Genomic DNA, 225,600 nt, shown 5'->3' with positions numbered 1-225,600 from the left:
TCAGACCGGGGCGCTTCGGTTCGGAAGTCGTCGTGTCAGTCGTCGTGTCGTCGCTCATCACCGCTCACCCTATGAGGCCAGGGCGTCCCGGCACAGGGGCTTGACGCCGGGCGTCACCATGACGGATGCGGAATGGCGCGTGCCCTAGAATCGGGGGCGACCTCGCCGTGCCCGAACCGCGGCGCGCCCCTCCCACGATTGGTGTTCCGTGCTTCCTCCTGCCGACTCACTGGCCCCGGAGTGGCTCGTCGTCCCCGAGGACGCGAACGACCTCCCGTCCGCCGTCTGGCCCGCATCGGCGGAGCGCGACCGGGACGGCGCACTGGTCCTCGCCGGCATCCCCGCTCCGGAGCTCGCGCGCTCGTTCGGCACACCCCTTCTCGTGCTCGACGAGGACGAGGTCCGGGCCCGTGCGCGCGCGTTCCGCTCGGCCTTCGACGCCGCGACGGCAGAGCACGGCACGACGGCTCAGGTCTACTACGCCGGCAAGGCCTTCCTGAGCACGACGGTCGCCCGCTGGGTCGTGGACGAGGGGCTGCGCGTCGACGTGTGCACCGGCGGCGAGCTCGAGGTCGCGCTGGCGGCCGGCGTCGCCCCGGCATCCCTCGGGTTCCACGGCAACAACAAGTCGGTCCCCGAGCTCGAGCGCGCCGTCGAGGTCGGGGTCGGCTCCATCATCGTCGACAGCGCGATCGAGATCGAGCGCCTGGCCGCGATCACGGCGCGGACCGGCACCACCCAGCGCGTGCTGGTGCGCGTGATCAGCGGCGTGCACGCCGAGACCCATGATTTCCTCGCCACCGCGCACGAGGATCAGAAGTTCGGATTCCCCCTGCCCGAGGCGCAGCAGGCCGTCGCCCGCATCCGAGAGCTCCCCGGTCTGGACTTCGCCGGCCTCCACTGCCACATCGGATCGCAGATCTTCGGCGTCGCCGGATTCCGCGAGTCCGCCTCCCGCGTGCTCGACCTCCATGCGGCGCTGCTCGAGGATGGCCCTGTCCCGATGCTCAATCTGGGCGGCGGCTTCGGCATCGCGTACACCAGCGCAGACGACCCCACGCCGATCGAGACCCTCGCGGGGGAGATCGTCGCGGCGGTGGCAGAGGGCTGCGCCGCCCGGGGGATCGACGTCCCCGCCCTGTCGTTCGAACCCGGCCGCGCGATCGTCGGCACCGCCGGGGTCACCCTGTATGAGGTCGGCACCACGAAGGACGTCGAGCTCGACGGCGGCACGGTGCGCCGATACGTCAGCGTCGACGGCGGCATGAGCGACAACGCGAGGACGGCGCTGTACGGCGCCCAGTTCTCCGCCCGCCTCGCCTCGCGCCGCGGCGGGGGAGCCCCGCAGCTGAGCCGAGTGGTGGGCAAGCACTGCGAGTCCGGGGACATCGTCGTGGATCACGAGTACCTCCCGAGCGATCTCGCCCCGGGCGATCTGCTCGCCGTGCCGGCGACCGGCGCCTACTGCGCGTCGCTCGCCAGCAACTACAACCATGTGCCGCGTCCGCCGATCGTCGCCGTGCGAGCGGGCACGGCCACGGTCATGGTCCGCGGGGAGACGGTCGCCGATCTCCTCTCGCGCGACGCCGGGGTCGACGCCTCGGCGCAGGCGCCGCACGCCCGGTAACCGGCGCCGTCGGCGCCGGTCTCCGAGACCACCGATCCACCCTCCGAAGGAGAAGCAATGACGACTGAGTACCGACGACTTCGCGTGGCGCTGCTGGGCGCCGGAGCGGTCGGCTCCCAGGTCGCAGCCCTTCTGCTGCGCCACGGCGACGAGCTGGCCGATCGCGCAGGCGCCTCGCTCGAGCTGGCGGGCATCGCGGTGCGCGACCTCGACGCCCCGCGCGACGCCGACCTGCCGAAGGACCTCTTCACGACCGACGCGGAGTCGCTCATCCTCGGATCCGACATCGTCATCGAGCTCATCGGCGGCATCGAGCCGGCCCGCACGAACATCCTGCAGGCGATCGGCTCGGGCGCCGACGTCGTCACCGCGAACAAGGCGCTCCTCGCGACGCACGGCCCCGAGCTGTTCGAAGCGGCTGACCGCGTCGGAGCATCGGTCTACTACGAGGCGGCCGCGGCGGGAGCCATCCCCATCATCCGTCCGCTGCGCGACTCGCTCGCCGGCGATCGCGTGGTGCGCATCATGGGCATCGTGAACGGCACCACGAACTACATCCTCGACCGCATGGACACCGAGGGGGCGGACTTCGCCGACGTGCTCGCCGACGCCCAGCGCCTCGGGTACGCCGAGGCCGACCCGACGGCCGACGTCGAGGGCTACGACGCCGCGCAGAAGGCGGCGATCCTCGCGAGTCTCGCGTTCCACACCGCCGTGCCGCTCGACGCGGTGCACCGCGAGGGCATCACGTCGATCACGGCGTCGATGATCGAGGAGGCGCGTACGGCGGGCTTCGTCATCAAGCTCCTCGCGGTCTGCGAGCGCATCGAGGCCAATGGCGCCGAGTCGATCTCGGTGCGCGTGTACCCGGCCCTCGTTCCGCAGTCGCACCCGCTCGCCTCCGTGCACGGAGCCAACAACGCGGTCTTCGTCGAGGCCGAGGCCGCAGGCTCGCTGATGTTCTACGGCGCGGGAGCCGGCGGCGTGCAGACCGCGTCCGCCGTGCTCGGCGACGTGGTCTCGGCTGCGCGGCGTCACATCGCCGGCGGTGTCGGAGTGGGGGAGTCGACGCGGGCGAACCTCCCCGTCGTCCCGATCGGACACGTCACCACCCGCTACCAGATCACGCTCGAGGTGTCGGATGCGCCGGGCGTGCTCGCCACCGTCGCCGGCATCCTCAGCGACGGCGGCGTCTCCGTCGCGACCGTCGTCCAGACGGTCGAGGGCGAGGACGAGCCGACGGCGCGCCTCATCATCGGCACGCACCGGGCGACCGATCAGGCGCTCTCCGCGACCGTCGGCGCCCTCGCCGACAGCGCGGTGGTCGAGCGCGTGGTCTCGGTGCTGCGCGTGGAAGGCGAGTGACGATGGCGGCAGGGCGCACGGTCGAGGTGACCGTCCCGGCGACCAGCGCGAACCTGGGCCCCGGATTCGACACCCTCGGACTCGCGCTCAGCGTCTACGACGTCCTCGAGGTGACCGAGCTGCCGGCGGGGCGACTCGAGATCGAGGTCTCCGGGTCAGGGGCGGAGGACATCCCGCGCGATGCGTCCAACCTGATCGTGCGCACGATCGCCCATGTCTACGCCGATGTCGACCGCCCCGTTCCCGGTCTGCGGATCGTCGCCGAGAACGGCGTGCCGCACGGTCGCGGCCTGGGCTCGTCGGGCGCCGCGGTGACGGCCGGCATCCTCGCGGCGAAGGGGCTGCTCGCGGGCGACGTCGAGATCGGCGACACCGACATGCTGCGTCTCGCCACCGAGATCGAGGGTCACCCCGACAACGTCGCGCCCGCGCTGTTCGGCGGACTCACCATCGCCTGGACGGGCGAGCGGGGCCCCCAGCACAAGAAGCTGCTGGTGCACCGCGGCGTCTCGCCGCTCGTGCTCGTGCCGTCGTACACGATGTCGACCTCGAAGGCGCGATCGCTGCAGCCGCCGCACGTGTCCACGGCGGATGCCGTCTTCAACGTCTCGCGGTCGGCGCTGCTGATCGCCGCACTCACGCAGAGCCCCGAGCTCCTGCTCGACGCGACCGCCGACCGGCTGCACCAGGACTACCGGGCGGAGGCGATGCCCGAGACCCAGCGGCTCGTGCAGGCGCTGCGGGCGGCCGGATTCGCCGCGGTCGTGTCGGGAGCGGGCCCCAGCGTGCTGGTCCTGGCCGACGGACCGGGAAGCCGCCAGGACGCCGTCGAGCTCGCCGCCGCGACGACCGACACCCCGTGGGATGCGCTCCTGCTCGCGGTCGACGTCCGTGGTGGTACAGTGGGGAACCGAGCGGAGGGCTCCACGTGACTGCGTGAATCTGGCCCCATTGCAACTCTGCAAGACCCGCACGTGAACCCCTGATGCACTGCTCTTCCTGAGAACCCGGTTCTCTACACCAGCGCAGTGCCAAGGCTGGCTGGCGCCGAGCGTCAGCCCGTGCGACCGCGCGCAGCACCCGTTGCGCGTGTACCGCTCATGTCTCCGAGACCAAAGAGGGAGTACTCGTGGAGAATTTCTCCGAGACCCAGAACGATCAGGCCGCACCTGCAGCCGAAGCACCGACCAAGTCCGTGAGCTCCGACGCGGCGGCGCCCGCGGCGACCGAGACGGCACCCGCTCGCAAGCGCGCACCGCGCCGGGCGACCACCGCGACGGCGGCGGCGAAGGCCGAGAAGGCTGCGGCCGATTCCGCATCCGCTCCGACCGAGGCTCCGGCGGCGGATGCTGCCGCGACGGACGCCGCCGAGGCGCCGAAGGCGAAGGCTCCGCGCCGCAGCCGCGCGAAGAAGGCCGACGCCGAGCCCACGGCTGCCGCCGACGCGACCCCCGCGGCCGAGCCGACGACGGAGGCACCGGCTGCCCCTGCCCCCGCTGCCGCCGAGTCCGCGGACGCGTCCGAGGAGCCGAAGAAGACCGGCCGTGGCCGGCGCACGACGAAGAAGCCCGCCGCCGAGGCGGAGGCTCCCGCGGCCGAGAAGCCGGCGGAGCAGGCACCCGCCGCCGAGCCCGCTCAGAACTCCGACGCGCCGTCGGAGCAGGCCGAGAGCGGCGACGAGCAGGGCGGTCGCGGTCGCAGCCGCAACCGCAGCCGCAACCGCGGGCGGGGCCAGAACGGCAACGGCCAGGCCGAGCAGCAGCAGCCCCAGCAGCAGCAGAGCGCCGCGGCGGACGACGAGGGCGGCAACGGCCGCAACCGTCAGCGCAACAAGCGCCGCGGGGGAGCCCCGACCGACGAGTTCGACACCGAGATCGGCGAGGACGACGTCCTTATCCCGATCGCCGGCATCCTCGACGTGCTCGACAACTACGCCTTCGTGCGAACCACCGGCTACCTCGCCGGGCCCAGCGACGTCTACGTCTCGCTCGGTCAGGTCAAGAAGTACAACCTCCGCAAGGGCGACGCGATCGTCGGCTCGATCAAGCAGCCCCGCGAGGGCGAGCAGCAGGGCCGGCAGAAGTACAACGCGCTGGTCAAGGTCGACTCGATCAACGGGCTGTCGATCGACGACGCCGCCACGCGCGTCGAGTTCGGCAAGCTCACGCCGCTGTACCCGCAGGAGCGCCTGCGCCTGGAGACGGCTCCCGAGAAGCTCACGCAGCGCATCATCGACCTGGTCGCGCCCATCGGCAAGGGCCAGCGCGGCCTGATCGTCGCACCGCCCAAGGCCGGGAAGACGATCGTCCTGCAGCAGATCGCCAACGCGATCGCGCAGAACAACCCCGAGGTGCACCTCATGGTCGTGCTCGTGGACGAGCGCCCCGAAGAGGTCACCGACATGGAGCGCACGGTCAAGGGCGAGGTCATCGCCTCGACCTTCGACCGCCCCGCGGAGGACCACACGACGGTGGCCGAGCTCGCGATCGAGCGCGCCAAGCGTCTGGTGGAGCTCGGCCGCGACGTCGTCGTGCTGCTCGACTCGATCACGCGCCTCGGTCGTGCGTACAACCTCGCCGCACCGGCATCCGGTCGCGTCCTGACCGGCGGCGTCGACGCGTCGGCGCTGTACCCGCCCAAGCGCTTCTTCGGCGCAGCGCGCAACATCGAGAACGGCGGATCCCTCACGATCCTCGCCACGGCTCTCGTCGAGACCGGCTCCAAGATGGACGAGGTCATCTTCGAGGAGTTCAAGGGCACCGGCAACAGCGAGCTGCGTCTGTCTCGTCAGCTGGCCGACAAGCGGATCTTCCCGGCCGTCGACGTCAACGCGTCGAGCACGCGCCGCGAGGAGATGCTGCTCTCGGCCGACGAGGTCAAGATCACCTGGAAGCTGCGTCGCGCCCTCGCCGGCCTCGATCAGCAGCAGGCTCTCGAGGTGGTGCTCGGCAAGCTCAAGGAGACCCACTCGAACGTGGAGTTCCTCGTGCAGATGCAGAAGGCCATCCCCGGTCTGCCGGCCGGCGGCCACGGGCACGACAACAACATCCGCTGAGCGGAGTAGCCGTGTTCGAGTCCGTCCAGACTCTCATCGACGAGCATCGCCGGGTGCAGGAGGAGCTCTCCGACCCGGCGGTGCACGCCGACGCCGCCCGGGCGAAGCGCGTCAACCGCCGCTACGCCGAGCTCTCGCGCATCGTCGCGGCGCACGACGCGTGGGTCGCGGCGACGGACGATCTGGATGCGGCTCGCGAGCTCGCCCGCGAGGACGACGCCTTCGCGGACGAGGTCCCCGCTCTCGAAGCGGGACTCCAGGCGGCGCAGGAGCGTCTGCGTCGACTGCTCATCCCGCGGGACCCCGACGACGCCCGTGATGTGATCATGGAGATCAAGGCGGGCGAGGGCGGCGCGGAGTCGGCCCTGTTCGCGGCGGACCTGCTGCGCATGTACGTGCAGTACGCCGCATCCAAGGGGTGGAAGACCGAGCTCCTCGAGCGCAACGAGTCGGACCTCGGCGGCTACAAGGACGTCCAGGTCGCGATCAAGGGCTCCTCGTCCGACCCGGCTCAGGGCGTCTGGGCCCACCTGAAGTACGAGGGCGGTGTGCACCGCGTGCAGCGGGTGCCGGCGACCGAGTCGCAGGGACGCATCCACACGTCGACCACCGGCGTGCTGGTGTTCCCCGAGGTCGACGAGCCCGACGAGATCGAGATCAATCAGAACGACCTCAAGATCGACGTGTTCCGCTCGTCGGGACCGGGCGGCCAGTCGGTCAACACCACGGACTCTGCGGTGCGGATCACGCACGTGCCCACCGGGATCGTCGTCTCGATGCAGAACGAGAAGTCGCAGCTGCAGAACCGCGAGGCCGCGATGCGCGTGCTGCGGGCGAGACTGCTGGCGAAGCAGCAGGAGGAGCTGGACGCCGCCGCGTCCGACGCGCGCAAGTCGCAGATCCGCGGCATGGATCGCTCCGAGCGCATCCGCACCTACAACTTCCCGGAGAACCGGATCGCGGACCACCGCACCGGCTTCAAGGCGTACAACCTCGATCAGGTGATGGACGGCGCGCTCGAGCCGATCATCGAGAGCGCGATCACCGCCGACGAGGAGGCGCGCCTCGCCGCGGTGGGCACCGAATCCTGACCCCCTGCGCGAGCAGGGGGAGCGCTAGGCTCGGGCCGTGATCACGTTCCTGTTCCGCTCGCTCATGTACGTCGTGTCGGCGGGCCTCGGCCTCATCGCCGCCGATCTGCTGCTCGACGGCTTCCAGATCCAGTGGGATCGGTGGTGGGGCTTCGTCGTCTGCGTGCTGATCTTCGCGATCCTGCAGAGCGTCCTCGCCCCCTGGGTCGGCAAGATCGCCGATCGCTACGCTCCCGTGCTGATGGGCGGCATCGGGATCTTCTCCACCCTCATCGCCCTGGTCCTCGTCGTGCTGCTGCCGATCGGCGGTCTGCGCATCGTCGACGCCACCGGGTGGCTGCTGGGCGCCGTGATCGTGTGGCTCGTCACCGCGCTGGGCAGTGTGCTGCTCCCGCTCCTCTTCCTCCGCAAGAAGGTCGACGAGCGCAGGAAGCGCTGACTCAGATCGAGTAGTCCGGAGCCGTCAGGAGAGCCCGGCTGTCCTCACCCGCGGCGCGGGCACGCGGCCTCGCCGGGACGCCCACGAGGATGCTGTCGGCGGGCGCATCCCGCGTCACCACGGCGTTCGCGCCGATCACCGAGTGCGCTCCGATCACGACAGGACCGAGGATCTTCGCCCCGGCGCCCACGGCCACGCCGTCGCCGAGGGTCGGGTGCCTCTTGCCCGCGTCGCGGGTCCGACCGCCCAGCGTCACGCCGTGATAGAGCATGACGTCGTCGCCGATCTCGGCTGTCTCGCCGATGACCACCCCCATGCCGTGGTCGATGAAGAACCGGCGTCCGATTCGCGCTCCGGGATGGATCTCGACTCCGGTCAGCCAGCGGGAGAGCTGTGAGAAGGTCCTCGCCACGAGGCGGAGTCGACGGTTCCACAGCGAATGCGAGAGACGGTGCGCCCAGATCGCGTGAAGACCCGGGTAGAGCAGGGCGACCTCCGCGGCGCTGCGAGCCGCGGGGTCGCGAAGTCGGGCTGCCGCGATGTCCTCGCGCATTCGGCCGATCATGTCCATCGGGCGTTCAGGCCTCGCGCAGGTCCTCGAAGAGCGCGGTCGAGAGGTAGCGCTCCCCGGTGTCGGGCAGCACGACGACGATCGTCTTCCCCTCGTTCTCGGGACGCGCGGCGACCTTGAGGGCGGCGGAGACGGCGGCGCCGCACGACATGCCCACGAGCAGTCCCTCCTTCGCCATGAGGTCGCGTGCGACGCGCAGCGACTCCTCGAACTCGGCGGTGATCACTTCGTCGAGGACGTCGCGGTCGAGGACGGGCGGGACGAAGTTCGGCCCGATGCCCTGGATCTTGTGGGGTCCGGGGTGGCCCTCGGTCAGCACGGGGGAGTCCTTCGGCTCCACGGCGATGACCTGCACGTCGGGCTTCGCCGCCTTCAGCGCCTGACCCGTCCCTGTCACCGTCCCGCCCGTGCCCACCCCGGCGATGAAGATGTCGATCTGCCCGTCGGTGTCGCGGAGGATCTCCTGCGCCGTCGTCTCGCGGTGGATCTGCGGGTTGGCGGCGTTCTCGAACTGCTTGATCCAGACGGCGCCCGGAGTCTCCTCGACGATCCGCTTCGTCTCCTCGATCGCGCCGCTCATGCCCTTGGTGGGATCGGTGAGCACGATCTCCGCGCCGAAGGCCTTGAGCAGCAGACGGCGCTCCTTCGACATGGAGGCGGGCATCGTGAGGATGACCTTGTACCCGCGCGCGGCGCCGACCATGGCGAGAGCGATGCCGGTGTTGCCGCTCGTCGACTCGACGATGGTCCCGCCGGGCTTCAGCTCGCCGGACGCCTCGGCGGCGTTGATCATCGCGATGCCGATGCGGTCCTTGACGCTCGAGGCGGGGTTGTAGAACTCCAGCTTCGCCAGCACCGTGGCGCCGAGGCCTTCCGTGACCCGGTTCAGCCTCACCAGCGGGGTGTTGCCGAACGCGGTCGTGATGTCGGGGTGGATGCCGGGCATGAGAGAGCCTTTCCTGTGCGGGTGACTGCGGGTCCAGCCTAGGCGAGGGCCCCGGAGCGCCGGGCATTGTGACGTGTCGACGCGCTCTACGCTGGATCCCATGCCTGACACCTCTCTCGCGGCACTGGTGCGCGCCGCGGCTCAGCGGCTCGCCGATGCAGGCGTGACCGATCCGCTCGTCGATGCGGAGCTCCTCGCCGGTCATGTGCTCGACATGCGCCGCGGAGAGATCCAGGCGGCGATCGTCCGCGGCGACCGGGTGGAGGCAGAGGACGCGGAGTCGTTGGACACGGTCGTGGCACGGCGGGCCGCCCGCGAGCCGCTGCAGCATATCACCGGCACCGCGCCGTTCCGCCACCTCGAGCTCGCGGTCGGGCCGGGCGTCTTCGTCCCGCGCCCCGAGACCGAGACGGTCGTGCAGTTCGCGATCGACGGCCTCCTGGGCGCCGGAGAGCCGGCGCCGATCGGCGTCGATCTGGGCACCGGCAGCGGGGCGATCGCCCTGGCGATGGCGACGGAGGTCCCGCACTCCCGGATCTTCGCGGCCGAGCTCTCTCCCGACGCCTATCCGTGGGCGCTGCGCAACACCGCGCAGGCGGCGAACATCACGCTCGTCCACGATGATCTCGGGCACGCGTTCCGGGAGCTCGACGGCACGGCGTCCGTGGTCATCTCCAACCCCCCGTACGTCCCCGACGCCGCGGTGCCGCGAGATCCCGAGGTGCGGCTGTTCGACCCGGCGATGGCGCTGTACGGCGGCGAGGACGGACTCGATGTCGTGCGCGTGCTCAGCACCCGTGCGCAGGAGCTGCTGCGTCCGGGGGGACTGCTCGTGATCGAGCACGGGGAGCTGCAGGGCGAGGCGATCCGCAGCATCCTCACCCGCGACGGCTGGCGCGCCGCCGCGACCCATCGGGATCTCACGTCGCGCGATCGCGCGACGACCGCGCTGCGCCCCTGAGCGTCCTCACCCGGCGCACAGAGACCGCACGGCTAGAATCGGATCGTCATGTCCTCCATCTTCGATTGCGGCGACGAGGATCAGCTCCTCGCCGGAATGCGTCACGCGCGCCAGGCGATCCGCCGCGGCGACCTCATCGTGATGCCCACCGACACCGTCTACGGCGTCGCCGCCGACGCGTTCTCCCCGGCTGCGGTCCAGCGACTGCTCGATGCGAAGGGGCGCGGCCGCGATCAGCCGCCGCCCGTCCTGATCGGCACCAAGGAGACGCTCGTCGCCCTCGCCGAGTTCGTGCCGGAGCCCGTGCAACGGCTCGTCGACGTGTTCTGGCCCGGCGGCCTGACCATCGTCCTCCCGGCCCAACCGTCGCTGGTGTGGGATCTGGGGGAGACCGCGGGCACGGTGGCGGTGCGCATGCCGCAGGGACGCGTCGCACTCGAGCTCCTCGCCGAGACGGGACCGCTCGCGGTGTCGAGCGCCAACCTGACCGGGCAGCCCTCCGCGACGTCCGCGGAGGATGCCGAGCGGATGCTGGGCGACAGCGTGGCCGTGTATCTCGCGGACGGCGCCGCCGGCCAGGGAGTCGCCTCGACGATCGTCGACGCGACCTCCCTCGTCTCCCGCGGCTCCGAGACGGTCGCGGGCGGCATCCGCATCCTCCGGGAGGGTGCGATCGGCCGCGAGCGTCTCGCGGAGGTGCTGGGCGACCTGCTCGAACCGGAGTTCGAGGAGCGGCCGACGGACGCGGACGAGGATTCGTGAAGCAGTACCTCTTCACGGTCATCCTCACCGCCGCGATCACGTTCGCACTGACCTGGGCGGTCTGGCGGCTGAGCCTGCGGTACAAGCTGTACCCGGCGATCCGCGAGCGCGACGTCCACAAGACCCCGACCCCGCGCCTCGGCGGGGTCGCGATCTTCCTCGGCATCGCGGCGGCCATCGGCGTCTCGGCCGCGAACCCGTTCTTCGCGACGATGTGGATGCCGCCGCAGACGATGTGGTCGATCCTCGCCGCGTCGCTGCTCATCGCGATCATCGGCGTCGTGGACGACCTGTGGGATCTGGACTGGATGATCAAGCTCGGCGCCCAGTTCCTCGCCGCAGGGGTGATCACGGTCGGCGGGGGCCTGCAGATCCTCTCGCTGCCCTTCGGGGATCTGATCGTCTTCTCGAGCTGGCTGAGCATCACGATCACGATGTTCGCCATCGTCATCGTCATGAACGCCGTGAATTTCATCGACGGCCTCGACGGACTGGTGGCGGGCGTCTGCCTGATCGCCAACGGCGTCTTCTTCGCCTACAGCTACATCCTCACGCGTGACACCGGAGCGTCGAGCTACTTCAACCTCGCCTCCTTCCTGGCCGCCGTCCTCATCGGCGCCTGCCTCGGCTTCCTTCCGTTCAACTGGAGTCCGGCGAAGCTCTTCATGGGCGATTCGGGCGCGCTCGTGCTGGGCCTCCTGATGGCCACGTCCGCGATCGCCGTCACCGGCCAGCTCGAGCCCTCCGCGCTCGACCTGGAGCGGCTGGGACGATCGCAGCTGCTCGGTGCGTTCATCCCGATCCTGCTCCCGCTGCTGGTCGTGCTGCTCCCGCTGCTCGACTTCGGACTCGCGGTGCTGCGGCGCATGAACGCCGGCAAGTCCCCGTTCTCGCCCGATCGCAAGCATCTGCATCATCGGATGCTCGACCTCGGGCACCGCGACCGCGACGCGGTGCTCATCTTCTACGCGTGGACGGCCATCATCTCGTTCGCCGTACTCCTGATGTACGTGGGCGCCAGGGAGGACTGGCCCGGCCAGTATCTGCCGGGCGTCGCCTTCGGCGTCGTGGGCATCGCCGCCTGCCTCGTCATCACCCTGATGCCTTCCCGTCGCAAGAGATCTGCGGCGGGTGCCGAGTCCGACCCGACACCCGTGGAGTCCCCGTGAACAGCAACCCCGTGTCCAGCAACCCGATCCTGCGGAAGACGCTGATCTGGTCCGCCCTGTCGATGGTGATCCTCGCCGTCGTCGCCGGCGTGGTCGGTCTCCTCGTCGGCGGGGGAGAGGGACTCGTGAGCGGACTGCTCGGCGTCGTCCTCGCGATGCTGTTCCTCGGGATCACCGGTCTCAGCATCCTGATCGCGAACCGCTGGTTCGGCGACCCGCTCTACGTGCAGTTCTTCTTCGCGATCGTGCTGGGCGGATGGCTCCTCAAGCTCGGGCTCTTCGTGGTGATCATGATCGTGCTGAGCGGTCAGCCGTGGATCCACCCGATGGTGTTCTTCCTCTCGATCGTCGCGGGGGTCATCGTCTCCCTCGCCATCGACGTGCTCGTCCTGACGAGGATGCGCCTGCCCAACGTGAGCGACGTGTCGCTGCCCGTCAGCGCGCCGGAGGACCGGGCCCCGGAAGTGCAGCTCCCGACCGTCGTCCCCGAGGACCGTGCGCCGGGGCGGCACCACATCGTCCCGGAGCAGCCCGTCGACGAGGATCCGACCGCTCCCGGGCGGTCTTAGGGAACCCTCACGTCTGATAGTGTTGAACCGTGCCCGCCGCTCGCCCGCGAGCGCTTGCGCTTGAAGCACACCGACCATCGTCGCCCCGGTTCTGACCGGTGCCCCGAAGCTGGAGCCCGCGCTGTTCAATCTTGCTGCGACCCTGATGCCCCGACTCGCCTCTGACGGCGAGTTCAACGGACCTTCGATCGACGAGTTCTTCCCGGAGATCCTCTTCGAGGTGGCGGGCATCCCCGTCCACCGAATCCACCTGGTCCAGTTCCTCTCGGTCATCGTGGTCGTCACGATCCTGATCCTCGGAACCCGACGGATGAAGGTCGTCCCCGGCCGCTTCCAGAGCGTCGTCGAGATGGGTCTCGACTTCGTCCGCGGCGGCATCGCCCACGACCTCCTCGGTCGCAAGGACGGCGATCGCTTCCTCCCGATCCTCACCACGATCTTCTTCATGGTGCTGTTCATGAACATCACGGGCATCATCCCGTTCCTGAACATCGCCGGCACGAGCATCGCGGCCGTCCCGCTCCTGCTCGCGGTCGTCAGCTACGTGACGTTCATCTACGCCGGCATCCGTCGTCACGGCTTCCGCTTCTTCAAGAACGCGCTGCTCCCGCAGGGCGTGCCGGGCTTCGCCCTCCCGATCGTCGCGCTGATCGAGCTCGTCTCGACCTTCATCCTGCGACCGGTCACCCTGATGCTCCGACTCCTGATGAACATGGTCGTCGGTCACATGCTCCTGGTGCTGTGCTTCTCAGCCACCCAGTTCTTCTTCTTCACCGCTGGCGGCGGCTGGGCTGCCCTCGGTGTCGGAACCCTCGCCTTCGGCGGCGCCTTCACTCTCTTCGAGATCCTGGTGGCCGTGCTGCAGGCATACGTCTTCACCGTCCTCACCGCGGTCTACATCCAGCTCGCGGTCGCAGAAGAGCACTGAGCGGGTCGGCAACTGCCTTCCCACCCAACGAAAGGAAAAACCCGTGGACGCTACTACGGTTCTCGCTGAAATCAACGGTCACATCGCAGCTGTCGGCTACGGCCTCGCAGCGATCGGCCCGGCCATCGGTGTGGGCATCGTCGTCGGCAAGACCATCGAGGGTGTCGCGCGTCAGCCCGAGCTGGCCGGCCGCCTCCAGGTCCTCATGTGGATCGGTATCGCCTTCACCGAGGCGCTTGCATTCGTCGGCATCGCCGTCGGATTCATCCCCTTCCCGTAATCCGAACCGACTTCTGAAGGAGACAGGATGCTGAACGCTCTTGTCACGAACCTCGCGGCTGAGGGTGAAGCACAGAACCCGCTGATCCCGGCGTGGTACGACATCATCTGGTCGGGCCTGTGGTTCATCGTCATCCTCGTGGTCGTGTGGAAGGTCGCCCTTCCCAAGTTCACGGCGCTGCTCGACAAGCGGTCCGCCGCGATCGAGGGCAACATCGCCAAGGCCGACGAGGCGCAGAAGCAGGCTGAGGCCGCGCTCGAGGAGTACACCCGGCAGCTCGCCGAGGCGCGCACCGAGGCCGGCGAGATCCGCGAGGCCGCCCGTGAGGACGGCAAGAAGATCGTCGCCGAGGCCAAGGAGGCCGCGACGACCGAGGCTGCCCGCATCACGGCGACCGCGCACACGCAGATCGAGGCCGAGCGTCAGACCGCGCTCGTCTCGCTGCGCAGCGAGGTCGGCACGCTCGCGATCGACCTCGCCGGCGGCGTGGTCGGCGAGACGCTCTCCGACGACGCTCGCGCGACTGCCGTCGTGGACCGCTTCCTCGCGGACCTCGAGGCATCCGAGAAGGCGGCTCAGTAATGGGCAGCGCGACCACTCAGGCACTCGCGGCATCCACTCAGGCGCTTGCCGCAGCGAAGGACGTCACCCTCGGCACCGCGGCGGAGCTCTTCGCTGCCGCGCGCGCCGTGAGCGACTCGTCCCAGCTGAGCGGCGCGCTCGCCGACCCCGCGGCTTCGGCCGTGGCGCGACAGAACGTCGTCGCAGCGGTGTTCGGCGGGTTCTCCGATAACGCCCGGCGCGTTCTGGAGACCGTCGTCGCCGAGCGCTGGTCGTCGGCCTCCGAGCTCATCGACGGCATCGAGGAGCTCGCCATCCGGGCTGCCGCCGTCGCCGAGCCGTCGGCGGACATCGAGGGGGAGCTCTTCGGGTTCACCCGAGTGATCGCCGCGAACTCGGAGCTCGAGCTGGCGCTCGGAAGCCGTCTCGGCGGTCAGGACGCCAAGGCCTCACTCGTCGAGCGGCTGCTGGCGGGCGGGACCAGCGCCGCGACGACTCTGATCGTCTCGTCGATGGTCCGTCGGCCGCGCGAGCGTCGGGTGCGGCAGCTCCTGAGCCGCGCGACGCGCATCGTGGCGAGCCAGGGCGACCGCGTCGTGGCCACGGTGCACACGGCGAAGCCGCTCACCGACGCGCAGCGCACCCGCCTCGGCGAGGTGCTCTCGCGTCGCTATGACGGGACCGTCTCGCTCAACGAGGTCATCGACCCCGCCGTCGTCGGAGGCCTGCGCGTGCAGATCGCCGATGACGTCATCGACGGCAGCATCTCCGCCCGTCTCGCCGATCTTCGCCAGAAGCTCGCCGGCTAACACGACTTCGCGCGGGGAACCGCGCACCCAGATACAAAGGGAAGACAATGGCAGAACTATCGATCAGCCCCGACGTCATCCGTGACGCGCTGAAGGACTTCGCCGCAGCATACGAGCCCACCGGGGCTGCGGCGACCGAGGTCGGCACCGTCATCGACGCCGCCGACGGCATCGCCCACGTCGAGGGACTGCCCGGCGTCATGGCGAACGAGCTCGTGACCTTCGCCGACGGCACCAAGGGTCTCGCGCTGAACCTCGACGAGCACGAGATCGGCGTCGTCATCCTCGGCGACTTCACCGGCATCGAGGCCGGCCAGGAGGTCACCCGCACGGGCGAGGTCCTCTCGGTCCCCGTCGGCGACGGCTACCTCGGCCGCGTGGTCGACCCCCTCGGCAACCCGATCGACGGCCTCGGCTCGATCGCCACCGAGGGCGTGCGTGAGCTCGAGCTGCAGGCTCCGGGCGTCATGCAGCGCAAGTCGGTCCACGAGCCGATGCAGACCGGCATCAAGGCGATCGACGCCATGATCCCCGTCGGCCGCGGTCAGCGTCAGCTGATCATCGGCGACCGTCAGACCGGCAAGACGGCCATCGCGATCGACACGATCATCAACCAGAAGGCCAACTGGGAGTCCGGCGACGTTAACAAGCAGGTCCGCTGCATCTACGTCGCGATCGGTCAGAAGGGCTCGACCATCGCCTCGGTGAAGGGCGCGCTCGAAGAGGCCGGCGCCCTGGAGTACACCACGATCGTGGCGGCTCCGGCATCCGACCCCGCGGGCTTCAAGTACCTTGCCCCCTACACCGGCTCGGCCATCGGCCAGCACTGGATGTACGGCGGCAAGCACGTCCTCATCATCTTCGACGACCTGTCGAAGCAGGCCGAGGCGTACCGCGCCGTGTCGCTGCTGCTCCGTCGTCCGCCGGGCCGCGAGGCCTACCCCGGTGACGTCTTCTACCTGCACTCGCGTCTGCTCGAGCGGTGCGCGAAGCTCTCCGACGAGCTCGGCGCGGGTTCGATGACCGGTCTGCCGATCATCGAGACCAAGGCCAACGACGTGTCGGCCTACATCCCGACCAACGTGATCTCGATCACCGACGGCCAGATCTTCCTGCAGTCCGACCTCTTCAACGCCAACCAGCGTCCGGCGGTCGACGTGGGTATCTCGGTCTCGCGAGTCGGCGGTGACGCCCAGGTCAAGTCGATCAAGAAGGTCTCCGGAACGTTGAAGCTCGAGCTGGCGCAGTACCGCTCGCTCGAGGCGTTCGCGATGTTCGCCTCGGACCTCGACGCGGCCTCGCGTCGTCAGCTGTCCCGCGGCGCCCGTCTGACGGAGCTGCTCAAGCAGCCGCAGTACTCGCCGTACCCCGTCGAGGAGCAGGTCGTCTCGATCTGGGCCGGAACGAACGGCAAGCTCGACTCGATCGAGGTCGAGGACGTGCTGCGGTTCGAGCGCGAGCTGCTCGACTACCTGCGTCGCAACACCTCGGTGCTCGACACCCTGCGTGAGACCAACGTCCTGGACGACGACACGGTCGCGGAGCTCGCGAAGCAGACCGACGCCTTCATCCTGGAGTTCCAGGGTGGCAAGGGCCACGCCATCGGCGCCCCCGGCCACGAGGAGCACGCTGCAGCCGAGGCTGAGGACGTCAACCAGGAGAAGATCGTCAAGGGTCGTCGCGCGTAATCGCGTGAGGAACTGATTCATGGGCGCACAACTCAGGGTCTACAAGCAGAAGATCTCTTCTGCTCAGACGACCAAGAAGATCACGAAGGCGATGGAACTCATCGCGGCTTCGCGCATCCAGAAGGCGATGGGACGCGTGAAGGCGTCCACTCCCTTCGCGCGGGCCGTGACGAGGGCCGTGTCCGCCGTCGCGACGCACTCCAACGTCGACCACCCGCTCACCCGCGAACCCGAGAGGATCCGCCGTTCCGCGGTGGTGATCTTCTCGTCGGACCGCGGTCTCGCAGGAGCCTTCAACTCGCAGATCCTCCGTGAGGGTCTCGAGGTCGCGGAGCTCCTGCGCGGTCAGGGCAAGGAGCCGGTGTTCTACCTCGTCGGCCGGAAGGCCGTCGGCTACTTCCAGTTCCGTCGCATCGAGGCGGCTGCGGAGTGGACAGGCGACACCGACACCCCGTCGTTCCACACCGCGGAGGAGATCTCGGCCACGCTGCTCGAGGCCTTCTCCCGCGGGGGAGACGACGGCGGCGTCGACGAGATCCACCTCGTCTTCAACCGCTTCGTCAGCATGATGACGCAGTCGCCGGAATCCGTGCGCCTGCTCCCGCTGGAGATCGCGGAGGCCGATGACTCGGAGGCGGGCAGCGCCGTCTACCCGCTCTACGAGTTCGAGCCGGACGCCGAGACCGTTCTCGACGCGATCCTGCCGGTGTACATCCAGAGCCGCGTCTTCAACGCCCTCCTGCAGTCGTCCGCCGCCAAGCAGGCAGCGACGCAGAAGGCGATGAAGTCCGCCAGCGACAACGCCGACAAGCTCATCACCGACTACACCCGTCTGCGCAACAACGCGCGTCAGGCGGAGATCACGCAGCAGATCGCGGAGATCGTCGGCGGCGCCGACGCACTCTCGTCGAGCAAATAGACCCTCAGGAAAGAGACGAAAATGACCACCACCGCCACGGCTGACCAGCCGGCGACCGCGGTCGTCGGGCGCGTCGCACGCGTCAACGGTCCGGTTGTCGACATCGAGTTCCCGCACGACTCGATCCCCGACATCTACAACGCTCTGAAGACCACCATCGCCATCGGCGAGGAGTCCACGGAGATCACGCTCGAGGTCGCTCAGCACCTCGGCGACGACCTGGTTCGCGCCATCGCCCTGAAGCCGACGGACGGCATCGTCCGCGGCCAGGAGGTCCGCGACACGGGAGAGGCCATCTCCGTGCCCGTGGGTGACATCACCAAGGGCAAGGTCTTCAACGTGATCGGCGAGGTCCTCAACGGCGAGCCCGGTGAGACCATCGAGGTCACGGAGCGCTGGCCGATCCACCGCAAGGCCCCGAACTTCGACCAGCTCGAGTCGAAGACCACGATGTTCGAGACGGGCATCAAGTCGATCGACCTCCTGACCCCGTACGTCCAGGGTGGGAAGATCGGTCTCTTCGGTGGCGCCGGTGTCGGCAAGACCGTCCTCATCCAGGAGATGATCCAGCGCGTCGCTCAGGACCACGGTGGCGTCTCGGTGTTCGCCGGTGTCGGTGAGCGCACCCGTGAGGGCAACGACCTCATCCACGAGATGGAGGAGGCGGGCGTCTTCGACAAGACCGCCCTCGTCTTCGGCCAGATGGACGAGCCGCCGGGAACGCGTCTGCGCGTCGCCCTGTCGGCCCTCACGATGGCGGAGTACTTCCGCGACGTGCAGAAGCAGGACGTGCTGCTCTTCATCGACAACATCTTCCGCTTCACGCAGGCCGGCTCCGAGGTCTCCACGCTGCTGGGCCGCATGCCCTCCGCCGTGGGATACCAGCCGAACCTCGCCGACGAGATGGGTCTCCTCCAGGAGCGCATCACCTCGACGCGCGGCCACTCGATCACCTCGCTGCAGGCGATCTACGTGCCCGCCGACGACTACACCGACCCGGCCCCGGCCACGACGTTCGCGCACCTCGACGCGACGACCGAGCTCTCGCGTGAGATCGCGTCGAAGGGTCTGTACCCGGCCATCGACCCGCTGACCTCGACGTCGCGCATCATGGACCCCCGCTACTTGGGCGAGGACCACTACCGCGTCGCCACGACGGTCAAGCAGATCCTCCAGAAGAACAAGGAGCTGCAGGAGATCATCGCCATCCTCGGTGTCGACGAGCTCTCCGAAGAGGACAAGATCGTCGTGTCGCGTGCACGTCGCATCCAGCAGTTCCTCTCGCAGAACACCTACATGGCCAAGAAGTTCACCGGTGTCGAGGGTTCGACCGTCCCGCTCAAGGAGACCATCGAGTCCTTCGATGCGATCACCCGCGGTGACTTCGACCACGTCGCCGAGCAGGCCTTCTTCAACGTCGGCGGCATCTCCGACGTCGAAGAGCAGTGGGCGAAGATCCAGAAGGAGAACGCCTGACCATGGCGAACGGCTCCAGCTCCCTGCACGTCAGCCTGGTCTCCGCGGACGCGGAGGTCTGGACCGGCGAAGCGAGCCTCGTGGTCGCGAAGACCGTCGAGGGGGAGATCGGCTTCATGACCGGCCACGAGCCGGTGCTGGCGATCCTCGCCGAGGGCCAGGTCAGGATCACCCAGACGGACGGCTCCAAGGTGCTGGCCAACGCGCAGGACGGGTTCCTCTCCATGGAGGGCGACGTCCTGACGATCGTGGCCGGCAACGCCGCACTCATCGCCTGAGCAGTTCCTTCCATCGCGTCCGCCTCGGCATCCTCTCGGGTGCCGGGGCGGACGCGTCTGCGTGAACGAGGTCCCATGAAGATCCTTCTCCCTCCGTCCGAGACGAAGCACCCCGGTGGCGGCGGCACGCCGTTCGACGTCGACGCCCTGGCGCTTCCGGCGCTGCGGAGTCGACGCGACGAGGTGATCGGGGCGCTGGTCGACCTCGCGGCGGATGAGGAGGCTGCGCGCACGGTGCTGAAGCTCAGCGCCCGGCAGGCAGGCGACGTCGCGCACAATCGGATGCTGCGCACCGCGGCGACGATGCCCGCGGTCGACAGGTACACCGGCGTCCTCTATGACGCCCTCGACGCGGCATCCCTGCCTGCCGCATCCCGGCGGTGGCTCGGCGATCACGTCTGGATCCATTCGGCACCGTTCGGTCCGGTCGGCGCGTTGGACGGCATCCCTCCCTACCGGCTCGCTGCAGGTACATCCCTGCCGGGCCTCCCCGCTCTGCGTCGGCACTGGGCGGAGGCGACCTCCGAGGCCATCGCGGGGGAAGAGCTCGACTTCGTGCTCGACCTGCGCAGCGAGGCCTACGTCGCCCTGGGTCCCGTGCCCGCGTCGACGCCCTCGGCCTACGTTCGGGTGGTGACGGAGCACGGCAAGGCCCTCAACCACTTCAACAAGAAGTCGAAGGGGCTCCTGGTCCGTCGCCTCGCCGAGAGTCGCCCGCGCCTGGGATCGCTGCGCAGCCTGCGGCGCTGGGCGGACGGTCAGGGCATCGTGTTCCGAGACGCCCAGGAGACCGGTGCAGTGGAGCTCGTGGTCGCGGAATGACCCCTCTCTGGAGCACGCGGCGTTCATGACGTGTCTCGTTGCCTCAAATATCGGCACACCGATATGGTTGGTGTCGCGGCGCGCACAGCGTCAGCTCCATCGGATCCGGAGGGGATCATGTACAACGACTATTACGACAGCGGGGCGGCGATCGCCGGCATCTTCGCGGTCCTCTTGATCAGTCTGCTCTTCGCAGCCGCGTTCTATGTGATCTCGTCGATCTTCCTGATGAAGATCTTCGAGAAGGCGGGCGTCGAGGGCAAGTGGCGTGCGTGGGTCCCCGTCTACAACACGATGGTCTTCGCGAAGCTCGGAGACGTGTCGCCGTGGGTCGTGCTGATCGGCATCGGCCTCTCGTTCATCCCGTACCTCAACTTCCTCACGGGCATCGCCCTGGCCGTCGTGCTGGCCCTGGCCGCATGGCGCGTCGGACTCAAGCTGCAGAAGGACGCCGTGTGGGTCGTCCTCTTCGTCCTGCTCTCGATCGTCTGGTACGGCATCAACGCCTTCGACAAGTCGCGCTGGAACCCGAACATCGCGCCGGCGCCCTGGGCCGGCAACGGCTTCCTCGCAGACTCGACGAACTGGCAGGGCATCCCGGTCCAGCCGAGCGCGGCCGCCGCTCCCGGCTACGGCGCCCCTCAGGGCTACGGCGCTCCGCAGGGCTACGCGCCTCCCGCGCCGCAGGGATACGCGCCGCCGGCGCAGCCCGGCTATGCACCCCCGGCGCAGCCCGGCTACGCGCCCCCGGCGCAGCCCGGCTACACGCCGCCCGCCGCCGCTCCCGGTCAGCCCCCGTCCGCACCTCCGGTGCCGCCGACAGCACCGTCCGCTCCTCAGGTCCCGCCGGCACCGCCCGCGGCTCCGCCGACCGCGCCCCCGGCGCCGCCGACGGATCCGAACCAGCCTCCGGCCTGATCGCCTTCTCGAGAGCCCCCGACTCCGGTCGGGGGCTCTCTGCGTGTACGGTCCTGTCCTGTGCGCGGCCGGAGGTCGCCGAGACGATAGCGTGGAGGCATGGTCTCGTGGCATCGAAGGTCTGACATGTCCGGCATCGTCCGGGCCCACGAGGTGACGATCTGATGGGCGCGGCGTCCACTACGATGTGTGAGTACTGTGAGGCCACCCGACTCACGGTCGATTCGGAGGCGACGAGTGGCTGAGACGATGACGAAGACGCACACCGTCACGGTGGCGCAGCGCCCGTTGGTGCTCTCCTGGGCGGGCGTGACCGATGTGGGCCGCCGCCGCGAGACCAATCAGGACGCCTTCTTCGCCGAGTACCCGCTCTTCATCGTCGCCGACGGGATGGGCGGCCACGCCGGTGGTGAGATCGCCAGCCGCAGCACGGTCACCCGACTCGAGGCGCTGGTCGCCGACGGCACGGTCGGGCGCGGTTCGATCGAGGGAGCGCTCGCGCTCGCTGTCGGTGACATCGCGGACCATCCGGAGACCACCGATGAGGGAACGGGAACGACGCTGACCGGCGTCTTCCTGGAGTTCGACGACGGAGACCCGCACTGGGTCGCGCTCAACATCGGCGACTCGCGCGTCTACCTGCTGCGCGACGACCGGCTCGTCCAGGTCACGACCGACCACTCGGTGGTGCAGGAACTCATCGAGTCCGGCAAGATCAGCCCCGAAGAGGCGGAGGGGCATCCGTACAGCAACGTCATCACGCGTGCCGTCGGCGCGAGTGAGCTGACCGCTCCGGACTACGTCTCGCTCGACGTGCGGCCCGGCGATCGGTTCGTGATCTGCTCCGACGGGCTCACCAAGGAGCTGACGGACTACGGGATCCAGCATTTCCTCCGGGAGAACGCCGACCCCGGCTCGGCGGTCGATGCGATGCTCGCGGCCGCCCTCGAGAACGGGGGACGCGACAACGTCACCCTGGTCGTCCTCCAGGTGGCCGACGAGCAGTCCTCCACAACGGACGCCGGCGCCGAATAGCCCTCTTGCGCCTGTGAGCGACGCCCCGGTCGATCGCGCGATGCGGTCGACTGATCTGCATGGACTCCCTGCCGATCGCCGTTCCTCCGGTGCCCGCCACGCCGCGCCGAGCGCCCGTGCCCGTCGTCGCCGCATCGGTGCCCGTCGTCGCCGGCATCGTCATGTGGGCCGTGACAGGGTCGATCTACTCGCTGTGCTTCGCCGCGATCGGACCGCTCATGCTCCTCGCATCCGTGGTCGACGGCGCGCGATCGCAGCGCAGAGCCCGACGAGCCGCGCAGGAGGACTCCGATGAGGGGTGGGCCGCGGCCGAGGCGGAGCTCTCGCGACGGCAGGACCATGAGCGACAGGTGCGATGGCACCGCCAGCCTGACGCCGCGCACTGTCTCATGCAGACTCCTCTGCGCGGCGCTCCGCGACCGGATGCCGACACCGTCGTCGTCGTCGGGAGCGGGACGACTCCCAGCGGCATCCGCGCCGGTGGCGGCGACGGGGCGCGGGAGAGGGAGTTCCAGCGGCGCTGCGCCGTGCTCGACGACAGCCCTGTGAGCGTGCCGCTCGGCGGCGGCATCGCACTGCGCGGGGCGAGCCCCGTGGTGGAGGCCGTTGCACGGGCGCTCGTCGTGCAGCTCCGGATGCGATTCGGCGCCGTCCGGCTCACCGGGGAGGAGCCGATCGCCGCCCTCGGACTCGCTCCCTACGCCGACGATCCGACCGCGCGGCGCAGACGGGGGACCTTCATCCTCGCACTCGTGCGATCGACGGATCCCCGTCCGGAGGCCGACGCCGTGATCTGGCTCCTCGCCGCAGACGAGGAGGTCCCGCCGGGGCTGACCACGGTCTTGGACATCTCCGAACCGGGTGACGCCCGACTCCGTACCCCCGAGGGGATCCTCGACGTCTCCGTCGAGGGGCTCTCGCGATCCCAGGTCCTCCTCGCCGCGACGGCGGGATCCCGGGAGGAGGAGGATCTCGCGCGGCTGCCGGATGTGCTCGTCCTCGGAGAGCTCGCACAGCCGGTGCCGGCCGCCGGCCTCGCCGCCACGGTCGGACGGGACGAGCGTGACGACCTCGTGCTCGACATCGTGGACGACGGACCGCACGCCATCGTCACCGGCACCACCGGGGTCGGCAAGAGCGAGCTGCTCGTGACCTGGGTCACCGCCATCGCGAGCGCGCACGGCCCGGACCGGGTCACGTTCGTCCTGGCGGACTTCAAGGGAGGGACGGCCTTCGAGCCCCTGCGCGACCTGCCGCAGGTGGCCGCCGTGATCACCGACCTCGATGAGAAGGGTGCTCGACGCGGCGTGTCGAGCCTGACCGCCGAGCTCCGCCGGCGGGAGGCGGTGCTCGCATCCGCGGGGGCACGCGACATCCGGGAGGTCGATCTGCCTCGACTCATCATCGTGATCGACGAGTTCGCCGCGCTCCTGCAGGAGCACGCGGAGCTCGGAACGGTGTTCACGGACGTCGCGGCGAGGGGGCGTGCGCTCGGCATGCACCTCGTCATCGGCACGCAGCGTGCCTCCGGAGTGATCCGCGACGCGCTCGCGGCGAACTGTCCGCTGCGGATGAGTCTCCGCGTGAGCGAGGCGGTCGACAGCAGAGCGGTGCTCGGCACGGAGGCGGCGGCGGAGCTCCCCGGCGGCGCGGAGTCACGGGGGATCGTGCTCGTCAGGCGCCCCCAGGATCAGAGTCCGCGGGCGGCGAGGGTCGCACTCACCGGACCAGCCGACCTCCGCCGGGTCTCAGCGCAATGGTCGGCGGCACCGCGCTCTCGCAGTCCCTGGCTCCCGGCGCTCCCGACCGTGCTCCCGCTCGACACGGTGTCGGGGGAGGTCCCCGCGGGGGAGATCGTGCTCGGGCGCCGCGACGACCCCGACCGGCAGAGGCAGCCGCTCGACACCTTCCGTCCTGGCTCCGACCGGGGCCTCGTCCTTCTGGGCGGACCCGGGTCCGGTCGTACCTCGACCCTGCGCAGTCTGCAGTCGCAGTGCCCTGAGGCCGTGTGGGTGCCGCGCGATCCCGAGCGGGCGTGGGACGAGGTCGTCGGTCTCGCGGAGCGTCGCGGTCCCGCACCTCGTCTCGTGCTCTGCGACGAGATCGATGCGCAGATCGCCGAGATGCCGGCCGAACACGGCCAGCATCTCATCCTCCTCTGGGAGCGGATCCTCCGCGGGGACAGCGGCACGACGTTCGTGATCACGGCGTCGAGGGGCGCAGGTGCGGTCGGACGGCTGCTCGACGCCCTGCCCCGGCGGGGACTGCTCCGGATGCCGAGCCGCGTGGATCACCTCGCCGCGGGCGGGGACGGCGAGGGGTATGACCGCGACCGGCCGCCGGGGCGCGCACGCATCGACGGACACGAGGTGCAGGTCGCCTGGGTTCCCGAGGAGGGACCGACTCGGTCCGACGTGGGGTCGGTGAGCCATCGGGGCCAGGTCGAATGGGTTCCGCGCGCCCCGGTCACGGCGCTGGTCACCGCCGGATCGCGATCAGCCGTCGAGACGATCGCCGCAGCGCGCCCGGAGTGGCGAGTGATGTGGACGACCGAGGCGCTCACGCTCGGGGCGGATCTCGGGAAGGACCGGACTCGCCCGACCCTCGTCATCGGCGAACCGGAGCAGTGGCAGCGTGAGTGGGCGCTGTGGCAGGCGCTGCGGCACGACGGCGAGATCCTGGTGCGCGCGGAGAACCCCGCCGAGCTGCGGCAGCTGTGCGGAGTCCGCGAGCTGCCTCCGTACGCGAGACCGCACGCGGGAAGAGCCTGGTCGATCGTCGGCGGCGAGGCGCCACGACGCGTGGTGATCTCGCCGCTGGTCACGCTGTGAGCGCGGGGGCATGCCCCGCCGTCGTCAGATGCCGCTGCCGGGACGGACGCCGCCCACGGGGTGTCCACCGCCGAGAACCTGCAGTGCGAGATCGCCGGCGACGGAGTCGACAGCATCCTGACGCAGAGCGCCGGCGCGGCTGAGCAGCGTCGCGGCGACGATCGTCGAGGCGCGGGCTCCGCCGTCCAGCATCTTGAGCGCGACGGTGGTGCCGTTCGGTGCGACCATGACCATCACGCCCTCCGCGCCGCCCTTCGCGAACACTCCGAGCTGCTCGATCGCGACCGTGTCGGGGCGACCGGGCCCGTCGATCGTCCACGGGTGCTCGCGCACCGCGCGCACCAGGGATCCGGCGACGCGGTGCAGCGCGAACGGCGAACGATCGGAGGCGCTGCCGATGCGGTGGATCGCCCGCGCGAGGCCTGTGAGCGTGAGCGCGTGCACCGGAGCGCCGCAGCCGTCGATCGCGGTGTGCGCCACCTTCTCACCGGCGAGTCGCTCGATGACATCGCGGATGTGCACCTGCAGCGGGTGCGCCGGGTCGAGATACCCGGCCGTGTCCCAGCCCGTCGCCACGCAGGCGCGGAGCATCGCCGCGTGCTTCCCCGAGCAGTTCATCCGCAGCCTGGCCGGCTGGCCGTGCTCACGGACCATCTCGTCGCGCGTCGCGGAGTCCGTCGGCCACGCCGGAGGGCAGTCCAGGTGGTCCTCGGTCAGACCGCCCTCGGTGAGGATGTCCCGCACCACCGAGGCATGGCGGTCCGTGCCGGCGTGACTGGCTGTGGAGAGCGCGAGCTGCTCGCCCTCGAGCGCGGCGCCGGCGGTGATGCAGGCGACGGCCTGCAGGGGCTTCAGGCTCGACCGCGGCAGCACGAGAGCGTCGACGTTCCCGTGCCGCGCGACCACGTCGCCGTCCGGCGACAGCACGACCGCAGCGCCGGCGTGGCGGGATTCGACGAAGCCGCTCCGCTCGACGACGGCGAGTTCCACGGCATCCTGAACGGTGAGAGTTTCCAGCACCTGGCAAGACTACCGTCGGAAACCCGACCGGCCGTGCCTCGGTCGCCGGGTGCTGGCAGACTGGAGGGATGGCGAACTCCGCGGCTCTCGGCGAGCACCACTACGCACTGACCTCGACGTGGACCGGCAACAGCGGCAGCGGCACCAGCGGGTACCGCGACTACCGGCGCGACGTCACCCTGGAGGTGGAGGGCAAGCCGGACATCCTCGCCTCATCGGACAAGCCGTTCCGGGGCGACCCCAGCCGTTGGAACCCCGAGGACCTGCTCCTGGCCTCGCTCTCGGAGTGCCACCTGCTGTCGTACCTGCATGCGTGCGTGACGGCCGGCGTGGTCGTCGTCTCCTATCGCGACACGGCCACGGGGATGATGCGCGAGAACGGGGCGGGCGGCGGTGCCTTCGTCGAGGTCATGCTGCGGCCGCAGGTGGTGGTCGAGGACCCGTCGATGATCGAGGCGGCCGAGCGCGCCCACGCGCAGGCGAGGGACTGGTGCTTCATCGCGAACTCGATGAACTTCCCGGTGCGGCACGAGGCCACGGTCACGGCGCAGACGCGCTGATCCCGGCGCGAGGGGCGGTCCGCTCAGCGGCGCTCGTGCGGCAGAGCCTGTCTGATCTTCTCGATCGTCCCCTGCGCGGGGGCCTCGTTGTAGGTCCCGGCGAGCTCCTGACCGGAGAGTGCGTGAATGGCCGCCATGATCTCGTCGGTCGCGAGCCGACGCGCGCGACCGCTCGATGCCGGTCCGTGCGGGGCGAGATCGATGGGCTCGCCGAAACGGACAGTGATGCGCTCCGAGAGCGTCGGGACCCTGGCTCCCACCGGCATGACCTTGTCGGTGCCGATGAGGCCGACCGGCACCACCGGTGCACCGGTCTGCAGCGCGAGGAAGGCGACGCCGGTGCGGCCCTTGTACAGGCGGCCGTCGGTGGATCGCGTGCCCTCGGGATACAGAGCGACCGCGAGCCCCTCATCGAGGAGTTGACGCTGCAGGTCGAGCGCGTCGAGAGCGGCCTGTCCGGCACCGCGACGCACGGGGATCGCGCCGATCGACTCGAAGAAGGTCCGGCTCAGCCAGCCCCGTGCTCCGGTGCCTTCGAAGTAGCTCGACTTGGCGAGGAAGTGCACGGGCCGCGGTGCGGCGACCGGGATCGCGATCGAGTCGATGAACGACAGGTGATTGCTCGCGAAGATGACGGCGCCATCCTTCGGGACGTTCTCCCTGCCTTCGATGCGCGGTCTGTAGACGGTGCGGGCCAGGACGCTGATGAGACTGCGTCCCAGGGCGTAGGTGAAGCCGGCATGGCGTGGTTTCGCAGTCTCTGCGGGCGACGGTTCGGGCTCCACGGACTGCTCTGACGTCATCAGAGCAGGTTACTCCCGAATCCATGCCGGCACGGGAATGGAGCTCCGGCGCGCGCCTCCCAGCGTGGACAAAGCGGTATGGGGGATGATGGGGGTTTGTCCCGCCCGCGATCCTGAGGTCCCACTGTGCGCAAGCGTCCGCTCATCGTCCTGTCCACCGTCGCCGCGGCGACCCTGTTCCTGGCCGGATGCTCCGGCGACGCCGCACCCGAGTCGTCCGGAAGCCCCTCGCCGTCCGCCGACGCGTCCTGCCTCGCCGATCTTCCCTCCGGTGCCGGCTCCGACGCCGTCACGGTCGAGGGCAGCGGCTCCGCCGCGAAGGTCACCGTCCCGGCCGACGCCGATCTCGCCCAGGCGGAGCGCTCGGTGATCGTCGAGGGCGACGGCGAGGAGGTGCTCCCGGGCGACCTGGTCTCGCTCCGTTACCAGCTCGTCGACGCCACCACGAACGAAGTGCTCAGCACGTCCGAGCGGGGTCCCGACGGAGTGCTGTCGGCTCTCCTCCCCACTCAGCAGCCCCAGCAGATCGTCGATCCCACTCAGTCCACCGTGTTCACGGTCGCCGCCGAGTGCCTCCCGATCGGATCCAGCGTCGTCCTGACGCTGCCTGCCGCGCAGGAGGGGGCGAACCCGAGCGTGCTCTACGTCGAGACCGTCGAGCAGCTGCCGACCATCGCCTCCGGCTCCGACGTCGAGCCGACCGAGGGTGCTCCCGCGGTCGAGCTCGACGACGAGGGCGCTCCCACGATCACGATCCCCGACGGCGACGCTCCCGCGGAGACCGAGGTCGTGACGCTGAAGCAGGGCGCGGGAGCCGTCGTCGGCGCCGGCGATCTGGTGACGGTTCAGTACCGCGGCGTCAAGTGGTCCGACGGCAGCGAGTTCGACTCGAGCTGGGGGCGTGGCGCTGTACCCGCCCAGTTCCAGACCAGCGGAGTCGTCACGGGCTTCCGCCTCGCGCTCGAAGGGCAGAAGGTCGGATCGCAGGTCGTCGTGACCATGCCCCCGAAGGACGGCTACGGGGCGTCCGAGGGCAACGAGCTCCAGAACGAGTCGCTCGTGTTCGTCGTCGACATCCTCGCGACCACGCCGATCGAGCAGGCGCAGTAAACCGATCGGAGCCGAGGGCGTGTCATAGGCTGGCGACATGCGTCGCATCATCGTCCTCGGCTCCACCGGCTCCATCGGCACCCAGGCGCTCGACGTCATCAGGGCCAATCCGCGGCGGTTCGAGCTCGTGGGGCTCGCCGCCGGGTCCAACGCCGAGATGCTCGCCGCGCAGGCGGCGGCGTTCCAGGTCGAGGACACGGCGCTGGGTGCCGAGCAGGCGGAGCAGCTGGTGCGCGATGTCGAGGCCGATGTCGTGCTCAACGCCATCACCGGGTCGATCGGACTCGGTTCCACTCTCGCGGCGCTGAAGGCGGGTCGCACCCTCGCGCTCGCCAACAAGGAGTCGCTGATCGTCGGCGGCGAGCTCGTCCTCGCCGCCGCGGCGCCGGATCAGATCGTGCCGGTCGACTCCGAGCACTCCGCCCTCGCGCAGGCGCTGCGCAGCGGAACCCACTCCGAGGTGCGACGCCTGGTCGTGACGGCGTCGGGCGGTCCGTTCCGCGGACGCTCGCGCGACGAGATGAGCGATGTCTCGCCGCAGCAGGCTCTCGCCCACCCCACCTGGGACATGGGTCGCATGGTCACCACGAATTCGGCGACGCTCGTCAACAAGGGCCTCGAGGTCATCGAGGCGCACCTCCTCTTCGACGTGGCCTACGACGACATCGAGGTCGTCGTGCATCCCCAGTCGATCGTGCACTCGATGGCCGAGTTCATCGACGGGTCGACGATCGCGCAGGCGTCTCCGCCGGATATGCGCCTGCCCATCTCGCTCGGCCTGGACTGGCCGAACCGGGTCGGCGGCGTCGGTCGACCGCTGGACTGGACCACGGCCTCGTCGTGGACGTTCGAGCCGCTCGACGATGTCGCCTTCCCCTCTGTGGACCTCGCCAAGGCCGTGGGGCGTGCCGGATTCACGTTCCCCGCGGTCTACAACGCGGCCAACGAGCAGGCCGTCATCGCCTTCCACGAAGGACGGATCCCGTTCCTCGCGATCGTCGACACGATCGCGGCCGTCGTCGACGCCCACGAACCCCCGCAGACGTTGACCGTCGAGTCTCTGGCCGACGCCGAGGCGTGGGCGCGGCGCACGGCGGATGGGCTCATCGACCGGGCCTGACGGCGGCGCACGACGATCGGGCGGGCTGAGCCGCCGCCCGACCGCCCGGACGCGGCGTCAGTCCTCGTCGGGGTAGGGCACGGGCCACCGCGAGTCCGGGACCGGCCACCCCGCAGCGCGCAGCGCCCTTCTCGCGAGCTCGCGCGCGGAGTAGGGCGTGCGGACGCCGCGGATGTCGCGGTAATCCTGGTGCCCCGGACCGGCCCACAGGATCGCGTCTCCGTCGCCCACGAGCCCGACCGCGGCGACGATGGCCGCCTCGGGCGGCGAGTACTCGTGGATCTCCGCATCGGGTCGCGCTCGGCGCGCCCCCTCGACGAGGGTCGCGCGGATCGAGTCGGGGTCCTCGAAGCGGGGATGATGATCGGTCACGACGAGGATGTCACTGCCCTCGACGGCCGTACGCGCCATGTCGAAACGCTTGCTCGCGTCGCGGTCGCCGTCGGCGCCGAACAGCATGAGGACCTTGCCGGGAGTCACTCGACGCACGGCCGCAAGGGTCTTCTCGAACGCATCGGGCGAGTGCCCGAAGTCGACGAAGACGGCGGGTCCGGTCTCGCCCGAGACGAGCTGGGTGCGACCGGGGAGGTGGGCGCGGATGCCGCCGTCGCGGGCGAGCGCCTCGACGATGCGCTCCCAGGCGTAGCCGCCCTCGAGGAGCATCACGATCGCCAGCGCGGCGTTGGCCGCCATGTGCGGTCCGATGACCGGGACGGTCGTCGAGAGCGAGCCGGCCGGGCCGGTGAGGGTGAACGTGGTGCCCGACGTCCGTTCCTCGTCGATGACGACGACCCAGTCGGCCTGTGCCGACCTCTCGGGATCGGCCGCGATCGACGGGGTCCCCACCGTGACCACGGGGATCTCGGCGCGCTCGACGACGACGGCACCCGAGGGGGAGTCGATGCAGACGACGCCGCGCGTCGCGCGATCGGGGCGGAAGAGGGGGAGCTTCGCTTCGAAGTACTCCTCCATGTCGGCGTAGTCGTCGAGGTGGTCGTGGCTGAGATTGGTGAAGCCGGCGACGTCGAAGCGGATGCCGTCCACACGATGCCGCGAGAGCGCCTGGGCGCTGACCTCGACGGCCACGGCCTCGACCTCGCGCTCGCGCATGAGCGCGAGCAGCGCGTGCATCTCGGATGCCTCCGGCGTCGTGAGGCGCGAGACGATGATCTCTCCCGCGATGTGCCGCTCGGCCGTCGAGGAGAGTCCGGTCACGACGCCGAGCTGGTCGAGGATCCCCTCGAGCAGGTGCGAGACGCTGGTCTTGCCGTTGGTCCCGGTGGTCGCGAAGAGGGTGGGCAGGGGGGCGCCGGCGCCGGTCCCGTACACCCAGGCGCTGAGCGCGCCGAGGCTCCCGCGCGGATCGTCCACCACGAGCACGGGCAGTCCCGTCGACGCGGCGATCGCGGCGCCCGCGTCGTCCGTGATGACCGCGACGGCGCCCTTCTCCGCGGCAGCGGCCGCGAACTCGGCGCCGTGGCGATTGACGCCGCGGATCGCGACGAACGCCTCGCCGGCACGGAGATCGGCGGTGGCGAGGGTGATGCCGGAGACGATCACCCCGGTCACGTCGCCGCGCACCTCGCGCGCGAATCGGGAGGCGAGTTCGGACAGCTCACGCCGAGGCGGGTTCGCGGGGCGGAGCACGGGAGGCAGGCTCGGTTGTTGTTCAATCGACATGTCGAGTCCATGATCTCACGGCTCGTACCCCGGTCCCGGGTGCGGCGCGTCCCCGGCCGTCGAGCCGGGGACGCGCCTCGGTGTGTCAGGCCCGGCGTCGGTAGGCGAGGACGGCCACCACGAGCGCGGCGAGGCCGGCGACCAGTCCGCTCGCGCCGAGAGTCGTCGCCAGCGGATCCGCGGCCGCCACCGGCGCGTCCCGGTCCTGCTCCGCCGCCTCGGTCGACGCGTCGTGCTCGCCGTGCCCGGCGTCGGGCGATGCCGGGGTGACGGTGACCACGGGCGCGGGAGCGTCGAGACTGTGCGGATCCTGGCCGTCCTCGGCGATCTCCGTCCATTCCGTGCTCCCTTCGACGCACGTCTGGATCACCGGGAAGGCGAGGGTGTCGGGAGTGTCCTCGTCGAGACCGACGGCCATGCTCACGGCGCCTCGGAGGTCGTTGGGCACGGGCGCGAGGGCGGTGTAGGTCACCGCGCTCACGAGCCCGTCGTCACCTCGCTCGATGTCGATGGTCCAATCGCTGTCCGCGGTGGGCGCGACCGAGGCGAGGCCCTCGGGCATCGTGACCTTCAGGGACGTCGTGGGCGACGTCTCGCACCCGTGGGCGAAGGAGAAGGTGAGGACGCCGTGGTCGCCGGCGACGAGTTCGTCCGGACTGACGGAGACGTGCGCGCTGGCCATGGCGGGGATCGCGAGCGCGAGGACCGCGCCTCCGACGAGGCCGGCGGTCAGATGGCGACGGGTGATGGTGGAACGCATGGTGAAACTCCTGAATGCTCGTGTGCGGGCGCGCGCGACTGCGCGGAGACCCGCGGATGATGGGTCCGCCGTGGGCGGTGAGGCGATCAGACGAGCGAGGGAGGCCCTCTGCGGGATCTCGACGAGGCGAGTGCGACGACGACCGGGCGGGGGAGGATGACGCGAAGGCGGCCGGTCGCGGGTGCTCGGGGAGCACGCGGGGCGTCGCGACGAGAAGACGGGCGCGCATCCATCCCGCGATGGCGAGCACCATCGACTCGCCGTGCCAGAGCAGGGCCGTCGTGAGCACCGCCGCCGCCACGTGCCCGGCGATCATGAGGGCATCGGGCGAGGCCGTCTCCAGGACGGGTCCGAAGGACGCGGCGTCGATGTGGTGCTGGTGGCCTGCGACCGCGCGGATGCCGGTGGGGGCGCCGAGCAGCTGGAAGACGACGTGGAATGCCGTCTGGCCGACCGCCACCGTCAGCGCCACGCGGGATCGTGACGCGCGCGCCCCGATCAGAGCGGCGGCGGCAGGGATCAGGAGAGCCGTGACGGCGAGCACGAGCAGCGGATGCGGTGCCGCACCGCCGGCGATCGTGTGCGACGCCGCCGCGAGCACGGTGGCCACTGTCGATGCCGCGGCAGCGCGCAGGAGTCGCAGCTGCCGGATGGTCACGCTCCCAGCCTAATAGTCGGCGCGACGCCGTCCGTCGGGCGCCCGGGCTGATTCCTAGCAGGAGGGCAGTACCGTAGGCACGTGGAATTCCTGCTGTATCTGGGTGGCATCCTGTTCATGCTGATCGGTCTCGGCCTCTCGATCGGCCTGCACGAGATCGGTCACCTCGTGCCCGCGAAGCTCTTCGGCGTGCGCGTGGGGCAGTACATGATCGGCTTCGGTCCGCGGATCTGGTCGAAGCGAGTCGGGGAGACGGAGTACGGGTTCAAGCTGCTGCCCCTGGGCGGGTTCATCTCGATGTCGGGCATGTATCCCGCGTCCACCACCGCCGGTCCTGCGCGAGGCGTCTTCCGCACCCTGGTCCAGGACGCGAGATCCGCGAACGACGAGACGATCGCCGAGGGCGCCGAGGACCGCGTCTTCTACCGGCTGCCGGTGTGGAAGCGCGTGATCGTCATGCTCGGCGGGCCGCTCATGAACCTCGTGCTCGCCGTCGTCATCTTCACGGTGCTCGTCTCGGGCGTCGGTGTCCAGCAGGGATCCACGACGATCGCCTCGGTCAACGAGTGCGTCCTCCCCGCGGGATCGACGGCGACGGAGTGCTCGCCCGACGACCCCGCCACTCCGGCTGCCGAGGCGGGCGTCAGGCCCGCCGACGTGCTCGTGTCGATCGACGGGACCCCGGTGTCCACGTTCGCCGAGGCGACGTCGATCGTGCAGGCGTCACCGGGGGTCGCGCTCGACGTCGTCGTGCTGCGCGACGGCGTCGAGAAGAGTCTCACCGTCACACCGATCGAGGCGGAGCGGACCATCACGGACGCGAGCGGCCAGCCCGTCCTCGACTCCGACGGCGAGCAGGTCGTGAAGACCGTCGGATACGTCGGGATGGCCGCGCAGATGGCATTCATCCCTCAGCCTCTGAGCGCGGGACCGCAGATGGCGGCGGACACCGTCGGTCGGGTCGCGTCGCTGATCGTCACGCTGCCCGCGCGACTGTGGGATGTCGGCGTCTCGCTGGTCACCGGCGGGGAGCGCGATCCCAACGGTCCGCTGAGCGTGGTCGGCGTCGGTCGCCTCGCGGGAGAGGTCGCCGCCACGGACGCGCCGATCCTCAACCGCTTCTCGGTGCTGCTCGGCCTCCTCGGGTCGCTGAACGTCGCCCTCTTCGTCTTCAACCTGATCCCGCTGCTGCCCCTCGACGGCGGTCACGTCGTCGTGGCGCTGTGGGACGGCACCCGTCGGGCGTGGGCGAGGATCTTCCGCCGCCCGCCGCCCGCACCGGTCGACGCGACCCGCCTGGTGCCGCTCACCGTCGTCGTCGCCACGCTCCTCATCGCGATGGGCGCACTGCTGCTGGTGGCCGACCTCTTCAACCCGGTGAAACTGCTCGGGGGCTGACGCGGTCAGGTCAGGGCGTGCTCGACGAGCCGCTCCAGGGTGCGGATGCCGTCGCGCGACAGGATGGATTCCAGGTGCCCCTGGATCGACGCGAAGCGGTCGCCGCGCAGCGCGTAGACGTCTCCGCTCGCCGCGTCCGCGGACACCTGGGCACCGGCCGCGTCCGTCGTCCCGGGCGAGACCCGCGCCGTGAAGGTGTTGTAGAACCCGATCGAGGCGTCCTCCCCGAAGACCGGCACTGACTTCTGCAGACCCTGATGGGGCGAGGCGAGCGGAGCGAGCTCGATGCCGAGCCGGTGCGCGAGGATCTGATGGCTCAGGCACACGGCGAGCAGGGGCGCGCCGGCGTCGAGGCGGCGGGCGACGATCTCCCGCATGCGGGCGATGCGCGGGCTGCCGGCGTCCCGGGGATCGCCGGGGCCGGGTCCGGCGACGACGAGGTCCGCGTCGTCGACCGCCGCGTCCTGCACCGCGCTCCACCCGCTGATCGTCACATCCAGACCCAGGTGGCGCAGCTGGTGCGCGAGCATCGTCGTGAATCGGTCCTCGGCGTCCACGACCAGGGCGCTCCGTCCGGCGAAGGGACCGGTGAGGTCCTCGCCCTGAGGGTTCAGCCAGAAGTCCGCGAGGCGCGCGTTGCGGGAGGACAGGAGGGCGGCGACCTCGGGGTCGCCCGCGAGGGATCGGCGCTCTCCGGGGGCATCCGGATCCGAGCGCGTCCCCGCCTCGCCGTCGCGGTCGATCGCGCCGATCGCGCCCAGTACGCCGGCCGCCTTGCCGTGCGTCTCCGAGACCTCGCCGCGCGGGTCGGAATGCCGGACGAGCGTCGCTCCGACCGGCACGTTCAACGAGCCGTCGCGGAGGTACACCGTGCGGATGAGGATGGGCGCGTCGAGGTCGTGGCCGCCGTCGTCGTTCGGTGTGAACAGCGCGGCCACGCCCGAGTAGTACCCGCGCGGCTTGGTCTCGTGACGCCGGATCACCGCACACGCGTTCTGCATGGGGGATCCGGTGACCGTCGGCGCGAACATCGTCTCTCGCAGGATGTCGCGGGGATCGAACCGGCTGCGTCCGCGGAGCATGTACTCCGTGTGGGTCAGGCGCGACATCTCCTTCAGATGCGGACCCGTGATCCGCCCGCCGTCGGAGCACACGGCGCTCATCATCTTGAGCTCCTCGTCGACGACCATGAACAGCTCCTCCGTCTCCTTGGTCGACGAGAGGAAGCCGACGAGCGTCTCCTTCGTCGCGCCTCCCGCGGGGTGCCGGAAGGTCCCCGAGATCGGGTTCATGGTGACGATCCCGTCGCGGGCCACCACGTGGGCCTCGGGGCTGGCGCCCACCGCGATGTGCCCGGGGGTGACGACGGCGAACGTCCAGTACGCGCCGCGCTCGTGCAGCAGCAGGGCACGGAACCAGGTGAGCGCGGCCGTGCGGTCGTCGACGTCGATCTCCGCGGTGTAGTCGCGCCGGATGACGAAGTTCGCGCCTTCGCCGCGCCCGATCTCGTCGGCGATGACCCGCTCGACGATGGCCGCGTACTCGTCGTCGGCGATGTCGAAGCCGCCGTCGCGCAGAGGAACGGCCGCGTCGGGGAGCTGCGCCAGCAGGTCGGCCGTCGGCAGGTGGAGGTGCTCGTCGACCACGACGCACCGCAGCGGCGCCCCGTCGTCCTGCGCCACGAAGCCGCGCTCGCGCACCTGCCGGTAGGGCACCATCGCGAAGACCTCGCGCGCGATGCCTCCGGCGTCGAGGGGGATGTCGGCGAGGAGCTCCACATCGGTGACGTCGCCGGAGAGCAGCTCGACGGTGTCGGCCCCGTCGCGGGCGATGAGCACGAACGACGCCGTGGGGTCTGCGGTGAGCTCGGCGAGGCGGGTGAGGGTCATCGGGGTCTCCTGTGCGTGGCTCCGGCTCGGCTCAACGAAAAGACCGCCCCGGAGGCGGTCTGGATTCGTGGGAACGCGAACACACCGCCTAGGAGGCGGGCCACCAGGTGAGGTTCGCGAGCATGGGCCGAAACTATCACACCGGCGGTCTGCGGAAACGGAGCGTGACGCGGGGGTGACATCCAGCCCGCGTGCATCCTGGCGGCGTAGGCTGAGGGTGTGCCAGCAGTGAATATCGGGATGCCGAAGATCCCCGAAGTCCTCGCCCCTCGTCGCAAGTCACGTCAGATCAAGGTGGGCAAGGTCCTCGTGGGCGGCGATGCCCCCGTGAGCGTGCAGTCCATGACGACCACGAAGACGACGGACATCAACGGCACGCTCCAGCAGATCGCCGAGCTCACGGCATCGGGCTGCGAGATCGTGCGCGTCGCCGTGCCGTCGCAGGACGACGCCGACGTGCTGCACATCATCGCGAAGAAGAGCCAGATCCCCGTCATCGCCGACATCCACTTCCAGCCGAAGTACGTGTTCCAGGCGATCGACGCCGGCTGCGCCGCCGTGCGCGTCAATCCCGGCAACATCCGCAAGTTCGACGACCAGGTCGGCGAGATCGCCAAGGCGGCGAAGGATGCCGGCGTCTCTCTGCGCATCGGCGTCAACGCCGGCTCTCTCGACCGTCGTCTCCTGGAGAAGTACGGCAAGGCGACCCCCGAGGCGCTCGTCGAGAGCGCGGTGTGGGAGGCCTCGCTGTTCGAGGAGCACGACTTCCACGACTTCAAGATCTCGGTCAAGCACAACGACCCGATCGTCATGGTGAAGGCGTACCGCCAGCTCGCCGAGCGGGGCGACTGGCCGCTGCACCTCGGAGTGACCGAGGCGGGCCCCGCGTTCCAGGGCACGATCAAGAGCGCCACGGCGTTCGGCATCCTGCTGGGCGAGGGCATCGGCGACACCATTCGCGTCTCGCTCTCGGCTCCGCCCGCCGAGGAGGTCAAGGTCGGGCACCAGATCCTGCAGTCGCTCAACCTCCGCGAGCGCAAGCTCGAGATCGTGTCGTGCCCGTCGTGCGGACGCGCGCAGGTCGACGTCTACACGCTGGCGGAGGACGTCACGGAGGGGCTCAAGGACATGACCGTGCCGCTGCGCGTCGCCGTCATGGGCTGCGTCGTGAACGGACCCGGCGAGGCGCGTGAAGCCGATCTCGGCGTCGCATCCGGCAATGGCAAGGGCCAGATCTTCGTCAAGGGAGAGGTCATCAAGACCGTGCCCGAGGCCGACATCGTCTCCACGCTCATCGAGGAGGCGAACCGCATCGCCGCGGAGATGGGACCGGAGGCACCGCTGGGCACGGCTCAGGTCGTCACGGCGTGACCCGCATCACGGTCTCCGGCCTCGGCGAGCGGCACCTCCGCGCTGAGCGCGCGACGCTGACCGCCACCGTGGCCATGGCGCACCCCCAGCGCGACCAGTCGATGGCCCTCGGCGAGTCCGCCCACGCCCGGATCGCCGAGCGCGCCGTCGTGCTGCGCGGGACCGGCGCGGCCACCTGGCATTCGATCGACGTCCTGACCACGCGCGTCCGGGTGTGGACCGACAAGGACGGCGCACAGCACCGGGATCACGTCACGAGCGGAACCGTGCGCATCAAGCTGGGCCGGCTCGACCTCGTGGCCGATGTGGTCGCCGAGCTGAGCGCGCTCGGCGCGACCGTGTCGACGGCCTGGGCCCTCACGGAGGCGACGAGAGACGGTGTGACGCGGGAGCTGCGGACAGCGGCCGTGCGCGACGCCCGTGCGAAAGCCGACGACTTCGCCGCGGCGCTCGGAGTCGCCGTGACGGACGTGGCGATCCTGCGGGAGTCGCCGACGTCCGGATCGCCCGCCATTCGCGGCTCGCAGGGCGGCGCGCGCGAGGAGCTCACCGTTCCTGAGATCACCGTGGCCGTCGCCGTCAGCGGCGAGTACGACACGAACTGACCGGGTCCGCCCGCATCCCGACCCGCCCGCATACCGAGGAGAGCCATGCCCGCCACCGTCGTCTCGTTCGCATCCGGCGCCGTCCGCGGCGCGAGCTCCGTCGTCCGCATCGAGGAGGGCGACCAGGGCGCTCTGGTCGTCGTCGAGGCGACTCCCTTCCACCCGGTCGATCACACCTGGCCCGACCAGCCGGGCGACAGCGGCACGATCTCGTCCGGGACCGAGTCGGTGCGGGTGCGCGAGGCGGTCATGGCAGCCGTCTCCGACGACGGGGTGTTCGCCGTCGGCACGGACATCCCGGTCAAGCGCGGCGTCGAGGGGTGGACCTGGCTCGTCGCGCACCCGATCGACGGTCCCGCTCCCTCCTGGCTCGTCGAGGGCGCGCCGGTCGATCTGGCCGTCGACGAAGCCCGGCGCGCGGGTCTGAGCCGGGGGCACACCGCATGCCACCTCGCGTCGCTCGCGCTCGACCTCGCCGTCGCCGATCTCTGGCGCAAGGACCCGGGCGTCGACGCGCTGGGCACCCCCGACTTCGAGGGTCGCGCAAACCAGACCAGCCGGATCCACGAGGACGGCGCCGTCGATGAGTACCGGCTGGGCAAGAGCCTGCGTCGGGCAGGCTTCGACACCGAGTCGTTCGCGGCGACGCTGGCCGACCGCACAGAAGCGATCAACGCTCGACTTCGCGACTGGGTCGCCTCGGCGGTGTCGAGCGAGGTTCTCGCCGAGGGGCCGACGATCGTCGACCGGCGCCGCTGGCGCTGCGAGCTCGCCGAGGGGACGGCCGAGATCCTGTGCGGCGGCACGCACACGCCGTCCCTGTCCGATTTTCTGTCGATCGAGGTCGCGCTCGATCTCACCGATCCTCAGCTGCTGGTCATGACGACGACGGCGAGTCCTGCGGCCTGAGCGTCGACGCGCCGACGGGTCAGATCGCGAACTCGATCTCTCCGCGTCCGACGTCGGCTCGCACCACCCGCAGCGGCACCGACGCGCCGGCAGCCGTGCCGGGCGGCACAGGCGACGACGCCGTGACTGCGGGCTCGGACAGCTGGACGGTCGCGCGCTCACCGCGCACCTCGATCACGGTCGCCTGCACGGTCGTCCCCACCAGCGGGGTGACGAGCGCGGCCTCGACGGCATCGACGGTCGCCGTGTCGAGCCTCGAGGCGCGCTGCGCGGACGACTGCATGAGCGCGGGCAGCTCCGCCAGCGAGTCCCGCGCCCACTCCGGAGCCTCACGGCCCTCGGCGGCCGCGAGGCAGATCGCCAGGGTCCACCGGTCGACCAGACGGCGCAACGGGGCGGTGGCGTGCGCATACGGCGCCGCGATGGCCGCCTGCACCGTGTCGTCCGGCACCGCGCCGTCGAACGTCAGGTACCCGGCTCCACGGAAGAGCGAGGCTGCGGCCTCGAGGACCGGCAGCGTCATCGGGTCCGCGCGCTCGAGCCCCCGCAGGTAGTCGCCGTATCTGCCCGATGTCCACGGGCGGCCGAGCGCCTCGGTCTGCAGCCGGAACGCGGCGAACGCGGCCTCGTCCGGCTGCGGCATCGTCCGGAGGATCCCGACCCGTGCGTCGAGCATGAGGGAGGCGGCCGCCATGCCCGTCATGAGCGAGAGCTGCGCGTTCCACTCCTCGACGGGAAGCGGATGGCGGCGCTCGATCGCGTACCCGCCGTCCGGCGTGCGCACGACCTCCTCGTCCGGGAGGTTCAGGCTCGCGCCGCCTCGGAGGCGCTCCAGGTCGACGCGGAGGGCGCCGATCTCGGGCAGGAGCGACGCGGGGCCCTCGTCGCCCCGGTCGAGTGCCGCCTGGGTGCTCGCGTAGTCGAGCTGCGCGCGCGACCGGATCAGCGCGCGCTCGAGCCGGAGGTCCGCCACCGAGCCGGCGTCGTCGAGGTCGAAGGTCCACACCAGCGCCGGACGCTCCGCCCCCGGCAGCAGGGAGGCGCGATCCTCGCTGAGCACGGCCGGATGCAGCGGGATCCTGCCGTCCGCCGCGTAGAGCGTCTGTCCGCGCCGGCGCGCCTCGGCGTCGACCGCGCCCCCCGCGACGACGAAGGCGGGGACGTCCGCGATCGCGTAGCGGACGGTGTAGCCGGTACCGCTCCGCTCGAGGTGGAACGCCTGATCGAGGTCACGGGATCCCGGAGGATCGAGAGTCGCGAACGGCACGTGCCGCAGGTCGAGGTCGGGCACCGGAGCCTGGGCGGCCTCCGCCTCCTCGAGGACGTCGACGGGGAAGTCGGCTGGGGCGTCGAGGTCGTCGCGCAGCGCGGCCAGGGCCGCGGCCAGCTCGGTCTGTGCGGCGGACGGGGCGACGCGGGATCGGCGCTGGAGCATACGCCCACACTAGGGTGCCCGGAGGCGCGGCGGCTCGGCGCCGACGGGATGCGCATCCGATCCGACGCGTCACTCCGGCCCGGCGGATCGCCGCGCGCGTTAGCGTGGGGACATGACCACTGCTGACAAGGCCAAGACCCTCATCGGACTGTACGAAGCCCCCGAGATCCTCCGCGTCGTGAACGTGTGGGACGTCGTGTCCGCCCGCGCCCTCGCCGCGCTGCCGGAGACGACCGCGATCGCGACCGCGGGGCACGGCATCGCCGCGTCCTTCGGATACGACGACGGGACGATCCCGCGCGAGGTGATGATCGACATGGTCGGACGCATCGCGGCATCGGTGTCGGTGCCCGTCACCGCCGACCTCGACGACGGGTACGACGACGCGGGGGAGACCACCCGCCTCGCGATCGCCGCGGGAGTCGTCGGCGCGAACGTCGAAGACCGCCTCAAGCCCCTCGACGACTCCGTCGCGGTCGTCGAGTCGATCGTGAGGGCGGCCGAGGCGGAGGGCGTGCCCTTCGCGCTCAACGCCCGCACCGACGCCTTCGTCCGGGCCGGCCACCGGCCCGTCGCCGAGAGTGTCGCGGACGCGATCCAGCGCGGTCGCGCCTTCCTCGACGCGGGGGCGACGGCGGTCTTCGTCCCGGGGATCCTCGATGCCACCGTCACGCGCCAGCTCGTCGAGGGCATCGGCGAGGGCAAGGTCAGCGTGATCGGCCTCCCCGGCGCGCTCGCCGCATCGGAGTACGAGAAGCTCGGCGTCACCCGCATCTCCTACGGTCCGCTCCCGCAGCGGGTCGCGCTCACGGCCGTGCAGGAGCTCGCGGCGAGCCTGTACGCCGGCGGTGTGATCCCCGACGGACTGCCCGCGCTCAACTGAGACCGACGTGAAGGCGGGTGACCACCGGTCAGTAGACTGGGCCCGTGGTCACTCGTCTCTCCAACTTCTTCCTCCGTACGCTCCGCGAAGACCCTGCAGGTGCAGAGGTCGCGAGCCACAAGCTGCTCATCCGTGCGGGATACATCCGGCCGCAGGCCGCCGGCATCTTCGCCTGGCTGCCGCTCGGCCTGCGCGTGAAGGCGCGGATCGAGGCGGTCGTCCGTGAGGAGATGTCCGCCGCAGGCGCGCAGGAGGTGCACTTCCCGGCGCTCATGCCCCGCGAGGCGTACGAGGCGACCGGTCGGTGGGAGGAGTACGGCGATCTGCTGTTCCGCCTCCAGGACCGCAAGGGCGGCGACTATCTGCTCGCCCCGACGCACGAGGAGGCCTTCACGCTGCTCGTGAAGGACCTCTACTCGTCGTACAAGGATCTGCCGCTCACGATCTATCAGATCCAGGACAAGTACCGCGACGAGGCGCGTCCGCGCGCCGGACTGCTCCGCGGTCGCGAGTTCACGATGAAGGACGCCTACTCCTTCGACTCCTCGGACGCCGGGCTCGACGCGAGCTACCAGGCGCAGCGCGACGCGTACGAGCGCATCTTCCAGCGGCTAGGCCTCGAGTACGCGATCGTCCAGGCTGATGCCGGGGCGATGGGCGGATCCCGCAGCGAGGAGTTCCTGCACCCGACCCCTGTCGGCGAGGACACGTTCGTCCGCAGCGCCGGCGGCTACGCCGCCAACGTCGAGGCCTTCACCACAGCGGTGCCCGACGCGATCGCCTTCGACTCCGAGGCGTCGCCGGTCGTGTTCGACTCGCCGGACACGCCGACGATCGAGACGCTGGTCGCGCACTCGAACGCGCACCTGGACGGCGACTACACGGCGGCGGACACGCTCAAGAACGTCGTCCTCGCGCTGACGCACCTCGACGGCACCCGTGAGCTCGTCGTCGTCGGCATCCCCGGCGACCGCGAGGTCGACGAGAAGCGCGCCGAGGTGGCCTTCGCGCCGGCCGAGGTGGCGACCGCGACCCCGGACGACTTCGAGGCCAACCCGCTCCTCGTGAAGGGCTACATCGGCCCGTGGTCGCCCACCGGCGCGGTGCTCGGCGAGGAGTCGGCGACCGGCATCCGCTACCTGGTCGACCCGCGCGTCGGCGAGGGCACCAGCTGGATCACCGGGGCGAACATCGACCAGAAGCACGCGCACTCCGTGGTCGCCGGACGCGACTTCTTCGCGGACGGCGTCGTCGAGATCGCGAACGTCCGTGCCGGGGATCCCGCGCCGGACGGATCAGGACCCGTCGAGCTCGCGCGCGGCATGGAGATCGGCCATGTCTTCCAGCTCGGTCGCAAGTACGCCGAAGCCCTCGGACTCAAGGTCCTCGACGAGAACGGCAAGCTCGTCACCGTCACGATGGGCTCGTACGGCATCGGCGTGACCCGCATCCTCGCGATCATCGCGGAGCTGAACAACGACGACAAGGGTCTCATCTGGCCGGCATCCGTCGCCCCGTTCGACGTGCAGGTCGTGGCCGCCGGTCGCGATCAGGCGGCGTTCGACGTCGCCTCCGAGCTGTCGGCGCAGCTCGAGGCCTCCGGGCTCGACGTGCTGTACGACGACCGCCCGAAGGTGTCTCCCGGCGTGAAGTTCGGCGACGCCGAGCTCGTCGGCATCCCGAAGATCGTGATCGTCGGGCGCGGAGCGGCCGACGGCCAGGTCGAGCTCTGGGACCGCGCCACAGGAGACCGCGACTCGGTCTCGATCGCAGAGGCCGTCGAGCGCCTGACCAGCCGCTGACGCCTGCTCCCGAACGCCGCGCATCCCTCCCGGGGTGCGCGGCGTTCTGCGGGGGAGTGACGTCAGCAGACGATGTAGCCGTGGTGCATGGTGTCGTCGTCAGGGGTGTCGTGCGTCACCAGGGCCTTGAGCGCACCCGCGGCCAGCGCGACCTTGCCCTTGGCCGGCTCCCAGAACTCCGCGACGGTCGGCGTGACCTTCAGGAGCGCGATGCCGGGGGTGTCGAGACCGTCCGTGAACCAGATGTCCAAGGAGGGGGAGTACAGCTCCTCCATCTTGCTGCGGTCGTGGACGATGCTCGCGTTCCCGGCGACCGAGACGTAGCGCATGCCCTTGGCATCGCAGTACGACAGGCCGACCTGATGGTGATGGCGGGCCTCCTCGACCTTCTCGGTGTCCTCGGCCGTGAAGAACCAGATGTCGCCGGCGTCGTCCATCTGCCGTGTCGACATCGGTCTGCTCACGAGGTTCTCCGCGTCGTCGCGGGTGGTCAGCATCGTGAAGTCGATGTCCTCCACCAGCTCCTTGACGCGCACGAGCGCTTCGGGTCCTGTGATCTCCGTCATGGGGCCATGATGCGCTCATCCGGGCCGGGCGTCATGGGCGTTGACACCGGCGTGGAGTGGTGATCGACGGCCAGGACATGCGACGCTGGTGCCATGACCGAGGAACCGCTGCCGGAGGCGCTGAGCGCCGAGATCAACACCGTCCTCGACGAGGCGGGCGTGCGCACCGACAGGCGGCTCGTGATGCGTCTGATGCGCACCGCGATCCTGCTCGGCGAGGACGGCACCGGGCGGCTCGACCTCAAGATCGCATCCGCCGCGCTCGCCGAGATGCGCGATGCCTTCCGGCTCTTCGCGCCGTTCCACGGCGTTCCGAAGGTGACGGTCTTCGGCTCCGCCCGCACCCGGCAGGACGACCCGCTCTACCTGCAGGCGCGCGACGTCGCCGCCGCGCTGGCCGCCGACGGCTGGATGGTCGTCACCGGCGCGGGCCCCGGCATCATGCAGGCGGCCGCGGAGGGAGCGGGCCCCGCGCTGTCGCTCGGGGTGTCGATCAGGCTGCCGTTCGAGGAGAAGGCGAACAGCCTCATCCAGGGCAGCGACCACGTCGTCGCGATGAAGTACTTCTTCACCCGCAAGCTCATGCTCATCAAGGAGTCGAGCGGGTTCATCTGCCTTCCCGGCGGCTTCGGCACGCTGGACGAGATGTTCGAGCTGCTGACCCTCCAGCAGACGGGCAAGGCCGAGCCCACTCCGATCGTGCTGCTGGATCAGCGCGGCGGCACCTTCTGGAGCGGGCTGAAGGCGTTCATCGACCAGTCGCTCGAGCCGACCGGCGTCATCTCTCCCGGCGACTTCGACCGCGTCGTCGTGACGGACTCCGTCGAGGCGGCCAGGGCCGAGATCGCCGGCTTCTGGCGGAACTACGACTCCCTGCGGTGGGTGGGGGACACGCTGATCCTGCGTCTCCGTGCGGAGCCCACCGACGACGAGATCGCGGATCTCAACGACCGGTTCGGCACGATGCTGTCCAGCGGCAGCATCCACCGCACGGCACCGCGCCAGCCCGAGGTCGCGGACGACGAGCTCCTGCATCTCCCGAGGTTGGCGCTGCACCTGGATCAACGGCGGGTCGGCGAGCTGTTCCGCCTGATCGGGGCGATCAACGCGCTGGAGTCCGCTCCCGCCGTCTGACGCCGCGCGACGGCACGGAGATGCCCGCGAGGCGGTCCTCGTCGTGGCAGCGGCCTACGGCGCAGGGTATCGTTGTACGGATGTCGTGCGTGCACATCCGCGCGACGAGAGCTGAATAGGGAGTCGTCATGGATATCGAACTGAGTCTGCTGCGTGGGATCGAGAAGGAGAAGGCGATCCCGTTCGACGAGCTCGTCTCGATCATCGAGCAGGCCATCCTGACGGCCTACTCGAAGCACGTGTCCGCCGACGGCGCCACGCCGGAGGGCGTGCGCGTCGACCTCGACCGTCGGACCGGCCATGTCGCCGTGCTGCAGGTCGTCAAGGACGACGAGGGCGCCATCATCGGCGAGGAGGACGCGACCCCCGACGACTTCGGGCGCATCGCCGCGTTCGCCGCGAAGCAGGTCATCAGCCAGCGCCTGCGCGACATCGCCGACGATGCGGTCCTCGGCGAGTTCAAGGGCAAGGAGGGCGACATCGTCGCCGGGATGATCCAGCAGGGCCCGAACCCGCGGATGATCCACGTCGATCTCGGATCCGTCGAGGCGATCCTTCCTCCCGAAGAGCAGGTCCCCGGTGAGGAGTACGCCCACGGCTCGCGCCTGCGCGTCTACGTGACCAGCGTCGCGAAGGGGCTCAAGGGGCCGCAGATCACCGTCTCCCGCACGCATCCGGGACTCGTGCGCAAGCTGTTCGCGCTGGAGGTGCCCGAGATCGCGGCGGGTCTCGTGGAGATCGTCTCCCTCGCCCGCGAGGCGGGCCACCGCACCAAGATCGCGGTGCGGGCGAACGACCCGGCGATCAACGCCAAGGGCGCGTGCATCGGCGAGTTGGGCCGCCGTGTCCGTGCGGTCACGGAGGAGCTGGCCGGGGAGAAGATCGACATCGTCGACCACGACCCCGAGCTCGCCGCCTTCGTCGCGAACGCGCTGTCGCCCGCCAAGGTGACGAGCTCGTTCATCCTCGACGCGAACACGAAGGCCGTGCGCGCACTCGTCCCGGACTACCAGCTGTCGCTCGCGATCGGCAAGGAGGGCCAGAACGCGCGTCTGGCCGCCAAGCTGACGGGTGCGAAGATCGACATCCAGCCCGACAGCGTCCTGGACTGATCGTCCGGAAGGCTCGACTCGCGCCGTGCGCGCGAGTCGAGCGGGAACACAGGTGTAAGATGGAACCCGTACGAACGTGCGTCGGCTGTCGCACGCGTGCTCCCCGCTCCACTCTGCTCAGGGTGGTGTCCCAGAACGACATCCTCATCGTCGATGAGCGTGCCGTCCTGCCGGGGAGGGGCGCGTGGGTGCATCCGACACGCGAATGCATGGATGCCGCCCTGCGGCGCCGCGCTTTCGGTCGTGCGCTTCGTGTGTCCGCCACGGTGGACACGCAGATTATCGAAGAACATCCGCTGAGAAACAAAGGCTGAACGGCTATGGAAACAAAGTGAACGGCTCGAAATGAGACCCGTCCGCGACTAGTGGTCTGCCCTGTCCAGGGTGGACCGACCCTGACAGGAGAATTGTGGCTGGAAAACCACGCGTACACGAGATCGCCGCTGAACTCGGCGTCGACAGCAAGATCGCACTTGCGAAGCTCAAGGAACTCGGGGAGTTCGTCAAGAGCCCCTCTTCGACCATCGAACCGCCGGTCGCGCGCAAGCTGCGCGCCGCGATCGAGGCCGACCCCTCGCTGAAGGCCTCCGCCGACGCACCCGCTGCGTCGTCGAAGCCGGCTGCCGCCAAGCCCGGTGCCGCCAAGCCCGGTGCCGCCAAGCCCGGTGCCGCGACGCCCGGTGCCGCGACGCCCGGTGCTGCCAGGCCCGGTGCCGCCAAGCCCGGCGCGCCGACTCCCGGTCCGAAGCCCGGTCCGAAGCCGGCTCCCGCGCCCGAGGCTCCGGCCGCCGCGGCGCCTGCTGCTCCGGCCGAGACCGCCGCTCCCGCGGCGGCGACCCCCGCGGCCCCGAAGCCCGCTGACGGCTCGGCGCCCAAGCCCGGGGCCCCTCGCCCCGGCAACAAACCGTTCTCGTCCGCGCAGGGCATGGGTCAGCGCCCGACGGGTCCGCGTCCGGGCAACAACCCCTTCGCCTCGGCGCAGGGCATGGGTCAGCGCCCGACCCCCGGCAACATCCCCCGTCCGCAGGCTCCGCGTCCCGGTGCCCCGCGTCCGGGTGCTCCCCGTCCCGGATCCCCCCGACCCGGCGCCCCGCGCGGCGGTCAGGGCGGTCGTCCCGGTGGCGCACCGTTCCAGCAGCGTCCCGGCGGCCCCGGTCGTCCCGGCGGTGCCGGCGGCCCCGGCGCCGGTCCCGGCGCTCGTCCGGGCGGCGGCTTCGCCGGTCGCCCCGGCGGCGGCGGTCGCGGTCGTGGTCCCGGCGGAGGCACCGCCGGTGCCTTCGGCAAGGGCGGCGGCAAGAGCAAGCAGCGCAAGTCGCGGCGGGCGAAGCGGCAGGAATTCGAGATGCGGAGCGCCCCGGTCGTCGGTGGCGTCAACGTCACCCGCGGCAACGGGGAGATCATCCGCATGCGCCGTGGCGCGTCCATCGCGGACTTCGCCGACAAGATCGAGACACTGACCGGCTACACGGTCCAGCCCGGAACCCTCGTGACGATCCTCTTCAACCTCGGCGAGATGGCCACGGCCACCGAGTCGCTGGACGAGGCGACGTTCGAGGTGCTCGGCGAGGAGCTCGGCTACAAGATCCAGATGGTCTCGCCCGAGGACGAGGACAAGGAGCTCCTCGAGGGCTTCGGTCTCGACCTCGAGGCCGAGCTGGAGGCGGAGAGCGAGGACGACCTCGAGATCCGTCCTCCCGTCGTCACCGTCATGGGTCACGTCGACCACGGTAAGACCCGTCTTCTCGACGCGATCCGTCAGACCAACGTCATCGAGGGCGAAGCCGGCGGCATCACCCAGCACATCGGTGCCTACCAGGTCTGGACCGAGCACGAGGGCATCGAGCGCGCGATCACCTTCATCGACACCCCTGGTCACGAGGCGTTCACCGCCATGCGTGCCCGCGGTGCGCAGGTGACCGACCTCGCGATCCTCGTGGTCGCGGCCGACGACGGCATCATGCCGCAGACGGTGGAGGCGCTCAACCACGCGCAGGCGGCGAACGTGCCGATCGTCGTGGCGGTGAACAAGGTCGACAAGCCCGAGGCCAACCCGGCCAAGGTGCGTCAGCAGCTCACCGAGTACGGCCTCGTCGCCGAGGAGTACGGCGGAGACGTCATGTTCGTCGATGTGTCGGCTCGTGCCGGCACCGGCATCCAGGAGCTCCTGGACGCGGTGCTGCTCACCGCGGACGCCGGTCTCGACCTCACCGCCAACCCGAACAAGGCCGCTCGCGGCGTCGCCATCGAGGCGAAGCTCGACAAGGGTCGCGGGTCGGTCGCCACGGTGCTCATCCAGTCCGGAACGCTCCGGGTCGGCGACGCGATCGTCGCCGGAACGGCGTACGGTCGCGTGCGTGCCATGGCCGACGAGAACGGCGAGCAGGTCCTCGAGGCCTTCCCGTCGCGTCCGGTCCAGGTGCAGGGTCTCAACTCCGTGCCGCGCGCCGGCGACGTCTTCATCGTCACCGAGGAAGACCGCATGGCCCGTCAGATCGCTGAGAAGCGTGAAGCGGTCGAGCGCAACGCCCAGCTGGCCAAGGCCCGCAAGCGCATCTCGCTCGAGGACTTCACCCGTGCTCTCGAAGAGGGCAAGGTCGAGTCGCTCAACCTCATCATCAAGGGTGACGTCTCCGGTGCCGTCGAGGCGCTCGAGGAGTCGCTGCTCAAGATCGAGGTCGACGACTCGGTGCAGCTCCGGATCATCCACCGCGGCGTCGGTGCGATCACCGAGTCCGACGTGAACCTCGCGACGATCGACAACGCGATCATCGTGGGCTTCAACGTGCGTCCCGACACGAAGGCGCGCGAGCGCGCACAGCGCGAGGGCGTGGACATCCGCTTCTACTCCGTCATCTACAACGCGATCGACGAGATCGAGAGCTCGCTCAAGGGCATGCTCAAGCCGGAGTACGAAGAGGTCCAGTCGGGCGTCGCCGAGATCCGCGAGGTGTTCCGTTCCTCGAAGTTCGGCAACATCGCCGGTGTCATCGTGCGATCGGGAACGATCACGCGAAACGCCAAGGCCCGTGTCATCCGCGACGGCGTCGTGCTCGCCGATGGTCTCGCCATCGAGTCGCTGCGTCGCTTCAAGGACGACGTCACCGAGGTCCGGACCGACTACGAGGCCGGTATCGGTCTCGGCAAGTACAACGACATCCAGATCGGTGACGAGATCGAGACCACCGAGATGGTGGAGAAGCCTCGCGGCTGACCATGAAGTCGCTCCGGTGATGGATGCCATCGGGATAACGGGAACCCCAAGACCCCGACCATCCCGATGGCATCCATCACCTCCGCAACAGTTTCGCTCCGCCACGGCGGTTGAGAGAGAGAATTAGGCATGGCTGGTGAACGACAGGCACGACTCGCGGACCGCATCCGTGTGATCCTCGCCGAGCGTCTGGAGAAGGGCCTGCGCGATCCGCGTCTCGGCTTCGTCACGATCACCGACGTGCGCGTGAGCGGCGACCTCCAGCACGCGTCGGTGTTCTACACCGTGCTCGGGACGGAGGAGGAGCGCGTCTCCAGCGGGGCGGCGCTCGCGTCCGCGACCGGCATGCTGCGCAGCGAGGTCGGCCGCCAGCTGAGCACGCGGCTCGTTCCGACGCTCGAGTTCATCCCGGACGCACTGCCGGAGAACGCCGATCACATCACGGCACTGCTCCGCGAGGCGCAGGAGCGCGATGCGGAGGTGGCGAAGCTCGCCTCCTCGGCCTCGCACGCCGGCGATGCCGACCCCTACGTGCGCCAGGACGACGACACGGAATCCTGAAGTACCGGGAGGTCGCCGGACGCGCCCTCCCCGCTTGCTACTCTCGGCTGCACGAGCGGGTGCTCGTGCGGACTGGGGGGTTCAGCATCGACGTGTCGAGCGCGCACCGGGCGACAGAGGTCGCCGCATCGACGATCGGACGCATCCTCGATGCGCTCCTGCACGACGACCTGGGGTGCGCGCCGCACGTGGTCACTCGCATCGTCGCCGAGGTGACGCCGGACACCGACGCGGTCCTGGCCGTCGCCGCCGTCCTCGACCTGCCGCAGCGGCAGGGACTCCGACCGCTTCCGTCGCCTCTGCCCATGGTGGACTCGGTGCGGGTGCTGTTCGACGATCTCGCGCTCGATCGCCGCGATCGGGAGCTGCTGATCGCGGCGTCGCTGCGACTCGACGACCGGCTCGACCCGCTCATCGACTTCGACGGCCGCACTGCCGACGTCCTCGCCGAGTCCGCGGTCGCCGGGCTGCTCCGCATCCATGCGGGACGCGTGCGGATCGCGGACCCGCGCCTCGCGATCTGGCTCCGCGGCACCACGACCGCCGCCGCCGCGGCGTCGGTGCACGCCCGGCTGCATGCGATCTTCCTCGCGCGGGGCGAGAGGGTGGATGCCGACTGGCATCGCGCCAGGGCCGCCCTCTGGGGAGACCCGGACACCGCGGAGGAGCTCGTCCGCATCGCTCGCGAGCACTCCGAGGCGGGGCTGAGCGACCGTGCCATGCACCTCGCCGCAGAGGCCGCCTCCCATGCGTCGGGCGCGAGCCGCGATGAGGCGCTGCTCGTGGCGGGGGCGGCCGCGATCGCCGGCGGCTACGCGCTCGAGGCCGTCGACCGCCTGTCCGGCCTGTTCCCGGATGCCGACGAGCGGTGGCGTATGCGCGCGCTGGGAGGACTGTTCGTCGCGCAGGCGCACCTGCAGGGTTCCGTCCCCGATGTCGAGCCGGGCTCACTCGCACCGCGGCGGGAGGATAGCGAGAGCTGGCACTGGTGGGCGCGCTCCGCGGCGCTGGCGGCGGTCCTGAGCGCGGAGCGGGGAGACAGGATCGCCATGCGCACCTGGCTCGGCGCGGTGCGCGAAGGGTGCGCTCGCGGGGACGACGAGTCCGGGCTCCGCGACTCCGTGGTCGCGCTCGCCTGGCTCGTCGCAGGGGACAGGGACATCGAGGACGTCCCGGGGTCGGGTCCGCTGACCGGCGGCATGCTCCACGCGCTGCGGGCGGCGTCGGACGGGGAGATCGACCGGGGCCTGCGACTGATCGCCGCGGGCGACTCCGGCATCGGAGCGGGGGAGGATCCCTTCGTCTCGGGATTCGAGCGTAGTCCGCTCGTCCGGGCCTATCGGGCGATCACGGAGGTGCTGCTGCTCACCTGGCGCGGCGATGTCGCACTCGCGCGCACCCGATTGATCCGGGCATCCCTCGAGCTGCCCGTGGCGCTCCCCTTCGCGGGGCTCGGCGTCGTCCTCGCCCGCCGGCTCGACCTGGCCGTCCTCGGGCGCCTCGGTCCGTTCTCCCTCGCGCTCACCGCGGCTCTGCCCGAGGCGCTGAGGATCGATCAGCTCGTGGACCGCGCGATCCAGGTCTACCTCACCGGATCCTTCGACGAGGCCGCGTCCTGCGTGCGGCTGTGGTGGGATCGCGGAGCACCGCAGCCCACGCTGTCGGTCCCCGGGCTCGAGGAGGTCGCCGAGGCGGCGAGGCTCGGCGCCGGTCCGACGCGGCGGGTCGAGACGCCCGAGATCGGTCGCGCACAGGAGCTGCGAGCGCGCATCGCCCGGAGCACGGACCGCGAGTGGCCGGCGGAGTACCCGCGGATCGTCGAGGCCGCCCGGTCGATCGCCTCGCCCTTCACCCGTGGTCGCGTCGAAGCCATGATCGGCACGCGCGCCCTCATCCGCGGCGACGACGCCGTCGGGAAGAGGCATCTCGACATCGCCAGGCAGCTGTTCGAGGTCTCGGGCGCCGCGGCATGGGCCCGCGCGGTGTCGGAACGCCGCGGACGGTCAGGCGCGGGAGCACAGCGTTCATCCGCGCCCGAGTCCGATCCGCTGGCTGCATCGCGGCGGCTCTGGGCGCCGATCCTCACCGTCCGTGAGCTGGAGGTGGCGATGCTCGCCGTCGGCGGCGCGTCCAATCGCCAGATCTCCTCGTCGCTGCACCTGTCCGTCCGCACCGTCGAGGTGCATCTCGGCAGGGTGTTCGCCAAGCTCGAGGTCCGCAGCCGCGTCGAGCTGAGCGTCTTGGCGCATCGCATCGGTCGCTTCGCCTGACCGGGAGCGGGTCGCTGTCACCGGGGCAGTGACAGCAGCTCGCCGTCCGCCTCCGCGAGTCCGTCGGCGATGAGCGAATCGATAGCCCTGTCGCGCTGCACCGGGTCCGGCCAGTCCGCGAGAACCGCGAGCAGGGGGACGCCCTCGGGTACGGCATCGCGGAGCGCACGGAGGACCGCACCGCGTGCCTGGCGGTCGGAACCCTCGAAGGCCGCCTGCCGCCTGCGGGTGTCTACGGTCTCGGGTCGCCCGGCGGCCACCCAGGCGCACGTCTCGATGAGAGGGCAGACGTCGCAGCGGGGAGCCCTCGCGACGCAGACGGTGGCGCCCAGCTCCATCGCCGCGGCGTTGAAGACCGCGGCATCGGCATCCGACGCGGGCAGCAGCGCGTCCATGCGCTCGAGGTCGCGTCGGGACGGGGGACCGGGCTGCGCCTGGCCGAGGACGGCGCGCGCGATCACACGACGGGTGTTCGTGTCGACCACGGGATGCCGGTCGCCGTAGGCGAACACGGCGACGGCCCTGGCGGTGTAGTTCCCGATGCCGGACAGCTGCAGCAGCTCCTCGACGTCGCGGGGCACCACCCCCTCGTGGCGCTCGGTGATCTCCTTGGCAGCCCGGTGCAGCCACAGCGCGCGGCGCGGGTATCCGAGGTTGGCCCACTGCTGGACGACCTCCGCGGGAGTGGCGGAGGCCAGGGACCGCGGGGTGGGCCAGCGCGCGAGCCAGGCCTCCAGGTGCGGGATCACTCGCGTGACCGGTGTCTGCTGCAGCATGAACTCGCTCACGAGCGTGCCCCACGCGCCGAAATCGTCATGGAACTCGGCGCGGCGCCACGGCAGATCCCGCGCGGTCCGTCGGTACCATGGCGCGAGGGGGAGCGATGGCGCGTGGTCGAGCGGCGGCGGAGGCACCCCGACAGCCTAGGCGAACCACCGACAGGGGAGACTGATCCGCATGAGGACCGCGAACGTCGCAGCACTGGGCCTGGTGGCCCTCTCGATCGTCATGACGGGATGCACCCCGGCGACGGACCCCTCTGCGACGCCGTCGGCGAGCCCGAGCTCCACGACCGAACCCTCGAGCACGCCGGCCCCGAGCCCGACGCCGACGGACGCCGCTCCCGACCCCGCGGACCCCTCGACGTGGATCATCTCCGACGGCGGCGTCGGACCAGTCGAGATCGGCGGCGACCTCGCCGCCACCCTGGCGGAGCTGCCCCCGACATGGGAGAACGACTCGGAGAACTGCTCCTGGACGGCCTGGTGGAACGCGGAGGACGGCGATTTCGGCATGTACGCGGTGCGCGGCACGGAGAGCGAGACGGCGCCGATCAGCGAGATCTCGGTCTACACCACCGCAAAGGCACCTGTTCCCAGAGCGCGACCGCAGACGGCGGAGGGGCTCGGTATCGGGGCGTCGCGGACGGAGGTGCTGGCCGAGTACCCCGGAGCGGCCGAGGGCGCTGCGCAGATCGGCGACGGGACGTGGATCATGGTGCCGGGCGACGGCGAGGCGCACATCTTCTTCGAGTTCCGCGACGGCGCCGACGTCGCGTCGGATGTCGTGGTGACCACGCGCGCGGAGCCGGCGTACGAGGTGTGCGGGTGACCCGTCGCTCCCGTCGTAGGCTAGGGGGATGGTCTCGCCCGGCATCCTCCTCGTCGACAAGCCCGCTGGACTGACCAGCCACGACGTCGTCGCACGGGTCCGGCGTGCGTTCGGCACCCGCAAGGTCGGCCACGCGGGCACGCTCGATCCGATGGCCACGGGCCTGCTGGTCATCGGTCTCGAGGGCGCCACCCGGCTGCTCACGTACATCGTGGGAGCGGACAAGACGTATCAGGCGACCATCCGGCTCGGACAGGCGACCACGACCGACGACGCAGAGGGCGACATCGTCGCGCGCGCGGACGACGCCTCGTGGGCTGCGGTCACACCGGACCGGATCACGGCAGGGGTCCTCGCCCTCACCGGCGCGATCTCCCAGGTGCCCAGCTCGGTCTCGGCGATCAAGGTCGACGGACGGCGGGCCTACGATCGGGTGCGCGCGGGCGAGGACGTCGTGCTGGCTGCGCGCGACGTCACCGTGTCGCGATTCGACGTGCTCGATCGCCGTGAGGGGGAGCGCCTCATCGACCTCGACGTCGTCGTCGACTGCTCGTCGGGCACTTACATCCGATCTCTCGCCCGCGATCTCGGTTCCGATCTCGGCGTCGGAGGGCACCTGATCGCCCTGCGACGCACCCGAGTGGGCGATTTCGACGTCGCCGACGCCGTCGGGATCGACGCGCTCGCAGAGGGCGGCCTGCTGACCCCGGCCGCCGCGGCGTCGCGGGTGCTCGATCCGCTCGCGGTGTCGTCGGCGGACGCGCGCGATCTCCGGCACGGGAAGCGGCTCGTCGGCCAGGCGGCACGGCTGTCGGGGCGGCTCGCGGCGGCGATCGACGAGGATGGCGTGCTGGTCGGCGTCGTGGAGAAGCGCGGGGACGACCTCAAGAGCGCGATGAACATGCCGGAGGTGGCGTCGTGATCCTCTGGCTCACTCTCGCACAGGTCGCGATCGCCGCTCTCGCCGGCGTCCTGTGCGTGACGCTCGGACTCGTCGGCCGGCGTCCCAGCGATCTCTCCGTCGGATCGCTCGCCCTCGTCGAGGTCCTGCTCGTCGTGCAGGTCGTCGTAGCGATCATCGCGCCCTTCGTCGGCAACCCGCCCGTCGGCGACCTCCTCGAGTACTGGGTGTACCTCGTCTCGGCCGTGCTGCTGCCGGTGGGGGCCGTGCTCTGGGCGCTCATGGAGCGCAGTCGATGGAGCACGGTCATCCTCGGGGTCGCGGCGATCGCCGTCGGGATCATGGTGTGGCGCATGCACGTCATCTGGACGATCCAGGTCGCCTGAGCCTCCGCCCCGGGGCATCCGTCGCCGCCGCGCCGGACCTAGAATGGACGGAGCCATGAGCACCTCCGTCCCCCGCACCCGCATGACCGGCATCGGCCGCGTCCTCGTGATCGTCTACGCCGTGATGGCCCTCGCCGCGACCGGTCGCAGCTTCGTCCAGATCCTGCGACAGTTCGACGAGGCGCCGCTTGCGTACGCGCTGTCGGCACTCGCCGCCGTCGTGTACGTGCTCGCGACGCTCGCCCTCGTCCTGGCGCGCAGGCGCGGGTGGTACACCGTGGCGTGGACGGCGATCGTGTTCGAGCTCACCGGGGTCCTCGTCGTCGGCGCGCTCAGCATCTTCCTGCCCGATCTCTTCCCGCACGACACCGTCTGGTCGATGTTCGGACGCGGATACCTCTTCATCCCGCTCGTCCTGCCGGTCTTCGGCATCTGGTGGCTGCGGACGCACCGGCCGGTGACGGCGGTGCAGCCGGTCGAGAACGCCGGGGTGAGCGCGTGATCGTCTTCCGGGATCCGCTGGAGGTCCCCGCGGACTTCGGGCCGTCGGTCGTCGCGATCGGCAAGTTCGACGGCGTCCATGCGGGGCACCGTGCCGTCATCCGTCGGCTGAAGCAGAAGGCGGCCGAGACGGGCGAGCGCGCCGTGGCGGTCACCTTCGACCGAAATCCGCTCGCCGTGCTCCGCCCCGACCGCTGCCCCGAGAACGTGGTGACCGTCGACCGCAAGCTCGAGCTGCTGGGAGAGCTCGACCTCGATGCCGCCCTCGTCCTGACGTTCGACGAGGAGCTCGCCGCTCGCAGCGCCGAGGACTTCGTCGCGGACATCCTGGTCGGCGCGCTCCGCGTCTCGACCGTCCTCGTGGGCGAGGACTTCCGCTTCGGTCACGGGGGAGCGGGCACTCCGCAACTCCTGCGCGAACTCGGTCCCGGCTACGGATTCACGGTGGAGGTCGTCGACGACGTCTTCCTCGACGGTTCGGAGCGTCGCGTGTCCTCGACCTGGATCCGCGAGCTGCTCATGGACGGCGACGTCACGACGGCCGCGCGGGTGCTCGACCGCAACGTCGACGTGCGCGGTGAGGTCGTGCACGGCCTCAAGCGCGGTCGCGAGCTCGGCTTCCCGACGGCCAACCTCTCGGCATCGGTCGACTCCTTCGTCCCGGCCGACGGCGTGTACGCGGGATGGCTCGTCGACCACCGGACGGGTCTGCGGCACCGGGCCGCGATCTCGGTGGGCACCAACCCGACCTTCGACGACGTGCTCGAGAGGCAGGTCGAGGCTCATGTCCTGGGGGAGACGGACCTCGATCTGTACGGGCACGACGTGACGGTGGAGTTCGTCGAGCGGCTGCGCGGGATGGTGGCGTTCGAGGGCATCGACAAGCTCAAGCAGCAGATGGCGGCGGACGTGACGGATGCCGAGCGGGTGCTCGCGGGTCACGGCGTCTGAACGGCGCGGCAACTCTCGGTGACGTGATCAGCGCCGGCTGATCCGGATGGCATAGACTGGGCATCGGTTCCCGTCGGATCCTCGCGCGTGCGTCGCGCGTCGACGGAAACCGGAACCACTGTTCGTACGGTCCTGGCTCACGCCACACGCGGACATCGAGAACGGCCAGCGCATCCGGCGGATGCTTCGGCCTTCACGCTCAGGAGGAGCATGCCGACCACGGCAACCGCCGCCACACGGCGCAAGAAGACCTCTCGTCGCGACGACGAGGCACCCCTCATCCCGATCCTCGCGCGCAAGGTGCGCGAGATCGAGGCGAAATCGCAGCGGGGAAAGCTGGGACCCACCAACCGGGTCAAGTTCCAGGTGATCGCCTTCCTGGTGCGCGAGGAGCGCGCCAGGGTCAAGGCGGATGCCGACATCGCGGACGCGGCTCGCGCCGAGCTGCTCAAGCGTCTCGACGGCGTCGCGACCATCCTCGCGAAGACCGCGGCGCGGGACACCTCGCTGATCCAGCTGCTGGAGGCCGACCAGGCGACATCGCCGGTGGCGAAGCGCATGCGCCGCGACTGGCTGCTCGAGTCGGGTGCGGAGCTCGCGCCCGAAGAGCTCATCATCGCCGACATCGCGCCGATCCAGGTCCCGGTGGTCCCCGCGGCGATCGCCGAGCGCCAGGTGACGCCGCCCACGGTCGAAGCCCGTCAGCTCGCGAACCCGTTCCTCGCCCCCGATCTCACGCCGCGCTCCACGAGCACGCCGCGTCGCCGCCTCGACGGCTGGGAGCTCATGGGACCGCTCTACAAGGCGTTCGAGACGGGCGCCGGGGGAGCGGCGGCGAGCATGGAGCTGCCGCCGGCCCCCGAGTTCGACCACGTCTCGCCCAAGGGCCTCGAGGTCATGGTGCACCAGTCGCGCTTCCTCGAGGCGGTGCGCTCCGGGCACCGCCGGTTCCTGCTCGCCGACGAGCCCGGTCTCGGCAAGACCGCGCAGTCCGTCCTCGCGGCATCGGTCGCCGGCGCGTACCCGCTGCTGGTCGTCGTGCCGAACGTCGTAAAGATGAACTGGGCACGCGAGGTCGAGCGGTGGACGCCGCAGCGACGTGCGACCGTGATCCAGGGCGACGGCGACGACATCGATGCGTTCGCCGACGTGTTCATCGTGAACTACGAGATCCTCGACCGTCACATGTCGTGGCTCGCGTCGATCGGCCTGCGCGGCATGGTCGTCGACGAGGCGCACTTCATCAAGAACCTCAGCTCGCAGCGGTCGCAGAACGTGTTGTCGCTCGCGTCCCGTGTGCGCGAGCGCACTCCGGGAGGCGACCCTCTGCTGCTCGCCCTCACCGGCACGCCGCTGATCAACGACGTCGAGGACTTCGACGCGATCTGGCGCTTCCTCGGCTGGACGACCGGTGAGAAGCCGGGACCCGAGCTGATGGAGAAGCTCGACGCGACCGGCTTCACCCCGGCGGACAAGGCGTTCTACCCGGAGGCCCGCGACGCCGTCATCTCGATGGGCATCGTCCGTCGCAAGAAGAAGGATGTCGCGGCGGACCTGCCGGACAAGCTCATCGCCGACCTGCCCGTGCAGCTGGACGACGAGTTCGGCCGCGGGATCCGTCAGGCCGAGAGGGAGCTGGGCGAGCGGCTCGCGGCCCGCTACCGCCGCATCATCGAGGCTCGCGGAGACCGCGGGCTCGCACCCGGCGAGATCGACGACGACATCGTTCGCCTCGTCGCGCAGAACGAGCTCGAGGAGTCGAAGGCCGCTGGCACCGGCGGCGACAACGTCTTCACGATGGTGCGCCGCATCGGCCAGGCGAAGGCGCAGCTCGCGGCCGACTACGCAGCGCAGCTGCAGCGCTCGGTGGGCAAGGTCGTGTTCTTCGCCAAGCACATCGACGTGATGGACCAGGCGGAGGCGCACTTCGCGTCGGCCGGCATCCGCTCGGTGTCGATCCGCGGCGACCAGACGACGACGACCCGCCAGCAGGCGATCGACGACTTCAACGGCGATCCCGAAGTGGGCATCGCGGTCTGCTCGCTGACCGCCGCAGGCGTCGGACTGAACCTCCAGGCCGCGTCGAACGTCGTCCTGGCGGAGCTGTCGTGGACCGCCGCCGAGCAGACGCAGGCGATCGATCGCGTGCACCGCATCGGTCAGGACGAGCCGGTCACGGCGTGGAGGATCATCGCCGCGCACACGGTCGACGCCAAGATCGCAGAGCTGATCGATCAGAAGCAGGGGCTCGCCGCCCGTGCCCTCGACGGGGAGGCGCTCGACGAGGCCGCCGCGGAGCCGGTGCAGCTCGGCGCTCTCATGCACCTGCTGCGGGAGGCGCTCGGCGGAGCCTGAAATCCGGCCGGAGATCCGCGTTAAGAACCGCCGTTCTTGACGCGGATTTTCCGTTGTCGGCGGCGGATCGACGAATATCCTCGAGATCGTCGGAGAAGCGTCGCAAGATCATCGCTTTTCACCGCCTCGAATGGCGCCCGGTCGGACGAGGGCGCTAGTGTCGATCGCAGGCACCGTCGCCTTTCCCCCTTTTCCCCGAACCGTCTGAGGCAAGCATGAAGATCGGCATCCTGACGAGCGGCGGCGACTGCCCCGGACTCAACGCGGTCATCCGCGGAATCGTGCTCAAGGGCACCACCACGTACGACCTCGAGTTCGTCGGCATCCGCGACGGGTGGCGCGGCGTGGTCGACGGCGACTTCTTCCCGCTCACCCGGCACGAGGTCAAGGGCCTCTCCAAGGTCGGCGGGACGATCCTCGGCACGAGCCGCACGAACCCCTACGAGGGGGAGCGCGGCGGCGCCGAGAACATCGCCAAGACGCTCTACGGGCACAAGATCGACGGCATCATCGCGATCGGCGGCGAGGGCACCCTCGCCGCGGCCGACCGTCTCGCGAAAGACGGCATCAACGTCATCGGCGTGCCGAAGACCATCGACAACGATCTCCGCGCCACCGACTACTCCTTCGGGTTCGACACGGCCGTGAACATCGCCACGGATGCGATGGATCGTCTGCGCACGACCGGCGACTCGCACCAGCGCTGCATGGTCGCCGAGGTCATGGGCCGTCACGTCGGCTGGATCGCGCTGCACGCCGGCATGGCCGCGGGCGCGCACGCCATCCTCATCCCCGAGGTGCCCCAGACTCTCGAGGAGATCACCGCGCTCGTCACCAGCGCCCACGACCGCGGACGTGCCCCGCTCGTCGTCGTGTCCGAGGGCTTCAAGCTCCAGGGCATGGACGAGGCGTACAGCGACAAGGGCCTCGACGCCTTCAACCGGCCTCGTCTCGGCGGCATCGGCGACCAGCTCGCCCCGGCGATCGAGCGGATCACCGGCATCGAGACGCGCGCGACCATCCTCGGACACATCCAGCGCGGCGGGTCGCCGTCGGCGTTCGACCGGGTGCTCGCGACCCGGCTCGGGCTGCACGCGGCTGACGCGATCGTCGACGGCGCGTGGGGGCAGATGGTCGCCATGCAGGGCACGGACATCGTCCGGGTGCCGTTCGCAGAGGCGCTCGGCGAGCTCAACACCGTCCCGCGCAGTCGCTACGACGAGGCCGCGGCGCTGTTCGGCTGAGCCGGCGACAGGCGCTCTCGCGAGAACAGGCAGATCGCCGGACGATCTGCCTGTTCTCGCATGATCGCCTGCGCTCACCGCGCGAGGCGCAGCCCCTGCGCCATGGCGGTCAGGACGGTCCGCGTCACCAGGTCGGGGTCGAACATGAGCTGCTGGTAGTCGAAGCGCAGCACGGTGTATCCGAGAAGTGCCAGACGGGCGTCGGCGGCGATGTCGCGGCGGCGGTCGCGGCCCTGATGGTGAGCCCATCCGTCTGACTGCACGACGAGACGAGCTCCGATCAGCCCGTCCACCGGTCTGCCGTCGATCCAGACCTGCTGCTCGACATGGACTCCGACTCGACGCATCAGCTCGACGAACCGCGTCTCGAGCCCCGAATCGGAGAGATGGCCGGCGAGCGCCGCCAGGCGGTGGGCCCGTCTACTGCGCCACCGGACGCGCTTCAGGTGCGCAGGCTCGGTCCTGCCCGTTCGGATGGCTGACTCCCAGACCGCCAGGGCGTCGATCGGCTCGAGGCAGCGCGCCGTGTGGAACAGGACGTTCAGCAGCGGCTCGACGCTCGCCCGAGCGGCCACGGGCACGGGGCCGACAGCGCGATGGGCGCGCACTGCCGACGGCAGCCGGGATGCCGAGTGGGGCACGGCGACATGCACCGGCACCGTATCGGACGGCGGTGTCCACAGACCGAGCTCACGCGCCGCGCTGACGCACGTCACCCGCCCACCGACCGAGCGGCCGCCTCCTGTGCGGCGGAGCAGCCGGGGCCGAGCAGCCACGATCGACGTATGCGTCTGACCTCTCCCCGCTCGACCGCGGTCCGGATCTGGCGGTCGGTGTACCCCGCGGCGCGCAGCACGGAGGTATGGGCGACTTGACCGTGTCGCGCGAGCCATAGCGGGAGGGGTTCTCTCATCCGGCAAGGATGCAGGACGGCCGCCTGGCCGTCGTCCCATGAAGCCCGCATCGGGGACAGCCCATGGTGAGGCCGCAGGTGTGGAGGAGGCGTGGCGCCGCGTGAGAACAGGCAGGTGCGCCGGAACAGGCGGGCGCGTCGCACCACGGCCTGTCCCGGCGCCGTCGCCTGTTCTCAGTCGCCGGCGAGTCCGACCGTGTCGAGGAGCCAGGCCAGCTCGAAGGCGCGCTCCTTCCAGGAGTTGTAGCGCCCGCTGACGCCACCGTGGCCCGCGACCATCTCGCACTTGAGCAGGACGTCCGATGCCCCGGCGACGCGCAGGGCCGCGACCCACTTCGCCGGCTCCACGTACAGCACCCGCGTGTCGTTGAGCGAGGTCACGGCGAGGATGCGCGGATACGCGACGCCGTCGCGGATGTTCTCGTACGGCGAGTACGACTTCATGTACTCGTAGACGTCTGCGCCGTGCAGGGGATCGCCCCATTCGTCCCACTCGATCACGGTGAGGGGGAGCGACGGGTCGAGGATGGTGGTCAGCGCGTCGACGAACGGCACGGCGGCGAGGATGCCGGCGAACAGCTCGGGCGCGAGGTTCGCGACCGCCCCCATGAGCAGTCCGCCGGCGCTGCCGCCCTCGGCCACGAGCAGCTCGGGGGTGGTGACGCCGCCGTCGACCAGGTGTCGACCGCAGGCCACGAAGTCGGTGAACGTGTTGCGCTTCTGCAGGAGCTTGCCGTCCTCGTACCACTGGCGTCCCATCTCGCCGCCGCCGCGCACGTGCGCCACGGCGAAGACGACCCCGCGGTCGAGCTCGGAGAGCCGTGCCACCGAGAATCCCGGGTCGATCGAGTGCTCGTACGAGCCGTATCCGTAGAGGTGCACGGGCCGCGGCTGCGTTCCGGGCTCGCCGAACGAGCGCTTCCAGACGAGCGAGATGGGCACCTGCGTGCCGTCGGATGCGGTGGCCCAGGCACGGCGCTGGCCGTAGTCCTGCGGGTCGTAGCCGCCGAGCACGGCGACCTGCTTGCGGAGCACCAGCTCGCGGGAGGCGAGGTCCAGCTCGTACACCGTGCCGGGCGTCACGAACGAGGTGTAGCCGACTCGCAGGAAGGGGGAGTGCCACTCGGGGTTGCCGCTGACTCCCGCGGAGTACAGCGGCTCGTCGAAGGCGATGTCGTCGACGGCATCCGTCGTGTAGTCCAGCAGCCCGACGCGCTCGAGGCCCTCGCGCCGGTACTCGATCGTCGCGAAGTCCCGGAAGGCGTCCATCCCCAGCAGCCGACGACCCGGCTCGTGGGGGAGCACGACGCGCCGTTCGCCCTGAGGGTCGGATGCCGCGACGGACACGAGCTCGAAGTCCAGAGCCTCGTCGTTGTGGAGGATGAGCAGGCGGTCCTCGCCGTCGACGATCGCGTGGTCGAGCGAGTACTCGACGCCCTCCCGCCGCGGCCAGACGACCATCGGAGTCGCGGTGAGGTCGCCCGTCAGGTCGACGAGGTGCTCCTCGCTCGTGACGCTCGAGCCCAGGGCGATCACGAGGTAGCGGCGGCTCCGGGTGATGCCGGCACCGAGCCAGAACTTCTCGTCGGCCTCGTGGAAGAGCTGCACGTCGGAGCTCATCGGGGTGCCCACCCGGTGCAGCCAGAGCGTGTCCGGTCGCCAGGCGTCGTCGCGCGTGGTGTACAGGATGCCCGTGCCGTCGGGGGTGAAGAAGGCGCTCCCGGTGTCGGGGATCTCGTCGGGCAGCGTCTCCCCGGTGCGGAGGTCGCGAACCCGCACCGTGTAGAGCTCGTCGCCCTCGAAGTCGGTCGACCACAGCAGCAGGGCTCCGTCATCCGACGTGTCGAACGCCCCCAGGGAGAAGAAGTCGTGTCCGTCGGCCTCGATGTTGCCGTCGAGCAGCACGACCTCCCCGGGGACGGCGACGCCCGGCTCCAGGACAGGGGGAGTCCAGTCGTCCGCGACCGCGGCGGTGCGGCAGTGGATGCCGTACTGCGCGCCCTCCTCCGTGCGGCTGTAGTACCACCAGGCTCCGCGACGCGTCGGCACCGACAGGTCGGTCTCCTGCACACGCCCCTTGATCTCCTGGAACAGGGTCTCGCGGAGCTCTGCGAGGTGCGCGAGCTCGGCATCCGTGTGCGCGTTCTCGGCCTCCAGGTGGGCGATCACCTCGGGGGAGTCCTTCTCGCGGAGCCACTCGTACGGATCGTCGAAGGTGTCACCGTGGTGGGTGCGGAGGGTCGAACGGCGGTCTGCGATCGGGGCGTCAGTCACGCATTCCACGCTAGTCGAGGTCGAGTTGACCGGCACTCGACGCGGTGGGAGGATTCAACGGGGCCGGTTAACGGAAGTCAAACCCACGGTGAACTCTTCGTTCATCACGTCGATCACGTCGACACCTCCCTCTTCCTCAACGACCGAAAGCGAACGGTGGAAACCGCAGCCCTCATCGTCGTGCTGGTGATCCTGCTGGCACTCTTCTTCGACTTCACCAACGGGTTCCACGACACGGCGAACGCGATGGCCACCCCCATCGCGACCGGCGCGCTGAAGCCCAGGACGGCCGTCCTTCTCGCCGCCGTGCTGAACCTCGTCGGAGCCTTCCTCTCGACGGAGGTCTCCAAGACCGTCTCGCACGGGATCATCCGCGAGGACACGATCCAGGGGGACGTCTTCCTCCCGATGATCTTCGCCGGACTCATCGGCGCGATCACCTGGAACATGCTCACCTGGCTGCTCGGTCTTCCCTCCAGCTCCTCGCATGCGCTGTTCGGCGGCCTGATCGGCGCGACGCTGGTCGGCGTCGGCGTCGCGGGCATCGACTTCGGCATGGTCCTGTCGAAGATCATCCTCCCCGCGCTCATCGCCCCTCTCACGGCCGGGATCATCGCCTTCGCGGCCACCAAGCTCGCGTACTCCCTCACGCGGCGCTACGACGGGAAGCCGGACGGACGCGACGGGTTCCGGTGGGGGCAGATCTTCACGTCCTCGCTGGTCGCTCTCGCCCACGGCACGAACGACGCGCAGAAGACCATGGGCGTCATCACGCTCGCCCTGATCACCGTCGGATGGCAGAGCAGCGATCAGGCGGATCCGTACCTGTGGGTGATCGTGGCCTGCGCCGTGACCATCGCGCTCGGGACGTATCTCGGCGGCTGGCGCATCATCCGCACGCTCGGCAAGGGACTCACCGAGGTCAAGCCCGCGCAGGGCTTCTCCGCCGAGAGCTCCACGTCCGCGACGATCCTCGCCTCCAGCGCCTTCGGCTTCGCGCTGTCGACGACGCAGGTGGCGTCCGGCTCGGTCATCGGGTCGGGTCTCGGGCGCCGTGGGTCCACGGTGCGGTGGCGGACGGCCGGTCGCATCGCGATCGGCTGGCTGCTGACGCTCCCGGCGGCCGGCGCCGTCGGTGCGCTCGCGGCGCTGCTGATCACGTGGCTCGGCAACTGGGGCATCGCGATCGACGCGGTACTCGCTCTCGTCGTCATCGTCGGTCTCTTCCTGCGCTCCCGTCGAGATGCGGTGACCCACGCCAACGCCATGAGCGACGTCGCCGAGTCGGGGCTCGCCGTCGAGCTGCAGGAGACCCCGCCGCCCACGAAGCGGCAGCAGCGGGCGGCGCAGGCGAAGGCCGAGGCCAAGGCGCGGGCGGACGCACGCCAGAAGGCCAGGGCGAAGACGAAGACCGCTGCGGGCGCGGACACCGCGATCGCAGAGAGACCGCCCGGAGCCGATGCGGCCCCGGGCGGGGATGCACCCGCGACAGACGGTGAGGGATCGAAGTGAACGTCGAGATCGACTGGGCTGCGTTCCTCCTCGTCTTCGCCGCGGCGCTGGTCGGCGCCTGCGCCGTCGTGTCGTTCTACGCCCTCGGACTCAGGCTGCTGGTCCGCAGCGGGCATGCCCCCGTGGTGAGCCCGGCGGAGTTCACCGACGCGATCACGGTGATCTCCGAGAAGGAGCTCAAGCGGGCGACGAAGCAGGCGGCGAAGGCCGCCAAGAAGAGCCCCCTGACCGAGGGGCAGAAGCGGCTCGCGCTGGTCGGAGCCTACGGATGCTTCGCGCTGTGCGCCGCGGCTGTCGTGATCGGCATCCTCATCCTCGTGGTCGGGCGCTGATCCGCGGGGATCACCTCAGCAGTCCGTCGACCAGATCGTCGATGATGTCGTCGGTCGATCGGTCGGGGTCGATCGGCGTCGTGAGCCTGTCGAGAAGCAGGCCGTCGACGGCGTAGTGGAACAGTGCGATCTCGCGCCGACCTCCGGGAAGTCCCGCCGAGGCGTTGAAGGCGACGTCCGCGTCGAAGCCGGCGCGCTGCCAGGCGCCGAGCAGGGCGGCCACCTCGGGGCGACGACTGCTCTCGAGCCGCAGCTCGAAGAGGGCGATGGTGACGTCGCGATCCTCGCTCAGCCGGCGCACGATGTCGCGCACGTAGTCCGCGAACAGCTCTCGGCTCGGGAGCGACGTCGACCGCCGGCGGCGATCCTCCTCGGTCGGCGCGAGCCGCTCGCCGATGCGCTCGACGAGTCCCTCCACGAGGGCGTCCCTGCTCCGGAAGTAGTTCGAGGTCGTCCCCACCGGGATGCCCGCCGCGAGGTCGATGGCCCGGTGGGTGAGCCCGCGCGTGCCCTCGGCCGCCAGGACGCGCAGGCCGGCATCCGCGATGGCCCGCCGTCTGATGTCGTTCTTCGCCATCCCCGAACTCTACCGCTCGGCACTACAGATGATGTGGTCGCGACACCGGCCGATCCGCGGCCGTCGCCCTAGGCTGGGTGGCATGAGCGAGTCCACAGGGGGATACGTCTTCGGGCGCCACGCGCAGGCCTCACACGTCGTGATCCATGTCAGCGATCCGCACTTCCTCGCCGACGGCGTGCCGCTCGGCGGGCGCTATGACGTCGAGTCCACCTTCGCCCGCACGCTCGACGCGATCCGGTCCGTGCATCCGAACCCCGCTGCGATCGTCATCACCGGCGATCTCGCCGACCTCGGAGAGCCCGACGCATACCGCCGTCTGAGAGCGGCCGTGGAGCCCGTGGCCGCGGCTCTCGGCACGGTCGTCATCTGGGTCGCCGGGAACCACGATGAGCGGCCGGCGCTCCGTGCGGGCCTCCTCGATCAGGCTCCCAGCGAAGAGCCGATCACCGGAGTCTGGGATCTCGACGGCCTGCGCGTGATCGCCCTCGACACGAGCGTGCCGGGATGGCATCACGGCGACCTCGACGACGGGCAGCTCGGCTGGCTGGCCGATCAGCTCAGGGAGCCGGCGCCGCACGGCACGCTCCTGGCGATGCATCATCCGCCTCTGCCGAGCCACCTGCCCCTCTTCGACATCCTCGAGCTGCGCCACCAGAACGAGCTGGCCGAGGTGATCCGGGGGAGCGACGTGCGCGGCATCCTCGCGGGGCATCTGCACTACTCGTCGCACGGCATGTTCGCCGGTGTCCCGGTGAGCGTCTCGTCGGCGACGTGCTACACGATGAACGTCGCGCGTCCGGCTCCGGACGTGAACGGGATGGATGCGGCGCAGGCGTTCCAGCTGGTCCACGTCCACACGGACACGATCACGCACACCGTGGTGCCCGTGACGGACGCCCCGACCGGCGAGTTCTTCTCGGAGCGATGGCTGGAGAAGATGGCCCGGCTGAGTCCGCAGGAGCGGCTCGAGGCGTTCTCGCGCAAACGGTGACGCGCGGACGCATCCCGGTCGTGGCATGGGGGCGGGCGTAGGATGGGGGCATCCCCCGCAGTCCACACTCGCCACTACCCACAAGGATGTGACATGGCTTCTGCCGCGCCCGCCCAGACCCGCACCGAGACCGATTCCCTCGGGAGCATGGAGATCCCCGCCGACGCGTACTGGGGTATCCACACCGCCCGCGCCGACGCGAACTTCCCGATCACGAAGCGTCCGATCTCCGTGTACCCCGACCTGGTGGTCGGGCTGGCGATGGTCAAGCAGGCCAGCGCCAGGGCGAATCGGGAGATCGGCGTGCTCGACCCGGAGAGGGCGGATCTCATCGACCGCGCCGCCCAGCGCGTCATCGACGGCGAGTTCCACGACCAGTTCACGGTGGGCGTCATCCAGGGCGGCGCTGGCACTTCGACGAACATGAACGCGAACGAGGTCATCACCAACATCGCGCTCGAGATGGCCGGACGGGAGAAGGGCGACTACGGGTTCCTGTCGCCGATCGACCACACCAACCGCAGCCAGTCCACCAACGACGTGTACCCGACGGCGGTCAAGATCGGCCTCTCGCTGACGCTGCGCTCGCTGCTCGAGGAGCTGGACCTCCTCCGCATCTCGTTCCTCCACAAGTCGCACGAGTTCCACGACGTCCTCAAGGTCGGACGCACCCAGCTGCAGGATGCCGTCCCCATGACGCTCGGGCAGGAGTTCCACGGCTTCGCGTCGACGCTCGGCTACGACCACACCCGACTGACCGAGAACGCGTCGCTCATGTTCGAGATCAACATGGGCGCGACGGCCATCGGCACGGGCATCACCACGCACGTGGACTACGCACCCGCCGTGCTCAAGCATCTGCGCGAGATCACCGAGCTCGACCTGGTCACCGCCGGCGATCTCGTCGAGGCGACCAGCGACACGGGCTCCTTCATGTCCTTCTCGTCGACGCTCAAGCGCAATGCCATGAAGCTGTCGAAGATCTGCAACGACCTGCGGCTCCTGTCGTCGGGTCCGCAGGCGGGCTTCGGCGAGATCAACCTCCCGGCGATGCAGGCGGGCTCGAGCATCATGCCCGGCAAGGTGAACCCGGTGATCCCCGAGGTGGTCAATCAGGTGGCGTTCGCCGTCGCCGGCGCAGACATGACCGTCACGATGGCGGCCGAGGCGGGGCAGCTGCAGCTGAACGCCTTCGAGCCGGTCATCGCGCACTCGATCTTCCAGTCGATCACCTGGATGCGCCAGGCGATGTGGACACTGCGGGTCAACTGCGTCGACGGCATCACGGCGAACCGCGACCGCCTCGGTGCGATGGTCGGTGCCTCGGTGGGCGTGATCACGGCGCTCACCCCGTTCATCGGATATGCGGCGGCCGCGGCCCTGGCCAAGACCGCTCTCCTCACGAACCGCAACGTCGCCGATCTCGTGGTCGAAGCCGGACTGATGTCGCGCGACGAGGTGACCAAGCAGCTGTCGCCGGCCCGTCTCTCGGGCCTCGAGGCGATCACCGCGGCGATCCCGGTCATCACGCCCGAGGACCTCATCGAGATCTGACCAGTACGCGAACGGCCCCGGCGATCATCCGCCGGGGCCGTTCCTGCGTCCGAGCGACGCTGAGCGTGCCGGATCAGTCGAGCACGCGGCAGTGGGTGGTCAGCTCGCCGATGCCGTCGATGCCGACAGTGACCTTCGAGCGGTCGCGGAGGAAGATCTGCGGGTCGCGGGAGTAGCCGGCGCCGCCGGGGCTGCCCGTCGAGATCAGCGTTCCGGGCAGCAGGGTCAGCGACTGGGAGAGATGCGCGATGAGCGTGGCGACCGAGCGCACCATCTGGCCGGTGCTCGCGTCCTGGACGGTCTGCCCGTCGACGACGGCCCAGATGTGGAGGTCCTGCGGGTCGGCGATCTCGTCGGCCGTGATCGCGAACGGGCCCGTGGGGGTGAAGCCGTCGAACGACTTGCACCGCGACCACTGCGCCTCGGAGAACTGGACGTTCCGGGCCGTGATGTCGTTCACGACGGTGTACCCCCACACGTGCGCCAGCGCATCCGCCTCGTCCACGTCCTTCGCGGGAGTGCCGATGAGCACGCCGAGCTCCGCCTCGTAGTCCACGGCCTCGCTGAGGGACCGGGGCCAGGAGGTCGTCTGCTCGTGCCCCGTCAGGGAGTTCGGCCACAGTGTGAACACCGTCGGCGCGGCATCCGTCTTGAGCCCCAGTTCGCTCGAGTGCGCCGCGTAGTTGAGGCCGACGGCGAGGACCGCCGGGGGAGCGATGACCGCCGAGGCGAAGTCCCAGCCGGAGAGCGGATGCCGCGGAGCGGCGCTCTCCGCGAGCGCGGTGCGGAGGGACTCGAGCAGGGGCTCGCCTCCCTCGATCAGCTGCTGCAGAGTCGCAGGCGGGTCGGGAAGGAGGTCGGAGACGAGGATGGCGTCGGTGCCGTCCACCACCGCGAGGTTCGCAGAGGAGGAGTCGGCGCGACGCAGATGAGCGAACCGCATGTGTCTACGCTATCCGGTGGTGCGGGAGATCCGCTGGAGGAAGTCGCCAGACCCGGGCCGGATCGCTTGTGCCCCATATGCTGTGGCTATGAGTTCCGGAGGACCGTCCCAGCCATCGCCGTACACGCCGCCGCCGTACCAGGGTCCTCAGAATCCCGGTCCGCAGCACCCGCAGGGTCCACCGCCGCAGCAGCAGCCGACGGGGTACGGCCCGCCGGCTCCCCAGCAGTACTCGGCGCAGCAGTACGCGCAGTCGGCGTACACGCCCGCACCCTTCGCCCAGGGCCCCGGCTATGCCTCCGTGCTCGCACAGCCGACGCCGTACTCTCCGCCGGCTCCGGTCGCACCCGCTCCCGCGCCCGGTCTTCCCGCGCTGCCGCCGGCACGCCGCGGCGGACGCATCGCGCTGGGGGTGCTGTTCGGTTTCCTGGGCCTCCTGCTCCTCGCGCTCATCGCGTACTTCGGCCTGTTCCTCGGTCCCCTCGCGTCGATCATCGGCCTCGTCCTCGCTCTCGTGCCGCTCGCCGTCGTCTTCTTCGTCGTCCGGATGATCGACCGCTGGGAGCCGGAGCCCAAGTCGCTGGTCTTCTTCGCCATCGCGTGGGGCGCGATCGCCGCCGTGGGCCTCACGCTGCTCGTCGACCTCGGTCTGTCGCTCCTGTTCGGGGCGCGCGGAGAGGTCGCGAGCGCCGTCGTCCAGGCCCCGATCGTCGAGGAGCTCTGGAAGGGCGTCGGCGTCTTCCTGATCTTCCTCATCGCCCGTCGGTCGTTCGACGGACCCGTGGACGGTGTGGTGTACGGAGCTCTCGTCGGCGCCGGCTTCGCCTTCACGGAGAACATCCAGTACTTCGCGATCAGTCTGATCGAGGGCGGCAGCGGGCAGCTGACCGTGACGTTCATCCTCCGCGCCGTGATGTCGCCCTTCGCGCATGCGATGTTCACCGCGCTCACGGGTCTCGCGATCGGCCTGGCGGCGCGCAGGAACGCCTCCGCCGGGGCGACGCTCGGTTTCGGACTGCTCGGGATGCTCGGGGCGATGCTCCTGCACGGACTGTGGAACGGCTCCTCGTTCGTGAACTTCTTCCTGCTGTACTTCGTGCTGCAGGTGCCGCTCTTCGTCGGATTCATCTTCGGCATCGTCGCTCTGCGCCGCGAGGAGGCGCGTCTGACACGGGCGCGTCTGGGTGACTACGCCGCCGCGGGCTGGTTCACCCCCGAGGAGGTCACGATGCTGGCAACTCCCGCGGGACGCCGGACCGGTCTGCGCTGGGCGGCGCAGCTGCGGGGCGACCGCCGTCCGCTCATGCGCGAGTTCATCAAGGACGCCACGACGCTCGCGTCCGTGCGGCAGCGCGCCATCACGGGACGCGACCCCCTGGCGCCGGTCGAGGAGCAGGCGCTCCTGAACCGGGCCCGCGCCGCGCGCGCCGCGCTGCTGGCCTACTAGGGGATGCCATCGTGACCGCTTTCGTCCTGCTCCACGGGGGAGGCGACACGGGATGGTCCTGGCACCTCGTGTCGGCGGCGTTGCGTGCCCGCGGGCACGAGGTCTTCGCGCCCGATCTGCCCGCGGACGATGAGACGGCGACGCTGGACGACTACGCCGACGCGGCGCTCGCCGCGGCCGGCCACGGTCGCGGCGGCATCGTGGTCGGTCACTCCTTCGGTGCATTCACCGCGCCGCTCGTGGCGGACCGCCGAGGAGCCGACGCGCTCGTGCTGCTGGCCGGGATGATCCCGCGTCCGGGGGAGCGTCCTGAGGACTGGTGGGAGGCGACGGGCTACGTCGCGGCGGCGGCCGCGCAGGCGGCGCTGGACGGCGGGATGACGGGACACGAGGACCCGCTCGTCAGCTTCTACCACGATGTGCCGAGGTCGCTGGCCGAGGACGCGCTGAGCCGGGAGCGCGCCCATCCGTCGTCGGCGGCGATGAGCGCGCCGTGGCCGATGGAGGCGTGGCCGGATGTGCCGACGCGAGTCATCGTGTGCTCGCAGGACCGGTTCTTCCCCGCCTCGTTCCTCCGGGGTCTCGCCAGCGATCGTCTCGGCGTCGTGGCCGACGAGATCGACGGCAGCCACTGCGTCATGCTGAGTCGGCCGGAGGAGCTCGCACGGATGCTGATCGACGTCGCGGAGGCCGTCGGAGCCGCCGAGTGAGCCGCGCGGGGACCGCCCCCGACACACTCAGCGCCCGGTGCTGCGGCGATGCCTGCATGTCTCCCGGGCGCTGAGTTGGTCTGTAAACAGGGTGCACCCGGGCCCGAGGGGTGTCAAGGGTTTCACGCAAACCCGGCGCAGACGAGGGTCCACCGACGTGTTCGCTGTGAGCAGGGGCCGTCGCGTTGACCTCCGGGGCGGGGCTCCGGTTGGATGGGGATATGACTGATCGTACGAAGCCTGAGTTCGACGCCCCCACCGGCCCCGCGCCCGCGGAGCTCGTGATCCGCGACATCATCGAAGGTGACGGCACCGAGGCGAAGCCCGGCGACACCGTGACCGTGCACTACGCCGGTGTCGAGTTCGAGTCCGGCGAGGAGTTCGACTCCTCGTGGGGACGCGGCGAGACCATCCAGTTCCCGCTCCGCGGTCTCATCCAGGGCTGGCAGGACGGCATCCCCGGCATGAAGGTCGGCGGACGCCGCGAGCTCGTCATCCCGCCGCACCTCGCGTACGGCCCGGTCGGCGGCGGGCACTTCCTGTCCGGCAAGACGCTGATCTTCATCATCGACCTGGTGGCCGTCGGCTGACCGTCCTCGACGTCGCAGAGGCGCCGCACCCGATCGGGTGCGGCGCCTCTGTCGTCCGCGCACGCGTCGATCGATTCCGCATTCTCGGGAATACATGCATGTGCATGTAAGTTGGGAGAAGAGACGCCGTGAACACGGCCCCTCATCCGTTGCCGCAGATCGCGGCCGAGATCTCCGAGGAGAAACCCATGACCAGCATCGACATCCCCGGCTACCGCCCCGGCACCTGGGTGCTCGACCCGTCTCACAGCGAGGTCACCTTCAGCGTCCGCCACATGATGATCTCCAAGGTGCGCGGCACGTTCGGCGTCAAGAGCGCCACCCTGGTCGCTCCCGAGAACCCGCTCGAGGCCCGCGTCGAGGCGAGCGTCGACGTCACCTCCATCGACACCAAGGACGAGGGCCGCGACGCGCACCTCCGCTCCGGCGACTTCTTCGACACCGAGAACTTCCCGACCATGGACTTCGTGTCGACCGGTGCCCGCACCGAGGGCGGCGAGCTCTTCGTCGACGGCGACCTCACGATCCGCGGCATCACCAAGCCGGTCAGCTTCGAGCTCGACTTCGGCGGCTTCGGCTCCGACCCGTGGGGCAACTACAAGGCCGGCGCATCGGCCAAGACGGTCATCAACCGCGAGGACTTCGGCCTCACCTGGAACGCCGCTCTCGAGACCGGCGGCGTGCTGGTCGGCAAGGACGTCACCATCAGCCTCGACCTGCAGGGCGCGCTGCAGCAGGACTGATCGTTCGCGATCGCCGGAACCCCGGACCCGTCAGGGTTCGGGGTTCTCTGCGTCGTAGAGCCGGAACCGCGCACTTCGCCGGGCGAGCACCGCGACGAGTCCGACGACGAGGAACCCGCCGAGGAGCGGGGGGAACCACAGCGTGGTGAGAGTGGCGAGCGTGCCCGCGTAGAGCGCGCCGATGCGCGGCCCCCCGGCGACCACGACGATGAACACGCCCTGCAGCCTGCCCCGGATGGTGTCGGGTACGGCGGCCTGCATCATCGTGTTCCGGTAGATCGAGCTGACGTTGTCCGCAGCGCCGGACAGCGCGAGAGCCAGCGACGCCGCGACGATGAGCCCGATCTGCGGCGCGCTCTCGGTCGCTCGTCCCGACACCGCGCCGATCAGCAGCACCACGCCGAAGATCAGGATCGACACGCCATAGGCCTCGACCGCCCTCTCGATGCCGCGTCCGTGCCAGCGGTACTGGACGACGCGGCCCGAGAAGAGGCTCGAGGCGAACGTGCCGACGGCGACGGCGGCGGTGAGGATGCCGGTCGTCACCGCTCCGCCCCCGAGCAGCACGGTGCCGAGTGCGGGGAACAGCGCGAGGGGCTGGCCGAACGTCATCGCGATGATGTCGACGATGTACTGCATCCGGATGTTGCTCGCCCGCCGCAGGAAGCGCCAGCCGTCGACGAGAGAGGCGAGACCGGGGCGGACGATCTCGCCCTCCGGGCGGAGCGCGGGCAGCGTCCAGAGCCCGAGGAACATCGACAGCATCAGCACGACGTCGAGCGTGTAGGTCCAGCCGTACCCCGTGAGCGCGACCAGCACCCCGGCGAGGGCCGGCCCCGCCATCACCGTGAGCCCGAAGGTGACCCCGTTGAGAGCGGAGGCCGCCGCGAGCTTGTCGCGGGGGATGAGACGGGGGACGATCGCGGTGCGGGTCGCCATGCCGACGGAGTTCGCCGCGGAGTTGACGATGCTCAGCACGTAGAGCCACCAGATCGTCTCCGCGCCGGCCCAGGTCAGCCCTGCCAGCAGGCCGGTCGAGGCGAAGGTCACGGTCGCGGCCACGAGGGCGACCCGCCGACGGTCTAAGGCGTCGGCGAGCATGCCGCCGTAGAGTCCCGCGAGGATCATCGGCACGAGCCCGGCCACGGCGACCATCGAGACCGCGAACGTGCTCTCGGTCAGCTCGAAGACGTGCAGCATCACGGTGACGATCGTCAGCTGTCCGCCGATCCCGGCGAGGACGGAGCCGATCCACATCCGCGCGAAGGCGGGACTGGCCGTGAGGGGACTGAGGTCGATCAGGTGGCTTCGAGCGGTGCTCACGTCCGGTGCCTGTCATGCATGGTCCGAGCGTATCCGAGACGGGCGGAGCGGTCCCCGGGCGCGGTCGCTCGGCGGGTCGGATGCCTGGTAGACTCAACAGGTTGCCGTTCGATCGGCCGCGGATAAAGAGAGCTCACGCATACGGCGTCGGGCGCCGCGCAACAAGCAGAGAGGGGATCGAATCTATGGCACTGGAAGCAGACGTCAAGAAGGCGATCATCGAAGAGTACGCGACGCACCCCGGTGACACCGGATCCCCCGAGGTGCAGGCCGCGATGCTGACGCAGCGCATCAAGGACCTCACCGAGCACCTGAAGGAGCACAAGCACGACCACCACTCGCGTCGTGGTCTGTTCCTGCTCGTGGGTCAGCGCCGTCGTCTGCTCGGCTACCTCCAGAGCGTCGACATCGAGCGTTATCGCTCGCTGATCGCGCGCCTGGGTCTTCGTCGATAACGCAGAGCGCTGCCAGCGTACAATCGCGCAGAACATTCTTGAGAAGGCCGCCCCACGGTGTGGGGCGGCCTTCGTCGTGTCCGGGGACCAGGGCCCCGGACACGATCGCGCTCAGGCGCGTCCGGCGACGAGGTCGGGGTGGTGGATCGCGGCGACGTCGGGGTGTGCGCGCAGACGGGACTTCATCGCGTTCTCGCCGTAGGTCGCATGGATCGGGTTGGTCGGGTCCTCGGTGATCCCGGTGGCCGCCGCGGCGAGGTCGGCAGGCAGCTCGAGGAGCGGCAGCTGCTGGTCGAGCGCAGGGTTGAAGAAGAACGGGATGGAGATGCGCTCGTCCGGCGCCTTCGGAGAGATCACCCGGTGGTTGGTCGCCTTGAGGTAGCCGCCGGTCGCGTACTCCAGCAGCTCGCCGATGTTGACGACGAACGCGCCGGGAACGGGCGGGGCCGAGACCCACTCGCCGTCCCGCTCCACCTGCAGCCCGCCCTTGCCCGGTTCGACCCAGAGCAGCGTCAGAACACCCGAGTCCTTGTGGGCTCCGACGCCCTGCTGGGGCTCCGGCTCGAGCGTCCCCGGGTAGCGGACGATCTTGATGAGCGTCGACGGGTCGCGGAACGGCTCGTCGAAGTACGTCTCGTCCGCCCCGAGCGTGAGCGCCCAGGCGCGGAGCAGCTTGCGCGCGATCTCCGTCAGCGTGTCGTGCCACTCCGTCACGACCTCCTTGAGCTCCGGCTGCGCCGCGGGCCACAGGTTGGGGCCGGTCAGGCGGTTGAAGCTGGGGCCGCCCTCGATCGGCTCCCGCTCGGGTCCGATGTCGATCTGCTCGCGCCAGTCGACCTCGCCCTGGGTCCGCTCGCCGCCGATCCGGGTATAGCCGCGGAAGTGCGGGCTGTTCACGTTCTCGATCGCGAGCTTGTCCTCCACGGGGAGGGCGAAGAAGTCGCGCGCCGCCTGGTGGAGACGGGCCTCCAGCTCGGGGGAGATGCCGGTTCCGGTCAGATAGAAGAACCCGACATCGTGCGTGGCCGCCCGCAGGTCGTCGCGGAATCGCGCGGCGGCCTCGGGGCCGGCGTCGAGCTGGGACAGGTCGAGGATGGGAAGCGAGAGATCAGCCATGTCCCGAGGGTAGGTCGGAGATCGCGTCGCACGGTCGAGTGTTGCGTCGCATTACCTCCCGCGTGCAGGCGCAGGTCCGCGTTGTCACACAGGCCGCCACGGTGCTACAGTCTCGGAGGTAAGGGATGCCTTACCTCAGTTCTCCAGAGAGTCCATTCCGTGCTCGCCACCTTCCTCATCGGTCTTCGTGAAGGCCTCGAAGCCGCGCTCGTCGTCGGCATCCTCGTCGCCTACCTCCGCAGGCTCGGTCGCTCCGACGCGCTGCCGCGGATGTGGGCGGGGGTGGCGCTGGCCGTCCTCCTCGCCCTCGGCATCGGCGCGATCCTCACCTTCGGCGCCTACTCGCTGACGTTCGAGGCGCAGGAACTCATCGGCGGGCTCCTGTCGCTGCTCGCCGTCGCCATGGTCACGGGGATGATCTTCTGGATGCAGAAGGCCGGCCGCACCATGAAGGCGACGCTCGAGGGCGGGCTCGACCGTGCGCTGACGCGGGGCGGCGTCTGGGCGCTCGTCGCGATCGGCTTCGTGTCGGTCGCACGCGAGGGCATCGAGACCACCCTGCTGCTGTGGTCGATGGTCCAGTCGTTCGGCGATGCGCCGTCGGCCCTGCTCGGTGCCGTCCTCGGACTCCTCGCCGCTGTGGTTGTCGGATGGCTCCTCGCCCGAGGCGCCGTGCGGCTCGATCTCCGTCGATTCTTCACCTGGACCAGTGGATTCCTCGTCGTGGTCGCGGCCGGGGTGCTGGCCTACGCGGTCATGGACCTGCAGGAGGCCGCGGCCCTCCCAGGGCCGTTCACGGCGGCGGCGCCGCTCGACCCCGTGACCGGGGCCGTCGCACTCGGATGGGCGGCGTTCCCGTTCGGATGGGCGTTCGATGTGACGGCGGTCATCGCGCCGGACGGCGTCTGGGCGACCGTCCTCCAGGCGACCGTCGGCTTCATGCCGCGGATGACGTGGCTCCAGGTCGCGGCGTGGGCGGTCTACCTCGTCGTCGTCGGCATCCTCTTCGTGCGGGGCCTCGGCGCGGGGCGTTCGCGCACTCCTGCTCTGCCGCCGCGCGCCGATGCACGCGTCGTCCACACCTCACTCACCGATCAAGGAGCAGCATGACCACCCCCCGACGAATCCTCGGCGTCCTCGCGGCGGCCGGAGCGACCGCTCTCCTCCTCTCCGGGTGCGTGGCGAAGAGCGATGTCGCCGCCGGCGCCGCCTTCGACGTGACCTCGACCGCATCCGGGTGCGACGTCTCGGCGACGACGGCGCAGAGCGGCACCCTGACCTTCGACGTCAGCAACGACAGCGGCCAGACCTCGGAGTTCTATCTGCTCGCCGAGGACGGTCTGCGCATCGTCGGCGAGGTCGAGAACATCGCGCCCTCCGCATCGCGAACGCTCACCGTGGTCGCGCAGCCCGGAAGCTATTTCACCCTGTGCAAGCCGGGAATGGTCGGCGAGGGCGTGGGCAAGGCGGAGTTCACGGTCACCGGCGACCGTGTCGCCGTGGACGGCGAGGACGCCGATCTGAAGCAGCAGGCGGTCGATCTGTACGCCGCCTTCGTCAAGGACCAGGTCGGCCTGCTCATGCCCGCCGTGGAGGACCTGGTCTCGGCGTACGAGAGCGGCGATGACGGGACCGCTCGCGCTCTCTTCCCGCAGACCCGGGCCTTCTACGAGCGCATCGAGCCCGTGGCCGAGGCGCTGGGCACGCTCGACCCCCGCATCGACTACCGGGAGGTCGACGCGGTGGCCGAAGAGCTCGACTGGACGGGCTTCCACCGCGTCGAGAAGGACCTGTGGGTCCCCGCGCAGGACGCGCTGAACGCGGACGGCGAGACGCCGGCGTGGCAGGACTGGGCGCCGTCCACCGCCCAGGAGCGCGCCGGATACGGCGACCAGCTGCTCGCGGACGTGCAGGAGCTCTACGACTACGTCCACTCCGACGACTTCACGGCGGCCTTGGAGGACCAGGGCATCGGCGGGATCTCGAACGGTGCCATCGCCCTTCTCGACGAGGTGGCGACCGGCAAGATCTCCGGCGAGGAGGACTGGTGGTCCGGCACCGACCTGTACGACTTCGCGGCGAACGTCGAGGGGTCGAAGATGGCGTTCTCGCTCGTGCAGGACTTCGCCACGTCACAGGGGGACGAAGGCGAGGCGCTCGTGTCGGAGATCGAGGCCGGATACTCCGCACTCGAGGAGGCGCTGGCGACGCATGGTTCGCTCGCGGACGGATTCGTCGGCTACGGAGAGCTCACCGACGCGGACAAGCGGCAGTTCACCGATCTGATCAATGCGCTGGCGGAGCCCCTGTCGCAGCTCACCGGCACGGTCCTCGACTGAGTGGAGAGGGCGATCTCGCAGGTGGACGACAGCTCGTCGGCTCGGTCCGACTCCGCTCCGGAGCGGGAGGCGGGGACGCCCGCGCCCTCCGGCCTCAGCAGACGCGGCCTGCTCGGTCTCGCGCTGGGCGGGGGCGTCGCCACCCTGACCGCCGGCGTCGGCGCAGGGCTCGCGGGCGGGGTCGCTCTCGGGCGCGCGCGAGCCGAGGCGGAGTCGCAGACCTCCTACGACTTCTTCGGAGCGCATCAGGCGGGCATCACGACGCCTGTGCAGGAGCATCTGCACTTCGCGTCCTTCGACATGATGCCGCGCACCGACAGGGACGACCTCATCACGCTGCTGCAGGACTGGACGTACGCGGCGTCGCGGATGACGCAGGGCCTCGAGGTCAGCGCCACGGGCGCCGTCGGCGGGGACCCCGAAGTGCCGCCGGATGACACCGGAGAGGCATACGGCCTGCCGGCCTCCGGCCTCACGATCACCGTCGGCTTCGGCCCGACCCTGTTCGAGAACGACGAGGGCGACCGCTACGGCATCGTGGACCGTCGGCCGCAGCGCCTCGAGAGGCTGCCGGCGTTCCTCGGCGACGACCTCGTGCCGGAGGCGTCGCACGGCGACCTCTGCATCCAGGCCTGTGCGGACGATCCGCAGGTCGCCGTGCACGCCATCCGCAATCTGAGCAGGATCGCCTTCGGGCGAGCCACGCTCCGCTGGTCGCAGCTCGGCTTCGGCAAGACCTCCCGCACGACCGCCGACCAGGCCACCCCCCGCAACCTCTTCGGCTTCAAGGACGGCACGGCGAACATCCTCGCGGACGATACGGTCGCCCTCGATCAGCACGTGTGGTCGTCGGAGTCCGACGATCCCGCGTGGATGGCCGGCGGCTCCTATCTCGTGGCCCGCAAGATCGCGATGCTCATCGAGACCTGGGACCGCGTGCGACTGAGCGAACAGGACGCCATCATCGGGCGGGACAAGGGACGCGGAGCCCCGCTCTCCGGCGGCGACGAGTTCACCCCGCCGGACTTCTCGCATGCGAGCATCGACCGCGATGCCCACGTCCGCCTCGCGCACCCCGATCAGAACGACGGCATCCGCATCCTCCGTCGCGGGTTCAACTACGTCGACGGCAACAACGCCCTCGGTCGCCTGGATGCCGGGCTGTTCTTCCTGTCGTATCAGCGCGACCCGGCGCAGTTCGTCACCCTGCAGCGGCGCCTCTCGACGGACCTCATGAGCGAGTACATCCGCCACGTCGGCTCCGGCATCTGGGCCGTTCCGCCGGGCGCGACGCCCGGATCGTTCGTGGGCGCCGAGCTCTTCGCCTGAGCAGTGCCGTCGCCTGACCGCCGCGTCTCCGGCGGCGGGCCGAAGTCAGTGCTCCAGGCTCCCCGTGACGAAAGCAGCGAACGCATCCGCTCCGAGATGGTCGGCGGCGCTCACGGTCACCACGGCGCGCTCGTGGAACACGATCAGCTGGCCGTACGCCCCGTGCAGGCGCCAGCCGGGTCCCGGTCCGTCCCAGCCGGAGAGCGCATAGCGCTCGTAGCCGCGGGTGGAGCCTGCGCGCACCCAGTCGGAGTGCATCGCATCGATGATCTCGGAGGACACGAGGCGGTCGCCCCTCCACACGCCGCGGTCGCGGATCAGACGACCGAGGCGCGCCATCTCCTCGGTCCGCAGCGCGATGCCCTCGCCGGCCAGAACGCGTCCGGCAGGGGAGCGGCGCCACTCGAGATCCTCGAGACCCAGAGGAGCGAACAGCCGCGGCTCGAGGTACTGCCTGACGTCACCGACCCGCGCGGCGAGGACGGCCATCGCCGTGTACGTGCTCGCGTTCGAATACTGGAACACCCGGCCCTGCGAGGGGCGGGACAGGAACTCGGCCGCGAGATCGGGCCAATCCGTCATCATCGTCTCGGACCACGGCAGGTCGATGCCGCTGGACATCGAGAGCAGCTGACGCAGCGTGACCTCCTCGGCGCCCGCCCCCGGCCGGATGTCCGGCAGATCGTCGACGACCGGGGAGTCGAGTGATATCAGCCCCTCGTCCTGGGCGATCCCGGCGGCGAGGACGCTCACGGCCTTGGTGACCGAGTGGATCTCCTCCCTGACATCCGCGGTCCACCGATGCTCGGCGCCGTCGTCGCCGACGAGGACGTGCAGCCCATGCGCGCCGAAGCCCGATCGCTCGACCTCCCGCACCAGGGTGTCGAGGATCGTCGCCGCCTCGGTCATCGCCCCGGGCCGTCCGTCCGGGTCTCACGCGGTCGGCGGGAGCCCGTCGGATCGCTGCGGTGCCCCTCGCGGCTCGCGAGCCCCGGGTCGACGAACAGCCATCGAGGCCGAGGCTCGACGAGCGGCCGGAAGACGCGCCGCACCGGCGACGTCGCGAGGGCGAGAGCCAGGAGGACCGACAGGAGAGTCACGAGCGGCAGCCACAGCCAGGTCGGGTCCAGGTCTCGCAGCACGCCCGATTCGCGGAACGGGTAGAGCACGAAGGAATGCAGGAGGAAGACGTACATCGTGTACTGGCCGAACGTCGTCCACCAGAACGTGCCGCGGGGGATGAGTGCGAAGAAGGCCGCGCTCAGCACCACGGCGAGCATCATGAGAAGCACGCGGACACCGCCCGCCCACCACTGCTCGCCGCCGAGGTCCGCGTACGCATCGTCGTAGAAGAGCCAGCGCCGGAGGTCGACCTCCTTCCACACGTCGATCCATCTCCAGGCGGCGAATCCTGCCGCCCCCAGCACGGCGAGCGCGCTCAGACGGAGCCACCAGGGGCGGACGTCGAGGAGCCGGAATCGCGCGACGATATCGCGATCGTGCAGCCACCATCCCAGCGTGAAGAAGGGAAGGAGCCCGAGCGTGCGCGACAGGGAGAAGGTGCTGTCGACGTTGGGGAGATAGCCGACGCCGATGGAGATGACCACCGTCCACAGCAGCGGCCATCGCAGCAGCGCCAGGTAGGGGAGCACGAGTCGGAAGATGCCGAGCGCCAGAAGGAACCACAGCGTCCATGACGGCTTCGTGAGGTTCGGGTCGGCCTGCCCCTCGACGAGCCACTTGGTGAGGGTCCACAGGAACTCGAAGATGACGTAGGGAATGAGGATGTCCGTCACGACCCTGGCCATCTGGACGCGGGTCGGAGAGCCCGCCTTCGAGAAGTAGCCCGAGATGATCGCGAACGCGGGCATGTGGAAGGCGAAGATGGCGAGGTACGACGCCAGGGCGATGTCGGAGTCGTAGATGAGGCGCTGGATCGCGTGCCCGAGGACCACCAGCACGATGCACGCGAAACGGGCGTTGTCCCAGAAGGGCACCCGTCTACGGGGCTTCGGTGCGGGCGCCGAGGCGGAGGTCGTCGGGTCGGCGCCGGCGCTGTTCATCCTCCGAGGCTACAGCCGGGAATAGAGTTGCTCCCACCACGTTGACTCATATACATTCAAATGAATAGAACCGGATGCACGGCACCCGATTCGGAGAAGACGGAGCAATCATGAGCGAGCAGTCCAGCGTTCCGGTGCAGTTCGGAATCATGTCGGTCAGCGACATCACCCGCGATCCCACCACCGGTGTCACCCCGAGCGAGCAGGAGCGCATCGCGGCGACGCTCGCGATCGCCAAGCACAGCGAGGAGGTCGGTCTCGACGTCTTCGCGATCGGCGAGCACCACAACCCGCCGTTCTGGTCCTCCAGCCCCACGACGTTCCTCGCCGCGCTCGCGGCGCAGACCGAGCGCCTCATCGTCTCCACATCGACCACCCTCATCACGACCAACGACCCGGTGCGCATCGCGGAGGAGTACTCGATGCTGCAGCACGTGTCCGGCGGACGCATGGACCTCATGCTCGGTCGAGGCAACACCGGTCCCGTCTACCCGTGGTTCGGCAAGGACATCCGCCAGGGTCTGCCGCTGGCGATCGAGAACTACGCCCTGCTGCACAAGCTGTGGCGCGAGGACGTCGTCGACTGGGAGGGAAAGTTCCGCACCCCGCTGCAGGGATTCACGTCGACGCCGCGTCCGCTCGACGGCGTCGCGCCCTTCGTGTGGCACGGGTCGATCCGCACCCCCGAGATCGCCGAGCAGGCGGCGTACTACGGCGACGGGTTCTTCGCGAACAACATCTTCTGGCCGAAGGAGCACTACCAGCGCCTGATCGAGCTGTACCGCCAGCGCTATGCGCACTACGGTCACGGAACCCCGGAGCAGGCGATCGTCGGTCTCGGCGGTCAGGTCTTCATGGCGGCGAAGTCGCAGGATGCGGTCACGCAGTTCCGTCCGTACTTCGACAACGCGCCGGTGTACGGCCACGGTCCCAGCCTCGAGGACTTCACGGAGATGACCCCGCTCACCGTCGGATCGCCGCAGCAGGTCATCGACGGCTACGCCGCGATGCGCGAGCACTTCGGCGACTACCAGCGTCAGCTGTTCCTCATCGACCACGCCGGTCTGCCGCTGAAGACCGTCCTCGAGCAGCTCGACATCCTGGGGTCGGAGGTGGTCCCGGTGCTCCGCAAGGAGCTCGCCGAGGGTCGCCCGGCGTCCGTGCCCGACGCTCCCACGCACGCTGCGCGGGTCAAGGCCGAGTTCGGCGACGGCCCGACCCGCCAGGCACGTCCCGGAGCGAACCGCGGCGACAACCTCACGGGCGATTCGCCGTATCAGGACACGCCCGCACCGGCCGGTGCGGCGTTCGGACTCTCCCGCAAGGAGGCGTGACATGACCGCGCGTCGCATCGCGGTCATCTCCGCGGGACTGTCGAACCCCTCGTCGACGCGGATGCTGGCCGATCGGCTGGCCGCGGAGACCGTGAAGGCTCTCGCCGCGCGGGACATCGAGGCGACCGTCGACGTGATCGAGCTGCGCGACTACGCGCACGACATCACGAACAACCTGCTCACCGGCTTTGCGCCGCCCGCGCTGGAGACGGCGATCAACACCGTCGTCTCGGCCGACGCCCTGATCGCGGTGACGCCGATCTTCTCGACGAGCTACTCGGGTCTCTTCAAGTCGTTCATCGACGTGCTCGACCCCGACGCGCTGACCGGAGTGCCCGTGCTGATCGGCGCGAACGCGGGAACGGCTCGACACTCCCTCGCGATCGACTACGCGATCCGCCCGCTCTTCGCCTACCTGCACGCGGACGCCGTCTCGACCGGCGTCTTCGCGGCGTCGAGCGACTGGGGCGGCGCGGGCGACGACGTGGCTCCGCTCGCGAAGCGGGTCGAGAAGGGGGCGAAGGAGCTCGCCGACGCGGTGTCGAAGCGCGCGGCGTCGTCCTCTGCCGACCCCTATGACCCGGCCACCTATCTGGGCGAAGGGCGATCCTTCGGGCACATGCTGGGCGGTCTCGCCGGCGAATGAGAGCGGATGCGCGGATCCGGCGTCCGTCGGATCCGCGCCCTACCGGGGCCATGACGCCGTCGACAATGTCCGTGGGGCATCGTACGGTGACGTCATGGCCCTTCTCTCTGAGCTGGAAACCGCGCGGGATGCGCTGCGCGGCCGTCTGATCCTGCCGGGCGACGACTCGTATGCCTCGGCTGCGCGTCCCTGGAATCTCGCCGTCGAGCAGCGGCCGGCGGGCGTCGCGCTCCCGTCCGACGTCGACGATCTCCGCACCCTGCTGCGCGCCGCCGCCGACGGGGCGTTCACCCTGGCGGTGCAACCGAGCGGTCACGGGGCGTCCAGCGACCTGTCCGGCTCCGTGATCGTCCGCACCGCGGCGTTCGACGACCTCGACATCGACCTCGAGGCCGGCGTCGCACGAGTCGGCGGCGGCGTCCACTGGGGGGCCGTGGTCGACGCCCTCGAGGGATCCGGCTGGGTGGCCCCGGCGGGGACGAGCCCCGTCGTCAGCGTGGCCGGGTACACGCTCGGCGGCGGCCATTCCTGGTTCAGCCGCACCGCGGGCCTCGGCTCCGACAACCTGCGGGCGGCGTGGGTCCTCCGCGCGGACGGCAGTCACGAGCGCGTCGACGACGACACCGATCCGGAGCTCATGTGGGCGCTGCGCGGAGCGGGAGGGATCACGGGCATCGTCACCGCCCTCGAGATCGACCTCGTCCGGGCACCCGCCGTGTGGGGAACGGGGCTCACGTATGACGCATCCGATGCCGAGGCGGTGATCCGCGCGGTGCGAGACCTCGCGGACGACGCCCCGCCGTCCGTCAACGTCTTCGTCGATTCGATGCGCCTCCCCGATGCCCCGGAGCTGCCGGCGGAGATCCGCGGTCGCAGCTTCCTCACGGTGCAGGTGCTCGCGGTCGACGGCGAACCGGCAGCGCTCGTCGAGCGCCTCCGCGCGGCCGGCACGGTGCGGCGCGAGGTCGCCGGCCCCACGTCGCCCGGCGCGCTCGCCGCGGCATCGAACGAGCCCACCGACCCGACCCCCGGTCGAGGCGCATCGGCCGCGCTGTCGCATCTCGACGACGCCGTCCTCGCGGATCTCCTGCGGTTCCGGGCGCACGATGACAATTGGCCGATCATGGGCATCGGCATGCGGCTGCTCGGCGGCGCCCTCGACGCGCCGAAGCGTCCCGGTCTCGCCTCGCTGCAGGGTGCCGCGTGGCTGCTGCATGCGCTCGTGCCGGTGTTCCCGGGAGTTCCGAGCGAGCCCGGAGACGCGAGCATCGCGGGCTTCGAGCGTGTTCTGGCCCCCGCGCTCGCGCCGCAGACCGTGCCGACGTTCCTCGGGCCGGGGCAGACGCTGGAGCTCTGCGCCGGAGAGCAGTCGATCGAGAAGCTCCGTGCCCTGCGCGACGCGGTCGACCCGAACGGCGTTCTGCACGAGGGCCGCCTTCCGCGCTGAGACGCAGACGGCCCCGTCGATCGACGGTCCGTCTGCGGCAGCGTCCACGGGCAGGTCGACGAGTCCCGTCGGCGCCGATCAGGGCTCGTCGTCGGCCCTCCGACTCCAGCGGTACTCGGTCTCCGGGCGGCCTCGCGCTCCGTAGCGCGCCGCACGGACGACCGTTCCCTCCGCGGCCAGATGCTCGAGATACCGCCGGGCCGAGACGCGCGCCATCCCCAGGCGATCGGCCGCTTCGCTCGCCGACAGGGCGCCGCCGGACCGGAGCTCGGCCGAGACGCGCTGGAGGGTGTCGGGGGACAGGCCCTTGGGCAGGGCGATGGTGCCCGTCGATCGACCGAGAAGAGCGTCGATCTCGGCCTGAGTGGCGTCGCCGTCGGTCGCCCGCGCGGTCGCCCGGTGCTCTCGGTACGTGATCAGCCGCTCGCGGAACACCGCGAAGGGGAAGGGCTTCACCAGGTAGTGGTACACGCCCAGCGCCGCCATCTGACGCACGGTGTCCGCGTCGCGCACCCCGGTGATGGCGATGACGTCGACGGCAGCGGCCCGCGCGCGCAGCGTCCGCAGCACGTCGAGGCCCGACCCGTCCGGCATCGTGATGTCCAGCAGCACCAGATCGAAGCGCCGATCCTGCGGCTGCTCGAGCACGGCCCGAACGGCGGCTCGCGCCCCCGAGCACTCGCCGCCGACCGTGAAGCCGTCGATCCGTTCGACGTACGTGCGGTGCAGCTCGAGGGTGAGCGCGTCGTCATCGACCAGGAGAGTGTTGATCATGACCGGCCCCTCGTCCTCGCCGAGGGAAGCACGACCTCGAAGCAGGTCGGGTGCGACGACAGCTCGATCGTCCCGCCCGCGCCCGCGACGATCGATCGCACGAGCGCCAGGCCGACACCCCGGCCCTGGGCGTCCGCCGGCTTGGTGGAGAAGCCGTTCGCGAAGATGCGCTCGCGCAGCTCCCCGGGGACCCCGTCTCCGCTGTCCGACACGCGGAGGACGATTCCGCCGTCCGGTGAGGGCTCGAGCACGACTGCCACCCACCTGTCCGGGCCCGGCCCCGCGGCGTCCAACGCGTTGTCGATCAGATTTCCGACCACGGCGACGCTGTCGACGGGCGACAAGGGGGAGCGGGGTGTGTCCGGTTCGATGCGCACCCGCCAGTCGATGCCACGCTCCTTGGCCTGCGACGCCTTGCCGAGCAGGAGCGCGCCGACCGCCGGGTCCCCGGCGCGTCGCGCCGTCACCTGATCGACGAGCGACTGACTCTGACGCGACGTCTCGGTGAGGATCTCGATGGCCTCGTCGATCCGCTCGAGCTCGAGCAGCGCGACGGCGGTGTGCATCCGGTTCCCGTGTTCATGCGTCTGCGCCCGGAGGGCCTCGCCGAGCGTCCGCAGGGACTCGTACGAGGACACCGCGTCCCGCACCTGTCCCGGCGGCAGGTCGCCCGCGATGCGACGCGTCATGCGACGCGCCGCCCAGGCGCCGAGCACTCCGAGTCCGATGAGTCCGCCCGTGATGCCGATGGTCAGCGGCAGACGGCGCAGCAGCGTCTCCGAGATCGACTCGATCGTCACGCCTGCCGACACCCAGCCGATCAGCTCGTCGTCGGGGGAGAGAACCGGGACGATCGTGCGCACCGAGGGGCCGAGGGTGCCGGTGAAGACCTCTGTGAGCGTCTGCGTCTCCGATGGGATGGTCCCGAGGTAGCGACCCCCGATCTGCTCCGTGTCGGGGTGGGTGATGCGCACTCCTGCCGGCGTCATGATCGTGATGAAGTCGAGGGCGGCCGTGTCGACGACGTCCATCACGTACGGCTCGAGCACGGCGGTCGCCGCATCCGCGTCGCCGTTCTGCAGCGCCTCGACGACCAGGGGCGACGTGGCGATCGACACGGCGGTGACCGACGTCGCGCGCTCGGCCTCGGCGTGCGTCGCCCGCTGCGCCTCGACCACCAGGAAGACGGCCACCAGTGCGCCGACGAGCACGGTCGCGACGAGGACGACGGCGAACACCCGTGAGGCGGTGCTGCGGGTGGTGCGGGCGCGTCCCATGGCGTCCTTCCGATCTTCGTCGATCTCGGGTCCGTGATCACGGCGATGACCAATACGACCACAAATGGCGGTCCGATGCGAAGTCGGCGACCGTGGATCCACCGACGGCGACGACGCCGGCGGACATGAGACGACGACGTTCATGATCGAGGAGGAAAACATGGCCATCACGACGGGGTTCTCACTTCCCGGGTTCCACTGGCGCCGAGGCAAGCAGTCCTGGGACCGGCACACCTGGCTCTACGTCTCCGTGATCATCGCGGTCGTGCTCGGCGCGGTCGTCGGTCTGGTCGCTCCCGAGGTCGGGCAGTCGCTCGAGCCGGTCGGAAAGGGCTTCGTGTCGCTGATCAAGATGATGATCGCGCCGATCATCTTCTGCACCATCGTCGTGGGCGTCGGCTCCATCGCGAAGGCGGCGACGGTCGGCAAGATCGGCGGCCTCGCGCTGCTGTACTTCATGATCATGTCGACCTTCGCGCTCGCGATCGGTCTCGTCGTGGGCAACCTCATCCACCCCGGCGCGGGCCTCGACATGGCGGGTGCGTCGTACGACGCGACCGAGACCGAGGCGAAGACGACGACGGAGTTCGTGCTCGGCATCATCCCCACCACCTTCTTCTCGGCCTTCACGGGTGAGAGCGTGCTGCAGGTGCTGTTCATCGCCCTGCTGGTCGGCTTCGCCCTGCAGGGCCTCGGCGACAAGGGCGCGCCGATCATGGACGCGGTGAAGAACCTGCAGAAGCTCGTGTTCCGCATCCTGGGCATGATCCTCTGGCTCGCCCCGCTCGGCGCCTTCGGCGCGATCGCAGCCGTCGTCGGCAAGACGGGGGTCGCGGCGATCTGGAGCCTCGGCGTCCTGATGATCGCGTTCTACATCACCTGCATCCTCTTCATCGTGGTGGTGCTCGGCGTGCTGCTGTACGCGGTGACCAGGGTCAACATCTTCAGCCTCATCAAGTACCTGGCGCGCGAGTACCTCCTGATCGTCGGCACCTCGTCGTCGGAGTCCGCGCTGCCGCGACTGATCGCCAAGATGGAGCACGTCGGCGTCTCCAAGCCGGTGGTGGGCATCACCGTGCCGACCGGCTACTCGTTCAACCTCGACGGCACGGCGATCTACCTCACCATGGCCTCGCTCTTCATCGCCACGGGGATGGGGCAGCCGATGTCGATCGGCGAGCAGATCGGGCTCCTGGTGTTCATGATCATCGCGAGCAAGGGCGCCGCCGGCGTCACGGGCGCGGGACTGGCGACCCTTGCGGGCGGTCTGCAGGCGTACCGGCCCGACCTGGTCGACGGTGTCGGAGTGATCGTCGGGATCGACCGGTTCATGTCCGAGGGGCGGGCCCTGACCAACTTCACCGGGAACGCCGTCGCGACGCTCCTGATCGGCACATGGACGCGTCAGATCGATCGCGACCGCGTCCGCCGGGTCCTCAGCGGCGACCTGCCGTTCGACGAGTCGCTCCTCGACGGCGTGGACGAGCACGGGATGGCCGACGAGAAGAAGGCCGTCGGCGTCCAGGGACTCCAGGACTCCGCCCTCACCGAGATGGCGGCGAAGGAGGAGCGGGCCCGGCTGCGGGCCCGCCGGAACTGATCGCCCGAGGGGGATGCGGGAGCCGCCTGTCGCGGCTCCCGCATCCGTGCGGTCAACCGCTCTTGCGTCGGAACTCGCGCCGCGTCTGCGGGGCATGGGCGCCGTGGACGGCGGAATCGCCGTCGAGGTGGGCCTCGCCCTGGCGCTGGTGCGCGTTCTTCTTCTCGAGCGCTTCCTTGAACTTGCGCTTCATCTCCTCGCTGGAGGAGGCGCCTTCTTCGGTGCTCATGCCCGCCAGCCTAGAGCACGCCCCTCGGCGGCGGCAGGCTCACCTGCGCGCCTTCCGGGTGGCGAGGTCGATCGCCGCACCGAGTCCGAGCGCCACGACCACCGACACCACGACGGCGACCACCGGGCCGCCGGGGACGAGCGCGGCGACGATGGTCCCGACCGACGCCTGATACGCGGCCCAGCCCAGAGCCGCCACCACGACCAGGCACAGGTACCGCAGCGGATGGATGCGGGAGGCTCCGGCGACGAGATTGATGGCCAGCCTGGCGAACGGGACGAAGCGGGCGGTGAACAGCACCGTCGCCGTGCCCCCGTCCAGTCGTCGTCGCGCCCAGTCGAGGGCCTGACGCACCCGGCGTGCGCGCATCCACCGCCAGCGCTCCGTCCCGACCGTGCGTCCGATCAGGTAGCAGGCGGCGTCTCCGCACGCCGCCGCCGCCCCGGCGCAGAGGATCACGGACCACAGAGGAGGCGAGCCCGACGACGACGCGATCGCGCCGAGCGCCGTGACGGCGATCTCGCCCGGGATGATCACGAAGAAGGAGTCTCCGAGCACCAGCAGCGCCATGATCGCGAGGGACCAGGGGCCGGTGAGCAGGTCGGTCGGCACGGGTCCACCCTGCGCGGCGGAGGTGAACGGGAACCAACGCGCGGATAGCCGGTGACCAGCGCTCCAGCATCCGGTGAACTTCTGGTGCCCACGACCGATTCGCGCCTCCGCGGCCCCGCGCCCGCTGCATCCTGAGGGTGTGAGAGTCGCGATCGTGACAGAGTCCTTCCTTCCGCACATGAACGGTGTGACCGGATCGGTGCTGCAGATCCTCCGGCACCTCGAGCGAACGGGTCATGACGCGCATGTCATCGCCCCGGATGCCGCCGGCATACCGGCACACGTGCACGGCGCCGCCGTCGAGACGATCCCGAGCCTCGCTCTCCCCGGCTACCGCAACGTGCGCGTCGGGACCTCTCCCGCGCATCGTGTCGCCGCATCCCTGCGGAGGTTCGATCCCGACGTCGTGCACCTCGCCTCCCCGTTCGCCCTGGGATGGAGAGGCGCGCTCGCCGCGGAGCGTCTCGACGTCGCCTCGGTCGCGGCGTACCAGACGGACGTGGCCGCCTACACCGAGCGATACCGGATCCCCGCGACCACCGGCATCGCCCAGTCCCACATCGCGCGTCTGCACCGTCGGGCCACTCTCACCCTCGCTCCGTCGGAGGACTCCGCGAGGCAGCTCGCCTCGCTCGGCGTCGACAGGGTGCGCCGCTGGGGCAGAGGCGTCGACGCCGAACGGTTCCATCCCTCCCAGCGGAGCGAGACGCTCCGCACGCACTGGGGGTCTGACGTCGTGATCGGCTACGTCGGTCGACTCGCACCGGAGAAGCAGGTGGAGGACCTCGCGGCGCTCCGCGGCATCCCCGGCACCCGCCTCGTGATCGTCGGCGACGGGCCGAGCCGCGCGAAGCTCGAGGCCGCGCTGCCGGACGCGCTCTTCCTCGGCCACCTCGACGGCGACGCGCTCGCCGCGGCCCTGGCCTCGTTCGACGTGTTCGTCCACCCGGGCGAGAGCGAGACGTTCGGACAGACGCTGCAGGAGGCGCACGCGAGCGGGGTCCCGGTCGTGGCGACGGGCCGCGGCGGCCCGCTGGACCTCGTGCGCATGGGCATCGACGGATGGCTCTACCGGCCGGGCGACCGGGACGACCTCCGCATGCGTGTCGCCGACCTCGCGGGCGACGGGCGCAAGCGCAGAGCCTTCGGCCGGGCCGGGCACGAGGCCGTGCAGGACCGGAGCTGGGCCAGCGTCTGCGACCAGCTGCTCGCGCACTTCGACGAGGCCCGCACACTGCGTGAGGTGGACGCCGCGCGTCGGGCTCGACGCGCGACGCGTCCGGAGCGCACCGCACCCGTGCCGCATCGCCGTTGGCAGCGCTACGTCGCGCTGGGCGACTCCCTGACCGAGGGGCTGTGCGATCCGGCGCCGGACGGCGCTCTGCGCGGGTGGGCGGACCGTCTGGCGCTTCTCCTCGCCGCCCGAGGCGGGCTGCACTACGCGAACCTCGCCATCCGCTCGAAGCGGGTGCGAGACGTATGCGGCCCGCAGCTCGCACGGGCGCTCGAGCTTCGTCCCGACCTGGTGTCGATCCTCGTCGGCGCCAACGACCTCGTCGGTCGATCGGTGGACGTGCGGGCTCTCGCCGCCCAGCTCGAGGGCGCCGTCTCGCGGCTGCGAGAGGCCGGTGCCGATGTCCTCCTCGTCACCCCGTTCCTGCCGAGGCGGCGGGCGGCCGGCATCTACACGCGGCGGTTCGCGGCATTCGCCACGGCCCTCACCGGCGTCGCAGCACGCACCGGCGCGATCCTGATCGACACCGACATGCACCCGACGCTGCCCGACCGGCCGAACTGGGGCGAGGATCTCGTGCACCTCAGCAGCCGCGGTCACCGTGTGCTCGCCTATCGCGCGGGGGAGGTGCTCGGGGTGCCCCACGCCGACGCGCTCGGTGCACTCGATGCCGCCCTGCACGAGAACGAGCCGCTCGGCGCCGGTCTCTGGTGGCGGCGGCACGCGCTGCCGTGGGTGTGGCGGCGGCTGCACGGTCGCGCTGCAGGAGACGGGCGCGTCGCGAAGCACGACGACTACGTCTACCTGGGGCGATCCTCGTCGCGTCGAGACGTCTCGGTCGCCTGACCGCGGCGCCCTGCGTCCGTCACGGACGCCCCATGCCCCGATACGACCATCCGGCGGCCCGCCAGGCGGCGGCGTCGAGGCAGTTCCGGCCGTCGATGACGACCCTCCCGGCCACGAGCGAGCCCGCGTGCTCCGGCGAGAGCTCGCGTCGGTACAGATCCCACTCGGTGACGATGACGACGGCATCGGCATCCCGCAGCGCGTCGTCACGGTCCTCCGCGAAGCCCAGCTGCGGGTGCGCGGCCCGCGCGTTGTCGAGCGCTGCGGGGTCGGTGACGACGACATCGGCGCCGAGTCCGCGCAGGCGGACGGCGACGTCCAGCGCGGGCGAATCGCGGATGTCGTCGCTGAACGGCTTGAACGCCGCTCCGAGCACGGCGATCCGGCGCCCGAACACGAGGCCGCCGAGCGCGTCGACGACCATCTGGACCGCCCGGTCGCGGCGGCGCAGGTTGATCGAGTCGACCTCGCGCAGGAATCCGACGGCCTCCCCGCGGCCCAGCTCCTCCGCACGCGCGGCGAAGGCCCGGATGTCCTTCGGGAGGCACCCGCCCCCGAAGCCGATCCCGGAGCCGAGATACCGGCGTCCGATGCGAGTGTCATGGCCGATCGCGTCCGCGAGGAGCGTGACGTCGGCGCCGGCCGCCTCGGCGATCTCCGCCATCGCGTTGATGAACGAGATCTTCGTGGCGAGGAAGGCGTTCGCAGCTCCCTTGACGAGCTCGGCGGTGGCGAGGTCCGTGACGAGGAACGGGGTGCCCGCGTCGACCGCGGGGCGATAGGCGTCCCGCAGCAGCTCGGCGGCCCGCTCGCCCGCGTCGCCGGACGGCACGCCGACCACCAGTCGGTCCGGAGAGATCGTGTCGTGCACGGCCCACCCCTCGCGGAGGAACTCCGGGTTCCACACCAGCGTGGCGCCGGATGCCTCCACCGCGGCGCTCAGCCGCTCCGCCGTGCCGACGGGCACCGTGGACTTGCCGGCGACCACGTCGCCGTCTCGCAGATGGGGCAGGAGAGCCGAGACAGCGGCATCGACGAACTGCAGGTCGGCGGCGTGCCCACCCGCGATCTGCGGCGTGCCGACCGCCAGGAAGTGCACGGCAGCGCCCGCGGCGTCCGCCATGTCGGAGCTGAAGCGCAGACGCCCCGAGGCGACTCCCTCCTGCAGGAGATCCTCGAGCTGGGGCTCGAAGAACGGAGCGGATCCGCGGCGGAGGGCGTCGACCTTCCGGTCGTCGACGTCGATGCCGATGACGTCGTGTCCGATCGAGGCCATCGCGGCGGCGTGCACGGCACCGAGGTACCCGCAGCCGATCACTGACATGCGCATGGCCCCAGGACACCCGAGGTTCCGCACGACGCGGAGTCCGAGGGGTGAACGCCTCGTGGACGACGGGTGTCGGATCGGCGATCGTCGTGATCGCCGCGGGTTTCCGCGGGTCCGCTGGTAGGGTGTAGGAGGCCGATCTCTGTCGGCTGCACAACTTCACATCGACTCATGGAGCGATCGGCGGAGAAGCTGGTCCCCTGTGGTGGGTTCCTCGGCAGGGCATGTCGGGTGGCTTTCTACTGGTGGCCAGCGCAGGCGACATTCGCGGGAGTGCCCGCGCGCCCATATCCTGCCCGTCCGCTCCTTCATGAACACGCTCGCGCGTCACACGGATTCGCGAGTCTAAACAAAGAAGGAGAGACCTCTTGGAAGGTCCTGAAATCACCGCCACCGAGGCCGTTCTCGACAACGGCCGCTTCGGCACCCGCACCATCCGCTTCGAGACCGGCCGCCTCGCGCAGCAGGCTCAGGGCGCCGTCGCCGCGTACCTCGACGGCGAGACCATGCTCCTGTCGGCCACCAGCGCGGGCAAGCACCCGCGCGAGGGCTTCGACTTCTTCCCGCTGACGGTCGACGTCGAGGAGCGCTCGTACGCCGCCGGCAAGATCCCCGGCTCGTTCTTCCGTCGCGAGGGCCGTCCCTCGACCGAGGCGATCCTGGTCTGCCGTCTGATCGACCGTCCGCTGCGTCCGTCCTTCGTCGACGGCCTGCGCAACGAGGTCCAGATCGTCATCACCGTCCTCTCGATCGCTCCGGGTGAGTTCTACGACGCCCTCGCGATCAACGCCGCCTCCGCGTCGACGCAGATCTCGGGTCTGCCGTTCTCGGGTCCCGTCGCCGGTGTGCGCCTCGCGTTCATCCCCGGCCACGGCGAGCACGCCGACCAGTGGGTCGCGTTCCCGACCGCCGAGCAGGTCTCGGAGGCCGTGTTCGACCTCATCGTCGCCGGACGCGTCGTCACCAAGGCCGACGGCTCCGAGGACGTCGCGATCATGATGGTCGAGGCCGAGGCGACCGAGGGCAGCTGGAACCTCATCAAGGCCGGCGCCACGAAGCCCGACGAAGCTGTCGTCGCCCAGGGTCTCGAGGCGTCCAAGCCGTTCATCGCCCAGCTCGTCAAGGCTCAGGCCGAGCTCGCCGCGACCGCATCGAAGGAGCCGGGCGTCTACCCGGTCTTCCCGCCGTACCAGGACGAGGTCTACGACTTCGTCGCCGAGCGCGCCTATGCGGACCTCAGCGACGCGTACCAGATCGCGGACAAGCAGGAGCGTCAGGCGAAGGACGACGAGATCAAGGATCGCGTCAAGGCCGAGCTCATCGAGGCGACCGAGGCAGGGAACCTTCCCGCCGCCGCGCCGCTGGAGTTCTCCGCGGCGTACAAGTCGGTCACGAAGAAGATCGTCCGCGGCCGCATCCTCACGGAGAGCGTCCGCATCGACGGCCGCGGTCTGGCGGACATCCGTCCGCTCGACGCCGAGGTGCAGGTCATCCCGCGCGTCCACGGCTCCGCGATCTTCCAGCGCGGCGAGACCCAGATCATGGGCGTCACCACGCTCAACATGCTCAAGATGGAGCAGCAGATCGACTCGCTGTCGCCCACGACGAGCAAGCGCTACATGCACCACTACAACTTCCCGCCCTACTCGACCGGTGAGACCGGCCGCGTGGGTTCGCCGAAGCGTCGCGAGATCGGGCACGGCTTCCTCGCCGAGCGCGCCCTCGTGCCGGTGCTGCCGAGCCGCGAGGAGTTCCCGTACGCGATCCGTCAGGTGTCCGAGGCGCTGAGCTCCAACGGCTCGACGTCCATGGGCTCCGTCTGCGCCTCGACCCTGTCGCTGCTGAACGCGGGTGTGCCGCTGCGCGCACCCGTCGCCGGCATCGCGATGGGCCTGGTGTCCGACGAGGTCGACGGTGAGACGCGCTACGCCGCGCTCACCGACATCCTCGGCGCCGAGGACGCGCTGGGCGACATGGACTTCAAGGTCGCCGGCACCAGCGAGTTCGTCACCGCCATCCAGCTCGACACGAAGCTCGACGGCATCCCCTCGTCGGTCCTCGCCGGCGCGCTGACCCAGGCCCGTGACGCCCGTCTCACGATCCTCAACGTCCTGAACGCCGCGATCGACGCTCCCGACGAGATGGCGCCGACCGCGCCTCGCGTCATCAGCGTGCAGATCCCGGTCGACAAGATCGGCGAGCTGATCGGCCCGAAGGGCAAGACGATCAACGCGATCCAGGACGAGACCGGCGCGCAGATCTCCATCGAGGAGGACGGCACCGTCTACATCGGCGCGACCGACGGCCCCTCGGCCGAGGCCGCCCGTGCCCAGGTCAACGCGATCGCCAACCCCACCAACCCGGAGGTCGGCGAGCAGTTCCTCGGGACGGTCGTGAAGATCGCGACGTTCGGCGCGTTCATCTCGCTGCTGCCCGGCAAGGACGGCCTGCTGCACGTCACCGAGGTGCGCAAGCTCGCCGGTGGCAAGCGCGTCGAGAACGTCGACGACGTGCTCTCGGTCGGCCAGAAGATCCTCGTGAAGATCACGAAGATCGACGACCGCGGCAAGCTGTCGCTCGAGCCCGTGCTCGACGACGCTCCCGCAGCGGACGAGGCTCCTGCCGAGGACGCCGCCGAGTAAGCATCGCTCGACCGGGAGCCCGGGTCCGTCTCGCGACGGCCCGGGCTTCCGTCATGTCTGGCGTGACCAAACCGTTATGCGGAGTTTTCCCGCCGTTCCCCGGATTGGTCGGCGCGTTCTCAGATGTCGCATACCCTCGAAGTACGCACCGGGGGGTGCAATGAAGGTTGTGACGCAGGTCGGCACGCACCGATCGACGCGGGGGTGAGGATATGCGGTTGTTCAGTGTAGGCGCAGGAGCGTCGGACGAGCGCGCGCCGCAGACGACCGAGCATCCCTCCGCTCCCATCCCGATCGTCGGCCCCGGAGTGGGGGAGAGCATCCGCGTCCCGCTGGGCGAGACCGGACACGCGACCTTCCCGCTCATGCTCGGCGCCGCCGAGTTCGGATGGAACGTCGACCTCGAGACCAGCCACGGGATCCTCGACCGCTACGTGGAGTTCGGCGGCAATGCGATACACACCGCCGACGGCTTCTCCGGCGGACGCAGCGAGCACATCATCGGCCAGTGGCTGCGCTCACGTGGTCAGCGGGATCGGGCGCTCCTCAGCGTTCGGGTCGGTGCCCACGCAGACAACCCCGGTCTCGGATCGGTCAACCTCGTCCGCGCCGTGGAGGGATCCCTCACTCGGCTCGGCGTCGATCGCATCGACGTGCTGTACCTGGATGCGACGCTCGACGCCGCGACGAATCTCGAGGACACGCTAGCGACCGTCGAGTGGCTCCTCGAAGCAGGGAAGATCGGAGCCGTCGGCGCCTTCGGCTTCGCGCCCGAGCGTCTCGTCGAGGCCCGCATCCTCGCCTCGGCGGGCTATCCGCGCATCGAGGTGATCGACTCGCCGTACAACCTGGTGCGGCGACAGCCCTTCGAAGGCGACCTGCGCCTCGTCGCGGGTGCGCAGAACCTGGCCGTGACCCCTTCCCATGCTCTGGAGCACGGGTTCCTGTCCGGTCGTCACCGCAACCGGTCGATCGCGTCTCGGGGTGTGCGCGGCGAGCAGCTGCGCGGTCAGCTCAACCGTCGCGGCATCAAGATCCTGCGAGCCCTCGATCAGGTGTCGAGCGAGCTGGACGTGCCCGTGGCCGCCGTGTCCATCGCGTGGCTGATCGCGCAGCGCACCGTCGTCGCGCCGATCGTGAACACCTTCGCGACCGACCACGTCGACGAGCTGATGCAGGGTGCCGGCGTGATGCTGTCGCGTGCGCAGGTGGCGGAGCTGACCCGCGCCGGCAACTGAGAGTCCTCCCGGCTTCGTCGCACACCTGGCATAGGGTGGAGGGGATCCGGCAAACGCTGTCGATGAAGCGAGCGAGTTTGTGACGCATTACATATATCTGGTCAGACACGGCGAACACCAGGACGCCGAGCACGGCCTCACCGACGGCCCTCTGTCGCCGCGCGGTCAGCGGCAGGCGGAGCTGATCGCCGATCGTCTCTCCGGGCTCCCTCTGGACTCGGTCTGGCACTCTCCGCTGCTGCGCGCGAACGAGACCGCGCGAGCGATCGCGGCACGCCTCCCCTCCGTGGACCCTGAGCCGACGGCGCTGCTCTTCGACTGCGTGCCCACCGGGATGACGGAGGAGACGCCGGCGGCCTTCGAGCCGTTCTTCGGCTCCGTGACCGAGGCCGAGATCGAGGCGGGGCGCGCCCAGATGTCCGACGCGGTCAACGAGTTCCTCGTCCGCAAACCGGGTGACGTCCACGAAGTCCTGATCACCCACAATTTCGTGATCTCCTGGTTCGTGCGGGAGGTGCTCGGCGCGCCGGAATGGCGGTGGATGACGCTGAATCAGGCGCACTGCGGACTCACGATCATCGCGCAGAAGCAGGGCCGGCCGTGGACGCTGCTGACGCACAACGACACCGGACACCTTCCGGTCGAGCTGCGTACCGGCATCCCCGACACCATGCCCGTCTGATGCCGCGACGCCCGGCCCGCCGCCGGGGACGACCCGGTCCGGGAAATAGACTGGGTGCATGACCACGCAGGTAGCCCTCGTCGGCGGATCCGGGAAGCTCGGATCCATCATCCACGGAGTCCTCCGTGAGCTCGAGGGGTTCGAGGTCGCGCGGGTTCTCACATCCCGGAGCCAGCTCGCAGAACTCGACGGGGCCGACCTCGTGATCGATGCGACGACCCCTCAGGTGAGCATCGATGTGGTCCGTGCAGCGATCGAGCGGGGGAGCAACGTGCTCGTCGCGACCTCCGGCTGGTCGGCCGAGCGCATCGCCCTCGTGCGTCCCCTGGTCGACGAGGCCGGCACCGGTGCGGTCTTCATCCCGAACTTCTCCCTCGGCTCGGTGCTCGGCTCGGCGCTGGCGGCCGCTGCGGCACCATTCTTCGGCTCCGCGGAGATCGTGGAGGCGCACCACGAGAAGAAGGTCGACTCGCCGAGCGGCACCGCCGTGCGCACCGCAGAGCTCATCGCGGCCGCCCGTGCCGAGCAGGGACCGGTGAGCGCCCCGCATGCCGACCAGCGCGCTCGTGGGCAGCAGGTCGGCAGCGTCCCGATCCATTCGCTCCGTCGGCCCGGGGTGATCGCCAAGCAGGAGGTCATCCTATCGGGTGCGGGGGAGTCGCTGACCTTCACCCACGACACCGTGGACCCGGCGCTGGCGTACGCGCCCGGCATCCGTCTCGCCGTCCCGTTCGCCGCTCGTGCCGAGGGCGTCGTCGTGGGCCTCGAGAGCATGATCGACCTCGGCCTCCGCTCATGATGTCGCGTGTCGGCGTCGCCCTCATGGCGGCGGCCCTGCTGGTCTATCTCGCGGTGGGGGTGTGGCTCGCCGTGATGTTCTTCGCCGTCGGGACCGCGGTGTCGATCGGGATGGGGATCGCGCTCGTCGTCCTGACACCGGTCGGCGGCTGGGCGCTCGTGCGGGAGATGCAGTTCGGCTTCGCGGCCGATCGCCTGGGACGGGAGCTCGACGCCGAGGGCGGGATGCCGCCTGTCGAGACGGAGATCACACCGAGCGGACGCATCGCTCGCGCGGACGCCGATCCGCTGATCGCGCGATACACCGCCGATGTCGATGCCGCACCCGCCGACTGGCGGGCGCGATACCGACTCGGCGTGGTCCAGGATGCCGCGGGGCGCCGCAAGGACGCTCGCGCGAGCATCCGAGAGGCGATCCGGCTCGCCCGCTGATCGTCAGGCGAGCGTGGCCTCGAGGGTGATCTCGATGCCCGAGAGCGCTTGCGACACCGGGCAGTTCGTCTTGGCGTCGTCCGCGATCTGCTGGAACGCCTCGGGGGAGAGACCTGGAACGGTGGCGTTCACATTCAGGTGGCTGCCGGTGATCCCGGTCCCCGGCTTGAAGGTGACGGAAGCCGTGGTGTTGACGCGCTCCGGAGGAGTCCCCTTCTCGGCGAGAGCGTGCGAGAGCGCCATGCTGAAGCAGGAGGCATGAGCGGCCGCGATCAGCTCCTCCGGCGTGGTCGTGGTGTCGCTGCCCTCGCTGCGCGCCTTCCAGTTGATCGGGAAGGTGCCGAGCTTCGAGGAGGAGAAGGCGACGGTTCCCGATCCCTCCGCGAGGGAGCCGGTCCAGGTGGTGATCGCTTCGCTGGTGACGGTCATGATTTCCTCCCGTTTGCACGTGCCGCTCGTGTGCGGACCGCATCTGCGGCCAGCCTAGCGAGCGGGTGTCGCCCGCGGAACCGTTCTCAGGCCGCGGACGCGCGGCGCCCGAACAGACCGGTTCTCTGCAGAAGCAGGTAGATCTGGCATCCGAGGCAGAAGGAGAAGGCGGCGTTCAGGAACGCGGCGATGAATGCCGCCGCAGTCGCGATGGGCAGAGCCCACGGCACTCCGAGGAGATGCAGCACGAGACCGGCGCCGACGACGACGAGACCGACGCCCTGCGCGAAGCGCGGCGGGCGAGGGTCCTCGAGCTCCGTGGGCGGCGCCAGACGCGGTCGCACGACGCGGCGGAAGAGCACGCCCCATGGCGCGGTCCTCGGTGACACGACGCTCCACAGGAACAGCAGGGCGATCAGGGTGGTGAGCAGGAACCCGGGATCCTGCGCCCGCTGGAGCGGCGAGGCGGCCGCCACGGCCGATCCTTCGCCGACCACGAACCCCGAACCCGGCGAGAACCAGCCGTAGGACGTCGCCGTCGACATGCCGGTGAGCGCGAGGAATGTCGCGGCGAGCAGCAGCACGGACGTGATCGTCGCGGCGAAACGGGGACCGCGCGGGTCGATGCCGGCAGGAGTGCTCATGGTGCTCCGATCTGCGCGCCTCAGACGGCGGCGAGGGCCTCGTTCAGGGCGTCCCGCTGCGGGATGCCGTGGAATCGCGCGCGGACAGCGCCGTCGCGGTCGACGAGGAAGGTCGTCGGGGTTTGCAGGACCCGATAGCGGGTGGAGAGATCCGGGCGCCGCGTGAGGTCGACCTCGATGTGCCGCACTCCGTCGACCGCTGCCGCGTGCGTGGTGAGCAGCCGGCGGACCTGCGGGCAGCGCGTGCACAGCTCCGTGCTGAACTGCACGAGCGTGGCGCGGGACCCCAGCGCCGCGCCGGACGCGTCGTCGGGGTCGAAACGAAGCCCGCCCGCGTTCCGACGCCTGCCGTCGCGGATGCGCAGCAGGAACCCGACCAGCACCGCGGACACCAGGAGCGCCCCGATGACGAGGAGGGCGATGGTCGGCGACATGGGTAGAGAGTATGACGACCGACGGTGGGGGAGGGCCGTTGTGTCGGAGGATGACGAGCGAACCGATCGCACGGGGTGCGGGTATCCTTGCTGGCATGAGCGAAGCCGTCCCGACGCCGTATGAAGACCTGCTCCGCGACGTGCTGGAGACCGGCACGCACAAGTCGGATCGCACCGGAACGGGGACGACCAGCGTGTTCGGTCGACAGATCCGCTTCGACCTCTCCGAGGGGTTCCCGCTGATCACGACCAAGCGCGTGCACTTCAAGTCGATCGCCTACGAGCTGCTGTGGTTCCTCCGTGGTGACTCGAACGTGCGCTGGCTCCAGGAGAACGGCGTGACGATCTGGGACGAGTGGGCCGACGAGTCCGGAGACCTCGGTCCCGTGTACGGCGTGCAGTGGCGCTCCTGGCCGACTCCCGACGGGCAGAGCATCGACCAGCTCTCCGAGGTCATCGAGCAGATCCGGCAGTCGCCCGACTCCCGGCGCCTGATCGTGTCGGCATGGAATCCCGCGGATATCCCGGACATGGCACTCGCGCCCTGTCACGCGCTCTTCCAGTTCTACGTCGCAGACGGCAAGCTCTCGTGCCAGCTGTATCAGCGCAGCGCGGATCTCTTCCTCGGCGTCCCCTTCAACATCGCGTCCTACGCTCTCCTCACCCTCATGGTGGCCCAGCAGGTCGGCCTCGAGCCCGGCGACTTCGTATGGACGGGCGGAGACTGCCACATCTACGACAACCACGTCGATCAGGTCCGCGAGCAGCTGTCGCGCGACCCGTACCCGTATCCCACGCTGCGGTTCGCGCGCACGCCCGAGTCGATCCTCGACTACCGGTACGAGGACTTCGTCGTGGAGGACTACCAGCACCATGCGCCCATCAGGGCGGCGGTGGCGGTATGACCTGGGTCGGGCTCGTCTGGGCCGAGGCGCGCGACGGCGTGATCGGAGCCGAAGGCGGAATGCCCTGGTACGTCCCCGAGGACCTGTCGCACTTCAAGGAGGTGACCCTCGGGGCACCGGTGATCATGGGCCGCAAGACCTGGGACTCGCTGCCCGAAAGGTTCCGCCCGCTTCCCGGACGCGAGAACGTGGTGATCACCCGTCAGCAGGACTGGACGGCGGACGGGGCCCGACGGGCGTCGGCTCTGACGGATGCCGTCCGCGGACACGAGAAGGTGTGGGTCATCGGCGGTGCCGAGATCTTCCGGCAGGTGATCGCCGACGCCGACCGGCTCGAGGTCACCGAGATCGACCTCGAGGTCGACGGCGACGCGTATGCGCCGTCGCGGCAGGGATGGCGCCTGGTCGACGAAGGGGAGTGGCAGACATCCCGTACCGGGCTGCGCTACCGCTTCCTCGGATACGAGCGCTGATGCCGACCGCACTCATCACAGGCGCGAGCGCCGGGCTCGGTGCCGAGTTCGCGCGTCAGCTCGCGCGGCGTCGCGCCGACCTGGTTCTCGTCGCACGCTCGGAGGAGCGGCTCGCCGACATCGCCGCCGACCTGCGCAGCGAGTACGGCGTCGCGGTCGAGCTGATCGTCGCCGACCTCTCCCGCGAGGACGACGTCGAGCGCGTGGCGGCGCGAGTCGCCGACTCCTCCGATCCGATCGATCTGCTGGTCAACAACGCCGGGTTCGGACTGCCGCTCCAGTTCGCCGACAACGACATCGACGACGAGGTGCGCCATCTCCGTGTGCACGTCGAGGCCTCCATGCGGCTGATGCATGCGGCCCTCCAGGTGATGCGAGGACGAGGCGGTCGGATCATCAACGTCTCGTCGGTGGCGGGATTCATCTCCCGATCGACGTACTCGGCGTGCAAGAGCTGGCTCATCGGCTTCAGCCGCTGGGCGAATGCGGAGTACGCCCGTGACCGCGTGACCGTCACGGCCGTGTGCCCCGGCTTCACCCACACGTCCTTCCACGAGCGGATGGGCATGCCGCCCGGGGAGGAGGGCGTGCCGCGCTTCCTGTGGCTCGACGCACGGGACGTCGTCCGCGAGGGGCTCCGCGACGCCGCCCTGGGCAGGGCCGTGTCGGTCCCGTCGCTGCGCTACACGCTTCTCGCGGCTCTCGGGCGCGTGCTCCCCGCCTCGCTCACATCGGGCGTCGCGCGGAGGGGAAGGGTCTGACCCGCGCGGCGTCGCGACGCGTCGAGCGCTCGGCTCAGCGGAAGCGGCCCAGAGCGATCCCGGCGAAGGCGATCGCCGCGATCGTCTCGCCGTCGGTGATGCGTCCATCTGCGATCATCGCCAGCACATCGGCGAAGGGTGTCCAGGAGACGGCATCGATGCCCTCCTCGATCCGGCCGTGACCGTCGCCCGACGCGGCGGGCCGCAGGCCCCGGGCGAGGAAGACGTGCTCCGGGGCATCCGCGATGCCGTTCAGAGCGTTCATGGTCCCGATCCGCGTCCAGCTGTCGGCCTCGTATCCTGTCTCCTCCGCGAGCTCGCGACGGGCGGCGACGAGCGGGTCCTCCCCGTCGCTGCCTCCGGCCGGGACCTCGATGGAGGAGCCCGTCGTGTAGCGCTCGAGTGTCACGAGGCAGACGCGGTCGTCGCTGTCGAGGGCGACGATGAACACGGCGGCGTTGCGCATCGTCACGACACCGTAGATGCCGTCGCCGCCCGGACCGGTGACGGAGTCCTCGCGCACCTCGATCCAGGGATTCGAGTAGACCGTCGTCGATGCGTGCGTGACCCATGCCATGCGTCCGAGCCTATGCGGGTCCGCAGGATCGTCGGCACGGCACCCGACCCGATACGCTGGGTGCATGACGCACTCGGGCAACCCATTCGGACAGGTCCTCGTCGCGCTCGTCACTCCCATGACGGCCGACGGCGAAGTCGACTGGCCTGCGGTCGAGAAGCACATCGACGACGTCATCACGGCGGGCGCCGACGGCATCGTCGTGACGGGCACCACCGGGGAGACCTCCACGCTGACGGACCCCGAGAAGCTCACGCTGGTCGAGGTCGGGAAGTCCGTCTCGGCCGGTCGCGCGAAGATCATCACCGGCGGCGGATCCAACGAGACCGCGCACGCGATCGAACTCTACAAGGCCAGCGAGAAGGCCGGCGCCGACGGCATCATGATCGTCACGCCGTACTACAACAAGCCGACGCAGGCCGGCATCCTCACGCACTTCCGCCTGGTCGCGGATGCGACGGATCTGCCGGTCATCCTGTACGACATCCCGGGCCGCACCGGCGTCCCCATCAAGTACGAGACGATCCTGCGCCTCGCGAAGCACCCGAATATCCTCGCCGTGAAGGACGCCAAGGGCGACTTCTCCGAGGTCAGCCGCGTCCTCAATCAGACGGACCTCATGTACTTCTCCGGCGACGACGCCAATGTGCTGCCGCACCTCTCGATCGGCGCCTCCGGCCTGATCGGCGTCACGGCGAACATCGCGGCGACGCCGTACCGCACCATCATCGACGCCGTGAACCGCGGCGACCTCGCGACCGCCACGGCGGAGCACCGACGGCTCGAGCCGCTGGTGCGGGCCGTCATGACGCACGTACCCGGAACGGTCGCCGCGAAGTACATCCTGCACGGACTCGGTCGCATCTCGAGTCCGCGCGTCCGTCTGCCCCTGGTCGGCCCGGAGGAGTGGGAGGCCGCCCTCATCGAGGACGAGCTCGATCTCGTCCAGGGCGTGCCGGGGGCCGACTTCTCCAACTTCCGCCCCGACCGCAACGCGGCCGCCGGCGGCGCCCTGCCCAAGGTGCACGGCACGACACGCTGAGAAGGGTCGCGCTGCGGCGCACCACCACGAACGAACGGACGCGTGGAGCGTCCGACAGAGGAGACCGCATGTCCATCCCGCTCGCAGATCCCGCTCCGCTCGAACAGGGGACGCTGCGCGTCACCCCGCTCGGCGGTCTCGGCGAGATCGGCCGCAACATGACGATGTTCGAGTACGACGGCAAGATCCTCATCGTGGACTGCGGCGTGCTCTTCCCCGAGGAGCACCAGCCCGGCGTCGACCTGATCCTGCCCGACTTCGAGCCGATCAAGAACCGACTCGACGACATCGTCGGCGTCGTGCTGACTCACGGGCACGAGGATCACATCGGGGCCGTCCCGTACCTCCTCCGACTCAAGAGCGACATCCCGCTCATCGGATCGGGGCTGACCCTGGCGCTCGTCGAGGCCAAGCTCAAGGAGCATCGGATCAAGGCGTTCACCCTCACGGTGGTCGAGGGCCAGGAGGAGCGCGTCGGACCGTTCGACCTCGAGTTCGTCGCGGTGAACCACTCGATCCCGGATGCTCTCGCCGTCGCCATCCGCACCCCTGCGGGCATGGCGCTCGCGACGGGCGACTTCAAGATGGACCAGCTGCCGCTGGACGGCCGGATCACCGATCTGCGGGCGTTCTCGCGGCTCGGCGAAGAGGGCGTCGACCTGTTCCTGGTGGACTCCACCAACGCCGACGTGCCCGGATTCACGCCGACGGAGCGCTCTATCGGTCCCGTCCTCGACCAGGTGATCGGCAAGGCACCACGGCGCGTGATCGTCGCCAGCTTCTCGAGCCACGTCCACCGCGTCCAGCAGGTGATCGACGCCGCGCACGCGCACGGCCGTCGCGTCGCGTTCCTCGGACGCAGCATGGTGCGCAACATGACCATCGCGGAGCAGCTCGGCTACCTCAAGGTGCCCGCCGGCGTGCTCATCGACTACAAGAAGGCGCGCGACCTCCCCGACGACAGGATCGTCTACATGTCGACCGGATCGCAGGGCGAGCCGATGGCCGTCCTCAGCCGGATGGCGAATCTCGACCACGCGATCGAGGTCGGCGAGGGGGACACGGTGATCCTCGCCTCCAGCCTCATCCCCGGCAACGAGAACGCCGTGTACCGCGTCATCGACGGACTCACGAAGCTCGGTGCGAACGTGGTGCACAAGGCGAACGCGCGCGTGCACGTGTCGGGTCACGCCGCGGCCGGCGAGCTGCTGTACTGCTACAACATCCTGAAGCCCCGCAACGTCCTCCCTGTGCACGGCGAGTACCGCCACCTGACCGCGAACGCCAAGCTCGCCCAGGACACCGGCATTCCCGAGGAGCGCACGATCATCGCCTCGAACGGCACCGTGATCGATCTCAAGGACGGCGAGGCCCGCATCGCCGGACAGCTCGACCTCGGCTTCGTGTACGTCGACGGCTCGAGTGTCGGCGCGATCACGGACGCCGACCTCAAGGACCGTCGGATCCTGGGTGAGGAGGGCTTCGTCTCGGTGATCGTGGTGGTGGACGCCGCGACCGGCCGCATCATCTCCGGACCGGAGATCCACGCGCGAGGGATCGCCGAGGACGACGCCGTCTTCGACGACGTCGCACCGAAGATCGTGGCGGCGCTCAAGGAGGCGTCCGGAAACGGGGTCCGCGACACGCATGCTCTGTCGCAGGTCGTGCGTCGCACGATCGGCCGGTGGGTCAACCAGAAGCTGCGCCGCCGTCCGATGATCGTGCCGCTCGTCATCGAGGCCTAATCCCGCCGAGGACCATCCGTCGATCACCCCGGAATGCCGCGTCATTGCGGGGTGATGCGGGCTGCTGGCCGTAACGTGAGAGCATGGCCAGGAGCACCACGAAATCAGCGCGCGCGTCCGAGAGCGCCACGCCCCGCCCGAAGCGGCAGGCTGCTCCGAAGACCCAGGCGGCCCCGAAGAAGTACATCGACGAGCTCGACAAGCCGCCGGTGATCGTGCGTGCGTGGACCGGCCTCGCCCACGGGGTCGGGGGCCTGTTCCGCGCGTTCGGCCCCGAGACGCTCGAGAAGGACGACCGTCGCGACGGCTTCCCCTTCCTGCTCGTGCTCCTCGCGGTGGCCGGTGCGGTCAACGAGTGGTTCTTCATCGGCAACGACGTGGCGGCTCAGATCAGCGCCTACACCTTCGGTCTCGTGATCGGACGCGGCGCATTCATCTTCCCCGTCCTCCTGCTGATCCTGGCCGGCTGGCTGTTCCGGCATCCGTCGTCGGTCCACGACAACGGGCGCATCGGGATCGGCTTCGGGCTCTTCTCCGTCACTCTCGCTGGGATCCTCCACATCGCGGGCGGGCTCCCTCAGCCGCGAGAGGGGATGCTCGCGCTGAGCGAGGCCGGCGGTCTCTTCGGATGGTTGCTCGGACAGCCGCTCAGCTACCTCACCGCAATCCCCGCCTACATCGTGCTGGCCCTGCTCGCGGCGCTCAGCATCCTGATCCTCACCAAGACCCCGCCGAACCGCATCGGCGAGCGGCTGGGCGATCTGTACGCCTGGATGTTCGACGCGCAGCGTGCGGAGAAGCCGGCCAAGGACACCGCCGCGATCGACGACGCCGACAAGGTGGACGATCCCGACGTGCTGCCCTGGTGGCGGCGCAACAAGACCGGTCGTGAAGAGGATCCCGACGAGGGCACCCTCGCCTCCGACGACATCACGGCTCTGCTGTCGACCACCGACACCACCCCCGCGTACGACCAGGCGGTGACGGTCGCCGACCCGTACGACGCCGCCACGGAGGTGCTGTCGGACGTGCGCTCGGTGACCGACTCGCTGGCCGAGCAGCAGACGACGGCGCTGCTGGACGACGAATCCGACACGGGGGAGATGCCCGAGCTTCCGGGTCTCGACGGCTTCGGCACCGACGGCCCCGGGGACCGCGGCCCCCAGGCGCCGGTCGCACCGTACATCCTGCCGTCGCCGGGAGTGCTCGCGGAGGGGCCGCCCTCGGTGGCGCGCTCCGAGGCGAACGACCGCATCGTCGAGCAGATCACGAGCGTCCTGTCGCAGTTCAACGTCGATGCGAAGGTCACCGGCTTCTCGCGCGGTCCCACGGTCACTCAGTACGAGGTCGAGGTCGGCCACGGCGTCAAGGTCGAGAAGATCCTGCAGCTCAGCAACAACTTCGCCTACGCCGTCGCCTCGAACGACGTGCGCATCCTGTCGCCCATCCCCGGCAAGAGCGCGATCGGCATCGAGATCCCGAACACGGACCGCGAGACCGTCGCCCTCGGCGATGTGCTCCGGTCGCAGGCGGCGCTGAAGAGCACGCATCCGCTGACGATCGGCGTCGGCAAGGACGTGGGCGGGAACTTCGTCACCGCGAACCTCGCCAAGATGCCCCATCTGCTCGTGGCGGGTTCCACCGGATCCGGTAAGTCGAGCTTCGTCAACAGCATGATCACGAGCCTCCTCATGCGTGCCCGGCCGACGGACGTGCGCATGGTGCTCATCGACCCGAAGCGCGTCGAGCTCACCAGCTACGCCGGGGTGCCGCACCTGATCACGCCCATCATCACGAACCCCAAGAAGGCGGCGGAGGCGCTGCAGTGGGTCGTGAAGGAGATGGACATGCGATACGACGACCTCGCGTCGTTCGGATTCCGTCACATCGACGACTTCAACCGCGCCGTCCGCGCCGGCGAGGTCGAGGTCCCGGTGGGCAGCGAGCGCGTGCTCAAGCCCTACCCGTACCTGCTGGTGGTGGTCGACGAGCTCGCCGACCTCATGATGGTCGCCCCGCGCGACGTCGAGGACTCGATCGTGCGCATCACGCAGCTCGCGCGAGCATCGGGCATCCACCTCGTCCTCGCGACGCAGCGTCCGAGCGTCGACGTCGTCACCGGCCTGATCAAGGCGAACGTCCCCTCGCGTCTGGCCTTCGCCGTCACGAGCGTCACCGACAGCCGTGTCATCCTCGACAGCCCGGGTGCCGACAAGCTCATCGGTCAGGGTGACGCCCTGTTCTCCCCGATGGGCTCCTCCAAGCCGTTCCGTCTGCAGGGCGCGTGGGTCGATGAGAAGGAGATCGACGCGGTCGTGAAGCACGTCACCCGTCAGGCTCGACCGGAGTACCGGTCGGACGTGCAGGAGGCGATGGAGCCGAGCAAGAAGAAGGAGGTCGACGAGGACATCGGAGACGACCTGGAGCTCCTGCTCGCGGCGGCCGAGCTCATCATCTCCTCGCAGTTCGGGTCCACGTCGATGCTCCAGCGCAAGCTCCGCGTCGGGTTCGCGAAGGCCGGGCGCCTCATGGATCTCCTCGAGTCGCGCGAGGTCGTCGGTCCGTCCGAGGGATCGAAGGCCCGCGACGTGCTGGCCACCGTGGAGCAGCTGCCTCAGGTCATGGCGAAGCTCAGGGGCGAGGACGTCCCGGCCGCGCCGACGGCCTCGATGCACGCCCCCGCCGCTCCCGCCGCGACCGCCGCCGGGGCTCCGTTCGACCCCACCGAGGCGCAGTTCGACGGCCTGCCGGTGGTCGAGGCCGAGGGCGATGAGGACGCCTGGGGATTGACGGGACGCGACTGATGACGATCCCTCGGCAGCTCCCCAACGCGATCACCGTCGCGCGCATCCCGCTCGCCGTCGTCTTCTTCATCCTGCTGCTGCTCGGCGGGACCTTCGGTCTCGAGGACGTCACGATCCGATGGGTCGCGGGGATCCTCTTCGTGATCGCGATCTCGACCGACTGGGTCGACGGGTACCTGGCCCGCCGATACGACATCGTGAGCGACTTCGGCAAGCTGTGGGATCCGATCGCCGACAAGCTCCTGACCGGTGCCGGGTTCATCGGACTCGCCGTCCTGGGCGAGCTGCAGTGGTGGCTCGTGATCGTCATCCTCGTCCGGGAGTGGGGCATCACCATCCACCGGTTCATGGTCGTGAGGCAGCACGTGGTCGCGGCGGCGTGGATGGGCAAGATCAAGACCGCCGCGCAGGGCGTCGCTCTCGGGTGGGCGCTGCTCCCGTTGCACGTCTTCATCGGGTTGGGCCCCTGGGTGGTCGTGACGGCCGTGCTCATGATCGTCGTGCTGATCCTCACCGTGGCGAGCGGCATCGACTACATCGTCGCCCAGGTGCGAGGCGCGCGGCAGGCATCGTGAGCATCGCGGAGGACGCGCTCCGATCGCTCCGGCAGCGGGGCTGGACGCTGGGGGTGGCCGAGTCGCTGACGGGTGGGGCCGTCTCGGCTGCCATCGTCTCCGTGCCGGGTGCGTCCGCATCGCTTCTCGGCGGCGTGGTCGCCTACGCGACGCCGGTCAAGCACAGCCTCCTGCGTGTGGAGGCCGCTCTGCTCGCGGCACACGGCCCGGTGCATCGCGAGGTGGCGCTGCAGATGGCGGACGGCGTGCGCTCGGCAGTGAGCGTGGACGAGCGCCCCGCGGACGTCGGAGTCTCGACGACCGGGATCGCGGGCCCCGACTCTCCTGACGGCCAGCCGGTCGGGACGGTGCACGTGGCCGTGGTCACGCCGGAGGACTCGGCGGCGGAGGTTTATCGATTCGCCGGGGATCGTGAGGCCGTGCGTGCCCAGGCGGTCGCCGCGGCGCTCGACCTTCTCCACCGGATGACACGGGAATAGCGGTCGCGTGATGGAGGTTGAGTCCTATGTGCTCACACCTAAAGCACAGCGTGCAAAGGTAGGTTCTGTGAAAGTCGGTTGGATTAGACTGGCGATCTCATCGGGGGAGACTCCGGTGAAGCGATCTGGGAGGAGGTTCCGATGATTCTCGTACGACAGGAAATCGGCGATGTACTGAGGGACTTCCGCCTGCAGAAGGGCCGGACCCTCCGTCAGGTCGCGAGCAAGGCTTCGGTCGCTCTCGGATACCTCAGCGAGGTCGAGCGCGGTCAGAAGGAGGCATCGAGCGAGATCCTCGCCTCCGTCGCCGACGCGCTCGACGTCCCGATCTCGACCATCATGCGCGAGGTCGGCGATCGCATCTCGGTGCTCGAAGGCATCCAGGTCTTCCCGGATGTCGTCCCCGACGACCTGGTCGCATCGGTCGAGCCCGAGCTCTCGCTGCACTGAGCGCCGCCGTCCACATCTCATGCGACGCAGTGAGTTCCTCCGCGCCGTCGACGCGGAATTCGGCGGACGCGCCACGTCTCTCGTCACCGATCTCGTTCTGAGGCAGGTGGGCGACCGCACGGCGAACGAGGCGCTCGACGCCGGCGTCCCGCCGCGCGACATCTGGATGGCGCTGTGCGTCGAGGCCGATGTCCCCGTGGAGCGCCGTCACGGTGCGGGCCGGCTGGAGCCGCGGCGGCACTGACGCGCTCCCGTCTCCGACTGCTCGGGCGCCTCGGACCTCGCGGTCTCGATGTGCGGACCTCGCACTCGTGTCCTCGGCGTGTCGTCGAAGATGTGTTCGATATCGGCGTAGTGTTCTGCACAAGTGGTTCGGGATTCTCGTCCTCCCCGTTTTCCAGCGCTGACGACGCAATGTCGGTGGTCGCTCCTACGGTGATGACAGGCCGAAGAGCCATACGCCTTGTCGGAGAGTTCGTCCCAGCCGGGATGACCGCGACAGCCTACAGGCGGCACCACGCGAGCACCATAGGAGCACGACATGCCATCTCCCGCAGACCGCGAGAAGTCCCTCGAGACCGCACTCGCCCAGATCGATCGCCAGTTCGGAAAGGGCTCGGTCATGCGGCTGGGCAGCGATGAGCGCGCGCCCGTCGCCGTGATCCCGACCGGCTCCATCGCCCTCGATGTCGCTCTCGGCGTCGGAGGGCTCCCGCGTGGCCGCATCGTCGAGATCTACGGTCCGGAATCCTCGGGTAAGACGACCCTCACGCTTCACGCGATCGCCAACGCGCAGCGCGCCGGCGGCATCGCCGCGTTCATCGATGCGGAGCACGCGCTCGACCCCGACTACGCGGCGAAGCTCGGCGTGGACATCGATGCTCTGCTCGTGTCGCAGCCCGACACCGGCGAGCAGGCACTCGAGATCGCGGACATGCTGGTCCGGTCCGGCGCCATCGATCTGATCGTCATCGACTCCGTGGCGGCTCTCGTGCCGCGGGCGGAGATCGAGGGTGAGATGGGCGACTCCCACGTCGGTCTCCAGGCGCGACTGATGTCTCAGGCGCTGCGAAAGCTCACCGGTGGTCTCAACCAGACCAACACCACCATGATCTTCATCAACCAGCTGCGCGAGAAGATCGGCGTGTTTTTCGGCTCGCCCGAGACCACCGCGGGTGGAAAGGCCCTGAAGTTCTACGCGTCCGTGCGTATGGACATCCGGCGCATCGAGACGCTGAAGGACGGTACCGACGCGGTCGGAAACCGGACCAGGGTCAAGGTCGTGAAGAACAAGATGGCTCCGCCCTTCAAGCAGGCGGAGTTCGACATCCTGTACGGGGTGGGCATCTCCCGTGAGGGAAGCCTCATCGACTTCGGTGTGGATCACGGAATCGTGAAGAAGTCCGGTTCGTGGTACACCTACGACGGCGACCAGCTCGGTCAGGGCAAGGAGAACGCGCGTTCCTTCCTGCTCAAGAACCCGGACATCGCTCTCGCGATCGAGACGCAGATCAAGCAGAAGCTGGGCATCGGCGGCGCGTCCGAGGCTCCGGCAGACGAGCTCGCCGAGCGTCGCCCGGCGTGACGATGATCTCCGGGGGGCGCTTCGAGGCGGGAGCGAGCCGTGCGTGACGGCGGGGGCGGGTCTGACGACCTCGCCCCCGTCATCCCGCTCTTCGGCCGACACACGCCGCGACCGACCGGTGCCGATGACGCGGCGATCGTCGGTGACACGGAGCCGAGAGGCCGCGCGTCAGGCGAAGGAGCACGGGCGTCCGTCGAAGCCGAAGAGAGTGGCCGAGGTGAACCGGCTGTGTGGCGCTCGACGTGGAGCGACGATGTCGCCGGCAGGATGCCGCGTCCCGCCGCGTCGGTCGACACCCGAGGGCCGAGCGATCGGCACCCCGCCCGCGGCGCCTCGGCGAGAAACGCACCTCGTCTCCGCGCGCTCGAGTCCGAGGAGTCGCAGAGGCATGATCCTGAGGGATCGGATGCTTCGGGCCTTCGCGCTGCCGCCGAGGAGCTGCTGGTGCGCAAGCTCCGCATGCGATCCCTGTCGGTGTCCGAGGCGAGGATGGTCCTCAAGGGATTCGGCGCCGACCCGGACAGACTCGATGCCGGCACCATCGACGACATCCTCGACGACTTCGGCCGTCGCGGGTATCTCGACGATGCGGTGCTCGCCGGGCAGCTCGTCGCCTCGGGGATCGAGCGCAAGGGGCAGGGCAGAGTGGCGCTCGCGCGGGCACTCGCGCAACGGGGTGTTCCCCGCGACGTGATCGACGCGGCCCTCGACGAGGTGCCGGACGACGACACGGAGCGCGCGCTCGACTACGCACGCACGAAGGCGCGGGGTCTCGCTCGTCTCGACGGCGATACAGCCCTCCGTCGGCTCGTCGGACAGCTGTCGCGGCGCGGATACAACGGATCCGTCGCCATGACCGCGGCGAAGACCGCACTCGCGGAGGCGTCGTTCGGGCGACCGACATCGGGCGTCCGTTTCACCGAGTCCGACTGATCCGGTCCGACCCTGCTGCGCAGCGGGCGACCGCGGAGCGCGCTCGTACAATGGAGCAATCATGACTATCCCGCGCAGTGAGCCGACGATCATCTCCTCGTCGTCGGCGGCAATCGACCTCGACGGGCGCCAGCGCTCGTACGAGGTCCGCACCTTCGGGTGCCAGATGAACGTCCACGACTCCGAGCGCCTCTCGGGGTCGCTCGAGAGCGCGGGGTACATCCGGGCAGAGAACGGCGACGAGGCCGACGTCGTCATCATCAACACGTGCGCCGTCCGTGACAACGCCGCCGGCAAGCTCTACGGCACGCTCGGTCAGCTCGCGGCCGTGAAGCGGCGCAAGGGCGGCATGCAGATCGCCGTCGGCGGATGCCTCGCGCAGATGGACAAGCAGGCGGTGCTCGACAAGGCCCCCTGGGTCGATGTGGTCTTCGGCACACACAACATGGGCTCGCTCCCCGGGCTCCTCGAGCGCGCGCGGCACAACGGCGAGGCGGAGCTCGAGATCCTCGAATCGCTCGAGGTCTTCCCCTCGACTCTCCCGACCAAGCGGGACTCGGCGCACAGCGGCTGGGTGTCGATCTCCGTGGGATGCAACAACACCTGCACCTTCTGCATCGTGCCGAGCCTCCGCGGCAAGGAGAAGGACCGTCGGCCGGGTGACATCCTCAATGAGATCCGCCTGCTCGTCGATGACGGCGCGATCGAGGTGACACTCCTCGGACAGAACGTGAACTCGTACGGTGTCGAGTTCGGTGATCGCCAGGCCTTCGGCAAGCTGCTGCGGGCAGTCGGCGAGATCGACGGACTGGAGCGCGTCCGCTTCACGAGTCCGCATCCTGCCGCGTTCACCGATGACGTCATCGATGCCATGGCGGAGACGCCCAGCGTGATGCCGCAGCTGCACATGCCCCTGCAGTCGGGCAGTGACCGCATCCTCAAGGCGATGCGGCGCTCGTATCGGAGCGAGCGGTTTCTCGGCATCCTGGATCGCGTTCGCGAGCGTATCCCGCACGCCGCGATCACGACCGACATCATCGTCGGCTTCCCCGGCGAGACAGATGAGGACTTCGAGGACACGCTCCGGGTCGTGGAGCAGGCGCGGTTCGCGAGCGCGTTCACGTTCCAGTACTCGATTCGGGAGGGCACGCCCGCGGCCACCATGGACGAACAGGTGCCGAAGGCGATCGTCCAGGAGCGCTACAACCGGCTCCTCGCGCTTCAGGAGCGCATCTCCCTGGAAGAGAACCAGAAGCAGGTGGGCCGCGAGGTCGAGGTGCTCGTCTCCACCGGCGAGGGCAAGAAGGATGCGGAGACGCACCGCCTCACCGGTCGCGGCGAGGACAACCGCCTCGTCCACTTCGAGGTGACGCCGGGATCCGAGATCCCGCGTCCCGGTGACGCGGTCACCGTCACGATCACTCACGCGGCGCCGTTCCATCTCCTCGCCGACGATCCGACGGGTTCCCCGCTGCGCATCCGACGCACCCGCGGCGGCGACGCCTGGGATCGGTCGCAGTCCGAATCGTGCGCCGTTCCCGCACCCTCGGGTGGCGGGGCCCCGCGCGCCGTGTCGCTCGGGCTCCCGACCCTGCGCGTCGGCGTGTGAGGGCAGCGGACGCGAGCCTCTCGCCGTCGCCGCGACGCCTCTGGGCGGTGGTCGGCGCGACCGGAACCGGAAAGAGCGACCTCGCCCTCGACCTCGCGGAAGCGCTGCGCGCGCGAGGCAATCCCGCTGAGATCGTCAATGCCGACGCCATGCAGCTGTATCGCGGCATGGACATCGGCACCGCGAAGCTCCCACCGGAGGACCGGCGAGGGATCCCGCATCATCTCCTCGATGTCCGGGACGTCGAGCAGGAAGCGGCTGTGGCGTGGTATCAGCCGCTGGCGCGATCGGCGGTCATGGACATCCAGAGCCGCGGGGGAGACGCCATCCTCGTCGGGGGATCGGGACTGTATGTGTCCAGCGTCGTGTACGACTTCTCCTTCCCACCGCGGGACCCCGAGCTCCGCGAGCGGCTGGAGCGCGACCTCGAAGAGCAGGGCGTGGCGCCGCTGATGGAGCGGATCAGAGCGCTCGACCCCGCCACTGCGGCTCGCGTCGATCCGAAGAACGGGAGGCGCGTGGTGAGAGCGCTCGAGGTGCTCGAACAGGGCCGGGCCACGTACGGGGCCGCCCTTCCGGAGAAGCCGCTCCTCTGGCAGGCGGACACGCGCGTGATCGGCCTGCACGTCCCGAGAGAAGAACTCGTCGCACGTCTCGACGCGCGGGTGGAGCGGATGTGGGAGTCCGGCCTCGTCGACGAGGTCGAGCTGCTGCGCGAACGAGGACTGCGACGAGGAGTCACGGCCCCGCGCGCGATCGGCTACGCACAGGCACTGGGCGAGCTCGAGGGGCGCCTGACCCGCTCCGAGGCGATCGCGGAGACGCAGGCCCTGACGCGACGCTATGCACGGCGTCAGGTGTCGTGGTTCAAGCGCTATCCGGAGCTGGTCTGGCATCAGCCGCCCGTCGACGTGGCCACGCTGATCGACGACTGATCGACGACTGATCGACCGCGGAGCCCGGGCGGGACCGTCCGCCGGTTCCGACGAGCGGTCGCCCGCGGATGTCGGATGCAGGTGAGACCCTGGACGCATGGCGACTCACTTCTACACGGCGTCCAGCCTCGACGGCTTCATCGCGACGGCGGACCATTCGCTCGACTGGCTTCTGAAGCAGGAGATCGACGAAGACGGCCCCATGGCCTATCCGGCATTCGAGAAGAGGATCGGCGCGCTGGCGATGGGATCCTCGACGTTCGACTGGGTCATGCGTCACGAAGAAGGGCGCTGGGGATACACGCAGCCCACGTGGGTGTTCACTCACCGCGAGCTCACGGTCCCCGAGGGGGCCGACATCCGTCGGGCGGAGGGCGACGTGGCGACGGTTCATCGCGACATGGTCGAGGCGGCGGGGGGCCTCGATGTGTGGGTGGTCGGCGGCGGCGATCTCGCCGGACAGTTCGCCGACGCGGGTCTCCTCGACGAGGTGTGGGTGCAGTATGCGCCGGTCACGCTGGGATCGGGCGCACCGTTGCTCCCACGGCCGCTGGACCTCGAACTGCTCGAGGTGACACGCAACCGCAGCTTCCTGTGCGGCCGCTATCGCGTCGTCACCGATTCGTCGTCCGGCGACTCGTCCGAGGCTTCGACCACCGGCGACCTCGCGTGACGGCGACGATCCGCGCCTTCGCGCCCGGAGACACGGACTCCGTCATCGCCCTCTGGAACGAGGCGGGTCTCACCCGTCCGTGGAACGATCCGCGACGCGACATCGAGCGCAAGCTGGCCGTGCAGCCGGAACTCTTCCTGGTCGCCGAGCACACGGTCGGCGACGACGCGGAGCGCGCTCGCGGTGCCCGCGCGGCGACCGCCATCGTCGGCAGCGTCATGGCAGGATACGACGGCCACCGCGGCTGGCTGTACTACCTCGCGACCGCCGCGGCGCACCGGCATCGAGGCATCGCCCGGGCGCTCGTCGAAGAGGCGGAGCGTCTTCTCCTCTCCATGGGCTGCCCGAAGGTCCAGCTGATGGTGCGCGAGGGGAACGAGGCGGTGCTCGGGTTCTACGACGGGATCGGGTACGAGAGATTCGCGGTCTCCACGACGGGCAAGCGTCTCATCGCCGACGCATAGGGCGGCTCTCTAGACTGGACGGATGGTCGCATTCACCAAGGGTCACGGCACGGGCAACGACTTCATCATCATCGCCGACCCGGACGGCGCCCTCGAGCTGACCGCCGAACAGGTGGCCGTGCTGTGCGATCGCCACTTCGGCATCGGTGCGGACGGCATCCTGCGAGTCGTGCGCTCTTCGGCGATCGCCGACGGCCGGGCGGCGCTCGACGACGAACCCGCCGCCGAGTGGTTCATGGACTATCGGAACGCTGACGGCTCGATCGCGGAGATGTGCGGCAACGGCATCCGCGTCTTCGCCCATTATCTCGTGCGGTCCGGGCTCGCGGTGATCGAGCACGGATCGACCCTCCCCATCGGCACGCGCGCCGGCGTGCGCGACGTCACCCGCAGCGAGACCGGCTACCAGGTGGACCTGGGGCTCTGGAAGCTGTCGGGCGATGACCCGCTGGTCCGCGCCGACGGCCTGTCGGTCACGCGGCCCGGCCTCGGGATCGACGTGGGGAATCCGCACGTCGTGGTGGCACTGGCATCCGATGCCGAGCTCGCATCCCTCGAACTCCATCGCACCCCCGATCTCGACCCGGCACTCCCCGCGGGGGCGAATGTGGAGTTCGTCGTCCCCGGCGAGCCGCTGGTCCGAGACGGGATCGGACACGTGCGCATGCGCGTCTCCGAGCGCGGGGTGGGCGAGACGCTGAGCTGTGGCACCGGGGTCGCGGCGACGGCTCTGGCCGTTCGCTACTGGGCGGGGGAGAAGGCGCCCTCGCACTGGCGCGTCGACGTACCCGGGGGCACACTCGGAGTGCGCATGTTCGCTGCGGAGGACGGCGAGCACGTGGCCCTGTCCGGGCCTGCACAGCTCGTGTTCAGCGGCGAGGTCGACCTCGTCTGAGTGGTGACCCTGAACGCCGACTATTCGGCGAACGGGCTCAGGGCGATCGGCTCCGTTGGCGGCGTGCCGTGCTTGCGGACCTTCAGCACGCGATAGCCCTTGGCCGTGGCGGTCCGGTAGACCGAGAAACCCGGATGGAACGTCGCTCCGATCCATCGCTGGAGCGAGTCCGCACCGAGGTTGCGCTGGACCACGAGCCAGGCGTCGCTGCGATCGTCCAGTCTCGGGATCCACTTCTCGAGCAGCCCATGCAGCTCGTTCTTGCCCACGCGGATAGGGGGGTTCGAGCGGATCGTGCGGAACGTGACGTCTGCGGGAACATCCTCCGGCAGCGATGCGTTGACGTTGGTGAGGCCCAGCGCGGCAGCGTTCTTGCGGACGAGGTCCAGCGCCCTCTCGTTCACGTCGACCGCCCAGACGGTCGCGTGGGGAGCGGACAGCGCCATCGACATCGTGATCGGACCCCATCCGCTCCCGAGGTCGAGGAGATTGCCGCCCGGCGGCACCGGAGGCATGTTGGAGAGAAGGACTGCGGTTCCGGCATCCAGCCGATCCGGGCTGAAGACGCCACCAGCGGTGGTGACATCCAGCTCGCGGCCTGCGAGCGACACACGGATCGTACGCAGATTCTCAGGACTGGCCGGGGCCGCAGTGAAGTAATGGTCTGACCCCATACCGTGAGCGTAGCGGACACCGCGGGCTAAGGTTAAGGCTCGCAACGAAACCCAGAGACAAGGACCGGATGACGGAAACCACCACACACTCCACCGACGACGAGGCTGTCGAGCGGGTGCTCGCGAACGCGGAGAAGCGCACGGAAGCGCGCGTGTTCGGGGCGGCGCAGGCGCTGCAGGACGAATCGACGGCGTCGCACGCCTCATCCGACGGTGACCAGTGGGATCTCGAGGATCGTCATGCCCTGCGGAGGGTCGGCGGGCTGTCGACGGAGCTCGAGGACGTCACCGAGGTCGAGTATCGGCAGCTGCGTCTCGAGAACGTGGTCCTCGTCGGTGTGTATCCGCAGGGTGCCCAGGAGGATGCGGAGAACTCGCTGCGCGAGCTCGCCGCCTTGGCCGAAACCGCTGGGGCTGTTGTGCTCGACGGCGTGCTCCAGAGGAGACCCCACCCCGATGCCGCCACCTACATCGGACGAGGCAAGGCTCAGGAGCTGCGCGACATCGTCGCCGCCACGGGCGCGGACACCGTGATCGCCGATACCGAGCTCGCTCCCAGCCAGCGGCGCGCGCTCGAGGATGTCGTCAAGGTGAAGGTCATCGACCGGACGACCGTCATCCTGGACATCTTCAGCCAGCACGCCAAGAGCCGCGAGGGCAAGGCCCAGGTCGAGCTCGCGCAGCTCGAGTACCTGCTGCCGCGTCTCCGCGGCTGGGGCGAGTCGATGAGCCGTCAGGCGGGTGGGCAGGTCGGCGCCGGCGGCGCGGGCATGGGGTCCCGTGGTCCCGGTGAGACGAAGATCGAACTCGACCGCCGTCGCATCCGCACGAAGATGGCGCTCCTGCGTCGACAGATACGCGACTTCGGTCCGGCGCGCGAGGCGAAGCGCGCCGAGCGTCGGCGGAACACGATTCCCTCCGTCGCGATCGCCGGCTACACGAACGCGGGCAAGTCCAGCCTCCTCAACGCTCTGACCAGCGCGGGCGTGCTCGTGGAGAACGCCCTGTTCGCGACACTCGACGCGACCGTGCGCCGGTCCGAGACCACGGACGGACGTGTCTACACGCTCACGGACACCGTCGGGTTCGTCCGGAATCTGCCGCATCAGCTGGTGGAGGCCTTCCGGTCGACGCTCGAGGAGGTCGGCGACGCCGACGTGGTGCTCCACGTCGTCGACGGGTCCCACCCCGATCCCGCAGGCCAGCTGCAGACGGTGCGCGATGTGATGGGCGATGTGGGAGTCCGGGACATGCCCGAGCTCGTCGTCTTCAACAAGGCAGACCTGATCGATCCCGATGAGCGCCTCGTCCTGCGCGGACTCGAGCCGACGGCGCACTTCGTGTCGTCGCGGTCGGGCGAGGGCATCGACGAGCTGCGCGCGGCGATCGAGGAGGCGCTCCCGAAGCCGGCCGTCGAGGTGCACGCCGTGGTCCCTTACGATCGGGGCGACCTGGTCGCCGCGATCCACGAGACCGGGATGCTGCTGTCGGTGGACCACCGGGAGGACGGCACTCTCGTGCATGCGCGAGTGTCCGAGCGGCTCGCCGCCGACCTGGCCCCCTTCGCCGAGAACCGCTGACGATCAGCGGGCGACGAATCGGGCCTCGACGGTCGCCGCGATGACGATCTCGTCCGGCTCGAACGTCATCGCGGCGTCGCCGGCGGGGGAGGCCGCGAGCATCGCCCCACGCGACTTGATCATGCCCGTGAAGGGCTGCGACGGCGCGGGGGCGATGAGGCCGACGTCGGCGATCTCGACAGGGGTCACCTCGCGGAGGCCGAGAGCGGTCGCATAGGCCTGCGCGCGGGCGACCGCGACCGTGACGGCCTGCGCGGCGACGTCGCGCTCGGCTCGCGCCCGGGTCTCGGGCGTGAGGTGCCAGTCGACCCACCCGACATCCACGCCGTCCCAGGAGGAGATGTCCGAGACCCACATCGACAGGTCGGACACGTCGGTGAACGTCGCCGTCAGGTCGATCGCGGCGTAGTAGACCGGATCGAGTCGGATGCCGTCGCTGTTCCACGGACGCTCGGCTCGCACCGTGAGGCGCGTGCTCGACCAGTCCACCACCGACCCGGCGCCCTTGCGCTCGGTGATGCTCCGGCGCACCGGCTCGGCGAGGCTCATCGTCCGCTCGACGACGTCCGCGCGCTCGGGGCCGTCGGCGCGGACGGTCACCCGGACGGTCGCTCGTTCGGGGGTGATCCGGGTCTCGTGCTCTCCGCGGACGGTGACGGTGACTTCGCTCATGCCGCGACTCTACGCCAGCCGGAGGGGGCCGGGAATGGCGCCGTGCCCGAAGACGTTGTAGTCTGAGACGCTCGGGTGCTTCGGTCCCCGAGATGGAAATTCCACAGAGTGACAGCGGCTCCTTCGAGAGAAGGACCACGGGGCTGATCGGTTTCGACAGCGCCTGTGAATCCACGAGAAGCGGGCCGAGGATGCAGAGTTATCTCGTGAACGCCCTCTGCAAAACCATAGTTGCCGAAACCAAGCGCAACGACTTCGCCCTCGCTGCCTAAGCGAGCCCGATAGTCCGTCAGGCCGTATGTGATTCCGATACGGATCCTGGCGTCATCTAGGAATCTTGCTGCGTGACGGCGTCTGGACGTCACGTGGGACTCTTGCCAGGCTGGGCTCGTCGACTTGGGTGTCTGTGACAAAGGTCGGAGCCGAGCAGAACGCTTCCACAGACTGCGCCCGGAGAAGGCGTGGAGACTCAGCGTTGGACGGGGGTTCGATTCCCCCCAGCTCCACCAGGTCGCTGTCACTGACGAAGCCCGCCTCCTCGGCGACCACCGAGGAGGCGGGCTTCGTCGTATGCGGACGGCCGGCGTCGCGCGTCGAGACGGGCCTCAGCGACGAGAGGGGAGGGCGTCGAGCGCTTTCCTGGCCTTCGCGAGCGTCTTCTCCGACGCGGTCACGGCGGCCGTCGCCTCGCTGCGTCGAGTCTCCGCGCGCTCCTCGTCGGCGCGGGCGCGCTCGACGTCGCGGCGTACTCCGGCGAGCTCGGCTTCGAGCTCCGCGGCGCGGGTCTCGAGCTCCGCGATGCGGTCGCTCGAGTCCTTCACGGCGCGCTCCGCGCCGCTCACCTCTCGCGTGGCACGGTCATGGGCTGCTTCGGCGTCTCGGAGCGCGCGTTCGGCGTCTCTGCGCCGTCGCCGCTCCGCCACCTCGTCCGCCGGCGGTGCGGAGGCGGATGCCGAGCTCGGCGGCCCTCCTGCGACGAGGGTGTCGACGATGTCGGCGAAGGTACCGGCGGGCTCCAGTTCGCGCACCAGGCGTCCGGAGGCCACCGCTGCCGCGGCCGCCTGATCGAAGAAGGCGGCCGCGATGGTCTGCGTCACGGCTTCCAGCGTCGAGGCGGTGATGCTCTCGCCCCGAGCCTCCGCGAGTTCCGCGGCGGAGGAGGCGAGCCTGCGCGTGAGAGCGCGACGGTCTCGCCCCAGCTGTGCGAGAGCCCGTGCGTCGAGGTCCTCCTGCGCCTCCCGCAGCTCCTCCGCCAGTCTCAGCGCCTCCCCGAGTTGGGAGCTCCGCTCCCGCGCGAAGACGTTCACCACCCACGCAGCGACCGACGGCTTGCGCAGAGCGCGGATCTGCGCCGCCAGTGCGGCATCCGACGTGTCCTTCGCGTGCGCGTTGCGCGCGGAGACGAACTCGGACAGCGGCGAGGTGTACAGCTCGGCAGCGATCGCCTCGAGTGTGGAGTCGCCGCTCATGCGAGCGACACTACACCGCGACGCAGGGGGCGCTCGGCCGACGCCGGGGAGCTCAGCCGGCCCACTCGATGAGGATGAGTCCCTGACGCGTGTCGGCGAACTTCACCCAGCCGTCTCCGAACAGGTAGGTCATGCCGTAGCCGTCCTCGTCGGTGCCCATCGCGAACTGCGGATTCTCGGTGATGTAGATCCCGTCGGGGCCGTCCTCGCGTCGCCAGCCCTCGCCGAGCAGCGACGTCTGTGCCTGCGTGGCGTCCTCCGGAGCGATCGCCGACCAGCCGTACAGCTGCCCGTGGTCGGAGGCGACGGTGTAATCGGCCCAGAAGCACAGCAGGCCGTCATCGAGGGTCACGTCGCCGATCACGAACGGCTGCTCCTCGAAGGTCCATCCCTCGTCGGTCAGAGCCTTCACGGTGCCCGCCGACACGATGGTGTCGCATGCGGGTTCAGCGGCCGGCATCGGCGCGGCTGTCTCGATGGGCGTCGCGGTCACTGTCGGGGTCGGACGCGGGGCCTCGGGCGAGGGCGACGCGGACTCCTCGGCGGTGCCGCTGCAGGAGACCAGCACGACGGCGAGCAGAAGGGCGCCGACGGCGGCTGAGGTGGTGCGGAGGGTCATCACGGGCCTTCGGTGGGGGTGTCAGTCGTGCAGAAGCTCGAGGAAGGCATCGTGCAGGATGCCGTTGGTGGCGAGTGTCGACCGGTCGGAGATCGTCTCAGCGCCGTCGAATCCGGTCATGCGGCCGCCCGCTTCGCGCACGATGGGAACGGCCGCGGCGATGTCGTACTCCTTGACGTCGAACTCGGCCACCATGTCTATGCGACCCTCGGCGAGCAGCATGTAGGCGTAGATGTCGCCGTACGCCCGGTCGCGCCAGACCCGGTCGACGAGCGCGAGCAGCTGGTCCCGGTGTCCCGCGTCCGTCCACTGCGAGATGCTCTGGAAGCTGATGCTCGCGTCGTCCAGCGACGAGACGGCGGACGTGCGCAGCCGACGGGGCTCGGCATCCGTGGCCGTCCACGCACCGGCGCCCGCGGACCCCCACCACCGTCGTCGGAGGGCCGGCATGCTCACGACGCCGATCTGCGGAGTGCCGTCGATCGCGAGCGCGATCATCGTGCCCCACAGCGGCACGCCGCGGAGGAAGTTGGCCGTGCCGTCGATGGGATCGATGATCCACTGGCGGTGGGTGCTGCCTTCGGCGCCGAACTCCTCGCCGAAGATGCCGTCGTCTGGTCGCTCAGCGGCGAGGCGCTCACGGATCGCACGCTCCGTGGCGAGATCCGCGTCCGTGACGTGCGAGCTGTCGGCCTTCGTGGAGATCTCCAGGTCGGCGCTGTCGAAGCGCGGCAGGGACTGCGCGTCGGCCAGGTCGGCGAGGCGGAGCGCGAGTTCGAGGTCGCGCGACAGGTCGTCGGCGCTGGGGGAGGCGGTCACCCTCCCAGGATAACCGCCCCGATTCCACGCTTCGATGAGCGCCGACTCGCGGCGACACGCGCGGACCGACTCGACGGGCCGTCTCGATTTCGCCTCGTGGCCGTCGGCTGGTAATGTAATTCCTCGGCCGGGGATTCCCGGGCCACGCACCTCTAGCTCAATCGGCAGAGCAACTGACTCTTAATCAGTGGGTTCAGGGTTCAAGTCCCTGGGGGTGCACGGATAAGCCTCGAAGACTCTCGCCAGTCTCCGGGGCTTTTCTGCACCCGGAGCACGTTCCCCATCGCGACGACGTGCGCTAGCGTGATGCCAACGCTAGGGGGATGGCGATGCGGGATGGGATGAAGCTGTGCGCTGTGGGCGCGATGGCCGTGCTCGGCCTGTGCCTGACGGCGTGCGCCGCGGTCGTCGAGAAGAGCGTCGACTATCGGACCTCATCCGTCTCGCTCGCACCGGGCGAGGCCCTGGTCGTCGACTTCGGGACCATCAACCCGACGGTGGGCGACGCCTGGGTGATCACCAGGGAGCCGGATCCGGCCGTTCTGGGCCCGGGGGAGGAGCGCTCGCGCTATCTCGGCGACGAGGGGGAGACAGGCGCGCCGAGCGAGGTCGCCTACCGGTTCCCTCCGGTCGGACAGGGGACGACGGTGATCCAGTTCGAGTATCAGTTCCGCGGCCAGGTCCCCGACGACGCGGAGGACCAGCAGCGGGCGGAGATCACCGTCACCGTGAAGTGACGCTCAGGCGACCGGGATGACCCGGCCTCCGGTGAGCCGTCGCAGTGAGGTGAAGGTCATCGGCATGACGGTGTGAGGATGACCCGCCGCCGCCCAGATCTCCTCGTGCTCCTGCAGCGCCGCATCGATGAAGGTGGGAAGGGGCGTCGGATGCCCGACCGGGGCCACGCCGCCGATCGCCTGTCCGGTCGCGGAGCGGACGACGGCCGCGGGAGCCATCCGCACGACGTCCGCCCCGATGTGCTTCGCCACGGTCGTCAGGTCGGCGCGGTGTCCGCCGCTCGTGAGCACCAGCACGGGAGAGTCGTCCGCCAGGAAGACCAGGCTGTTCGCGATCGCCGCGACGTCGCACCCGATCGCCGCCGCCGCCTCGGGAGCGGTGCGCGCGGAGTCCGGGAGGACCCGGATCTCGGCCTCGACACCCGCGTCGTGCAGGTGCCGCGCTACGATCCTGCTGCGTTCGGGAAGGAGGGACTCGTCCATCATCCGCTCACCGTATCGGACGCGGCGGCCTCGATCAGGCCGCGTCGCCCATCAGGATCGCCTGCGCGTCCTCCGCGACCGTGTCGTCCGCCTCGTCGTCGATGTGCGCCAGCACCCGGCGTCCGAGGAAGATCGTCAGCGCCGACAGCAGCACGGCGGCGGCGGCGACGAGATAGGGCACCGTCGCATCGAACGCGTGCCACAGGGCGGCCGCGAGCGGGGGCGCCATGGCACCGCCGAGGAATCGCACCGACGAGTACGCCGACGAGGCGACCGAGCGGGGGAGATCCGTCGCCTCCATCACCGCCTCCGTGAGGACCGTGTTCATCACGCCGAGCAGCAGCCCGCCGATGACGATGCACACGACGAGCGCCGCGGCGGAGGACACGACGAGTCCGGCGACGACGAGGTCCACGGCGAGGAGGGGGAGCACGGTCAGGATCACGCGGGTCCGCGACATCCTCCGCATCAGGAAGGGTGCGACCCACACGCTCGTGACAGCGAGCGCGACGCCCCAGCCGAAGAACGTGAAGCCGATGCCCATGGCGCCGAAGCCGAGCGGGAAGGGGGAGAACGCGAGGAGGATGAAGAAGCCGATGTTGTAGAACAGCGCGGCCACGGCGAGAACGGCGAGCGCCGGGCGTCCGAGCGCTCGGAACGGTGCGGAGAAGGCCACGGGGGTGCGCGACTCGGCGGGTCCGCGGAGCAGCACGAGCACCGCGAGGAAGGCGATGGCCATGAGCACGACGACACCGAAGAAGGGCGCGCGCCAGCTCTGCTCGCCGAGGATCCCGCCGAGCAGCGGACCGATCGCGATCCCGAGGCCGAGAGCGGCCTCGTACAGGACGATCGCCGCCGCGCTCCCTCCGGATGCGGCGCCGACGATCGTGGCGAGGGCGGTGGAGATGAACAGGGCGTTGCCGAGTCCCCAGCCGGCGCGGAAGCCGATCACCGCGTCCACGCTGCCGCTGAGGGCACAGAGCAGCGCGAACACGACGATGAGTGCGAGGCCGATCAGCAGCGTCCTCTTGGCGCCGATACGGCTCGAGATCCAGCTGGTGACGAGCATCGCGAGACCCGTGACGGCGAGGTAGCTCGTGAAGAGCAGCTCCGTCTCGAACGGGCTGGCCTGCAGCGACTCCGCGATGGCGGGGAGGATCGGGTCGACGAGGCCGATGCCCATGAATGCGACGACGCACGCGAAGGCGACGGCCCACACCTGCGCGGGCTGCTTCCACACGGATGCGGTGGGGGTGCTGGTCATCGGGGGGCTCCTGTCGAGTCGTTCGTGGTGTGCGCGGCGAGGATCTCCGCTGCGCGAGTGAGGATGCTCCAGTCGTCGTCGTCCACGTCGGCGAAACGGGGCGCGAGCGTGTCCCGGAACTCTGATCGCCATGCGGCGAGAGCGGCGGTGCCGGCGTCGGTGATGTCCACGGCGATGGCTCGGGAGTCCTCGGGCAGGGGCGAGCGGCGGACGAGGCCGTCGCGCTCCAGATGTCCGATGAGCCGCGTCATGCCGGGTTGCGTCGTACGTGCGGCGGATGCGAGCTCCCCGACGCGCTTCCGTCCCGTCTGCTCGAGCAGATTCAGCACCCGCCACTGCGCAGCGGGCGCGTCGTTTCCGGCATCCTGCGCGGCGATCCGGCCGAGCGCGTATCCCGAGAGAACGAGCGACGGGATGACATCCTGACGATTCATACCACCAAGTATATACCCAATGGTATGCATCGGATCGCCCGACGAGTTTCGGGTTCGCGTGGGGTCAGCGTCGGCTGGCCGCGATCCGCGCCGAGAGCTGGTGCGCGTGCGCGAGCAGCGTGCGGCCCAGGTCGGCGATCCGGTCGGGGCCGAACCGGAAGCCCACGCCGGTGAGGCTGAGGGCCCATTCCGGACGACCCGCACGATCGAACACCGCGGCGCCGAGCCCCCAGCTTCCTTCGACGATCAGTCCCGGATTGACCGCGTAGCCGCGCTCCTTCGTCTGGGCGATGCGCGTGCGCAAGGCGGACTCGTCATGTGAACGTCCCCACTCGTGCTGCAGCTCGGGATGACGGTCGAGGTACGCATCCACATCGTGGTCGGGCAGGAAGGAGAGGATGGCCAGTCCGGCGCTGGCCACTCCGAGCGGGAACCGGACCCCCTCGCTGAGTACGAACGATCGGATCGGGAAGGAGCCCTCCTCGCGCAGCAGGCATACCGTCTCGTCCGCCCTGCGCACCGACAGGAATGCGCTCTCCTCGGTCTTGACGGCGAGGGAGCGGACGATGTCGCGTGCCAGCGTCGTGACGTCGTACCGGGCGGCCGCCACCGATCCCATGAGAAAGAGCTCGGGGCCAGGGGTCCATCGCGCGCTCTGCTCATCGCGGTCGACGAGGCCCTCTGCCCGCAGCGCGGAGAGGATCCTGTGCACGGTCGATCGGGAGAGGTCGGACGTGCGCGCGAGATCCTGCAGCGTCGCACCCCGCGCCCCGCTCGCCGTCACCAGGCGGAGCAGCGCCGCCGCGCGCGCGATGGCCTGGGCCCCGGGGATGGTGCGTGAGGGAGTGTCCACATCGTGGACGCTACTGCGCGATCGGTCCACATCGCAAGCACGGCCTGTGTGGTCGGCTCGAGGGGGAGGGATGCTGGAGAGCGCACGTCTTCGAAGGAGCACACGTGATCGACAAGCACTGGGCATCGGCGGCCGAGGCCGTCGCCGACATCTCGAACGGATCGTCCCTCGCCGTGGGAGGGTTCGGACTCTCCGGCAATCCGATCGCGCTGATCGAGGCGCTGCTTGCGCAGGGGACTAGCGACCTGAGCGTCGTGAGCAACAACTGCGGTGTCGACGACTGGGGACTGGGTGTCCTGCTGGCCGCGCGCCGCATCCGGAAGATGACGTCGTCGTACGTCGGCGAGAACAAGGAGTTCGAGCGACAGTTCCTGTCCGGCGAGCTCGAGCTGGAGCTGACCCCGCAGGGAACCCTCGCCGAGAAGCTCCGCGCGGGCGGCTCGGGGATCGCCGCCTTCTTCACGCAGACCGGCGTCGGGACCCAGGTGGCGGACGGCGGGCTCCCGCGTCGCTATGCGCCGGACGGCTCGATCGCCGTGGCTTCTCCCGCGAAGGACGTGCGGACGTTCGACATCGACGGGACGCCGCGGGAGTACGTGCTCGAGGAGTCGATCACGACCGACTTCTCCCTCGTGCATGCGCTGGCGGGCGACCGGCACGGGAACCTCATCTTCACCAAGGCCGCCCGCAACTTCAACCCGCTGGCCGCCATGGCCGGGCGGATCTGCATCGCGCAGGTCGAGCAGCTCGTCGAGCCGGGGGAGCTCGACCCGGACCGCATCCACCTGCCGGGCGTCTTCGTGCATCGGGTGGTCGAGGTGGGCTCGGACATCCCCAAGCGGATCGAGCGGCGCACGGTCGCCGCGGAAGGAGCCTGACATGCCCCTCACCCGAGACCAGATGGCCGCGCGGGCCGCGGCGGAGCTCCAGGACGGCTCGTACGTGAACCTCGGCATCGGACTGCCGACCCTCGTGCCCAATCATGTGCCCGACGGAGTCACCGTCGTGCTGCAGTCCGAGAACGGCATCTTGGGCGTCGGGCCGTATCCGCAGGCGGACGCGGTGGATCCCGACCTCATCAACGCGGGGAAGGAGACGGTCACCGTGCTGCCCGGAGCCGCCTTCTTCGACTCGGCCATGAGCTTCGGCATGATCCGCGGCGGCAAGATCGATGCGGCGATCCTCGGAGCGATGCAGGTGTCGGCATCCGGAGACCTCGCGAACTGGATGATCCCCGGCAAGATGGTCAAGGGGCCGGGCGGCGCGATGGACCTGGTCCACGGCGCCGCGCGGGTGATCGTGCTGATGGAGCACGTGGCGAAGGACGGTACGGCGAAGATCGTCGACGACTGCTCCCTTCCGCTCACGGGGCGCGGCGTCGTCGACCGGATCATCACCGATCTGGCTGTGATCGACGTGACGGACGACGGCCTGGTGCTCGTGGAGACCGCGCCCGGCGTGACCGTCGAGCAGGTCGTCGGCGCCACGCAGCCCCCGCTGATCGTGCATGATTCCCTGCAGGACCGAACCGAGTGAGGATGCCGAGATGAGTCATACCGAGAACGATCAGGACGTCGTCGTCGTCGCCGCTGCCCGCACTCCGCAGGGGCGCCTCAAGGGGCAGCTCGCGAGCTTCACGGCGCCGCAGCTGGGAGCACTGGCCATCCGCGGCGCACTCGACCAGGCGTCGATCGCCCCCGGATCGATCGACGCGGTCATCCTCGGCCAGGTGCTCGCCGCCGGGTCGGGGCAGAATGCCGCGCGACAGGCGGCCATCGGCGCGGGCATCGGCTGGGAGGTCCCCGCCCACTCCGTGAACAAGGTCTGCCTGTCGGGCCTGACGGCGATCATCGACGCCGCGAGGATGATCCGCACGGGCGACGCGGAGGTCGTCGTCGCCGGCGGGATGGAGTCCATGACGCGAGCACCGCACCTGCTCATGGGGTCGCGCGACGGATGGACGTACGGCAGCGTCGAGGTGCTCGATCACATGGCGTACGACGGACTGACCGACGCCTACGACCGCGAGAGCATGGGAGCGTCGACCGAGCGCCACAACGCTCGATATGAGCTGACCAGAGAGGCGCAGGACGCCGTCGCGGCCCTGTCTCACCAGCGCGCCGCCGCGGCGCAGGCGGCGGGGGTGTTCGACGACGAGATCGTCTCCGTGACCGTCCCGCAGCGGCGGGGGGAGCCGGTCGTGCTCACCGCGGACGAGGGCGTCCGCCCCGACACCACCGTGGAGTCCCTGGCGGGGCTTCGCGCCGCGTTCGCCGACGGCGGCTCGATCACGGCGGGCAATTCGTCTCAGATCTCCGACGGCGCCTCCGCGGTGGTCGTCACCACCCGTGCGCGAGCGCACGCCGAGGGATGGCCGATCCTGGTGACGGTCGGGGCCAGCGGTCAGACCGCCGGGCCGGACAACTCGCTGCAGGCGCAGCCCGCACGTGCGATCGAGCGTGCCTGCGCGAAGCAGGGGATCACGGCCGCCGACCTCGATCTGGTCGAGATCAACGAGGCCTTCGGCGCCGTGGTCGCTCGTTCTCAGACGGAGCTGGGGCTCGACGCGGAGATCGTGAACGTGCACGGAGGGGGCATCGCCATCGGGCATCCGATCGGCGCATCGGGCACGCGGCTCGTGGTGCATCTCGCTCACGAGCTGTCCCGCCGGGGAGCCGGTGTCGGAGCCGTCGGTCTCTGCGGAGGCGGTGGTCAGGGCGAAGCGCTCATCCTCACCCGCTGAGGTCAGCGCTTCTGGCGCTTGAGATCCTTGTTGAGCTGCTTCGCGTCCTTCTCCTGCTCCTTCTGCTGCTTCGCGTAGACGGGGGAGTCGTGGGCGACGGGCTTCCCCTGCTTGAGGCGCCGCGTGTCGACGATGGCGCCGATGGCGAGGGCGAGCGTGATGCCCCAGCTCGCCCACGCGAGGACGGCCCGCCACGTGATGGGCTCGTCCCGAGAACCGCGCAGCAGCGTGCGTCCTGCCGTGATCGCGCCGATGAGTCCGGTGCCGAAGAGGTAGTTCATGCCCTCACGCTACCCGGCTCGCCACCCGGCCGCGCCGCCTTGACAACCGTGAGCGGTCTCTGCCAGGAGCTTCCCGGACGACAGGGCTATCATGGGACGGTCGCGGCTCGCCGCGGCCGCACCCGTGTATCTACCGGCCGCCGGCTCCCCGGCGGACAGCGGCGGCACCCGACCCGCGTCGTCCGACGCGCGAGAGCCATGACACACGCAGAACCTCAGATCCAGCCCCACCCGCCGACGGACGACGGACCCGGCCTGCTCCGCATCGCGGGACTGCCCTACTTCGTGATCGCCTTCGTCGCGCGCCTCCCCTTCGCGATGATGGTCGTCGGCGTCCTCACGGTGGTCGTCTCGGCCCGAGGGTCCCTCTCGCTGGGCGGACTCACCTCGGCGGCGGTCGGGCTCGGCACCGCCTGCTTCGGTCCGCTGCTCGGCGCCGCGGCCGACCGGTTCGGGCAGCGGGCGGTCCTGCTCGCGCTGGCGATCGCGAACGGCGCGACCCTGGTGCTCTTCACCCTCGTCGTCTACGGCGATTCCGCCGAGGCGCTCGTGCTGGTCTCCGCCTTCGGGATCGGAGCGACGGCCCCGCAGGTGGCGCCCATGTCGAGGTCCCGTCTGGTCACCATGATCACGGATCGCATGCCGGAGCACGTGCGCGGCCGGACCGTGTCCGGCACGATGGCGTACGAATCCGCGGCGGACGAGACCGTGTTCGTCTTCGGCCCCTTCATCGTCGGCATCCTCGCCTCCGCGCTGGCGCCCTGGGCGCCGCTCGTGGGAGCCGCCGTCCTCACCGTGGTGTTCGTCGGCGCCTTCGCGCTGCATCCGAGCGCGCGCACGGTGTCCGCTCACCGCGACGGCGACGGCCGGGCTCCGTCATCGGTGTCGGAGCTCTTCAGCCCGCGCCTGCTGGTCGTCGTCCTCGGCATCCTGGGCGTCGGGATGTTCTTCGGCACGATGCTGACCTCGCTCACCTCATTCATGACGGACCGGGGTGCATCCGAACAGGCCGGCCTGCTGTACGGCGTCATGGGCGTCGGCTCGGCGATCCTCGCGCTCGGCGTCGCCTGGCTTCCCGCCCGCTTCTCGCTGCGTGCGCGCTGGCTGGTGTTCTCCGGCGTCCTGCTCGCGGGGACGCTGCTGCTCCTGCTCGTCGACACTCCCGCGACCATGATGGTGGCCCTCGGCATCATGGGCATCGGCATCGGACCCACCCTCGTCACGCAGTACAGCTTCGGAGCCGCGCGGAGTCCGCTCGGGCGTTCGGCCACGGTCATGACGATGCTGGGCTCGGGGATCGTCGTGGGGCAGTCCCTCGGTGCGGCCGTCGCCGGCGAAATCGCAGAGAGCCTCGGCACCGGCACGGCCCTGCTGCTGCCGATCGTCGCCGCGGGGGTAGCGTTCACCGCAGGGCTTGTCAACTGGCGACTGACTGCGAGCCCCCTCGCGTAGCCTCGGTGTGAGGCTTCTGTAGCCTGAGGACATCCCCACAGCACCGTCAGGAGCGTCACCATGCCAGCCGCAGACTTCGTCGTCGTCGCCAACCGCCTCCCGGTCGACCGGGTGGAGGGCCCCGACGGCGAGGAGACCTGGCGCACCTCGCCCGGAGGTCTCGTCGCGGCGCTCGAGCCGATGATGCGCAGCGTCCACGGTGCGTGGGTCGGATGGGCCGGTCAGCCCGACGTGGAACTCGATCCGTTCGAGATCAACGGCATCGACCTCGTCCCGGTGGCGCTCAGCGCGGAGGAGATCGCCGACTACTACGAGGGCTTCGCCAACGACACGATCTGGCCGCTCTACCACGACGTGATCGCACCCCCGCAGTATCACCGCGAATGGTGGGAGGCGTACGTCCGCGTGAATCGGCGGTTCGCCGAGGCCGCCGCATCCGTGGTGGCGTCGGACGGCACCGTCTGGGTCCACGACTACCAGCTGCAGCTCGTACCGCAGATGATCCGTGAACTGCGTCCGGACGTCACGATCGGGTACTTCCACCACATCCCGTTCCCCGCGCACGGACTGTACGCCCAGCTGCCGTGGCGGGACCAGGTGATAAAAGGCCTGCTCGGCGCCGACGTGATCGGGTTCCAGCGGGCGCAGGACGCGACGTACTTCCTCACCGCGGTCCGTCGCCGCGTGCGCTACGAGGTCAAGGGCTCGGCCGTCACCGTCCCCACCGAGGACGGCGGGACGCGCACCGCGGTCGCGCGAGCCTTCCCGATCTCGATCGACACCGCGCCGTACAAGGAGCTCGCGGCACGGCCCGAGATCCGAGCGCGCGCCGCCGAGATCCGGGCGAGCCTCGGCAATCCGAAGAAGATCCTGCTCGGAGTCGACCGTCTCGACTACACCAAAGGCATCCGTCACCGCGTCAAGGCATACGGCGAGCTTCTCGAGGACGGGCGCCTCGATGTCGAGGACGTCACGCTCGTCCAGGTCGCGAGTCCGAGCCGGGAGCGCGTCGACGCGTACGTGCACCTGCGCGACGAGATCGAGCTCGCCGTGGGACGCATCAACGGCGACAACGACACGATGGGCCACACCGCGATCCGCTACCTGCACCAGGGGTATCCGCGGGAGGAGATGGTGGCGCTGTACCTGGCGGCCGACGTCATGCTCGTCACCGCACTCCGTGACGGCATGAACCTCGTGGCCAAGGAATACGTCGCCACGCGCGCCGACAATCACGGCGTCCTGGTGCTCAGCGAGTTCACCGGAGCAGCGGACGAGCTCCGACAGGCAGTCCTCGTGAATCCTCATGACATCGCGGGACTGAAGGACGCCATCATGACGGCCATCGAGATGCCGTCGGGCGAGCAGACGAAGCGGATGCGGGCACTGCGTCGGCGCGTGCTCGAGAACGATGTCAACGCCTGGTCCTCCTCGTTCCTGCGGGCGCTCTCAGACGTGCGCACGCGCTGAACGCCCGTCCGACCCACGGCCGACCCCCCTTCCGATCGGAGAATCTGTGACCCGCACCTGGACCCCCGGAACCCCCGATGCCGCGCTGAGCGCCGTCGCCGCCACACCGCGGCTCGTCGTCGCTCTCGACTTCGACGGCACGGCGTCGCCCCTCGTGCCGGACCCGATGGCGGCGCGCGCGCTGCCCGAGGTCGCCGAGCAGGTGGCCCGGCTCGCGGCGCTGCCCGACACGGTCGTGGCATACGTCTCGGGCCGCAGCATGCATGATCTGCGCGTGATCACCGAGCACACGGACGACTCGCTCGTCGCCCTGGCCGGATCCCACGGAGCGCAGTACTGGTATCCCGGAATCGGCGACGCGCCGGCGACCGGACCGGACACCGACGATGCCGAGCGCGAGGCGCTCTGGGCGGCCGCACGACCGATCATCGACCGCTACGAGGGCGCGGAGTTCGAACCCAAGACGTTCGGCATGGGCGTGCACACGCGCACCGCGACCGCGGAGGTCGAGCGCCAGGTGTTCGCCGAGATCGACGCGCTCGTGGCCGAGAGGTTCCCGCACTGGCGCCGTCGCTCGGGACACCGGGTGCTGGAGTTCTCATCCAGGACCGAGGGCAAGGATGCGGCGATGACCGCTCTGCGCGACCACTTCGACGCCACGGGCATCCTCTTCGCCGGCGACGACGTCACCGACGAGGACGCGATGCGGGTGCTGACCGCGGACGATCTCGGAGTGCGTGTCGGGCCGGGGGAGAGCGCCGCCGCCCTTCGTGTGGAGAATCCACAAGAGATGGCGCGGCTTCTGGAGGCGCTGGCGGACGAGAGGGCCTCGCTGCGGGAATAGACTCTCGTCATGTCCTCGCATGATCCCTCCACCAGCGCGCCCATCGACATCAAGCCCCGCAGCCGCGTCGTCACCGACGGCATCGAGGCGACCACCTCCCGCGGCATGCTCCGCGCCGTCGGGATGGGGGACGCCGACTGGGACAAGCCCCAGATCGGCATCGCGTCGAGCTGGAACGAGATCACGCCCTGCAACCTGAGCCTCGACCGGCTCGCCCAGGGCGCGAAGGAGGGCGTGCACTCCGGCGGCGGCTATCCGCTGCAGTTCGGCACCATCTCCGTCTCCGACGGCATCTCGATGGGCCACGAGGGCATGCACTTCTCCCTCGTCTCCCGCGAGGTCATCGCCGACTCCGTCGAGACCGTCATGATGGCCGAGCGCCTCGACGGCTCCGTCCTGCTCGCCGGATGCGACAAGTCGATCCCCGGAATGCTCATGGCGAGCGCGCGTCTCGACCTCTCGAGCGTGTTCCTGTACGCGGGCTCGATCGCCCCCGGATGGGTCAAGCTCTCCGACGGCACCGAGAAGGACGTCACGATCATCGACTCGTTCGAGGCCGTGGGCGCGTGCCGCGCCGGGCTCATGAGCGAAGAGGATCTCAAGCGCATCGAGTGCGCGATCGCTCCCGGTGAGGGCGCGTGCGGCGGCATGTACACCGCCAACACGATGGCGTCGGTCGCCGAGGCCCTGGGGCTCAGCCTGCCCGGATCGGCCGCGCCGCCCGCCGCAGATCGTCGTCGCGACTACTTCGCGCACCGTTCCGGCGAGGCCGTGGTGAACCTGCTGCGCCAGGGGATCACGACGCGCGACATCCTGACCAAGGAGGCGTTCGAGAACGCGATCGCCCTCGCCATGGCGCTGGGCGGCTCGACGAACGTCGTCCTGCATCTGCTCGCGATCGCCCGCGAGGCCGAGGTCGAGCTGAGCCTGCACGACTTCAACCGCATCGGCGACAAGGTGCCGCACGTGGCCGACATGAAGCCGTTCGGCAAGTACGTCATGAACGACGTGGACCGTCACGGCGGCATCCCGGTGATCATGAAGGCCATGCTCGACGAAGGCCTCCTGCACGGCGACGCGCTGACGGTGACCGGCAAGACGCTCGCCGAGAACCTCGCAGAGCTCGACCCCATGCCCATCGACGGCGAGGTCATCCACACGTTCGACAACCCGATCCACGCGACCGGCGGTCTGACGATCCTGCACGGATCGCTGGCTCCCGAGGGCGCCGTGGTGAAGACGGCCGGCTTCGACGCCGCGGTGTTCGAGGGCACGGCACGCGTGTTCGAGCGCGAGCGCGCCGCGATGGATGCCGTCGCGAACGGCGAGATCGAGAAGAACACCGTCATCGTCATCCGCTACGAAGGACCCAAGGGCGGACCGGGCATGCGGGAGATGCTGGCCATCACCGCGGCCATCAAGGGCGCGGGGCTCGGGAAAGATGTACTACTCTTGACGGACGGACGATTCTCAGGCGGCACAACCGGCCTGTGCATCGGCCACATAGCACCCGAAGCGGTGGACGCAGGTCCCATCGCCTTCGTGCGCGATGGTGATCTGATACGGGTCGATATCGCAGCTCGCTCTCTCGACCTACTCGTCGACGAGGCGGAGCTCGCCTCCCGCCGCTCTGGCTGGGAGCCGCTTCCCCCGCGCTATACCCGTGGCGTTCTTGCCAAGTACTCGCGTCTCGTGCGGTCCGCCGCCGAGGGCGCGACGACCGGCTGATCCGCGTCGGCCCCGGCCTCCGGCATCCGACGTCGCCCACAGACCATCAGAAGGAATGTCATGACTGCTGACACCGTCTCGGCCGTGCCGAGGCCGCCCGCACCCAAGTCCGCCGCCCCCGAGATCTCCGGCGCCGAGGCCGTCGTCCGGACTCTCGAGCTCCTCGGCGTCACCGACGTCTTCGGCCTGCCCGGAGGGGCGATCCTGCCCGTGTACGACCCGCTCATGGACGCGTCGGAGCTCCGACACATCCTCGTGCGCCACGAGCAGGGCGCCGGTCACGCGGCCGAGGGCTATGCGTCCTCGTCCGGGAAGGTCGGCGTGTGCATCGCGACGTCGGGCCCGGGGGCGACGAACCTCGTCACGGCGATCGCCGACGCCTACATGGACTCCGTGCCGCTGCTCGCCATCACCGGACAGGTGTTCTCGACCCTGATGGGGACGGACGCCTTCCAGGAGGCCGACATCGTCGGCATCACGATGCCGGTCACGAAGCACTCGTTCCTGGTCAAGAACGCYTCGGAGATCCCTGGCGCCCTCGCCGCCGCATACGAGATCGCCTCGACCGGTCGTCCCGGCCCGGTCCTCGTGGACATCACCAAGGACGCCCAGCAGGAGATCGCTCCGTTCGTGTGGCCGGCCAAGGTCGACCTCCCCGGGTACCGTCCGGTCACGAAGGCGCACGGCAAGCAGATACAGGCGGCGGCCGCGCTGCTCGCCGAGGCGAAGAAGCCGGTGCTGTACGTGGGCGGGGGAGTGATCCGAGGCCGTGCGTCGGCCGAGCTGCTCGCCCTCGCGGAGACGACCAAGGCTCCCGTCGTCACGACGCTCATGGCTCGGGGCGCCTTCCCGGACTCGCACCAGCAGCACCTCGGGATGCCGGGCATGCACGGCACCGTCCCCGCGGTGCTGGCGCTGCAGGAGGCCGACCTCATCGTGTCGCTCGGCGCGCGTTTCGACGACCGCGTCACCGGCAAGGCGGCGCTCTTCGCGCCGCACGCGAAGGTCGTCCACGTCGACATCGACCCTGCGGAGATCTCCAAGATCCGTACGGCCGACGTCCCGATCGTCGGCGACGTCCGCGACGTGCTCATCGACCTCGAGACGGCCTATCGCGGCGCCGCGAGCGCCGTCACGCCCGACATCGAGGAGTGGTGGTCGTACCTCGACGGCCTGCGCACCGAGTTCCCCCTCGGCTACGCGCCGACGACCGACGGCCTGCTCGCGCCCCAGTACGTGATCCAGCGCATCGGCGAGCTCACCGGCCCCGAGGGCATCTTCGCCTCGGGCGTCGGCCAGCACCAGATGTGGGCGGCGCAGTTCATCAAGTACGAGCGTCCCAACGCGTGGCTCAACTCCGGCGGCGCCGGCACGATGGGGTACTCCGTCCCCGCGGCGATGGGCGCCAAGGTCGCCGAGCCCGACCGTGCGGTGTGGGCGATCGACGGCGACGGCTGCTTCCAGATGACGAATCAGGAGCTCGCCACCTGTGCGATCAACGACATCCCGATCAAGGTCGCGATCATCAACAACTCGTCGCTCGGCATGGTGCGCCAGTGGCAGACGCTGTTCTACGACGGACGTCACTCGAACACCGATCTCAACACCGGTCACGGCACCGTCCGCATCCCCGATTTCGTGAAGCTCGCCGAAGCATACGGCTGCCTCGCGATCCGCGTGGAGAAGGAGGAGGAGGTGGATGCCGCCATCACCCTCGCGCTCGAGACGAACGACCGACCCGTCGTCATCGACTTCGTCGTCAGCGCCGATTCCATGGTGTGGCCGATGGTGCCGCAGGGCGTGAGCAACAGCTACGTCCAGTACGCACGCGACCACGCCCCGGCGTTCGACGAGGAGGACTGACCATGACCACGCACGTTCTCAGCCTCCTCGTGGAGGACACCCCGGGTCTGCTCACGCGAGTCGCCGGACTCTTCGCGCGCCGCGGCTTCAACATCCACTCTCTCGCGGTCGGCGTGACCGAGGTGCCGAACATCTCGCGCATCACGGTCGTGGTCGACCTCGACGACCTCCCGCTCGAGCAGGTGACGAAGCAGCTGAACAAGCTCATCAACGTCATCAAGATCGTGGAGCTCGACTTCTCGACCTCGGTGCAGCGCGAGCACATGCTCATCAAGGTCCGCACCGACAACTCGACGCGCTCGAACGTCATCGAGGTCGTCAACCTCTTCCGCGCATCCGTCGTCGACTACGCCTCGGACGCGCTCGTGGTCGAGGTCACCGGCGATCGCGGCAAGGTCGAGGCCCTGCTGCGCGCCCTCGAGCCCTTCGGCATCAAGGAGATCGCCCAATCAGGCCTTCTCGCGATCGGCCGAGGCGGCAAGAGCATCACCGAGCGCGTCCTGCGCGGCTGACGACCACCCCATCTTCCCCGTACCCAAATCAAGGAGAAAAACCAGTGAGCACCGAGATCTTCTACGACGCAGACGCCGATCTGTCCATCATCCAGGGCAAGAAGGTCGCCATCGTCGGCTACGGCTCGCAGGGCCACGCGCACGCGCAGAACCTTCGCGACTCGGGCGTCGAGGTCGCGATCGCCCTCAAGGAGGGCTCGAAGTCCGCGGCCAAGGCGGAGGAGGCCGGGTTCCCGGTCAAGACCGTCGCAGACGCGACCGAGTGGGCTGACCTCATCATGATCCTCGCGCCGGACCAGCACCAGCGCACCATCTACAGCGAGTCGATCGCCCCGAAGCTCACCGCCGGCAAGACCCTCGCCTTCGCGCACGGCTTCAACATCCGCTTCGGCTACATCGACGCCCCCGAGGGCGTCGACGTCATCCTCGTCGCGCCGAAGGCGCCCGGGCACACGGTACGGCGCGAGTTCGTCGCCGGCCGCGGCATCCCGGACATCATCGCCGTCGAGCGCGACGCATCGGGCAACGCATGGGCCACCGCGCTGTCGTACGCGAAGGCCATCGGAGGAACCCGCGCCGGCGTCATCAAGACCACGTTCACCGAGGAGACCGAGACCGACCTCTTCGGTGAGCAGGCCGTGCTGTGCGGCGGTGTCAGCCACCTCGTGCAGGCCGGTTTCGAGACCCTGACCGAGGCGGGCTACCAGCCGCAGATCGCCTACTTCGAGGTTCTGCACGAGCTGAAGCTCATCGTCGACCTCATGTGGGAGGGCGGCATCGCCAAGCAGCGCTGGTCGATCTCCGACACCGCCGAGTTCGGCGACTACGTCTCGGGCCCGCGTGTCATCGACGAGCGCGTCAAGGAGAGCATGCAGGGCGTGCTCGCCGACATCCAGTCGGGTGCCTTCGCGAAGCGCTTCATCGAGGACCAGGACAACGGCGCCGAGGAGTTCCTCGCGCTGCGTGCCAAGGAGGAGACCCACCCGATCGAGGCCACGGGCAAGGAGCTCCGCGCTCTGTTCGCCTGGAAGCAGCAGGACGAGGACTACGTCGACGGCAGCGCTGCGCGCTGACGTCGACTCCGTCAACGAAGAAGGGCCCGGTGCGATGCACCGGGCCCTTCTTCCGTCGACCGACGATCACTTCGCCGGGGGAGTCACTCCGCGGCGGCATCCTCGACGATGATCGGGGCCTCGGTCGGGTCCGCCCAGACCGGTGCGGGAAGGGGCGTGTCGACCTGCCCGCCCTGGATCGCGCGCAGGGCGTCCTCGATGTCATCGGCGTTCTCCGGCACGGCGAGTCCGCAGGTGTTGAGCTCCGAGGCGAACTTCAGGGTGAGACGGATCTTGCCCGCCTCGACGGCCTCCGCGGTGGTCCCGACCCGCTTCTCGCTGCCGGTCTGGATGTCGGAGACCTCCTCGCACACGTGGTACACGGCGCCGCCGTCGACCCAGACGACCTCGTCCTTCCCGAGCAGCTGGATGACCGCCGACTGATCGGCGGTGTACTGCTCGACGGACGGCGGGTCGAAATCGACGCCGATGACGACGGCGAGGGCGGCGAGCACGACGCCGACGATGCCGGCGGTCGTCTTCTGGCCCTTGTCCATGTCCTTGTTGAGGAAGATGAGGATGACGAGCGGCAGGAAGGCGACGACCGCGATGATCGCACCCAGCTGGTTCTGCACGAAGAAGCGCACCGTCTCGGACCTGCGCGCGGGGTCGAGGCGGTTCGCCTTCTTCCACAGCACCGATCCGGTGATCGAGAGAGCCGCGATCACCACGAGGAGTACGAGGAGGGTGATGAACGCCCACTGCGGGAACTGAGCGGTGACGCCCTGCTCCTGGAGGAGTCCGGTGTCGGGATCGCGCACGAGCGCCCCGTCTTTTCCGATGTACTCGCGCTGACGCAGGAGCCAGAAGATTCCGACGGCCTCGGCGGCGATCGCGACGGCCCAGAGCACGGCCGCGATCCAGCGGAACGTCGTCGCCGTCGACTTCGCCTTCGCCGTCGGCGTCCAGCCTGCTTGCGGCTCGGCCGCGGTCGCGTCGGTGGTGTCCTTCTCGGCCACGGTGCCCCCTCGTGCTGCGGGCACCAGCGGCCCGGATGCCCCGAGCATAGTGGACGCCGTGTCCTACGCTGGAGACATGACTTCCGATTCCGACGACGCCCTGAACTGGGACGGTGACGAGGGCGCTCCGGCGCCACGGCGCGAACCGAAGCGGGCGCCGCGGACAGGCACCTCCGCGAACGCGGAGCAGCTTCCCGAGCGTGAGGATCGGGTCGTGCGAGGCGGTGCGTCTGCATCCACGACCCCTCATGACGAGGAGGATCAGGACGAGCGCGCACCTCTCAGCACTGCGGTGCTCCTGACGCTCGGCGTCGTCGGCGGCATCTATCTGCTGTACAGCATCGGATGGGTGGTCGGCGGGCTCCGCCTCAAGCCCCTCGCGAACTTCTTCGTCGCAGACGCGATGTTCCTTCCCTGGTTCGTTCTCGCCGTCGCCGCCCCTGCACTCTGGTTCCTCACGAGCTGGGTGCTGACACGCGGCCGAGCGAGCTGGGTCAGGGTGGGCGCCCTGCTGTTGGGCGTCGTGCTGCTCGTGCCATGGCCCTTCGTCACGGTCGGGGTGGTCGGCGCATGACCGCGACGACGCCGCAGACCGAGGCATCCGCTCGTTCGCCCCGCTGGCTCCGCGCTCTCGTGCTCGGACTCGCCGGCCTCTTCTACGCGTATGCGGTGTGGAACGCCGTGGCGCATCTGATCACGCTCGCTCGCGGCGGACTCGACGGCGCGGGGTGGGTGACCATGGGGTTCGGCGTGGTGTTCCCGGCCATCGTCTTCGTGTTCGCCGCCCTGGTCGGGCGGCGGCGTGGAGTGGGGGAACTCGTGCTCGTGCTGCTGGCGGGGCTGGGCATCGTCGCGGTCTTCTGGCTGAGCCTGATCGCCTACAGCCTGACGCTCTCGACCGGCTGACGGTCGCGAGCGCCCGACGCCGGAGCCCGTCACACGGGACGGGGCAGCGGGAGCGCTCGGGTACAGTTGAGGTGATCGCGCCCCCATGGTGTGCGGCGCATCGGCCCCTCCCGCCTGTCGCGCTGCCCCGAAGGATCCACTGTGCCGAAGCCCGTCGTGCTCATCGCCGAAGTTCTGTCTCCCGCCACGATCGAGGCCCTCGGCCCCGACTTCGACGTCCGCGACGTCGACGGCACCGACCGCGAGGCGCTGTTCGCGGCGCTCGCGGACGCCGACGCGGTGCTCATCCGCTCGGCGACGCGCATCGACGAGGAGGCGCTGACGCACGCGCCGAAGCTGAAGGTCGTCGCCCGCGCGGGCGTCGGACTCGACAACGTCGACATCAAGGCCGCCACGGCTGCGGGCGTCATGGTCGTGAACGCCCCGACCTCCAACATCGTCTCCGCTGCCGAGCTGACAGTCGGACACATCCTCAGCCTCGCGCGCCGCATCCCGGCCGCACACGCGTCGCTCGCCGCCGGGCAGTGGAAGCGCAGCTCGTTCACCGGCGCCGAGCTCTTCGAGAAGACTGTCGGCATCGTGGGCCTCGGTCGCATCGGGGCCCTCGTCGCCGCGCGTCTCGCCGCGTTCGACATGCGCGTGGTCGCCTACGACCCCTACGTGACGTCCGCCCGCGCCCAGCAGCTCGGAGTGCAGCTCCTCTCGCTCGACGAGCTCGTCGCCGAAGCCGACTTCCTCACCATCCACATGCCCAAGACGCCGGAGACGACCGGGATGATCGGCGCCGAGCAGTTCGCGGCCATGAAGCCGACCGCCTTCGTCGTCAACGTCGCCCGCGGCGGACTGATCGACGAGGAGGCCCTGCACGAGGCGCTCGTCGCGGGCGAGATCGCCGGTGCCGGTCTCGACGTGTTCACCTCCGAGCCGCCCGCCGAGGGCGGCAGCGCGCGCCCGCTCCTCGACCTCCCGAACGTCGTCGTCACCCCGCACCTGGGTGCGAGCACGGAGGAGGCGCAGGAGAAGGCCGGCGTGTCCGTCGCGAAGTCGGTGCGCCTCGCGCTCGGCGGCGACCTCGTGCCGGATGCCGTGAACGTCGCCGGCGGTGTGATCGACCCGTACGTGCGCCCCGGCATCTCGCTCGTCGAGAAGCTCGGCCAGATCTTCGCGTCGCTGGCGACATCGCCGCTCACGAGCCTCGACGTCGAGGTGCACGGCGAGCTGAATGACTACGACGTGAGCGTCCTCAAGCTCGCGGCTCTGAAGGGCGTGTTCACGAACATCGTCAGCGAGACCGTGTCGTATGTGAACGCACCGCTGCTCGCCGAGCAGCGCGGCATCGCCGTGCGCCTGCTGAAGGACGACGTCAGCGACGAGTACCGCAACGTCATCACCCTGACGGGCGCTCTGTCCGACGGCTCGCAGCTGTCGGTCTCCGGCACGCTGACCGGTCCGAAGCAGGCCGAGAAGCTCGTGGGCATCAACGACCACGCGCTCGAGCTGCCGATCGAGAAGCACCACGTCGTCATGCTCTACACCGACCGCCCCGGCATCGTCGCGGTCTACGGGCAGAAGTTCGGCGAGGCGGGCATCAACATCGCGGGCATGCAGATCGCGCGTCGCGCGGCCGGGGACCAGGCGCTCAGCGTCCTGACCCTCGACTCGCCGGTCTCCGACGAGCTGCTCGAGGACGTGAGCGCGGCGATCGAGGCCGACCTCTTCCGTCAGATCGAGATCACCGAGGTCTGAAGCGCCGGCCACGACATCCCGACCACGAAGGGAGGGCGACCTGCTCGGTCGCCCTCCCTTCGTGCGCGCGGGGGAGCCCGAGCGTCAGATCGCGGTCGCCCGCAGCACGAGCGCGAGCAGGTCGTCGAGCGCCGAACCGTGGGGGACGAGACGCTCGTCTCCGTTCACGTCCAGCGAGTTGTTGAAGTAGAGGCCATCGCTCACGAGCATGACGAGGTCGAGGGATGCCTGATCCCGCACGTGCGGTCGGATCATCTCCTCCCACCGGTGGCGAACGCTGCGGAGCGCGTCTCCGGCAGGACCGGAACCGCCCTGCGCGAGTCGGGACGTCGCGACCAGCGCGCGGTCGAGCGCTTCGTCCTCCATCACGGACGTCCGCACGTAGTACGCCAGCGGGCCCTCGTCGTGCGACGCCATCTGCGCGAGGTCGAGAGTCGTCAGCGCGTCGAGTCGTTCGAGGAGACCGGCGACGAGGTCCTCCTTCGAGCCGAAGTGGTAGAGCAGCCCGCCCTTCGAGACTCCTGCCGCCTTGGCGGTCGCGTCCAGCGTCGCTGCACGTTCTCCGTCGGCGATGACGATCGCCTCGAAGGCGTCGAGCACGCGCTCTCGGGCCAAGGGAGGTCGGGGCATGGGGTCCTCTGCTGCGGTGACGGGGTGAGTTCACCGTATCTCTCGGCGATGTCGATCGTGTTACTATACCAGCCGGACGGTTAAGTAACCGAGAACCATATCTGAGAGGTGCACATGACGCGCACGGCGTCCATCCCGACCCACACGCCCGAGAGCACGCAGGCTCCGCGGGTGGGCTGGCGCGGCTGGGCGGCGCTGGTCGTGCTGATGCTCCCCGTGCTGCTCGTCTCCGTCGACAACACCGTCCTCAGCTTCGCTCTGCCCGAGATCTCCATCGCTCTGGCGCCCACCGGCGCGGAGCAGCTCTGGATCATCGACGTGTACCCGCTCGTGCTCGCGGGACTGCTGGTGACCATGGGCACGCTCGGCGATCGCTTCGGGCGACGACGGATGCTGCTGATCGGCGCGACCGGCTTCGCGATCGTCTCGGCGCTGGCGGCGTTCGCCCCCACCGCGGGGCTGCTCATCGCGGCCAGGGCGCTGCTCGGATTCTTCGGCGCGATGCTGATGCCGTCGACGCTGTCCCTGCTGCGCTCGATCTTCCAGAACCGCGACCAGAGGCGTCTCGCGATCGCCGTGTGGGCGTCGGCGTTCTCGGCGGGATCCGCGCTGGGCCCGATCGTGGGCGGGTTCCTCCTGGAGCACTTCGCCTGGGGCTCCGTCTTCCTCATCGCGGTCCCCGTGCTCATCCCGCTGCTCCTCGCCGCGCCCTTCCTCGTGCCGGAGAGCCGGGATCCGAATCCCGGACGCATCGATCCGCTCAGCATCGCGCTCTCGATGGCCGCGATGATCCCCGTGGTCTACGCCATCAAGTCGTTCGCGGTCGACGGCCCGTCGGTCGTCGCCGGTGCCTGGGCGCTTCTCGGGATCGCGATGGGCTGGCTGTTCGTGCGCCGTCAGCTGCGGGCCGAGGAGCCCATGCTCGACATGGCGCTCTTCCGTCGCGGTTCCTTCTCCGGTGCGATCCTGGTCAACCTCCTCAGCGTCGTCGCCCTCGTGGGCTTCCTCTACTTCGTGTCGCAGCACCTGCAGCTCGTGCTCGGGCTGTCTCCGATGCTGGCGGGAGCAGCCCTCGTCCCCGGCATGGCGATCATGATCGTCGCGGGACTGTCCGTAGTGCCGATCTCGCGCCGCGTGCCGCCGCACGTGCTGGTGCCGTCTGCGCTGGTGTTCTCCGTGGCGGGGTACCTGCTGGTCGCGTTCACGACCTCCGATCACGGCGTGACTCCTCTGATCATCGCGTTCGTGGTGCTCGGGATCGGCATCGGCGCCGCCGAGACGATCTCCAACGAGCTGATCCTGTCGAGCGCTCCCGCCGCGAAGGCCGGGGCGGCCAGCGCCGTGTCCGAGACCGCGTACGAGCTCGGGGCCGTGCTGGGAACCGCCGTCCTGGGCGGGATCATCACGGCCTTCTACCGCGGGGCGCTCGTCATCCCCGCCGGCATCCCCTCGGGGGCGGCGAGGTCGGCGGAGGAGACGCTCGCCGGGGCCTACACGGCGGCGGAGGCGCTGCCCGCCGAGCAGGGCGCGGCGCTGTGGGAGGCGGCGGCCGCCGCCTTCGGCTCCGGTGTGCTCGTGACCTCGCTGATCGGTGCGGGCCTCGTCGTCGTGGCGGGAGTGGTCGCCGCCGTCACACTGCGCAAGGCCCCCACGCACTGAGCAGTACGCTGGGAGGACCGGCCCGTCCGTCGCGGGCGACGGCCGGTCCATCCCGTGCAAGGAGTGTCATGTCGCGTGTCGTGAAGCTGGCCGTCATCCCGGGTGACGGCATCGGTCCCGAGGTCGTCGCGGAGGCCGAGAGGGTCCTCGACGCCGTCACCGCCCAGAGCGACGTGACCTTCGACAAGACGCGGTTCTCCCTCGGCGCTGCCCGGTACCTCGAGACCGGCGACACCCTGACCGACGACGACCTGCGGGCCATCTCCGAGCACGACGCGATCCTCCTCGGGGCGGTCGGCGGCACGCCCGGCGACCCTCGGCTGAAGGACGCGAACATCGAGCGAGGGCTGCTCCTGCGCCTCCGATTCACGCTGGACCACTACGTCAACCTCCGCCCGTCGAAGCTCTTCATCGGAGCTCCGGGGCCGCTCGCGGATCCCGGGGACATCGACTTCATCGTCGTGCGCGAGGGGACTGAAGGGCCGTACGTGGGCAACGGCGGAGCGATCCGCGCCGGCACGCCGCACGAGATCGCCAACGAGACCTCCGTCAACACCGCCTTCGGCGTGGAGCGCGTCGTCCGCTACGCCTTCGACCTCGCCGAGCGACGGTCCAAGAAGGTCACGCTCGTCCACAAGACGAACGTGCTCGTGCACGCGGGCGCGATCTGGCAGCGAATCGTGAACGAGGTCGCGTCGGACTATCCCGACGTGGCGGTAGACTACCTGCACGTCGATGCGGCGACGATCTTCCTCGTCACCGAACCCTCACGCTTCGACGTGATCGTCACCGACAACCTCTTCGGCGACATCCTCACAGACCTCGCGGGAGCCGTCACCGGCGGCATCGGACTCGCAGCCTCCGGAAACATCAATCCCGATGGCACCTTCCCGTCGATGTTCGAGCCCGTCCACGGCTCGGCGCCGGACATCGCGGGGCAGCAGAAGGCCGATCCGACCGCCGCGATCCTCTCGATCGCCCTGCTGCTCGACCACCTCGGTCTCTCGGCGGAATCCGCTCGCGTGAGCGCCGCCGTCGAGGCCGACATCGCCGCCCGTTCGGGCGCTCGCACGACCGCGGAGATCGGCTCCGCGATCGCCGCGCGTCTCTGAGCGGCAGGCGTAGGCTGAAGCGGCGCTACGATGCGCCCACCCACAAGGAACGGATGAAGAGATGACGACGATCGACGCAGAGGCCGGCGTGGCCCCGCTGGCTTTCGCTGTGACCAAGAACCTCACCGCCGCGACCCCCGCGCGACTGGCGGAGGTCCACGAGAGCCCGGGCTTCGGCGTGGTCTTCACCGACCACATGGTCGACATCTGCTGGTCTGCGAAGGGCGGCTGGCACCGCCCGCGCGTCCAGCCCTACGGTCCCATCCCGCTCGACCCCGCGGCCGCCGTGCTGCACTACGCCCAGGAGATCTTCGAGGGGATCAAGGCGTACCGCCACGCAGACGGATCGATCCACACCTTCCGTCCCGACCGCAACGCCGCGCGCATGCAGGCGAGCGCCCGCCGTCTGGCGCTCCCGGAGCTGCCGACCGAGTACTTCATCCAGTCGCTGCGCGAGCTCATCGCCGTGGACGGTCGTTGGGTGCCGTCCGGCGCGGATCAGAGCCTCTACCTGCGTCCCTTCATGTTCGCCAAGGAGGCGTTCCTCGGCGTGCGCGCCGCGCAGAAGGTCGCCTACTACGTGATCGCCAGCCCGGCCGGGGCCTACTTCTCGGGCGGGGTGAAGCCCGTGCGCATCTGGCTGTCGGAGGACCACTCGCGCGCCGGACGCGGCGGCACCGGGAAGGCGAAGACCGGAGGCAACTACGCCTCGAGCCTGCTCCCGCAGGCCCTCGCCGCCGAGAAGGGATGCGACCAGGTCGTGTTCCTGAACGAGAACCGCGACGTCGAGGAACTCGGCGGCATGAACGTGGTGTTCGTGTTCAAGGACGGCCGCATCGTCACACCCGAGTCCGACAGCATCCTCGAGGGCATCACGCGCGACTCGCTGCTGCAGCTCGCGGAAGACCGCGGATACACGGTCGAGAAGCGGCCGATCTCCATCGACGAGTGGCGTGAGGGCGTGGCCTCCGGCGACATCGTCGAGGTGTTCGCGTGCGGCACCGCCGCCGTCGTCACTCCGATCGGTGCGCTCGTGGGCGACGGCTTCGACGAGCCGCAGCCGCTCGGCGATCTGGCGCTGTCGCTGCGAGAGGAACTGACGGACATCCAGTACGGCCGCCGTGAGGACAAGCACGGCTGGCTCGTGCGCCTCGACGCCTGAGCGTCCACACCCACAGAGGTCCCCGACGTCCGAGACCCCGCCTCGCGACCACGAGGCGGGGTCTCGTCGTCGGTCGTGCTGGCTAGGCTGGACGCATGAAGATCGCCCGATTCAGCCATGACGACGCCATCCTCTTCGGGATCGTCGACGACACCGACCTCGTCGTCCTCGCGGGCGATCCGCTCTTCGCGGGATACGAGACGACGGGCGATCGAGTGCCGATCGCGGATGCGGTGATCCTCGCTCCCGTGATCCCGCGGTCCAAGATCGTCTGCGTCGGCAAGAACTATCACGACCACGCGGCGGAGATGGGGGGAGTGGCTCCCGAGGAGCCGCTGCTCTTCCTCAAGCCCAACACCTCGGTGATCGGGCCCGGCGACGCGATCGTCCGTCCCGCTGTGTCCGAGCAGACGGAGTTCGAGGGAGAGCTGGCCGTCGTGATCGGCCGTGTGGCGAAGAACGTCGCTGCGGACGACGCACTCGATCACGTGCTCGGCTACACGATAGCCAACGACGTCACGGCGCGGGACCTCCAGCGCAAGGACGGCCAGTGGACGCGGGCGAAGGGGTTCGACACCTTCTGCCCGCTCGGCCCGACGATCAACACGGATTTCGACCCCGCGACCGCGACGCTCGAGACGCGGGTCAACGGTGAGGTGCGGCAGAAGGCGCCGCTGAGCGACATGATCCACTCCGTGGCGGACATCATCGCGCACGCCTCCGCCGTCTTCACCCTGCTGCCCGGCGACGTGATCCTCACCGGGACTCCGGCGGGCGTCGGCCCGTTCGGCGCGGGGGACACGGTCGAGGTCGAGATCACCGGCCTCGGCATCCTGCGCAACTCCGTGCGCGACGCGCCTCGCCCTTCATGACCGAGCTCCCGCTGACGAGCGCGCACCGGGCGGCCGTGCAGCGGCGGACGGTCCTCGTCCTGTCGCTCGGTCAAGTGCTGGGCGGCATCGCCTTCGGAGCGACGGTCTCGCTGGGCGCCCTCCTGGCAGCCGATCTCTCGGGCAGCGACGCACTGTCGGGACTGGCGACGGCATCCGTCACCCTCGGCGCCGCGCTGTGCGCGATCCCGCTCGCACGCCTGGCCGCGAAGCTCGGACGACGCCGCGCTCTCACCCTCGGGAACACCTTCGCGCTCGTCGGCATCTCGATCGTGATCCTCGCGGCCTCGGTGCGACTCTTCCCGCTGCTGCTCGTCGGCATCCTTCTCATCGGCGCGGGCAACGCCGGCAACCTGCAGTCGCGATTCGCCGCGACCGATCTCGCTGCGGCAGAGCACCGCGGCCGCGATCTCTCGATCGTCGTGTGGGCGACGACGCTGGGCGGCGTGGCCGGGCCCCTGCTCCTCGGGCCGGGAGAGGTGGTGGGTGCCGCGATCGGCATGCCGCCGCAGACCGGCTCCTACGCGTTCTCCTTCGTCGCCCAGTGCGCGGCCCTGATCCTGTATCTCATCGCGCTCCGCCCCGATCCGCTCCTGACCGCGCAGCGACTCGCGTCGTCGGCGGCAGCGGCGACCGGCGCGTCGGCCGTCGACCGCCCCCGCGTCGCGCGATACGCCATCTTTGCCATCGCCGGTTCGCACGTGGTGATGGCGTCGGTCATGGCGATGACGCCGGTGCACCTGGCGCAGATGGCCCACGGCGCGGACGGCATGGCGCCGACGCCGGCCGACGTCTCGGCTCTCGTCGGCATCACGATCGCGCTGCACGTCGGCGGCATGTACGCGCTCTCGCCGCTGTTCGGCATCCTCGCGGATCGCTGGGGTCGGCTGCGGGTGGTTCTGCTCGGTCAGGCTCTGCTGGGCGGAGCTCTCGCGTTCGCGGTCTTCGAGAACGACTCCGAGTGGGGCGTCATCGTCGCCCTGATCCTCCTCGGACTGGGATGGAGCGCGGCGACGGTCGCCGGCGCGGCACTGCTCACCGAGTCGAGCGCCCCGGAGCTCCGGACGCGTCGACAGGGACGCAGCGACTCGCTCATGAGCCTGTCGGCCGCGGCGGGCGCGGTCCTGGCGGGCGTGGTGCTCTCGACCTTCCAGTACGCCGGGCTCGGTGTCGCCGCATCGGTGATCGTCCTCGTGATCGTCGTCCTGTCGCCGCTCGCCATGCGGGACCGCTCGGGGACGCGCACGCTCGCGCCGTAGAATCGAAGGGCTATGGCTACTCCTCACCCTCTCACCACGACTGCCAGTGGTGCCGACGTCCGCGTCCGCTTCTGCCCCTCGCCGACGGGTCTGCCGCACGTCGGCATGGTCCGCACGGCACTGTTCAACTGGGCCTACGCCCGTCACACCGGCGGGAAGATGGTGTTCCGCATCGAGGACACCGACGCCGCCCGCGACAGCGAGGAGAGCTTCCGTCAGCTGGTCGACGCGCTCACCTGGCTCAAGATCGACTGGGACGAGGGCGTGGAGGTCGGGGGACCGCACGCGCCGTACCGGCAGTCCGAGCGCCACGACATCTACCGCGGCGTGATCGACAGGCTGCTGGCCACCGGGGCGCTCTACGAGAGCTACTCCACGGCCGAGGAGATCGACGCCCGCAACGAGGCGGCCGGGCGTGCCAAGCAGCTCGGGTACGACAACTTCGACCGCGGTCTCACCGAGGAGCAGAAGGCCGCGTTCCGCGCCGAAGGGCGTCAGCCGGCGCTGCGTCTGCGCGTCCCCGACGAGGATGTCACGTACGAGGACCTCATCCGCGGCGAGGTGACGTTCCCCGCGGGGTCCTTCCCCGACTTCGTCGTGGTCCGCCCGAACGGCATCCCGCTGTACACGTTCGTGAACCCGGTCGATGACGCTCTGATGGGCATCACGCACGTGCTCCGTGGCGAGGACCTCATGCCGTCGACGGCTCGTCAGCTCGCCCTGTACGCGGCTCTCATCGATGCGGGCGTCACGACGTTCGTCCCGCGTTTCGCGCACATGCCGCTCGTGCTGGGGGAGACGGGCACGAAGAAGCTCTCCAAGCGCGACCCGCAGGCCGATCTCTTCCTGCACCGCGAACGGGGCTTCATCCACGAAGGACTGCTCAACTACCTCGCCCTGCTCGGCTGGTCGATCGGTCCCGATCGCGACGTGTTCTCGCTCGAGGAGTTCACCGCTGCGTTCGACATCGTGAACGTCAACCCCAACCCGGCCCGCTTCGACCAGAAGAAGGCCGAGTCGATCAACGGCGATCACATCCGCATGCTGGGGGAGAAGGACTTCGCCGAGCGCACGATTCCGTACCTCGCGGCTGCCGGGCTGTTCGACGAGCCGTCGCACGAGCAGCTCGTGCTCGCCTTCCGCGTCGCGCCGCTCGTGCAGGAGCGCGTGCAGATGCTCGGCGATGTTCCCGGGATGGTCGGCTTCCTGTTCACCGACGAGGTGTCGTACGACGCGGATGCGCTGAAGGGCCTTCCCGCCACCGCCGCCGAGGTCCTGGACGCCTGCGTCGCGGCGCTCGAGCCCGTGACGGACTTCACTCCCGCGAACGTGCAGGAGGCTCTCGCTGCGGCGCTCGTCGACGGACTCGAGCTCAAGCCGCGAGTGGCCTACGGTCCGCCGCGCGTCGCGATCACCGGCCGTCGCATCTCGCCGCCGCTGTTCGAGTCCATGGAGCTGCTCGGCAAGGACGAGTCGCTCCGCCGGCTGCGAGCCCTCTCGGAGTTCCTCGCTCGATGATGGCGCGCCCGGGCGGCGAGCGAGTGCCGGTCGTTTTGGCATTCCCGTCGCCGCTCGGGTAGGCTTGACTCTCGGTGCGGAACTCCGGTCTCGCCCTTGGGGTATGGTGTAATTGGCAACACGGCGGTTTCTGGTTCCGTTGTTCTTGGTTCGAGTCCAGGTACCCCAGCAAGAAAAAACCCGCGGATCACCGCGGGTTTTCTTGTTCCCGCCGGGCTGCGGCCATGGTGCTCCTCACGGCCTAGCAGGTGTGTCGAGCGCCGCGCCAGACCCTTCTGGTATCCGCTCCGACCGGAGATGCTCGAGCCTGCACGCACCCCGGAGTCGCGGGGGAGCGGGAGAGGCGCTGATGGCACTGACACGAGTCGTCCCCGGGGAGGAGCCCGGCTTCCGAAGGATCCGATCGGGATCGGGCTTCCGCTATCTCGACGCCGCTGATCAGTCGGTGTCCGAGGCCGACCGGGAGCGCATCCGCGACCTGGCGATCCCGCCGGCGTGGACCGACGTCTGGATCGCCGCAGAGCCTCTCGCCCACATCCAGGCGGTGGGCACCGACGGCGCCGGTCGCCGCCAGTATCTCTACCACCCGCTGTGGCGCGCCGGCCGGGACCAGCGCAAGTTCTCCCGCGCCCTGAAGCTCGCGGCCGCACTGCCTTCGGCGCGCGCCCAGGTGACTCGCGCCATCAACCAGCAGGGCCTCACTCGCGAACGCGCGCTCGCTGTCGCGTTCCGCCTGCTCGACGACGCTGCGCTCCGAATCGGATCCGAGCGATATCTCGTCAAGCACGGCAGCCGCGGACTCAGCACGCTGCGTCGGCGGGACGTGCGCGTGGACGGCAGCACCGTCGCGCTGAGCTTCCCGGCGAAGAGCCGGCAGCTCGCCTCGATCGAGATCACGGACGCCGCCCTCGCGGAGGCGCTCGAGGAGTTCGCCGTGGGCTCTCCGAAGGCGCCGCTGCTGGCGTATCGCAAGGGACGCCGCCGCGTGCGGCTCACCTCGGGGGAGGTCAACGACTACCTCCGCAAGGTCGCAGGATCCGCGTTCACAGCCAAGGACTTCCGCACACTGCACGGGACCATCCTCGCGGCCGATGCGCTCGCGAGGATCGGGCGGCTCGAGACGACGAACGAGCGGCGTCGCGCCGAGCGGCTGGCCGTGCAGGCGACCGCCTCCGCCCTCGGCAACACCATCGCCGTCGCCCGGAACAGCTACATCGACCCGCGCGTGTTCCGCCTGTACGCGCGCGGTCGGATGCTGGACCTGACCGTCTCGCCGGAGACCGCGATCCGCAAGCTCATCGCGGGGTGACGCGAGTCCGCGACCGCGGCGCCGCCGCCGCCGGCCACGCTCGTCGACGACCGGGTGACAGGATGGAGACATGGACACAGCCAATCTGACCCGCGAGGAGACGGCTGCGAGATCCGCCGCCGTGTCGGTCCGCAGCATCCGCGTCGAGCTCGACCTGACGGGTGCCCCGGAGCGTGCGCGCACCGGGTTCCCGTCGATCACGACGCTGGAGTTCGCGTCGACCGGAGGCTCGACCTGGCTGGACTTCATCGGGGAGTCCGTCGACAGGGTGACCGTGGACGGCGTCGAGCAGGAGGTCGTCTGGGACGGCTCGCGCATCGAGCTGAGCGGGCTGTCCGGGACGAGTGTCGTGCGCGTGGAGGCCGTCGCCGCCTACAGCCGCTCCGGCGAGGGCATGCACCGGTTCCACGACCCCGCCGATGACCTGACCTACCTGTACACGCAGTACGAGCCGGCCGACTCGCGCCGGGTCATGGCCTGCTTCGAGCAGCCCGACATCAAGGCCCCCTACACGTTCGTCGTCGACGCGCCCGCGGGCTGGGAGGTGCTCTCGAATCAGGCCGCGGAGCATGTGGATGTCGGGGTGGGCGTGCAGCGGGTGGAGTTCCGGCCGACCCTCCCGATCTCGAGCTACATCACCGCGGTGGCCGCGGGACCGTACGCGCGGATCGGCGGTGAGTGGCGACGCGACGACCAGCTCGTCGAGCTGGGGCTGTTCGCACGACGTTCGCTCGAGCAGTTCCTCGAGTCGGACGAGATCCTGGAGGTGACGCGTCAGGGCCTCGACTTCTTCACCGATGCCTTCGCCTATCCGTATCCCTGGGGCAAGTACGACCAGATCTTCGTGCCCGAGTACAACCTCGGCGCGATGGAGAACCCCGGCCTCGTGACGTTCACCGAGTCGTATCTGTCGCGCGGGGCGGCGACCGACGCCCAGCGCGGCGCCCGTGCGAACACCGTGCTGCACGAGATGGCGCACATGTGGTTCGGCGACCTCGTCACGATGAGATGGTGGGACGACCTGTGGCTCAAGGAGTCGTTCGCCGACTACATGGGATCGCATGCCTCCGCCGTCGCGACGCGATACCACGACGCCTGGGTGCGCTTCGCCGCCAATCGCAAGGCCTGGGCCTATCAGCAGGACCAGCTTCCGACCACGCACCCGATCGTCGCGGACATCACCGACCTCGAGGCAGCGAAGCTGAACTTCGACGGCATCACCTACGCCAAGGGCGCTGCGGTCCTGAAGCAGCTCGTCGCCTTCGTCGGCGACGACGCCTTCTTCGAGGGCGCGCGCCGATACTTCCAGGCGCATGCCTTCGCCAACACGACTCTCGAGGACTTCCTCGTGCAGCTGAGCGCCGTCTCCGGACGGGACATGTCGGAATGGGCGGATGCCTGGCTCGAGACCACGGGACTGTCGACGCTGCATGTCGAGCGGGATGACGAAGGCCGGGCCGTGCTCGTCCAGAGCGATCCACGCCCGCACCGCCTCAGGATCGGCCGTTATGAGCTCGTGTACGGACGCGTCGTGCGACGGGATCAGATCGAGGTCGACATCCGCGAGGAGCGCACTCCGATCGACCTCGACGACGCCGATCTCGTCCTCCTCAACGACGACGACCTCACCTACGCGAAGGCCCGCCTCGACGAGAGGTCGCTCACCACGGTGGAGGAGTCGCTCTCGGCGATCGAGGATCCCCTCGCCAGGGCTCTCGTGTGGTCATCCGTCTGGAACGCCACCCGCGACGGCGAGCTGTCGGCGACCCGCTACCTCGGAGTCGTGCGGTCGCATGCGCCGGGCGAGTCGAACATCGGGCTCTTGACGGGCATCCTCGCGAATGCCGTGCATGCGCTGCGGCACTTCACGCCCGACGAGGCACGGCCCGACGAGGAGCGGCACTGGGTGGAGCGCACCTGGGAGGCTCTGCAGACGTCCGAGGCGGGAAGCGACGCGCAGCTGTCGTGGGCTCGGGCCTTCGCGACCGCCTCGTCGCTCTCCGATCAGCGTCGGGAGGATGTCCGTGCGCTCCTCGACGGAGACGTGCCGCAGGGGCTGACCGTCGATCCCGATCTGCGCTGGCAGCTTCTCACGGCGCTCGCGACGACGGGGCACGCGGACGCGGAGGACATCGCCGCGGAGCTCGAGCGCGACGACACGGGAAGCGGTCGCACGGCTGCACGACGGGCCCTCGCGTCGCGGCCCGTGGCACGCGTCCGTGCGGATGCATGGGACGCCGCCTGGAACGACACCGCCCTGAGCAACGATCATCTCGACGCCGAGATCGCCGGATTCCGCGCGGGCGGGCGTCGTGATCTCATCTCCGAGTTCGACGCCGAGTACTTCGCGCGGATCCTGGACGCCTGGCGGACGCGCAGCATTGAGCTGGCGCAGCGTCTCGTCGTCGGTCTCTTCCCCGCGTCGGAGACGCTCGACGCCGTCGACGCGTGGATCGCGGAGAACGAGGCCGCGCCGGCGGCGTTGCGGCGCATCGTCGTGGAGCAGCGGGACCACCTCGCCCGTGATCTGCGGGTGCGGGCGACGCACTCCTAGGGGATGCGCATGTCCATGACCGTGCGCACGATCCACGGGTGCGCTCGGTCATCCGCGATGGTCGGCGGGGGTCATCTCGCGGAAGCGCAGCCGCCGCGACGGATCGGGGAGGAGTGCGTGCCGCGGCATCGTCAGATATCGAGGGAGTCGCCCGGTTCGAGCACGGAGAACTCCCCGCCGCCCTGTTCCGTCGCCCACTGCAGACGCTGGCGATGCATGGTCTTGCCCGCCACGGACAGCGTCATGTCGTGCGTGCCGAACGCCCGGCGGGGCTTCACCGCGAGCACGTAGTCCATGGCCTCGCCGATCTTGAGCCACGGAGCTCCGAGGGGCGCGGCGAGAGTGTCGACCTGCACGTCCTCGGGCACGGCGTACGAGTCTCCGGGGTAGTAGAGGACATCGTCCACGAGCACGCCGACGTTCTCGACGACCGGCAGCGAGGAGTGGATCACCTCGTGTCGGCCGCCGAAGAAGCGGAGCGAGAAGGCGCCGACCTCGATCGTGTCCCCGGGCGCTACCACGACGATCTCGTACCCGGCGGCCGCGCTCGCGACGCCGGCGGGCGCGTAGATCGGCGTCCCCGGGGCGGCCCTCAGGATGCGGTCCAGGTGCTCGGGAGTCCAGTGGTCGGGGTGCTCGTGCGTGATGACCACCGCGACGAGTCCGGACAGATCGGCGAGGGGAGTGGTGAAGGAGCCGGGATCGATCAGGAGGACGTCGTCTCCCTTGTCGATGCGAAGGGCGGCATGTTCGAATTTCGTGACGCGCATGGGATGAGTCAACCCCTTCGGGAGCGGTGAGGCAAACCCTCGCGCGCGGCGCGCCACGCCCGGGAATCGATGAGCCGGGGCGCCGATTTGGCGACGCGAGAATCGTCGTGGCATACTTGAACAGTTGTCGCGGGACGGAAACGCCCCGCCAGACGGCCCCATCGTATAGCGGCCTAGTACGCCGCCCTCTCACGGCGGTAACGCGGGTTCGAATCCCGCTGGGGTCACACAACACGAAGAAAGCCCTCCGGTGCGCCGGGGGGCTTTCCTCGTTCTCCGGCGCGATGTGCCGCCGTGGCCCCGATCAGAGGGTCGGTGCTCGTCTCGAGTCGACGAGCACGACGGCCGCCGTCGTGCAGACGACAGCGATCGCGGCGAGCGGGAAGTCGAGTCCGTAGGCGGTGATCGCGATGATCGGAACCACGAAGAGCAGCACGGCGGTGACGGTCGCGGATCGTGCCTCGACACGCGGTGCGCCCTGAGCGGGGATCCTCTCGAACCGCACGAGCCACAGCGACAGCGCCCAGACCACCGCCAGGACGACGAGGAGGAAGACCGGTCGCGTCCACCACCACGCAGCGCTCCCCGGTGCCGGGAGGGGGAGGGGGAGCAGGAGCTGGACGCCGGTGAGCAGCATGATGACCGGTAGGTGCCACAGGTAGATCGTCATCAGACGCGATCCCACGACGAGCACGACGCCTTGAGCGATCCTGCTCGTCATGAGGTGCGTGAGGGGCGTGTGCAGCAGTGTGAGGGCCGCTGCCTGGATCACGGCGAGGAGGATCATCGGCGTCGTCGGCGGCCACTGGTTGGCCAGCATGTTCCACGAGTACCCGCCGAGTGAGACGAGTCCCCACAGCCCGCCGTAGCCCGCCGCGACGAGGAGCAGGAGCTGCCACCCGCGGCGGGCCGCGAACCACCCGTCGAAGAGGAAGAAGCCGATCTGCTGAGCGAACAGCCAGACGGCGATGATGTTCGGGATGCCGAACAGCTCCTGGCCGATTCCGTAGCCGGTCCCTGCGACGGGCGGGATGCCCAGGAGTCCGCCGATCACGGTGAAGCGGACGGCGTCCACGACGAGGGCGATGACGAGCAGCCCGAGCAGCACTCTCGGGCCGAACCGCTCGTGCAACCGCATCATCGCCGGTGCCAGGGCCTGCACGATCATGTACGCCGCGAGGAACCAGAGCGGCGAGCCGACCCCGATCGCGACGACGTCGACCAGCGCGGGGTCCACGCCGAGAAGACGCGTCACCCCCAGGGCGACGCTGAAGAACAGCAGCACGGGCAGCGCGGGTCGTGCCAGGCGCAGGAGGCGCACGCGCACGAAGTCGTCGACCGAGTCGCCCCTGGTCACCGCGGAGCGCCAGCCGGCGCGCGACGCGTATCCGCCGACGACGAAGAACAGCGGCATGATGTTCGCGATCCATGACGCCGCGGTGAACCACGGCTGCGCCTCGACGGTGCGCTCGATCAGGAGAGAGCCGTCGGGCAGGCGTCCGACGCCCGTGAACAGGATGTGCACGAACACCACGAGGAGCACGCAGGAGACGCGAGCCAGATCGAGCGTGAGGTCGCGTCCCGCGGGAACGGCGAGGGTCGTCTGATCCGTGGCGGCGCTGCTCATGCGGATGACTCTAGCGGCGGTCGGCTCGTCGACCCGGCATGCTGGCTCTCGTGATGCTCAGCCCTCGGAGGTGTCCGAGAGGCGGCCTCGCGAGCGCTCCCGACTGTTCCGCCGTGCGCGACGGAGCAGCCAGACGATCAGGACGACCACGGCGGCGACCCCCAGCCACGGGAGAACGAACCCCACGGCGATCACGAGGGCGTTGAGCGAGACCACGAGGCCGTTCCATCCCGCGAGCAGCCCGTCGCCGAACCCCGCAGGGTCGGCCGTGGTCGGCTCGAGAGCACGGGTCAGCTGCACCTGGAGGGTCGACAGGGAGACCTGATCCTCGAGTGCCGTCAGCTGCTGCTCATAGGATTCCAGCTGCGCCTGGCGGTCGGTGAGCGCGACCTCGGCCTCGATCAGCTCCGACACGCTCCCCGACTGGCTCATCAGCTCGGTGAGTCGCTGGACCGACGCACGGGTCGCGTCCACCCGAGCGCGCAGGTCGATGGCGGTCGACGTCACGTCCTGCTGGGAGATTGACGACGACACGACCTCGCCCGAGTCGGACAGGTCGTCGATCACGTCGGCGAGGGCGGCCGAAGGGACCCGGATGCTGATCCAGCCGTAGCCGGGATCGACCTGTGCAGGGTCGGATGTGCCGTCGATCGCGAGGCTCTTCCCGACCTCGGTGCTCTCCACGTACCCGCCTCGCGAGTCGGCGAGCGCCGCGATGTCGTCGGCCGCATCCGAGATGTCGTCCACTTCGACCGTCGCGGACGCCGTCGCGATGATCTCCCGGCCGGAGTCCTCGGCGGCGCCCGGCACCAGCGCGGAGCTCTCCGCCTGGTCGGTCGTCGCGCCGGGTGCGCTGCGATCGGGCGAGACCGCGCTCGACTCGGGCACCGCGCCGCCGGTGAGCGAGTAGCCGCCGTCCGCCGTGCTGCTCGCCCCTCCGCCGACCGCGTTCAGGAGGGGTGGAGTGACGAGCACCCCCACGGCGAAGGCGGCCGCGACCCCCACGCCGGTGAGCCAGCCGCGTCGGCGCGAGCGCGCGCGGGATCCCGAGGCCGGCGTGCGCGGTCGCTCGTCGGCGATCTCGTCGAACACCGCCTTCTCGATGCGGGTGATCGACGTGTCCGGGAGGTCCGGGAGCTCGTCTGTCGTCTGGTGGTTCATGCGTCGCTCGCTTCCTTCACGGCACCGCGCAGGCGGGTGCGGACTCGGGAGAGACGGTTCCGGACGATCGCGTGGCTCACGCCGAGCTCGTCGGCCGCTGCCTGGTAGGCGTAGCCCTCGCTCGCGCAGAGCCGGAAGATCGCGCGATCGAGCTCGCTCAGAGTGCCGACCTCTGCGGCGATGCGCTCGGCGAGCGCCGCGGTGATCACCTGCTCCTCGACGCTCACGGTCGACGGCAGGGCGTCATCGACCGCATCCGTCGTGTGCGCCTGATCCCGCCGGCGCTGCCGCAGGCGGTTCGCCGCCTGGAACCGGCAGATGGTCGCCAGCCACGGAAGGATCGACGTGCCCTGGAGCTCGAGCCCCGGCAGCTTGCGCCACGCGGTCACGAAGGTCTCCTGAGCCACGTCCTCGGCGTCGGCGGGAGAGCCGAGGATGCCGTGGGCGATCCAGTAGACCGGTCGGACATGGAGGCGGTACAGCTCGCGGAAGGCGCTCTCGTCGCCGGCCGCGGCCTGGGCCGCCCATTTCTGATCACTCGTCTGCGGCATCCTGATTCCGTTCGATGTCTCTCTCCCGGGAAGTGTCGACCTGAGCCCCATCGTCTCAGAATCCCGATCGCGGAACCGGCAGGGGAGCCGCACGGATGTTCCGCTCTCCGACGCCTGCTCTCCGCTAGCATGGGTGACGCGAGAGGGAGTATCCCGCAACCGCACCCACCGTCATCACGAGCACCGTCATCGCTGCTCCGGTCGTGCGACGCACTCCGTGCGTGGGAGAGACTTTCGATACCTCACGACCCCTCCTCCCGAAAGGCCACGTGCGCCCTTGGACATTCCCGTCTGGTTCGAGATCACCTCGATGATCGTCCTGTCGATCATCCTGATCGGCGACCTCCTCCTCATCCGGCTCCGTCCGCACATCCCGTCGACCAAGGAGTCGACGCTGTGGGTGGTCTTCTACGTCGCACTGGCGCTCCTGTTCGCCGTCATCCTCGGCAACGTGGCCGGATGGCGGAACGCCGGGGACTTCATCACCGGGTGGGCGCTCGAGTACAGCCTCTCGGTCGACAACCTCTTCGTGTTCGTGCTGATCATGGCGCAGTTCGCGGTGCCGCGACGTCTGCAGCAGCAGGTGCTCATGGTGGGCATCATCATCGCGCTGATCCTGCGCGGCGCGTTCATCCTCGTCGGCGTGACGGTCATCGAGCACTTCTCGCCGATCTTCTACATCTTCGGCGCCTTCCTCATCTACACCGCCATCAAGCAGGCGATGCCCGAAGGCGAGCACGAGGACGACGTCAAGCGCGAGAACTTCATCGTGCGACTGCTCCGCCGCCGCATCGACATCAGCGAGACCTACGACGGCTCGAAGATCCGCACGACCGTCGACGGCACGCGCATGTGGACGCCCATGATCATCGTGTTCATCACGATCGGCGTGACGGACCTGATCTTCGCGGTCGACTCGATCCCGGCCATCTTCGAGATCACCACGAACGGCTTCCTCGTCTTCGCGGCCAACATCTTCGCCCTCATGGGTCTGCGTCAGCTGTACTTCCTCCTCGGCGACCTGCTCGACCGCCTCCGCTACCTCCACTACGGCATCGCCGTGATCCTCGGATTCATCGGCGTCAAGCTGATCCTGGGTGCGCTGCGCGAGAACGAGCTGCCCTTCATCAACGGCGGCCGGCCCGTCGAGTGGGTGCCCGATATCGACAACCTGGTGTCCCTCGGAGTGATCCTCGTCTCCATGACCGTCGCGACGGTCGCCAGCCTCATCGCCTCGTCGCGGGAGAAGCGCGCGGAGCGCATCGCGCCGACGGCGAAGTAGCAGATCGGCTCTCGACGCCCGGGGTCACTCGGCCGCCCACAGCGCCTCGGCGTCGAGGGTCAGATCGATGACCTGACGCAGGAGGGCGCCGATCGTCGTGGACTGCAGCAGCGTGTACCGGTCGTACTCGCCCAGGGGCGCGATCGCCGCGAGCTGCCACGCGGCCGCCACCGGATCGTCCGACAGCTCGACGTCGGCATCCCATCCCGTGTCGAATCGCGCGAGCACGCGTCGGACGATCGCCTCCGCTTCGATGCGCACAGGGGCGAGCGCGTCGTTCCATGTCAGATCGGGCAGTGCGCGGAGCTCGGCCCTCGGGTAGGGATCATCGTCCGTCCACGAATCGACGGTGAACCGGGTCGTGCCGACCGCCACCGTGTGGAGGACGTCCGCGTCGGCCGCGACGCTCAGCAGCCGAGCCATCGTGCCGATGCGGCTGCGTCGATCACCGCCACCGACCTCGTGGCCGCGCTCGATGAGCACGACGCCGAACTGCGGGTCGTCCTCGTCGAGGAGACGGCCGATCATGGTGAGGTAGCGCGGTTCGAAGACACGGAGCGGCAACGGCGTGTGCGGGAAGAGCACGGAGCCGAGCGGGAACATCGGTGTCGCGGTCATGACCCCAGTCAACACCGCGAGACGTACAGTGAACAGATGCGCAGACCTCGTCCCGTCGTCCCCGGTCCCGGTCAGGAGTCCGTGTGGGACTACCCCCGACCGCCCCGGGTGGAGAGGGTCGACGACCGTGTCACGATCCGCCTGGGCGGCGGGCTGATCGCCGACACGCGCGATGCGGTGCGGGTGCTCGAGACGAGTCACCCTCCCGTCTACTACCTTCCGATGGACGCGTTCGTGGCAGGGGCGCTCGTGGACGCTCCCGGCTCCTCGTTCTGCGAGTTCAAGGGCGCCGCCCGTTATCTGGACGTCCGCGGCGGAGGCGAAGTGGCCGCCGGCGCGGCGTGGAACTATCCGCACCCGTCTGCGGGCTTCGAGGCTCTCACCGAGAGGGTCGCCGTGTATGCCGGTCCGATGGATCGATGCACGGTCGGTGACGAGGTGGTCGCGCCGCAGCCCGGTGGCTTCTACGGCGGGTGGGTCACCTCCTCGGTTGTCGGGCCCTTCAAGGGCGGGCCGGGGTCGCTCGGCTGGTAGAGCCGCCCCACGCAGGCGGAGCTCCGAGAGCCGGTCCTCGACTCAGAACGCGCGCAGGTTCGCCCGCAGGCCGCCGTCGACGTACTCCCGCCGGAGCACCCCACGCCGGCGCAGGACGGGAACCAGCTCGTCGAGTGTGCGGTGCAGGGTGACGGGATGGAAGTCGCCCCACAGCAGCACCCCGTCGTTGCCCCAGTCGCCGAGCTCCTCGATCAGGTCGGCGAACTCCTCGGCGGTGCCGACGAAGCCGGAGCGGTCGGACATCCGACCTGCGCGGGCGAGGGCGGTGAGATGAGCGCGCAGGGGGGCGTCCTCGTCCCGATCCCCGACCAGACGCTGGATGCTGCCGCGCGACACGTGCGCGCCGAAGATCGACGGATCGAGCGGCGCGTCGAGGTCGAGTGCGGTCAGGTCGGTCTCGAGATCGCTCGACTGCTTCCGCGCGATCTGCACGAGGGTCGCGTCGTCCGGATCCGCCGATGCCGCGACGATGCGGTCGGCCTCATCCGCGGACGGAGTGATCACCGGCTGGATCGCGAAGAGGATCTGGACGTCCTCCGGAACGCGCCCCGCCGCTCGGGCCGCGTCGTGGATCTTCGCGCGGTATGCCCGCACCGACGTCTCGGTGAGGGGGGCGAGCGCGAGCTGGACGTCGGAGTTCGCGCCCGCGAACCCGAGCCCCCTTCCTGATCCGCCGGGCGAGACGATCGCCGGCTCGCCGTCGGTGAACGGGATGGCGTTGAGGGGGCCGTCGAACGAGAAGTGCGGACCACGGTGCCGGACGGCGCGCAGTCGCGATCCGTCGGCGTAGACGTCCGTCTCGCGATCCGTGAGAAGAGCGCCGTCGTCCCAGCTCCGCCAGAGGGAGCGGATGCCGTCGAGCCATTCCTCGGCGCGATCGTAGGCTGCGTCGTGGTCGAGCTGCGGCTCGGCGGAGAAGTGTCGTGCGCTCCCGGTGTCGGTGACGACATTGAGACCGAGACGGTGCCCGCTCAGGTGCTGCAGCGTCGAGAACTGCCGAGCCGCGGTATAGGGAAGGGTCGCCGCCGGATTCACCGTCGGCACGATCCCGAGGTGGCGTGTGGCCTGGAACAGGTAGGGCGCGAGAAGGAGGGGATCGTGCTTGGGGCCGCCGAACGCGTGGCGCACGCGCAGATCGATCGTCTCCGCCGACCCGAGCGACGGGGCGTCCTCGATGATGACGAGATCGAATCCGGCCTGCTCGAGCGTGCGCGCCGCCTCCTGGTAGACCTCCGGACGCGTCCAGTCGTAGTCCCAGTCGAGCGAGGGATAGCCCCAGCCCTGCGGGCCGAACCCCCGGGCGAGGAACCAGCCGAAATGCTGGAGTCCGGTCATGCCGCCGCCTCGCCCACGGGCTCGAGGTCGGCGTGATCGAGCGTTCGGTCCACGACGCTGAGGACCCGATCGAGGTCCGCGAGGAGGTCGGCGACGTCCTCGATGCCGATCGAGAGGCGCAGGGTGCCGGGGCGGACGCCGAGGACAGCGCGCTCGTCCTCGGTGCGATGGGCATGGCTGGTGGTTCCGGGATGGAGCACGAGGGAACGCACGTCGCCGATGTGCGTCATGTGCGTGAACACGGAGACACCCTCGACGAACGTCCGCGCGGCATCGAGACCGCCGCGGAGGGTGAACGTGAAGATCGATCCGTGTCCGTTGTGCAGGTAGCGGGCGGAGAGCGCATGATCCGGATGCGTCTCCAGACCGACGTAGTCCACGCTCTCGACGGCGTCATGCGCGGAGAGCCACCGTGCGACCTCGAGGGCGTTGAGGGACTGCCGCTCGACCCGGAGGCCGAGGGTCTCGGCGCCCTGACCGATGAGGAACGCGTTGAGGGGCGAGGGCGACGCGCCGAACCGCGGAGCCACGGACTCCCGCGCGTACGCGATCCGGGCACGTCCGCCGTGACGCGCGGCGACACTCGCCAGCCCGCCGCGACCGGGGAGCACGAGGTGGGGCGCGTTGTGGCCGGCTGCGGTCGCGTCGAAGCGACCGTCGTCGATGATGACGCCGCCGAGCACCGACCCGTGGCCGGCGAGGAACTTGGACGCGGAGTGCACCACGATCGACGCCCCGTGCTCGAGGGGTCGCACGAGATACGGGGTGGCGAGCGTGTTGTCGACGATCAGGGGCACCGCGAACTCGTCGCCGACGGCGCTGACGGCGGCGATGTCGAGGATGTCGTTGCGCGCGTTCGCGATCGATTCGGCGAAGAGGGCGCGGGTGTTCGGGCGGATCGCCGCGCGCCAGGCCTCCGGGTCGCCGATCTCGTCGATGAACGTCGTCTCGATGCCGAGACGGGCGAGGTTGTCGAGGAGGAGTCCGCGCGTGCCCTCGTAGATGTGGGTCGAGGACACGATGTGGTCGCCCGCGCCGGCGACGGTGAGGAAGGCCGTGACGACCGCCGCCTGCCCGCTCGCGACCAGAACGGCATCGGCGCCGCCTTCGAGGGCGGCGAGCTGCCGTTCGACGGCGTGGACCGTCGGATTGCCGGTGCGCGTGTACCCGAAGCCGGCGCCGGTGCCGAAGTGGCCGGCGGCGTGGTCGAAGTCGTCGAACTCGAACCCGGCGGTCAGGTAGATCGGCATCGCGCGCGACGATGCGGTGCCCTGGTTGCGGGCGGCGTGGACCGCCCTCGTGGCGAAGCCGGTGGTCTCGACGGTCATGCGGGTGCCTCTCGGTGCAGCGGGTGACAGTAGAGTGTCACGCCGTGACTCGCACCGCAGAAGCGGTGGTAACCTGACGTCATGCGGATCGTGCTCCTTCTTAGCGGCCGCGACGAGACCTCGTTCTGAGCCCCTCCTCGTCGCGGAGTCCATCGTGGGCCGAACCGCCATCCCCAGGAGATACGCAATGAACACCCCCGCAGCAGACTCTGCCTCCGCACCCCGCAGGACCCTCGCCGAGAAGGTCTGGGACGATCACCTCGTCGTCAAGGGCGAGAACGGCGAGCCCGACCTCCTCTACATCGACCTGCACCTCGTTCACGAGGTCACGAGCCCTCAGGCGTTCGATGGACTGCGGGCGGAGAACCGCCCCCTGCGTCGTCTGGATCTCACGATCGCCACGGAGGACCACAACACCCCGACCTGGGAGATCGACAAGCCGATCGCCGACCTCACCAGCCGCACCCAGATCGAGACGCTGCGCCGCAACGCCGCCGAGTTCGGCGTCCGCCTGCACTCCCTGGGGGACGCGGAGCAGGGCATCGTCCACGTGGTCGGACCCCAGCTGGGCCTCACCATGCCGGGCATCACCGTGGTGTGCGGCGACTCCCACACCTCGACCCACGGCGCGTTCGGCGCGATGGCGTTCGGCATCGGCACGAGCGAGGTCGAGCACGTGATGGCCACGCAGACGCTGCCGCTCAAGCCGTTCAAGACCATGGCGATCACGGTCGAGGGGACGCTGCGACCGGGCGTCACGGCGAAGGACATCATCCTGGCCGTCATCGCCAAGATCGGCACCGGCGGTGGGCAGGGCTACGTGCTGGAGTACCGGGGCAGCGCGATCCGCGCGCTGTCGATGGAAGGCCGCATGACGATCTGCAACATGTCCATCGAAGCGGGTGCCCGCGCCGGGATGGTGGCGCCGGACGAGACGACGTTCGCGTACCTCGAAGGCCGTCCGCATGCGCCGAAGGGACAGGACTGGGACGACGCGGTCGCCTACTGGCGCACTCTCCCGACGGATGACGGCGCGGTCTTCGACGCCGAGGTCTTCATCGACGCCGACGAGCTCGAGCCGTTCGTGACCTGGGGCACGAACCCCGGTCAGGGAAGCTCGCTCTCTGCATCCGTGCCCGACCCGGCCGAGATCGCGGACCCGAACGAGCGCGCCGCTGCGGAGCGGGCACTGGAGTACATGGATCTCACTCCGGGCACCCCGCTCAAGGAGGTGCCGGTGGACGCCGTCTTCATGGGCTCGTGCACCAACAGCCGCATCGAGGACCTCCGCGCATTCGCGTCGATCATCGAGGGGAAGAAGAAGGCGGACGGAGTCCGCGTCATGGTCGTCCCCGGCTCGGCGAGGGTCCGCCTCGAGGCCGAGGCCGAGGGGCTCGACCGGATCATCAAGGACTTCGGCGCGGAGTGGCGATTCGCCGGGTGCTCGATGTGCCTCGGCATGAATCCCGATCAGCTCGCGCCGGGGGAGCGCTGCGCGTCGACGTCGAACCGCAACTTCGAGGGGCGCCAGGGCAAGGGCGGCCGCACGCACCTCGTGTCGCCGCTCGTCGCCGCAGCGACGGCGATCCGCGGCACCCTGTCGAGCCCCGGCGACCTGACGGAGGGTGTGCCCGTGGGCACCGCCGCAGGCGCGACCACGGACGGAGTCATCTGATGGAGAAGTTCACGACGCACACCGGCGTCGCCGCGCCGCTGAAGCGGTCCAACGTCGACACCGACCAGATCATCCCCGCGGTCTTCCTCAAGCGGGTCACCAAGACCGGCTTCGAGGACGCTCTGTTCCACGGCTGGCGCCAGGAGGACGACTTCGTCCTCAACCAGCAGCCGTTCCAGGGCGCCTCCGTCCTGGTCGCCGGACCCGACTTCGGCACGGGGTCGAGCCGCGAGCACGCCGTGTGGGCGCTCCGCGACTTCGGTTTCAAGGTCGTGCTCAGCCCGCGGTTCGCCGACATCTTCCGCGGCAACTCGGGCAAGCAGGGACTCCTCGCGGCCACGATCTCAGAAGCGGATCTCGAGCGCATCTGGGCCGAGATCGACCGGGATCCCGGCGTCCGCATCACCGTCGACCTCGAGGCGCGAACCGCCTCGATCGGCGACGTCCAGGCCGACATCGGTATCGACGATTACACTAGATGGCGGCTCCTCGAAGGGCTCGATGACATCGGGCTCACGCTGCGCAACGAAGACAAGATCGCGCAGTTCGAGGCCCGTCGCGAGTCGTGGCGGCCCCGGACCCTTCCCGTTCAGTGAACGGAGGGGCGGGGGAGCAGAGGGCGACCCGCCCCGAATTCCGTTGAACGAAGTGAGGCCCGAATGACGACACCTGTGCGCGACGCTCTCCCGGACGGAGTTCCCCCACTCACCGGAGACGTCCTCGCCATTCGCGGAGGGCGCCCGCTTCGCGGGCGGGTCGATGTCAAGGGTGCGAAGAACCTGGCGACCAAGGCCATGGTCGCCACGCTCCTGGGCGAGACCGCGAGCACCCTGCGCGACGTGCCGGACCTCAGCGACGTCGCCGTCGTGCGCTCGCTCCTCGAGGTCCACGGCGTGCAGGTCGTGCCGGGCGACGAGCCCGGATCCCTCGTGTTCGATCCCAGCGGAGTGGAATCCGCGCACTTCGAGGAGATCGACGCGCACGCCGGCGCGTCCCGCATCCCGATCCTGTTCTGCGGCCCTCTCCTGCACCGCCTGGGCCAGGCGTTCATCCCCGACCTCGGCGGATGCCGCATCGGCGACCGCCCGATCGACTTCCACCTCGACGCCCTGCGCAAGTTCGGCGCGATCGTCGAGAAGCTGCCGAGCGGCATCCGGCTCTCCACGGGCGGCAACCGCCTGCACGGAGCGAAGATCCACCTGCCCTACCCGAGCGTCGGGGCGACCGAGCAGGTCCTGCTCACGGCGGTCAGGGCCGAGGGCACGACCGAACTGCGCAACGCGGCGATCGAGCCCGAGATCATGGATCTCATCGCCGTCCTGCAGAAGATGGGCGCGATCATCTCGTACGAGCCCAACCGCGTCATCCTCATCGAGGGCGTCGAGAAGCTCCGCGGATACGACCACCGCTCGATCTTCGACCGCAACGAGGCCGCGTCCTGGGCGTCGGCCGCTCTGGCCACTGACGGGGAGATCTTCGTCGGCGGGGCCAAGCAGCAGGAGATGCTCACGTTCCTCAACGTCTTCCGCAAGGCCGGCGGCTGGTTCGACATCCAGGAGGACGGCATCCTGTTCCGTCGCGAGGGCGAGCTCAAGCCCGTCGTCGTCGAGACCGACGTCCACCCCGGATTCATGACCGACTGGCAGCAGCCGCTCGTCGTGGCGCTGACGCAGGCGCACGGGCGCTCCGTGGTGCATGAGACGGTCTACGAGAACCGCATGGGCTTCACCGAGGCCCTGGTGAAGATGGGGGCCGACATCGTCGTGCACCCTCGCGGGCTCCAGGACGGACCGCGACGGGTTCCCCGCCGCGATCTCGAGCAGGCCGCCGTCATCACGGGTCCGACGCCCCTGCACGGCGCCGACATCGTCGTCCCCGACCTGCGCGGCGGCTACAGCCATGTCATCGCCGCTCTGACGGCGGAGGGGGAGTCGAAGGTCTCCGGCGTCGACATCCTCAGCCGCGGATACGAGAAGTTCCTCGCCAAGCTCGACGCCCTCGGCGCCGACTTCGACGTCATCCGGTGACGGGCATGGGTTCCCGGTCCGCCGAGACCACGCGGCCGAGCCTGTTCTGGCCGCTCGCGGCGATCGTCATCCCGCTCATCTCGCTGCTCGCGAAGATCAGGATCACGGGACGGGAGAAGCTGCCGCGCGACGGGGCGTTCGTGCTGGCGCCGAACCACTACTCGGAGTTCGACCCGTTGATCGTGGCTGTCGCCGTCTGGCGGATCGGACGCGCACCCCGCTTCATGGCGAAGGAGAGCCTGTTCCGCGTGCCGGTGCTCGGGTGGGTGCTGCGCGCCACCGGGATGGTGCCGGTCGCGCGCTCGTCATCGGCGTCCGCCGCCAAGCAGACCATCCGCCAGTCGGAGGAGCTCGTCGAGCACGGCCGTGGCGTGATCGTGTACCCGGAGGGCACGCTCACCCGCGACCCCGACATGTGGCCGATGCGCGGCAAGTCGGGCGCGGTGCGACTGGCACTCGCCGACGGCATCCCGCTGATCCCGATGGCGCACTGGGGCACCCAGGAGATCATGGGGCGCTATCAGAAGGGCCTCAGCCTCTGGCCGCTCCGCAAGCGGGTGGATGTGGTGATCGGCGACCCCGTCGACGTCTCCGACCTGCGCGGACGCGCCACCGAGGCGGCGGCGCTGAACGAGGCGACGACCCGTCTCATGAACGCGATCACGGCGCTCCTCGAGGGGCTCCGTGACGAGAAGGCTCCTGCCGAACGCTGGAATCCGGCGTCGCACGGACAGAAGGAGACGGGGCGCCTTGACTCCTAAGCGGACGACAGCGGTGGGTCCTCGCGTCGCCGTGGTCGGCGCCGGCAGCTGGGGGACGACCTTCGGGAAGATCCTCGCCGACGGCGGCGCTCACGTCACGATGTGGGCTCGGCGAGCCGAGCTCGCGCATGAGATCGACGAGGCGAAGCGCAACTCCCGGTACCTCCCCGGCATCAACCTGCCCCGCACGATGGCCGCGACGCATGAGCTTGCCCTGGCCGTCCGCGAGGTCGACCAGGTGTACCTGTCGGTGCCGAGCCAGTCCCTGCGCGAGAACCTCAAGGCGCTGCGACCGCTGCTCGCGGACAGCGACGCAAAGATCGTCAGCCTCATGAAGGGCGTCGAGCGCAGCACCGGTCTGCGCATGAGCCAGGTCATCGAGCAGGAGCTCCGCTGCGACCCCGACCGCATCGCGGTGGCATCCGGGCCCAATCTCGCGCTCGAGATCGCCAGGGAGCAGCCCACTGCGGCGGTGATCTCCTCTCGCAGCCAGGAGACGGCCGAGGAGGTGGCGCGCGCCGCGCGCAACGACTACTTCCGCACCTTCGTCAACACCGACGTCATCGGGACGGAGTTCGGCGGTGTGCTGAAGAACCTCATCGCCGTGGCGATCGGCATCGTCGACGGCGTCGGGTACGGCGAGAACACGAAGGCCTCGATCATCACGCGCGGCCTCGTCGAGATGACGGACTTCGCGGTCGCCAACGGCGCGCACCCCGAGACGCTGCAGGGACTCGCCGGCCTCGGCGACCTGATCGCGACCTGCCAGTCGCCCCTCAGCCGCAACAACACGGCCGGGCGCCTGCTCGGCCAGGGATACAGCTTCCAGGACGTCGTGAAGCAGATGCAGCAGACCGCCGAGGGCCTCGCGTCCGTCGCGCCCGTGCTGCAGCTCGCTCGCGAGTCCGAGGTGTACATGCCCATCGTCGAGCAGGTGAAGATGGTGCTCGACGGGAAGATGGACCCCCGCGACATCGCACCCCACCTGACGACGGACGACGACACCCCTCAGGGTGAGAGGACCAACCATGGACAAGCAGACGGTGGTGGTGCTCTTCGGCGGGCGCTCCAGCGAGCACTCGATCAGCTCCGCAACGGCGGGAGGGGTGCTGGGCGCGATCGATCGTGATCGTTACGACGTGATCCCGGTCGGGATCACGCGCGAGGGCGCCTTCGTGCTCGAGGACGACGACCCCGCGAAGTTCCCGCTCGACGCCGCGCATCTGCCAGAGGTGGTCGACAACGGCACGCGCGTGCTGTGGCCCGAGCCCGGCGGCGACCGCACGCTGCGCGTGGTGCAGGCCGACGGCGTGACGGCGAGTCTCGGCGCGATCGACATCGTCCTGCCGATCCTGCACGGTCCCCATGGCGAGGACGGGACCATCCAGGGGTACTTCGACACTCTCGAGGTCCCGTATGCAGGTGGCGGCGTGCTCGACTCGGCGCTGTGCATGGACAAGCACTTCATGAAGATCGCACTGCAGGCGGCGGGCATCGCCGTGGCGCCGTGGGTCACCGTGCGCGCGCGTCAGTGGGCGCAGGATCCGGCCGGCGTCCGCGCGGCGGCCGCCGAACTCGCGCTCCCGCTGTTCGTGAAGCCGGCGCGAGCGGGCTCCAGCGTCGGCGTCTCGAAGGTCGAGTCGGCAGAGGATCTCGACGCCGCGCTCGCGGTCGCGTTCGCGGAAGACGACAAGGTCCTCATCGAGACGGGCGTCTCCGGCCGCGAGATCGAGGTCGCGATCCTCGAGGGCGCGGACGGCGTCAGGGCGTCGCTCCCGGGAGAGATCGTGCTCACCTCGCGCGGATTCTACGACTTCGAGGGCAAGTACCTCGGCGGCGACGGGGTCGACGTGGTGTGCCCCGCCGTGCTGTCGGAGGACGAGACCGCGGCCATCCAGGCCGCCGGGATCGCGGCGTTCGACGCGGTCGACGGACGCGGCCTGGCCCGGGTAGACATGTTCCTCACGCCCGCCGGCGACCTCGTCGTCAACGAACTCAACACGATGCCCGGATTCACGCCGATCTCGATGTTCCCGAAGTGCTGGGTCGCCTCGGGTCTCGGCTACGGCGACCTCATCTCCGAGCTCATCGAAGCGGGCCTGCGGCGCTGATGCGCCCGGGGGACGCGGGAGCCCGAGGGATCAGCCCTCTCCCGCGGCTCCGCCGGCGTCCGCGCCACCCGTCGGCACGCGGTCGGTGCAGTTCGCCGTGGCGGGTTGCATCCCCGCACGGATGCTGGTGGTGAGGCTCTCGACGACCGTGCGGAAATCGATCTCCTCGCCGCGTCGGATGACGACCTCGATGGCCGGCTCGCGACCGTACGTCACGAGACGCTGCCGCTCCTCCTCCTGATCGAGGACGAGCCAGTCGACGTTGCCGATCGTCGTGCACACCTCGGTGGACGGGGCGGGAGGCTCGACGCCGCACCGCAGCACGACGGTCGGCTCGCCCCAGGCACCGGTCGCCTGCGCGTCGGTCCAGACCCGGTCGAGGTCGCCGACCGCGTCGGGGAGGAGCACGGAGATCTCGGCGCACGCCGGGTCGTTGGCGTCGGCGGCGGGCTCGAGGTGGATCGTGGTCGAGCAGCCGGCGAGGACGGCGACGACGGCCAGGGCACCCGCGACGACGGTGAGACGGCGAGTTCGGGGCATGCATCCAGGCTACCTTTGACTCCATGCCCTCCCGACCCGTCGACGATGATCCGCGCCTCGGCGATCTCTCCGAAGGGGAGGTCCTCCGCGCGATCCTGGCGCGCACGGCGCCGGCGAGCCATGCGATGATCGGCCCCGGCGACGATGCGGCCGTGATCGCCGCGCCGTCGGGATCCGTCGTCGCGACGACGGACACGCTCGTGCACGGCCCCGACTTCCGGCTCGCGTGGTCGAGCGGCTACGACCTCGGCTGGAAGGCGGCGGCCGTCAATCTGGCCGACGTCGCGGCCATGGGCGCCCGACCGACGGCTCTGCTGGTGGCGCTGGCGATCCCGCGCGATCTGCGGCTCTCGTTCGTCGAGCGCCTCGCCGACGGGTTCCGCGAGGCGTGTGCGGCGCTGGCGCCCGGCTGCGCGGTGGTCGGCGGTGATCTGACCGTGTCGGACGTGCTCACCGTCGCGGTGACGGCGCTCGGGGATCTCGAGGGCAGAGCGGCCGTAACCCGGAGCGGTGCCCGACCGGGAGACGTGGTGGCGGTCGCCGGCGAGCTCGGTCATGCGGCACGAGGGCTCGGCATCCTCTTCGCCCGATTCCGTGACGGGGAGACCCCGGTTCCGGTGGATCCGGCGCTGCTCGCCGACGGCGAGCGGGCGGCGCTGGATGCTCAGCTGCGCCCGTCCCCTCCGATCGGGTTGGGCCCGTTCGCGGCGACTGCCGGTGCCACGGCCATGATGGACATCTCCGACGGCCTCGCGATCGACGCCGCTCGCCTGGCGGACGCATCGACCGTCACTCTCGCTCTCGACGGCGGTTCGCTCGGCCCCGATCCGCGGCGCGCTCTGGCGGGCGGTGAGGATCATGCTCTTCTGGCGACGTTCCCGCCGGACGTGATGGCTCCGGGCTTCCGTGTCATCGGGCGCGTGCAGGAGCGCTCACCGGAGTCGCTCCTGCTCGACGGCGCTGCCGTGGACATCACGGGGTGGGACCCCTACCGGGATTGGGATTCCGCCGCCGGATGACGCGACGGCGCGGAGGCGACAGACCCGCCCCGGTGCAGTTTCAGGGCGCGGGGGGCGCGGGCTCGGCCCACCAGAGCGTGGTGTCGCCGTAGGTCTTCTCCCTGACCGGCTCCAGCCCGGCGGCGCGCAGGTCGGGCGGGGTCGACCTCCTGGCCCGTTCGACGATGACGAGCGCGCCGGGGGAGAGCAGGCGCGCGAGGCCGACGAGGTCGGCGGTCATGGCGTCGTCGGCCAGGTCGTACGGCGGATCCGAGAACACGAGGTCGTACGGGCCCGACGCGCGCTGCAGGAACGAGCGCACCGTGCTCTCGTGGACCCGGGCCGCGCTCGGTCTACCGGCCTTCGCGATCACGGCGGCGTTCCTCCGCACGACGGCGGCCGCTGCCCGGCCCTGCTCGACGAGGTCGGCCGACGACGCTCCTCGGCTCAGCGCCTCGAGTCCGAGCGCTCCGGACCCCGCATACAGATCGAGCACGCGGGCGCCGACGAGCGCGCCCGAGGACTCCAGGGATCCGAAGAGGGACTCCCGCACCCGGTCGCTCGTCGGCCGCGTCCCTGACTGCGGCACGTCCAGTCGCGCACCTCGCGCCGTGCCGGCGATGATCCTCGTCACCCGTTCACGATACGACAGGGTCGCCGATCGTCGCGTTGTCGGCGGCGCCTCCTAGACTCGGAACATGTCGCTCACGCTCGATTCGTCGCTCGAGGAGGCCCTCGGCACGACTCCGGCGAAGACCCTCGATCGTGCTTTCGGGATGACATCCGTGGGCGATCTCCTGTCGCACTACCCGCGGCGGTACGCCGATCCCGGCGAGCTGACGCCGATCCGCGAGCTCCCGATCGGCGAGACGGTGACGATCGTCGCGGAGGTGCTGTCGTCGAGCGCCCGCGCGATGCGCAACCGGCGCGGTGCCATGGCCGAGGTGATCATCGGCGACGGGATCGGCAAGATGTCGCTGACCTTCTTCGCGAAGAACCTCGGGGCGGCGAAGTGGCGCACCGAGGAGCTCGCGGTCGGCCGGCGCGGCGTCTTCTCCGGCAAGGTCGGCGAGTTCAACGGCACGACCCAGTTCTCGCATCCCGAGTACGAGCTGTTCGACGATGAGGACGCCGCCCGTCGGCGCGCGGATGCACGGGCGGCCGTGCTCATCCCGATCTACCCCGCGACGGCGAGTCTCCAGACCTGGCAGATCGCGAAGTTCGTCGGCCGTGTGCTCGACGCTCTGTCCTCGGTCCCGGAGCCGCTGCCCGACGACGTGCGCCGACGCCACGAGCTGCTGACGGCCCGCGAGGCGCTGGAGCAGATCCACCGGCCGAAGACGCGCAACGACATCGACCCCGCTGTCCGCACGCTGCGCATGCACGAGGCGCTCACGCTGCAGACGGCCCTGCTGCAGCAGCGCGATGCGGTGAGGGCGCTGGCGGCCACCGCCCGTCCGGCCTCGTCCGGCGGACTGCTCGAGCGATTCGACGCGGCCCTGCCGTATTCGCTGACCCCCGATCAGCAGACCGTGGGCGAGCAGGTCGCCGCCGACCTCGTCGCCCCCTGGCCCATGAACCGGCTCGTGCAGGGAGAGGTGGGGTCGGGCAAGACCCTCGTCGCGCTGCGCGCCATGCTGCAGGTGGCCGAGTCGGGTGGCCAGGCCGCGCTGATCGCACCCACCGAGGTGCTCGCCGGCCAGCACCTGCGATCGATCACCAAGATGCTGGGTCCCCAGCTGGCCCCGCTCGTGATGCCCACGCTGCTCACGGGACAGCTCCCGGCCGCCGAACGTCGCAAGGCTGCGCTGCGCGTGGCCTCCGGGCAGGCGCTGATCGTCGTCGGAACTCACGCCCTGCTCGGCGAGAAGACGACTTTCGCCGATCTCGGTCTCGTCGTCGTCGACGAGCAGCACCGGTTCGGGGTCGAGCAGCGCGAGGCGCTGCGCGCGAAGGGATCGAGTCCGCACGCGCTCGTGCTGACGGCCACCCCCATCCCGCGCACCGTCGCGATGACGGTGTTCGGCGATCTCGACACCTCCGTGATCCGTACCATGCCGAAGGGACGGGCGGGCATCGAGTCCTTCGTCGCGCCGCTTGCCGAGCATCCAGGGTGGTTCACCAGGGTGTGGGAGCGCGCCGCCGAGGAGATCGCGCAGGGCAGACAGGTGTTCGCGGTGTGCGCGGCGATCGACACGGCGAAGAAGACCGCGGAAGCGGGGGAGCAGCTCGCTCCGCAGCCCGAGGGCGCCTCCGGTCCGCGCTGGGGGGTGGTGCAGCTCGACGAGGCGCTCGCGACCCATCCGCGACTCGGGGGCCTCCGCAGGGCTGTGCTGCACGGGCGCATGCCGTCCGAGGAGAAGGACGCGGTCATGCAGGCGTTCGCTCGGGGAGAGATCGATCTGCTCCTCGCCACGACGGTCATCGAGGTCGGCGTCGACGTCCCCAACGCGTCGACGATGATCGTCCTCGATGCCGACAGGTTCGGCGTCTCTCAGCTCCATCAGCTGCGCGGACGAGTGGGCCGCGGCGGCGTGCCGGGGCTCTGCCTGCTCGTCACCGAGGCGGAAGCGGGCTCCGTGGCGCGGGAGCGCGTGGATGCCGTCGCGGCGACGCTCGACGGATTCGCCCTCGCGGAGGTCGACCTCGAGCTGCGCGGCGAGGGCGATGTCCTCGGCGCGGCACAGGCCGGCGTCCGATCGTCCCTGAAGCTCCTCCGAGTCGTCAAGGACTCGAACCTCATCGTCACGGCGCGCGAGCTCGCCGAAGCGATCCTGTCCGCCGACCCGACATTGGCGTCGAACCCGGGTCTCCGCTCGGCGATCGCGCGGCGGGTGAGCGACGAGGACCGCGCGGCTCTCGCGAAGAACTGAGCCTTCGGGGCGTGCCCTAGGCTGGTGCCATGAGCAGTCGGATCGCCGTCGTCCCCGGTTCGTTCGATCCGCCCACCCTGGGTCATCTCGATGTGATCCGGCGCGCGGCGGGGCTGTACGACGAGCTGCACGTGCTCGTCGTGCACAACCCCGGCAAGGAGGCGATGCTGCCGATCGCCCAGAGGATGACGCTGCTCGAGCAGTCGATCGCCGAGGACGGCGTCGACGGCAACGTGATCGTCGGTTCGTGGAGCATGGGCCTGCTCGTCGACTATGCGCGCGATGTCGGCGCCGGGGTCCTGGTGAAGGGCATCCGGTCGCAGATCGATGTCGCGTACGAGACGCCGATGGCGATCGTGAACCGGCACCTCGCCGACATCGAGACCGTCTTCCTGCTGCCCGACCCGTCGCACGCGCTGGTGTCCAGTTCGCTCGTGCGTCAGGTCGCGGGTCTCGGCGGCGACGTGTCGCCCTTCGTGCCTCCCGCTGTCGCGGCGTTCCTGGACACGGGAGCGCGCGGGATCTGACTCCCGTGCGGGCGGCCGCCGCGCACTCAGGTCGGAGCCAGCTCCCCGGCATCCTGAGCCGGTAGAATCGACGGGTGCGTTCCCGCCTGAATGGTCCCTTCGTCCTCCCCGTCCGCGACATCGTCCGCAAGCCGGGCGAGATGCGCGAGCATGTCTTCCCCGTCACTCTCGCCGAGTCCTGGGGAGAGGGGATCGTCGCGTTCGACGCGGGCTCGACCCTGGACGTCGATGTGCGCCTGGAGTCTGTCCACGAGGGCATCCTGGTGTCCGGCACGGCCGACGGAGAGTACTCCGGCGTGTGCGGTCGGTGCCTGATCGACATCGCTCGGCCCGTCGAAGTCGAGTTCCAGGAGCTTTTCGCGTATCCTGGTGAGGAAGAAACTGACTTCGAGGTTCAAGACGACCACGTGGATCTTGAAACTCTTGTCAGGGATGCGGCCGTACTGGCCCTTCCATTTCAGCCGGTGTGTCAGCCGGATTGCCCCGGGCTCGACCCGAAGACGGGCGAGAGGCTGACCGAGAGCATCGGAACGGAGCAGGCGGCTCCCATCGATCCTCGATGGAGCGCGCTCCAGCAGATCACAGACCAGGACGGCGGGGCAGAGAGCCGCGCCGCCGAGAAAGAAGAGAGCTAGTCATGGCTGGTAACCCCCCGAAGCGCAAGGTATCCCGTTCGAACACCCGCTCGCGCCGCGCGCAGTGGAAGGCGGAAGCTCCTGCCCTCGTCAAGACCATCGAGAACGGCAAGGTCGTCTACAGCCGTCCCCACCAGGCGAAGGTCGTCACCGACTCGCAGGGCACCGAGCTCTTCCTCGAGTACAAGGGTCGCAAGGTCGCAGACGTCTGAGTCGCGAGCCATCGTGACAGAGGTCCCTCGGGGGACGAGACCTCTCCCCGACAAGCTCCGCGTCGACATCGACGCGGAGCTTCTGGAGTTGGCGCTCACCCACCGGTCGTACGCCTACGAGCACGGGGGCATCCCGCACAACGAGCGCCTGGAGTTCCTCGGCGATTCGGTGCTGGGTCAGGCCGTGACGGTCATGCTGTTCACCACCCACCCCGAGCTCGACGAGGGAGAGCTGGCGAAGCGACGTGCGAGCGTCGTCTCGACGGTCGCCCTCGCGGAGGTCGCCCGCGGCATCGGCCTGGGGCGGCATCTGCTGCTGGGGCGAGGCGAAGAGCAGACCGGTGGCCGCGACAAGGACTCGATCCTCGCGGACACCATGGAGGCCGTCATCGGCGCGACGTATCTGTCGGCCGGACCCGAGGCGGCGACCGAGCTCGTGCTGCGACTGACGAAGCCGCTGCTCGCCGACCCTGAGCGGTACGGCGCGGCGATGGATCCGAAGACGAGCCTGCAGGAGCTCGCGGCTCGCGTGGGTTCCACGCCGCCGCAGTATTCGGTGGAGGCGAGCGGTCCGGATCATGACCGCCGCTTCACCGCGACCGTCGTCGTCGGCGACGTCACGATGGTCGGCACCGGAAGCAGCAAGAAGACCGCAGAGATGGCGGCCGCGCTGAGCGCCTGGCGCCTGATCAACGAGCGTGCCTGAGCTCCCCGAGGTCGAGGTGGTCCGCGCCGGGCTCGCCCCTGCTGCGGTCGGCGCGCTCATCACGGGTGTGAGCGTCTTCGATGAGCGCGCGCTCACCCGGCATGTCGCGGGCGCTGAGGACTTCGCGGCTCGTCTCGAGGGCCGCACCTTCTCGGCGGCGGCGCGTCGGGGCAAGTTCCTGTGGCTGCCCCTCGACACCGGCGCATCCGCCCTCATCGCTCATCTCGGGATGAGCGGACAGATGCTTCTGAGGGCCCCTGAGGCTCCGGCGGAGCGACACGAGCGCGTCCGGATCGGCATCGAGCATCCGAGTCACGGCGAGCTGGCCATCGTCTTCGCCGATCAGCGCACGTTCGGATCGCTCGCGGTGGACACTCTGGTGCTCGACGGGCCGACCGCCATTCCCACGCAGGTCCTGCACATCGCGCGGGATCCGCTCGACCCGCACTTCGACGATCCGGCCTTCCGCACGGCGCTGACGCGCCGCAACAGCGCCATCAAGCGCGTCCTGCTCGATCAGCAGGTCGTCAGCGGCATCGGCAACATCTACGCCGATGAGGCGCTGTGGGCGGCGCGGATCCATCCCGAGACCCCGGCCAGCGCTCTCTCGACGCAGGCCGTGCGACGACTTCTCGCCGAGGTGCGGACCGTGCTCGCGAAGGCGCTGGCGGAGGGCGGCACGAGTTTCGACGCCCAGTACGTGAACGTCAACGGTCAGGCCGGCTACTTCGCCCATTCCCTCAACGCCTATGGACGCGGCGGTCAGCCGTGCCCGCGCTGTGGCGGCCCGATCCGCCGCGAGGCGTTCATGAACCGGTCGAGTCACTACTGCCCGCGTTGCCAGCGCCGCCGACTCTGAGGTCACGCCGCGCGGAAGGACCGATCCAGGAGCGCACGGGTCGCGTGCGTGCTCGCCCCGACGACGAGGATGCCGACGGCTGACGCGATCGTGAGGAGCGACAGCGGTGCGGCGATGAGCGCGATGCCGAGGAGCGGGAAGACGAGCACGTCGGCGCAGAGCGCGGATCCGAGCGCGGTGACGAGCAGCGGCGACATGATGGGCGTGCATCGCCCGGCCGGATGATCCCCGGCCGGGCGCCTGCACCGCCCGGATGATCCTCAGATCCGCTTCTGCCACGCCCCCGCGTACGAGACAGGACGGAACCCGATCGCCTCGTTGATGCTCAGCATCGGGCGGTTCTCCTCGGCGTTGAACGTCGACACCACGGGCGAGTCCGGCATCAGCTCGCGCCACCGCAGGAGGTTCGCGCATTTCACGATCATGCCGAGCCGGTGGCCTCGGTGGTCCTTCGCGACGAGCGTGCCGAGCTGATGCGTCGCCGAGGTGCGGTCGGCGGCGATGAGCAGCTCGTTGTATGCGACCAGGTCGCCGGTCGGCACGTGCTGCACCGCGACGACCGACACGGCCTGCCCTGCACTCGTGAGGCGGGTGTCGCGCCGGACGACCCGGTCGGCATCCCACTGCTCCGCGACGAACTCCATGTCGCCCGCCGGGGCGTCGGTCGTCAGGCGCGCCAGCACTGCGGCGTAGCCGGCTCGGTGCTCCGCCGGCGTGGGTGCGAGCCAGTGCACGATGCGGTAGTCGGCTCCGGCGATCGCCTCCGCCGCCGTGAGCGCGGTGCGCAGCGGGGTCGGGTCCGCACGCAGGTCGAGTTCGCTGTTGCGTTCGACCTGCTCGAACGCGAAGCCGCGGGCCGCGAGGGCATCGGTCAGCGGGATCGCCGGCACCCGACCCCATCCGGTCTTCGGCACGAGCATCCGGTCGCCCTCGATGGGACGGTGCAGCGTCCAGGTCTGCAGGAGGTCGCGGCCGCGGCTCGATGCCTCCTGCTCGGCGAGGTCGAGCAGGGCGTCCTCGACGCCGGTGCCCCAGTTCTCCTCGGGGACGAGCAGATCGATCTCCGCGGCGCGGGCATCCTCCTCCTGCGCGTAATCGACGGTGATCATGCCGACGATGTCGTCGCCCATTCGGGCGACGAACCCGGTGTGGAGGGTGTCGGTCGCGTCCTGCCACGATGCGAGCATCTGCGAGGCATCGGGCGCGAGCTCGGGCAGACCGACGGCCTCGTCGCAGATCCGGCGGTTGAGCGCGCCGTAGGCGCGGAAGTCCGCCGCATCGTCGTCGTCGAGGGATCGCGGGACGGAGAGCGGAGTGATGCGGAGCGTGGTGGTGGTCATGTCAGTTCCTTCTGCCAGGCGCCTTCATAGGAGATGGGCACGAATCCCATCGCCTCGTTGATCGAGAGCATGGGGCGGTTCTCCTCGGCGTTGTATGTGATGACGTCCCGGGACTCCGGGGCGACGTCGGGCCATGCGAGGATCGCGGCGCACTTGATGAGCCGGCCGAGGCGGTGCCCGCGGTGGTCGGAGAGCACGAGCGTGTCGTGCTGCATGGTGGTGCCGCTGAGGTCGGGACCACCGCCGATCTCCGTGAAGCCGGCGAGCTCGCCCGTCGCGATGTGCTCGGCCGCGGTCACCATGATCGTCTGGCCCATCTCCGCGATCCGAGCCTCCGCGGCCGTCACACGGTCGGCATCCCAGGACTCCTCGTCCGATTCGAGATCGGCGGACGGGGCGTCCGTCGACATGCGGGACTTCATCCACGCATAGCCGTCGAGCCTCTCCGGAGGTGTGGGCAGCACCCACTGCACGACGCGGTAGTCCTGCGCGAACGCTCTGGCCTCGTCGAGCAGCACGGCGGCTGCCGACAGGGTCTCCTCGGTGAGGTCCAGCCGGCTGATGCGGTAGACCTGCTCGAGGCGGAAGCCGCTGCGTCGGAGGAATCGCGCGACGTGATCGTCCGGAACGCTGCCGAGACCGGTGGCGGCCTCGATGCGCGGGGCGTCGCTGGCCTGCTGCTCGGTCCAGTTCTGGATCACCGTGCGGCCGTGCGCGCGGGCGACGGCGTCGATGTGCGGCAGGACGGCGGTCCCGATGCCGCGGCCCCAGACCCGGGGGAGGATCTCGATCGATGCGATGACGACCCGGGATCCCTCCTCGTGCGGGATGTCGACGACGGTCCGGCCGACGGTCTCGCCGTCGATCCGGACCGCCCAGACGACGGTGGTGCGCTCCTTCCGTGATCGGAGGAGCGGGAGCAGGGCCTCGGGCTCGAGGTCCTGCTCGGTCCGCCCCGTCAGCTCCCGGCAGACCTGATTGCGGACGCGGGCGAGTTCGCGGAACGCTCCCGCGTCCGCCGCATCCGCCCGGGAGGGGATCTCGAGCGGATGCAGCGTCGCCTCGGCGGTGAGTCGGATGCTCATGCAGTCCTCCGGGTCAGCGCAGCTGACGCTGCAGGTCGTACGTGAGCAACGCGAGGTTCTCGCCGACGGACCGGTCGCGTCGCTCGAGTCCGAGCGGATCGATCCCGCTCGTTCGGGGCTGACGGACCGGATGCGGGCGCTGCGCCCTCTGGAGCAGCCAGAGGCCGACACGGAGGGAGAGACGGTCGGCGAGGCCGAGGCCGCGCAGCTCGTCGGGTGCGGGGATCTCCAGGACCTGACGGTCCTCGGTATCCGGTGGGTGGGTGGTGCTGCGGTACAGCGTGGTGTTCACGATGAATCCTTCGATGGGAGTGGGATGCGGTGCGGAGAGCGTCCGTAGGCGTCGTCGAGAGGCCGACGGAGCGCGATGGAGTCCAGGAACGCGCACGCTCGGGAACGGAGCGGGAACCGCGTTCGGGAGATCGCGATCTGGAGAAGATCAGCGGGATGCGCAGACGCGCGGCAGAGAAGGCCCAGTTCAGGCCGGAATTCTCTGGCTTCGGTGCTACGAGAGACCGTTGCGACGGACGCCGGCGGCTACCGAGTGCGCGAGACGCGGCGCAAAGGGCGCGGCGAGGCCAGTGGCCTGTGCAGTCATGAGAGTGATCATCGGTAACCTCCTTTCGAGTGGCGATCCGGTGGTTACCGTAGCGAAGGTGCGCCGCGCGCGTCAAGCATCCGATCTCCGTCACGGCGTGTCGCGCCCCGTCCGTTCTCGGCCTCCACCCGCGCGGGATGCCGGTCCTGGCGGGGGATTCCGATAGCGTATGGGCGTGATTCACCCCGGAAGCGCGGCGCGCGTATGCATCTGAAGAGCCTGACCCTCAAGGGGTTCAAGTCCTTCGCGCAGCCGACCAGCTTCGTCTTCGAGCCGGGCGTGACCTGCATCGTCGGCCCCAACGGATCCGGCAAGTCGAACGTCGTCGACGCGCTCGCGTGGGTCATGGGCGAGCAGGGAGCGAAGACGCTCCGCGGCGGCAAGATGGAGGATGTCATCTTCGCCGGCACCTCGACACGCGGGCCGCTGGGCCGCGCGGAGGTCCAGCTCACCATCGACAACAGCGACGGCGCCCTCCCGATCGAGTACGCCGAGGTGACGATCAGTCGAACCCTGTTCCGCAACGGATCCAGCGAGTACGCGATCAACGGCGAGAGCTGCCGACTGCTCGATCTGCAGGAACTGCTCAGCGACTCCGGTCTCGGCCGCGAGATGCACGTCATCGTCGGTCAGGGGCGCCTCGACACGGTGCTGCAGGCATCGCCGGAGGATCGCCGCGGCTTCGTCGAGGAGGCCGCCGGGATCCTCAAGCATCGACGGCGCAAGGAGAAGACCCTCCGCAAGCTCGATGCGATGGAGACGAACCTCACGCGCCTCAGCGACCTCGCCGGAGAGATCCGGCGTCAGCTCAAGCCTCTCGGCCGGCAGGCGGAGATCGCACGCGAGGCGCAGACGATCGCGGCCGTGGTGCGCGACGCCAAGGCCCGCCTCTTCGCCGACGACGTCGTGGCGCTGCGGACCGCACTGGCGGACCACACCCGCACCGAGCAGGAGCGTCACACCGAACGCCTGGTGCTGTCCGATCAGGCGGAGGTCGTCCGCGCCGGCATCGCACGTCTCGAACAGGACCAGAACTCCGTCGCCGTGGATCAGGCTCGCGGCATCGCGTTCGGACTGGAGCAGGTGCAGGAGCGCATGCGCGGGCTGTACACGCTCGCCAACCAGCGGCTCGCCCTGCTCGGGTCGGAGGACGACGACGCCGCGGTGACCGCGGTCACGGTCACGCAGAGCACGATCGACGAGGCGAAGGACGACATCACCGAGATATCCGCGGGTCTCGGCGACGCGCAGGACGCAGCGACGCTCGCCAGCCGCGAAGTCGTGCATGCGCGCGCCGAGCTCGACACGCTCGACGTGGACATCGCCGAGCAGAGCGCTCTCGTCTCGGAGTACGACATGCGCATCTCGGCGCTGCGCGGCACCGCCGACGCCGCGGCATCCGCCCTCGCCGCGGTGCGGGGCGCCGTCCTCCGGCAGCAGAACGCCCTCGAGGCCGCGGAAGCGCGTCGCCGAGAGGCGGCGGACGCGCTCGAGAGCATCGACGACGCAGAGGCCCCCGAGGGGACGGCCGCCGAGCACTCCGCGGCCTACGACAGTGCACAACGCGCCGCGACCGCCGCGGAAGCCGAGCGCGAGACCCTGCGCGAGCGGCTGCATGCGGCCGAGCGTGAGGCGGACTCGCTCACGGCCAAGGCCGCAGCGCTCAGCAGCGCCCTCGCTCTCTCCGGCGGGGCGGCCGAGATCGTCAAGACGGGCGGCGCGGGCATCCGCGGGCTCGTCGGCGATGCCGTCCAGGTGAAGGCCGGCTATGAAGCCGCCGTCGCCGCCGTCCTCGGCCCTCTCGCCGAGGGCGTTCTCGTCGAGGGCGCGTCCGATGCCTACGCGCTGGCGAAGGAGGCGGCCGATCAGCGACGCGGCGTGGTCGACTTCGTCATCGCCGATGCTCCGCGCCCGATCGTCGAACTCCCGGTCCTGCCCGGGGTGACGCCCGCGATCGAGACCGTCGCGGCCCCGGACGGCGTCCTCGGGATCCTGTCGCACGTCCTCATCGCCGACGGCCTCGACGAGGCGAGAGCGGCGCGCGGCGCCCTCGACGCCGCCGGGGACACGACCACCACCGTGGTGACGAGCGCCGGTGACGTCGTCACGGCGCAGACGCTGCGGACGGGCTCAGGGGGAGAGCGCTCCCGCCTGGAGCTCGCGGCCGAGCGGGATGCCGCCAGCGAACGGCTCGCGGAGATCCAGGTCGTCGTCGACTCGCTGCGCGAGGCGCGCGAGGAGGCGAACGAGACCGTGGAGACCACCAGGCGGCAGGCGAAGGACGCGCTGCGCGCGCTGCGCGAGCACGACGCCGCGCTCGCGACGCATGCCGAGCAGGTCAATCGCATCACGGTGACGCACGAGTCCGCGGTCGCCGAATGCCAGCGGCTGGAGACCGGGCTCGCACAGGCGCAGGATGCGGTCGAGGACGCGGAGCGGAAGGCGGAGACCGCGAAAGCCGAGCTGGACGCCGCTGTGTCGGCCCCGCGCCCCGTCCTCGACGCGTCCGCCCGCGACGGACTCCTGGAGTCGCTCGAGCTCGCCCGAGAGGGGGAGGTGCGCGCCCGCCTGGAGATCGAGACGCTCCGGGAGCGCGTCCGCGCTGCGCAGGCGCGCGTCGCCGCCCTCGAGCGGCAGCGGGAGCAGGAGCGCGATGCCGCGGCCGAAGCCGCCCGTCGCGCCGTCATCCGGCGCGCGCAGCGCGAAGCGGCGGTCGGCGTCGCCGACGAGCTGCCGAGGGTCCTCGACTCCCTGGACCGCTCTGTCACGGAGGCGCGCCTCGCTCTCGCGGAGGCGGAGGCGGCGCGCTCCGCTCAGAACGAGGAGCTCACGGCGCTCCGTGCGCAGGAGACGTCACTGCGCGAGCGTCTCGCCGGCCTCACCGAGAGCGTCCACGGCCTGGAGCTGCAGATTCATGAGAAGAAGCTCCACCTCCACAGTCTGCTCGAGCGCGTCGCCTCGGAGCTCGCGCTGGACGAAGATATTCTCATCGCGGAATATGGGCCGGACCAGCTGGTTCCCAAGGACCCCGGCGCCGAGCCCGTCGACGGCGAGCTCCTCGACGACGGCGCGATCCCGTTCGATCGGCGCATCCAGCAGCGGCGACTCGCCGACGCCGAGCGGAAGCTCGCTCAGCTGGGCCGGGTGAATCCGCTCGCGCTCGAGGAGTTCGCGGCTCTCGAACAGCGACACGCGTTCCTCGCCGAGCAGCTGTCCGATCTCACGCAGACGCGGCAGGACCTGCTGACCATCATCGCGGACCTCGATGAGCGCATGCAGACGATCTTCGCCAGTGCCTTCGAAGACACCAAGGAGGCGTTCGGCGAGGTCTTCCCGCTGCTGTTCCCCGGGGGGTCGGGGAGCATCTCCCTCACGGATCCGGACAACATGCTGACGACCGGCATCGAGGTCTCCGTGCGCCCGGTCGGCAAGAAGATCGAACGCCTCTCGCTGCTGTCGGGAGGAGAGCGCTCCCTCGCCGCCGTCGCACTGCTCGTCGCGATCTTCAAGGCCCGCCCCAGCCCGTTCTACATCCTCGACGAGGTCGAGGCGGCGCTCGACGACGCCAACCTCGGCCGGCTCCTGACGGTGTTCGAGCAGCTCAGGGAGAGCTCGCAGCTGCTGGTCATCACGCACCAGAAGCGCACGATGGAGATCGCGGATGCGCTGTACGGCGTCTCGATGCGGCAGGACGGAGTCTCGGCGGTCGTCGGACAGCGCGTGGGGGATCGCGCGGCGGCGGTCGGCTGAGCCGGAGTTGTGCTCAGAGCGTAGGGCGTGATCCCGGCCGACGCGGACGCTACCCGTAGGCTGGAGTCATGGCGGAGAAGTCCTGGTCCCTCACTCGCGCGCTGCGCGGGATGTTCGTCAAGCCCACGATCGACGAGACGACGTGGGAGGACCTGGAGACGGCGCTCATCACCGCAGACTTCGGCCCCGACATCAGCGAGCGGGTCGTGGACGAGCTGCGCGCCAAGGTGGAGCGCTTCCGCACGACCGATCCCAGGGATCTGCACCGGATGCTCCGGGAGACGCTCGAGGAGCACTTCGCGAAGTTCGACACTACGTTGAAGCTCACCGAGCGACCGGCGGTCGTGCTCGTCGTGGGCGTCAACGGGGTCGGCAAGACGACGACCATCGGCAAGTTCACGAAGTTCCTCCGCGGGTACCAGCGCAGCGTCGTCGTCGGCGCCGCCGACACGTTCCGCGCGGCTGCCGTCGACCAGCTCGCGACCTGGGCTCAGCGCGGGGGAGCGGCGATCGTCCGTCCGCAGCAGGAGGGTCAGGATCCGGCATCCGTCGCGTATCAGACGATCGAGTACGCACAGCGCGAGGGCATCGAGATCGCGATCATCGACACCGCGGGGCGCCTGCACACCAAGGGCGGCCTGATGGACGAGCTGTCGAAGATCCGTCGCGTGATCGAGAAGCAGGCGCCCATCAGCGAGGTGCTGCTGGTGCTCGATGCGACGACCGGGCAGAACGGCGTCATGCAGGCCGAGGCGTTCCTGCAGCACGCCGGAGTCACCGGGCTGGTCCTCACGAAGCTCGACGGGTCCGCCAAGGGCGGCTTCGTGCTCGCGGTCCAGGAGCGCACCGGCATCCCGGTCAAGCTCCTCGGACAGGGCGAGGGCATCGACGACCTGACCGGTTTCACCCCCCACGTCTTCGTTCAGTCGCTGGTCGGCTGAGACGGGGCTACCGCCGCGAGCACGAGGCTGGTTTCATAGCGTTATGGCGATCGAACACGACTATTTCGGACTCCTCTCCTCAGGACCCGACGGCTCGATCTTCTGGTCGGAGACCGTCGATCTGGGTGACCAGAGCGTCACCGTCGACCTCACCGCGCCCGATCAGGACGACGTGTCCGCGGACGCGCTCGACATCGCCGCGTCTCTCATCGCCGGACTCGAGACCGTCGACGCCACCGCGCGGCGCGGCATGCTGTCGGAGGTCGACGATCGCACCAGCGAGGTGACGGAGTACATCCTGCAGCAGCAGGAGGCGTACGGCGACGAGCTCGCCGACGTCCTGGTGGACGTGAGCGGCGACGCCGCCGTCGACATAATCCGATCGCTGCGGCTCATGAGCATGACGATCCTCGCCGACGAGCACGGCGGATCCGAGCCCTTCGCCGTCCTGGAGTACGCCCTCGACGCGGACACCACCGACGACGTCCTCCTCGTGAACCTCGGGTCGGACGGCAGCGTCCAGTCCGTCATGAGCGCCGACTGACGCTCGTGCACACGGTCCCTCAGACCGCCTGAGCGAAGCCGAGCTCGGCGCTGTCGGCGATGTGCGCCAGATGCGGCGGGATCTCGCGCCCCTTCGACACCATCGACTGCGCCCACAGCCGCCCGGCGCGGTAGGAGGAACGGACCAGCGGTCCCGCGAGGACGCCGAGGAATCCGATCCGCTCGGCCTGCTCCTTGAACTCGACGAACTCCGCAGGCTTCACCCACCGCGCCACGGGAAGATGCCGCGGCGAAGGTCGCAGGTACTGCGTGATCGTGATGATGTCGCAGCCGGCTCCGTGCAGATCCTGCAGGGCCTGCACGACCTCCTCGGGCTCCTCGCCCATGCCGAGGATGAGGTTCGACTTGGTGATGAGACCGGCGTCCCGCGCCTGCGTGATGACGTCGAGCGACCGCTCATAGCGGAAGGCGGGGCGGATGCGCTTGAAGATGCGCGGAACCGTCTCGACGTTGTGCGCGAAGACCTCGGGTCGCGCGTCGAAGATCTGCCCGAGGAACGCGGGGTCCGCGTTGTGCTCGTTCGCGAGCAGCTCCACCCCGGTGTTCGGATTGAGGGCGTGGATCCTGCGCACCGTCTCGGCATTGAGCCACGCTCCGGTGTCGGGCAGGTCGTCGCGGGCGACGCTCGTCACTGTCGCGTAGCGCAGGCCCATCCGCTGCACGCTCTCTGCCACGCGCCGGGGCTCGTCCGTGTCGTAGGCGTCGGGCTTCCCCGTGTCGATCTGGCAGAAGTCGCACCGTCTCGTGCACTGCGACCCGCCGATGAGGAACGTCGCCTCTCGGTCCTCCCAGCACTCGTAGATGTTGGGGCATCCGGCCTCCTGGCACACGGTGTGCAGGTCCTCGTTCTTGACGAGGGACTGGAGCGCCGTGTACTCGGGGCCCATCTTCGCCTTCGTCCGGATCCACTCGGGCTTGCGCTCGATCGGGGTCTCGGCGTTGCGGATCTCGAGGCGGAGGAGCTTTCGCCCCTCGGGTGCGGCGGTCATGCGAGTGCTCCTGCGTGGTCGGCGTCGGAATAGGCGGAGAGGAAGGCGTCGGCCACGGCGTCGTGGAGGTCCGCGGGGGAGACGCGTGCACCGGTCGTCTCGCTCACGGTCGTCACACCGGCGTCCGTGATGCCGCACGGGATGATCCCCCGGAAGCCCGAGAGGGTGTTGTCGCAGTTGATCGCGAAGCCGTGCATCGTGACGCCCTGCTGCACGCGGACCCCGATGGCGGCGACCTTGTCCTCGGAGAGGGGCCGGCGGACCCAGACGCCGCTGCGCCCCTCGACCTGGTAGCCGTCCACCCCGAACGGACGGAGGACATCGATGAGGAGGCGCTCGAGACGCCGCACGTGGGCGACGACATCCATGGGCTCGGGGAGTCGGACGATCGGATAGCCGACGAGCTGTCCCGGACCGTGCCAGGTGATCTTGCCGCCGCGATCGACGTCGATCACCGGCGTGCCGTCCTGGGGACGCTCGTGGTCCTCCGTGCGCTTGCCTGCGGTGTACACGGCCTCGTGCTCGAGCAGGACGAGCGTGTCCGGCCGCGCGCCGCCGACGACCTCTGCATGGATGCGACGCTGCAGGTCCCAGCCGACGGGGTACGGCACGTAGGCCGGTGCGAGGCCGGGGGTGAGGATGTCGAGCATGGCCGAACCGCCTCCGCTGATAGATGGATTGCGTCCAACAATACCCCCAGATCGCACGATCGGTGCTGCGCCGCGAGGCGCGCGGTACCGTGTGAGGATGAGCAGCACGAGTCGAGCGGGTCGCCCCAAGGCGTCATCGCGCGAGACTCTCGCGGAGGCGGCGTGCGAGCTCTTCCTCGAGCAGGGCTACGACGCGACATCGGTCGCCGACATCACTCGGCGCGCCGGGGTCAGCCGATCGAGCTTCTTCAACTACTTCTCCTCCAAGAGCGATGTGCTGTGGTCGGGGCTCGATGAGCGGATCGATCGCTCGCTCGAGAGCCTGTCCGCTCTCGGATCGACGGCGACCGGCGCAGAGGTGCAGCGCATACTGCGTCTCATCGTCGAGGAGTTCGCCCCGGACCCGCTGGCCCTCGCTCTGCGCAATGCCACGGCGATGGGCCTGCACGACGAGCTCGTCAGGGATACAGGGCTGCGTCATGCGCGGCTCTCCTCGGGGATCGCGCGCGCGGCGGTCGACGCCGGATCCGATGTGGTGCGAGCGGACATCCTCGGAGCCGCATATGCGGCCGCCGTGCTGGCGTCGCTCCGGGTGTGGGCGGAGACCGGAGCAGGGCGGGGCACGCCCGAGGCTGTGCTCGTCGACGCGTTCGAGACGATCCGCGAGCTTCCCTGGAAGCGCTGAGCGACCGGTCGTCGCTCGGATAGAATCGGTAGCACCATGGCTACCTTTGGCACGCTCTCCGACCGGCTCACCGAGACCTTCCGCAATCTGCGCACGAAGGGAAAGCTCACTGCGGCCGATGTCGACGGCACGGTCCGCGAGATCCGCCGTGCCCTCCTCGACGCCGACGTCGCGCTGTCGGTCGTCAAGGAGTTCACCGCGAAGGTCCGTGAACGTGCTCTCGGCGACGAGGTCAACAAGGCGCTCAACCCCGCGCAGCAGGTCGTGCAGATCGTCAACGAGGAGCTCATCGGCATCCTCGGCGGCGAGCAGCGTCGCCTCCGCTTCGCGAAGACCGCTCCGACGGTGATCATGCTTGCCGGCCTGCAGGGATCCGGAAAGACCACCTTCGCCGGCAAGCTCGCGAAGCAGCTCGAAGGAGAGGGCCACACGCCGCTCCTCGTCGCCGCCGACCTCCAGCGCCCGAACGCGGTGAACCAGCTCCAGGTCGTGGCCGAGCAGGCGGGGGCGACGATCTACGCTCCCGAGCCCGGCAACGGCGTGGGCGACCCGGTCAAGGTGTCGCGGGACGGCGTCGAGCACGCCCGTCGCCAGCAGCACGACGTGGTGATCATCGACACCGCCGGCCGCCTGGGCGTCGACGCGGAGCTCATGAAGCAGGCCGCCGACATCCGCAAGGCGGTCGACCCCGACGAGGTCCTGTTCGTCATCGACGCGATGATCGGTCAGGACGCCGTCAACACCGCGAAGGCCTTCCAGGAGGGCGTCGACTTCACCGGCGTCGTCCTGTCGAAGCTCGACGGCGATGCGCGCGGTGGCGCCGCGCTGTCGGTCGCGTCGGTCACGGGCCGCCCGATCATCTTCGCGTCGACCGGAGAGCGCCTCGAGGACCTCGAGCCGTTCCACCCGGATCGCATGGCGAGCCGCATCCTCGACCTCGGCGACATCCTGACCCTCATCGAGCAGGCCCAGCAGGCCTTCGACGAGGAAGAGGCCATGAAGATGGCCGAGAAGCTCGCGACAGAGCAGTTCACCCTCGAGGACTTCCTCGACCAGCTTCAGCAGATGAAGAAGATGGGCTCGATGAAGAAGATGCTCGGGATGCTCCCGGGCATGGGTCAGATGAAGCAGCAGCTCGAGGACTTCGACGAGCGCGAGATCGACCGCACCGAGGCGATCATCCGCTCGATGACCCCGGGTGAGCGACGCAATCCGAAGGTGCTCAACGGCTCGCGGCGCCTGCGCATCGCGCGCGGATCGGGTATGACCGTGACGGACGTCAACCAGCTCGTGCAGCGCTTCGACCAGGCGGCGAAGATGATGAAGACCGTCGCGCGCGGCGGCACCCCGAACATCCCCGGGATGGGCGCGATGCCCGGACTGGGCAAGCCCGGCGCGTCGTCGAAGCGCGGCAAGAAGGGCAAGTCGTCGGGAGGGTCCCGTTCCGGCAACCCGGCGAAGCGCGCGGCTGAGAACGCGGGACTCGCGCCCGCGGCGAATCCGACCGGGTCCGGCTTCGGGCTCGGCGGCGGATCCGCCGCGCCGAGCGAGGCCGACCTCGCCGAGATCCAGAAGCTCTTCGGCAAGAGCTGAGCCGCGCTAGCGTCGGCCGGACGCGAGAATGGGCTCGGTCGTCGTCGTCGCCGCGGCGGTGCGTCTCCGCGGCACGAGAGCGGCGAGCTGACCGCAGACGAGTGCGACCAGCACCAGCACGAGTCCGACGGCCTGCACGGTGGTGACCGTCTCGCCGGCGAACGTCGCCCCCAGCAGCGCGGCCACGACGGGGGACAGCAGCGCGAGCAGTCCGGGCGCCATGACCGGCAGCCGCTGGATACCGCGGAACCAGAGGGTGTAAGCGAGCAGGCCGCCGACCGTGCCGAGCCAGACGTACCCCGACACCGCCTCGCCGGTGAGCTGTGGGGGAGCGCCCTCGATCAGGACGGTCAGCGGCAGGAGCACGAGTCCTCCCGCCGTGAGCTGCCACCCCGCGTACGCGATCGGGCCGACGTCCTTCGGACGTCCCCACCGCTTCGTGAGGATGATTCCCGCGGCGGTCGCGGTCACTCCGCCGAGGGCCGAGATCACGCCGAGCGCGTCGAGGTGAGCCGCGGGGCCCAGCACCACGAGCGCGACTCCGCCGGCGCCGACCACGGCGGCCGCTGCCGTGACCGGTCGGACGCGCTCGTGGAGGACGAGCATCCCCATGCCCAGGATGATCAGAGGCTGGGCGCCGGCCACTGCCGCGGCCACCCCGCCCGGCAGCCGCTCCGCGGCCATGAAGAGCAGGGGGAAGAACGCGCCGATGTTGAGCGCGCCCAGCACCAACGACTTCAGCCACCATCCGCCGCGGGGACGCGCCCGACCGAGCGCCACAGCGATGAGGCCGGCGGGGAGCGCGCGCAGAAGTCCGGCGAGGAGCGGGTGCCCCGCGGGCAGGAGCTCGGTCGTGACGAGATACGTCGTGCCCCAGGCGATCGGAGCGAGGGAGGTGGTGAGGAGGAGCGCGAGGCGGGACATGCCTCCAGCGTCCTCCTCGGTCAGCCATGAATCCAACGCATGGTTCGCATACTGGTCATGAACTGCCATCATGAACGCATGGATCTCCAGCAGTTGCGCTACGTCGAGGCCGTCGCTGCCACGACCAGCTTCACCCGGGCTGCGGAGAAGTGCTTCGTGACCCAATCCGCTCTCAGCCATCAGATCGGCGCCCTCGAGAGAGAGCTCGGACAGCGGCTGTTCATCAGGAACAGCCGGAGCGTGCGGCTGACCGAGGCCGGCGAAGCGTTCCTCGAGCACGCGCGGGAGGCCGTCGCCGCCGCGGACCGCGCTCGAGAGGCGGCCGCGGCCTCCGACGGTCGGGTCACGGGCACGCTGCGACTCGGCATGATCCCCACCGTGACCGCGGTCTCGGTGCCGGCCGTGCTCGCGCTCTACCGGGGCAGGCATCCGGACGTCCGCGTGGAGCTCGTCGTCGGCAACAGCGATTCCCTCGCCGCCTCGGTGCGGCGAGGAGAACTCGACGTGGCCCTGCTGGGACTCCACGCCGACGTGCGCCCGGAAGGCGTGGACGCCGTGGAGATCGGCAGGGAGCGCCTCGTGGCCGTTCTCCCGGCGGCGCATCGCCTCGCCGATCGCGCGCGCATACGCCTGGCGGATCTCTCCGCGGAGGTGTTCGCGGACTTCCCGGCCGGCACGTCGGGGAGGGCGCAGACCGACGTCGCGTTCGCCGCAGCCGGCGTCCCCCGGGACGTCGCGTTCGAAGCCGACTCGTCGGATCTCATCCTCGGTCTGGTCGGGTCGGGACTCGCGGTGACGGTGCTCGCCCCCGGGGTCGTGTCGCGGTCCCCGGTCGACGGCGTCGCGGTCGATCTCGTCGACGGACCGGTGCGCGTCGAGTACCTCGTCCGTGACGACCGCGCCCTGCGTCGGGTCGCCGCGGCCTTCCTCGACGTCGTCGAGTCGGGGCGCGCCCGCAAGACGTGAATCGCGCCCGCAAGACGTGAAACGGGCCCGGAGGACATCCTCCGGGCCCGTCGTCTCAGCTCGCCGAGATCACTTCACGTCCTCGTCGACCCAGTCCATCGACTTGGTGACGGCCTTGCGCCAGAGGCGCAGCTGGCGGTCGCGCTCGGCACCGTCCATCGACGGCTCCCAGCGGCGGTCCTCCTGCCAGTTCGCGGAGAGGTCGTCGAGACCGCTCCAGAAGCCGACGGCGAGTCCGGCGGCGTACGCCGCACCCAGGGCGGTCGTCTCCGCGACGACAGGCCGCACGACCGGCACGCCGAGCACATCCGCCTGGAACTGCATCAGCGCGTCGTTCGCGACCATGCCGCCGTCGACCTTGAGCTCGGTGAGGTCGACGCCCGCGTCCGCGTTGACCGCGTCGAGGACGTCGCGGGTCTGGAAGGCCACGGCCTCCAGCGCCGCGCGCGCGATGTGGTTCTTGTTCGCGTAGCGGGTGAGACCGACGATCGCGCCGCGGGCATCCGCCCGCCAGTACGGCGCGAACAGACCAGAGAACGCCGGGACGATGTACACACCGCCGTTGTCCTCGACCTTGTCGGCGAGCTCCTCGACCTCGGGCGCCGAGGAGATGATGCCCAGCTGGTCGCGGAGCCACTGGATGAGCGATCCGGTGACGGCGATCGAACCCTCCAGCGCGTAGTGCGTCGGCTGGTCGCCGAGCTTGTACCCGACGGTGGTCAGCAGCCCGTTCTTCGAGTGGACGATCTCCTCGCCCGTGTTGAAGATGAGGAAGCAGCCGGTCCCGTAGGTGTTCTTGCTCTCGCCGGTCTGGAACGCCGCCTGACCGAACGTGGCGGCCTGCTGGTCGCCGAGGATGCCGGCGATCGGCGTCTCGCGCAGCAGCGAGGAGCTCTCGGCGGCACCATAGACCTCGGAGGAGGAGCGGATCTCGGGCATCATCGAGCGCGGCACGCCGAACACCTCGAGGATGTCGTCGCGCCACTCGAGCGTCTCGAGGTCCATGAACAGGGTGCGGGACGCGTTGGTGACGTCGGTCGCGTGCACGCCGCCGTCCGTGCCGCCCGTGAGATTCCAGAGCACCCAGCTGTCGGTGGTGCCGAAGACGAGGTCGCCCGCCTCCGCCTTCTCACGCGCGCCGTCGACGTTCTCCAGGATCCACGCGATCTTCGTGCCCGAGAAGTACGTCGCCAGCGGCAGGCCGACGATCGGCTTGAAGCGGTCGACGCCGCCGTCGGCCGCCAGGCGGTCGACGATCTCCTGCGTGCGGGTGTCCTGCCAGACGATCGCGTTGTACACGGGCTTGCCGGTGGTCTTGTCCCAGACCACGGCCGTCTCGCGCTGGTTCGTGATGCCGACGGCGGCGATGTCGTGGCGCGTCAGGTCGGCGCGGCTCAGTGCGAGACCGATGACCTCCTGGACGTTGCGCCAGATCTCGGAGGCATCGTGCTCGACCCAGCCGGCCTTCGGCAGGATCTGCTCGTGCTCCTTCTGGCCGGTCGCGATGATGCTGCCCTTCTTGTCGAAGATGATCGCGCGGCTCGAGGTGGTTCCCTGGTCGATGGCGAGGATGTAGTCAGCCATGTCTTATTCTCCTTTGAAGTCGGGTGTCGGATCAGGCGAGGCCGAGCAGCGCGGGCGCGGCGACGGCGGCGAGCACGCCACCGACCAGCGGACCGACCACAGGAACCCAGGAGTAGGACCAGTCGCTCGATCCCTTGCCCTTGATCGGGAGGATCGCGTGAGCGATGCGCGGTCCGAGGTCGCGGGCCGGGTTGATGGCGTAGCCGGTGGGTCCACCGAGCGAGGCGCCGATCGCCACCACCACGAGGGCGACCGGGAGGGCGCTGAGCGGTCCGAGGCCTCCCGGGACGCCGATGTCGGCGACGCCGTAGTCGGCGAACGCGAAGACGGCGAACACGAGGACGAACGTGCCGATGACCTCGGTGACGAGGTTCCAGCCGTACGAGCGGATGGCGGGTCCCGTCGAGAACACGCCGAGCTTGTTCGCGGGCTCCGGCTCCTCGTCGAAGTGCTGCTTGTAGGCGAGCCAGGTGAGGACGGCACCGACGATGGCGCCGAGGAGCTCCGCCCCCGTCGCGACCGCGAACTGCGAGAAGTCGATCTTGCCCGCGACCAGGAGGCCGACGCCGACGGCCGGGTTCAGGATGGCACCGGAGTACGCCGAGGCGAGGACACCCACGAAGACCGCGAGACCCCATCCCCAGTTGACCATCAGGAAGCCGCCGCCGAAGCCCTTGTTCTTGGCGAGCGCGACGTTCGCGACGACACCACAACCCAGGAGGATCAGCATCGCTGTGCCGACGAACTCCGACAGGAAGTAGAGACCGAGATTCACATCAGTCATGTCTTCTTTGACCTTTCTCTGCGACCGGGCCCCTCTGCCCGGTCACCTATGGGAGATACGTCGCGAGGAGGGCGACGCTCTGGTCCGTCAGCCGCGGGTGCGGGACGGGATCTGGAGTCCGTGTCGCTCGTTCAGGAGAACGCGCGTCTGCTCGAGCTCGGCATCGTGTCGTGCTCGGTCCCAGTCGAGCAGGGGAGCGAGGGCGTCCGCAAGCTCTTCGAGCACATCGGCATCCGCGTTCCCGGTGAAGGCGATGCTCGTGCGACGCAGGACGACGTCCTGCAGACGCGCGATCATCTCGTTCGAGACCATCCACTCCAGCTCCCGCGTCGACAGATCCCCGCCGGCGAGCGGCGTGTCGGGTCCCTGCTCGATGTGCTCCCACACCTGCGCGGCGCGGGTGCCGTAGCGGGCGATGAGCTTGTCGGCGCGGTCGCCGGCACCGGGAAGATTCTCCTGGATCCAGATGCGACGAGCCTTCTCGGTGCGAGGGAAGTCGCGGCCGCCGCCGATGGCCCGCCCCGACGTCGACACGGTGCGCGTGCGGCCGAGGAGGCCGAGCACGACGTCGGACAGCGACTCGCCCAGCGCGCGGAACGTCGTCCACTTGCCGCCGACGAGGCTGACCAGGGGAGCGGCGCCCTTGTCGTCGACCTCGATGCGGTAGTCGCGCGAGACGAATCCGGGTGCGGTGTCCTCGTGCCGCGGCAGCGGGCGGATGCCCGAGAAGTTGAACACGATCTGCTCGCGGGACACATGGATGCCCGGGAAGACGTGGTGAATGAGGTCGAAGAAGTAGTCGATCTCCTCCTCGGTGCAGACCGGGACCTCGCGCGGGTCGGCGTCGATGTCCGTCGTGCCGACGAGGACGCGACCCTTGAGCGGGTAGATGAGCACGATGCGGCCGTCCGAGTGCTCGAAGAAGATCTCCCTGCCGCGGGTCGCCTCCAGGAGCTCGGGGTGATCGAGCACGATGTGCGATCCCTTGGTGCCGCCCATGAAGCGCGTGTCGGTGCCGAGCGCGTCGTTCGTGAGATCGGTCCACGGCCCCGACGCGTTGACGACGACGTCGGCGGTCACGGAGAACTCGGTGCCGCTCTCGCGGTCGCGCAGCACGACCTTCTCGCCGTCGCGGGCGATCGCCTCCACGTAGTTGAGCGCCACGGCGCCAGGGTGGGCGGCGCGGCCGTCCTGGAGGACATCGAGGGCCAGGCGCTCGGGGTCGTGCATCGACGCGTCGTAGTACGTGGCCGTGTACTTGATCTTCGGATCCAGCGAGGGGAGCTCCGCCAGCGAGCGCTTCCGCCCGACGAAGCGGTGCCGGGGGACCGTGCCGCCGTCGCGCGAGAACGTGTCGTAGATCGTCAGGCCGACCTTGATCAGGAACGCGCCGCGCTCCTGGGGCTTCCCGCTCTTGTGAGTGAGGAAACGCAGAGGAGCCGACAGGATGCCGGAGAACGTCGAGTAGATCGGGATCGTCGTCTGCAGCGGCTTGACGTAGTGCGGGGCGATCTTGAGCAGGCCGTTGCGCTCTTCGACGGACTCGCGCACGAGACGGAACTCGCCGTTCTCCAGGTAGCGGATGCCGCCGTGGATCATGTGGCTGGACGCCGCGGAGGCGCCTGATGCGAAATCGCCGCGCTCGACGAGCAGGACGTCGACGCCCTGCAGCGCGAGGTCGCGGAACGCGGAGATGCCGTTGATCCCCGCTCCGATGATGAGGACGCTCGTGCGCCCGGATTCGCGGATCGCGCGGACCTCCGCGCGCTCCGGTGATGAGTATGTCGACTCGATCATCTTCGACCCTTCTTCCTTGCTTGCCCCCAGCATCGACCTCCACGCCCGCTGCGCGCAACCTCGCTGCACATATGTGCAAGGATCGAGGACGAGGAGGACGTCATGGCCCAGTCCGACGCAGGATCCCGCGATGCCAAGCTGATCGCCGCGCTCACCGCAGCGCAGCTCTATTACATGCAGGACAAGACCATGGAGGTCATCGCGCAGGAACTCCACACGTCGCGATCGTCGGTGTCGAGGCTGCTGAGCTTCGCCAGGGAGAGCGGACTGGTGGACATCAGGATCAACTCGCCGCTCGAGCGGCTGGGGATGCTGGAGCAGCGGATCCGCGATCGGTACCGCCTGGTGGCTCACGTCGTGCCCATCCCCGAGATCGTCAGCGAGGTGGAGCGCCTGGAGCGCGTGGCGCTGACGGCGGGCCGGCTCCTGTCGCAGTTCGTCGACTCCAACATGATCGTCGGCGTCGCGTGGGGGTCGACGATCAGCGCGGTCAGTCGGGGTCTCACGCAGAAGGAGACCCACAACACGACGTTCGTGCAGCTCAACGGCGCGGGCAACACCCAGACCAGCGGCGTCGAGTACTCGAGCGACATCCTTCAGCGGTTCGGCAGCGCCTTCGGCGCCCAGGTGCAGCAGTTCCCGGTGCCCGCGTTCTTCGACGACCCCTCCACGCGGGAGGCGATGTGGCGCGAGCGCAGCACGCGCCGCGTCCTCGACCTGCAGTCGAAGATGGATATCGCGGTGTTCAGCCTCGGCTCTCCGGCCGCAGAGGTCCCCAGCCGGGTGTACGTCGGCGGATACCTGGGGCGCGACGACTACCGTAGCCTGCGCGAGGACCATGCCATCGGCGACGTGGCCACCGTCTTCTTCCGGGCTGACGGCTCCTGGAAGGACATCCGGGTGAACGCGAGGGCGACCGGCCCGGGACTCGACCGCCTGCGGCGGGTGCCGCGCCGGGTGTGCGTCGTCTCCGGCATCCCCAAGCTCGTGAGCCTCCGGGCCGCGATCGCCGCGGACCTGATCACCGATGTGGTCCTCGACGAGGGTCTGGCGCGGCAGCTGGTGGAGGGCTGACCCTCAGGGCTCCTCCGTCGACGACTCCGGCCCCGAGCGGAACTCCCTGATCAGGTGCTGCACGACGGCCGCGAGGTCGCCGCCCGTGGCGTTCGCGATCGTGAGCTGCCGCTCGTAGCTCGCTCCGTCGGCCAGGATCGTCTCCAGGCTGCCGAACTCCCTCACGCAGCCCAGCTCGACCGCGACGGGGGCGAGTTCTTCGATGATCTCGGCCAGGTGGTCGCGCACCGGACGCTGGGTTCCCGCCGCGTCGACGATCACGCGCGCGTCGAGTCCGTAGCGAGCCGCCCTCCACTTGTTCTCCCGATGGAACCACGCCGGCATCTCGGACAGTGTGCGACCCTCGTCCAGCTGTCGGGAGAGATGCTCGACGAGCACCTGGACGAGGGAGGCGAGCGCCGCGAGCTCGGGGAGCGTCGACAGGCCGTCGCAGGCACGGATCTCGATCGTGCCCCACCGGGGAGCGGGACGGATGTCCCAGCGCACCTCGGTGGCGTCCGCCATGACGCCGGTGCGCACCATGTCCTCCAGGTAGGACTCGTAATCCGACCAGTCGCGGAGAGGCCAGGGGAGGCCCGCGGTCGGCAGCTGCTGGAACACGAGCGCGCGGTTCGAGGCGTAGCCCGTGCGCTCGCCGGCCCAGAACGGACTCGACGCCGACAGGGCCTGCAGATGAGGGAGGTACGAGGCCAGCGCGTTGATGATCGGCATGACCTTGCGCTGGTCCTCCACGCCGATGTGGACGTGGATGCCCCAGATCATCATGTTCCGCCCCCACCACTGGGTGCGCTCGATGAGGGTGTGGTACCTGGTCTTGTCGGTGACCTCCTGGTCGTACCACTGGCGAAGGGATGGCTCCCCGCCGAGAGCAGCTCGATGCCTGCGGGGTCGGTCGCGGCGCGCACCGCGGCGATGGCGTTGGCGATGTCGTCGACCGCGTGTCCGACGGAGTCGCCGATCCCGCTCGTGACCTCGATCGTGTTGGTGAGCAGCTCGCCCGTCACGGTGTGCCGCTCGTCCTCGCTCGCCGCCTCCAGGGCGGCCAGGAGCTCGGGTGCGCGACCCACGAGATCGCCGCTGGCCGGGTCGGCGAGCATGATCTCCCATTCGAGGCCGACGGTGGACCGGGCGGAGGGGGCGAACTCGAGCTTCACGAGCACAGTCTGACATGCGCCCTGCGCGACACGGCCACCCCCGTGTCGCCGCGTTTCGCTTGTGGTCGCCGCATCTGGCAGAATAGAGGGTCGGACGTGGTGCTCGACCCTCTATCCAGCACTCGTCCTCCCTCTGTGAGCTTCCGCCGGGTGTGCACCCCACTCTCCAGGCGATCGGTTCGTTTCCTTCCACACAATTCAGGAGAATCGTGGCTGTCAAGATTCGTCTCAAGCGCCTGGGCAAGATCCGGGCGCCCTACTACCGCATCGTCGTCGCCGACTCGCGCACCAAGCGCGACGGTCGCGTGATCGAGGAGATCGGCAAGTACCACCCCACCGAGGAGCCCTCGTTCATCGAGGTCGACTCCGAGCGGGCGCAGTACTGGCTGTCGGTCGGCGCGCAGCCGACCGAGCAGGTCACCGCGCTGCTCAAGATCACGGGCGACTGGGGCACGTTCAAGGGCGACAAGGACGCGAAGTCCACCCTCAAGGTCGCCGAGCCCAAGCAGGCGTTCGAGGTCGACGCGTCCAAGAAGTCCGTCGTCAAGCCGAAGGCCGAGAAGAAGGCAGAGGCTCCTGCCGCTGCTGAGGCCGACGCGGAGGCCGCCGAGGCTCCCGCCGCCGACTCGGAGTAATCCGCCGTGCTCGCCGCCGCGCTCGAACACATCGTCAAGGGGATCGTCGATCACCCTGAGGATGTCCGCATCAACGCCTCCACCTCGCCGCGAGGCGATCTCCTCGAGGTGCGCGTGCACCCCGACGACCGTGGTCGTGTGATCGGGCGCGGCGGCCGCACTGCGAAGGCACTGCGCACGCTGATCGGCGCTCTGGCCGACGGCCGTCGCGTCCGCGTCTATGTCGCGGACGACTGACGTGGTGCCGAAAGACCGCAACCAGGGCAAGAACCAGCTCCGTGTGGGCCGTCTCGTCAAGGCCCATGGCCTCAAGGGCGCCCTCAAGCTGGAGCTGTACACGGACAACCCCGAGCGGCGCTTCGTGCCGGGGGCCGAGTTCACGTTGCAGGTGCCGGAGGCATCTCCGTGGCACGGCAAGACCGTCGTCGTCCGCGAATACCGCGTGATGAACGGCAATCCCGTCGTCTTCCTGCAGGACGTCGACGACCGCGACGGCGCGGAGAGCCTGGTCCGAGCGATCCTCTGGATCGATCAGGACGACGAGGAGGTCGAGGAGAACGCCTGGTTCGATCACCAGCTCGTCGGACTCGATGTCGTCCGCGACGAGGTCGTCGTCGGCAAGGTCGCGCGGGTCGAGCACTTCCCGGCTCAGGACCTGCTCATCGTGAAGCCGGTGACGGGCGGAGACGATGTGATGGTGCCGTTCGTCGAGGCGATCGTCCCGCTCGTCGATGTCGCCTCGGGACGCGTCATCGTGACACCGCCCGCCGGTCTCTTCGAGCAGATCGCCGAACCCGACTCGGCTGACGCCGAGGAGTCGTCCGACTCCGACGCACCTGCGTGACTGCGGAGACTGCTCCCCGGTGCGCATCGACGTCCTCTCGATCTTCCCGTCGTACTTCGACGGTCTGACTCTCTCCCTCCTCGGCAGGGCGCGGAACTCCGGCATCCTCGAGCTGAACGTGCGCGACCTGCGGGACTGGACGCACGATCGTCATCGCACGGTCGACGACACCCCGTACGGCGGCGGAGCCGGGATGGTGATGAAGCCGGAACCCTGGGGAGAGGCGCTGGACGAGGTCGCCGCCTCGACGATGTCCTCCGGGACGGCACGTCCCACGATCATCTTCCCGTCGCCGGCGGGCGAGGTCTTCACCCAGGCGACGGCGCGGGATCTCAGCACGAGGGATCACCTCGTGTTCGGCTGCGGTCGGTACGAGGGCATCGACGAGCGCGTGTTCGAGTACGCCGCCTCGCTCGGCGAGGTGCGGTTGATCAGCCTGGGGGACTATGTGCTCAACGGGGGCGAGGTCGCCACGATGGCGATGATCGAGGCGATCGGTCGACTCATCCCCGGTGTCGTCGGCAATCCGGAGAGCCTGGTCGAGGAGTCGCATGAGGACGGGCTGCTGGAGTACCCGTCCTACACGAAGCCCTCGACCTGGCGCGATCGCTCCGTGCCCGATGTGCTGCTGAGCGGCAATCACGCGGCGATCGCCGCATGGCGGCGCGAGCAGCAGCTGGAGCGCACACGGCGTCGCCGCCCGGATCTGCTCCCTGACGAGGACGCCCTCTAGAGCATCGTCTCCACCCCGTGCTCGATCTCGAACACGACGCCGTGCGGATGCCGCAGCGACAGGGCCGTGCCGACATCGAGCCCGCGCAGCTCTGCGCGCAGCATCCGGCCGAGCATCTCGTGGCCCACCAGCAGGGGGACTCCCTGCGACGCCCACCCGCAGGCCGACAGCGCCCGTCGTGCCCGCGACCTCGCCTGCGCATAGCTCTCTCCGCCGGGGAAGGCCCAGCCGTAGCGGTTCTCCGCACGCTGCTGGCGTGCCGTGGGGAACCGCTCGTCTATCTCGGCCCTCGTCAAGCCCGACATAGCGCCGTGATCGAGCTCGGCGAGGTCGGGGATCTCGACGACATCCGCGCCGATCCGGTCGGCGATGATCGAGGCCGTGCGGAGAGATCGTCCGAGCGGGCTCGTGCAGACGGTCCGCACGTTCGACGCGGCGAGCCGGGCGCCGATCCGTTCGGCCTGGGCGACGCCCTCCGGCGTCAACGGCGAGTCGAGGGTGCCCTGCAGCCGATGCTCGAGATCCCACGTCGTCTGCGCGTGCCTGACGAGGAACAGGTGCTCGGGCACGTGGCGGTCCTGCGGGATCATGCACTCAGAATGGCATAGCGCTCGCCCGGTCAGGCGGTGACCGCGCGCACCGGCTGATAGCGTCGCAGCATGGTCGACGGGATGCTCGCGAGTTCGTTCGAGGGGATCGGTGCGGATTACGATCGCTACCGGCCCGGCTTTCCCGACGCGGCGGCAGACATCCTCGCTCCGCGACGGGTGGCGACCGCGCTGGATCTCGGCGCGGGGACGGGCAAGTTCACCGCGCTGCTGGTCGACCGTGCGGCCGAGGTGGTCGCGGTCGAGCCGTCCGCCGCGATGCTCGATGTGCTCCGGACGAAGCTGCCCCGCGTGATCGCGCGAGAGGGCAGCGCCGAGCGGATTCCCGTCGCGGATTCGACGATCGAGCTGGTCTCGGTCGCGCAGGCCTTCCACTGGTTCGACCGTGACGCCGCCTGCGCCGAGATCCTGCGCGTCCTGGTCGAGGACGGATCGCTCGGCCTGCTCTGGAACCGATCCGACCCTTCGTGCGACTGGGATCGCGCGGCGCATCGCGTCGCCCATCCAGCGGTCCAAGACGCGGACGGCACGTCCGACGCGACATCCGAGGAGCTTCCCGGATTTCAGCTGAGGTCGCACGACGAGCTGCGCTGGACGGAGAGGATCACTCGCGAGGACTATCTCCGTCGGTGGTCGACGGTGAGCACTTTCCTCGTCGCGGAACCGCACGAGCGCGACCACATGCTCGCTCGGATCACCCGCATCCTCGACGCCCACCCCGAGACTCGCGGAGCGACCGAGTTCGAGCTGCCGATCGTCACCGACGTGTTCGTATACCGCCGCGCATGAGGATCTGGTCGCTGCATCCGAGATACCTCGACCGTCAGGGACTGGTCGCCTGCTGGCGGGAGACGCTGCTCGCGCAGGCGGTGCTCGCGGGGCGCACCCGCGGCTACCTCGCCCATCCTCAGCTGCAGAGGTTCCGCGCCGCGCACGACCCGCTGCAGGCGCTCGGCGCGTACCTCGGCGGCGTCGCGGACGAGGCCGACCTGCGCGGGTATCGCTTCGACAGGGCCAGGATCGACAGATCGGATGCCGGCGAGGCAGAGGTCCTCCCCGTCACGACAGGGCAGGTCTCCTGGGAGTGGTCGCATCTCACCGCGAAGCTCGCGGAGCGCAGCCCCGACGTCCTCCGTCGCTGGTCGACCGTCGGCGCGCCCGAGCCGCATCCGCTCTTCCGGTTGATCGACGGTCCGATCGAGTCGTGGGAGCGCCCTGACCCGGCCCGCTGACGGCGCGGCCCGATGCGTCGCGCGTCAGCGGACGCCGAGGAACGAGCGGTCGGTCAGGACGATGGGGCCGTCGGCCGTCACGGCGACGGTGTGCTCCGAGTGAGCCCCCCGAGAGCCGTCGACACTGCGCAGGGTCCAGCCGTCGGGATCGGTGACCAGCTCGTCCGTGGTCGCGAGGAGCCAGGGCTCGAGGGCGAAGACGAGGCCCTCGCGCAGCGGGAAGCCACGGCCGGCGCGTCCGTCGTTCGGCACGTGGGGGTCGCCGTGCATGATGCGTCCGACGCCGTGCCCGCCGAAATCGGTGTTGATCGAATAGCCCTCGCCATGCGAGACCTCCGCGATGGCGGCGGAGATGTCGCCGATCCGGTTGCCGACGACCGCGGCGGCGATGGCCGCGTCGAGAGCGCGCTCGGTCGTGTCGATGAGGCGGAGATCCTCGTCCCGCGGAGAGCCCACGACGAACGAGACCGCCGAGTCGGCGACCCAGCCGTCCACCGACACGGCGAAGTCGAGGGAGACCAGGTCGCCGTCGCGCAACGTGTAGTCATGCGGCAGGCCGTGGAGGACCGCGTCGTTGATCGACGTGCAGATGACCTTGCCGAACGGGCTGGCGCCGAACGACGGGTGGTAGTCGATGTAGCACGACTCGGCTCCCGCCTTGCGGATCATGTCGTGCGCTCGGCGGTCGATCGACAGCAGGTTCATGCCGACCTTGGTCTCGTCGCGCAGTGTCGCCAGCGTCTCCGCCACGAACCGCCCTGCGGCGCGCATCTCGTCGATCTCGGCGGGGGTGCGCAGTTCGATCATCGGGTGTCCTCTCGTCGGTTCCATTCTCTCCGATATGCCGGCGGTGAGCGTGCCGCGCGCTCACAGCGAACAGCCGGGACCGCGGCCTCGCATCGTCGTACGATGCAGTCATGTGGTTGCGTCAGGCGTACTTCCGGTGGCTCCTTCCGGCGGCGTTCCTGCTGCCCCTCTGGCTGGTCGTGGGGTGGGGCGTCTTCCAGGGCGGCTGGGCCATCCTCTGGGTGCTCTTCATCGCGGTCCCGTCGGTGTTCCTCGGACAGCTGCTCCTGACGCTGTTGACGCGATCGCGGCCCTCCGTGCGCGTGGATCGCGCGGTGTCCTGGTGGGATGTCGGCGGGTTCTCGCTCTGGCACGGCCTCACGATCGCGGTCGGATGCTTCATCGACGGCGCATTCGGGTGGTTGCTCATCGCCGCTATCCTGGCGGGCATCGGTCTCGTCTGGCTCCAGCTGTGGCAGCTGTGGAGCGAGGCGAGGGGGAGTGGCGCACGCCTCCGCGAGACCATCTCCTGGGCATCGGTGCCGAACGTCGACGAGGCCGACCGGCCCGCCGCCCGCCCGCAGGAGGTCATCGTCGTGCGGGAGCGCGAGACGGAGGACTGACCGCGGCCCCGCGCGTTTTGGCGGGGACGCGCATCCGTGGCAGAATGGTTCCTTGTGCCGTTCCCGGCTCTGCCTCAGGGGAGCCCGCGGACGCCTCGGCGCCGTTCGGCACGACCCATTCTTGTTCCTTCCTGAAAACATGCATCCGACCTGTGGCGGCTGCAGAGAGAGACGATCATGCAGATCCTCGACGCCGTCGACGCGGCTTCGCTCCGTTCCGACGTCCCGGTCTTCCACCCCGGCGACACGGTCAACGTCCACGTGAACATCACCGAGGGCACCCGCTCCCGTATCCAGGTCTTCAAGGGCGTCGTCATCGGCCGCCAGGGCGATGGCGTGCGCGAGACCTTCACCGTTCGCAAGATCAGCTTCCAGGTGGGCGTCGAGCGCACCTTCCCGGTGCACTCCCCGGTGATCGACCACATCGAGGTCGTCACCCGCGGTGACGTGCGTCGCGCGAAGCTCTACTACCTCCGCCAGCTGCGCGGCAAGAAGGCGAAGATCAAGGAGAAGCGCGACAACTGACGCGCAGCTTCTCCACAGCACCCCGGGACACGATGTCCCGGGGTGCTGTGTTTCCCACGGGGTGTGCGACCCTAGGTAGTGCCGTCTCACCACGGTGCGAGACTGCGAAGGAAACCCATGACGACTGACTCAGCGCCAGCCTCCACGCCGACGTCCAAACGTCGCCGTGGCCTCCTGATCTTCCTGCGGGATGTCCTCGTCATCATCGTCATCGCCGCGCTCGTGTCGTTCGTGGTGAAGACCTTCATCGTCCGCTCGTTCTACATCCCCTCCGCGTCGATGGAGCGCACGCTCCTCGTGAACGACCGGATCCTGGTCGACGAGCTCACGCCGCGGTGGACGAGCTACGAACGGGGCGACGTCGTGGTGTTCAAGGACCCGGGCGGATGGCTCGACGGACAGCCGCAGACGCCGGCCCGGCCGCCTCTGGTCGAGGCTGTGGACTGGGTCCTGAACCTCGTCGGCATCTCGGCCACGGACTCGCAGGACCACCTCGTCAAGCGCGTGATCGGCCTGCCAGGAGACCGCGTCGTGTGCTGCAACGCCTTGGGCCAGATCACGATCAACGGCGCTCCGATCGACGAGCTGGACTATCTGAACCTCCCCGAGGGCGACACGGCCGCGTCCGACGATCCGTTCGACGTCGTCGTCCCGGAGGGCTCACTGTGGCTTCTCGGCGACAACCGCGATCGGTCGCGGGACTCGCGTGCGCATCAGGATCTCCCGACCGGCGGTTTCGTCCCGCTCGACAACGTCGTCGGCAAGGCCTTCCTCACGACGTGGCCGTTCGACCGCATGGGGACGATCGACGGTCATCACGACAGCTTCAACGGCGTCCCGGATCCGGAATGACCGTCGTCGCCCCCAAGCTCACCCTGGAGCGCAAGCTCCTCGCCGAGTGCGGACTCCTCATCTCCCTCGACGAAGTCGGCCGGGGAGCGCTGGCCGGGCCGGTGGCGGTCGGGGCGGCGGTGATGGATGCAGCCGGCGCGCGACGACGGGTGCCGGAGGGCCTCCGCGACTCGAAGCTCGTGACGGAGAAGCGGCGACCGGAGGTCGCGGCGCGGGCGGCGGCCTGGGTGCAGGCGTCCGGCGTCGGCTGGGCGAGCGCTGCGGAGATCGACGACATCGGGATCATGCGCGCGCTGGGCCTCGCGGCATCGCGGGCCGTGCAGAGCGTGGTCGACCACGGGGTGGATCTGACCGATGCGGTCGTGCTCCTCGACGGCAACCACGACTACGTCTCGGCGGTCCATCCGGTGCCGCTCCGCGTGCGCTCCGTGATCAAAGCGGATCGGGACTGCGCCTCCGTCTCTGCGGCATCCGTGATCGCCAAAGTCGCCCGCGACACCCATATGACGGAACTCCACGACGGGCACGCCGCATATCAGTGGAACCGCAACAAGGGCTACGCCAGCCCGGAGCACCGCGAGGCGATCCGGACGCTGGGGTTGTCCGCGCATCACCGGGCGTCGTGGGCGATCGCCGGTGCGCCGACGCTGTTCTGACCCCGGTGCGTCACGCGCGCTCGTCCGACTCTAGGATGGAGTCATCATGGATGAGGAAGCCTTCGACGACTACGACCGTGAACTCGAGCTCGCGCTGTTCCGCGAGTACCGCGATGTCGTCGCGCAGTTCCAATACGTCGTCGAGACCGAGCGCCGTTTCTACCTCGCGAACGAGGTGAACGTCGTGCGTCGTGACACGGAGCACGACTTCTACTTCGAGATCTCCATGAGCGACGTCTGGGTGTGGGACATCTACCGCGCCGACCGGTTCGTGAAGGCCGTTCGCGTGCTGACCTTCAAGGACGTGAACGTCGAGGAGCTGCAGCGTCGCGAGTTCGAGCTGCCGCAGGAGCTGTCGCTCGACGGCGAGTGACTGCTCCTCCACAGGGGGCCCGGACGAGATCTTCTCCCGCGCTCCCGGTGCGTCGGTGATCTCGACCGACGCAACCGGGCCTGTGACCGACACGCTGTCGGAATGGCAGCGAAAGACGACTTCGGCAGAGCGGGCGAGTCCCGTGCGGTCGCGTACCTGATCGAGCGCGGGTACGAGATCCTCGACCGCAACTGGCGGTGCCCGCAGGGCGAGATCGACATCGTGGCGACGGTCGGCGCCCATCTGGCGGTGGTCGAGGTCAAGACCCGCCGGTCGTCCGCGTTCGGGCACCCGTTCGAGGCGGTCGACCCGCGCAAGCGGCGCCGGCTGTGGCAGCTCGCGTTCGCGTGGGTCGCCGCTCATCGCGAGGCGTTGAGCGGGCGCGAGATCCGGGTCGAGGCGATCGCGATCACCGGACCGGATCCGGCCGTGGGCGTTCTGGAGCATCTCGAGGACCTGGCGTGAGGACGGCGCGCACGTGGGCCGTGGCGCTCACGGGGGTCGACGGGCACCTGGTCGAGGTCGAAGCCGATCTGTCGAACCAGACACCCGACTTCAAGATCATCGGCCTGCCCGACAAGTCGCTCGGCGAAGCGGTGCAGCGCGTGCACAACGCGTGCCAGAACGCCGGGCTCGCCCTGCCCCGTCGGCGGCTCACGGTGAACCTGTCCCCGGCGGCGCTTCCGAAGCAGGGGTCGGCGTTCGATCTGAGCATCGCCGTCGCATCCCTGGCTGCCGGTGGAGCGCTGACCCGGAGGTCGATCTCGCAGACCGTGCACGTGGGCGAGCTCGGGCTCGACGGCCGCGTGCGACCGGTCTCGGGGGTGCTGCCGTCAGTGTTCGCGGCCGCCAGGGCGGGATTCAGCAGCGTCATCGTGCCTCATGCGAACGAGGCCGAGGCGCGGCTCGTCCCGGGCATCGAGGTGCGAGCCGCCACGACGCTCGCACAGGTCGCCGCATGGCACGGCGCGGACGTGGAGGTCCCCGATGCCGAGCCGGTCCCTGCGCCCCGTCGCGCCGAGGAGCGCCCCGAGATGCTCGATCTCGCGGACGTGGTCGGTCAGGACGAGGCCGTCGAGGCGTTGATCGTGGCGGCGGCGGGCGGGCACCATCTGCTCCTCAGCGGCCCGCCCGGAGCAGGCAAGACCATGCTGGCCCGTCGCCTCCCCGGCATCCTCCCGATCCTGACCGAGGAGGAGGCTCTGGAGGTGGCGTCGATCCGCTCTCTCACGGGCGAGTCCGTGCACGTGCTCGACGTGGTCCCGCCGCTGGAGACGCCGCACCACAGCGCGTCGGTGGCGGCGCTCGTCGGAGGGGGGTCCCGCACGGCGCGTCCCGGCGTGATCGCGCGCGCTCATCGAGGTGTGCTCTTCCTCGACGAAGCCGCCGAGTTCTCCCGCGTGGCGCTGGACTCCCTCCGGCAGCCGCTCGAGTCGGGGCTGATCGAGATCAGTCGCACCGGCTTCACGGCCAGATACCCGGCTCGATTCCAGCTCGTGCTGGCGATGAATCCCTGTCCGTGCGGCAACAACGGCGTACGCGGCGCGGAGTGCGTGTGCCCGTCGCTCGCCATCCGACGCTACGCGACGAGGCTGTCGGGTCCGCTGCGGGATCGCATCGACATCGAGCTCCATGTCTCGAGGGTGTCGGCGGCCCGGGCGACGTCCGGTCGCGGCTCGTCGGTGACGAGTGCCGAGGCGCGAGACCGCGTCCGGGAAGCGCGGGAGCGGGCAGCCGCGCGATGGCGCGGCAGTCCGTGGCGGCGCAATGGCGAGATCCCGGGAGCGCGTCTGCGGCAGCTCGACATGCGCGTCGACACGGAAGCCCGCGCGCCGCTCGATCGAGCGCTGGAGCGGGGTGCGCTGACTCTGCGGGGCTATGACCGGGTGCTGAGGCTCGCATGGACCATGGCCGACCTCGCGGGCACCGACCGGCCGGGACGCGAGGAGATCGGCAGGGCGCTGTTCCTCAAGAGGGGGTTCTCATCATGATCGACGCACTGGAACAGGACGCGGCCGTGAGGTGTGCGATGACGGCGGTCGGTCGCGAGGCGCCGTCGACGGAGGAGCTCGCCAGGGTCGCCTGGTCGGTGATCACGGAGCCGGGAGACGGCGTCGCCGGCGTGCTGATCGCCGAGCTCGGCGCGCTCGAAGCCCTCCGCTTCGCTCTCCGGCCTGGTACGAACCGGGGTGCACCGTCCGCGGACCGCCGTGCGCTCGTCGAGGGTCTTCGGCGGTGGAGAGCCCGCGCGGATGCCGTGGCGGTCCGGCAGGCGGTGGAGGGAGCCCAGCATGTGGGCGCACGCCTCGTCCTGCCCGGAGACGCGGCCTGGCCGGCGGAACTCGACGACCTGGGGCCGCACCGCCCGCTCCTGCTCTGGGTGAGGGGAGACGCGGGGCTGCTGCGAGCAGAGCCCCGCGCGGCGATCGTCGGCGCCCGCGCCGCCAGCGCCTACGGTGAAGTGCTCGCCGCCGAGTTCGCGGGTGACCTCGCCGCGGATGGGGTGGTGATCGTGTCGGGCGGTGCGTACGGCATCGACGGCGCGGCGCACCGTGCCGCCCTCGGAGTCGGCGGGCCGACCATCGCGTTCCTCGCCGGAGGAGTCGACCGGGCGTATCCGCAGGGCCATCAACAGCTGCTGCGCCGCGTCGTCGATTCCGGGGCCGTCGTGAGCGAGGTCCCGTGCGGCACCGCTCCGACGAAGTGGCGCTTCCTCGCTCGCAACAGACTCATCGCGGGGATCAGCCACGCCACCGTCGTCGTCGAGGCCGGGTGGCGCAGCGGTTCGCTCAACACCGCGGGGCATGCCGCGGCGCTCGGTCGTCCGCTCGGGGCGGTGCCCGGGCCGGTCACCTCGGCCGCGTCCGCGGGATGTCATCGGCTCCTTCGGGAGTACGACGCGCGCTGTGTGACGACGGCCGCGGAGATCCGGGAGCTCTGGGCAGGAGGCGTCGGCGGTGCGACTCCGCCGGGGCCAGCGGCGGATCCGGATCAGCAGCGGCTCCTCGACGCGATGAGCAGGCGGACCCCGGTGCCGGCGACCGAGCTGGCCCGTCGGTCAGGTCTCGATCCCGAACGCGTCGGCTCGCTCCTCGGCGTCCTCGAGCTCGATGGCATCGTGCGCCGTGTCGAGCGCGGCTGGAGGAAGACGGACGCGTGAGCGGCGGGGCTGACCTGTCGTCCGCTCAGACGGCGGCATGCTGGACACATGGAGTTCGCGGCGGCCGCCCAGGCGTTCACGGATCATCTCGATCGCGTGCGTCGACTGTCCCCGGCGACCGTCCGCGCGTACCGTTCCGACCTGCGCGACCTCGGGGAGACCGCCGACGGTCTCGCACTCGAGCAGATCACGCTCGACACGCTCAGGGACTGGCTCTGGCGGGCGACGCAGCGCGGAGAAGCCCGAGCGACGCTGGCGCGGCGCGCCGCCGCGGCTCGCTCCTTCTTCGCGTGGGCCCACGAAGAGGGGATGATCCCTCATGATCCGGGCCTGAGACTCGTGGCTCCGCGCCGGGGCCGCACGCTCCCGACAGTGGCGTCACGCGACGCGATGACCCGGTTGCTCGACCGACAGCGCGCGGCGGCGGCGGACGGCGATCCGGTCGCACTGCGCGACCACGCGATGCTCGAACTCCTCTACGGCGCGGGGATCCGTGTCTCCGAGCTCTGCGGCCTCGACATCGACGATCTGGATCTCGATCGGCGCACCGCCCGGGTCATGGGCAAGGGCGCGAAGGAGCGCATCGTCCCGTTCGGCGGTCCTGCTGCCGACGCGCTCGGGGCCTATCTCACGCGCGGCCGTCCCGCTCTCGTCGCACGTGCGGCGCACCCGTCGGCCTCGCTGTTCCTCGGTGTCCGCGGCGGACGCGTCGGCCCGCGAGCCGTCTACGGGCTCGTCGCGGAGGTGCTGGCCCCGATCGTGGGCGCGGAGACGGTCGGCCCCCATGCTCTCCGCCACACCGCCGCGACCCATCTCCTCGACGGCGGCGCCGATCTGCGCGCCGTCCAGGAGATCCTGGGCCACGCGAGCCTCGGCACCACGCAGATCTACACGCATGTGTCCGCCGAGCGGCTCGCGGCCACCTACCGGCTCGCTCACCCGAGGGCGTGACCTCTCCGCATCGCCCTCGCGGCCGACGTCAGAGCGGCGCGCAGCAGGGGAGGAGCACGGCGCGGGGAACGTCGTCGAACAGCAGCAGCGGATTGATGTACGTGCCGTCCAGACGGACTCCGACATGGAGGGTGCTCGCCGCCGCGTGTCCGCCGACGGCGACTGTGCCGATCGGATCGCCGGGGCCGACGACGGCTCCGGGCGCGAGCGTGGAGACGAGGGGCTCGAACGTGGAGATGTACCCGCCGCCATGGTCGACCGTGATCAGCGGCCGGTCGACGACCGTTCCTCGGAACGCGACGATGCCTGCGGCAGGCGCCACCACGACGGCGCCGACCTGCGCGATCACATCCACACCGCGGTGCCCGGAGCCGTACTCGCTCGCAGGTGCGCGGAACGCCGCCGCGACGGTGCGAGGTCCGGTGGTCGGCCAGACCCACGCCGCCCCGTGCCCATGAGTCGGGGATGTCGCGTCGACTTCCGGGAAGGATGAGGAGCCGGCTGCCGGGCCGACCATCCCCATGGCGGCGGTCACGAACAGAAGGGCCACGATGACGGTGGTGCGGCGGTGGCGGGTGCGGACACTCATCCGGCTATGCTCGGCCGGCGCGGGCGTCCCCGATCCGGGGCCGCAGCCGAGGCCGCGGGATCCGTGCAGAACGCGCGGATCCGCCGGACGGGGGAGCGCTGGTCGACGGCGCGCATCCTGTATGCTGGGGGGAGCACCTCGATCTCGGGGTGACTACGCGTGCCCAGAGCGACTTCGGTCGCGGCATCCACTCCCACAGGTCCTGCTGCAGAGCAGGCGGGTGTGCGCCGGGCACCAGGGAGCCCGATCATCCCGATCGGCTCGACAACCTCGACGGCGCAGCACCGCGCCAGAACAAGGAGACGACCATGGCTGTGGTCACCATCCGCCAGCTGCTCGACAGCGGCGTGCACTTCGGACACCAGACCCGTCGGTGGAACCCGAAGGTCAAGCGCTTCATCCTCACCGAGCGCAGCGGCATCCACATCATCGACCTCCAGCAGTCGCTCGGCTACATCGACAAGGCCTACGACTTCGTCAAGGAGACCGTCGCGCACGGCGGCACCATCCTCTTCGTCGGCACCAAGAAGCAGGCCCAGGAGATCCTCGCCGAGCAGGCGACGCGCGTCGGCCAGCCCTTCGTCAACCAGCGCTGGCTCGGCGGCCTCCTCACGAACTTCTCCACCATCGCGAAGCGTCTCGCTCGCATGAAGGAGCTCGAGGAGCTCGACTACGAGAACCCGGCCGCCTCGGGCTTCACCAAGAAGGAGCTCCTGCTCAAGAAGCGCGAGCTCGACAAGCTGCACAAGTCGCTCGGTGGTATCCGCAACCTCACCAAGACGCCGTCCGCCCTCTGGGTCGTCGACGCCAAGCGCGAGCACCTCGCGATCGACGAGGCCAAGAAGCTCGGCATCCCGGTGATCGGCATCCTCGACACCAACGCCGACCCCGACGACTTCCAGTACCCGATCCCCGGCAACGACGACGCGATCCGCTCGGTCTCGCTGCTCACCCGCATCATCGCCGACGCCGCGGCCGAGGGCCTGCAGCAGAAGCACAACCCGGAGACCGGCGACGCCGAGCCCCTCGCCGACTGGGAGCGCGAGCTGCTCGAGACTCCCGCCGACGACGCGGCAGCCGCCGAGGCTCCGGCCGAGGCTCCTGCAGCGACCGAGGCTCCGGCCGAGGACGCCGCCGCCGAGCCCACCGAGGCTCCCGCAGCAGAGGCCGCCGAGGCCCCCGCTGAGGCAGACGCCAAGTAATTCCGCGACCACCACACACATCACGAAGCAAGGAGCCACCACACATGGCCAACTTCACCATCGCCGACCTCAAGGCGCTGCGTGAGCAGCTCGGCACGGGAATGGTCGACACCAAGAAGGCGCTCGAGGAGGCTGACGGAGACGTCGAGAAGGCCACCGAGATCCTGCGTCTCAAGGGTGCCAAGGGCAACGCGAAGCGTGCTGACCGTTCGACCAGCGAGGGCCTCGTCGTCGCTCGTGAGCAGGACGGTGCCGTGACGCTCGTCGAGCTCGCCTGCGAGACCGACTTCGTCGCGAAGAACGAGCGCTTCATCGCTCTGGCCGACAAGGTCGCCGACGCCGTCTCCGCCGTCAAGGCCGACTCCGTCGAGGCTGCTCTCGCCGCTCAGGCGGGCGACAAGAGCGTCGAGCAGGTCATCTCCGAGGAGGCTGCGATCATCGGCGAGAAGGTCGAGCTGCGGCGCGTGCGCACGGTCTCGGGCGACAAGGTCGAGGTCTACCTGCACCGCACGAGCAAGGACCTGCCGCCGCAGATCGGCGTCGTCGTCGCCTACACGGGTGACGACGCGGAGACCGCTCGCAGCATCGCGCAGCACATCTCGTTCGCGAACCCGTCCTACCTGTCCCGCGAGGACGTCCCGGCCGACGCCGTCGAGAAGGAGCGCGAGATCGTCACCGAGATCTCCCGCAACGAGGGCAAGCCGGAAGCGGCTCTCCCGAAGATCGTCGAGGGTCGCGTGTCCGCGTTCATCAAGCAGGTCGCCCTGCTCGAGCAGGACTACGCGAAGGACAGCAAGCTCTCGGTCGCCCAGGTCGCGAAGGACGCCGGTATCACCGTGACCGACTTCGCGCGCTTCAAGGTCGGCGCGTAGCACGGTCGAAGGGGTTCGGATCCGAGTGATCCGAACCCCTTCTTCATGTCCATGAGGCACTATCTTGAATCGGGACGAGAGGACACCCCACCCATGACCGAACGCACCGGACGCCGTCGCGTCCTCCTGAAGCTCTCCGGTGAGGCGTTCGGCGCCGGCCAGCTCGGCGTCAACCCCGACGTCGTCAGCCAGATCGCACGGGACATCGCCGCCGCCGTCGACCGGGTCGAGATCGCCATCGTCGTCGGCGGAGGGAACTTCTTCCGCGGAGCCGAGCTGAGCCAGCGCGGAATGGATCGCGGACGCGCCGACTACATGGGCATGCTCGGCACCGTGATGAACGCGCTGGCGCTGCAGGACTTCCTCGAGCAGGCCGGCGCACCCACGCGGGTCCAGTCGGCCATCTCGATGACCCAGGTCGCGGAGCCCTACATCCCGCTCCGTGCCGAGCGCCACATGGAGAAGGGCCGCGTCGTGATCTTCGGCGCGGGCGCGGGACTGCCGTACTTCTCGACTGACACCGTGGCGGCGCAGCGCGCGCTGGAGATCGGTGCGCAGGAGGTGCTCGTCGCCAAGAACGGCGTCGACGCCATCTACACGGCCGACCCCAACAAGCACGCCGACGCGGAGCGCATCGACCGGGTGACGTATCGCGATGCGCTGCAGCGCGGTCTCAAGGTCGTCGACTCCACGGCTTTCAGCCTGTGCATGGACAACAACATGGACATGCGGGTGTTCGGCATGGAGCCGGTCGGCAACGTCACCCGCGCCCTGCTCGGCGAGCCCATCGGAACTCTCGTCACCGCCTGAGCGCCTGACAGGGCTCCACGGCCCGGACCGATAGAATTTCCCTCACACCCCCGACGTTAGGAGTCGCCGTGATCGCGGACGTCCTCGCTGAAACCACCACTCGCATGACGCGTGCGGTCGAGGCTGCCAAGGAGGACTTCTCCACGGTGCGCACCGGTCGTGCCAACCCGCAGCTGTTCCAGAAGGTCCTGGTCGACTACTACGGAACTCCGACTCCGCTGGCCCAGCTCGCCTCGCTGGCCAACCAGGAGGCCCGCACCCTCATCATCACGCCGTACGACAAGTCCGCGCTGAAGGCGATCGAGCAGGCCGTGCGCGACATGCCGAACCTCGGCGCGAACCCGTCGAACGACGGCAACCTCGTGCGCGTCACGATGCCGGAGCTCACGGCGGAGCGCCGCAAGGAGTATGTGAAGCTCGTCAAGACCAAGGCCGAGGACGCGAAGGTCCATGTCCGCGGCATCCGTCGCAAGGCGAAGGACGAGCTGGACGCTCTGAAGAGCGAACTCGGCGAAGACGAGATCGCCCGGGGTGAGAAGGAACTCGACGCCCTCACGCGCCAGCACGTCGACCTCATCGACGACGCTCTCAAGCGCAAAGAGGCCGAACTCCTCGAGGTGTAGGCGGCATGTCCGACGATTCCACCGGTGCAGGCGCCGACAAGCCGCAGACGCGTCGGGAGGCGCGTGACTCGTCGACCCCGACCGGCGGCATCCCTCTCGTCGACGGGGCGTTCCCGGAGTTCGACAGCGCCAGCGTCCCGCCGCGACCGCCACTCCCCGCCGACCCCGTGGTCGTGCCCGGGGCGGGGCCCGACACGGCCGACCACTACGCGATCCGCGAGCAGTGGCGCGCGGCACGCGACGAGCTGGGCAGCCATGTCTCGTACGCCCGTGATCAGCTCGATCAGGCCAACGAGCGGATCAAGGAGCGCACCGGACGCGACCTCGTGCTCGCGATCCTGATCGGGCTCGCCTTCGGCGGGGCGCTGCTCGCGTCGCTGCTGTTCATCAAGGCGCTGTTCGTGCCCTTCGCCCTCGCTGCCGCGCTGCTCGGCGTGTACGAGCTCTCGCTCGCGCTCCGCACCTCAGGACGACGCATCGACATCGCGCCGCAGCTGATCGCGGCGACGCTGCTCGTCTCCACCGCCTTCTTCGTGGAGGAGTGGCTCGTCTGGGTGATGCTGTTCCTCGCGGTCGCCTTCGTCGTGGTGTGGCGGCTCGTCGCGCAGATGGTGGCGAAGGACGGCCGCACCTACGGCGACGTGCTGACGGATGCCGTCATCGGCGGATTCGTGCAGATCTACGTGCCGTTCCTCGCCGCCATCGCCCTGATCCTGCTGAAGCAGGAAGGCGGACAGTGGTGGGTGCTCAGCTTCATCGTGATCGCCGTCGTCGCGGACACGGGTGCGTACGCGGCTGGTCTCGCCTTCGGCCGTCATCCGATGGCCCCTCGGATCAGCCCCAAGAAGACCTGGGAGGGATTCGCCGGAGCCGTGGCGGCGTCCATCGCGGCCGGCGTCCTGCTGGCGATCTTCCTCCTGCACCTGCCCTGGTGGATCGGCCTCGTCTTCGGAATCGCCATCCTCCTCTCCGCGACCCTCGGCGACCTGGGCGAGTCCATGCTCAAGCGGGATCTCGGCATCAAGGACATGAGCTCCTGGCTGCCCGGCCACGGGGGCCTCCTCGATCGGCTCGACAGCATCCTGCCGTCGACCATCCCCGCGCTCGGCCTCTACTTCCTCTTCTCCTCCTGGGCGGTGCTGTGATGGCTTCCGATGACCTGCAGAACCTGATCGAGACCGAGCAGGCGCCTCCCGCCTTCTCGCTCTCCGGCGGGCGGGCGCACGGCTACCACCGCGCGGCGGTGGACACGTTCCTCGCCGCAGCGCGCGCAGCGTTCGAGGGGGATGCGGACGACCTCACCGCGGCGGATGTCCGGGTGGCGTCCTTCCCGCTCGTCAAGAACGGCTACGTCGTCGCCGAGGTGGACGCCGCACTCGGTCGCGTCGAGGACGCCCTGGCCGCACGGGCGCGCGATCGCGCCGTGCGCTCCCGCGGTGCCGGCGCATGGGTGGAGAAGGCCCGTGAGGACGCGCAGGTCGTTCTCGATCACCTCGCCCGTCCCGCACGCCACCGGTTCGCCCGCACCGGCATGCTGACCTTCGGGTACCGCGTCGACGAGGTGGACCATGTGGCGGGTCGCATCGTCCGGTATCTCCGCGACGGCGAGCCGCTCACCGCGGAGCAGCTGCGCTCGGCCGCGTTCCGCATGCAGCGCGGAGGCTACCGGGAGGAGCAGGTAGACGCCCTGCTGGATGCGACCGTCGACGTGATCCTGGCTGTTCGCTGAACGTTCCCGTGGCTTCGCTCGACAGCACCCGGTAGACTCCCTGACATCGTGACTTCCCGCACTGACCTTTCCCCGCATCGAGACGACGTCGCGCCGGTTCCGGCCTCGACGACGCTCTCGCCGCGTCGTGGTACGCGTCGCCGGGGAGTGGTCGGTTTCTTCAGCGCCCTGGCGGTCGTCGGCTTCGCTGCGGCGATGGTCGCACCGACCGGCGTGGCCCTCGCGGAGCAGCCCGCCGAGGCCGATCCGAAATCCGCCTACTCGATCGCCCTCGAGGACACGCAGAACCTCACCGTGACGACCGAGGGCGCAGCGATCGCCCCCGTCCAGCGGGGCACGTTCTCCGTCTACGTGACGCCCAAGCCCACGCCGACTCCGACGCCGGCCGCGCGGTCGACGTCGAAGTCCGAGTCGGGCAGCAGCGGTCCGCTCTTCTACACCGGCGGCGGTGCTCCTGCCGAATGGATGTCCGCTGCGGGCATCGCTGAGTCCGACTGGGGCTACGTCGACTACATCGTGTCGCGCGAGAGCGGCTGGAATCCGAACGCGACGAACAAGTCGTCCGGAGCCTGCGGCCTCGTCCAGGCTCTGCCCTGCAGCAAGGTCCCCGGCAACGGGTACGACCCGGTCGACAACCTCCGCTGGGCCACCGGCTACGCGACCGGACGCTACGGCAGCTGGGCCGGCGCGCACGCGTTCTGGACGAAGAACCACTGGTGGTGAGCGGCGGTCATGGCCCGCTCGCACCGACGCCGTCCGGCGCGCCCTGACCCCGACGAGTCGCTCGACCGCCTGCTGGCGTCCTGGAAGCGCACGGAGTCTCGCCGCGGCATCGACTGGACGGTGCAGCCGGTGTCCGCCGCCCAGGCGGTCAAGGAGTACAGCTGTCCGGGCTGCGGACGCGTGATCGAACCCGGCGTCGCCCATCTCGTCGCATGGCGGGCGGACGGTGTCCTCGGCGATGCCGCGGATCTGGCGGCGCGTCGTCACTGGCACACTCACTGTTGGAGGATTTCGTGAGCATCGAGATCAGAGGTCCGCTGGAGCTCCCCGCGCATCGCGAGGACATCACGCTCGAGACCGCTGACAGGTTGACGCTCGTCGGTGAGCTGGCGGTGCCCGAGGCGGCGGCTCCCGTCGCGACGCTGGTGACGCTGCATCCGCTGCCGACGGCCGGCGGCTTCATGGACTCGCACATCCTCCGCAAGGCGGCGGCTCGACTTCCGGCCACGGCTGACCTCGCCGTGCTGCGGTTCAACACCCGCGGCACGACGTCGCCGCGCGGCACCAGCGAGGGCGCCTTCGACGGGGGAGCATCCGAGCAGTTCGACGTCGCCGCGGCGATGGAGTTCGTGCGGGAGCGCGCTCTGCCGCGTCCGTGGCTCGTCGGGTGGTCCTTCGGCACCGAGCTCGCACTGAAGTACGGCCGGGAGCACGACATCGAAGGCGTCGTGCTGCTCTCGCCTCCTCTGCACCGCGCTTCCGAGGAGGAGGTCGCCGCATGGTCCGCGTCGACCGCGACCGTCGTGATCCTCGTCCCGGAGTTCGACGACTACCTGCGTCCCGCCGAGGCCCGCGAGCGCTTCGCCAGCATCCCGCACGCCGAGATCATCGCGGTCGAGGGCGGCAAGCATCTCTGGGTGGGCGAGACGCAGACGCGGCGCGTGCTCACCGAGATCGTCGCGGCTGTGAACCCCTCCGCGCTCCCGCTGCCGACGACCTGGCCTCCGCAGTAGCGACCGCGATCAGAGCTCGTTCATCCGAGGGATGAGCACCTGCCGGTAGAGGATGAGGATGCTGGCGGCGACCGGGATCGCGATGAGCGCCCCGAGCAGGCCCAGCAGGCTTCCCCCCGCGAGGGCGGCGACGACGACCACCGCACCCGGCACCGAGACCGCGCGGCTCATGATCCTCGGCGAGATCACGTACGCCTCGATCTGCATGTAGACGAGGTAGTAGATCGCGGCGGTGATCGCCGTGGCGGGGGAGCCGAGCCCCGGGATCAGGCAGAGCAGGACGATGATGGTCGATCCCGTCAGGGTGCCGACGAGCGGGATCAGCGAGAAGAAGAACGCGATGACCGCGAGCACGGCGGGGAACGGCGCATCGATGATCGAGAGGAAGATCATGCTGAGGATGCCGTTGATGGCGCCCTGGGTCACCTGGCCGATCACGTAGTAGCCGACGGAATCCGTGATCTGGTCGGCCAGATCGACGAAGCGCTCGCGCTTCGATGCGGGCGCCAGCTGGTAGACCGCGCGCTTCAAGGACGGAGTGGACGCGGTGAGGTAGATCGTGAGGATGAGGACGATGAACGCGCCGAAGAGTCCGCTGAGGAGGGCGCCACTGGCCGCGAGCACGCCCTGCCCGATCGATCCGCCGATCTCGGTGAGGTTGGTGTTCAGCCAGTCCTCGACGTAGGCGAAGACCTCGTCGACGCGGAGATTGGGGAAGACGTCCTGCATCCAGTTCTTGAGATCGTCGATCGCGGTGCCGCGCTGCACGATCGCGGTGATCTGGACGACCAGCTCGGAGATCTGATCGACGAGGACGGGGATGACGATGAGGATGATCCCGGCGAACACGCCCAGCACCGCCACGATCGTGACGAGCACGGCGAGCCAACGGGGCAGGCGCCTCCGCTCGAGGAAGGAGACGAGGGGGTCGAGTCCGAGGCTGAGGAACAGTGCGGTCCCGACGTACAGCAGGACCGTCGACAGGCTCTGCACGCTCCCGATCAACAGGATCCCGAGGCCGACACCGAGCGTCGCCACGAGAGCGGTGCGGAAGGGGCTGTGGATCTTCATGCTGCAAGGCTATCGATCCGGCTCGCGCCCGTCGCTCGCGACGTGCCGGAGGTGCGGAGGACACCCCCTCGTGGGCAACACACAGGTGATTTCGCTAGTCTGAAATGTCGAGTGTTGCGACTCGGGCGTTCGTCCGGGGCGCGTGAGGAGACTATTCGTGCGTTTCGTATGGGCCGTGGTGGCCTTCGTGCTGGCCGCGGGACTGATCGGTGCGGGCATCGCTCAGCGAACCATCTTCATGGGGCCGTCGACCCAGAAGGTCGCCGTCGAGGTCGATGAACCCGCTCCGTTCGTGCTCATGGACGCGGAGGTGCTGCGCGAGAACGCGGGCGCTCAGACGCTGCTGATCCGAGGCGAGGGAGACATCTTCGCCGCGTACGGCCGGACCGCCGACATGGAGGCGTGGCTGGCCGATGCCGACTACAACCACGTGACGCTCGGCGGCGACGGGGAGCTGGACGTCGAGTTCGTCGCGGCCTCGTCCTCCGACGAGTCGGCGGGGGAGACGCCGGCGACCCCGGCTCCCGAGACCACCCCGGCCCCCGAGAGCACGCCGACCGACGCAGCAGAAGGCTCCGAGGCGGTCGAGGGTGCCGGTCGGAACCCCGCCGGATCGGACCTGTGGCTGGACTCCTTCAGCGAGCCCGACCGGCTGATCGCCGATCTCCAGGTTCCGGAGGGAGTGAGCGTGATCATCGCGCATGACGGCACGCAGGACGCCCCGGATGACATCTCCATCTCCTGGCCCCTCGACACGTCGACGCCGCTCGCCGGTCCGCTCATGGCGGCCGGAGGACTCGTCCTGCTCGTCGGGCTCGTGCTCTATGTCCTCGCGATCCGTCACCAGCGGCGCGGTCGAGGCCCCCGACGCAAGGGACCGGGTCCGCTTCCCGCGACCGAGCCCATCGAGCTCTCCCAGCTCCCGCCCGCTGAGCGGTCCGTCATCGAGGCCGGCGACGCGGATCGATCCGGCGACGCGGACCGATCGGGCGCCGCGCAGCCGTCCGGCGACAGCGAGGCGGCCGCTCCGACCTCCGACGCGCCTCGGCCGGATGCCGATGCCGACGACACGGCACAGACGGGGCGCCGTCCCGAGATGCGCACCGCCGCACCCGCGCGCAGGCGCAGGATGCTCGCGTTCCCCGCACTGGCGCTGACCGCACTGCTGGCGAGCGGCTGCTCGGCCGACTCCTGGCCGCAGCTGGGCTCCGCATCGCCGACGCCCTCGCCGACGCCGACGGTCATCGCTCCGGACAACCAGAAGCCCCCGGCCGTGACGGAGGCGCAGGCCAAGCGGATCCTCCAGGAGGTCTCGACGACCGTGGCGGATGCCGACGCGGCGATGGACATCGAGCTCGCGAAGACCCGTCTCGACGGCCCGGCCCTCGCCGCACGCACGACGGAGTACGCCCTGCGGACGGCCGTGCCCGAGACGCCGGTGCCCGCGGCGATCCCGACCGACGACGTCGAAGTCGTGCTGCCGGAGGCGACCGACCGCTGGCCGCGCACCGTGCTCCTGCTGTCGAAGACCGAGGGCGACGACACGGTCCCGCCCGTGATCCTGACCATGACGCAACAGGACCCGTGGTCGAACTACAAGATCTCGAACATGGCCGAGATGTCCGCGGATGCGGTGTTCCCGGATGTCGCGGCGTCCTGGCTGGGCACCTCGCTCGTGCCGGACGACTCCGCGTTCCTGAGCCTCGCTCCCGCCGAGCTCGCGGCGACGTATGCGGACGTCGTGGACGCCGGCGAGCAGAGCGCGTCATACGGGCTGTTCGATGAGATCTCGCTCAACCTGGCGAAGTCGATCAGGGACAGCCGCCAGGCCGTCGTTCAGAACCTCGCCGACAACGGTGCGGCGGCGACGTCGCAGACGGCGTTCGACATCGTTCCCGCGGACTCCGCTCCGGTCTCTATGACCACGCTCGGCAGCGGTGCGATCGTCGCCGTCTCCCTCGTGGACACCGAGACCGTGACCCCGACCTCCGCGGATGCCGTGATCCGATTCGGTGAGAACGTGCAGGCCAAGGCGCTCACGGGTGTGACCGAGTCCGCCAAGGGCGTGACGACCAAGTACGAGTTCCAGCTCTTCTTCTCCGTGCCCGCACAGGGATCGACGGAGCAGATCCGTCTCCTGGCCGTCCGTCAGGACCTTCTCTCCGTCGAGGTGATCAAGTGACCGATATCTCTCCGTCCGCTCTCCGAGGGGCTGTCGACCTCTCCGCACTCCGGAACCGTCCCTCGCCTTCGGCTGCCGCCTCTACCGGGTCCGGTTCCGCGGGGGTCGCCGATGTCGTGGTCGATGCGACCGACGAGTCCTTCGGCCAGATCCTCGAGATCTCCCGCACCGTGCCCGTCGTGGTCGACCTGTGGGCCGAGTGGTGCGGACCCTGCAAGCAGCTCAGCCCGATCATCGAGAAGGTGACGCGCGAGCTCGGCGGTCGAGTGCTGCTGGCCAAGGTGGACGTGGACGCCAACCCGCAGCTCGCGCAGAGCTTCCGCGCGCAGTCGATCCCGATGGTCGTCGCTGTCATCGCCGGGCAGCCGGTCCCCATGTTCACCGGCGCTGTCCCCGAGCAGCAGGTGCGAGAGGTCTTCGCACAGCTGCTGCAGGTCGCCGCCCAGAACGGTGTGACGGGCACGCTCGACGTCGCCGGTGCTGCTGCCGACGGCGGCGAGGCCCCCGAAGAGCCGCCGCTGCCGCCGCTGCATGCCGAGGCGTTCGCGGCGATCGAGGTCGGCGACTACGCGGCCGCGATCACGGCGTACGAGAAGGCCCTCGCCGAGAACCCCCGCGACGAGGACGCGATCGCCGGCCTCGGCCAGGTGCGCCTTCTCGACCGCGTCCAGAAGCTCGATCTGCAGGACGCTCGCGCCGCCGCCGCGGCGGGCCCGCGCGATGTGCAGGCGCAGTTCGACGTCGCCGACCTCGACCTGGCCGGCGGCCATGTCGACGACGCCTTCGGACGCCTGCTCGATCTGTTCTCCGTCCTGCCCACGGACGAGCGCACGCCCGTGCGGGAACGGCTCATCGAGCTCTTCGGGCTGATCGGCGCCTCGGACCCGCGGGTCGTCTCGGCGCGCAACCGCCTCTCGTCCCTGCTCTTCTGAGGAGGATCGTGCCGACGGTCAGCCGTGGTTGACCGTCGGCACGTGCGGCTCGCCCTCGTGGCGCAGCCAGATCGTCGAGAGCGCGGGGAGCGTGATGGCGGCGACGGGCTCCGAGCCCTCTCCGTCGCGGTGAGCGACGACCATGCCGAGGTTGCCCGATCCGCGTCCGCCGAATTCGGCCGCATCCGAGTTCAGGATCTCCTGCCAGACCCCTTCCCGCGGCAGGGTCAGGCGGTGACCGCCGTGCTCGACGCCGGAGAAGTTGCTGATCACGACGATGCGTCCTCCGTGAGCGTCCCTCCGCTCGAAGGCGATGACCGTGGGGTCCCAGTTCGGCGCGCCGAGCCGGGAGAACGACGACCCCTCGTTGTCTCGCTCCCACAGCGGCGCCTGGGCGCGGTACGTCCGATTGAGCTGACCGACGAAGCTCTGCAGTTGAGCATGCGACGGCTGATCCAGCAGCCACCAGTCGAGCTCCCGCGACTCCGACCATTCTCCGAGCTGACCGAACTCCTGTCCCATGAACAGCAGCTTCTTGCCGGGGTGTCCCCACATGTAGGCGAGGTAGGCGCGCGTGTTCGCGAGCTTGTGCCAGTGATCGCCCGGCATCTTCGACACGAGGCTGCCCTTGCCGTGCACGACCTCGTCGTGGCTGATGGGGAGGAGGTAGTTCTCCCCGAACGCGTACACGAACGAGAAGGTCATCTCCCCCTCGTGGTGCGAGCGGTACATCGGGTCGCGCTCGATGTACTGCAGCGAGTCGTTCATCCAGCCCATGTTCCACTTGAAGCCGAAGCCCAGACCGGCATGGTCGGTCGGCGCCGTCACACCGGGGAAGCTCGTCGACTCCTCGGCGACCATGAGGATGCCGGGGTGCAGTCGATACGCGGTGGCGTTGACCTCCTGCAGGAAGCGGATCGCCTCGAGGTTCTCGCGGCCGCCGTGGATGTTGGGCTCCCACTCGCCGTCCTTGCGCGAGTAGTCGAGATAGAGCATCGAGGCGACGGCGTCGACCCTGAGGCCGTCGACGTGGAACTCCTCCAGCCAGTACAGAGCGTTCGCGACGAGGAAGCCGCGCACCTCCGGACGGCCGTAGTCGAAGATGAGCGTGCCCCAGTCCTGGTGCTCTCCGCGACGAGGGTCCGGGTGCTCGTACAGGGGCTGACCGTCGAACCGGGCGAGGGCGAAGGCGTCCTTCGGGAAATGCCCGGGGACCCAGTCCATGATGACGCCGATCCCCGCCTGGTGCAGGCGGTCGATCAGGTATCGCAGATCGTCGGGGGTTCCGTATCGGCTCGTCGGAGCGTAGTACCCGCTGATCTGGTATCCCCACGAGCCGCCGAACGGATGCTCGGCCAGCGGCATGAACTCCACATGGGTGAAGCCGGCCTCGGTCACATGGCCGATCAGCGCGTCCGCGGCGTCGCGATAGCTCAGCCCCGCGCGCCACGATCCCAGGTGCACCTCGTAGACGGAGAGAGGCTGAGCGATGGCATGGGTGGCCGCGCGACGGGTCATCCAGGCTCCGTCCGACCATGCGTAGTCCGACCGGGTCACCACCGAGGCCGTCTCCGGCGGCACCTGTGCCGCCTGGGCCATCGGGTCCGCCTTGAAGATCCAGGCGCCGCCTCGGGTGCGGATCTGGTACTTGTACGTGGTGCCGACGGCGAGGTCGGGGATGAAGAGCTCCCACACGCCGCCCCCTCCCATCGACCGCATGGCGTGGGACTCGCCGCTCCAGCCGTTGTGCTCGCCGGCCACGCGCACGGCGGTGGCGTTCGGCGCCCATACAGCGAACGCGACACCGTCCTCGCCGCCCACGGTGCGGGGGTGCGCTCCGAGGACCTGCCAGAGGCGCTCGTGCCGTCCTTCGGCGATGAGGTGGAGATCGATGTCGCCGACGGTCGGCAGATGGCGGTACGGGTCTCCGGAGATCGTCTCGGGGTCCTCGCCGTAGGCGGTCGCGAGGCGGTAGGGGACCGGCGCACCGTCATGCTGCGCCTCCCAGATACCGTGCGCCGTGTGCACCAGTTCGAGCCGACTGCCGTCTCGGAAGACCGCGGCGACCGAGCGGGCGAGCGGACGACGGGCGCGGATGACCGTCGAGGTTCGTCCGCCTGCGTCTGTGACGGGGTGCGCTCCGAGCACCGAGTGCGGGTCGTGGTGGGAGCCCCCGGCGACCGCCGCCCACTCGGGGGATTCCGTCACGTCTTCCACGTAGCTCATGCTCGCTCCCTCACCTTCAGAATGTGCACCGGCTCCGTGAAGGCGTCGAGGCGCACGTAGTTGTGGTCGGCCCACGTCCACACCGCACCGGTGAGGAGGTCCTCGACCTCGAACGGCTCACCGGGGGCGATGCCCCACACCGTCGTGTCCAGGTGGACGGTCGTCTCGCGGACCGAGTGCGGATCGACGTTCGCGACGACGATCACGGTGTCCGACCGCCCAGTGCCGGTGAATGCGGCGTCCAGGTGCTTGCTGTAGACGAGCACCGCGTCGTCGTCGCTCCAATGCACCGACAGATTGCGCAGCTGCCGCAGGGACGGATGTGCGCGGCGGATCTCGTTGAGGCGGCGCAGCAGCGGGGCGAGGGAGTCCCCGGCGGCTTCCGCGGCTTCCCAGTCGCGGAGCTTGAACTCGTACTTCTCGTTGTCGATGTTCTCCTCGGACCCCGGACGGGCGACGTTCTCGAAGAGCTCGTATCCCGCGTACACGCCGTAGATCGGCGCCCCCGTCGCGGCGATGCAGGCCCGGATCCGATAGGCGGCCCTGCCGCCGAACTGCAGGTACTCCGTGAGGATGTCGTGGGTGTTCACGAAGAGGTTCGGGCGCATGTAGTCGCTGGTCTCATGCGAGATCGTGGTGAGGAACTCCTCGAGCTCGGCCTTGGTGTTCCGCCACGTGAAGTAGCTGTAGCTCTGCTGGAATCCGACGGCGGCCAGGGCGCGCATGACCGCAGGGCGGGTGAACGCCTCGGCGAGGAAGATCACGTCCGGATCGGCGGCGTTCACAGTGGCGATGAGCCACTCCCAGAACTGGAGGGGCTTGGTGTGCGGGTTGTCGACGCGGAAGATCCTGACCCCTTCGCGCACCCAGTGCTGCACGATGCGCAGCATCTCCTGGTAGATCCCGTCAGGATCGTTGTCGAAGTTGAGCGGATAGATGTCCTGGTACTTCTTCGGGGGATTCTCGGCGTACGCGATCGATCCGTCGGGCAGAGTGGTGAACCATTCCGGATGCTCGGCGACCCAGGGGTGATCGGGGGACGCCTGCAGGGCCAGATCCAGGGCCACCTCGAGTCCCTCCGCGCGCGCGGCGCGGACGAAGGCGCGGAAGTCCGCGGGCTTGCCCAGATCCGGATGGATGGCATCGTGTCCGCCCGCCGCCGCTCCGATGGCGTAGGGCGATCCGGGGTCGCCCGCTTCCGTGGTCAGGGTGTTGTTGCGCCCCTTGCGGTTGGTGGTGCCGATCGGATGGATCGGCACGAGGTAGATCACGTCGAAGCCCATGGCGGCGACGGCGGGGAGGCGCTTCGCGGCCGTGCGGAAGGTGCCGCTCTTGATCGAGCCGTCCTTGAGCCGTCTCGCTCCTTCCGATCGCGGGAAGAACTCGTACCAGGCACCCACTCCGGCGGCCGTCCGCTCGACCAGAAGGTCGTGCGACGCCGTCGCAGAGCGCAGCGTCGTCAGCGGACGCTCGACGAAGACCCGCGCCAGCTCGGCGTCCGTCGACAGAGCGAACGCGGTGTCCGCGTCGCCGGAGGCGAGGGCGGCGGCGTGTGCGCGGAGCAGCGTGCGCTGGGGTGCGGGCCGATCCCTCTCGGCCGCGGCGCGCGTGAGGAGCTCGGCACCGAGCGCGGCCATCACGGGCACGTCGACGCCGGCGGCGATCTTCAACTCGGCCGCGTGCGCCCAGGTGGCGAAGTCGTCGGAGAAGGCCTCGAATCGGAACGACCACTCGCCCTGCAGATCGGGAGCGACATCGGCACCCCATCTGTCGGTGCCGTCGAGGCGGGGAGTGAGGCGGTGGAGGCTCTCGTCGCCGTCCGGTGCGGTCAGGCGGAGCTGCACCCCGATCAGATCGTGACCCTCGCGGAAGGCGACGACACTGAACGGCACCACCTCGCCGACGAAGGCCTTCGGTGCGAACCCGCCCGGAGCGGCGGGAAGTGCGTCGAGCATCGGAATGCGAGCGGCCAGGAGGCCCTCACCGTCCGGCTCCTGCGCGAAGGGGCGCAGGGGGATCTGGGCGGGGCTCCGGAGAGCCTGGGGGCGGGTACTCGTA

General features: G+C 69.7%; 220 protein-coding genes, 3 tRNA genes, 1 other RNA gene and 1 pseudogene (1 of these 225 only partly in view). 159 read left to right on the top strand and 66 right to left on the bottom strand.

The features are described 5' to 3' along the window. On the bottom strand, positions 1-58 hold the start of the coding sequence (locus tag A4X16_RS01115; RefSeq protein WP_082914190.1) for a YihY/virulence factor BrkB family protein. Its footprint begins 1,010 nt before the window's first position; the window shows 58 of its 1,068 coding nt (coding positions 1-58); the start codon lies at positions 56-58; its stop codon lies off the left edge, out of view. 150 nt (positions 59-208) lie between these two features. Between A4X16_RS01115 and lysA the strand changes: the two genes are divergently transcribed. The 6 genes from lysA (at position 209) to A4X16_RS01085 (ending at position 7,577) form a co-directional block, all read left to right on the top strand. Continuing rightward, the gene (gene lysA, locus A4X16_RS01110; RefSeq protein WP_067115120.1) at positions 209-1,627 is read left to right on the top strand and encodes a diaminopimelate decarboxylase; all 1,419 of its coding nucleotides are present in this window, start codon (positions 209-211) and stop codon (positions 1,625-1,627) included. Between the two features lie 57 nt (positions 1,628-1,684). Beyond that, a complete protein-coding gene (locus A4X16_RS01105) occupies positions 1,685-2,992 on the top strand; it encodes a homoserine dehydrogenase (RefSeq protein WP_067115118.1) in 1,308 nt (435 codons plus the stop codon). Between the two features lie 2 nt (positions 2,993-2,994). Next, positions 2,995-3,924 (top strand): homoserine kinase, encoded by a 930-nt coding sequence (thrB, locus tag A4X16_RS01100; protein WP_067115116.1) that lies wholly within the window; start codon positions 2,995-2,997, stop codon positions 3,922-3,924. A gap of 197 nt (positions 3,925-4,121) precedes the next feature. Further along, positions 4,122-6,047 carry a transcription termination factor Rho gene (rho, locus tag A4X16_RS01095; protein WP_067115114.1) on the top strand — a complete coding sequence of 642 codons (1,926 nt, stop codon included), beginning with the start codon at positions 4,122-4,124 and terminating at the stop codon, positions 6,045-6,047. An 11-nt stretch (positions 6,048-6,058) separates the two neighbouring features. Beyond that, a complete protein-coding gene (gene prfA, locus A4X16_RS01090; RefSeq protein WP_067115112.1) occupies positions 6,059-7,138 on the top strand; it encodes a peptide chain release factor 1 in 1,080 nt (359 codons plus the stop codon). Positions 7,139-7,175: 37 nt separating this feature from the next. Continuing rightward, a complete protein-coding gene (locus A4X16_RS01085; RefSeq protein WP_067115107.1) occupies positions 7,176-7,577 on the top strand; it encodes a phage holin family protein in 402 nt (133 codons plus the stop codon). Between the two features lies 1 nt (position 7,578). On the opposite strand, the gene epsC is transcribed toward A4X16_RS01085, so the two are convergent. Together epsC and cysK are read right to left on the bottom strand one after the other, a co-directional pair. After that, positions 7,579-8,148 (bottom strand): serine O-acetyltransferase EpsC, encoded by a 570-nt coding sequence (gene epsC / locus A4X16_RS01080; RefSeq protein ID WP_067115105.1) that lies wholly within the window; start codon positions 8,146-8,148, stop codon positions 7,579-7,581. A gap of 7 nt (positions 8,149-8,155) precedes the next feature. After that, positions 8,156-9,094 (bottom strand): cysteine synthase A, encoded by a 939-nt coding sequence (gene cysK, locus A4X16_RS01075; protein ID WP_067115103.1) that lies wholly within the window; start codon positions 9,092-9,094, stop codon positions 8,156-8,158. Between the two features lie 100 nt (positions 9,095-9,194). Here cysK and prmC point away from each other — a divergent pair, with 100 nt between their 5' ends. The 16 genes from prmC to A4X16_RS00995 all read left to right on the top strand — a co-directional run bounded on the left by prmC (position 9,195) and on the right by A4X16_RS00995 (position 25,100). Beyond that, entirely contained in the window at positions 9,195-10,055 is an 861-nt protein-coding gene (gene prmC / locus A4X16_RS01070; protein ID WP_067115101.1) for a peptide chain release factor N(5)-glutamine methyltransferase, read from the top strand. Between the two features lie 48 nt (positions 10,056-10,103). Beyond that, a complete protein-coding gene (locus tag A4X16_RS01065) occupies positions 10,104-10,817 on the top strand; it encodes an L-threonylcarbamoyladenylate synthase (RefSeq protein ID WP_067115099.1) in 714 nt (237 codons plus the stop codon). Beyond that, complete coding sequence (locus tag A4X16_RS01060) at positions 10,814-11,986, top strand: glycosyltransferase family 4 protein (protein WP_067115097.1); 1,173 nt, start codon at positions 10,814-10,816, stop codon at positions 11,984-11,986. Before A4X16_RS01065 ends, A4X16_RS01060 begins: the two co-directional genes overlap by 4 nt. Continuing rightward, positions 11,983-12,555 carry a hypothetical protein gene (locus tag A4X16_RS01055; RefSeq protein ID WP_067115095.1) on the top strand — a complete coding sequence of 191 codons (573 nt, stop codon included), beginning with the start codon at positions 11,983-11,985 and terminating at the stop codon, positions 12,553-12,555. Before A4X16_RS01060 ends, A4X16_RS01055 begins: the two co-directional genes overlap by 4 nt. Before the next feature lie 145 nt (positions 12,556-12,700). Then, positions 12,701-13,483 (top strand): F0F1 ATP synthase subunit A, encoded by a 783-nt coding sequence (gene atpB, locus A4X16_RS01050; RefSeq protein ID WP_067115093.1) that lies wholly within the window; start codon positions 12,701-12,703, stop codon positions 13,481-13,483. Between the two features lie 43 nt (positions 13,484-13,526). After that, entirely contained in the window at positions 13,527-13,763 is a 237-nt protein-coding gene (atpE, locus tag A4X16_RS01045) for an ATP synthase F0 subunit C (protein WP_067115091.1), read from the top strand. Positions 13,764-13,790: 27 nt separating this feature from the next. Next, the gene (locus A4X16_RS01040) at positions 13,791-14,345 is read left to right on the top strand and encodes a F0F1 ATP synthase subunit B (protein WP_067115089.1); all 555 of its coding nucleotides are present in this window, start codon (positions 13,791-13,793) and stop codon (positions 14,343-14,345) included. Further along, on the top strand, positions 14,345-15,133 hold the full coding sequence (locus tag A4X16_RS01035) for a F0F1 ATP synthase subunit delta (RefSeq protein WP_067115087.1): 789 nt from the start codon (positions 14,345-14,347) through the stop codon (positions 15,131-15,133). The genes A4X16_RS01040 and A4X16_RS01035 overlap by 1 nt, the downstream gene beginning before the upstream one ends. 47 nt (positions 15,134-15,180) lie before the next feature. Continuing rightward, positions 15,181-16,821, top strand: a complete 1,641-nt coding sequence (gene atpA / locus A4X16_RS01030) for a F0F1 ATP synthase subunit alpha (RefSeq protein WP_067115085.1) — start codon at positions 15,181-15,183, stop codon at positions 16,819-16,821. Between the two features lie 19 nt (positions 16,822-16,840). After that, positions 16,841-17,740, top strand: coding sequence for a F0F1 ATP synthase subunit gamma (locus A4X16_RS01025; protein ID WP_067115083.1), 900 nt, complete (start codon positions 16,841-16,843; stop codon positions 17,738-17,740). 21 nt (positions 17,741-17,761) lie between these two features. Further along, positions 17,762-19,216, top strand: coding sequence for a F0F1 ATP synthase subunit beta (gene atpD / locus A4X16_RS01020; RefSeq protein ID WP_067115081.1), 1,455 nt, complete (start codon positions 17,762-17,764; stop codon positions 19,214-19,216). 2 nt (positions 19,217-19,218) lie between these two features. Then, a complete protein-coding gene (locus A4X16_RS01015) occupies positions 19,219-19,494 on the top strand; it encodes a F0F1 ATP synthase subunit epsilon (RefSeq protein ID WP_067115079.1) in 276 nt (91 codons plus the stop codon). 75 nt (positions 19,495-19,569) lie between these two features. Beyond that, positions 19,570-20,316 (top strand): YaaA family protein, encoded by a 747-nt coding sequence (locus tag A4X16_RS01010; RefSeq protein WP_067115077.1) that lies wholly within the window; start codon positions 19,570-19,572, stop codon positions 20,314-20,316. A gap of 117 nt (positions 20,317-20,433) precedes the next feature. Next, positions 20,434-21,234: a DUF5684 domain-containing protein gene (locus A4X16_RS01005; RefSeq protein ID WP_067115075.1), complete on the top strand. Its 801-nt coding sequence runs from the start codon at positions 20,434-20,436 to the stop codon at positions 21,232-21,234. Between the two features lie 249 nt (positions 21,235-21,483). Continuing rightward, positions 21,484-22,269 carry a protein phosphatase 2C domain-containing protein gene (locus A4X16_RS01000; protein ID WP_157559909.1) on the top strand — a complete coding sequence of 262 codons (786 nt, stop codon included), beginning with the start codon at positions 21,484-21,486 and terminating at the stop codon, positions 22,267-22,269. A 59-nt stretch (positions 22,270-22,328) separates the two neighbouring features. After that, on the top strand, positions 22,329-25,100 hold the full coding sequence (locus A4X16_RS00995) for an FtsK/SpoIIIE domain-containing protein (protein WP_067115071.1): 2,772 nt from the start codon (positions 22,329-22,331) through the stop codon (positions 25,098-25,100). A 24-nt stretch (positions 25,101-25,124) separates the two neighbouring features. Here the strand turns inward: A4X16_RS00995 and A4X16_RS00990 are convergent, their stop codons facing one another. Beyond that, a complete protein-coding gene (locus A4X16_RS00990) occupies positions 25,125-26,120 on the bottom strand; it encodes an asparaginase (protein WP_067115069.1) in 996 nt (331 codons plus the stop codon). 68 nt (positions 26,121-26,188) lie between these two features. On the opposite strand from A4X16_RS00990, the gene A4X16_RS00985 reads away from it, so the two are divergent. Continuing rightward, a complete protein-coding gene (locus tag A4X16_RS00985; protein WP_067115067.1) occupies positions 26,189-26,680 on the top strand; it encodes an OsmC family protein in 492 nt (163 codons plus the stop codon). Between the two features lie 23 nt (positions 26,681-26,703). Here the strand turns inward: A4X16_RS00985 and A4X16_RS00980 are convergent, their stop codons facing one another. Next, the gene (locus A4X16_RS00980; protein WP_067115065.1) at positions 26,704-27,483 is read right to left on the bottom strand and encodes a lysophospholipid acyltransferase family protein; all 780 of its coding nucleotides are present in this window, start codon (positions 27,481-27,483) and stop codon (positions 26,704-26,706) included. A 126-nt stretch (positions 27,484-27,609) separates the two neighbouring features. Here A4X16_RS00980 and A4X16_RS00975 point away from each other — a divergent pair, with 126 nt between their 5' ends. Together A4X16_RS00975 and dxr are read left to right on the top strand one after the other, a co-directional pair. After that, positions 27,610-28,593 carry an FKBP-type peptidyl-prolyl cis-trans isomerase gene (locus A4X16_RS00975; protein WP_067115063.1) on the top strand — a complete coding sequence of 328 codons (984 nt, stop codon included), beginning with the start codon at positions 27,610-27,612 and terminating at the stop codon, positions 28,591-28,593. Between the two features lie 37 nt (positions 28,594-28,630). Then, complete coding sequence (dxr, locus tag A4X16_RS00970) at positions 28,631-29,713, top strand: 1-deoxy-D-xylulose-5-phosphate reductoisomerase (RefSeq protein ID WP_067115061.1); 1,083 nt, start codon at positions 28,631-28,633, stop codon at positions 29,711-29,713. A 57-nt stretch (positions 29,714-29,770) separates the two neighbouring features. Here dxr and A4X16_RS00965 read toward each other — a convergent pair whose 3' ends face one another. Both A4X16_RS00965 and A4X16_RS00960 read right to left on the bottom strand, forming a co-directional pair. Then, positions 29,771-31,393, bottom strand: coding sequence for a Mur ligase family protein (locus A4X16_RS00965; RefSeq protein WP_067115059.1), 1,623 nt, complete (start codon positions 31,391-31,393; stop codon positions 29,771-29,773). A gap of 85 nt (positions 31,394-31,478) precedes the next feature. After that, on the bottom strand, positions 31,479-32,153 hold the full coding sequence (locus tag A4X16_RS00960; RefSeq protein WP_067115057.1) for a YcnI family copper-binding membrane protein: 675 nt from the start codon (positions 32,151-32,153) through the stop codon (positions 31,479-31,481). Positions 32,154-32,415: 262 nt separating this feature from the next. Here A4X16_RS00960 and A4X16_RS17670 point away from each other — a divergent pair, with 262 nt between their 5' ends. Together A4X16_RS17670 and A4X16_RS00950 are read left to right on the top strand one after the other, a co-directional pair. Continuing rightward, positions 32,416-32,637 (top strand): hypothetical protein, encoded by a 222-nt coding sequence (locus tag A4X16_RS17670; RefSeq protein ID WP_157559908.1) that lies wholly within the window; start codon positions 32,416-32,418, stop codon positions 32,635-32,637. Between the two features lie 255 nt (positions 32,638-32,892). Further along, entirely contained in the window at positions 32,893-34,209 is a 1,317-nt protein-coding gene (locus tag A4X16_RS00950) for a M50 family metallopeptidase (RefSeq protein WP_157559907.1), read from the top strand. Positions 34,210-34,214: 5 nt separating this feature from the next. Here the strand turns inward: A4X16_RS00950 and A4X16_RS00945 are convergent, their stop codons facing one another. After that, complete coding sequence (locus tag A4X16_RS00945; RefSeq protein WP_067115053.1) at positions 34,215-36,098, bottom strand: chorismate-binding protein; 1,884 nt, start codon at positions 36,096-36,098, stop codon at positions 34,215-34,217. A 240-nt stretch (positions 36,099-36,338) separates the two neighbouring features. On the opposite strand from A4X16_RS00945, the gene ispG reads away from it, so the two are divergent. From ispG to A4X16_RS00930, 3 genes are read left to right on the top strand one after another with little or no spacing between them, the layout of a single operon-like run. Further along, the gene (ispG, locus tag A4X16_RS00940; protein WP_067115051.1) at positions 36,339-37,469 is read left to right on the top strand and encodes a flavodoxin-dependent (E)-4-hydroxy-3-methylbut-2-enyl-diphosphate synthase; all 1,131 of its coding nucleotides are present in this window, start codon (positions 36,339-36,341) and stop codon (positions 37,467-37,469) included. Continuing rightward, positions 37,466-38,074, top strand: a complete 609-nt coding sequence (locus tag A4X16_RS00935; protein WP_067115049.1) for an SIMPL domain-containing protein — start codon at positions 37,466-37,468, stop codon at positions 38,072-38,074. Before ispG ends, A4X16_RS00935 begins: the two co-directional genes overlap by 4 nt. Before the next feature lie 45 nt (positions 38,075-38,119). Then, the gene (locus A4X16_RS00930; protein ID WP_067115047.1) at positions 38,120-38,983 is read left to right on the top strand and encodes a hypothetical protein; all 864 of its coding nucleotides are present in this window, start codon (positions 38,120-38,122) and stop codon (positions 38,981-38,983) included. Between the two features lie 19 nt (positions 38,984-39,002). Here the strand turns inward: A4X16_RS00930 and A4X16_RS00925 are convergent, their stop codons facing one another. Further along, positions 39,003-40,418, bottom strand: coding sequence for an RNB domain-containing ribonuclease (locus A4X16_RS00925; RefSeq protein WP_067115045.1), 1,416 nt, complete (start codon positions 40,416-40,418; stop codon positions 39,003-39,005). A 112-nt stretch (positions 40,419-40,530) separates the two neighbouring features. Here A4X16_RS00925 and A4X16_RS00920 point away from each other — a divergent pair, with 112 nt between their 5' ends. After that, positions 40,531-41,301 (top strand): isocitrate lyase/PEP mutase family protein, encoded by a 771-nt coding sequence (locus A4X16_RS00920; RefSeq protein WP_067115043.1) that lies wholly within the window; start codon positions 40,531-40,533, stop codon positions 41,299-41,301. 44 nt (positions 41,302-41,345) lie between these two features. Beyond that, positions 41,346-43,103 carry a proline--tRNA ligase gene (locus A4X16_RS00915; RefSeq protein ID WP_067115041.1) on the top strand — a complete coding sequence of 586 codons (1,758 nt, stop codon included), beginning with the start codon at positions 41,346-41,348 and terminating at the stop codon, positions 43,101-43,103. Between the two features lie 62 nt (positions 43,104-43,165). On the opposite strand, the gene A4X16_RS00910 is transcribed toward A4X16_RS00915, so the two are convergent. Next, positions 43,166-43,669, bottom strand: coding sequence for a pyridoxamine 5'-phosphate oxidase family protein (locus A4X16_RS00910; RefSeq protein ID WP_067115039.1), 504 nt, complete (start codon positions 43,667-43,669; stop codon positions 43,166-43,168). Positions 43,670-43,762: 93 nt separating this feature from the next. Between A4X16_RS00910 and A4X16_RS00905 the strand changes: the two genes are divergently transcribed. The 6 genes from A4X16_RS00905 to A4X16_RS00885 all read left to right on the top strand — a co-directional run bounded on the left by A4X16_RS00905 (position 43,763) and on the right by A4X16_RS00885 (position 51,957). Next, on the top strand, positions 43,763-44,803 hold the full coding sequence (locus A4X16_RS00905) for a TIGR00730 family Rossman fold protein (protein WP_067115036.1): 1,041 nt from the start codon (positions 43,763-43,765) through the stop codon (positions 44,801-44,803). Between the two features lie 128 nt (positions 44,804-44,931). Next, positions 44,932-45,915, top strand: a complete 984-nt coding sequence (gene nusA / locus A4X16_RS00900; protein WP_067115034.1) for a transcription termination factor NusA — start codon at positions 44,932-44,934, stop codon at positions 45,913-45,915. A gap of 59 nt (positions 45,916-45,974) precedes the next feature. Next, a complete protein-coding gene (locus A4X16_RS17325) occupies positions 45,975-46,229 on the top strand; it encodes a YlxR family protein (protein ID WP_082914188.1) in 255 nt (84 codons plus the stop codon). A gap of 95 nt (positions 46,230-46,324) precedes the next feature. After that, the gene (infB, locus tag A4X16_RS00895; protein ID WP_067115032.1) at positions 46,325-49,126 is read left to right on the top strand and encodes a translation initiation factor IF-2; all 2,802 of its coding nucleotides are present in this window, start codon (positions 46,325-46,327) and stop codon (positions 49,124-49,126) included. A 129-nt stretch (positions 49,127-49,255) separates the two neighbouring features. Then, positions 49,256-49,687: a 30S ribosome-binding factor RbfA gene (gene rbfA, locus A4X16_RS00890; protein ID WP_067115030.1), complete on the top strand. Its 432-nt coding sequence runs from the start codon at positions 49,256-49,258 to the stop codon at positions 49,685-49,687. Between the two features lie 65 nt (positions 49,688-49,752). Next, positions 49,753-51,957 carry a helix-turn-helix domain-containing protein gene (locus A4X16_RS00885; protein WP_197491737.1) on the top strand — a complete coding sequence of 735 codons (2,205 nt, stop codon included), beginning with the start codon at positions 49,753-49,755 and terminating at the stop codon, positions 51,955-51,957. A 17-nt stretch (positions 51,958-51,974) separates the two neighbouring features. On the opposite strand, the gene A4X16_RS00880 is transcribed toward A4X16_RS00885, so the two are convergent. Further along, entirely contained in the window at positions 51,975-52,871 is an 897-nt protein-coding gene (locus tag A4X16_RS00880) for an A/G-specific adenine glycosylase (protein ID WP_082914187.1), read from the bottom strand. 43 nt (positions 52,872-52,914) lie between these two features. On the opposite strand from A4X16_RS00880, the gene A4X16_RS00875 reads away from it, so the two are divergent. The 7 genes from A4X16_RS00875 (at position 52,915) to A4X16_RS00845 (ending at position 59,906) form a co-directional block, all read left to right on the top strand. Further along, on the top strand, positions 52,915-53,568 hold the full coding sequence (locus tag A4X16_RS00875) for a hypothetical protein (RefSeq protein ID WP_067115026.1): 654 nt from the start codon (positions 52,915-52,917) through the stop codon (positions 53,566-53,568). Positions 53,569-53,596: 28 nt separating this feature from the next. Then, entirely contained in the window at positions 53,597-54,490 is an 894-nt protein-coding gene (truB, locus tag A4X16_RS00870) for a tRNA pseudouridine(55) synthase TruB (protein ID WP_067115024.1), read from the top strand. Continuing rightward, positions 54,487-54,855, top strand: coding sequence for a hypothetical protein (locus A4X16_RS00865; protein ID WP_067115021.1), 369 nt, complete (start codon positions 54,487-54,489; stop codon positions 54,853-54,855). The genes truB and A4X16_RS00865 overlap by 4 nt, the downstream gene beginning before the upstream one ends. 82 nt (positions 54,856-54,937) lie before the next feature. After that, positions 54,938-55,357, top strand: coding sequence for a hypothetical protein (locus A4X16_RS00860; RefSeq protein ID WP_197491741.1), 420 nt, complete (start codon positions 54,938-54,940; stop codon positions 55,355-55,357). Beyond that, positions 55,354-56,307, top strand: coding sequence for a bifunctional riboflavin kinase/FAD synthetase (locus A4X16_RS00855; RefSeq protein ID WP_067115017.1), 954 nt, complete (start codon positions 55,354-55,356; stop codon positions 56,305-56,307). Before A4X16_RS00860 ends, A4X16_RS00855 begins: the two co-directional genes overlap by 4 nt. 210 nt (positions 56,308-56,517) lie before the next feature. Beyond that, positions 56,518-58,662, top strand: a complete 2,145-nt coding sequence (locus A4X16_RS00850) for a DEAD/DEAH box helicase (protein WP_067115015.1) — start codon at positions 56,518-56,520, stop codon at positions 58,660-58,662. Positions 58,663-58,877: 215 nt separating this feature from the next. After that, a complete protein-coding gene (locus tag A4X16_RS00845; RefSeq protein WP_067115013.1) occupies positions 58,878-59,906 on the top strand; it encodes an ATP-dependent 6-phosphofructokinase in 1,029 nt (342 codons plus the stop codon). Positions 59,907-59,980: 74 nt separating this feature from the next. Here A4X16_RS00845 and A4X16_RS00840 read toward each other — a convergent pair whose 3' ends face one another. Next, positions 59,981-60,682, bottom strand: coding sequence for an endonuclease domain-containing protein (locus A4X16_RS00840; RefSeq protein WP_231880221.1), 702 nt, complete (start codon positions 60,680-60,682; stop codon positions 59,981-59,983). 311 nt (positions 60,683-60,993) lie between these two features. Next, positions 60,994-63,093, bottom strand: coding sequence for a S9 family peptidase (locus A4X16_RS00835; RefSeq protein WP_067115011.1), 2,100 nt, complete (start codon positions 63,091-63,093; stop codon positions 60,994-60,996). Positions 63,094-63,249: 156 nt separating this feature from the next. On the opposite strand from A4X16_RS00835, the gene A4X16_RS00830 reads away from it, so the two are divergent. Beyond that, positions 63,250-64,605 (top strand): inorganic phosphate transporter, encoded by a 1,356-nt coding sequence (locus tag A4X16_RS00830; RefSeq protein WP_082914186.1) that lies wholly within the window; start codon positions 63,250-63,252, stop codon positions 64,603-64,605. After that, positions 64,602-64,937: a peptidase gene (locus tag A4X16_RS00825; protein WP_067115009.1), complete on the top strand. Its 336-nt coding sequence runs from the start codon at positions 64,602-64,604 to the stop codon at positions 64,935-64,937. Before A4X16_RS00830 ends, A4X16_RS00825 begins: the two co-directional genes overlap by 4 nt. Before the next feature lie 10 nt (positions 64,938-64,947). On the opposite strand, the gene A4X16_RS00820 is transcribed toward A4X16_RS00825, so the two are convergent. Next, positions 64,948-65,514, bottom strand: a complete 567-nt coding sequence (locus tag A4X16_RS00820; RefSeq protein ID WP_067115007.1) for a TetR/AcrR family transcriptional regulator — start codon at positions 65,512-65,514, stop codon at positions 64,948-64,950. A gap of 82 nt (positions 65,515-65,596) precedes the next feature. On the opposite strand from A4X16_RS00820, the gene A4X16_RS00815 reads away from it, so the two are divergent. Both A4X16_RS00815 and A4X16_RS00810 read left to right on the top strand, forming a co-directional pair. Then, positions 65,597-66,508: a metallophosphoesterase gene (locus A4X16_RS00815; RefSeq protein WP_067115005.1), complete on the top strand. Its 912-nt coding sequence runs from the start codon at positions 65,597-65,599 to the stop codon at positions 66,506-66,508. Between the two features lie 93 nt (positions 66,509-66,601). Then, positions 66,602-68,062 carry an aspartate ammonia-lyase gene (locus A4X16_RS00810; RefSeq protein ID WP_067115003.1) on the top strand — a complete coding sequence of 487 codons (1,461 nt, stop codon included), beginning with the start codon at positions 66,602-66,604 and terminating at the stop codon, positions 68,060-68,062. A gap of 73 nt (positions 68,063-68,135) precedes the next feature. On the opposite strand, the gene A4X16_RS00805 is transcribed toward A4X16_RS00810, so the two are convergent. After that, positions 68,136-69,005, bottom strand: a complete 870-nt coding sequence (locus tag A4X16_RS00805) for a fumarylacetoacetate hydrolase family protein (protein WP_067115000.1) — start codon at positions 69,003-69,005, stop codon at positions 68,136-68,138. An 88-nt stretch (positions 69,006-69,093) separates the two neighbouring features. Here A4X16_RS00805 and A4X16_RS00800 point away from each other — a divergent pair, with 88 nt between their 5' ends. The 4 genes from A4X16_RS00800 (at position 69,094) to A4X16_RS00785 (ending at position 72,495) form a co-directional block, all read left to right on the top strand. Continuing rightward, positions 69,094-70,452 carry a PrsW family intramembrane metalloprotease gene (locus A4X16_RS00800; protein ID WP_082914185.1) on the top strand — a complete coding sequence of 453 codons (1,359 nt, stop codon included), beginning with the start codon at positions 69,094-69,096 and terminating at the stop codon, positions 70,450-70,452. Positions 70,453-70,463: 11 nt separating this feature from the next. Continuing rightward, positions 70,464-71,162 carry an alpha/beta hydrolase gene (locus tag A4X16_RS00795; RefSeq protein WP_067114998.1) on the top strand — a complete coding sequence of 233 codons (699 nt, stop codon included), beginning with the start codon at positions 70,464-70,466 and terminating at the stop codon, positions 71,160-71,162. 221 nt (positions 71,163-71,383) lie between these two features. After that, complete coding sequence (locus A4X16_RS00790) at positions 71,384-71,752, top strand: FKBP-type peptidyl-prolyl cis-trans isomerase (protein ID WP_056308170.1); 369 nt, start codon at positions 71,384-71,386, stop codon at positions 71,750-71,752. Positions 71,753-71,940: 188 nt separating this feature from the next. After that, positions 71,941-72,495, top strand: a complete 555-nt coding sequence (locus A4X16_RS00785) for a YceI family protein (RefSeq protein WP_067115320.1) — start codon at positions 71,941-71,943, stop codon at positions 72,493-72,495. Positions 72,496-72,525: 30 nt separating this feature from the next. On the opposite strand, the gene A4X16_RS00780 is transcribed toward A4X16_RS00785, so the two are convergent. Next, positions 72,526-73,818, bottom strand: a complete 1,293-nt coding sequence (locus A4X16_RS00780; RefSeq protein ID WP_067114997.1) for an MFS transporter — start codon at positions 73,816-73,818, stop codon at positions 72,526-72,528. Positions 73,819-74,003: 185 nt separating this feature from the next. Here A4X16_RS00780 and rpsO point away from each other — a divergent pair, with 185 nt between their 5' ends. Next, on the top strand, positions 74,004-74,273 hold the full coding sequence (gene rpsO, locus A4X16_RS00775; protein WP_017203073.1) for a 30S ribosomal protein S15: 270 nt from the start codon (positions 74,004-74,006) through the stop codon (positions 74,271-74,273). Between the two features lie 111 nt (positions 74,274-74,384). On the opposite strand, the gene A4X16_RS00770 is transcribed toward rpsO, so the two are convergent. After that, positions 74,385-75,389 carry an isopenicillin N synthase family dioxygenase gene (locus A4X16_RS00770; protein ID WP_067114995.1) on the bottom strand — a complete coding sequence of 335 codons (1,005 nt, stop codon included), beginning with the start codon at positions 75,387-75,389 and terminating at the stop codon, positions 74,385-74,387. Between the two features lie 159 nt (positions 75,390-75,548). Here A4X16_RS00770 and efeU point away from each other — a divergent pair, with 159 nt between their 5' ends. The 3 genes from efeU to efeB are packed head-to-tail and all read left to right on the top strand — an operon-like array spanning position 75,549 to position 79,057. Further along, complete coding sequence (gene efeU / locus A4X16_RS00765) at positions 75,549-76,499, top strand: iron uptake transporter permease EfeU (RefSeq protein ID WP_067114993.1); 951 nt, start codon at positions 75,549-75,551, stop codon at positions 76,497-76,499. Beyond that, positions 76,496-77,728 (top strand): iron uptake system protein EfeO, encoded by a 1,233-nt coding sequence (gene efeO / locus A4X16_RS00760; protein ID WP_067114991.1) that lies wholly within the window; start codon positions 76,496-76,498, stop codon positions 77,726-77,728. Before efeU ends, efeO begins: the two co-directional genes overlap by 4 nt. Before the next feature lie 21 nt (positions 77,729-77,749). Then, positions 77,750-79,057 (top strand): iron uptake transporter deferrochelatase/peroxidase subunit, encoded by a 1,308-nt coding sequence (gene efeB, locus A4X16_RS00755; RefSeq protein WP_067115317.1) that lies wholly within the window; start codon positions 77,750-77,752, stop codon positions 79,055-79,057. Positions 79,058-79,102: 45 nt separating this feature from the next. Here the strand turns inward: efeB and A4X16_RS00750 are convergent, their stop codons facing one another. Both A4X16_RS00750 and A4X16_RS00745 read right to left on the bottom strand, forming a co-directional pair. Then, the gene (locus tag A4X16_RS00750) at positions 79,103-79,966 is read right to left on the bottom strand and encodes a serine hydrolase domain-containing protein (protein WP_067114989.1); all 864 of its coding nucleotides are present in this window, start codon (positions 79,964-79,966) and stop codon (positions 79,103-79,105) included. Beyond that, on the bottom strand, positions 79,963-81,120 hold the full coding sequence (locus A4X16_RS00745; RefSeq protein WP_067114987.1) for an acyltransferase family protein: 1,158 nt from the start codon (positions 81,118-81,120) through the stop codon (positions 79,963-79,965). Before A4X16_RS00745 ends, A4X16_RS00750 begins: the two co-directional genes overlap by 4 nt. 110 nt (positions 81,121-81,230) lie before the next feature. On the opposite strand from A4X16_RS00745, the gene A4X16_RS00740 reads away from it, so the two are divergent. The 3 genes from A4X16_RS00740 to A4X16_RS00730 all read left to right on the top strand — a co-directional run bounded on the left by A4X16_RS00740 (position 81,231) and on the right by A4X16_RS00730 (position 84,547). Continuing rightward, positions 81,231-82,454, top strand: a complete 1,224-nt coding sequence (locus tag A4X16_RS00740) for an LLM class flavin-dependent oxidoreductase (protein ID WP_067115314.1) — start codon at positions 81,231-81,233, stop codon at positions 82,452-82,454. Between the two features lies 1 nt (position 82,455). Continuing rightward, positions 82,456-83,100 (top strand): FMN reductase, encoded by a 645-nt coding sequence (locus tag A4X16_RS00735; RefSeq protein WP_067114985.1) that lies wholly within the window; start codon positions 82,456-82,458, stop codon positions 83,098-83,100. A 94-nt stretch (positions 83,101-83,194) separates the two neighbouring features. Next, complete coding sequence (locus tag A4X16_RS00730) at positions 83,195-84,547, top strand: FAD-binding oxidoreductase (RefSeq protein WP_067114983.1); 1,353 nt, start codon at positions 83,195-83,197, stop codon at positions 84,545-84,547. 78 nt (positions 84,548-84,625) lie between these two features. On the opposite strand, the gene A4X16_RS00725 is transcribed toward A4X16_RS00730, so the two are convergent. Both A4X16_RS00725 and A4X16_RS00720 read right to left on the bottom strand, forming a co-directional pair. Next, the gene (locus tag A4X16_RS00725; protein WP_067114981.1) at positions 84,626-85,321 is read right to left on the bottom strand and encodes a response regulator; all 696 of its coding nucleotides are present in this window, start codon (positions 85,319-85,321) and stop codon (positions 84,626-84,628) included. Further along, positions 85,318-86,598: a sensor histidine kinase gene (locus A4X16_RS00720; RefSeq protein WP_067114979.1), complete on the bottom strand. Its 1,281-nt coding sequence runs from the start codon at positions 86,596-86,598 to the stop codon at positions 85,318-85,320. Before A4X16_RS00720 ends, A4X16_RS00725 begins: the two co-directional genes overlap by 4 nt. A gap of 160 nt (positions 86,599-86,758) precedes the next feature. Here A4X16_RS00720 and A4X16_RS00715 point away from each other — a divergent pair, with 160 nt between their 5' ends. Next, positions 86,759-88,198, top strand: coding sequence for a cation:dicarboxylate symporter family transporter (locus tag A4X16_RS00715; protein WP_067115311.1), 1,440 nt, complete (start codon positions 86,759-86,761; stop codon positions 88,196-88,198). Between the two features lie 52 nt (positions 88,199-88,250). Here the strand turns inward: A4X16_RS00715 and A4X16_RS17975 are convergent, their stop codons facing one another. Next, positions 88,251-88,427, bottom strand: coding sequence for a DUF5302 domain-containing protein (locus tag A4X16_RS17975; protein ID WP_197491736.1), 177 nt, complete (start codon positions 88,425-88,427; stop codon positions 88,251-88,253). A gap of 39 nt (positions 88,428-88,466) precedes the next feature. Further along, positions 88,467-89,039 carry a DedA family protein gene (locus A4X16_RS00710; RefSeq protein ID WP_231880220.1) on the bottom strand — a complete coding sequence of 191 codons (573 nt, stop codon included), beginning with the start codon at positions 89,037-89,039 and terminating at the stop codon, positions 88,467-88,469. Positions 89,040-89,193: 154 nt separating this feature from the next. On the opposite strand from A4X16_RS00710, the gene A4X16_RS00705 reads away from it, so the two are divergent. Then, a complete protein-coding gene (locus A4X16_RS00705) occupies positions 89,194-91,119 on the top strand; it encodes a GDSL-type esterase/lipase family protein (RefSeq protein ID WP_231880219.1) in 1,926 nt (641 codons plus the stop codon). A 19-nt stretch (positions 91,120-91,138) separates the two neighbouring features. Here the strand turns inward: A4X16_RS00705 and A4X16_RS00700 are convergent, their stop codons facing one another. Beyond that, positions 91,139-92,449 carry a UDP-glucose dehydrogenase family protein gene (locus A4X16_RS00700; RefSeq protein WP_067114975.1) on the bottom strand — a complete coding sequence of 437 codons (1,311 nt, stop codon included), beginning with the start codon at positions 92,447-92,449 and terminating at the stop codon, positions 91,139-91,141. Between the two features lie 365 nt (positions 92,450-92,814). On the opposite strand from A4X16_RS00700, the gene A4X16_RS00695 reads away from it, so the two are divergent. The 5 genes from A4X16_RS00695 (at position 92,815) to A4X16_RS00675 (ending at position 98,238) form a co-directional block, all read left to right on the top strand. After that, entirely contained in the window at positions 92,815-95,088 is a 2,274-nt protein-coding gene (locus A4X16_RS00695) for a polyribonucleotide nucleotidyltransferase (protein WP_067114973.1), read from the top strand. Between the two features lie 212 nt (positions 95,089-95,300). Beyond that, entirely contained in the window at positions 95,301-96,326 is a 1,026-nt protein-coding gene (locus A4X16_RS00690) for an aldo/keto reductase (RefSeq protein WP_067114971.1), read from the top strand. A gap of 79 nt (positions 96,327-96,405) precedes the next feature. Continuing rightward, positions 96,406-97,008 (top strand): histidine phosphatase family protein, encoded by a 603-nt coding sequence (locus tag A4X16_RS00685; protein WP_067114969.1) that lies wholly within the window; start codon positions 96,406-96,408, stop codon positions 97,006-97,008. 58 nt (positions 97,009-97,066) lie between these two features. Then, complete coding sequence (dapB, locus tag A4X16_RS00680) at positions 97,067-97,807, top strand: 4-hydroxy-tetrahydrodipicolinate reductase (protein ID WP_067114967.1); 741 nt, start codon at positions 97,067-97,069, stop codon at positions 97,805-97,807. Beyond that, positions 97,804-98,238, top strand: a complete 435-nt coding sequence (locus A4X16_RS00675; RefSeq protein ID WP_067114965.1) for a hypothetical protein — start codon at positions 97,804-97,806, stop codon at positions 98,236-98,238. The genes dapB and A4X16_RS00675 overlap by 4 nt, the downstream gene beginning before the upstream one ends. A 3-nt stretch (positions 98,239-98,241) precedes the next feature. Here the strand turns inward: A4X16_RS00675 and A4X16_RS00670 are convergent, their stop codons facing one another. The 3 genes from A4X16_RS00670 to A4X16_RS00660 all read right to left on the bottom strand — a co-directional run bounded on the left by A4X16_RS00670 (position 98,242) and on the right by A4X16_RS00660 (position 99,745). Then, the gene (locus tag A4X16_RS00670) at positions 98,242-98,667 is read right to left on the bottom strand and encodes an OsmC family peroxiredoxin (RefSeq protein WP_067114964.1); all 426 of its coding nucleotides are present in this window, start codon (positions 98,665-98,667) and stop codon (positions 98,242-98,244) included. Positions 98,668-98,753: 86 nt separating this feature from the next. Then, positions 98,754-99,311: a DUF4395 domain-containing protein gene (locus tag A4X16_RS00665; protein WP_067114963.1), complete on the bottom strand. Its 558-nt coding sequence runs from the start codon at positions 99,309-99,311 to the stop codon at positions 98,754-98,756. Positions 99,312-99,331: 20 nt separating this feature from the next. Then, on the bottom strand, positions 99,332-99,745 hold the full coding sequence (locus tag A4X16_RS00660) for a TlpA family protein disulfide reductase (RefSeq protein ID WP_067114962.1): 414 nt from the start codon (positions 99,743-99,745) through the stop codon (positions 99,332-99,334). 95 nt (positions 99,746-99,840) lie between these two features. Here A4X16_RS00660 and A4X16_RS00655 point away from each other — a divergent pair, with 95 nt between their 5' ends. Genes A4X16_RS00655 through A4X16_RS00645 form a run of 3 tightly spaced genes read left to right on the top strand, consistent with a single transcriptional unit; the run spans position 99,841 to position 101,884 of the window. After that, positions 99,841-100,650 (top strand): thymidylate synthase, encoded by an 810-nt coding sequence (locus tag A4X16_RS00655; RefSeq protein WP_067114961.1) that lies wholly within the window; start codon positions 99,841-99,843, stop codon positions 100,648-100,650. Next, on the top strand, positions 100,647-101,123 hold the full coding sequence (locus A4X16_RS00650) for a dihydrofolate reductase (protein ID WP_067114959.1): 477 nt from the start codon (positions 100,647-100,649) through the stop codon (positions 101,121-101,123). The genes A4X16_RS00655 and A4X16_RS00650 overlap by 4 nt, the downstream gene beginning before the upstream one ends. Then, entirely contained in the window at positions 101,123-101,884 is a 762-nt protein-coding gene (locus A4X16_RS00645) for an SDR family NAD(P)-dependent oxidoreductase (RefSeq protein ID WP_067114957.1), read from the top strand. Before A4X16_RS00650 ends, A4X16_RS00645 begins: the two co-directional genes overlap by 1 nt. A gap of 34 nt (positions 101,885-101,918) precedes the next feature. Here A4X16_RS00645 and A4X16_RS00640 read toward each other — a convergent pair whose 3' ends face one another. Then, positions 101,919-102,461 (bottom strand): NUDIX domain-containing protein, encoded by a 543-nt coding sequence (locus tag A4X16_RS00640; protein ID WP_067114955.1) that lies wholly within the window; start codon positions 102,459-102,461, stop codon positions 101,919-101,921. A gap of 64 nt (positions 102,462-102,525) precedes the next feature. Here A4X16_RS00640 and dapA point away from each other — a divergent pair, with 64 nt between their 5' ends. The 14 genes from dapA to dapF all read left to right on the top strand — a co-directional run bounded on the left by dapA (position 102,526) and on the right by dapF (position 116,650). Beyond that, positions 102,526-103,503 carry a 4-hydroxy-tetrahydrodipicolinate synthase gene (gene dapA / locus A4X16_RS00635; protein ID WP_067114953.1) on the top strand — a complete coding sequence of 326 codons (978 nt, stop codon included), beginning with the start codon at positions 102,526-102,528 and terminating at the stop codon, positions 103,501-103,503. 68 nt (positions 103,504-103,571) lie between these two features. Continuing rightward, a complete protein-coding gene (locus tag A4X16_RS00630) occupies positions 103,572-105,248 on the top strand; it encodes a ribonuclease J (protein WP_067114951.1) in 1,677 nt (558 codons plus the stop codon). 83 nt (positions 105,249-105,331) lie between these two features. Beyond that, entirely contained in the window at positions 105,332-108,052 is a 2,721-nt protein-coding gene (locus A4X16_RS00625; RefSeq protein ID WP_067114948.1) for an FtsK/SpoIIIE family DNA translocase, read from the top strand. After that, positions 108,052-108,627 (top strand): CDP-diacylglycerol--glycerol-3-phosphate 3-phosphatidyltransferase, encoded by a 576-nt coding sequence (gene pgsA / locus A4X16_RS00620; protein WP_067114946.1) that lies wholly within the window; start codon positions 108,052-108,054, stop codon positions 108,625-108,627. The genes A4X16_RS00625 and pgsA overlap by 1 nt, the downstream gene beginning before the upstream one ends. Beyond that, the gene (locus A4X16_RS00615) at positions 108,624-109,106 is read left to right on the top strand and encodes a CinA family protein (RefSeq protein ID WP_082914181.1); all 483 of its coding nucleotides are present in this window, start codon (positions 108,624-108,626) and stop codon (positions 109,104-109,106) included. Before pgsA ends, A4X16_RS00615 begins: the two co-directional genes overlap by 4 nt. A 141-nt stretch (positions 109,107-109,247) precedes the next feature. Further along, complete coding sequence (locus A4X16_RS00610; protein ID WP_067114945.1) at positions 109,248-109,556, top strand: helix-turn-helix domain-containing protein; 309 nt, start codon at positions 109,248-109,250, stop codon at positions 109,554-109,556. A gap of 19 nt (positions 109,557-109,575) precedes the next feature. Then, positions 109,576-109,800 carry a DUF3046 domain-containing protein gene (locus A4X16_RS00605; protein WP_067114943.1) on the top strand — a complete coding sequence of 75 codons (225 nt, stop codon included), beginning with the start codon at positions 109,576-109,578 and terminating at the stop codon, positions 109,798-109,800. A gap of 297 nt (positions 109,801-110,097) precedes the next feature. Then, positions 110,098-111,141, top strand: coding sequence for a recombinase RecA (gene recA, locus A4X16_RS00600; RefSeq protein ID WP_067114941.1), 1,044 nt, complete (start codon positions 110,098-110,100; stop codon positions 111,139-111,141). A 444-nt stretch (positions 111,142-111,585) separates the two neighbouring features. Further along, a complete protein-coding gene (locus A4X16_RS00595) occupies positions 111,586-112,074 on the top strand; it encodes a regulatory protein RecX (RefSeq protein ID WP_231880218.1) in 489 nt (162 codons plus the stop codon). 61 nt (positions 112,075-112,135) lie between these two features. After that, positions 112,136-113,683, top strand: coding sequence for a tRNA (N6-isopentenyl adenosine(37)-C2)-methylthiotransferase MiaB (gene miaB / locus A4X16_RS00590; protein ID WP_067114937.1), 1,548 nt, complete (start codon positions 112,136-112,138; stop codon positions 113,681-113,683). After that, the gene (gene miaA, locus A4X16_RS00585) at positions 113,680-114,618 is read left to right on the top strand and encodes a tRNA (adenosine(37)-N6)-dimethylallyltransferase MiaA (protein ID WP_067114935.1); all 939 of its coding nucleotides are present in this window, start codon (positions 113,680-113,682) and stop codon (positions 114,616-114,618) included. The genes miaB and miaA overlap by 4 nt, the downstream gene beginning before the upstream one ends. A gap of 97 nt (positions 114,619-114,715) precedes the next feature. Beyond that, positions 114,716-115,291 (top strand): dihydrofolate reductase family protein, encoded by a 576-nt coding sequence (locus A4X16_RS00580; protein WP_067114933.1) that lies wholly within the window; start codon positions 114,716-114,718, stop codon positions 115,289-115,291. Further along, on the top strand, positions 115,288-115,755 hold the full coding sequence (locus tag A4X16_RS00575; RefSeq protein ID WP_067114931.1) for a GNAT family acetyltransferase: 468 nt from the start codon (positions 115,288-115,290) through the stop codon (positions 115,753-115,755). The genes A4X16_RS00580 and A4X16_RS00575 overlap by 4 nt, the downstream gene beginning before the upstream one ends. Positions 115,756-115,777: 22 nt before the next feature. Then, positions 115,778-116,650: a diaminopimelate epimerase gene (gene dapF / locus A4X16_RS00570; protein WP_067114930.1), complete on the top strand. Its 873-nt coding sequence runs from the start codon at positions 115,778-115,780 to the stop codon at positions 116,648-116,650. 20 nt (positions 116,651-116,670) lie between these two features. Here dapF and A4X16_RS00565 read toward each other — a convergent pair whose 3' ends face one another. Next, positions 116,671-117,324 (bottom strand): class I SAM-dependent methyltransferase, encoded by a 654-nt coding sequence (locus A4X16_RS00565; protein WP_067114929.1) that lies wholly within the window; start codon positions 117,322-117,324, stop codon positions 116,671-116,673. A 68-nt stretch (positions 117,325-117,392) separates the two neighbouring features. On the opposite strand from A4X16_RS00565, the gene hflX reads away from it, so the two are divergent. Then, positions 117,393-118,904 (top strand): GTPase HflX, encoded by a 1,512-nt coding sequence (hflX, locus tag A4X16_RS00560; RefSeq protein ID WP_067114928.1) that lies wholly within the window; start codon positions 117,393-117,395, stop codon positions 118,902-118,904. Between the two features lie 3 nt (positions 118,905-118,907). On the opposite strand, the gene A4X16_RS00555 is transcribed toward hflX, so the two are convergent. Beyond that, complete coding sequence (locus A4X16_RS00555; RefSeq protein WP_067114927.1) at positions 118,908-119,576, bottom strand: SIMPL domain-containing protein; 669 nt, start codon at positions 119,574-119,576, stop codon at positions 118,908-118,910. A gap of 139 nt (positions 119,577-119,715) precedes the next feature. Here A4X16_RS00555 and ssrA point away from each other — a divergent pair. Continuing rightward, positions 119,716-120,085: a transfer-messenger RNA gene (gene ssrA / locus A4X16_RS00550) on the top strand. A 96-nt stretch (positions 120,086-120,181) separates the two neighbouring features. On the opposite strand, the gene A4X16_RS00545 is transcribed toward ssrA, so the two are convergent. From A4X16_RS00545 to hisN, 3 genes are read right to left on the bottom strand one after another with little or no spacing between them, the layout of a single operon-like run. Further along, positions 120,182-121,045 carry a hypothetical protein gene (locus tag A4X16_RS00545; RefSeq protein WP_067114925.1) on the bottom strand — a complete coding sequence of 288 codons (864 nt, stop codon included), beginning with the start codon at positions 121,043-121,045 and terminating at the stop codon, positions 120,182-120,184. Positions 121,046-121,097: 52 nt separating this feature from the next. Then, positions 121,098-121,664 (bottom strand): hypothetical protein, encoded by a 567-nt coding sequence (locus A4X16_RS00540; RefSeq protein WP_067114923.1) that lies wholly within the window; start codon positions 121,662-121,664, stop codon positions 121,098-121,100. Positions 121,665-121,685: 21 nt separating this feature from the next. Continuing rightward, positions 121,686-122,483, bottom strand: coding sequence for a histidinol-phosphatase (hisN, locus tag A4X16_RS00535; protein ID WP_067114921.1), 798 nt, complete (start codon positions 122,481-122,483; stop codon positions 121,686-121,688). A 146-nt stretch (positions 122,484-122,629) separates the two neighbouring features. Between hisN and A4X16_RS00530 the strand changes: the two genes are divergently transcribed. Beyond that, a tRNA-Lys gene (locus A4X16_RS00530) sits at positions 122,630-122,702 on the top strand. A 104-nt stretch (positions 122,703-122,806) separates the two neighbouring features. Then, positions 122,807-123,220 carry a hypothetical protein gene (locus A4X16_RS17665; RefSeq protein ID WP_157559905.1) on the top strand — a complete coding sequence of 138 codons (414 nt, stop codon included), beginning with the start codon at positions 122,807-122,809 and terminating at the stop codon, positions 123,218-123,220. A 3-nt stretch (positions 123,221-123,223) separates the two neighbouring features. On the opposite strand, the gene A4X16_RS00520 is transcribed toward A4X16_RS17665, so the two are convergent. From A4X16_RS00520 to A4X16_RS00505, 4 genes are all read right to left on the bottom strand, one after another. Then, positions 123,224-123,703 carry a YbaK/EbsC family protein gene (locus A4X16_RS00520; RefSeq protein ID WP_067115299.1) on the bottom strand — a complete coding sequence of 160 codons (480 nt, stop codon included), beginning with the start codon at positions 123,701-123,703 and terminating at the stop codon, positions 123,224-123,226. A 34-nt stretch (positions 123,704-123,737) separates the two neighbouring features. Continuing rightward, positions 123,738-124,967 (bottom strand): MFS transporter, encoded by a 1,230-nt coding sequence (locus tag A4X16_RS00515; protein ID WP_067114916.1) that lies wholly within the window; start codon positions 124,965-124,967, stop codon positions 123,738-123,740. Then, a complete protein-coding gene (locus A4X16_RS00510) occupies positions 124,964-125,401 on the bottom strand; it encodes a MarR family winged helix-turn-helix transcriptional regulator (RefSeq protein WP_067114915.1) in 438 nt (145 codons plus the stop codon). The genes A4X16_RS00515 and A4X16_RS00510 overlap by 4 nt, the downstream gene beginning before the upstream one ends. Before the next feature lie 64 nt (positions 125,402-125,465). Continuing rightward, positions 125,466-126,254 (bottom strand): IclR family transcriptional regulator, encoded by a 789-nt coding sequence (locus A4X16_RS00505; protein WP_067114914.1) that lies wholly within the window; start codon positions 126,252-126,254, stop codon positions 125,466-125,468. Between the two features lie 104 nt (positions 126,255-126,358). Here A4X16_RS00505 and A4X16_RS00500 point away from each other — a divergent pair, with 104 nt between their 5' ends. Genes A4X16_RS00500 through A4X16_RS00490 form a run of 3 tightly spaced genes read left to right on the top strand, consistent with a single transcriptional unit; the run spans position 126,359 to position 128,997 of the window. Further along, positions 126,359-127,132, top strand: a complete 774-nt coding sequence (locus A4X16_RS00500) for a CoA transferase subunit A (RefSeq protein WP_067114913.1) — start codon at positions 126,359-126,361, stop codon at positions 127,130-127,132. Between the two features lies 1 nt (position 127,133). Continuing rightward, positions 127,134-127,790 (top strand): CoA transferase subunit B, encoded by a 657-nt coding sequence (locus A4X16_RS00495; RefSeq protein ID WP_197491735.1) that lies wholly within the window; start codon positions 127,134-127,136, stop codon positions 127,788-127,790. A gap of 10 nt (positions 127,791-127,800) precedes the next feature. Then, positions 127,801-128,997: an acetyl-CoA C-acetyltransferase gene (locus tag A4X16_RS00490; protein WP_067114912.1), complete on the top strand. Its 1,197-nt coding sequence runs from the start codon at positions 127,801-127,803 to the stop codon at positions 128,995-128,997. Between the two features lie 2 nt (positions 128,998-128,999). Here A4X16_RS00490 and A4X16_RS00485 read toward each other — a convergent pair whose 3' ends face one another. Further along, a complete protein-coding gene (locus A4X16_RS00485) occupies positions 129,000-129,278 on the bottom strand; it encodes a hypothetical protein (protein WP_067114910.1) in 279 nt (92 codons plus the stop codon). Between the two features lie 198 nt (positions 129,279-129,476). On the opposite strand from A4X16_RS00485, the gene A4X16_RS00480 reads away from it, so the two are divergent. The 7 genes from A4X16_RS00480 to ilvC are packed head-to-tail and all read left to right on the top strand — an operon-like array spanning position 129,477 to position 138,220. Then, positions 129,477-130,730, top strand: coding sequence for an MFS transporter (locus tag A4X16_RS00480; protein WP_067114908.1), 1,254 nt, complete (start codon positions 129,477-129,479; stop codon positions 130,728-130,730). 60 nt (positions 130,731-130,790) lie between these two features. Further along, complete coding sequence (locus tag A4X16_RS00475; protein WP_067114906.1) at positions 130,791-132,200, top strand: alpha,alpha-trehalose-phosphate synthase (UDP-forming); 1,410 nt, start codon at positions 130,791-130,793, stop codon at positions 132,198-132,200. 46 nt (positions 132,201-132,246) lie between these two features. Then, a complete protein-coding gene (otsB, locus tag A4X16_RS00470) occupies positions 132,247-133,044 on the top strand; it encodes a trehalose-phosphatase (protein WP_197491734.1) in 798 nt (265 codons plus the stop codon). Positions 133,045-133,053: 9 nt separating this feature from the next. Further along, entirely contained in the window at positions 133,054-134,772 is a 1,719-nt protein-coding gene (ilvD, locus tag A4X16_RS17660; protein ID WP_067114904.1) for a dihydroxy-acid dehydratase, read from the top strand. Positions 134,773-134,832: 60 nt separating this feature from the next. Continuing rightward, positions 134,833-136,635: an acetolactate synthase large subunit gene (locus tag A4X16_RS17655; protein ID WP_067114902.1), complete on the top strand. Its 1,803-nt coding sequence runs from the start codon at positions 134,833-134,835 to the stop codon at positions 136,633-136,635. Between the two features lie 2 nt (positions 136,636-136,637). Then, positions 136,638-137,147, top strand: coding sequence for an acetolactate synthase small subunit (ilvN, locus tag A4X16_RS00455; RefSeq protein ID WP_067114901.1), 510 nt, complete (start codon positions 136,638-136,640; stop codon positions 137,145-137,147). Between the two features lie 44 nt (positions 137,148-137,191). Beyond that, entirely contained in the window at positions 137,192-138,220 is a 1,029-nt protein-coding gene (gene ilvC / locus A4X16_RS00450) for a ketol-acid reductoisomerase (RefSeq protein ID WP_067114898.1), read from the top strand. Positions 138,221-138,303: 83 nt separating this feature from the next. Here ilvC and A4X16_RS00445 read toward each other — a convergent pair whose 3' ends face one another. Continuing rightward, positions 138,304-139,218: a hypothetical protein gene (locus tag A4X16_RS00445; RefSeq protein ID WP_067115288.1), complete on the bottom strand. Its 915-nt coding sequence runs from the start codon at positions 139,216-139,218 to the stop codon at positions 138,304-138,306. Between the two features lie 76 nt (positions 139,219-139,294). Here A4X16_RS00445 and A4X16_RS00440 point away from each other — a divergent pair, with 76 nt between their 5' ends. The 3 genes from A4X16_RS00440 (at position 139,295) to serA (ending at position 141,870) form a co-directional block, all read left to right on the top strand. Then, the gene (locus tag A4X16_RS00440; RefSeq protein ID WP_067115285.1) at positions 139,295-139,792 is read left to right on the top strand and encodes a hypothetical protein; all 498 of its coding nucleotides are present in this window, start codon (positions 139,295-139,297) and stop codon (positions 139,790-139,792) included. After that, the gene (locus tag A4X16_RS00435; RefSeq protein ID WP_067114896.1) at positions 139,789-140,124 is read left to right on the top strand and encodes a hypothetical protein; all 336 of its coding nucleotides are present in this window, start codon (positions 139,789-139,791) and stop codon (positions 140,122-140,124) included. The genes A4X16_RS00440 and A4X16_RS00435 overlap by 4 nt, the downstream gene beginning before the upstream one ends. Before the next feature lie 141 nt (positions 140,125-140,265). Then, positions 140,266-141,870, top strand: a complete 1,605-nt coding sequence (gene serA / locus A4X16_RS00430; RefSeq protein WP_067114894.1) for a phosphoglycerate dehydrogenase — start codon at positions 140,266-140,268, stop codon at positions 141,868-141,870. Positions 141,871-141,954: 84 nt separating this feature from the next. On the opposite strand, the gene A4X16_RS00425 is transcribed toward serA, so the two are convergent. Then, positions 141,955-142,500: a TetR/AcrR family transcriptional regulator gene (locus A4X16_RS00425; protein WP_067114893.1), complete on the bottom strand. Its 546-nt coding sequence runs from the start codon at positions 142,498-142,500 to the stop codon at positions 141,955-141,957. A gap of 114 nt (positions 142,501-142,614) precedes the next feature. Here A4X16_RS00425 and A4X16_RS00420 point away from each other — a divergent pair, with 114 nt between their 5' ends. The 9 genes from A4X16_RS00420 to pepN all read left to right on the top strand — a co-directional run bounded on the left by A4X16_RS00420 (position 142,615) and on the right by pepN (position 153,963). Then, positions 142,615-144,159 (top strand): MFS transporter, encoded by a 1,545-nt coding sequence (locus tag A4X16_RS00420; RefSeq protein ID WP_067114892.1) that lies wholly within the window; start codon positions 142,615-142,617, stop codon positions 144,157-144,159. Between the two features lie 68 nt (positions 144,160-144,227). After that, positions 144,228-145,271 carry a 3-isopropylmalate dehydrogenase gene (locus A4X16_RS00415; protein WP_067114890.1) on the top strand — a complete coding sequence of 348 codons (1,044 nt, stop codon included), beginning with the start codon at positions 144,228-144,230 and terminating at the stop codon, positions 145,269-145,271. A 61-nt stretch (positions 145,272-145,332) separates the two neighbouring features. Beyond that, positions 145,333-146,433, top strand: coding sequence for a branched-chain amino acid aminotransferase (locus A4X16_RS00410; protein WP_067114888.1), 1,101 nt, complete (start codon positions 145,333-145,335; stop codon positions 146,431-146,433). Between the two features lie 95 nt (positions 146,434-146,528). Further along, complete coding sequence (locus tag A4X16_RS00405; RefSeq protein WP_067114886.1) at positions 146,529-147,305, top strand: fumarylacetoacetate hydrolase family protein; 777 nt, start codon at positions 146,529-146,531, stop codon at positions 147,303-147,305. After that, a complete protein-coding gene (locus tag A4X16_RS00400) occupies positions 147,302-148,582 on the top strand; it encodes an MFS transporter (protein ID WP_067114884.1) in 1,281 nt (426 codons plus the stop codon). Before A4X16_RS00405 ends, A4X16_RS00400 begins: the two co-directional genes overlap by 4 nt. Positions 148,583-148,594: 12 nt before the next feature. Continuing rightward, positions 148,595-150,100: a glutamate--tRNA ligase gene (gene gltX, locus A4X16_RS00395; protein ID WP_067114882.1), complete on the top strand. Its 1,506-nt coding sequence runs from the start codon at positions 148,595-148,597 to the stop codon at positions 150,098-150,100. Between the two features lie 97 nt (positions 150,101-150,197). Next, positions 150,198-150,269: transfer RNA gene (locus A4X16_RS00390), tRNA-Gln, on the top strand. Between the two features lie 180 nt (positions 150,270-150,449). Then, the gene (locus A4X16_RS00385; protein ID WP_067114880.1) at positions 150,450-151,409 is read left to right on the top strand and encodes a DNA topoisomerase IB; all 960 of its coding nucleotides are present in this window, start codon (positions 150,450-150,452) and stop codon (positions 151,407-151,409) included. A 70-nt stretch (positions 151,410-151,479) separates the two neighbouring features. Beyond that, complete coding sequence (gene pepN / locus A4X16_RS00380) at positions 151,480-153,963, top strand: aminopeptidase N (protein WP_067114878.1); 2,484 nt, start codon at positions 151,480-151,482, stop codon at positions 153,961-153,963. A gap of 131 nt (positions 153,964-154,094) precedes the next feature. On the opposite strand, the gene A4X16_RS00375 is transcribed toward pepN, so the two are convergent. Beyond that, complete coding sequence (locus A4X16_RS00375) at positions 154,095-154,733, bottom strand: MBL fold metallo-hydrolase (protein WP_067114876.1); 639 nt, start codon at positions 154,731-154,733, stop codon at positions 154,095-154,097. A gap of 154 nt (positions 154,734-154,887) precedes the next feature. Here A4X16_RS00375 and A4X16_RS00370 point away from each other — a divergent pair. Then, positions 154,888-154,960 (top strand) — tRNA-Glu (locus tag A4X16_RS00370). A 77-nt stretch (positions 154,961-155,037) separates the two neighbouring features. Here A4X16_RS00370 and A4X16_RS00365 read toward each other — a convergent pair. From A4X16_RS00365 to A4X16_RS00355, 3 genes are read right to left on the bottom strand one after another with little or no spacing between them, the layout of a single operon-like run. After that, the gene (locus tag A4X16_RS00365; RefSeq protein ID WP_067114874.1) at positions 155,038-156,360 is read right to left on the bottom strand and encodes an acyltransferase family protein; all 1,323 of its coding nucleotides are present in this window, start codon (positions 156,358-156,360) and stop codon (positions 155,038-155,040) included. Positions 156,361-156,417: 57 nt separating this feature from the next. Continuing rightward, positions 156,418-157,521 carry a DUF4349 domain-containing protein gene (locus A4X16_RS00360; RefSeq protein WP_067114872.1) on the bottom strand — a complete coding sequence of 368 codons (1,104 nt, stop codon included), beginning with the start codon at positions 157,519-157,521 and terminating at the stop codon, positions 156,418-156,420. Continuing rightward, entirely contained in the window at positions 157,518-158,072 is a 555-nt protein-coding gene (locus A4X16_RS00355) for an RNA polymerase sigma factor (RefSeq protein ID WP_067114868.1), read from the bottom strand. The genes A4X16_RS00360 and A4X16_RS00355 overlap by 4 nt, the downstream gene beginning before the upstream one ends. 277 nt (positions 158,073-158,349) lie before the next feature. Here A4X16_RS00355 and A4X16_RS00350 point away from each other — a divergent pair, with 277 nt between their 5' ends. Further along, on the top strand, positions 158,350-159,354 hold the full coding sequence (locus A4X16_RS00350) for a TerC/Alx family metal homeostasis membrane protein (RefSeq protein WP_067114866.1): 1,005 nt from the start codon (positions 158,350-158,352) through the stop codon (positions 159,352-159,354). Between the two features lie 24 nt (positions 159,355-159,378). Here the strand turns inward: A4X16_RS00350 and A4X16_RS00345 are convergent, their stop codons facing one another. Then, positions 159,379-159,972 (bottom strand): LON peptidase substrate-binding domain-containing protein, encoded by a 594-nt coding sequence (locus A4X16_RS00345; RefSeq protein WP_067114865.1) that lies wholly within the window; start codon positions 159,970-159,972, stop codon positions 159,379-159,381. A 36-nt stretch (positions 159,973-160,008) separates the two neighbouring features. Between A4X16_RS00345 and A4X16_RS00340 the strand changes: the two genes are divergently transcribed. Further along, positions 160,009-160,506 (top strand): DUF427 domain-containing protein, encoded by a 498-nt coding sequence (locus A4X16_RS00340; protein WP_067114864.1) that lies wholly within the window; start codon positions 160,009-160,011, stop codon positions 160,504-160,506. Between the two features lie 42 nt (positions 160,507-160,548). Here the strand turns inward: A4X16_RS00340 and A4X16_RS00335 are convergent, their stop codons facing one another. Together A4X16_RS00335 and A4X16_RS00330 are read right to left on the bottom strand one after the other, a co-directional pair. After that, entirely contained in the window at positions 160,549-161,862 is a 1,314-nt protein-coding gene (locus A4X16_RS00335; RefSeq protein WP_067114863.1) for an LLM class flavin-dependent oxidoreductase, read from the bottom strand. Next, on the bottom strand, positions 161,859-163,190 hold the full coding sequence (locus A4X16_RS00330; RefSeq protein WP_067114861.1) for an O-acetylhomoserine aminocarboxypropyltransferase/cysteine synthase family protein: 1,332 nt from the start codon (positions 163,188-163,190) through the stop codon (positions 161,859-161,861). Before A4X16_RS00330 ends, A4X16_RS00335 begins: the two co-directional genes overlap by 4 nt. A gap of 187 nt (positions 163,191-163,377) precedes the next feature. Between A4X16_RS00330 and leuC the strand changes: the two genes are divergently transcribed. The 6 genes from leuC to A4X16_RS00300 all read left to right on the top strand — a co-directional run bounded on the left by leuC (position 163,378) and on the right by A4X16_RS00300 (position 169,764). After that, positions 163,378-164,865, top strand: coding sequence for a 3-isopropylmalate dehydratase large subunit (gene leuC, locus A4X16_RS00325; protein WP_067114859.1), 1,488 nt, complete (start codon positions 163,378-163,380; stop codon positions 164,863-164,865). Beyond that, the gene (leuD, locus tag A4X16_RS00320) at positions 164,865-165,461 is read left to right on the top strand and encodes a 3-isopropylmalate dehydratase small subunit (RefSeq protein ID WP_067114857.1); all 597 of its coding nucleotides are present in this window, start codon (positions 164,865-164,867) and stop codon (positions 165,459-165,461) included. Before leuC ends, leuD begins: the two co-directional genes overlap by 1 nt. Positions 165,462-165,524: 63 nt before the next feature. Then, entirely contained in the window at positions 165,525-166,892 is a 1,368-nt protein-coding gene (gene murA, locus A4X16_RS00315; protein ID WP_067114855.1) for a UDP-N-acetylglucosamine 1-carboxyvinyltransferase, read from the top strand. Between the two features lie 5 nt (positions 166,893-166,897). After that, positions 166,898-167,653 carry a lysophospholipid acyltransferase family protein gene (locus A4X16_RS00310; RefSeq protein ID WP_067115280.1) on the top strand — a complete coding sequence of 252 codons (756 nt, stop codon included), beginning with the start codon at positions 166,898-166,900 and terminating at the stop codon, positions 167,651-167,653. Next, positions 167,643-168,782, top strand: coding sequence for an NAD(P)H-dependent glycerol-3-phosphate dehydrogenase (locus A4X16_RS00305; protein ID WP_067114853.1), 1,140 nt, complete (start codon positions 167,643-167,645; stop codon positions 168,780-168,782). Before A4X16_RS00310 ends, A4X16_RS00305 begins: the two co-directional genes overlap by 11 nt. After that, the gene (locus A4X16_RS00300) at positions 168,682-169,764 is read left to right on the top strand and encodes a D-alanine--D-alanine ligase family protein (RefSeq protein ID WP_067114851.1); all 1,083 of its coding nucleotides are present in this window, start codon (positions 168,682-168,684) and stop codon (positions 169,762-169,764) included. The genes A4X16_RS00305 and A4X16_RS00300 overlap by 101 nt, the downstream gene beginning before the upstream one ends. A gap of 30 nt (positions 169,765-169,794) precedes the next feature. Here A4X16_RS00300 and A4X16_RS00295 read toward each other — a convergent pair whose 3' ends face one another. Next, positions 169,795-170,304 (bottom strand): DUF3515 family protein, encoded by a 510-nt coding sequence (locus tag A4X16_RS00295; protein ID WP_067114849.1) that lies wholly within the window; start codon positions 170,302-170,304, stop codon positions 169,795-169,797. 23 nt (positions 170,305-170,327) lie between these two features. Here A4X16_RS00295 and thiL point away from each other — a divergent pair, with 23 nt between their 5' ends. Further along, positions 170,328-171,323, top strand: a complete 996-nt coding sequence (gene thiL / locus A4X16_RS00290) for a thiamine-phosphate kinase (RefSeq protein ID WP_067114847.1) — start codon at positions 170,328-170,330, stop codon at positions 171,321-171,323. A 40-nt stretch (positions 171,324-171,363) separates the two neighbouring features. Here the strand turns inward: thiL and rsmD are convergent, their stop codons facing one another. Next, positions 171,364-171,936 carry a 16S rRNA (guanine(966)-N(2))-methyltransferase RsmD gene (gene rsmD, locus A4X16_RS00285; protein WP_067114845.1) on the bottom strand — a complete coding sequence of 191 codons (573 nt, stop codon included), beginning with the start codon at positions 171,934-171,936 and terminating at the stop codon, positions 171,364-171,366. 64 nt (positions 171,937-172,000) lie between these two features. On the opposite strand from rsmD, the gene A4X16_RS00280 reads away from it, so the two are divergent. The 6 genes from A4X16_RS00280 to mutM all read left to right on the top strand — a co-directional run bounded on the left by A4X16_RS00280 (position 172,001) and on the right by mutM (position 177,114). Further along, on the top strand, positions 172,001-174,175 hold the full coding sequence (locus A4X16_RS00280; RefSeq protein WP_067114843.1) for an ATP-dependent DNA helicase RecG: 2,175 nt from the start codon (positions 172,001-172,003) through the stop codon (positions 174,173-174,175). 29 nt (positions 174,176-174,204) lie between these two features. Then, the gene (gene coaD, locus A4X16_RS00275; protein ID WP_067114841.1) at positions 174,205-174,702 is read left to right on the top strand and encodes a pantetheine-phosphate adenylyltransferase; all 498 of its coding nucleotides are present in this window, start codon (positions 174,205-174,207) and stop codon (positions 174,700-174,702) included. A gap of 86 nt (positions 174,703-174,788) precedes the next feature. Beyond that, the gene (locus A4X16_RS00270; RefSeq protein WP_067115271.1) at positions 174,789-175,337 is read left to right on the top strand and encodes a YceD family protein; all 549 of its coding nucleotides are present in this window, start codon (positions 174,789-174,791) and stop codon (positions 175,335-175,337) included. A gap of 2 nt (positions 175,338-175,339) precedes the next feature. Then, positions 175,340-175,549 carry a 50S ribosomal protein L32 gene (gene rpmF / locus A4X16_RS00265; protein ID WP_013586329.1) on the top strand — a complete coding sequence of 70 codons (210 nt, stop codon included), beginning with the start codon at positions 175,340-175,342 and terminating at the stop codon, positions 175,547-175,549. A gap of 13 nt (positions 175,550-175,562) precedes the next feature. Further along, a complete protein-coding gene (rnc, locus tag A4X16_RS00260) occupies positions 175,563-176,255 on the top strand; it encodes a ribonuclease III (RefSeq protein WP_067114839.1) in 693 nt (230 codons plus the stop codon). Next, complete coding sequence (mutM, locus tag A4X16_RS00255) at positions 176,248-177,114, top strand: bifunctional DNA-formamidopyrimidine glycosylase/DNA-(apurinic or apyrimidinic site) lyase (protein WP_067114838.1); 867 nt, start codon at positions 176,248-176,250, stop codon at positions 177,112-177,114. Before rnc ends, mutM begins: the two co-directional genes overlap by 8 nt. Positions 177,115-177,116: 2 nt before the next feature. Here the strand turns inward: mutM and A4X16_RS00250 are convergent, their stop codons facing one another. The 4 genes from A4X16_RS00250 to A4X16_RS00235 form a co-directional block, all read right to left on the bottom strand. Next, on the bottom strand, positions 177,117-177,311 hold the full coding sequence (locus tag A4X16_RS00250; protein WP_067114827.1) for a hypothetical protein: 195 nt from the start codon (positions 177,309-177,311) through the stop codon (positions 177,117-177,119). A gap of 63 nt (positions 177,312-177,374) precedes the next feature. Beyond that, on the bottom strand, positions 177,375-178,454 hold the full coding sequence (locus A4X16_RS00245; RefSeq protein WP_067114825.1) for a GNAT family N-acetyltransferase: 1,080 nt from the start codon (positions 178,452-178,454) through the stop codon (positions 177,375-177,377). Next, entirely contained in the window at positions 178,451-179,539 is a 1,089-nt protein-coding gene (locus A4X16_RS00240) for a GNAT family N-acetyltransferase (protein WP_067114822.1), read from the bottom strand. The genes A4X16_RS00245 and A4X16_RS00240 overlap by 4 nt, the downstream gene beginning before the upstream one ends. Positions 179,540-179,552: 13 nt before the next feature. Further along, entirely contained in the window at positions 179,553-179,831 is a 279-nt protein-coding gene (locus tag A4X16_RS00235) for a hypothetical protein (RefSeq protein WP_067114821.1), read from the bottom strand. A gap of 510 nt (positions 179,832-180,341) precedes the next feature. Here A4X16_RS00235 and smc point away from each other — a divergent pair. The 3 genes from smc to A4X16_RS00220 all read left to right on the top strand — a co-directional run bounded on the left by smc (position 180,342) and on the right by A4X16_RS00220 (position 185,372). Beyond that, positions 180,342-183,887 carry a chromosome segregation protein SMC gene (smc, locus tag A4X16_RS00230; protein ID WP_067114819.1) on the top strand — a complete coding sequence of 1,182 codons (3,546 nt, stop codon included), beginning with the start codon at positions 180,342-180,344 and terminating at the stop codon, positions 183,885-183,887. Between the two features lie 68 nt (positions 183,888-183,955). Continuing rightward, positions 183,956-184,828, top strand: coding sequence for a signal recognition particle-docking protein FtsY (gene ftsY, locus A4X16_RS00225; RefSeq protein WP_067114817.1), 873 nt, complete (start codon positions 183,956-183,958; stop codon positions 184,826-184,828). A gap of 43 nt (positions 184,829-184,871) precedes the next feature. Further along, entirely contained in the window at positions 184,872-185,372 is a 501-nt protein-coding gene (locus A4X16_RS00220) for a DUF2004 domain-containing protein (RefSeq protein ID WP_067114815.1), read from the top strand. Positions 185,373-185,391: 19 nt separating this feature from the next. Here the strand turns inward: A4X16_RS00220 and lipA are convergent, their stop codons facing one another. Both lipA and lipB read right to left on the bottom strand, forming a co-directional pair. After that, positions 185,392-186,381: a lipoyl synthase gene (gene lipA, locus A4X16_RS00215; RefSeq protein WP_067114813.1), complete on the bottom strand. Its 990-nt coding sequence runs from the start codon at positions 186,379-186,381 to the stop codon at positions 185,392-185,394. Beyond that, positions 186,378-187,031: a lipoyl(octanoyl) transferase LipB gene (gene lipB, locus A4X16_RS00210; protein WP_067114811.1), complete on the bottom strand. Its 654-nt coding sequence runs from the start codon at positions 187,029-187,031 to the stop codon at positions 186,378-186,380. Before lipB ends, lipA begins: the two co-directional genes overlap by 4 nt. 97 nt (positions 187,032-187,128) lie before the next feature. On the opposite strand from lipB, the gene A4X16_RS00205 reads away from it, so the two are divergent. Both A4X16_RS00205 and ffh read left to right on the top strand, forming a co-directional pair. After that, positions 187,129-187,716: a TetR/AcrR family transcriptional regulator gene (locus A4X16_RS00205; protein ID WP_067114807.1), complete on the top strand. Its 588-nt coding sequence runs from the start codon at positions 187,129-187,131 to the stop codon at positions 187,714-187,716. A gap of 36 nt (positions 187,717-187,752) precedes the next feature. After that, complete coding sequence (ffh, locus tag A4X16_RS00200; RefSeq protein WP_067114805.1) at positions 187,753-189,309, top strand: signal recognition particle protein; 1,557 nt, start codon at positions 187,753-187,755, stop codon at positions 189,307-189,309. Positions 189,310-189,315: 6 nt separating this feature from the next. Here the strand turns inward: ffh and A4X16_RS00195 are convergent, their stop codons facing one another. Further along, positions 189,316-190,233 (bottom strand): EamA family transporter, encoded by a 918-nt coding sequence (locus A4X16_RS00195; protein WP_067114803.1) that lies wholly within the window; start codon positions 190,231-190,233, stop codon positions 189,316-189,318. Between the two features lie 78 nt (positions 190,234-190,311). Here A4X16_RS00195 and A4X16_RS00190 point away from each other — a divergent pair, with 78 nt between their 5' ends. Continuing rightward, the gene (locus A4X16_RS00190; protein ID WP_067114802.1) at positions 190,312-191,199 is read left to right on the top strand and encodes a LysR family transcriptional regulator; all 888 of its coding nucleotides are present in this window, start codon (positions 190,312-190,314) and stop codon (positions 191,197-191,199) included. A gap of 69 nt (positions 191,200-191,268) precedes the next feature. On the opposite strand, the gene glpK is transcribed toward A4X16_RS00190, so the two are convergent. From glpK to A4X16_RS00175, 3 genes are all read right to left on the bottom strand, one after another. Further along, positions 191,269-192,783 (bottom strand): glycerol kinase GlpK, encoded by a 1,515-nt coding sequence (gene glpK, locus A4X16_RS00185; protein WP_067114801.1) that lies wholly within the window; start codon positions 192,781-192,783, stop codon positions 191,269-191,271. Positions 192,784-192,814: 31 nt separating this feature from the next. Next, complete coding sequence (locus A4X16_RS00180; RefSeq protein ID WP_067114800.1) at positions 192,815-193,567, bottom strand: MIP/aquaporin family protein; 753 nt, start codon at positions 193,565-193,567, stop codon at positions 192,815-192,817. Positions 193,568-193,654: 87 nt separating this feature from the next. After that, on the bottom strand, positions 193,655-195,364 hold the full coding sequence (locus A4X16_RS00175; protein WP_067114799.1) for a glycerol-3-phosphate dehydrogenase/oxidase: 1,710 nt from the start codon (positions 195,362-195,364) through the stop codon (positions 193,655-193,657). A 102-nt stretch (positions 195,365-195,466) separates the two neighbouring features. Here A4X16_RS00175 and A4X16_RS00170 point away from each other — a divergent pair, with 102 nt between their 5' ends. Next, entirely contained in the window at positions 195,467-196,438 is a 972-nt protein-coding gene (locus A4X16_RS00170) for a sugar-binding transcriptional regulator (protein ID WP_067114798.1), read from the top strand. A 3-nt stretch (positions 196,439-196,441) separates the two neighbouring features. Here the strand turns inward: A4X16_RS00170 and A4X16_RS00165 are convergent. Next, a pseudogene (locus A4X16_RS00165) lies at positions 196,442-197,535 on the bottom strand (glutamate--cysteine ligase). Between the two features lie 266 nt (positions 197,536-197,801). Here A4X16_RS00165 and rpsP point away from each other — a divergent pair. The 4 genes from rpsP to trmD are packed head-to-tail and all read left to right on the top strand — an operon-like array spanning position 197,802 to position 199,804. Next, positions 197,802-198,227: a 30S ribosomal protein S16 gene (gene rpsP, locus A4X16_RS00160; protein ID WP_067114797.1), complete on the top strand. Its 426-nt coding sequence runs from the start codon at positions 197,802-197,804 to the stop codon at positions 198,225-198,227. Positions 198,228-198,233: 6 nt separating this feature from the next. Continuing rightward, complete coding sequence (locus tag A4X16_RS00155; RefSeq protein WP_067114796.1) at positions 198,234-198,464, top strand: RNA-binding protein; 231 nt, start codon at positions 198,234-198,236, stop codon at positions 198,462-198,464. Continuing rightward, a complete protein-coding gene (rimM, locus tag A4X16_RS00150; RefSeq protein WP_067114795.1) occupies positions 198,448-199,071 on the top strand; it encodes a ribosome maturation factor RimM in 624 nt (207 codons plus the stop codon). The genes A4X16_RS00155 and rimM overlap by 17 nt, the downstream gene beginning before the upstream one ends. Positions 199,072-199,090: 19 nt before the next feature. Then, positions 199,091-199,804: a tRNA (guanosine(37)-N1)-methyltransferase TrmD gene (gene trmD, locus A4X16_RS00145; protein WP_067114793.1), complete on the top strand. Its 714-nt coding sequence runs from the start codon at positions 199,091-199,093 to the stop codon at positions 199,802-199,804. On the opposite strand, the gene A4X16_RS00140 is transcribed toward trmD, so the two are convergent. Beyond that, positions 199,801-200,394: a histidine phosphatase family protein gene (locus tag A4X16_RS00140; RefSeq protein WP_231880217.1), complete on the bottom strand. Its 594-nt coding sequence runs from the start codon at positions 200,392-200,394 to the stop codon at positions 199,801-199,803. The two genes, trmD and A4X16_RS00140, sit on opposite strands and share 4 nt — an antisense overlap. A gap of 69 nt (positions 200,395-200,463) precedes the next feature. Here A4X16_RS00140 and A4X16_RS00135 point away from each other — a divergent pair, with 69 nt between their 5' ends. Beyond that, on the top strand, positions 200,464-201,201 hold the full coding sequence (locus tag A4X16_RS00135) for a class I SAM-dependent methyltransferase (protein WP_067114791.1): 738 nt from the start codon (positions 200,464-200,466) through the stop codon (positions 201,199-201,201). Beyond that, a complete protein-coding gene (locus A4X16_RS00130; protein WP_067114790.1) occupies positions 201,198-201,644 on the top strand; it encodes a pyrimidine dimer DNA glycosylase/endonuclease V in 447 nt (148 codons plus the stop codon). Before A4X16_RS00135 ends, A4X16_RS00130 begins: the two co-directional genes overlap by 4 nt. 24 nt (positions 201,645-201,668) lie before the next feature. Here A4X16_RS00130 and map read toward each other — a convergent pair whose 3' ends face one another. After that, positions 201,669-202,451 (bottom strand): type I methionyl aminopeptidase, encoded by a 783-nt coding sequence (map, locus tag A4X16_RS00125; RefSeq protein WP_067114788.1) that lies wholly within the window; start codon positions 202,449-202,451, stop codon positions 201,669-201,671. Between the two features lie 110 nt (positions 202,452-202,561). Between map and A4X16_RS00120 the strand changes: the two genes are divergently transcribed. From A4X16_RS00120 to A4X16_RS00080, 9 genes are all read left to right on the top strand, one after another. Then, positions 202,562-203,053: an MFS transporter permease gene (locus A4X16_RS00120; RefSeq protein WP_067114786.1), complete on the top strand. Its 492-nt coding sequence runs from the start codon at positions 202,562-202,564 to the stop codon at positions 203,051-203,053. A gap of 177 nt (positions 203,054-203,230) precedes the next feature. After that, on the top strand, positions 203,231-203,578 hold the full coding sequence (gene rplS, locus A4X16_RS00115) for a 50S ribosomal protein L19 (RefSeq protein ID WP_053099097.1): 348 nt from the start codon (positions 203,231-203,233) through the stop codon (positions 203,576-203,578). A gap of 117 nt (positions 203,579-203,695) precedes the next feature. Next, positions 203,696-204,430, top strand: a complete 735-nt coding sequence (gene lepB, locus A4X16_RS00110) for a signal peptidase I (RefSeq protein ID WP_067114784.1) — start codon at positions 203,696-203,698, stop codon at positions 204,428-204,430. Continuing rightward, entirely contained in the window at positions 204,427-205,086 is a 660-nt protein-coding gene (locus A4X16_RS00105) for a ribonuclease HII (protein ID WP_067114778.1), read from the top strand. Before lepB ends, A4X16_RS00105 begins: the two co-directional genes overlap by 4 nt. Before the next feature lie 46 nt (positions 205,087-205,132). After that, positions 205,133-205,459, top strand: coding sequence for a DUF2469 family protein (locus A4X16_RS00100; RefSeq protein ID WP_042541663.1), 327 nt, complete (start codon positions 205,133-205,135; stop codon positions 205,457-205,459). 102 nt (positions 205,460-205,561) lie between these two features. Further along, positions 205,562-205,924 carry a YraN family protein gene (locus tag A4X16_RS00095; RefSeq protein WP_067114776.1) on the top strand — a complete coding sequence of 121 codons (363 nt, stop codon included), beginning with the start codon at positions 205,562-205,564 and terminating at the stop codon, positions 205,922-205,924. Next, complete coding sequence (locus A4X16_RS00090; RefSeq protein WP_067114774.1) at positions 205,921-207,450, top strand: YifB family Mg chelatase-like AAA ATPase; 1,530 nt, start codon at positions 205,921-205,923, stop codon at positions 207,448-207,450. The genes A4X16_RS00095 and A4X16_RS00090 overlap by 4 nt, the downstream gene beginning before the upstream one ends. Then, positions 207,447-208,619 (top strand): DNA-processing protein DprA, encoded by a 1,173-nt coding sequence (dprA, locus tag A4X16_RS00085; RefSeq protein WP_067114772.1) that lies wholly within the window; start codon positions 207,447-207,449, stop codon positions 208,617-208,619. The genes A4X16_RS00090 and dprA overlap by 4 nt, the downstream gene beginning before the upstream one ends. Before the next feature lie 48 nt (positions 208,620-208,667). Continuing rightward, positions 208,668-209,570 (top strand): tyrosine-type recombinase/integrase, encoded by a 903-nt coding sequence (locus A4X16_RS00080; RefSeq protein ID WP_067114770.1) that lies wholly within the window; start codon positions 208,668-208,670, stop codon positions 209,568-209,570. A gap of 28 nt (positions 209,571-209,598) precedes the next feature. Here A4X16_RS00080 and A4X16_RS00075 read toward each other — a convergent pair whose 3' ends face one another. Further along, complete coding sequence (locus A4X16_RS00075; protein ID WP_067114768.1) at positions 209,599-210,159, bottom strand: M23 family metallopeptidase; 561 nt, start codon at positions 210,157-210,159, stop codon at positions 209,599-209,601. 308 nt (positions 210,160-210,467) lie between these two features. Here A4X16_RS00075 and rpsB point away from each other — a divergent pair, with 308 nt between their 5' ends. The 9 genes from rpsB (at position 210,468) to A4X16_RS00030 (ending at position 217,131) form a co-directional block, all read left to right on the top strand. Next, positions 210,468-211,361: a 30S ribosomal protein S2 gene (gene rpsB / locus A4X16_RS00070; protein ID WP_067114766.1), complete on the top strand. Its 894-nt coding sequence runs from the start codon at positions 210,468-210,470 to the stop codon at positions 211,359-211,361. Positions 211,362-211,405: 44 nt separating this feature from the next. Further along, entirely contained in the window at positions 211,406-212,233 is an 828-nt protein-coding gene (gene tsf / locus A4X16_RS00065; RefSeq protein WP_067114764.1) for a translation elongation factor Ts, read from the top strand. A 93-nt stretch (positions 212,234-212,326) separates the two neighbouring features. After that, a complete protein-coding gene (pyrH, locus tag A4X16_RS00060; RefSeq protein WP_067114762.1) occupies positions 212,327-213,043 on the top strand; it encodes a UMP kinase in 717 nt (238 codons plus the stop codon). Positions 213,044-213,111: 68 nt separating this feature from the next. Beyond that, entirely contained in the window at positions 213,112-213,666 is a 555-nt protein-coding gene (gene frr / locus A4X16_RS00055; protein WP_067114760.1) for a ribosome recycling factor, read from the top strand. 5 nt (positions 213,667-213,671) lie between these two features. Then, the gene (locus A4X16_RS00050; protein WP_067114758.1) at positions 213,672-214,811 is read left to right on the top strand and encodes a phosphatidate cytidylyltransferase; all 1,140 of its coding nucleotides are present in this window, start codon (positions 213,672-213,674) and stop codon (positions 214,809-214,811) included. After that, positions 214,811-215,395 carry a DivIVA domain-containing protein gene (locus A4X16_RS00045; RefSeq protein WP_067114753.1) on the top strand — a complete coding sequence of 195 codons (585 nt, stop codon included), beginning with the start codon at positions 214,811-214,813 and terminating at the stop codon, positions 215,393-215,395. The genes A4X16_RS00050 and A4X16_RS00045 overlap by 1 nt, the downstream gene beginning before the upstream one ends. A 48-nt stretch (positions 215,396-215,443) precedes the next feature. Continuing rightward, positions 215,444-216,118, top strand: a complete 675-nt coding sequence (locus tag A4X16_RS00040) for a transglycosylase SLT domain-containing protein (RefSeq protein ID WP_231880216.1) — start codon at positions 215,444-215,446, stop codon at positions 216,116-216,118. A gap of 9 nt (positions 216,119-216,127) precedes the next feature. After that, entirely contained in the window at positions 216,128-216,415 is a 288-nt protein-coding gene (locus A4X16_RS00035; protein ID WP_067114752.1) for a hypothetical protein, read from the top strand. Positions 216,416-216,417: 2 nt separating this feature from the next. Continuing rightward, the gene (locus A4X16_RS00030) at positions 216,418-217,131 is read left to right on the top strand and encodes an alpha/beta hydrolase (protein ID WP_067115262.1); all 714 of its coding nucleotides are present in this window, start codon (positions 216,418-216,420) and stop codon (positions 217,129-217,131) included. Between the two features lie 9 nt (positions 217,132-217,140). Here the strand turns inward: A4X16_RS00030 and A4X16_RS00025 are convergent, their stop codons facing one another. Next, complete coding sequence (locus A4X16_RS00025) at positions 217,141-218,202, bottom strand: AI-2E family transporter (protein ID WP_067114751.1); 1,062 nt, start codon at positions 218,200-218,202, stop codon at positions 217,141-217,143. A 157-nt stretch (positions 218,203-218,359) separates the two neighbouring features. On the opposite strand from A4X16_RS00025, the gene A4X16_RS00020 reads away from it, so the two are divergent. Together A4X16_RS00020 and A4X16_RS00015 are read left to right on the top strand one after the other, a co-directional pair. Then, on the top strand, positions 218,360-220,384 hold the full coding sequence (locus A4X16_RS00020) for a hypothetical protein (RefSeq protein WP_067114750.1): 2,025 nt from the start codon (positions 218,360-218,362) through the stop codon (positions 220,382-220,384). Further along, complete coding sequence (locus A4X16_RS00015) at positions 220,381-221,316, top strand: tetratricopeptide repeat protein (RefSeq protein ID WP_067114749.1); 936 nt, start codon at positions 220,381-220,383, stop codon at positions 221,314-221,316. The genes A4X16_RS00020 and A4X16_RS00015 overlap by 4 nt, the downstream gene beginning before the upstream one ends. An 18-nt stretch (positions 221,317-221,334) precedes the next feature. On the opposite strand, the gene glgB is transcribed toward A4X16_RS00015, so the two are convergent. Both glgB and A4X16_RS00005 read right to left on the bottom strand, forming a co-directional pair. Further along, a complete protein-coding gene (gene glgB, locus A4X16_RS00010; protein ID WP_067114748.1) occupies positions 221,335-223,542 on the bottom strand; it encodes a 1,4-alpha-glucan branching protein GlgB in 2,208 nt (735 codons plus the stop codon). After that, the coding region (locus A4X16_RS00005) for an alpha-1,4-glucan--maltose-1-phosphate maltosyltransferase (protein ID WP_442922891.1) at positions 223,539-225,600 on the bottom strand (2,062 nt) is incomplete at its 5' end. The genes A4X16_RS00005 and glgB, both read right to left, overlap by 4 nt.

It is taken from the genome of Microbacterium sp. H83 (genome assembly GCF_001650405.1).
In the GTDB taxonomy this organism is placed as follows: domain Bacteria; phylum Actinomycetota; class Actinomycetes; order Actinomycetales; family Microbacteriaceae; genus Microbacterium.
Note: the sequence above shows the minus strand (reverse complement) of the source record. Positions and strands in the feature narration are given on the sequence as shown.

Bases quoted from the DNA above. Each gene is read 5' to 3' on its own strand.
- A4X16_RS01105 (WP_067115118.1), top strand. From the start codon at position 1,685: ATGACGACTGAGTACCGACGACTTCGCGTGGCGCTGCTGGGCGCCGGA.
- thrB (WP_067115116.1), top strand. From the start codon at position 2,995: ATGGCGGCAGGGCGCACGGTCGAGGTGACCGTCCCGGCGACCAGCGCG.
- epsC (WP_067115105.1), bottom strand. From the start codon at position 8,148: ATGGACATGATCGGCCGAATGCGCGAGGACATCGCGGCAGCCCGACTT.
- cysK (WP_067115103.1), bottom strand. From the start codon at position 9,094: ATGCCCGGCATCCACCCCGACATCACGACCGCGTTCGGCAACACCCCG.
- prmC (WP_067115101.1), top strand. From the start codon at position 9,195: ATGCCTGACACCTCTCTCGCGGCACTGGTGCGCGCCGCGGCTCAGCGG.
- A4X16_RS01065 (WP_067115099.1), top strand. From the start codon at position 10,104: ATGTCCTCCATCTTCGATTGCGGCGACGAGGATCAGCTCCTCGCCGGA.
- atpB (WP_067115093.1), top strand. From the start codon at position 12,701: ATGCCCCGACTCGCCTCTGACGGCGAGTTCAACGGACCTTCGATCGAC.
- A4X16_RS01040 (WP_067115089.1), top strand. From the start codon at position 13,791: ATGCTGAACGCTCTTGTCACGAACCTCGCGGCTGAGGGTGAAGCACAG.
- A4X16_RS01035 (WP_067115087.1), top strand. From the start codon at position 14,345: ATGGGCAGCGCGACCACTCAGGCACTCGCGGCATCCACTCAGGCGCTT.
- atpA (WP_067115085.1), top strand. From the start codon at position 15,181: ATGGCAGAACTATCGATCAGCCCCGACGTCATCCGTGACGCGCTGAAG.
- A4X16_RS01025 (WP_067115083.1), top strand. From the start codon at position 16,841: ATGGGCGCACAACTCAGGGTCTACAAGCAGAAGATCTCTTCTGCTCAG.
- atpD (WP_067115081.1), top strand. From the start codon at position 17,762: ATGACCACCACCGCCACGGCTGACCAGCCGGCGACCGCGGTCGTCGGG.
- A4X16_RS01015 (WP_067115079.1), top strand. From the start codon at position 19,219: ATGGCGAACGGCTCCAGCTCCCTGCACGTCAGCCTGGTCTCCGCGGAC.
- A4X16_RS01010 (WP_067115077.1), top strand. From the start codon at position 19,570: ATGAAGATCCTTCTCCCTCCGTCCGAGACGAAGCACCCCGGTGGCGGC.
- A4X16_RS01005 (WP_067115075.1), top strand. From the start codon at position 20,434: ATGTACAACGACTATTACGACAGCGGGGCGGCGATCGCCGGCATCTTC.
- A4X16_RS01000 (WP_157559909.1), top strand. From the start codon at position 21,484: ATGACGAAGACGCACACCGTCACGGTGGCGCAGCGCCCGTTGGTGCTC.
- A4X16_RS00995 (WP_067115071.1), top strand. From the start codon at position 22,329: ATGGACTCCCTGCCGATCGCCGTTCCTCCGGTGCCCGCCACGCCGCGC.
- A4X16_RS00985 (WP_067115067.1), top strand. From the start codon at position 26,189: ATGGCGAACTCCGCGGCTCTCGGCGAGCACCACTACGCACTGACCTCG.
- A4X16_RS00980 (WP_067115065.1), bottom strand. From the start codon at position 27,483: ATGACGTCAGAGCAGTCCGTGGAGCCCGAACCGTCGCCCGCAGAGACT.
- dxr (WP_067115061.1), top strand. From the start codon at position 28,631: ATGCGTCGCATCATCGTCCTCGGCTCCACCGGCTCCATCGGCACCCAG.
- A4X16_RS00965 (WP_067115059.1), bottom strand. From the start codon at position 31,393: ATGTCGATTGAACAACAACCGAGCCTGCCTCCCGTGCTCCGCCCCGCG.
- A4X16_RS00960 (WP_067115057.1), bottom strand. From the start codon at position 32,153: ATGCGTTCCACCATCACCCGTCGCCATCTGACCGCCGGCCTCGTCGGA.
- A4X16_RS00945 (WP_067115053.1), bottom strand. From the start codon at position 36,098: ATGACCCTCACCCGCCTCGCCGAGCTCACCGCAGACCCCACGGCGTCG.
- ispG (WP_067115051.1), top strand. From the start codon at position 36,339: ATGCCGAAGATCCCCGAAGTCCTCGCCCCTCGTCGCAAGTCACGTCAG.
- A4X16_RS00930 (WP_067115047.1), top strand. From the start codon at position 38,120: ATGCCCGCCACCGTCGTCTCGTTCGCATCCGGCGCCGTCCGCGGCGCG.
- A4X16_RS00925 (WP_067115045.1), bottom strand. From the start codon at position 40,418: ATGCTCCAGCGCCGATCCCGCGTCGCCCCGTCCGCCGCACAGACCGAG.
- A4X16_RS00920 (WP_067115043.1), top strand. From the start codon at position 40,531: ATGACCACTGCTGACAAGGCCAAGACCCTCATCGGACTGTACGAAGCC.
- A4X16_RS00910 (WP_067115039.1), bottom strand. From the start codon at position 43,669: ATGACGGAGATCACAGGACCCGAAGCGCTCGTGCGCGTCAAGGAGCTG.
- A4X16_RS00905 (WP_067115036.1), top strand. From the start codon at position 43,763: ATGACCGAGGAACCGCTGCCGGAGGCGCTGAGCGCCGAGATCAACACC.
- nusA (WP_067115034.1), top strand. From the start codon at position 44,932: ATGGATATCGAACTGAGTCTGCTGCGTGGGATCGAGAAGGAGAAGGCG.
- A4X16_RS17325 (WP_082914188.1), top strand. From the start codon at position 45,975: ATGGAACCCGTACGAACGTGCGTCGGCTGTCGCACGCGTGCTCCCCGC.
- rbfA (WP_067115030.1), top strand. From the start codon at position 49,256: ATGGCTGGTGAACGACAGGCACGACTCGCGGACCGCATCCGTGTGATC.
- A4X16_RS00875 (WP_067115026.1), top strand. From the start codon at position 52,915: ATGAGGACCGCGAACGTCGCAGCACTGGGCCTGGTGGCCCTCTCGATC.
- truB (WP_067115024.1), top strand. From the start codon at position 53,597: ATGGTCTCGCCCGGCATCCTCCTCGTCGACAAGCCCGCTGGACTGACC.
- A4X16_RS00860 (WP_197491741.1), top strand. From the start codon at position 54,938: ATGACCGGCATCGGCCGCGTCCTCGTGATCGTCTACGCCGTGATGGCC.
- A4X16_RS00850 (WP_067115015.1), top strand. From the start codon at position 56,518: ATGCCGACCACGGCAACCGCCGCCACACGGCGCAAGAAGACCTCTCGT.
- A4X16_RS00845 (WP_067115013.1), top strand. From the start codon at position 58,878: ATGAAGATCGGCATCCTGACGAGCGGCGGCGACTGCCCCGGACTCAAC.
- A4X16_RS00820 (WP_067115007.1), bottom strand. From the start codon at position 65,514: ATGGCGAAGAACGACATCAGACGGCGGGCCATCGCGGATGCCGGCCTG.
- A4X16_RS00815 (WP_067115005.1), top strand. From the start codon at position 65,597: ATGAGCGAGTCCACAGGGGGATACGTCTTCGGGCGCCACGCGCAGGCC.
- A4X16_RS00810 (WP_067115003.1), top strand. From the start codon at position 66,602: ATGGCTTCTGCCGCGCCCGCCCAGACCCGCACCGAGACCGATTCCCTC.
- A4X16_RS00805 (WP_067115000.1), bottom strand. From the start codon at position 69,005: ATGCGGTTCGCTCATCTGCGTCGCGCCGACTCCTCCTCTGCGAACCTC.
- A4X16_RS00800 (WP_082914185.1), top strand. From the start codon at position 69,094: ATGAGTTCCGGAGGACCGTCCCAGCCATCGCCGTACACGCCGCCGCCG.
- A4X16_RS00790 (WP_056308170.1), top strand. From the start codon at position 71,384: ATGACTGATCGTACGAAGCCTGAGTTCGACGCCCCCACCGGCCCCGCG.
- A4X16_RS00785 (WP_067115320.1), top strand. From the start codon at position 71,941: ATGACCAGCATCGACATCCCCGGCTACCGCCCCGGCACCTGGGTGCTC.
- rpsO (WP_017203073.1), top strand. From the start codon at position 74,004: ATGGCACTGGAAGCAGACGTCAAGAAGGCGATCATCGAAGAGTACGCG.
- A4X16_RS00770 (WP_067114995.1), bottom strand. From the start codon at position 75,389: ATGGCTGATCTCTCGCTTCCCATCCTCGACCTGTCCCAGCTCGACGCC.
- efeO (WP_067114991.1), top strand. From the start codon at position 76,496: ATGACCACCCCCCGACGAATCCTCGGCGTCCTCGCGGCGGCCGGAGCG.
- A4X16_RS00750 (WP_067114989.1), bottom strand. From the start codon at position 79,966: ATGACCGAGGCGGCGACGATCCTCGACACCCTGGTGCGGGAGGTCGAG.
- A4X16_RS00745 (WP_067114987.1), bottom strand. From the start codon at position 81,120: ATGAACAGCGCCGGCGCCGACCCGACGACCTCCGCCTCGGCGCCCGCA.
- A4X16_RS00740 (WP_067115314.1), top strand. From the start codon at position 81,231: ATGAGCGAGCAGTCCAGCGTTCCGGTGCAGTTCGGAATCATGTCGGTC.
- A4X16_RS00735 (WP_067114985.1), top strand. From the start codon at position 82,456: ATGACCGCGCGTCGCATCGCGGTCATCTCCGCGGGACTGTCGAACCCC.
- A4X16_RS00730 (WP_067114983.1), top strand. From the start codon at position 83,195: ATGGCCCTTCTCTCTGAGCTGGAAACCGCGCGGGATGCGCTGCGCGGC.
- A4X16_RS00725 (WP_067114981.1), bottom strand. From the start codon at position 85,321: ATGATCAACACTCTCCTGGTCGATGACGACGCGCTCACCCTCGAGCTG.
- A4X16_RS00720 (WP_067114979.1), bottom strand. From the start codon at position 86,598: ATGGGACGCGCCCGCACCACCCGCAGCACCGCCTCACGGGTGTTCGCC.
- A4X16_RS00715 (WP_067115311.1), top strand. From the start codon at position 86,759: ATGGCCATCACGACGGGGTTCTCACTTCCCGGGTTCCACTGGCGCCGA.
- A4X16_RS17975 (WP_197491736.1), bottom strand. From the start codon at position 88,427: ATGAGCACCGAAGAAGGCGCCTCCTCCAGCGAGGAGATGAAGCGCAAG.
- A4X16_RS00700 (WP_067114975.1), bottom strand. From the start codon at position 92,449: ATGCGCATGTCAGTGATCGGCTGCGGGTACCTCGGTGCCGTGCACGCC.
- A4X16_RS00690 (WP_067114971.1), top strand. From the start codon at position 95,301: ATGCGGTTGTTCAGTGTAGGCGCAGGAGCGTCGGACGAGCGCGCGCCG.
- dapB (WP_067114967.1), top strand. From the start codon at position 97,067: ATGACCACGCAGGTAGCCCTCGTCGGCGGATCCGGGAAGCTCGGATCC.
- A4X16_RS00675 (WP_067114965.1), top strand. From the start codon at position 97,804: ATGATGTCGCGTGTCGGCGTCGCCCTCATGGCGGCGGCCCTGCTGGTC.
- A4X16_RS00670 (WP_067114964.1), bottom strand. From the start codon at position 98,667: ATGACCGTCACCAGCGAAGCGATCACCACCTGGACCGGCTCCCTCGCG.
- A4X16_RS00665 (WP_067114963.1), bottom strand. From the start codon at position 99,311: ATGAGCACTCCTGCCGGCATCGACCCGCGCGGTCCCCGTTTCGCCGCG.
- A4X16_RS00660 (WP_067114962.1), bottom strand. From the start codon at position 99,745: ATGTCGCCGACCATCGCCCTCCTCGTCATCGGGGCGCTCCTGGTGTCC.
- A4X16_RS00655 (WP_067114961.1), top strand. From the start codon at position 99,841: ATGAGCGAAGCCGTCCCGACGCCGTATGAAGACCTGCTCCGCGACGTG.
- A4X16_RS00650 (WP_067114959.1), top strand. From the start codon at position 100,647: ATGACCTGGGTCGGGCTCGTCTGGGCCGAGGCGCGCGACGGCGTGATC.
- A4X16_RS00645 (WP_067114957.1), top strand. From the start codon at position 101,123: ATGCCGACCGCACTCATCACAGGCGCGAGCGCCGGGCTCGGTGCCGAG.
- A4X16_RS00640 (WP_067114955.1), bottom strand. From the start codon at position 102,461: ATGGCATGGGTCACGCACGCATCGACGACGGTCTACTCGAATCCCTGG.
- dapA (WP_067114953.1), top strand. From the start codon at position 102,526: ATGACGCACTCGGGCAACCCATTCGGACAGGTCCTCGTCGCGCTCGTC.
- A4X16_RS00630 (WP_067114951.1), top strand. From the start codon at position 103,572: ATGTCCATCCCGCTCGCAGATCCCGCTCCGCTCGAACAGGGGACGCTG.
- A4X16_RS00625 (WP_067114948.1), top strand. From the start codon at position 105,332: ATGGCCAGGAGCACCACGAAATCAGCGCGCGCGTCCGAGAGCGCCACG.
- pgsA (WP_067114946.1), top strand. From the start codon at position 108,052: ATGACGATCCCTCGGCAGCTCCCCAACGCGATCACCGTCGCGCGCATC.
- A4X16_RS00610 (WP_067114945.1), top strand. From the start codon at position 109,248: ATGATTCTCGTACGACAGGAAATCGGCGATGTACTGAGGGACTTCCGC.
- A4X16_RS00605 (WP_067114943.1), top strand. From the start codon at position 109,576: ATGCGACGCAGTGAGTTCCTCCGCGCCGTCGACGCGGAATTCGGCGGA.
- recA (WP_067114941.1), top strand. From the start codon at position 110,098: ATGCCATCTCCCGCAGACCGCGAGAAGTCCCTCGAGACCGCACTCGCC.
- miaB (WP_067114937.1), top strand. From the start codon at position 112,136: ATGACTATCCCGCGCAGTGAGCCGACGATCATCTCCTCGTCGTCGGCG.
- A4X16_RS00580 (WP_067114933.1), top strand. From the start codon at position 114,716: ATGGCGACTCACTTCTACACGGCGTCCAGCCTCGACGGCTTCATCGCG.
- dapF (WP_067114930.1), top strand. From the start codon at position 115,778: ATGGTCGCATTCACCAAGGGTCACGGCACGGGCAACGACTTCATCATC.
- A4X16_RS00565 (WP_067114929.1), bottom strand. From the start codon at position 117,324: ATGGGGTCAGACCATTACTTCACTGCGGCCCCGGCCAGTCCTGAGAAT.
- hflX (WP_067114928.1), top strand. From the start codon at position 117,393: ATGACGGAAACCACCACACACTCCACCGACGACGAGGCTGTCGAGCGG.
- A4X16_RS00555 (WP_067114927.1), bottom strand. From the start codon at position 119,576: ATGAGCGAAGTCACCGTCACCGTCCGCGGAGAGCACGAGACCCGGATC.
- A4X16_RS00545 (WP_067114925.1), bottom strand. From the start codon at position 121,045: ATGAGCGGCGACTCCACACTCGAGGCGATCGCTGCCGAGCTGTACACC.
- A4X16_RS00540 (WP_067114923.1), bottom strand. From the start codon at position 121,664: ATGACCCTCCGCACCACCTCAGCCGCCGTCGGCGCCCTTCTGCTCGCC.
- A4X16_RS17665 (WP_157559905.1), top strand. From the start codon at position 122,807: ATGGCGATGCGGGATGGGATGAAGCTGTGCGCTGTGGGCGCGATGGCC.
- A4X16_RS00520 (WP_067115299.1), bottom strand. From the start codon at position 123,703: ATGGACGAGTCCCTCCTTCCCGAACGCAGCAGGATCGTAGCGCGGCAC.
- A4X16_RS00515 (WP_067114916.1), bottom strand. From the start codon at position 124,967: ATGACCAGCACCCCCACCGCATCCGTGTGGAAGCAGCCCGCGCAGGTG.
- A4X16_RS00510 (WP_067114915.1), bottom strand. From the start codon at position 125,401: ATGAATCGTCAGGATGTCATCCCGTCGCTCGTTCTCTCGGGATACGCG.
- A4X16_RS00495 (WP_197491735.1), top strand. From the start codon at position 127,134: ATGCCCCTCACCCGAGACCAGATGGCCGCGCGGGCCGCGGCGGAGCTC.
- A4X16_RS00490 (WP_067114912.1), top strand. From the start codon at position 127,801: ATGAGTCATACCGAGAACGATCAGGACGTCGTCGTCGTCGCCGCTGCC.
- A4X16_RS00485 (WP_067114910.1), bottom strand. From the start codon at position 129,278: ATGAACTACCTCTTCGGCACCGGACTCATCGGCGCGATCACGGCAGGA.
- A4X16_RS00480 (WP_067114908.1), top strand. From the start codon at position 129,477: ATGACACACGCAGAACCTCAGATCCAGCCCCACCCGCCGACGGACGAC.
- A4X16_RS00475 (WP_067114906.1), top strand. From the start codon at position 130,791: ATGCCAGCCGCAGACTTCGTCGTCGTCGCCAACCGCCTCCCGGTCGAC.
- ilvD (WP_067114904.1), top strand. From the start codon at position 133,054: ATGTCCTCGCATGATCCCTCCACCAGCGCGCCCATCGACATCAAGCCC.
- ilvN (WP_067114901.1), top strand. From the start codon at position 136,638: ATGACCACGCACGTTCTCAGCCTCCTCGTGGAGGACACCCCGGGTCTG.
- A4X16_RS00440 (WP_067115285.1), top strand. From the start codon at position 139,295: ATGACTTCCGATTCCGACGACGCCCTGAACTGGGACGGTGACGAGGGC.
- A4X16_RS00435 (WP_067114896.1), top strand. From the start codon at position 139,789: ATGACCGCGACGACGCCGCAGACCGAGGCATCCGCTCGTTCGCCCCGC.
- A4X16_RS00425 (WP_067114893.1), bottom strand. From the start codon at position 142,500: ATGCCCCGACCTCCCTTGGCCCGAGAGCGCGTGCTCGACGCCTTCGAG.
- A4X16_RS00420 (WP_067114892.1), top strand. From the start codon at position 142,615: ATGACGCGCACGGCGTCCATCCCGACCCACACGCCCGAGAGCACGCAG.
- A4X16_RS00415 (WP_067114890.1), top strand. From the start codon at position 144,228: ATGTCGCGTGTCGTGAAGCTGGCCGTCATCCCGGGTGACGGCATCGGT.
- A4X16_RS00410 (WP_067114888.1), top strand. From the start codon at position 145,333: ATGACGACGATCGACGCAGAGGCCGGCGTGGCCCCGCTGGCTTTCGCT.
- A4X16_RS00405 (WP_067114886.1), top strand. From the start codon at position 146,529: ATGAAGATCGCCCGATTCAGCCATGACGACGCCATCCTCTTCGGGATC.
- A4X16_RS00400 (WP_067114884.1), top strand. From the start codon at position 147,302: ATGACCGAGCTCCCGCTGACGAGCGCGCACCGGGCGGCCGTGCAGCGG.
- gltX (WP_067114882.1), top strand. From the start codon at position 148,595: ATGGCTACTCCTCACCCTCTCACCACGACTGCCAGTGGTGCCGACGTC.
- A4X16_RS00385 (WP_067114880.1), top strand. From the start codon at position 150,450: ATGGCACTGACACGAGTCGTCCCCGGGGAGGAGCCCGGCTTCCGAAGG.
- pepN (WP_067114878.1), top strand. From the start codon at position 151,480: ATGGACACAGCCAATCTGACCCGCGAGGAGACGGCTGCGAGATCCGCC.
- A4X16_RS00375 (WP_067114876.1), bottom strand. From the start codon at position 154,733: ATGCGCGTCACGAAATTCGAACATGCCGCCCTTCGCATCGACAAGGGA.
- A4X16_RS00365 (WP_067114874.1), bottom strand. From the start codon at position 156,360: ATGAGCAGCGCCGCCACGGATCAGACGACCCTCGCCGTTCCCGCGGGA.
- A4X16_RS00360 (WP_067114872.1), bottom strand. From the start codon at position 157,521: ATGAACCACCAGACGACAGACGAGCTCCCGGACCTCCCGGACACGTCG.
- A4X16_RS00355 (WP_067114868.1), bottom strand. From the start codon at position 158,072: ATGCCGCAGACGAGTGATCAGAAATGGGCGGCCCAGGCCGCGGCCGGC.
- A4X16_RS00345 (WP_067114865.1), bottom strand. From the start codon at position 159,972: ATGACCGCGACACCGATGTTCCCGCTCGGCTCCGTGCTCTTCCCGCAC.
- A4X16_RS00340 (WP_067114864.1), top strand. From the start codon at position 160,009: ATGCGCAGACCTCGTCCCGTCGTCCCCGGTCCCGGTCAGGAGTCCGTG.
- A4X16_RS00335 (WP_067114863.1), bottom strand. From the start codon at position 161,862: ATGACCGGACTCCAGCATTTCGGCTGGTTCCTCGCCCGGGGGTTCGGC.
- A4X16_RS00330 (WP_067114861.1), bottom strand. From the start codon at position 163,190: ATGACCGTCGAGACCACCGGCTTCGCCACGAGGGCGGTCCACGCCGCC.
- leuC (WP_067114859.1), top strand. From the start codon at position 163,378: ATGAACACCCCCGCAGCAGACTCTGCCTCCGCACCCCGCAGGACCCTC.
- leuD (WP_067114857.1), top strand. From the start codon at position 164,865: ATGGAGAAGTTCACGACGCACACCGGCGTCGCCGCGCCGCTGAAGCGG.
- murA (WP_067114855.1), top strand. From the start codon at position 165,525: ATGACGACACCTGTGCGCGACGCTCTCCCGGACGGAGTTCCCCCACTC.
- A4X16_RS00310 (WP_067115280.1), top strand. From the start codon at position 166,898: ATGGGTTCCCGGTCCGCCGAGACCACGCGGCCGAGCCTGTTCTGGCCG.
- A4X16_RS00300 (WP_067114851.1), top strand. From the start codon at position 168,682: ATGGACAAGCAGACGGTGGTGGTGCTCTTCGGCGGGCGCTCCAGCGAG.
- A4X16_RS00295 (WP_067114849.1), bottom strand. From the start codon at position 170,304: ATGCCCCGAACTCGCCGTCTCACCGTCGTCGCGGGTGCCCTGGCCGTC.
- thiL (WP_067114847.1), top strand. From the start codon at position 170,328: ATGCCCTCCCGACCCGTCGACGATGATCCGCGCCTCGGCGATCTCTCC.
- A4X16_RS00280 (WP_067114843.1), top strand. From the start codon at position 172,001: ATGTCGCTCACGCTCGATTCGTCGCTCGAGGAGGCCCTCGGCACGACT.
- coaD (WP_067114841.1), top strand. From the start codon at position 174,205: ATGAGCAGTCGGATCGCCGTCGTCCCCGGTTCGTTCGATCCGCCCACC.
- rpmF (WP_013586329.1), top strand. From the start codon at position 175,340: ATGGCTGGTAACCCCCCGAAGCGCAAGGTATCCCGTTCGAACACCCGC.
- A4X16_RS00250 (WP_067114827.1), bottom strand. From the start codon at position 177,311: ATGTCGCCGCTGCTCGTCACCGCGCTCGGATCCGCGCTCTGCGCCGAC.
- A4X16_RS00245 (WP_067114825.1), bottom strand. From the start codon at position 178,454: ATGACCACCACCACGCTCCGCATCACTCCGCTCTCCGTCCCGCGATCC.
- A4X16_RS00240 (WP_067114822.1), bottom strand. From the start codon at position 179,539: ATGAGCATCCGACTCACCGCCGAGGCGACGCTGCATCCGCTCGAGATC.
- smc (WP_067114819.1), top strand. From the start codon at position 180,342: ATGCATCTGAAGAGCCTGACCCTCAAGGGGTTCAAGTCCTTCGCGCAG.
- ftsY (WP_067114817.1), top strand. From the start codon at position 183,956: ATGGCGGAGAAGTCCTGGTCCCTCACTCGCGCGCTGCGCGGGATGTTC.
- A4X16_RS00220 (WP_067114815.1), top strand. From the start codon at position 184,872: ATGGCGATCGAACACGACTATTTCGGACTCCTCTCCTCAGGACCCGAC.
- lipA (WP_067114813.1), bottom strand. From the start codon at position 186,381: ATGACCGCCGCACCCGAGGGGCGAAAGCTCCTCCGCCTCGAGATCCGC.
- lipB (WP_067114811.1), bottom strand. From the start codon at position 187,031: ATGCTCGACATCCTCACCCCCGGCCTCGCACCGGCCTACGTGCCGTAC.
- A4X16_RS00205 (WP_067114807.1), top strand. From the start codon at position 187,129: ATGAGCAGCACGAGTCGAGCGGGTCGCCCCAAGGCGTCATCGCGCGAG.
- ffh (WP_067114805.1), top strand. From the start codon at position 187,753: ATGGCTACCTTTGGCACGCTCTCCGACCGGCTCACCGAGACCTTCCGC.
- A4X16_RS00195 (WP_067114803.1), bottom strand. From the start codon at position 190,233: ATGTCCCGCCTCGCGCTCCTCCTCACCACCTCCCTCGCTCCGATCGCC.
- A4X16_RS00190 (WP_067114802.1), top strand. From the start codon at position 190,312: ATGGATCTCCAGCAGTTGCGCTACGTCGAGGCCGTCGCTGCCACGACC.
- glpK (WP_067114801.1), bottom strand. From the start codon at position 192,783: ATGGCTGACTACATCCTCGCCATCGACCAGGGAACCACCTCGAGCCGC.
- A4X16_RS00180 (WP_067114800.1), bottom strand. From the start codon at position 193,567: ATGACTGATGTGAATCTCGGTCTCTACTTCCTGTCGGAGTTCGTCGGC.
- A4X16_RS00175 (WP_067114799.1), bottom strand. From the start codon at position 195,364: ATGATCGAGTCGACATACTCATCACCGGAGCGCGCGGAGGTCCGCGCG.
- A4X16_RS00170 (WP_067114798.1), top strand. From the start codon at position 195,467: ATGGCCCAGTCCGACGCAGGATCCCGCGATGCCAAGCTGATCGCCGCG.
- rimM (WP_067114795.1), top strand. From the start codon at position 198,448: ATGTCGCGGACGACTGACGTGGTGCCGAAAGACCGCAACCAGGGCAAG.
- A4X16_RS00140 (WP_231880217.1), bottom strand. From the start codon at position 200,394: ATGATCCCGCAGGACCGCCACGTGCCCGAGCACCTGTTCCTCGTCAGG.
- A4X16_RS00135 (WP_067114791.1), top strand. From the start codon at position 200,464: ATGGTCGACGGGATGCTCGCGAGTTCGTTCGAGGGGATCGGTGCGGAT.
- A4X16_RS00130 (WP_067114790.1), top strand. From the start codon at position 201,198: ATGAGGATCTGGTCGCTGCATCCGAGATACCTCGACCGTCAGGGACTG.
- map (WP_067114788.1), bottom strand. From the start codon at position 202,451: ATGATCGAACTGCGCACCCCCGCCGAGATCGACGAGATGCGCGCCGCA.
- A4X16_RS00120 (WP_067114786.1), top strand. From the start codon at position 202,562: ATGTGGTTGCGTCAGGCGTACTTCCGGTGGCTCCTTCCGGCGGCGTTC.
- rplS (WP_053099097.1), top strand. From the start codon at position 203,231: ATGCAGATCCTCGACGCCGTCGACGCGGCTTCGCTCCGTTCCGACGTC.
- lepB (WP_067114784.1), top strand. From the start codon at position 203,696: ATGACGACTGACTCAGCGCCAGCCTCCACGCCGACGTCCAAACGTCGC.
- A4X16_RS00105 (WP_067114778.1), top strand. From the start codon at position 204,427: ATGACCGTCGTCGCCCCCAAGCTCACCCTGGAGCGCAAGCTCCTCGCC.
- A4X16_RS00100 (WP_042541663.1), top strand. From the start codon at position 205,133: ATGGATGAGGAAGCCTTCGACGACTACGACCGTGAACTCGAGCTCGCG.
- A4X16_RS00095 (WP_067114776.1), top strand. From the start codon at position 205,562: ATGGCAGCGAAAGACGACTTCGGCAGAGCGGGCGAGTCCCGTGCGGTC.
- dprA (WP_067114772.1), top strand. From the start codon at position 207,447: ATGATCGACGCACTGGAACAGGACGCGGCCGTGAGGTGTGCGATGACG.
- A4X16_RS00080 (WP_067114770.1), top strand. From the start codon at position 208,668: ATGGAGTTCGCGGCGGCCGCCCAGGCGTTCACGGATCATCTCGATCGC.
- A4X16_RS00075 (WP_067114768.1), bottom strand. From the start codon at position 210,159: ATGAGTGTCCGCACCCGCCACCGCCGCACCACCGTCATCGTGGCCCTT.
- rpsB (WP_067114766.1), top strand. From the start codon at position 210,468: ATGGCTGTGGTCACCATCCGCCAGCTGCTCGACAGCGGCGTGCACTTC.
- tsf (WP_067114764.1), top strand. From the start codon at position 211,406: ATGGCCAACTTCACCATCGCCGACCTCAAGGCGCTGCGTGAGCAGCTC.
- pyrH (WP_067114762.1), top strand. From the start codon at position 212,327: ATGACCGAACGCACCGGACGCCGTCGCGTCCTCCTGAAGCTCTCCGGT.
- A4X16_RS00050 (WP_067114758.1), top strand. From the start codon at position 213,672: ATGTCCGACGATTCCACCGGTGCAGGCGCCGACAAGCCGCAGACGCGT.
- A4X16_RS00045 (WP_067114753.1), top strand. From the start codon at position 214,811: ATGGCTTCCGATGACCTGCAGAACCTGATCGAGACCGAGCAGGCGCCT.
- A4X16_RS00035 (WP_067114752.1), top strand. From the start codon at position 216,128: ATGGCCCGCTCGCACCGACGCCGTCCGGCGCGCCCTGACCCCGACGAG.
- A4X16_RS00025 (WP_067114751.1), bottom strand. From the start codon at position 218,202: ATGAAGATCCACAGCCCCTTCCGCACCGCTCTCGTGGCGACGCTCGGT.
- glgB (WP_067114748.1), bottom strand. From the start codon at position 223,542: ATGAGCTACGTGGAAGACGTGACGGAATCCCCCGAGTGGGCGGCGGTC.